General features: G+C 46.8%; 205 protein-coding genes, 1 other RNA gene, 5 pseudogenes, 1 riboswitch and 1 other annotated feature (1 of these 213 running past the window's edge). Of the genes and pseudogenes, 176 read left to right on the plus strand and 35 right to left on the minus strand.

The features are described from left to right. From HW560_RS14140 to HW560_RS14150, 3 genes are all read left to right on the plus strand, one after another. A protein-coding gene (locus HW560_RS14140) for a beta-xylosidase family glycoside hydrolase (protein WP_179263582.1) crosses the window boundary here: on the plus strand, nucleotides 1–1,944 show its 3' portion. 126 nt of this gene lie to the left of the window's left edge; 1,944 of the gene's 2,070 nt are visible here — the last part of the coding sequence; its start codon lies off the left edge, out of view; the stop codon is at nucleotides 1,942–1,944. 251 nt (nucleotides 1,945–2,195) lie between these two features. After that, the gene (locus HW560_RS14145) at nucleotides 2,196–2,870 is read left to right on the plus strand and encodes a hypothetical protein (protein ID WP_090903707.1); all 675 of its coding nucleotides are present in this window, start codon (nucleotides 2,196–2,198) and stop codon (nucleotides 2,868–2,870) included. 18 nt (nucleotides 2,871–2,888) lie between these two features. Next, nucleotides 2,889–3,914, plus strand: coding sequence for a leucine-rich repeat domain-containing protein (locus HW560_RS14150; protein WP_179263584.1), 1,026 nt, complete (start codon nucleotides 2,889–2,891; stop codon nucleotides 3,912–3,914). Between the two features lie 79 nt (nucleotides 3,915–3,993). Here HW560_RS14150 and HW560_RS14155 read toward each other — a convergent pair whose 3' ends face one another. Further along, nucleotides 3,994–6,279, minus strand: a complete 2,286-nt coding sequence (locus HW560_RS14155; protein WP_179263586.1) for a helix-turn-helix domain-containing protein — start codon at nucleotides 6,277–6,279, stop codon at nucleotides 3,994–3,996. A gap of 265 nt (nucleotides 6,280–6,544) precedes the next feature. Between HW560_RS14155 and HW560_RS14160 the strand changes: the two genes are divergently transcribed. The 8 genes from HW560_RS14160 to nagZ are packed head-to-tail and all read left to right on the plus strand — an operon-like array spanning nucleotide 6,545 to nucleotide 17,894. Then, a complete protein-coding gene (locus HW560_RS14160) occupies nucleotides 6,545–7,513 on the plus strand; it encodes an ABC transporter permease (RefSeq protein ID WP_090903704.1) in 969 nt (322 codons plus the stop codon). A 13-nt stretch (nucleotides 7,514–7,526) separates the two neighbouring features. After that, nucleotides 7,527–8,396, plus strand: a complete 870-nt coding sequence (locus tag HW560_RS14165; RefSeq protein ID WP_072734581.1) for a carbohydrate ABC transporter permease — start codon at nucleotides 7,527–7,529, stop codon at nucleotides 8,394–8,396. Between the two features lie 47 nt (nucleotides 8,397–8,443). Continuing rightward, complete coding sequence (locus HW560_RS14170) at nucleotides 8,444–9,997, plus strand: extracellular solute-binding protein (RefSeq protein WP_090903703.1); 1,554 nt, start codon at nucleotides 8,444–8,446, stop codon at nucleotides 9,995–9,997. Between the two features lie 59 nt (nucleotides 9,998–10,056). Then, nucleotides 10,057–12,333: an Ig-like domain-containing protein gene (locus tag HW560_RS14175; RefSeq protein WP_179263588.1), complete on the plus strand. Its 2,277-nt coding sequence runs from the start codon at nucleotides 10,057–10,059 to the stop codon at nucleotides 12,331–12,333. Nucleotides 12,334–12,372: 39 nt separating this feature from the next. Next, nucleotides 12,373–13,155 carry a glucosamine-6-phosphate deaminase gene (locus tag HW560_RS14180; protein ID WP_179263590.1) on the plus strand — a complete coding sequence of 261 codons (783 nt, stop codon included), beginning with the start codon at nucleotides 12,373–12,375 and terminating at the stop codon, nucleotides 13,153–13,155. Then, nucleotides 13,152–14,309, plus strand: a complete 1,158-nt coding sequence (locus tag HW560_RS14185) for an N-acetylglucosamine-6-phosphate deacetylase (RefSeq protein WP_257031911.1) — start codon at nucleotides 13,152–13,154, stop codon at nucleotides 14,307–14,309. Before HW560_RS14180 ends, HW560_RS14185 begins: the two co-directional genes overlap by 4 nt. A 16-nt stretch (nucleotides 14,310–14,325) precedes the next feature. Next, nucleotides 14,326–15,588 carry a DUF4838 domain-containing protein gene (locus tag HW560_RS14190; RefSeq protein ID WP_179263592.1) on the plus strand — a complete coding sequence of 421 codons (1,263 nt, stop codon included), beginning with the start codon at nucleotides 14,326–14,328 and terminating at the stop codon, nucleotides 15,586–15,588. Next, nucleotides 15,528–17,894, plus strand: coding sequence for a beta-N-acetylhexosaminidase (gene nagZ / locus HW560_RS33825; RefSeq protein ID WP_257031912.1), 2,367 nt, complete (start codon nucleotides 15,528–15,530; stop codon nucleotides 17,892–17,894). Before HW560_RS14190 ends, nagZ begins: the two co-directional genes overlap by 61 nt. Before the next feature lie 289 nt (nucleotides 17,895–18,183). On the opposite strand, the gene HW560_RS14200 is transcribed toward nagZ, so the two are convergent. The 3 genes from HW560_RS14200 to HW560_RS14210 form a co-directional block, all read right to left on the minus strand. Then, nucleotides 18,184–19,047, minus strand: a complete 864-nt coding sequence (locus HW560_RS14200) for a type II CAAX endopeptidase family protein (protein ID WP_090903700.1) — start codon at nucleotides 19,045–19,047, stop codon at nucleotides 18,184–18,186. A gap of 292 nt (nucleotides 19,048–19,339) precedes the next feature. Beyond that, the gene (locus HW560_RS14205; RefSeq protein ID WP_090903699.1) at nucleotides 19,340–20,059 is read right to left on the minus strand and encodes an SDR family NAD(P)-dependent oxidoreductase; all 720 of its coding nucleotides are present in this window, start codon (nucleotides 20,057–20,059) and stop codon (nucleotides 19,340–19,342) included. A gap of 61 nt (nucleotides 20,060–20,120) precedes the next feature. Further along, a complete protein-coding gene (locus HW560_RS14210; RefSeq protein ID WP_179263594.1) occupies nucleotides 20,121–20,468 on the minus strand; it encodes a winged helix-turn-helix transcriptional regulator in 348 nt (115 codons plus the stop codon). A 388-nt stretch (nucleotides 20,469–20,856) separates the two neighbouring features. On the opposite strand from HW560_RS14210, the gene HW560_RS14215 reads away from it, so the two are divergent. From HW560_RS14215 to HW560_RS14225, 3 genes are all read left to right on the plus strand, one after another. Then, nucleotides 20,857–21,408 (plus strand): NAD(P)H-dependent oxidoreductase, encoded by a 552-nt coding sequence (locus tag HW560_RS14215; protein WP_179263596.1) that lies wholly within the window; start codon nucleotides 20,857–20,859, stop codon nucleotides 21,406–21,408. Nucleotides 21,409–21,892: 484 nt separating this feature from the next. Next, complete coding sequence (locus HW560_RS14220; protein WP_179263598.1) at nucleotides 21,893–22,252, plus strand: hypothetical protein; 360 nt, start codon at nucleotides 21,893–21,895, stop codon at nucleotides 22,250–22,252. A gap of 37 nt (nucleotides 22,253–22,289) precedes the next feature. Beyond that, the gene (locus HW560_RS14225; protein ID WP_179263600.1) at nucleotides 22,290–23,714 is read left to right on the plus strand and encodes an exosporium glycoprotein BclB-related protein; all 1,425 of its coding nucleotides are present in this window, start codon (nucleotides 22,290–22,292) and stop codon (nucleotides 23,712–23,714) included. A gap of 230 nt (nucleotides 23,715–23,944) precedes the next feature. Here HW560_RS14225 and HW560_RS14230 read toward each other — a convergent pair whose 3' ends face one another. Next, nucleotides 23,945–24,400, minus strand: coding sequence for a DoxX family protein (locus tag HW560_RS14230; protein WP_256222317.1), 456 nt, complete (start codon nucleotides 24,398–24,400; stop codon nucleotides 23,945–23,947). A 38-nt stretch (nucleotides 24,401–24,438) separates the two neighbouring features. Here HW560_RS14230 and HW560_RS14235 point away from each other — a divergent pair, with 38 nt between their 5' ends. Beyond that, nucleotides 24,439–24,813, plus strand: coding sequence for a winged helix-turn-helix transcriptional regulator (locus tag HW560_RS14235; RefSeq protein WP_090903692.1), 375 nt, complete (start codon nucleotides 24,439–24,441; stop codon nucleotides 24,811–24,813). Between the two features lie 223 nt (nucleotides 24,814–25,036). Here the strand turns inward: HW560_RS14235 and HW560_RS14240 are convergent, their stop codons facing one another. Further along, nucleotides 25,037–25,831 carry an ankyrin repeat domain-containing protein gene (locus tag HW560_RS14240; protein ID WP_179263602.1) on the minus strand — a complete coding sequence of 265 codons (795 nt, stop codon included), beginning with the start codon at nucleotides 25,829–25,831 and terminating at the stop codon, nucleotides 25,037–25,039. A 38-nt stretch (nucleotides 25,832–25,869) separates the two neighbouring features. After that, nucleotides 25,870–26,844: a phosphotransferase gene (locus HW560_RS14245; protein WP_179263604.1), complete on the minus strand. Its 975-nt coding sequence runs from the start codon at nucleotides 26,842–26,844 to the stop codon at nucleotides 25,870–25,872. Between the two features lie 317 nt (nucleotides 26,845–27,161). On the opposite strand from HW560_RS14245, the gene HW560_RS14250 reads away from it, so the two are divergent. After that, nucleotides 27,162–27,749 carry an imm11 family protein gene (locus HW560_RS14250; protein ID WP_179263607.1) on the plus strand — a complete coding sequence of 196 codons (588 nt, stop codon included), beginning with the start codon at nucleotides 27,162–27,164 and terminating at the stop codon, nucleotides 27,747–27,749. A gap of 184 nt (nucleotides 27,750–27,933) precedes the next feature. On the opposite strand, the gene HW560_RS14255 is transcribed toward HW560_RS14250, so the two are convergent. After that, nucleotides 27,934–28,512, minus strand: a complete 579-nt coding sequence (locus tag HW560_RS14255) for a TetR/AcrR family transcriptional regulator (RefSeq protein WP_179263609.1) — start codon at nucleotides 28,510–28,512, stop codon at nucleotides 27,934–27,936. 133 nt (nucleotides 28,513–28,645) lie between these two features. Here HW560_RS14255 and HW560_RS14260 point away from each other — a divergent pair, with 133 nt between their 5' ends. From HW560_RS14260 to tnpA, 3 genes are all read left to right on the plus strand, one after another. Then, on the plus strand, nucleotides 28,646–29,554 hold the full coding sequence (locus HW560_RS14260) for a CPBP family intramembrane glutamic endopeptidase (RefSeq protein WP_179263611.1): 909 nt from the start codon (nucleotides 28,646–28,648) through the stop codon (nucleotides 29,552–29,554). 611 nt (nucleotides 29,555–30,165) lie between these two features. After that, a complete protein-coding gene (locus HW560_RS14265) occupies nucleotides 30,166–31,725 on the plus strand; it encodes an acetamidase/formamidase family protein (protein ID WP_179263613.1) in 1,560 nt (519 codons plus the stop codon). 195 nt (nucleotides 31,726–31,920) lie between these two features. Beyond that, nucleotides 31,921–32,394 (plus strand): IS200/IS605 family transposase, encoded by a 474-nt coding sequence (gene tnpA, locus HW560_RS14270; RefSeq protein WP_179265820.1) that lies wholly within the window; start codon nucleotides 31,921–31,923, stop codon nucleotides 32,392–32,394. 299 nt (nucleotides 32,395–32,693) lie between these two features. Here the strand turns inward: tnpA and HW560_RS14275 are convergent, their stop codons facing one another. Both HW560_RS14275 and HW560_RS14280 read right to left on the minus strand, forming a co-directional pair. Further along, nucleotides 32,694–33,548: a sulfurtransferase gene (locus HW560_RS14275; RefSeq protein ID WP_179263615.1), complete on the minus strand. Its 855-nt coding sequence runs from the start codon at nucleotides 33,546–33,548 to the stop codon at nucleotides 32,694–32,696. 108 nt (nucleotides 33,549–33,656) lie between these two features. Then, a complete protein-coding gene (locus tag HW560_RS14280) occupies nucleotides 33,657–34,601 on the minus strand; it encodes a DMT family transporter (RefSeq protein WP_109998844.1) in 945 nt (314 codons plus the stop codon). Nucleotides 34,602–34,829: 228 nt separating this feature from the next. On the opposite strand from HW560_RS14280, the gene HW560_RS14285 reads away from it, so the two are divergent. The 9 genes from HW560_RS14285 (at nucleotide 34,830) to sigK (ending at nucleotide 43,231) form a co-directional block, all read left to right on the plus strand. After that, nucleotides 34,830–35,732, plus strand: a complete 903-nt coding sequence (locus tag HW560_RS14285) for a polysaccharide deacetylase family protein (RefSeq protein ID WP_257031914.1) — start codon at nucleotides 34,830–34,832, stop codon at nucleotides 35,730–35,732. Nucleotides 35,733–35,773: 41 nt separating this feature from the next. Further along, complete coding sequence (locus HW560_RS14290; protein ID WP_177185844.1) at nucleotides 35,774–36,427, plus strand: YkyA family protein; 654 nt, start codon at nucleotides 35,774–35,776, stop codon at nucleotides 36,425–36,427. Nucleotides 36,428–36,569: 142 nt separating this feature from the next. Then, on the plus strand, nucleotides 36,570–37,457 hold the full coding sequence (locus HW560_RS14295) for a hypothetical protein (RefSeq protein WP_179263617.1): 888 nt from the start codon (nucleotides 36,570–36,572) through the stop codon (nucleotides 37,455–37,457). Nucleotides 37,458–37,546: 89 nt separating this feature from the next. Beyond that, nucleotides 37,547–37,993 carry a GNAT family N-acetyltransferase gene (locus tag HW560_RS14300; protein ID WP_090903681.1) on the plus strand — a complete coding sequence of 149 codons (447 nt, stop codon included), beginning with the start codon at nucleotides 37,547–37,549 and terminating at the stop codon, nucleotides 37,991–37,993. Between the two features lie 193 nt (nucleotides 37,994–38,186). Continuing rightward, entirely contained in the window at nucleotides 38,187–39,110 is a 924-nt protein-coding gene (locus tag HW560_RS14305; protein ID WP_090903680.1) for an ADP-ribosylglycohydrolase family protein, read from the plus strand. A 25-nt stretch (nucleotides 39,111–39,135) separates the two neighbouring features. After that, nucleotides 39,136–40,386, plus strand: a complete 1,251-nt coding sequence (locus tag HW560_RS14310) for an MFS transporter (RefSeq protein WP_179263618.1) — start codon at nucleotides 39,136–39,138, stop codon at nucleotides 40,384–40,386. Nucleotides 40,387–40,796: 410 nt separating this feature from the next. Then, the gene (locus tag HW560_RS14315; RefSeq protein WP_090903678.1) at nucleotides 40,797–41,744 is read left to right on the plus strand and encodes an alpha/beta hydrolase; all 948 of its coding nucleotides are present in this window, start codon (nucleotides 40,797–40,799) and stop codon (nucleotides 41,742–41,744) included. A 476-nt stretch (nucleotides 41,745–42,220) separates the two neighbouring features. After that, nucleotides 42,221–42,400, plus strand: coding sequence for a hypothetical protein (locus HW560_RS14320; protein ID WP_090903677.1), 180 nt, complete (start codon nucleotides 42,221–42,223; stop codon nucleotides 42,398–42,400). 129 nt (nucleotides 42,401–42,529) lie between these two features. Next, on the plus strand, nucleotides 42,530–43,231 hold the full coding sequence (gene sigK / locus HW560_RS14325) for an RNA polymerase sporulation sigma factor SigK (RefSeq protein ID WP_064636235.1): 702 nt from the start codon (nucleotides 42,530–42,532) through the stop codon (nucleotides 43,229–43,231). A 333-nt stretch (nucleotides 43,232–43,564) separates the two neighbouring features. Here sigK and HW560_RS14330 read toward each other — a convergent pair whose 3' ends face one another. The 3 genes from HW560_RS14330 to HW560_RS14340 all read right to left on the minus strand — a co-directional run bounded on the left by HW560_RS14330 (nucleotide 43,565) and on the right by HW560_RS14340 (nucleotide 46,085). Beyond that, nucleotides 43,565–44,398: an alpha/beta hydrolase gene (locus HW560_RS14330; RefSeq protein WP_090903676.1), complete on the minus strand. Its 834-nt coding sequence runs from the start codon at nucleotides 44,396–44,398 to the stop codon at nucleotides 43,565–43,567. A 53-nt stretch (nucleotides 44,399–44,451) separates the two neighbouring features. After that, the gene (locus HW560_RS14335; protein WP_257031915.1) at nucleotides 44,452–44,898 is read right to left on the minus strand and encodes a MarR family winged helix-turn-helix transcriptional regulator; all 447 of its coding nucleotides are present in this window, start codon (nucleotides 44,896–44,898) and stop codon (nucleotides 44,452–44,454) included. Between the two features lie 122 nt (nucleotides 44,899–45,020). After that, entirely contained in the window at nucleotides 45,021–46,085 is a 1,065-nt protein-coding gene (locus HW560_RS14340) for an ABC transporter substrate-binding protein (protein WP_179263620.1), read from the minus strand. Nucleotides 46,086–46,251: 166 nt separating this feature from the next. Here HW560_RS14340 and HW560_RS14345 point away from each other — a divergent pair, with 166 nt between their 5' ends. Together HW560_RS14345 and HW560_RS14350 are read left to right on the plus strand one after the other, a co-directional pair. Then, nucleotides 46,252–47,328, plus strand: coding sequence for a FecCD family ABC transporter permease (locus HW560_RS14345; protein ID WP_177031237.1), 1,077 nt, complete (start codon nucleotides 46,252–46,254; stop codon nucleotides 47,326–47,328). A gap of 2 nt (nucleotides 47,329–47,330) precedes the next feature. Then, on the plus strand, nucleotides 47,331–48,098 hold the full coding sequence (locus HW560_RS14350) for an ABC transporter ATP-binding protein (RefSeq protein ID WP_090903674.1): 768 nt from the start codon (nucleotides 47,331–47,333) through the stop codon (nucleotides 48,096–48,098). Between the two features lie 223 nt (nucleotides 48,099–48,321). Here the strand turns inward: HW560_RS14350 and HW560_RS14355 are convergent, their stop codons facing one another. Then, a complete protein-coding gene (locus tag HW560_RS14355) occupies nucleotides 48,322–48,924 on the minus strand; it encodes a TetR/AcrR family transcriptional regulator (RefSeq protein WP_090903673.1) in 603 nt (200 codons plus the stop codon). A gap of 231 nt (nucleotides 48,925–49,155) precedes the next feature. Between HW560_RS14355 and ssuD the strand changes: the two genes are divergently transcribed. From ssuD to HW560_RS14420, 13 genes are all read left to right on the plus strand, one after another. Then, nucleotides 49,156–50,316 (plus strand): FMNH2-dependent alkanesulfonate monooxygenase, encoded by a 1,161-nt coding sequence (gene ssuD, locus HW560_RS14360; protein ID WP_090903672.1) that lies wholly within the window; start codon nucleotides 49,156–49,158, stop codon nucleotides 50,314–50,316. A 309-nt stretch (nucleotides 50,317–50,625) separates the two neighbouring features. Further along, the gene (locus HW560_RS14365) at nucleotides 50,626–51,123 is read left to right on the plus strand and encodes a HEAT repeat domain-containing protein (protein WP_090903671.1); all 498 of its coding nucleotides are present in this window, start codon (nucleotides 50,626–50,628) and stop codon (nucleotides 51,121–51,123) included. A gap of 87 nt (nucleotides 51,124–51,210) precedes the next feature. Next, entirely contained in the window at nucleotides 51,211–51,873 is a 663-nt protein-coding gene (rnhA, locus tag HW560_RS14370) for a ribonuclease H (RefSeq protein WP_090903670.1), read from the plus strand. A 195-nt stretch (nucleotides 51,874–52,068) separates the two neighbouring features. Then, nucleotides 52,069–52,938, plus strand: coding sequence for an alpha/beta fold hydrolase (locus HW560_RS14375; RefSeq protein WP_090903669.1), 870 nt, complete (start codon nucleotides 52,069–52,071; stop codon nucleotides 52,936–52,938). Nucleotides 52,939–53,092: 154 nt separating this feature from the next. Beyond that, entirely contained in the window at nucleotides 53,093–54,082 is a 990-nt protein-coding gene (locus HW560_RS14380; RefSeq protein WP_090903668.1) for a serine/threonine protein kinase, read from the plus strand. 252 nt (nucleotides 54,083–54,334) lie between these two features. Beyond that, on the plus strand, nucleotides 54,335–55,648 hold the full coding sequence (locus tag HW560_RS14385; RefSeq protein WP_257031916.1) for an ABC transporter substrate-binding protein: 1,314 nt from the start codon (nucleotides 54,335–54,337) through the stop codon (nucleotides 55,646–55,648). 68 nt (nucleotides 55,649–55,716) lie between these two features. Beyond that, nucleotides 55,717–56,598, plus strand: a complete 882-nt coding sequence (locus tag HW560_RS14390; protein ID WP_090903667.1) for a carbohydrate ABC transporter permease — start codon at nucleotides 55,717–55,719, stop codon at nucleotides 56,596–56,598. Between the two features lie 26 nt (nucleotides 56,599–56,624). Beyond that, the gene (locus tag HW560_RS14395) at nucleotides 56,625–57,443 is read left to right on the plus strand and encodes a carbohydrate ABC transporter permease (RefSeq protein WP_090903988.1); all 819 of its coding nucleotides are present in this window, start codon (nucleotides 56,625–56,627) and stop codon (nucleotides 57,441–57,443) included. 26 nt (nucleotides 57,444–57,469) lie between these two features. Then, entirely contained in the window at nucleotides 57,470–59,023 is a 1,554-nt protein-coding gene (locus tag HW560_RS14400) for a DUF4127 family protein (RefSeq protein WP_179263622.1), read from the plus strand. A 17-nt stretch (nucleotides 59,024–59,040) separates the two neighbouring features. Further along, nucleotides 59,041–59,748, plus strand: coding sequence for an N-acetylmannosamine-6-phosphate 2-epimerase (locus HW560_RS14405; protein WP_256222385.1), 708 nt, complete (start codon nucleotides 59,041–59,043; stop codon nucleotides 59,746–59,748). Continuing rightward, nucleotides 59,735–60,562, plus strand: coding sequence for a MurR/RpiR family transcriptional regulator (locus HW560_RS14410; protein WP_090903665.1), 828 nt, complete (start codon nucleotides 59,735–59,737; stop codon nucleotides 60,560–60,562). Before HW560_RS14405 ends, HW560_RS14410 begins: the two co-directional genes overlap by 14 nt. A gap of 28 nt (nucleotides 60,563–60,590) precedes the next feature. Next, nucleotides 60,591–61,547 carry an ROK family protein gene (locus HW560_RS14415; protein WP_179263624.1) on the plus strand — a complete coding sequence of 319 codons (957 nt, stop codon included), beginning with the start codon at nucleotides 60,591–60,593 and terminating at the stop codon, nucleotides 61,545–61,547. Next, nucleotides 61,537–63,129, plus strand: a complete 1,593-nt coding sequence (locus HW560_RS14420; RefSeq protein ID WP_179263626.1) for an FAD-dependent oxidoreductase — start codon at nucleotides 61,537–61,539, stop codon at nucleotides 63,127–63,129. Before HW560_RS14415 ends, HW560_RS14420 begins: the two co-directional genes overlap by 11 nt. A gap of 182 nt (nucleotides 63,130–63,311) precedes the next feature. Here the strand turns inward: HW560_RS14420 and HW560_RS14425 are convergent, their stop codons facing one another. Then, entirely contained in the window at nucleotides 63,312–65,378 is a 2,067-nt protein-coding gene (locus HW560_RS14425; protein WP_256222309.1) for a vWA domain-containing protein, read from the minus strand. A 579-nt stretch (nucleotides 65,379–65,957) separates the two neighbouring features. Here HW560_RS14425 and HW560_RS14430 point away from each other — a divergent pair. The 42 genes and pseudogenes from HW560_RS14430 to HW560_RS14635 all read left to right on the plus strand — a co-directional run bounded on the left by HW560_RS14430 (nucleotide 65,958) and on the right by HW560_RS14635 (nucleotide 110,728). After that, nucleotides 65,958–68,126, plus strand: coding sequence for a transcriptional regulator (locus HW560_RS14430; RefSeq protein WP_090903662.1), 2,169 nt, complete (start codon nucleotides 65,958–65,960; stop codon nucleotides 68,124–68,126). Nucleotides 68,127–68,308: 182 nt separating this feature from the next. Continuing rightward, the gene (locus HW560_RS14435) at nucleotides 68,309–68,734 is read left to right on the plus strand and encodes a hypothetical protein (protein ID WP_053781361.1); all 426 of its coding nucleotides are present in this window, start codon (nucleotides 68,309–68,311) and stop codon (nucleotides 68,732–68,734) included. A 126-nt stretch (nucleotides 68,735–68,860) separates the two neighbouring features. Further along, nucleotides 68,861–69,322: a J domain-containing protein gene (locus HW560_RS14440; protein ID WP_090903661.1), complete on the plus strand. Its 462-nt coding sequence runs from the start codon at nucleotides 68,861–68,863 to the stop codon at nucleotides 69,320–69,322. A gap of 42 nt (nucleotides 69,323–69,364) precedes the next feature. Then, nucleotides 69,365–69,916, plus strand: a complete 552-nt coding sequence (locus tag HW560_RS14445) for an FHA domain-containing protein (RefSeq protein WP_109999025.1) — start codon at nucleotides 69,365–69,367, stop codon at nucleotides 69,914–69,916. Between the two features lie 42 nt (nucleotides 69,917–69,958). Continuing rightward, the gene (locus HW560_RS14450) at nucleotides 69,959–70,492 is read left to right on the plus strand and encodes an FHA domain-containing protein (protein WP_072734549.1); all 534 of its coding nucleotides are present in this window, start codon (nucleotides 69,959–69,961) and stop codon (nucleotides 70,490–70,492) included. Then, entirely contained in the window at nucleotides 70,477–71,358 is an 882-nt protein-coding gene (locus tag HW560_RS14455) for a PP2C family protein-serine/threonine phosphatase (protein WP_257031917.1), read from the plus strand. The genes HW560_RS14450 and HW560_RS14455 overlap by 16 nt, the downstream gene beginning before the upstream one ends. Further along, nucleotides 71,324–73,225: a SpoIIE family protein phosphatase gene (locus HW560_RS14460; RefSeq protein WP_179263628.1), complete on the plus strand. Its 1,902-nt coding sequence runs from the start codon at nucleotides 71,324–71,326 to the stop codon at nucleotides 73,223–73,225. Before HW560_RS14455 ends, HW560_RS14460 begins: the two co-directional genes overlap by 35 nt. Beyond that, nucleotides 73,225–74,517: a normocyte-binding protein gene (locus HW560_RS14465; protein ID WP_179263630.1), complete on the plus strand. Its 1,293-nt coding sequence runs from the start codon at nucleotides 73,225–73,227 to the stop codon at nucleotides 74,515–74,517. Before HW560_RS14460 ends, HW560_RS14465 begins: the two co-directional genes overlap by 1 nt. 7 nt (nucleotides 74,518–74,524) lie before the next feature. After that, entirely contained in the window at nucleotides 74,525–75,214 is a 690-nt protein-coding gene (locus tag HW560_RS14470; RefSeq protein WP_179263632.1) for an iron-dependent peroxidase, read from the plus strand. A 32-nt stretch (nucleotides 75,215–75,246) separates the two neighbouring features. Then, nucleotides 75,247–77,898 carry a molecular chaperone gene (locus tag HW560_RS14475; RefSeq protein ID WP_179263634.1) on the plus strand — a complete coding sequence of 884 codons (2,652 nt, stop codon included), beginning with the start codon at nucleotides 75,247–75,249 and terminating at the stop codon, nucleotides 77,896–77,898. 31 nt (nucleotides 77,899–77,929) lie between these two features. Next, a complete protein-coding gene (locus HW560_RS14480) occupies nucleotides 77,930–78,700 on the plus strand; it encodes a DNA and RNA helicase (RefSeq protein ID WP_179263636.1) in 771 nt (256 codons plus the stop codon). Nucleotides 78,701–78,731: 31 nt separating this feature from the next. Next, entirely contained in the window at nucleotides 78,732–79,367 is a 636-nt protein-coding gene (locus HW560_RS14485) for a hypothetical protein (protein ID WP_179263638.1), read from the plus strand. Between the two features lie 21 nt (nucleotides 79,368–79,388). Beyond that, complete coding sequence (locus tag HW560_RS14490; protein WP_179263640.1) at nucleotides 79,389–80,804, plus strand: phage baseplate assembly protein V; 1,416 nt, start codon at nucleotides 79,389–79,391, stop codon at nucleotides 80,802–80,804. A gap of 36 nt (nucleotides 80,805–80,840) precedes the next feature. Further along, a complete protein-coding gene (locus tag HW560_RS14495; RefSeq protein ID WP_179263642.1) occupies nucleotides 80,841–81,947 on the plus strand; it encodes a pentapeptide repeat-containing protein in 1,107 nt (368 codons plus the stop codon). After that, nucleotides 81,947–82,462 (plus strand): hypothetical protein, encoded by a 516-nt coding sequence (locus HW560_RS14500; RefSeq protein WP_179263644.1) that lies wholly within the window; start codon nucleotides 81,947–81,949, stop codon nucleotides 82,460–82,462. The genes HW560_RS14495 and HW560_RS14500 overlap by 1 nt, the downstream gene beginning before the upstream one ends. A 15-nt stretch (nucleotides 82,463–82,477) precedes the next feature. Beyond that, the gene (locus HW560_RS14505) at nucleotides 82,478–82,912 is read left to right on the plus strand and encodes a DUF4280 domain-containing protein (RefSeq protein WP_179263646.1); all 435 of its coding nucleotides are present in this window, start codon (nucleotides 82,478–82,480) and stop codon (nucleotides 82,910–82,912) included. A gap of 2 nt (nucleotides 82,913–82,914) precedes the next feature. Then, nucleotides 82,915–86,067, plus strand: coding sequence for a hypothetical protein (locus tag HW560_RS14510; RefSeq protein ID WP_179263648.1), 3,153 nt, complete (start codon nucleotides 82,915–82,917; stop codon nucleotides 86,065–86,067). Between the two features lie 35 nt (nucleotides 86,068–86,102). Then, nucleotides 86,103–86,483, plus strand: coding sequence for a hypothetical protein (locus HW560_RS14515; protein WP_179263651.1), 381 nt, complete (start codon nucleotides 86,103–86,105; stop codon nucleotides 86,481–86,483). Nucleotides 86,484–87,044: 561 nt separating this feature from the next. Continuing rightward, on the plus strand, nucleotides 87,045–87,818 hold the full coding sequence (locus HW560_RS14520; protein ID WP_179263653.1) for a replication initiation factor family protein: 774 nt from the start codon (nucleotides 87,045–87,047) through the stop codon (nucleotides 87,816–87,818). Between the two features lie 36 nt (nucleotides 87,819–87,854). After that, nucleotides 87,855–88,626: pseudogene (locus HW560_RS14525) on the plus strand (recombinase family protein). A gap of 339 nt (nucleotides 88,627–88,965) precedes the next feature. Then, the gene (locus tag HW560_RS14530) at nucleotides 88,966–89,238 is read left to right on the plus strand and encodes an HNH endonuclease (protein WP_257031919.1); all 273 of its coding nucleotides are present in this window, start codon (nucleotides 88,966–88,968) and stop codon (nucleotides 89,236–89,238) included. A 2-nt stretch (nucleotides 89,239–89,240) separates the two neighbouring features. Further along, nucleotides 89,241–89,678, plus strand: a complete 438-nt coding sequence (locus HW560_RS14535) for an SMI1/KNR4 family protein (RefSeq protein ID WP_179263655.1) — start codon at nucleotides 89,241–89,243, stop codon at nucleotides 89,676–89,678. Between the two features lie 533 nt (nucleotides 89,679–90,211). Next, the gene (locus HW560_RS14540; protein WP_179263657.1) at nucleotides 90,212–90,517 is read left to right on the plus strand and encodes a helix-turn-helix domain-containing protein; all 306 of its coding nucleotides are present in this window, start codon (nucleotides 90,212–90,214) and stop codon (nucleotides 90,515–90,517) included. Nucleotides 90,518–90,892: 375 nt separating this feature from the next. Further along, the gene (locus HW560_RS14545; protein WP_179263659.1) at nucleotides 90,893–91,342 is read left to right on the plus strand and encodes a hypothetical protein; all 450 of its coding nucleotides are present in this window, start codon (nucleotides 90,893–90,895) and stop codon (nucleotides 91,340–91,342) included. A gap of 41 nt (nucleotides 91,343–91,383) precedes the next feature. Continuing rightward, nucleotides 91,384–91,788: an HNH endonuclease gene (locus tag HW560_RS14550; RefSeq protein WP_257031920.1), complete on the plus strand. Its 405-nt coding sequence runs from the start codon at nucleotides 91,384–91,386 to the stop codon at nucleotides 91,786–91,788. A gap of 2 nt (nucleotides 91,789–91,790) precedes the next feature. Continuing rightward, on the plus strand, nucleotides 91,791–92,219 hold the full coding sequence (locus HW560_RS14555; protein WP_179263663.1) for an SMI1/KNR4 family protein: 429 nt from the start codon (nucleotides 91,791–91,793) through the stop codon (nucleotides 92,217–92,219). Between the two features lie 1,009 nt (nucleotides 92,220–93,228). Then, a complete protein-coding gene (locus HW560_RS14560) occupies nucleotides 93,229–93,531 on the plus strand; it encodes an HNH endonuclease (RefSeq protein WP_257032015.1) in 303 nt (100 codons plus the stop codon). Then, on the plus strand, nucleotides 93,492–93,932 hold the full coding sequence (locus tag HW560_RS14565) for an SMI1/KNR4 family protein (protein ID WP_179263665.1): 441 nt from the start codon (nucleotides 93,492–93,494) through the stop codon (nucleotides 93,930–93,932). Before HW560_RS14560 ends, HW560_RS14565 begins: the two co-directional genes overlap by 40 nt. A 92-nt stretch (nucleotides 93,933–94,024) precedes the next feature. Next, nucleotides 94,025–94,312 (plus strand): annotated as a pseudogene (locus HW560_RS14570) (HNH endonuclease); the annotation flags it as partial. Between the two features lie 75 nt (nucleotides 94,313–94,387). Then, nucleotides 94,388–94,854, plus strand: a pseudogene (locus HW560_RS14575) (DUF2004 domain-containing protein). 190 nt (nucleotides 94,855–95,044) lie between these two features. Next, nucleotides 95,045–95,473, plus strand: coding sequence for a hypothetical protein (locus tag HW560_RS14580; RefSeq protein WP_179263670.1), 429 nt, complete (start codon nucleotides 95,045–95,047; stop codon nucleotides 95,471–95,473). Continuing rightward, a complete protein-coding gene (locus HW560_RS14585) occupies nucleotides 95,455–96,114 on the plus strand; it encodes a hypothetical protein (RefSeq protein WP_179263672.1) in 660 nt (219 codons plus the stop codon). The genes HW560_RS14580 and HW560_RS14585 overlap by 19 nt, the downstream gene beginning before the upstream one ends. Then, nucleotides 96,050–96,856, plus strand: a complete 807-nt coding sequence (locus HW560_RS14590; protein WP_179263674.1) for a hypothetical protein — start codon at nucleotides 96,050–96,052, stop codon at nucleotides 96,854–96,856. Before HW560_RS14585 ends, HW560_RS14590 begins: the two co-directional genes overlap by 65 nt. Before the next feature lie 18 nt (nucleotides 96,857–96,874). Then, nucleotides 96,875–97,378 carry a hypothetical protein gene (locus HW560_RS14595; RefSeq protein ID WP_179263676.1) on the plus strand — a complete coding sequence of 168 codons (504 nt, stop codon included), beginning with the start codon at nucleotides 96,875–96,877 and terminating at the stop codon, nucleotides 97,376–97,378. A 559-nt stretch (nucleotides 97,379–97,937) separates the two neighbouring features. After that, nucleotides 97,938–98,893, plus strand: a pseudogene (locus tag HW560_RS14600) (hypothetical protein). A gap of 17 nt (nucleotides 98,894–98,910) precedes the next feature. After that, nucleotides 98,911–99,366 carry a DUF6630 family protein gene (locus HW560_RS14605; RefSeq protein WP_179263678.1) on the plus strand — a complete coding sequence of 152 codons (456 nt, stop codon included), beginning with the start codon at nucleotides 98,911–98,913 and terminating at the stop codon, nucleotides 99,364–99,366. Between the two features lie 658 nt (nucleotides 99,367–100,024). Next, nucleotides 100,025–101,125, plus strand: coding sequence for a hypothetical protein (locus HW560_RS14610; RefSeq protein WP_179263680.1), 1,101 nt, complete (start codon nucleotides 100,025–100,027; stop codon nucleotides 101,123–101,125). 12 nt (nucleotides 101,126–101,137) lie between these two features. Then, the gene (locus HW560_RS14615) at nucleotides 101,138–101,740 is read left to right on the plus strand and encodes a pentapeptide repeat-containing protein (RefSeq protein WP_179263682.1); all 603 of its coding nucleotides are present in this window, start codon (nucleotides 101,138–101,140) and stop codon (nucleotides 101,738–101,740) included. A 767-nt stretch (nucleotides 101,741–102,507) separates the two neighbouring features. Further along, on the plus strand, nucleotides 102,508–108,177 hold the full coding sequence (locus HW560_RS34235; protein ID WP_179263684.1) for a S8 family serine peptidase: 5,670 nt from the start codon (nucleotides 102,508–102,510) through the stop codon (nucleotides 108,175–108,177). A 183-nt stretch (nucleotides 108,178–108,360) separates the two neighbouring features. Then, entirely contained in the window at nucleotides 108,361–109,602 is a 1,242-nt protein-coding gene (locus HW560_RS14625) for a transcriptional regulator (RefSeq protein WP_179263687.1), read from the plus strand. A gap of 132 nt (nucleotides 109,603–109,734) precedes the next feature. Continuing rightward, nucleotides 109,735–110,178, plus strand: a complete 444-nt coding sequence (imm48, locus tag HW560_RS14630) for an Imm48 family immunity protein (protein WP_179263689.1) — start codon at nucleotides 109,735–109,737, stop codon at nucleotides 110,176–110,178. 13 nt (nucleotides 110,179–110,191) lie between these two features. Next, nucleotides 110,192–110,728, plus strand: coding sequence for an RNA 2'-phosphotransferase (locus tag HW560_RS14635; protein WP_090901767.1), 537 nt, complete (start codon nucleotides 110,192–110,194; stop codon nucleotides 110,726–110,728). A gap of 166 nt (nucleotides 110,729–110,894) precedes the next feature. On the opposite strand, the gene HW560_RS14640 is transcribed toward HW560_RS14635, so the two are convergent. The 5 genes from HW560_RS14640 to HW560_RS14660 all read right to left on the minus strand — a co-directional run bounded on the left by HW560_RS14640 (nucleotide 110,895) and on the right by HW560_RS14660 (nucleotide 115,521). After that, complete coding sequence (locus HW560_RS14640; RefSeq protein ID WP_090901764.1) at nucleotides 110,895–111,752, minus strand: SDR family oxidoreductase; 858 nt, start codon at nucleotides 111,750–111,752, stop codon at nucleotides 110,895–110,897. A gap of 136 nt (nucleotides 111,753–111,888) precedes the next feature. Further along, nucleotides 111,889–112,314, minus strand: a complete 426-nt coding sequence (locus HW560_RS14645; RefSeq protein ID WP_090901761.1) for an Rrf2 family transcriptional regulator — start codon at nucleotides 112,312–112,314, stop codon at nucleotides 111,889–111,891. Nucleotides 112,315–112,416: 102 nt separating this feature from the next. Then, nucleotides 112,417–113,241 (minus strand): carbohydrate ABC transporter permease, encoded by an 825-nt coding sequence (locus tag HW560_RS14650; protein ID WP_179263691.1) that lies wholly within the window; start codon nucleotides 113,239–113,241, stop codon nucleotides 112,417–112,419. After that, nucleotides 113,242–114,114 carry a carbohydrate ABC transporter permease gene (locus tag HW560_RS14655; protein WP_072734531.1) on the minus strand — a complete coding sequence of 291 codons (873 nt, stop codon included), beginning with the start codon at nucleotides 114,112–114,114 and terminating at the stop codon, nucleotides 113,242–113,244. 105 nt (nucleotides 114,115–114,219) lie between these two features. Then, the gene (locus tag HW560_RS14660; protein WP_090901757.1) at nucleotides 114,220–115,521 is read right to left on the minus strand and encodes an ABC transporter substrate-binding protein; all 1,302 of its coding nucleotides are present in this window, start codon (nucleotides 115,519–115,521) and stop codon (nucleotides 114,220–114,222) included. 176 nt (nucleotides 115,522–115,697) lie between these two features. Here HW560_RS14660 and HW560_RS14665 point away from each other — a divergent pair, with 176 nt between their 5' ends. Then, nucleotides 115,698–117,578, plus strand: coding sequence for a cache domain-containing sensor histidine kinase (locus HW560_RS14665; RefSeq protein ID WP_179263693.1), 1,881 nt, complete (start codon nucleotides 115,698–115,700; stop codon nucleotides 117,576–117,578). A gap of 5 nt (nucleotides 117,579–117,583) precedes the next feature. Beyond that, complete coding sequence (locus HW560_RS14670) at nucleotides 117,584–118,342, plus strand: response regulator transcription factor (protein ID WP_072734528.1); 759 nt, start codon at nucleotides 117,584–117,586, stop codon at nucleotides 118,340–118,342. A gap of 52 nt (nucleotides 118,343–118,394) precedes the next feature. Here HW560_RS14670 and HW560_RS14675 read toward each other — a convergent pair whose 3' ends face one another. Then, a complete protein-coding gene (locus HW560_RS14675; RefSeq protein ID WP_090901751.1) occupies nucleotides 118,395–119,024 on the minus strand; it encodes a YfbR-like 5'-deoxynucleotidase in 630 nt (209 codons plus the stop codon). A gap of 251 nt (nucleotides 119,025–119,275) precedes the next feature. Here HW560_RS14675 and HW560_RS14680 point away from each other — a divergent pair, with 251 nt between their 5' ends. Continuing rightward, the gene (locus tag HW560_RS14680; protein WP_090902606.1) at nucleotides 119,276–119,983 is read left to right on the plus strand and encodes a metal-dependent hydrolase; all 708 of its coding nucleotides are present in this window, start codon (nucleotides 119,276–119,278) and stop codon (nucleotides 119,981–119,983) included. A 79-nt stretch (nucleotides 119,984–120,062) separates the two neighbouring features. On the opposite strand, the gene HW560_RS33850 is transcribed toward HW560_RS14680, so the two are convergent. The 3 genes from HW560_RS33850 to HW560_RS14690 all read right to left on the minus strand — a co-directional run bounded on the left by HW560_RS33850 (nucleotide 120,063) and on the right by HW560_RS14690 (nucleotide 121,804). Continuing rightward, nucleotides 120,063–120,185, minus strand: a complete 123-nt coding sequence (locus HW560_RS33850) for a hypothetical protein (protein ID WP_256222184.1) — start codon at nucleotides 120,183–120,185, stop codon at nucleotides 120,063–120,065. A gap of 21 nt (nucleotides 120,186–120,206) precedes the next feature. Further along, a complete protein-coding gene (locus tag HW560_RS14685; RefSeq protein WP_090901747.1) occupies nucleotides 120,207–120,524 on the minus strand; it encodes a hypothetical protein in 318 nt (105 codons plus the stop codon). Nucleotides 120,525–120,730: 206 nt separating this feature from the next. Next, nucleotides 120,731–121,804, minus strand: a complete 1,074-nt coding sequence (locus HW560_RS14690; RefSeq protein WP_090901744.1) for a M42 family metallopeptidase — start codon at nucleotides 121,802–121,804, stop codon at nucleotides 120,731–120,733. A 626-nt stretch (nucleotides 121,805–122,430) separates the two neighbouring features. Here HW560_RS14690 and spoVAC point away from each other — a divergent pair. The 17 genes from spoVAC to leuS all read left to right on the plus strand — a co-directional run bounded on the left by spoVAC (nucleotide 122,431) and on the right by leuS (nucleotide 139,556). Next, on the plus strand, nucleotides 122,431–122,934 hold the full coding sequence (spoVAC, locus tag HW560_RS14695; protein WP_244192762.1) for a stage V sporulation protein AC: 504 nt from the start codon (nucleotides 122,431–122,433) through the stop codon (nucleotides 122,932–122,934). After that, nucleotides 122,931–123,947, plus strand: a complete 1,017-nt coding sequence (spoVAD, locus tag HW560_RS14700; protein ID WP_090901741.1) for a stage V sporulation protein AD — start codon at nucleotides 122,931–122,933, stop codon at nucleotides 123,945–123,947. The genes spoVAC and spoVAD overlap by 4 nt, the downstream gene beginning before the upstream one ends. Nucleotides 123,948–123,950: 3 nt before the next feature. Beyond that, complete coding sequence (gene spoVAE / locus HW560_RS14705; protein WP_053781314.1) at nucleotides 123,951–124,301, plus strand: stage V sporulation protein AE; 351 nt, start codon at nucleotides 123,951–123,953, stop codon at nucleotides 124,299–124,301. 206 nt (nucleotides 124,302–124,507) lie between these two features. Then, nucleotides 124,508–125,464: an AAA family ATPase gene (locus HW560_RS14710; RefSeq protein WP_179263695.1), complete on the plus strand. Its 957-nt coding sequence runs from the start codon at nucleotides 124,508–124,510 to the stop codon at nucleotides 125,462–125,464. 3 nt (nucleotides 125,465–125,467) lie between these two features. Then, entirely contained in the window at nucleotides 125,468–126,715 is a 1,248-nt protein-coding gene (locus HW560_RS14715) for a DUF58 domain-containing protein (protein WP_179263697.1), read from the plus strand. Then, nucleotides 126,712–128,925: a DUF4129 domain-containing transglutaminase family protein gene (locus HW560_RS14720; protein ID WP_179263699.1), complete on the plus strand. Its 2,214-nt coding sequence runs from the start codon at nucleotides 126,712–126,714 to the stop codon at nucleotides 128,923–128,925. Before HW560_RS14715 ends, HW560_RS14720 begins: the two co-directional genes overlap by 4 nt. 109 nt (nucleotides 128,926–129,034) lie before the next feature. Continuing rightward, nucleotides 129,035–129,562, plus strand: a complete 528-nt coding sequence (locus HW560_RS14725; protein WP_076288052.1) for a YqeG family HAD IIIA-type phosphatase — start codon at nucleotides 129,035–129,037, stop codon at nucleotides 129,560–129,562. Further along, a complete protein-coding gene (yqeH, locus tag HW560_RS14730; protein WP_090901729.1) occupies nucleotides 129,559–130,686 on the plus strand; it encodes a ribosome biogenesis GTPase YqeH in 1,128 nt (375 codons plus the stop codon). The genes HW560_RS14725 and yqeH overlap by 4 nt, the downstream gene beginning before the upstream one ends. A gap of 40 nt (nucleotides 130,687–130,726) precedes the next feature. Further along, the gene (aroE, locus tag HW560_RS14735; protein WP_179263701.1) at nucleotides 130,727–131,590 is read left to right on the plus strand and encodes a shikimate dehydrogenase; all 864 of its coding nucleotides are present in this window, start codon (nucleotides 130,727–130,729) and stop codon (nucleotides 131,588–131,590) included. A gap of 317 nt (nucleotides 131,591–131,907) precedes the next feature. After that, nucleotides 131,908–132,201: a ribosome assembly RNA-binding protein YhbY gene (gene yhbY, locus HW560_RS14740; protein WP_063567269.1), complete on the plus strand. Its 294-nt coding sequence runs from the start codon at nucleotides 131,908–131,910 to the stop codon at nucleotides 132,199–132,201. A 15-nt stretch (nucleotides 132,202–132,216) separates the two neighbouring features. Beyond that, nucleotides 132,217–132,807, plus strand: coding sequence for a nicotinate-nucleotide adenylyltransferase (locus HW560_RS14745; RefSeq protein WP_090901726.1), 591 nt, complete (start codon nucleotides 132,217–132,219; stop codon nucleotides 132,805–132,807). After that, a complete protein-coding gene (gene yqeK / locus HW560_RS14750) occupies nucleotides 132,791–133,357 on the plus strand; it encodes a bis(5'-nucleosyl)-tetraphosphatase (symmetrical) YqeK (protein ID WP_179263702.1) in 567 nt (188 codons plus the stop codon). The genes HW560_RS14745 and yqeK overlap by 17 nt, the downstream gene beginning before the upstream one ends. 22 nt (nucleotides 133,358–133,379) lie before the next feature. Continuing rightward, nucleotides 133,380–133,727: a ribosome silencing factor gene (gene rsfS, locus HW560_RS14755; RefSeq protein ID WP_072734522.1), complete on the plus strand. Its 348-nt coding sequence runs from the start codon at nucleotides 133,380–133,382 to the stop codon at nucleotides 133,725–133,727. After that, the gene (locus HW560_RS14760; protein WP_090901720.1) at nucleotides 133,724–134,629 is read left to right on the plus strand and encodes a CvfB family protein; all 906 of its coding nucleotides are present in this window, start codon (nucleotides 133,724–133,726) and stop codon (nucleotides 134,627–134,629) included. Before rsfS ends, HW560_RS14760 begins: the two co-directional genes overlap by 4 nt. Before the next feature lie 140 nt (nucleotides 134,630–134,769). Beyond that, entirely contained in the window at nucleotides 134,770–135,540 is a 771-nt protein-coding gene (locus HW560_RS14765; protein WP_090901717.1) for a class I SAM-dependent DNA methyltransferase, read from the plus strand. A gap of 177 nt (nucleotides 135,541–135,717) precedes the next feature. Beyond that, nucleotides 135,718–136,674 carry a phosphotransferase family protein gene (locus HW560_RS14770; RefSeq protein ID WP_090901714.1) on the plus strand — a complete coding sequence of 319 codons (957 nt, stop codon included), beginning with the start codon at nucleotides 135,718–135,720 and terminating at the stop codon, nucleotides 136,672–136,674. A 98-nt stretch (nucleotides 136,675–136,772) separates the two neighbouring features. Then, nucleotides 136,773–137,040, plus strand: a binding site (T-box leader). 71 nt (nucleotides 137,041–137,111) lie between these two features. Then, entirely contained in the window at nucleotides 137,112–139,556 is a 2,445-nt protein-coding gene (gene leuS / locus HW560_RS14775; RefSeq protein WP_179263704.1) for a leucine--tRNA ligase, read from the plus strand. Here the strand turns inward: leuS and comER are convergent. Further along, entirely contained in the window at nucleotides 139,537–140,382 is an 846-nt protein-coding gene (gene comER, locus HW560_RS14780) for a late competence protein ComER (RefSeq protein WP_090901707.1), read from the minus strand. The genes leuS and comER overlap by 20 nt on opposite strands. Before the next feature lie 186 nt (nucleotides 140,383–140,568). Between comER and HW560_RS14785 the strand changes: the two genes are divergently transcribed. From HW560_RS14785 to HW560_RS14800, 4 genes are all read left to right on the plus strand, one after another. Beyond that, the gene (locus HW560_RS14785; RefSeq protein ID WP_257031924.1) at nucleotides 140,569–141,156 is read left to right on the plus strand and encodes a ComEA family DNA-binding protein; all 588 of its coding nucleotides are present in this window, start codon (nucleotides 140,569–140,571) and stop codon (nucleotides 141,154–141,156) included. Nucleotides 141,157–141,251: 95 nt separating this feature from the next. Next, nucleotides 141,252–141,773: a deoxycytidylate deaminase gene (locus HW560_RS14790; protein ID WP_090901703.1), complete on the plus strand. Its 522-nt coding sequence runs from the start codon at nucleotides 141,252–141,254 to the stop codon at nucleotides 141,771–141,773. Nucleotides 141,774–141,877: 104 nt separating this feature from the next. After that, on the plus strand, nucleotides 141,878–144,742 hold the full coding sequence (locus HW560_RS14795) for a ComEC/Rec2 family competence protein (RefSeq protein ID WP_256222182.1): 2,865 nt from the start codon (nucleotides 141,878–141,880) through the stop codon (nucleotides 144,740–144,742). Between the two features lie 218 nt (nucleotides 144,743–144,960). Further along, the gene (locus HW560_RS14800; RefSeq protein WP_090901700.1) at nucleotides 144,961–145,677 is read left to right on the plus strand and encodes a class I SAM-dependent methyltransferase; all 717 of its coding nucleotides are present in this window, start codon (nucleotides 144,961–144,963) and stop codon (nucleotides 145,675–145,677) included. A gap of 177 nt (nucleotides 145,678–145,854) precedes the next feature. Here the strand turns inward: HW560_RS14800 and HW560_RS14805 are convergent, their stop codons facing one another. Further along, nucleotides 145,855–146,157, minus strand: a complete 303-nt coding sequence (locus HW560_RS14805) for a hypothetical protein (RefSeq protein ID WP_053781298.1) — start codon at nucleotides 146,155–146,157, stop codon at nucleotides 145,855–145,857. Nucleotides 146,158–146,507: 350 nt separating this feature from the next. Between HW560_RS14805 and HW560_RS14810 the strand changes: the two genes are divergently transcribed. From HW560_RS14810 to holA, 3 genes are all read left to right on the plus strand, one after another. After that, on the plus strand, nucleotides 146,508–147,056 hold the full coding sequence (locus tag HW560_RS14810) for an RNA polymerase sigma factor (RefSeq protein WP_024628507.1): 549 nt from the start codon (nucleotides 146,508–146,510) through the stop codon (nucleotides 147,054–147,056). Beyond that, nucleotides 147,053–148,324 carry an anti-sigma factor family protein gene (locus HW560_RS14815; protein ID WP_179263706.1) on the plus strand — a complete coding sequence of 424 codons (1,272 nt, stop codon included), beginning with the start codon at nucleotides 147,053–147,055 and terminating at the stop codon, nucleotides 148,322–148,324. The genes HW560_RS14810 and HW560_RS14815 overlap by 4 nt, the downstream gene beginning before the upstream one ends. Before the next feature lie 258 nt (nucleotides 148,325–148,582). Then, nucleotides 148,583–149,599, plus strand: coding sequence for a DNA polymerase III subunit delta (gene holA, locus HW560_RS14820; protein WP_090901694.1), 1,017 nt, complete (start codon nucleotides 148,583–148,585; stop codon nucleotides 149,597–149,599). 162 nt (nucleotides 149,600–149,761) lie between these two features. Here the strand turns inward: holA and rpsT are convergent, their stop codons facing one another. After that, the gene (gene rpsT / locus HW560_RS14825; RefSeq protein ID WP_024628504.1) at nucleotides 149,762–150,034 is read right to left on the minus strand and encodes a 30S ribosomal protein S20; all 273 of its coding nucleotides are present in this window, start codon (nucleotides 150,032–150,034) and stop codon (nucleotides 149,762–149,764) included. A gap of 175 nt (nucleotides 150,035–150,209) precedes the next feature. On the opposite strand from rpsT, the gene gpr reads away from it, so the two are divergent. The 18 genes from gpr to HW560_RS14915 all read left to right on the plus strand — a co-directional run bounded on the left by gpr (nucleotide 150,210) and on the right by HW560_RS14915 (nucleotide 168,223). Further along, nucleotides 150,210–151,211, plus strand: coding sequence for a GPR endopeptidase (gene gpr / locus HW560_RS14830; protein WP_090901691.1), 1,002 nt, complete (start codon nucleotides 150,210–150,212; stop codon nucleotides 151,209–151,211). A gap of 160 nt (nucleotides 151,212–151,371) precedes the next feature. Continuing rightward, nucleotides 151,372–152,667, plus strand: a complete 1,296-nt coding sequence (locus HW560_RS14835; protein WP_179263708.1) for a stage II sporulation protein P — start codon at nucleotides 151,372–151,374, stop codon at nucleotides 152,665–152,667. A gap of 63 nt (nucleotides 152,668–152,730) precedes the next feature. After that, complete coding sequence (locus HW560_RS14840; RefSeq protein ID WP_179263710.1) at nucleotides 152,731–153,090, plus strand: hypothetical protein; 360 nt, start codon at nucleotides 152,731–152,733, stop codon at nucleotides 153,088–153,090. A gap of 146 nt (nucleotides 153,091–153,236) precedes the next feature. Further along, nucleotides 153,237–155,051, plus strand: a complete 1,815-nt coding sequence (gene lepA, locus HW560_RS14845; RefSeq protein ID WP_090901681.1) for a translation elongation factor 4 — start codon at nucleotides 153,237–153,239, stop codon at nucleotides 155,049–155,051. A gap of 273 nt (nucleotides 155,052–155,324) precedes the next feature. Further along, on the plus strand, nucleotides 155,325–156,509 hold the full coding sequence (gene hemW, locus HW560_RS14850; RefSeq protein ID WP_179263713.1) for a radical SAM family heme chaperone HemW: 1,185 nt from the start codon (nucleotides 155,325–155,327) through the stop codon (nucleotides 156,507–156,509). 117 nt (nucleotides 156,510–156,626) lie between these two features. Beyond that, complete coding sequence (locus HW560_RS14855) at nucleotides 156,627–157,097, plus strand: N-acetyltransferase (protein WP_090901678.1); 471 nt, start codon at nucleotides 156,627–156,629, stop codon at nucleotides 157,095–157,097. Nucleotides 157,098–157,350: 253 nt separating this feature from the next. Further along, a complete protein-coding gene (hrcA, locus tag HW560_RS14860) occupies nucleotides 157,351–158,382 on the plus strand; it encodes a heat-inducible transcriptional repressor HrcA (protein WP_090901675.1) in 1,032 nt (343 codons plus the stop codon). 52 nt (nucleotides 158,383–158,434) lie between these two features. After that, complete coding sequence (gene grpE, locus HW560_RS14865; protein ID WP_090901672.1) at nucleotides 158,435–159,010, plus strand: nucleotide exchange factor GrpE; 576 nt, start codon at nucleotides 158,435–158,437, stop codon at nucleotides 159,008–159,010. A gap of 157 nt (nucleotides 159,011–159,167) precedes the next feature. Further along, nucleotides 159,168–161,012 (plus strand): molecular chaperone DnaK, encoded by a 1,845-nt coding sequence (gene dnaK, locus HW560_RS14870; protein ID WP_179263715.1) that lies wholly within the window; start codon nucleotides 159,168–159,170, stop codon nucleotides 161,010–161,012. A gap of 129 nt (nucleotides 161,013–161,141) precedes the next feature. After that, a complete protein-coding gene (gene dnaJ, locus HW560_RS14875; protein WP_090901669.1) occupies nucleotides 161,142–162,263 on the plus strand; it encodes a molecular chaperone DnaJ in 1,122 nt (373 codons plus the stop codon). 150 nt (nucleotides 162,264–162,413) lie between these two features. After that, entirely contained in the window at nucleotides 162,414–162,782 is a 369-nt protein-coding gene (locus tag HW560_RS14880; RefSeq protein ID WP_179263717.1) for a hypothetical protein, read from the plus strand. 270 nt (nucleotides 162,783–163,052) lie between these two features. After that, entirely contained in the window at nucleotides 163,053–163,232 is a 180-nt protein-coding gene (locus HW560_RS14885) for a YfhD family protein (RefSeq protein ID WP_024628492.1), read from the plus strand. Then, complete coding sequence (locus tag HW560_RS14890; protein WP_090901667.1) at nucleotides 163,225–163,617, plus strand: hypothetical protein; 393 nt, start codon at nucleotides 163,225–163,227, stop codon at nucleotides 163,615–163,617. Before HW560_RS14885 ends, HW560_RS14890 begins: the two co-directional genes overlap by 8 nt. Before the next feature lie 162 nt (nucleotides 163,618–163,779). Continuing rightward, nucleotides 163,780–164,745 (plus strand): 50S ribosomal protein L11 methyltransferase, encoded by a 966-nt coding sequence (gene prmA, locus HW560_RS14895; RefSeq protein ID WP_090901664.1) that lies wholly within the window; start codon nucleotides 163,780–163,782, stop codon nucleotides 164,743–164,745. Nucleotides 164,746–164,748: 3 nt separating this feature from the next. After that, a complete protein-coding gene (locus HW560_RS14900) occupies nucleotides 164,749–165,426 on the plus strand; it encodes a site-2 protease family protein (RefSeq protein ID WP_090901661.1) in 678 nt (225 codons plus the stop codon). A 138-nt stretch (nucleotides 165,427–165,564) separates the two neighbouring features. Further along, on the plus strand, nucleotides 165,565–166,329 hold the full coding sequence (locus HW560_RS14905; protein WP_063567294.1) for a 16S rRNA (uracil(1498)-N(3))-methyltransferase: 765 nt from the start codon (nucleotides 165,565–165,567) through the stop codon (nucleotides 166,327–166,329). 2 nt (nucleotides 166,330–166,331) lie between these two features. Further along, on the plus strand, nucleotides 166,332–167,678 hold the full coding sequence (gene mtaB, locus HW560_RS14910; protein WP_090901658.1) for a tRNA (N(6)-L-threonylcarbamoyladenosine(37)-C(2))-methylthiotransferase MtaB: 1,347 nt from the start codon (nucleotides 166,332–166,334) through the stop codon (nucleotides 167,676–167,678). A 110-nt stretch (nucleotides 167,679–167,788) separates the two neighbouring features. Beyond that, on the plus strand, nucleotides 167,789–168,223 hold the full coding sequence (locus tag HW560_RS14915; protein WP_090901655.1) for an NUDIX hydrolase: 435 nt from the start codon (nucleotides 167,789–167,791) through the stop codon (nucleotides 168,221–168,223). 59 nt (nucleotides 168,224–168,282) lie between these two features. Here HW560_RS14915 and HW560_RS33855 read toward each other — a convergent pair whose 3' ends face one another. After that, nucleotides 168,283–168,615 (minus strand): Na/Pi symporter, encoded by a 333-nt coding sequence (locus tag HW560_RS33855; RefSeq protein WP_256222181.1) that lies wholly within the window; start codon nucleotides 168,613–168,615, stop codon nucleotides 168,283–168,285. After that, nucleotides 168,589–168,672, plus strand: a riboswitch (Fluoride riboswitch). Its footprint overlaps the gene before it by 27 nt. Before the next feature lie 174 nt (nucleotides 168,673–168,846). Further along, nucleotides 168,847–169,284: pseudogene (locus HW560_RS34420) on the minus strand (Na/Pi symporter); the annotation flags it as partial. A gap of 623 nt (nucleotides 169,285–169,907) precedes the next feature. Between HW560_RS34420 and HW560_RS14925 the strand changes: the two are divergent. From HW560_RS14925 to rnpB, 30 genes are all read left to right on the plus strand, one after another. After that, a complete protein-coding gene (locus HW560_RS14925; protein ID WP_090901649.1) occupies nucleotides 169,908–171,284 on the plus strand; it encodes a class I SAM-dependent rRNA methyltransferase in 1,377 nt (458 codons plus the stop codon). A 463-nt stretch (nucleotides 171,285–171,747) separates the two neighbouring features. Continuing rightward, nucleotides 171,748–175,251, plus strand: a complete 3,504-nt coding sequence (gene addB, locus HW560_RS14930) for a helicase-exonuclease AddAB subunit AddB (protein WP_179263719.1) — start codon at nucleotides 171,748–171,750, stop codon at nucleotides 175,249–175,251. Next, nucleotides 175,248–179,567 (plus strand): helicase-exonuclease AddAB subunit AddA, encoded by a 4,320-nt coding sequence (gene addA, locus HW560_RS14935; RefSeq protein ID WP_179263721.1) that lies wholly within the window; start codon nucleotides 175,248–175,250, stop codon nucleotides 179,565–179,567. The genes addB and addA overlap by 4 nt, the downstream gene beginning before the upstream one ends. Before the next feature lie 69 nt (nucleotides 179,568–179,636). Next, the gene (locus HW560_RS14940; protein ID WP_090901640.1) at nucleotides 179,637–180,821 is read left to right on the plus strand and encodes an exonuclease SbcCD subunit D; all 1,185 of its coding nucleotides are present in this window, start codon (nucleotides 179,637–179,639) and stop codon (nucleotides 180,819–180,821) included. After that, nucleotides 180,818–184,246, plus strand: coding sequence for an AAA family ATPase (locus HW560_RS14945; protein ID WP_179263723.1), 3,429 nt, complete (start codon nucleotides 180,818–180,820; stop codon nucleotides 184,244–184,246). The genes HW560_RS14940 and HW560_RS14945 overlap by 4 nt, the downstream gene beginning before the upstream one ends. 469 nt (nucleotides 184,247–184,715) lie before the next feature. After that, the gene (locus HW560_RS14950; protein ID WP_257032016.1) at nucleotides 184,716–185,021 is read left to right on the plus strand and encodes a hypothetical protein; all 306 of its coding nucleotides are present in this window, start codon (nucleotides 184,716–184,718) and stop codon (nucleotides 185,019–185,021) included. Between the two features lie 213 nt (nucleotides 185,022–185,234). Then, on the plus strand, nucleotides 185,235–185,594 hold the full coding sequence (locus HW560_RS14955) for a histidine triad nucleotide-binding protein (protein ID WP_090901630.1): 360 nt from the start codon (nucleotides 185,235–185,237) through the stop codon (nucleotides 185,592–185,594). 189 nt (nucleotides 185,595–185,783) lie between these two features. Beyond that, nucleotides 185,784–185,957 carry a 30S ribosomal protein S21 gene (gene rpsU, locus HW560_RS14960; protein WP_005547957.1) on the plus strand — a complete coding sequence of 58 codons (174 nt, stop codon included), beginning with the start codon at nucleotides 185,784–185,786 and terminating at the stop codon, nucleotides 185,955–185,957. 15 nt (nucleotides 185,958–185,972) lie between these two features. Then, the gene (locus HW560_RS14965) at nucleotides 185,973–186,416 is read left to right on the plus strand and encodes a GatB/YqeY domain-containing protein (protein WP_062835503.1); all 444 of its coding nucleotides are present in this window, start codon (nucleotides 185,973–185,975) and stop codon (nucleotides 186,414–186,416) included. A 335-nt stretch (nucleotides 186,417–186,751) separates the two neighbouring features. Continuing rightward, nucleotides 186,752–188,074 carry an NfeD family protein gene (locus HW560_RS14970; RefSeq protein WP_090902595.1) on the plus strand — a complete coding sequence of 441 codons (1,323 nt, stop codon included), beginning with the start codon at nucleotides 186,752–186,754 and terminating at the stop codon, nucleotides 188,072–188,074. A gap of 162 nt (nucleotides 188,075–188,236) precedes the next feature. Then, nucleotides 188,237–189,247: a flotillin-like protein FloA gene (gene floA, locus HW560_RS14975; RefSeq protein WP_076288088.1), complete on the plus strand. Its 1,011-nt coding sequence runs from the start codon at nucleotides 188,237–188,239 to the stop codon at nucleotides 189,245–189,247. Nucleotides 189,248–189,260: 13 nt separating this feature from the next. Further along, nucleotides 189,261–189,893: a hypothetical protein gene (locus tag HW560_RS14980; RefSeq protein WP_179263725.1), complete on the plus strand. Its 633-nt coding sequence runs from the start codon at nucleotides 189,261–189,263 to the stop codon at nucleotides 189,891–189,893. Between the two features lie 172 nt (nucleotides 189,894–190,065). Continuing rightward, entirely contained in the window at nucleotides 190,066–190,359 is a 294-nt protein-coding gene (yqfC, locus tag HW560_RS14985) for a sporulation protein YqfC (protein WP_024628472.1), read from the plus strand. Further along, nucleotides 190,356–191,549 (plus strand): sporulation protein YqfD, encoded by a 1,194-nt coding sequence (gene yqfD / locus HW560_RS14990; RefSeq protein WP_090901624.1) that lies wholly within the window; start codon nucleotides 190,356–190,358, stop codon nucleotides 191,547–191,549. The genes yqfC and yqfD overlap by 4 nt, the downstream gene beginning before the upstream one ends. A gap of 6 nt (nucleotides 191,550–191,555) precedes the next feature. Next, nucleotides 191,556–192,527 carry a PhoH family protein gene (locus tag HW560_RS14995; RefSeq protein ID WP_090901621.1) on the plus strand — a complete coding sequence of 324 codons (972 nt, stop codon included), beginning with the start codon at nucleotides 191,556–191,558 and terminating at the stop codon, nucleotides 192,525–192,527. 15 nt (nucleotides 192,528–192,542) lie between these two features. Beyond that, entirely contained in the window at nucleotides 192,543–194,792 is a 2,250-nt protein-coding gene (locus tag HW560_RS15000) for an HD family phosphohydrolase (RefSeq protein WP_090901618.1), read from the plus strand. Nucleotides 194,793–194,825: 33 nt separating this feature from the next. After that, complete coding sequence (gene ybeY, locus HW560_RS15005) at nucleotides 194,826–195,323, plus strand: rRNA maturation RNase YbeY (protein WP_063567028.1); 498 nt, start codon at nucleotides 194,826–194,828, stop codon at nucleotides 195,321–195,323. Beyond that, nucleotides 195,323–195,694 carry a diacylglycerol kinase family protein gene (locus tag HW560_RS15010; protein ID WP_163755376.1) on the plus strand — a complete coding sequence of 124 codons (372 nt, stop codon included), beginning with the start codon at nucleotides 195,323–195,325 and terminating at the stop codon, nucleotides 195,692–195,694. The genes ybeY and HW560_RS15010 overlap by 1 nt, the downstream gene beginning before the upstream one ends. Nucleotides 195,695–195,971: 277 nt before the next feature. Then, nucleotides 195,972–196,385, plus strand: a complete 414-nt coding sequence (locus HW560_RS15015) for a cytidine deaminase (protein WP_090901609.1) — start codon at nucleotides 195,972–195,974, stop codon at nucleotides 196,383–196,385. 41 nt (nucleotides 196,386–196,426) lie between these two features. Further along, entirely contained in the window at nucleotides 196,427–197,326 is a 900-nt protein-coding gene (gene era / locus HW560_RS15020) for a GTPase Era (RefSeq protein WP_090901607.1), read from the plus strand. A gap of 101 nt (nucleotides 197,327–197,427) precedes the next feature. Further along, on the plus strand, nucleotides 197,428–197,568 hold the full coding sequence (locus HW560_RS15025) for a YqzL family protein (protein ID WP_179263727.1): 141 nt from the start codon (nucleotides 197,428–197,430) through the stop codon (nucleotides 197,566–197,568). Between the two features lie 33 nt (nucleotides 197,569–197,601). Continuing rightward, nucleotides 197,602–198,354, plus strand: coding sequence for a DNA repair protein RecO (gene recO / locus HW560_RS15030; RefSeq protein ID WP_179263729.1), 753 nt, complete (start codon nucleotides 197,602–197,604; stop codon nucleotides 198,352–198,354). 410 nt (nucleotides 198,355–198,764) lie between these two features. Continuing rightward, complete coding sequence (gene glyQ, locus HW560_RS15035; RefSeq protein WP_024628463.1) at nucleotides 198,765–199,652, plus strand: glycine--tRNA ligase subunit alpha; 888 nt, start codon at nucleotides 198,765–198,767, stop codon at nucleotides 199,650–199,652. Beyond that, nucleotides 199,645–201,720 carry a glycine--tRNA ligase subunit beta gene (gene glyS / locus HW560_RS15040; RefSeq protein ID WP_179263731.1) on the plus strand — a complete coding sequence of 692 codons (2,076 nt, stop codon included), beginning with the start codon at nucleotides 199,645–199,647 and terminating at the stop codon, nucleotides 201,718–201,720. Before glyQ ends, glyS begins: the two co-directional genes overlap by 8 nt. Before the next feature lie 207 nt (nucleotides 201,721–201,927). Beyond that, nucleotides 201,928–202,416 (plus strand): YaiI/YqxD family protein, encoded by a 489-nt coding sequence (locus HW560_RS15045; protein ID WP_090901596.1) that lies wholly within the window; start codon nucleotides 201,928–201,930, stop codon nucleotides 202,414–202,416. 47 nt (nucleotides 202,417–202,463) lie between these two features. Beyond that, the gene (gene dnaG / locus HW560_RS15050) at nucleotides 202,464–204,284 is read left to right on the plus strand and encodes a DNA primase (RefSeq protein ID WP_179263733.1); all 1,821 of its coding nucleotides are present in this window, start codon (nucleotides 202,464–202,466) and stop codon (nucleotides 204,282–204,284) included. Nucleotides 204,285–204,327: 43 nt separating this feature from the next. Then, nucleotides 204,328–205,467 (plus strand): RNA polymerase sigma factor RpoD, encoded by a 1,140-nt coding sequence (gene rpoD, locus HW560_RS15055; protein WP_024628459.1) that lies wholly within the window; start codon nucleotides 204,328–204,330, stop codon nucleotides 205,465–205,467. Nucleotides 205,468–205,650: 183 nt separating this feature from the next. Then, nucleotides 205,651–206,409, plus strand: coding sequence for a tRNA (adenine(22)-N(1))-methyltransferase (locus HW560_RS15060; RefSeq protein WP_179263736.1), 759 nt, complete (start codon nucleotides 205,651–205,653; stop codon nucleotides 206,407–206,409). After that, nucleotides 206,385–207,500 (plus strand): Nif3-like dinuclear metal center hexameric protein, encoded by a 1,116-nt coding sequence (locus tag HW560_RS15065; RefSeq protein ID WP_179263738.1) that lies wholly within the window; start codon nucleotides 206,385–206,387, stop codon nucleotides 207,498–207,500. The genes HW560_RS15060 and HW560_RS15065 overlap by 25 nt, the downstream gene beginning before the upstream one ends. A gap of 81 nt (nucleotides 207,501–207,581) precedes the next feature. Then, nucleotides 207,582–207,991, plus strand: an RNA gene (gene rnpB, locus HW560_RS15070) — RNase P RNA component class A. A gap of 238 nt (nucleotides 207,992–208,229) precedes the next feature. Here the strand turns inward: rnpB and HW560_RS15075 are convergent. Continuing rightward, nucleotides 208,230–209,459 carry an aminotransferase-like domain-containing protein gene (locus HW560_RS15075; RefSeq protein WP_179263740.1) on the minus strand — a complete coding sequence of 410 codons (1,230 nt, stop codon included), beginning with the start codon at nucleotides 209,457–209,459 and terminating at the stop codon, nucleotides 208,230–208,232. 109 nt (nucleotides 209,460–209,568) lie between these two features. Here HW560_RS15075 and HW560_RS15080 point away from each other — a divergent pair, with 109 nt between their 5' ends. Then, entirely contained in the window at nucleotides 209,569–211,095 is a 1,527-nt protein-coding gene (locus HW560_RS15080) for a MocR-like pyridoxine biosynthesis transcription factor PdxR (RefSeq protein ID WP_179263742.1), read from the plus strand. 85 nt (nucleotides 211,096–211,180) lie between these two features. Beyond that, entirely contained in the window at nucleotides 211,181–211,438 is a 258-nt protein-coding gene (locus HW560_RS15085) for a hypothetical protein (protein WP_090998137.1), read from the plus strand. A gap of 97 nt (nucleotides 211,439–211,535) precedes the next feature. On the opposite strand, the gene HW560_RS15090 is transcribed toward HW560_RS15085, so the two are convergent. Beyond that, nucleotides 211,536–213,413, minus strand: coding sequence for a S8 family peptidase (locus tag HW560_RS15090; RefSeq protein WP_179263744.1), 1,878 nt, complete (start codon nucleotides 213,411–213,413; stop codon nucleotides 211,536–211,538). Between the two features lie 288 nt (nucleotides 213,414–213,701). On the opposite strand from HW560_RS15090, the gene HW560_RS15095 reads away from it, so the two are divergent. From HW560_RS15095 to thiI, 6 genes are all read left to right on the plus strand, one after another. After that, on the plus strand, nucleotides 213,702–214,208 hold the full coding sequence (locus tag HW560_RS15095; protein WP_063567014.1) for a YpuI family protein: 507 nt from the start codon (nucleotides 213,702–213,704) through the stop codon (nucleotides 214,206–214,208). A 164-nt stretch (nucleotides 214,209–214,372) separates the two neighbouring features. Next, nucleotides 214,373–214,591, plus strand: a complete 219-nt coding sequence (locus tag HW560_RS15100) for a DUF1540 domain-containing protein (protein ID WP_090901574.1) — start codon at nucleotides 214,373–214,375, stop codon at nucleotides 214,589–214,591. Between the two features lie 34 nt (nucleotides 214,592–214,625). Next, a complete protein-coding gene (locus HW560_RS15105; protein WP_179263746.1) occupies nucleotides 214,626–215,042 on the plus strand; it encodes a hypothetical protein in 417 nt (138 codons plus the stop codon). Nucleotides 215,043–215,290: 248 nt separating this feature from the next. Further along, nucleotides 215,291–216,052 (plus strand): lytic transglycosylase domain-containing protein, encoded by a 762-nt coding sequence (locus HW560_RS15110; protein ID WP_090901568.1) that lies wholly within the window; start codon nucleotides 215,291–215,293, stop codon nucleotides 216,050–216,052. 174 nt (nucleotides 216,053–216,226) lie between these two features. Next, nucleotides 216,227–217,375: a cysteine desulfurase family protein gene (locus tag HW560_RS15115; RefSeq protein WP_090902592.1), complete on the plus strand. Its 1,149-nt coding sequence runs from the start codon at nucleotides 216,227–216,229 to the stop codon at nucleotides 217,373–217,375. Nucleotides 217,376–217,381: 6 nt separating this feature from the next. Next, nucleotides 217,382–218,626 carry a tRNA uracil 4-sulfurtransferase ThiI gene (gene thiI, locus HW560_RS15120; protein ID WP_090901565.1) on the plus strand — a complete coding sequence of 415 codons (1,245 nt, stop codon included), beginning with the start codon at nucleotides 217,382–217,384 and terminating at the stop codon, nucleotides 218,624–218,626. 132 nt (nucleotides 218,627–218,758) lie between these two features. On the opposite strand, the gene HW560_RS15125 is transcribed toward thiI, so the two are convergent. Then, nucleotides 218,759–219,460, minus strand: coding sequence for a TerC family protein (locus HW560_RS15125; protein WP_090901563.1), 702 nt, complete (start codon nucleotides 219,458–219,460; stop codon nucleotides 218,759–218,761). Between the two features lie 105 nt (nucleotides 219,461–219,565). Between HW560_RS15125 and HW560_RS15130 the strand changes: the two genes are divergently transcribed. From HW560_RS15130 to HW560_RS15155, 6 genes are all read left to right on the plus strand, one after another. Next, nucleotides 219,566–220,225 carry a TerC family protein gene (locus tag HW560_RS15130; protein WP_090901560.1) on the plus strand — a complete coding sequence of 220 codons (660 nt, stop codon included), beginning with the start codon at nucleotides 219,566–219,568 and terminating at the stop codon, nucleotides 220,223–220,225. Nucleotides 220,226–220,516: 291 nt separating this feature from the next. After that, nucleotides 220,517–221,011 carry a hypothetical protein gene (locus HW560_RS15135; RefSeq protein ID WP_090901557.1) on the plus strand — a complete coding sequence of 165 codons (495 nt, stop codon included), beginning with the start codon at nucleotides 220,517–220,519 and terminating at the stop codon, nucleotides 221,009–221,011. A 176-nt stretch (nucleotides 221,012–221,187) separates the two neighbouring features. After that, nucleotides 221,188–223,032, plus strand: a complete 1,845-nt coding sequence (typA, locus tag HW560_RS15140) for a translational GTPase TypA (RefSeq protein ID WP_179263749.1) — start codon at nucleotides 221,188–221,190, stop codon at nucleotides 223,030–223,032. A gap of 302 nt (nucleotides 223,033–223,334) precedes the next feature. Next, entirely contained in the window at nucleotides 223,335–223,631 is a 297-nt protein-coding gene (locus HW560_RS15145) for a YlaH-like family protein (protein WP_079349632.1), read from the plus strand. A 90-nt stretch (nucleotides 223,632–223,721) separates the two neighbouring features. After that, nucleotides 223,722–224,783 (plus strand): LCP family protein, encoded by a 1,062-nt coding sequence (locus tag HW560_RS15150; protein ID WP_090901551.1) that lies wholly within the window; start codon nucleotides 223,722–223,724, stop codon nucleotides 224,781–224,783. Nucleotides 224,784–224,881: 98 nt separating this feature from the next. Continuing rightward, entirely contained in the window at nucleotides 224,882–225,334 is a 453-nt protein-coding gene (locus tag HW560_RS15155) for a pyridoxamine 5'-phosphate oxidase family protein (RefSeq protein ID WP_090901548.1), read from the plus strand. 7 nt (nucleotides 225,335–225,341) lie between these two features. Here HW560_RS15155 and HW560_RS15160 read toward each other — a convergent pair whose 3' ends face one another. Beyond that, nucleotides 225,342–226,037 (minus strand): YhcN/YlaJ family sporulation lipoprotein, encoded by a 696-nt coding sequence (locus tag HW560_RS15160; protein ID WP_179263751.1) that lies wholly within the window; start codon nucleotides 226,035–226,037, stop codon nucleotides 225,342–225,344. A 153-nt stretch (nucleotides 226,038–226,190) separates the two neighbouring features. Between HW560_RS15160 and HW560_RS15165 the strand changes: the two genes are divergently transcribed. Both HW560_RS15165 and HW560_RS15170 read left to right on the plus strand, forming a co-directional pair. Next, entirely contained in the window at nucleotides 226,191–227,525 is a 1,335-nt protein-coding gene (locus HW560_RS15165) for a PhoH family protein (RefSeq protein ID WP_024628438.1), read from the plus strand. A gap of 223 nt (nucleotides 227,526–227,748) precedes the next feature. Further along, entirely contained in the window at nucleotides 227,749–229,029 is a 1,281-nt protein-coding gene (locus HW560_RS15170) for an ABC transporter substrate-binding protein (RefSeq protein WP_179263752.1), read from the plus strand. Here the strand turns inward: HW560_RS15170 and HW560_RS15175 are convergent. Both HW560_RS15175 and HW560_RS15180 read right to left on the minus strand, forming a co-directional pair. Further along, complete coding sequence (locus tag HW560_RS15175; protein WP_179263753.1) at nucleotides 229,021–230,100, minus strand: coiled-coil domain-containing protein; 1,080 nt, start codon at nucleotides 230,098–230,100, stop codon at nucleotides 229,021–229,023. The genes HW560_RS15170 and HW560_RS15175 overlap by 9 nt on opposite strands. Nucleotides 230,101–230,288: 188 nt before the next feature. Next, the gene (locus tag HW560_RS15180) at nucleotides 230,289–230,525 is read right to left on the minus strand and encodes a DUF2626 domain-containing protein (RefSeq protein ID WP_053781237.1); all 237 of its coding nucleotides are present in this window, start codon (nucleotides 230,523–230,525) and stop codon (nucleotides 230,289–230,291) included. Between the last annotated feature and the right edge of the window lie 161 nt (nucleotides 230,526–230,686).

Consider the following 230,686-nt stretch of genomic DNA (forward strand, 5'->3'; position numbering starts at 1 on the left):
GACGTGATTCGGGTAGGCAATGCGTATTATATGACCAGTACCACGATGCATATGAACCCGGGAGTACCAATCATGAAATCATACGATCTCGTGAATTGGGAAATTGTGAATTATGTCTATGATACGTATGCAAACACCGACTCCCATAATTTGAACAATAGTCTGAATGAATATGGAAGAGGCTCCTGGGCGAGCAGTCTGAGATATAACAACGGTGTCTATTATGTAGCCTTTAGCTCGCTCTCTACGGGCAAAACCTATATCTATAAGACCAGCAATATTGAGACAGGCCCATGGACAATAGCTACTTTGGGCAGCTATTATCACGATGCTTCCCTGCTTTTTGACAACGGGCGGGTATTTCTGGTCCATGGTACTGACAATATCAGCATCGTTGAGCTTAATGCGGAGGCAACGGCAGTCAAAGCGGGCGGCCTGAATCAGGTTCTTATTGCCAACGCCAGCAATGTGGCTGGCTCGAATTTCATTGTGAAGGCTGAGGGTGCCCACATTCAGAAGATTAACGGGAAGTATTATGTGTTTCTGATCGCTTGGCCTACAGGGGATGGTCGCGTTCAAATTGTCTATCGTGCGGACAGCTTGACCGGGCCGTATACAGGCCGTGTTGTACTAAGGGATTCAGGCATTGCCCAGGGAGGAATTGTCGATACAGCCGCAGGTTCCTGGTATGGTCTGCTCTTCAGAGATAGCGGCGCAGTCGGACGTATTCCTTACCTTGTTCCGGTAACATGGTCTGACAACTGGCCTGTCTTTGGCGTGAATGGCAAGGTTCCGCTGACGATGAATGTTCCAGTGGAGGGGTATCCGGCGAAAAAGATTTATGGCTCTGACGAATTTAACGCCGGATCGGGCACAGATACGGGTTCGGTGCAGCCGTTATTAGTCAACGGTGGTTTCGAAGAGGCCAGCCTGAGTCCGTGGACCAGCAACAATACGGCATCCATTGCGGCTACCTCCTCAGAGTTTTTTGGCGGCTCCAAAAGCTTGCTGGTCAGTGGCCGACAACAGACGGCTGGCGGGGTGAAACAGGTGATTACGGGCAAGGTGACGCAGGGCGGCATGTATACCTTTTCGGCAAAAGTAAAATACACGACCGGTCCCGCAACCAAAACGTTCAACTTGAGCATTCAGAATGGGCCGAGCTATATGGGCATTTCCATTATGGGCAGTGCGACGCTGACCCGGGGGCAATGGGGTACGATTCAGGGAACGTACACGGTTCCGGCTAATGCGGACCTGTCACAGACCTTCGTATTTCTTGAGACGCCGTACAGCTCGAATCCAGACCCTGCCAATGATCTGATGGATTTCTATGTAGACGATGTTTCATTCAATACAACTGCTGCGACTGGAGGAACAAGCACAGGTCTTGCGAAATTCTGGCAGTGGAATCACAATCCTGATCCGGTCAACTGGTCGCTGACACAGCGCTCCGGCTTCATGAGACTGACAACGGGTAAAGTAAGTCCCAGCATTCTGGAGGCCAGAAATACATTGACCCAAAGAACGTTCGGACCGAAAAGCACAGGTATGGTGGCGATGGAAACAGCAGGCATGAAGGACGGCGATTATGCCGGGCTTGCCGCTTTTCAAGCGAGGTACGGCTTCGTCGGCGTGAAGGTGTCGGGGAATGCCAAATCCATCGTCATGGTCAATGCTGGCTCGGGAACGACGACCGAGGTGGCCAGTGTGCCGTTGAACCAGAACAGGGTGTACTTCCGGGTGATGTGCGATTTCACCAATCAAACGGACAAAGCCTACTTTGCGTATAGTCTGGAAGGTACTAACTGGACAACCATCGGAAACACGCTGCAGATGTCTTATACGCTGCCGCACTTTATGGGCTACCGTTTTGCTTTGTTCAATTATGCAACCAAGTCCACGGGAGGGTTTGTTGATTTCGACTACTTCCGTGTAGAGTAATTGAAGCATGAGGCACCATTCTTTTTAAAATGTTGAACCCTCGCATGAAGCTATGCGGGGGTTTAATTCATTTTCTACGGAGCTGGGCCAAGGCTCGCCTCAACTTATTTGGTATAAATGATATGATTTTTCGTGCAATTACCCTTAAAATAGAAGAGTATGAAACTTATGGCGTGAGCTTGTTCGTTATATTCGTCAAATTCTGCTTCAACGATTAGTGGTAATTATCTATGTTTACTGGAGGAGAAGGAATGAAACGTGTTTACCTGTTACTGTTAATACTATTAACCCTTAGCGCATGCGAGCAGACTAATACTAGTACCGACCAAGATGACACTGCTGTTGCTGTGAGAGATATCGATGTGAAGGATGCTAAAAACATACAAATTCCGAAGAGTACAAAAGGTGGTTCAACAAAAAATGCCTCCGATTTTGTAGCTGAAGACAAAAGTGTGCTATCTGCTGAGGACTTTGAAACGGCTTATCAAATGTGTGCGCAAGCTCTATCTGAGTATTATAAGGCGATTTGGAACGGCACGGACATTGATTTGGATACCTACATCGACAATGAGAACCTTAAGCAATATACGCAAAATAAAATTACATCTCAATATGGTTTGTTTCGCAAAAACAAGCTTACTTATAACCAAGTGACAGACGTTGATATTGATGCTGAAAAAGCAGACTTTTATGAAAGGGATCAACGTTTTTTCTATTTTAAATTGAATGCACATGTCAAAAAAGACCTGGGTAACTTTGCTGAACCTACTGAATTTCTTGTACAAAATTTGAATGGAAAGTTAGTTATTGTCGATTGGTATACTGGTGCAAAGGATAGCTATGATTCCACTGTGAGAGGAGAAAATCAGATTATTGATAATCCCGATATATGGGACGAATTGGGAATAGGTAAATCAATTTATTGAAATGGAGGGTGACCAATAATGAACGAACCCTGGGCCGCTTCGATGAGGGGAGTTCCCTGGAACGAGGACAAAATGAACAAGGCTATCATTCAACTGCGGAATCGGGCAACGATTAGTTTTGTTGTCGGGCTGGACGAGGTGCGTGATCTGAGGAAACTGGATGAACATGTGTTTGCCACACGACCCGATTTGATTTTAAATGTATCCAACATAGATGTGAAGGAGCGGTATTCAGAAGAGTTTCTGGAGACACTTGCTGGTTTAAAACATGTCACCGCTTTGCAGCTGGATATCAAACAGCCACAGGATTTGAATGTACTGAGTGCGCTGCAAAAGATGGAGTTTCTGAACATTCGCTCACCTAAAAAGCAAAATTTGGACTTTATCCAGAATTATAAATACTTAAATTACCTTGCACTTAGCGGGAAATTTTCCGATCTGTCTCCCATCGAAGACTGTATTCGACTGAGTACCCTCGTCTTGAACTGTGCTATTGATCAGCTTGATTTTGTTATGGACCTGCCGTTGATCGATTACTTGGCAATGGATCATTGTACATTGAATGGTTCACTCAAAGTACTGGCTGAATCGAATATCCGCATGCTAAGGTTGTCGTCCGTGAAGAATCTGACCGAGATTGATGCATTGGGGGCACTACATCATCTAGTCTTTCTGCATCTGTCATTGCCCAAAATTGAGCAGTTGTGTGACTTCTCACACATGAAGAATCTGCGGCAGCTTGAACTGGATTTCATGAAGTCCCTGCAAGAGATTGAGAACCTGTGGACTGCGGACGGGTTGGAGGTGCTGGAACTTAAAGAAATACATAAGGGGATAAAGGCAGAAACTTTTGAGCGTATGACCGAAATGCAAAATTTGAGACAGGTGGATTTTCGTTTTATTGATCACAGTAAAGGCCGTATTGCTGCCATGCGTGAACGAATGGTTAAAGCAGGGAAAGGACATCTTCTCTATGAGAATATTCCTGAAGAACAGCGAATCCCTTCGATGGCTCATGTGCACCTGTCCAAAATTCTAATGTAGACAGACAGTACACCAGCGCCTGCTTTCGAGCGGACGCTGGTGTATTTACAATCTTCGGTTCTTGCCCGCTCACATCTGGTTAGCCATGGCTGGAGGAGATGAATGGCTCATTACCCGCATGACGCTTGCGGTATTCTCCGGGGGTCAGCCCATACCGACGTTTGAACATGCGGATGAATGAATTCACATTTTGATAGCCGACCTGTGTCGCAATGTCCTGAATTCGCAGATCTACATTCACAAGCAGTTCCTTGGCCCGCTCAACCCGCAGATTGTTCAGATATTCGCTGAAGTTGATATTCGTCTTTTCCTTGAAAATACTGGAGAGGTACCCCGATGTTAAATTCAACTTGTCGGCGACAATATTCAAATTAATATCTTCTCCATAATGATGATCCAGGTAGTCCAGCACAAAGGTGATGACCGGATCACGCGTTTCCAGCTGGCTTCGTACTGCCTCAAGTACCGGTTGAGCCAGAGCCTGAAGCCATTCCCTGTACTGCTGCATGGAATGGAAACCAGCAAATGCCTCTCCCGGAGGAGAAGAGCGAAGCTCGGATTCGATATGCGTCAAATTCAGCTTCATCACTGTCTTGCCCATTTGTTCGACTGCGCCGATTGCAAATGTGTGGAAGTCTTCTGCGGCTGCATCCTTATGCTGCAGTTGTTCCAGCTGGCGGTCCAGCCAAGCGAATACGGCCTCTTCATTGCCAGATTGCAGCAGGTTGTGCAGTTCCTCCCCATAGGTGACCTTCACATGAAAAGCATTTGACGAAGAAGCCCGCGGCTCCACAATAACCTGCGTCTCCCCATTTAGCCTGCGCTCTTTCAACAGCATGGACAGGTTGCTGTACGCATCGGTAAACGGAATTTCACCGGAATATACGGGACTTACCGCGATGGTGAGATAGAGGGTTTCTTCGACAGCCAGCAGCTCCTTCAGTGTATCGAGCGCCTGCAAAATACCGCTCTGCGGACCCGGATCGAACAGCAGCAGGAGCAGTTGGTCCTGCTCAGGCTGAATGGCAACGCTATTAGTTTTGTGGCTGGTGAACAGGCTCTGAATCAGCTTCCATAATAACAGGGTATGCTGCCCGAATTCATCCGGCTGGGATTTGAAGCCCACCTTGAACAGAATGGAGACATAGGGTTGTTCGGATTGCTGGGTATCCTCAAGCTCCGCCAGATAGGAGCTGAGCGGGATATTCTTCACTTTATGAATATAAGCGTACTGGCGTACGAGAGAGTTCTTCTGCGCAAGGTCGCTTTGAATGTAACGGCTATTCTCCAGAATGGAGCTTAGGCGGTCGCCAATCATGGCGAATTCTTTTACACTGCTCCATTTGTTAGGTCCGCTGTCCGGATTTCGGTCCAGCGCGGCAATAAGGCGCTGGAGCGGCTGGTTTAATCGTAAGCTGAAAAACAGGGAGGAGAGCACGCTAATCAGTACAGCAGCGCCAAGCAGGAAAGCCAGCAGCAGCTGCATGCCTCGCATTTCCGCAGCGATTACCGCGGCCTGGGTGACCCGGACATAAGTAAACCCGGTTTGTTTGCCTTTTTCATAGAAGTAATACTGATCCCCAATGCGTTCATGTTTGCTTCCGTCCGCAGGGAGCTGCGGATTCTGCAGTTCCCCCTCCATCGTGGTAAAAAGCAGGCGTCCCTCGTTGTCCAGAATGTAGAACGGATTATTAGCGGCATCGCCATATGTGTCCTGCATACGCTGTGGATCCAGCATAACAATGCCGTACACATCTTCATAGGGAATGGCTTTCATCATGACCGGCATCAGTTGACCGAGAGAGCGGGATGAGTGAACGGTATTTTCCGTAAAAGCTGCGGCAGGCATGACTTTCAGGAACTGGTTGTTCATCGTTTGCGTTTTCCAGTAAGCCGGAGGGTATTCTTTACTATAATAATATTTACCGAACATATCGCTGGCACTGCTAAGACCTTCCTTCTCCAGCACATAGTCTTCTTGCTTGAAATAAAGAATGAAATTGTCGATATGCAGAAAAGGATTGGAATACAGCGTGGAGAGGTCAGACTTCACCTCTGCGGGAATATCGTAACGGCGGTTCTCCTTGATGTGGCTCAAAATGCCCAGATTGGCGGTCCAGGTATCCGATTGAGTGAGAGCCAGAATCATGTTCTGGGTCAGTCGGAAGTGATTTTCGTACCCTTCAACGGTCTGTGCAAGGCCCAGTTCATTTTGTCTGACCATCTCCTGATAGACCTTGTTGCTTAAGTACAGATGGGAGAACAGATTAAATGAAGCCAAAATCAGGATGACACTGAGGAAGCTCAGCATTAGCTTGACAAACAGTCCATTCAGCGCAAATTTGCTTGTAAGCAGTCCCTTCATTATGACATTCCCCCTTGAGTACAGCCCCGGATCGAGTAGTTTAATCCTATCATAGCGGCATAAAGCTGACACAAACAATATACACTTTTACTGAATTATACGCGGATATCTGGAAAAAAGGAGTAAAGGCGAAAAGTTATATAACATGTAGATAGCGCTTTCTAAAGGTTTATAGCTATAATTCGAATACGAACCCCGGAATTTCAGGGTAAGTTAGCTGACATACCAGACAATTTAACTCATCTAAGCAAGAGGGGGCATGTCGATGGCTGATGCTAGCGTAACGCAGCGCACACTGCATAAGGAAGCGCACCGGCCGCCTCGGCGGAAGTCGCGTTTGATCAGAATCTGGAACAGGAACAAGGCGCTATGGCTGCTATTCCTGCCATGCCTCCTGTATTATTTGATCTTCCGCTATGCGCCGATGTTTGGTCTGGTCATCACGTTCAAGGATTACAATCTGTTTAAAGGAATCTGGGCCAGCGATTGGGTGGGATTCAAATATTACCGGATGTTTCTGGAAAATCCCGATTTTTGGCCGCTGATGAAGAATACGTTTCTGCTTGGATTGTATAAGCTGGTGTTTGGCTTCCCGGCCCCAATCCTGCTGGCCATTCTGCTGAATGAGGTACGGAAGGCAGCATTCAAGCGTTTTGTACAGACGGTCAGCTATCTGCCACATTTCATCTCGAATGTAATTGTGGCGAGTATGGTGATTATGTTCCTGTCCCCAACCGGAGGGCTCATTAACAATTTGCTCGCAGGTATCGGCATTGGACCGATCAATTTCATGAATGAACCCGGGCTGTTCCGGGGCATCTACGTCCTGTCGGAAATCTGGCAGCATATCGGCTGGGAGACCATTATTTATCTGGCCGCGTTGACGGCCATCGATCCGCAGTTGTATGAAGCCGCGGATATGGACGGAGCAAGTCGATTGCGCAAAATCTGGCATGTTACACTGCCCGGTATATCTCCTGCGATCGTCATTACGTTGATACTGAATATCGGCAAAGTGCTGGAGATCGGCTTCGAGAAAGTTTTCCTGATGCAGAATCCGGCGATCTACGATACAGCGGATATCATCAGCACGTATGTCTACAGGGTAGGCATGGTACAGGGGAATTTCAGCTATGGTGCGTCCATTGATTTGTTCATGGGAGTCATCAGCCTGATTTTCATCTATACGGCCAACTGGCTCAGCCGTCGATTAAGTGAGACCAGTCTATGGTAGAAAGAGGTGTGGCGTGAACTCACTCCGATTTTCCTGGTTCAACGTTGTGGCATCCCTGATTCTGCTGTTCGTTGTGGTGGTCACACTTTATCCGTTCCTTCATATGCTCGCGGTTTCCCTCAGCAGCAACGTAAACGTCATCCAAAACAATATTTCCTTCTGGCCCAAGGGCTTTAATCTGAGCATGTACAAATTGGTGCTGGGCGATCCGCAAATCTGGACGGCTTACCGAAACACAATCATTTATACCGTGCTTGGCACACTGATCTCGCTGGTGGTTACATCCACCGGAGCCTATGCACTGTCCAGAAAAGACATGGCACTGCGCAATAGCTTCACCGTCCTGATTGTCATTACGATGTTTTTCAGCGGTGGGATGATTCCAACCTTCCTGGTGGTCCGTTCCTTGAATCTGGTGGACACCGTATGGGGTATGGTTCTTCCGGGGGCAGTCAGCACCTGGAACCTCATTCTGATGCGCACGTTTTTCTCAGGCATCCCCAAAGAGCTGGAGGAATCGGGCCGAATGGATGGCCTGAACGATATTGGCATCTTCATTCGTATCATTGTGCCGCTGTCCAAGGCATCCTTTGCCACGATTGCCCTGTTCTATGCCGTGGGCATGTGGAACAACTTTATCTTTCCGCTGCTCTATCTAAGGTCTCCCGATTTATTTCCGCTCCAGGTGCTGCTGCGTAATCTCGTGCTGGCCGGCAGCGCAAGCTCAGGCGACGTAACATCCATTGGGGGAGATAACCTGGTAGTGGAGGAATCGCTCAAGTATGCGACCATTATGGTCTCAACCCTGCCGATTCTGGTCATCTATCCGTTTGTACAGAAGTATTTCGTCAAGGGAGCCATGGTTGGTGCGGTCAAAGGCTAAGTGAGGCATGAAATGCACCGCGAATTCAGATTAAGGGAGAGAAGCTTATGGGCAAATGGAAATCGGTAATACTTCCCCTGCTGATTGCAGTAACGATGGTAGCAGGGTGCAGCGGCGGCAACGGTGCCGACCCGCAAACAGATACCAAGGGGAACAGCACTGGAAATAACTCCACCGGGGCAGCAAAGACCTTCACGGCCCTGCTGGACAACAATGCCACATTCCCCTATTCCAAGAGCTGGCCCATCTGGAGCTGGCTGAAGGAGAAGACGGGTGTCACGCTGGAAGTGCAGACACCTTCGGGCAAGCTGGATGAGAGCCTGAATCTGGCGATTGCCTCCAAAGCGCTGCCTGATCTGATGTATATGCCCAATCGCAAGGATTCGAACAAGTTTGGTCAGCAGGGCGCACTGGTGGATCTGATGGAGTACATGGACAGTATGCCAAATCTGAAGGCATGGATGAAGCAGTATCCCGAGGAGGCAAAGGCTGCCTTGTCCGCCGACGGCAAAATGTATATGTTCCCGAATCAGGGCTTCGGCGAGACGAATCGCATGATCTGGATGTACCGCAAGGATGTTTTTGACAAGGAAGGTATTCAGGTTCCAACAACCTATGAAGAGTTGCATGCGGCGCTGAAGAAGCTGAAGGAGAAATACCCGGACAGTTACCCGCTCTCGATTCGCTACGGTCAGATCCCGGATGAGATGAATGCCAATATGACGGTGAACTACGGAACGGGTGAGGGTGCCTACTATGATTTTGACCAGAAGCAATGGCGTTATGGACCGACTGAAGACAACTACAAGGCCATGGTAGGGATGTGGAAAAGTTTTTACGATGAAGGGTTGGTCCCGCCCGATTTCTTATCATTGCAAACCAAGCAGTGGCAGGATATGGTCTCGACTGGAAAATCATTTGTGACCATTGATTATATCAGCCGGATTGATTTTTTCAATAATGCCATGCAGCAGGAGAATCCGGAGTTCAACATGCAGTTTATGGCCCCTCCGGCAGGCGTTTCAGGTGGCAAACAATTAAATCCGTATTTTCATTATATGGAAGGCGGATTGACGGTGGCCTCGACCTCCAAGAACATTGATGATGTGATGAAGTACATGGACTTTTTCTATTCGGAGGAAGGACGTACGCTGAGCAGCTGGGGTGTAGAGGGCGAGACCTTTATAAAGGAAGGCGATACGATCAAGTTCAAGCCGGAGTATAACGATGTCATTGAAATGCGCAAGCAGACAGGGCTTCAGACCAGCGGGACCTATACCTGGATTGATTTCAATGCGCACTTATCGCTGTTCTCTGACGATCTGAAGCATGCCTATGAAGAAGCGGTCAAATATGATCCCCCCGCAATGCAGCCAAGACCTGCTTTTACAGAAGTGGAAAATGAGGTCATATCCATTACCGGTCAGGCGATCAAGAAGCACCGTGACGAGAGCTTTGCCAAATTTGTTACGGGTTCCCGGAGTCTGGCAGATTGGGAGAAGTATGTAGAGGAGATTAACAATCTCGGAGTAGATAAGCTGCTGAGCACCTATAAGGAAGCGTATGATCGTGTTCAGAATGTTCAGCTGAGCGCGAAATGAGCGACTGTACGGCACAGGAATCCTAGACCATTACAGAATGGCAAAAGGAGGCTTCGCTTATGAAAAAGCAGCATCTGCGTGTGTACTCCGGATTCAGACTGGGATTGTTTCTGTTGTTCTGTATGGTGACGATTGGAATAGCTGTCCCTGGCAAGGCAGAAGCGGCGGGTTCAATTTCACTGGACGCGCCGGCGGGCGGGTATGTGTCGGATGGAGGGCTGGTGGAAATTGGGGGCAGTTATACCGACTTGTATGACATTCGATTGTTTGTGGACGGAACGGCTCAATTCGAAGTGGTATTACATGATCCGGATGGGGATGACAGCGGCACCTGGTCTTATATGCTGGATACCTCAGCCTATAACGGGACTGTGGAACTGGTGGTTCGTGGACTGGATACGTCCACCCGTTACGGGGTATGGGGAGCGCCTGCTACCCTTACCGTTAATAACCCGGCAGCTGCTGTTCCCGAAGTAACGATCACGGGGCCATCTGAGGGCGTGTCTCTTAGCGGTCAGGTGGAGATCTCTGTCGAAACCAGCTCGCCTCTGCCGATCTTACAGGTAGAGGTTCGGGTGAATCGCGGGCCATGGGAAGAGGCCGTTCAGCAAGGCTCTGCGTATGTATACACCTGGGACACGGCGGGACTTGGCGATCGCACGGTCAGTCTGGAGGCCAGGGCGACCAGTGCACCGGAGCGTTATGGTTATAGCCCGACGGTGTATGCTCAGGTGGGGACCGGGACGCATGAGACTGCCGTTCCTCTTCCTGTACAGGAGCGGGCCATGTGGATCTGGGAACCGGAGAGCTATAAGCTGCTGCTGAACCCTGGATCGCGCCAGGTGCTGGAATCATTCATTGCCGATACGCAGACATTCGGCCAAACACCGGTCCAGACGCTTTATTTTGCAGTGGGCGGTTATGCCGGATACGATGCACTGGAGGCGCAGGAAGTGGAGTTGCGTTCTTTCGTGAGCTGGGCGCACAGCAAAAATCTGCAGGTTCATGCGTTGATTGCAGGCGGCACTACGCCGGCCTATATGGGCGCTTACGAGAAATATCACCATCATGCCGTGCAGGAAATGGAGCAGGTAATCAATTACAATCTTGCAGCGGGGGATACGGAGAAGTTTAACGGCATCAATGTGGATATTGAGCCTTATATCTCTCCCGACTTTAAAGACCCAAGTCATTTCTTGCAGAAGGAATATCTGGATGGCCTGCAAAAGATGATTAGTCGCCGGGATACCGCAGGAATTCGGCTTCCGTTCGGCCCTGCTGTGCCCAAGTGGTATGACACATCGGATCAAGCAGCAAATATTTCATGGAATGGCTCCAACAAATGGCTGTCCGAGCATGTTCAGGATCTCTCCGACTATATCTCCATTATGGATTACCGGGATACGGCGGATGGCTCCGCTGGTATTATTGCCGGGGCTGCTGGAGAGCTGGCTTATGCGGATCAGATCGGCAAGCCGAATTCCGTTGTGATTGGTGTGGAAACCCTGGATATCGCCAATAGCGGAGACCCGGAGACCATTACCTTCTGGGAGGAGGGGCGTATCCACATGGAAGCCGAGCTGGATAAGGTGTATGCAGCTTACGGGCAGAGCAGCGCCTTTGGCGGCATTGCCGTCCATCACTATGATTCCTACCGGGCACTTCCTTCTTATTGGGGGCCAGGTGGCGTAATTTGGACAGCGCCGGATGACTATGAAGCCCCTTCTGCCCTTTCAGGGGTTCCTTCCATCAAGACCACTGATGATCAGACTGTACATCTGAATTATGGAATGGCTTCGGATAACATGGAAGTGGAACGCTATGTGATATATCGGAGCACCGTGCAGGGCTTCACGCCTGCTCCTGCGGATATCGTCGGATTCGCCCGCGCCCTGAATTACCAGGACAAGGGACTGCTGCCGGATACGACATATTACTACCGTATTGCAGCCCGCGATTTGCGTGGCAATATCGGGCCACTCACTGATGAAGTGTCGTCGACCACTGGTAGTACCTCATTGAAGCCACTGATTGTAACGGACATGAATCTGGTCTATGGCGGATCAGGGGTATCTGTCACTCTGAAGGTCAGAGATTATGATACAGGCGCAATAATTTCGGGGGCGAAAGTCGAAGGGAGATTTACTTATGCGGCGGGGCGTTACACCAGCGGGACAACCGGAGTGGATGGGAGCGTGACGCTTGTCTCGGAAGCGGTGGGACCGGGCAGACAGGTAGGTTTTGAACCTCGCAGAATCCGTTACAATGGCTATTACTACGCAGCAGGTCATGATTCGCCGCATACAACGCTGCTGATGTTGAATGCCAGCAATTGAACAAGCAGGCAAGCAATGGCTTGAAGGAGGAGGAAGCACATGAATGTGAATGACTTGGTGGAACCGCTAAGGACTCATATCGTTGAGCATATGTCTGTGCAGGTTTATGCGGATCGGAATCAGATGGGAGCTGCGGCTGCGGCTGCGGTTGGGGCCAGATTAAGACAGCTGCTTCAGGATGCGGAGCGTCAGGTACGCATGGTGTTCGCTGCGGCTCCTTCGCAAAACGAATTGTATGAAGGTCTGGTACGGGAGCAAGGTATCGATTGGTCAAGGGTCTGCGCCTTTCATATGGATGAATATATGGATCTGGCGGATACGGCTCCCCAGCGCTTTGGTCAATATTTAACGGATCGGCTGTTCAGTCGGGTGCAGCCTGGGCGGGTGGAGCTGTTGGGTGGGCTACAAGATGCGGAGCAGGAGTGTCAGAGATATGGAGACCTGCTGCGTGCGGCTCCTATTGATATCGTTTGCCTTGGGATCGGAGAAAATGGGCACATCGCCTTCAATGATCCGCCTGTTGCCGATTTTGTAGATTCGAGGATCGTCAAAGCGGTAAAACTGGACGAAGCTTGTCGCCGTCAGCAGGTGAACGATGGGTGCTTTGCCCATCTGGATGATGTGCCTGCGGAGGCGTTGACCCTGACTGTGCCAACGTTGATGGCTGGAAGGGAGCTGTTCGCAATTGTACCGGGAGCATCCAAGCGACGTGCGCTTGCGGCAGCTTTACATGATCCGATCAGCACAGCATGTCCTGCCACCATCCTGCGTACACATCCTCGAATCACGATGTTCACAGACCGGGAAGCCTACGGCCTGTGAGCGTGCCAATGATCGGGAAGCACTACAGAACAGGGTTGCCCATTGAGGTGGAGGTCAGAGAGGGACGTATCACTGCTGTTACTGATCTTGAAATGTCGCCTCCCCTAGATCGCCTGCCCTGGCTTGCGCTAGGACTGGTAGATTTACAGGTGAACGGCGGATGGGGGCTGGATCTGAACACAGCACCGCTGTGTCCAGATACGGTAATACAGCTGACCCGGAAGCTGCAAAGCCAAGGTGTTACAAGTTATTGCCCGACGTTGATTACGAACAGCTCGGAACGGATGACTGAGGCGGCTTCCGCCATTGCAAAAGCCGTTCGGCTGAACCGGGATGCTGCCGAGGGAATTGCGGGCATTCATCTGGAAGGCCCATTCATTTCGCCGGAGGATGGCCCACGCGGCGCCCACCCAAGGCAGCATATTGTTCCGCCTGATTGGGAGGCCTTCAGCCGTTGGCAGGATGCCGCCGATGGGTTGATTCGCATCATTACTCTTTCCCCGGAGTGGCCTGGTTCAGCTTCATTTATTGCCCGGTGCTGCGAATCCGGCATTCTTGTCTCGATTGGACATACGGCAGCTACGCCAGAGCAGATCAGGGAAGCGGTCTCCGCAGGAGCGGTAATGTCTACACATCTTGGCAACGGCGCACACCTGATTCTTCCGCGTCATCCGAACTACCTGTGGGAACAGCTGGCGGCCGATGAGGTGTATGGGTGCATGATCGCGGATGGTCATCATCTTCCACGGTCCGTGCTGGCCGTAATTCTCCGGATGAAACGGAACCGCGCCATTCTGGTCAGTGATGCCGTCTCGCTGAGCGGTATGCCACCAGGTTCCTACCACCTGCATATCGGCGGAGATGTGGTATTGACGACGGACGGTCGGCTGCACCTCGCCCGCCAGCCTGACCTGTTGGCTGGCTCGGCGATGATGCTGCCGGATCAGGTGGGGTATCTTGTGGAAGCGGGGTTGTCCGGGCTTCCCGATGCCTGGGACTGTGCATCGGTGCATCCGGCCCGGCTGCTTGGGCTTGAACAGGCCGCAGGATTTGAGGTCGGCGCGCCTGCCGATATCGTTAGCTTCAACATGGATGGTGGAAAGTTAAGTGTCTTGCAGTGCTGGAAGAATGGCCGGATCTGTCCACAGAGCTGAGAATAGGAGGAGAGCGATGCAGAGCTTGATACCACTACCGAAGCAGATTGCAGCGAGCGAAGGAGAACCCTTGCGGCTGAATGGTGAGGAAAGATGGAGTCTTTTGATGGAACAGGATGATCCCAGATTGGAAATTCATTGCCGCCGTGCATTTCCTGGGATGGAATATACTTGCTCCAGAATAGAAAAAGGTTATTTATTAGTAATCGAACGTCCCTCAGAGCAGGAAACGAAGCAGGTAGTCGATGGGGTGCAACAAGCCCTTGCGGTTTATGACGCGAAAGAAATCCATGAAACCCAAGAAGCGAAAGAAACGCAAGAAACGCAAGAAGCGCAAGAAGCGCAAGAAGCGCAAGAAGCGCAAGAAACCGAAGAAATCCAAGAAGTACAGATAGTTTATGGAGCTCTTGAAGTTATGGGCGTACAACAGAAGGGCCTGGTCATCTCTGATGTTAGCTCCATCCCCGGAGAAGATGAGACAGAACCCGTGGGGCTTGCCGGACGTCCACAAGGGTATAAGCTGGAGGTGTCCGCCGGAAGGGCTGAAGTCTACGCACTGGATGCGGCGGGTCTATTTTATGGATTGCAGACTTTGGTACAGCTGCTTGGACCGGATGATGTCATCCCGGCGGTGTCCATCACCGACTGGCCGGATACATCTTTGCGGGCAATGAACTTTGACTTGCGTCAGACGTTCTCGAAGCCGCAACTGTTGACAGCGTATTTGGCTGAATTTGCCCGTTATAAGACGAACGCGATTTTGATTGAATACGAGGATAAGTTCCCGTTTCAGTCACATCCCGAGTTCGCACATCCACAGCATGCGTTAAGTCGTTCACAGCTGGAAGAACTGAAGCGGAGCGCCCACGAGAACTTTATAGAGATCATTCCCCTCCAGCAGAGCTTCGGACATCTGGAATATGTATTACGCCACGAAGGTTGGCGGCATCTACGCGAGACAGAGCAGTCCACCGGAGAGATCTGCCCTTCGCATCCGGAAACCTTTGGGCTGATAACCACTTTACTCGAGGAGATGATCGACGCCCACCCGGATTCGCGTTATATTCACCTTGGGTGTGACGAGGTCTACAGCCTATGCGAGTGCGAACGCTGCAAAACTGAGTTTGGAGGCGTGCGGGAACGAGCTTTTATCGCCTTTTTGAACCGTCTGATTGCATTTACGGCAGACCGGGGGAACAGCCGATTTTCTGGCATGACATGCTGGATAAATGCCCGCCAGAGGAACTGGCTAAGCTGGATCAGCGAAGTGTCGCCATGATCTGGATCTACAACGGGCGCAATATCGAAGCGGAGGTTACTTCGCATGCCAATAAATTCAGGGCGCTCGGCATTGAAGTGATGGGAGCGCCAGCAGTCCGCAGCTTTGATTGGGCTGAGCATCAGAATTATCCAGTACTGCCGAACCGGACGGACAACTTGCTCCAGTGGGCAGAGACAGCCGACAAGTTGAAGCTTGGCTGCGTGGTTGCTACCAACTGGACGGGGCCTTTCAGCCTCGGTGTTCCGTATGGTATTTTTGAAACCACTTGGTATCCCATGCTGCTGCACGCGGATTTGGCCTGGAACCGCAAAGCGAATACCTCCACCTTCATCGACCGGTTTCTGGAACGGTTTCATGGCATCAATCCTGTTACCGGACACAACCTTCTCGGCAATTACAGGGTAGAGGATTATTATGATGTGATCTGGAAGCTGATGGACGAAGTGCGCGAGCATAAGGAAGAAGCGGAACTGATCGCGATTATGCATGATTTTGAGGTGGCGACAGATCGTTCGAGGGCGATCCATAAGTACGCTTACCGCTGGGAGCTGTATCCCGGAGACGATGCGGAGTGGCGCTCACTCCAAAACAACTATACGAGAAACCGCCGCGGGCGTGAGGGTGTCCTGCCTCGGATGAAGGCTGCGCTGGAGCGTTACCAGCCCTCTGATATGGCGGAGCATTTTGTGAAATCCAGGTTCTATCTGCATGATTATCTCGAGCGTACGCTTTATCAAGAGCTGGGTCTGAACGCAATCCATCCACCAGTTGATCTGACGGCAATGAGCCTGGAAGACAAAATTGCCCTGATGTGCGTAGTAGGCACACCATCGACTCGAGCCGAGCCGGAGTTTCGCGGCAGAATGGCACAGCACCGATTCGGGGGCATCGGCATCTTTCCCCATAATATTGAGAGCGAGCAGCAGACACATGCGCTGCTTGCAGAAGTGAAGAACATAGCCGAAGGTAACGGAAGCCCTATGCCTTATTATGTTTCGGTAGATGAAGAGGGCGGCACCTTGTCCAAGTTTAAGTCCTTTTTTCCCTATATCCCTGGCAACCGGGCAGTCGGGTTAAGTGAAGATCCGGAAGCCGCTCGTTTGCTCGGTAAAATCATTGGCAGTGAGCTGCACGCCCTTGGCATCCCCATGAACTGGGCACCTGTGCTGGATGTGAACACGAATATAGACAATCCGGTTGTGGGTGTTCGCTCCTTTGGAGAGGACCCGCAGCTGGTGGCCCAATTCGGCGTAGCCTATATCCAGGGGATGCATGAAGCGGGTGTGGCCGTGACAGCAAAGCATTTTCCCGGGCATGGGCAAGTGAGCGGAGATTCGCATATTGTTCTGCCTGAATGTGAGCTGACGATTGAACAGTTGATGGGGGGGCCGTTGCTTCCCTTTGTTGAGGCAATTCAAGCTGGTGCGGATTCAATCATGATGGGGCATCTGGTGTTTCCCAACATTCCGGAATCCGGCGGACTTCCAGCCTCACTCAGTCCTTTTTTTGCCACGGAACTGCTGCGGAAACGGTTGGGCTATACGGGGGTGATCTGCACCGATGATATTGAAATGGGGGCCATTCGCAAAAACTTCAGCCCGGAAGACGTGGGTGTGCTGGCTGTTCAGGCGGGGAACGATATGATCCTGATGTGCCATACGCCGGAGTTTCAGAGCCGGGTCATCGCGGGTATTCTGGCCGCTGTAAGGGATGGGCGAATCAATGAGGAGCAAATCGACGAATCGGTTCTTCGTATTCGGCAGCTGTATGACCAATTCCGGCAGTACCAAGCGGCTGCAGAGCCGATTCCCAGAGAGCAGTGGGGAGAGGCGGCCCTGATGCTGGCTCGTATGACCGTGAAAGTTAGCCGAGACCCGCAGGGCCTGATGCCACTCAAGGCTTCCATGAAATATTTGCTGATACTGCCGTTGCAGGAGCAGTTGACTCAGGCAGATAATAGTGGTTCTGCGGAGATCCGGTTAGCCTTCCTATTGAAGGATGAAGGCTTGGCTGTGGAAACATGCTACTGTGCAATGAAGCCGGATGCCGAGCAGATAAAATCTCTGGTATTGCAAGCTTCTGATGCGGATGTCGTTATCCAGGGCACCTTTAATGCCCATCTATTCACAGGTCAACTGGAACTGGCGATGGCCTTGGCTGCGGTTAAGCCACTGCTAAATCTGGTGCTGCGCAATCCCTATGATGATGCCGCACTGCCGCAGACAGCCGGATGCATTCTGCTGTGTTCAACCTCCGATTACTCACTGAGGGCACTGGTGGAGTGCATGACAGACTCGAAGTGATTTGTCAGTGATGAGCTGTTCAACAGGGCAATGAAATTATCCAAAAGCTCAAAAGCTCAAAAGCTCAAAAGCTCGTATGCATTTGCCAACCTTCATTCTTACAAGTGATCTAGCTTGAAAGTCAAAGATAAAAGATAGAGCATGAAAAACCGAAAAGCCTGCTACTTTGCGGGCTTTTGTCAATCTTAAGTTTGATGCTCTTCCCTATGAATAGATTTTCATCATTTCTCCGAATTCTAGCGTCTTCTTTTCAAAAAAAGTTTTATACATCCTCACCTATAGCAATCGTTTATAGCTGTCTTATGACAAGAGGCTTTCTCGACATCATCCATGCTGCAATCAGCAAGGCGAGCGCCACCAATATTCCGGATTCTCCAGTCCATAGCAGAACGTTCTTGCCACTGGAAGAGATATCGAAGGCATCCTGGATCACGGCATTCCAACAGGCATGGAGGAGAATCGCAGGCCATATGCTGCCCGTTGTTAAGCGCAAGCGGCTGATCAGATAACTGAAAGAGGTCACTGAAATCATAAACAGGATAACCGATAAGGCCGGATACGGACCGGAATAATAATTTGCAAAAAGCATTACGGGAAGGTGCCAGACCCCCCAAATAATTCCGCTCGTCAGCACGGGTCTGGGTATACGGGCGTCGATTAGTCGAGTGAGCATATAGCCTCTCCATCCGAGCTCCTCTCCTGAACTGCTGATTATACCGATTGCAGTACCCGCAATCATTTGAAAAAGTATCGTTCCTGCAAGGATAACACCAGATGGACCCTCAATGAATGAGTCTGGTGTAACATACTGAACAAGTCCCGTAACCCATGCGATTCCATAAGCAAATAAACCAATGACGACTGGAAAAAGCAAGATGAAAGGCAACGACTTCAGTGTCTGCTTCCCACCAATCCGCAGGGAAATATCCGAGATGCCTTCACGCAGCACGATACGGGCGAAGATGGAGGACAAGCCAGGTGTCCACATGAGAAGCAGGCCGAAAATAGGTGCTTTCGTAATCAGTACATAACTGAGGATGGAGAGCGGGATGAGCATGGCAAAGAAAACGAGCAGTCCTCGCCTGGCTTTTTGAATAAGAACCTTTTCCTCCTCTGAATTCAAGCTGGGCATGGTGCTAAAATTTGTGCTCATTGTGATAGCTCCTTTAATCAAAATATGTATGTCGCTTTGCAGTATAACAGTGGATCTATCCTGATCAGAACAAACTCAAGCCCAGTCTTTGTCCAAGACCCTAGCCCAGGGAGGAAAGGACTAAAGTATAGTGACGTTTTTTTAAAATGAAGTGAATTTAAGCCATTTTAAAGCCCTTTTTATAAAATGTTAACTTCCTTAGCAGCACAAAGAGCACGTTTCAAACGCGCTCTTTATGTTTGTTCTTCTCTGGTTGTCACGGAAATTCTTTTTAATTCTGTTGGAATTTCGATTAAGCGTTTATATCCGTAATTGCCGGCATATTAATTTCTTTTACACAGGCTGCATTGGACAGGCTGACGATGCATTTTACGATAGAAACCATATCCTGAAGAGGGATGCGTGTACCATTATATTCGGAAAGAGCGCGGTCAATGCCATCTTTATATGGAACTTCGGCTGCGAGTTCTCCCGGGTTGATACACGTAACCGCAATCCGGTCTTTTCTTGTATGTTCTCTCAAGGCTTCTGTAACTCCACGAATGGCAAATTTGGAGGCGACAAAAGAAACTTGAGTACTGTTCGCATTGTTCAGACCTGCAGTCGAGCCAATAAGAATGATTTTTCCAGCTGTTGATTGCCTGAGGTGGGGTAATAATGCCTGAATACAAACAATAGCGGATGTTACATTCACATGAATCAGATTACTGATCTCGGCGGGGGTGTCCTTATCGAACGTATAGTGGTCCTCGAACCCCTCTTTTTCCCAAATGCCCACATTGTAAATGAGAACATCTAAAGTCTCGTTCTGAAGCGCATCGCAGATCTGTTCGGATGCATGGAGATCAGACAGATCTGCCTGTATCCATATGCGTTCCACGCCATCCTCCAGCTTCAAGTTATCAGGTTTTGTGCGAGATACAATCCAGACTTTATCACCTTGCTCAGGTACACCCCTGACAAATGCATCTCCTAACCCTTTGCTGGCACCAAATACAAGATAGTTTTTCAATTTAATTGCTCCTTCTTCTCAAAGTGTCAGCCTATAGGTACGAGCTCAAAAAGTAGGCTCTTTATTTTTCCAATAGTATAATGTCTTCTCCTTGTTGTTGCCTTAATGCGATATTTTCCCGCCCCCATGTGCACATCACATCCACGATCTTGTTGGCAGTTACTCCATACTCTGTAAGGCTGTATTCGACTTTGGGCGGCATCTGTTGGTAAACATGTCTTCTGACAAGGCCATCGCTCTCAAGCTCGCGTAATTGCTGGATCAGGACCTTTTGCGAGATACCGTCTATACTGCGCTGCAACTCCCCTGTCCTTTTCACACCGGACATTAATAAACATATGATTAGCGCTTTCCATTTGCCGCCAATAATTTCGAGTGTCGCTTCGATTCCCAGGTTATATTGCTTCATGACATATCACCTCGTTTATGTTACATCTTGCGGATGTGGTATAACTAGTTATTTTCTCACAATAAGGCTGATGAAGTCCATACACACTTTGAAGTAACCATCTTACTTTCGGGTGTGTATTTTCTTTTTTTCAGCCTTATATGATAATGGCCATATTCAAAAAAAGCCTATAGCTGAACCTTATAAATTGAACAGAACATTTACACGAGAACGGAGAGGACAGAAATAACCTGAAGAAGCGGAGCGTTCGCCTTTATCCCCGGATTTTCCCCTTTTGAAAAGGGAATCAAAAAATCTGGGGATAACAGCGATCGGAAGGTTGTTCTGTCATCGGAGTGGCAAGTGTCAAAATTCTTTAGTTCAATTTATATAGAAAGGAATGTTAATCATGAAAACACTCGTCATTCTGGCGCATCCCAATATAGAGGTTTCAAGAGTAAATCAACGCTGGAAAAAGGAGCTGTTGCAACACTCTGATATTACAATTCATGAGATTTATAAAACCTATCCTGATTGGAACATCGATGTATCCAGAGAACAAAAGTTACTCGAAGCATATGATCATATTATTTTGCAGTTTCCGTTATATTGGTACAGCTATCCACCTTTGTTGAAAAAGTGGTTAGATGATGTGTTTACTTACGGATGGGCGTATGGATCCACAGGTAACAAGCTGCATGGGAAAAAGATGGGTTTGGCCATGTCTATTGGCGATAAGAAGGAAAATTACACGCAGGGTGGCTCCGTGTCCTTTACTGTAGATGAGGTGGTTACGCCTTTTAAAGCCAGCATAAATCATGTTGGCGCCGCAGCGTTACCGTATTTTGCAGTCTTTGGTGCCTCATTTCAAGCTACCGATGAAGAAATTAACCAAAGCGCACAAGATTATATCCGTTATATCTATGAGTATCAGAACGAAGTGGGGAATCTATCGATTTAAACAGAGCGATGCAGTCGTTAAAATAAGTTATAATTCAGAACGGTGCAAACGGGAGCAAAAAAACGTGTGTCAGATGGATTAAACCTAAATAACTATGAAAAGGGCTGTCTCAAAAGTCATGAGCATGACTTTTGGGACAGCCCTTTTGACACGAAAATACCAGACTACACAAGGCTGGTTTGTTGTATAAAGCTATATTAAATCATCTTTTTGTTCCCGATTGTTGGAAAAGGTTCTTTTGAGTTCTTGTAATAAATAAATGAAATGGTCTCCCACTCATCCCTCATCATATTCATGTTACCCCTTTGTTTAAACGCAAGATTACAAAGTTCATATATTGTTTCTTGCCTTAATCTTATATGTCCTATGAATAATGGTGAATTGACGCCTGTCTTTTGTCCACACCGCTGCTTTAATGTTTGAATATTACTATTCATGTGAGCTTAAGAGAGTAAGAGGTTCATAAAAAGGTGGGATGGGGAAGATGGCTATTTTATCAACTGGGCCGATTGAAAACAATCCGGTTTCTGGTGTTAGACCGACACAACAGGTAACGATTAGATTGGTAAGTCGAACTGCTGTAGACTCTGTAACAGTATCCGTTCAGGGGTATGTGCTGAGCACAACAAGAACGCTGTATGTGAGTGAAATGATCAGTATTGCACCTAACGAAGCACTGACCAGAAATTATTTTGCAGACTTAGATGCTTTTGAATTTGTTTTTGAAACCAGTACAGAAGGTGCGGAAGAAGTAGGAATCTCAGTATGGGGCAAACAAGCGTCGGGACAATTGGTAGATGCACACCGGGTGGTGGAGCACGAAAAAACAGTTCAAAACATCTAGCAGATAAAATTTACTCAAAAGAAAGGGGAGAGTAACGATGAGCTTTTTATCAACAGGGCCGATTGAAAATAATCCTGTTAGTGGTGTAAGACCGACTCAGTCAGTTACGATCAAATTAGATAACCGCAGTGATGTGGCTACCTCAACCATACAAATACAAGGGTATTACATGAGTGGTGGAATGAGAGTTCTGTATATCAGTGAGACTTTTGACCTTGCACCCAATCAGGTAATAACCAACAACTACTTTGCCAATCTGGATGCCTTCGAGTTTACTTTTACAACAACAGCGACGATTAATGATCCTATTCAAGTATCAGTTTGGGGTAAGAGCAGCACAGGCTCTTTGGTAACAGCCCATCGTTTGGTTTCTTCCGAATTGCTAGGCGAAATCCCAAGCATTACTGGGGCCACAGGAGCAACGGGAGCAACAGGCACCGCAGGTACAACTGGAGCAACGGGAGCAACAGGTACAGCAGGTACAACCGGAGCAACAGGAGCGACAGGTACAGCAGGTGTAACCGGGGTAACGGGAGCAACAGGTACAGCAGGTACGACTGGAGTAACGGGAGCAACAGGCACCGCAGGTACAACCGGAGTAACGGGAGCAACAGGCACCGCAGGTACGACCGGAGCAACGGGAGCGACAGGTACAGCAGGTGTAACCGGGGTAACGGGAGCAACAGGCACCGCAGGTACGACCGGGGTAACAGGAGCAACGGGTACAGCAGGTACAACTGGTGTAACGGGAGCGACAGGTACAGCAGGTGTAACCGGGGTAACGGGAGCAACAGGCACCGCAGGTACGACCGGGGTAACAGGAGCAACGGGTACAGCAGGTACAACCGGAGTAACGGGAACAACAGGCACCGCAGGTACGACCGGAGCAACGGGAGCGACAGGCACCGCAGGTGTAACCGGGGCTACTGGTGCGACAGGTTCTGGAGCAATTATTCCTTATGCATCAGGACTTCCGGTTGCGTTGACTACGGTATTGGGCGGCCTTCTGAATACCTCCAGTTTAGTTGGTTTTGGCAACAGTGCTACAGGGGTAAGTGTTAATGGAGGAATTATTGATCTCACAGGCGCTGCTGGAACGTTGCTTAACTTTGCTTTCTCCGCATCGCGTACAGGAACGATTACTTCACTGGCTGCATATTTCAGCACGACAGCCGGACTGAGCTTGGTTGGATCTACAGTAACCATAACTGCACAATTATTCCGCTCCACTACACCGAATAACTCCTTTACAGCTGTACCTGGTGCATTGGTCACTTTGGCTCCCCCACTCACCGGAATTCTGGCACTGGGCACAATATCCAGCGGATTGACTACAGGACTGAGCATTCCGGTAGCCGCAGGTGACCGCCTGCTTATGGTCTTCTCGGCATCTGTAACAGCCGGAGTTGATGTGGCTACAACCATAGCCGGATATGCAAGCGGCGGTCTGACCATCACTTAACGGAAAATTATATATCAAGTTGTTAAACAGGGACCTTTATCATGTTGATGAGAGGTCCCTGTTTATATGTGATTACACCGGTAAAAGGATAGCTACACATGTTACCATAGATTAGTATGACCGCTTTTAGGACAGGTTGGTAACAGTCTGGCACTCTTAACCTATCCAAAAGGAGACGTATATAAAATTGGGTTGGGTGGGAGAACGAATAAGTCTGATGAGCGCCGTGTTCATAGTCTTCCAAAGGTTACGATCAATGCCAGAACCATAAAAAAGAGATTCACGCCAAGCTCCCGATACTCACTGCGCCGAATATGAAACAGCATCCCAAGAAACGTGACCGCTGCCAGAGCCATTGCGGCGATCGGCGTAAGCAGCGGAGCTATGTTCAGCGCCCACGGCAAAACGAGGCCCAACGCTCCGAGCAGCTCCGCAATTCCGATCAGAACAACCAGACTTTTTGGCACATCATCGACCCAGGCCCACATCTTTTTTGATGACTCGATACGAATGGTTTTCATCCATCCCGAATATACAAAGCCTGCCGCCAATATGATTTGTATGATCCATAACGTTATATCCATCGTTTCTTTTCCCCTCACTTGTTCAATTTTGATGTCTGCCTCTATACTAAAGTGAGAAAGTCCAATCAGGAAGTAGGCACTTAAACCTAACCAGGTAACCAAAAGTAAACCCTCGTATGACTAGAAAGTGAGGAATGCAAATGACGGTGTATTGCAAATTTGGAACGGCGCTGGATATCCTTACGGGCAAATGGAAATCTTTAATTCTTCTTCGCCTGCTAAGCAATAGCACAATGCGGTTCAGCGAATTACAAAAAGCCATTCCCGATATTTCGAAAAAGATGTTAGCCCAGCAGTTGAAAGAACTGGAGTATCATGATATTGTGCATCGCGAAGTGTATGCGCAGGTTCCTCCAAAGGTTGAATACTCGATTACGGAGTACGGACAGCTTATGAAACCTGTGCTTCAGACAATGAGCGACTGGGGAGCAGGGCATGTGCAGCATATGGAGAAGCTGCACGGCGAAGCAGGGCCAAACCCTTCCGAACTTCGGAAAATCGATTCCTTGGGGTAAACATTCGGGTATGAAGCGCATGGCAAAAAAAAGCCCGTAAAGATCACGGGCTTTTCCTTTTATACATATGCAAATAAACAAAAACAAACGCTTAATCTTCTCGTCCCTTCTGTTAGCTACCGGATTGTTGACTTGCTGATCCAGTTATTTCAGCTTTTTTGCACCTCTGCATGTTTGCAGTCATCAGCAGTTGGCACTTCCAGACTAACCATTCACCATTCATCTACCTGTGAATCTCGCCAGCAGATTTGGCACCTTGATTCTCAAGCCACGGGATCAGTTCAACCCATCTATGTCGTTTGGCTGTGTCCAGTGGAGTCATTCCAACCCAGGTGGCTATCCAGTTCAGTTCGGCGCCTCGGTTAAGCAGGTATTCGGCTGTTTCTCTGCGACCTCCATGGCAAGCACACCAGAAGGCAACGGTTACTGCATCGGGAGGAGAAGGGGAGGTGCTTGTTCCCCAAGGATAACGTTCTGGGAGTTGGACGCCTTTAAAATGTTCTTGCAGGGCGTGAATATTTCCAAGGGCGGCTGCATGCCAAAGGGCAAAGGTCGCACCGCGCTTAACCAAGCGCCGAGCTGCATCCCATTGTGCGAAAGCAATAGCATCGTCCAGCGGTGTGCCTCCGGCGATGACTGCGCCAGGGGCTTCAATGTCTGCGCCAGCATCAAGAAGGGCATCGAGTACTTGGACGTCATTGGAGCTTGCAGCCCAGTGCAAAGGTGTCTCGATGTTTGGACCGACAAAAGGAGCGTTCACTTCCGCACCGAACCTGGTCAGTACTCGCACGGTATCCGCTCCATTAGGGAAGTGCCCCGGCCAATCCGTTACCACGTGCAGCAGCGTTCGAGAGATTCTGGAATCTGAATCTACGTTGTCAGGCTTTCTCTCCAATATTTTTACTTTTGCCAATCCCGGATTCTGTGTCAACAGTTGCTTTAATGATGGAATATCTCCAGTGTGAATGGCTTGAATAACGCTCATTGCAAGTCTTTCGTCTTCGTAAATAAATTCCATGCTCCAATCTCCTTCCAGGCTTATATCCATATTCATGTTTATTGGTCAAGCATCTGAACTGCGCATCTGGTATGATACTCCGCGAGACCTCTAGCAAATTGCTGATCGGGGAATTGTCTGTGAAGCAGTTTCAATCCTCCTGATATCAGGGACAAATGATGGCAAAATCGATAAAATGTCATCCGCTCAGGGTCGAGATCGTTACTTTTCAAGTGATGATAAAATTTTCCAAATCGAAACTCCAGAAAGCTATGCTCATGTTCGAGATCGAAAAATCCTGCGCCATCAATATCGATAAGGCATGGTTGCATCGCAGAATCTATCCATATATGATCCGGACCTAGCTCCCCATGGATGAAACTATAGAGATCTCTCGGTTGAATGGCTGCTTCCAATTCGTAAAGTTTCTCAAGCAGCCTTTCGTCATTTTTCCTTATATCTGACATGTGCCTGGATGCATAGGATAAGGCTGTTTCGGCATCCAACCGCTTGACTTTGTAGCAAGGCTCAGCCTTTTTTCTGTTATCGTTGGCGTTTCCATAAACGTTTCTTTGGATGTTATGCATGTTGGACAACATATCCCTGATCCGTTGAAACAACGCATCTCGATCTTTGTGATTTTTATGCTGGAAATAGGCTTCGGCTTTCTGTCCATCTACGTACTCAACAAGAGCAAAATCATAAGCGTGCCGGCCTCTATCGTTATTCAGATCATATAAGGTTGGTGTTCGAATTCCATGTTGAGCGAGAAAGCGAGTATTTAAAGAGAAAATTTCGCTGCCATAGGCACTGTGGAACGTGGGCTCATTCAAGATCTCTTCCTGAAAATAGTTGCTGGAAATATCCCAAACGTACAGCATACAAGTAAAACCATTCTTGCAGTCAAGTTTGTAAATTACTTTTTGTGCGCCGCCATGAATTCTTGCGCTCTGCGTTATGTGGTAACCGGAGCCAAATACATTGTACACATAACCCTGTAATTCTTCACGAGTAAGATGGTTGTTGGACATCATTGATATATACTCCGTTTCATCTGTAGTTTGCCGGCCAGCAACCTAAATATATAGAACATTTTTCCAAAAATATAGACTGTTTCTTTTCGATCTGTTAAAGTGTTGATTAAGGTCTGTATATTCATATGTACATCAAAGCAAGGGGCCGGGTACTCATGTTAGTGAGTGACCCGGCCCCTATTTTGCATGCAAATTGACTCTCAATCTACATCGATTAAGACACTTCGATTATGTTGTATTCCCTACTAATCGAACTTAAACCTCTTAAAATGTACAATGGATGAAAAGCACTTCATTTGGAAAGGAGACATCATTCTTTGAACTATTATTTTCTGGAATCTCAATATCCACGTAGAGGGTTTATTAGTGGTGGAACGACCTTCACTCCCCAATTAGATATGAATTATGTGGCGATAGAGAATCCGTTGCCAGAGGGGACAACCGCAGAGGTTGAGCTACTGTCTTCGGTGCGCAACCTGAATGTAGATTATTTCGAGACGATCACAGGAACAAGACACGTATCAGATCGTTTTAAAACGCTGTTGGAGGAAACGAAAACAAACACCCAGTTTATTCCGACAACGGTGTGTTACCACGACGGTCGTTCGGTTGAAAAAACCTATTGGACTGCACATCAGCTTGACCGTTTGGATGTTTTTGATTATGAACGATCGGAATATGGGCGCAAAGCGGTCATTGCTGCATCTGTACGACAGCCTCCACGTAAGATCGTCAAAGTTGTATCTCGCATCTGCCTTCATGAAGAGCAAATTGGCGAGCATGAATTTTTTATGCTGAATTATATCAATATCTTCAAACCCATTGTTTCAAAAGATTTTTACGAAGTATGCCGAAAACATAAGCTGAATCTAAACGTTACAGCAGTCGGAGATGTAAGCCCCTAAAATACATGGATACAATGAAAGCACAAAGAAGAAAGCATCTAACGCGGGCTTCTTTGTGCTTTATTTTTCCCCGGTAGCCACCGGATTCTCCTCATAACTTATCCAGTCGCTCCTGCTGCAGATTGGATTCTGCTAAGCTTTGGCAAGCTAACTTAACTCCCCGATCTGTGTGTCATGCTTTCCTTCAACGTATAATCCAATTGATATAGTCTTGTATCATTTCTTTGCTTCGTGTTCGATTTATCTTATGCGGCTCTAGATACAAATTGAGAGCCATCCCATTCATAAAGGCATACAGTTTTTCTTGTTCCTTCTCTTCATCGGTAGTGCGCAGAAGACCTTCATTTTTCAAGTACATAATGCAGTTCCTGATTGCGTTTTGCAGGTCCTCATAATTGGAATCGAACCCTTTTTGCGTTTTTCCATAGCTTACAAATGCAAACCAAACCTCCATTTCCAATAATGTTTGTTCATCAGTCGGCACTAGCTCGAGCAAGTATTCAACAATTCTTTCTTGAGGCGCCAGTTCTCTTGCATTCAGATTGCTCAGCCGAGTAAGTACCTTTTCTTTAACTAACTCCATTGCAAATGCTAGCAGGCTCTCTTGTTTGGAAAAATAATGTCTTAAAGCGCCTTGTGATAGTCCGGCCTCCTTCGCAATCGTTCTTGACGTTGCATGATGAATGCCTTGCTCACTAATGATTTTCCAAGTAGCTTCAGCAATAATATTCTTCATTTTCTCATGGTCCACGATTTTTGGCATACACACAGAATATCATATTATTTAACTCAACTGAAATAAATAGACGTTGAAGATGGGATGTGCTAGAGTTTATTTAACTCAATTGAATTAAAAAAAGCAAAGGCGACATACCACTCAAAGGAGGGGAATTGGAATGAATCACCAATTCAAAGTAATGTTTCCAGGATGGGGAAAGGCAATCGGCCTATTGTGCATGATCATTATATTTGCTGCTGTATTATGGTTGGTATGGACCGGAAACTTGAATATAAGGTACACAGCCGATCGTGAGGAAGTGATTCCAATATGGCATAGTATATTGCCGGCATTCCTTGGCATTTTTCTAATCCGTATGATTCCTTATGAAAGTCAAAGTCAAGATCCCTCGTCTTACCAACAAATGGAGAAAAAGCACTTGGTCGTTCAATCGATTGTATTATTGCTGTCAGGCGTTTTATTTACGGCTCCTCTTATCATGTTGGACCAGCATGGGTTACATTTCGAGCTATATTATTTGACGTTCAAGTTGACGACACTATTGTTCATCCCGTTGATTTTATTGCTGGTTTATCGCAAAATGACTGGCGGGCAACAAGACATGATCTCGAAAAAGCCTCGCTCTCGCGGACACGTCATTGCACCACTGATCGTTATTGTGGTCTGGTGTTATCTAAAGTTCTATTCCCCAATTGCACAACCAGAAGGAGCAATCGAAGCAACCAATATGACAGAATTACTTCTCTTGGTGTTGATAGGTTTTATGATCAATAGCGTATTGGAGGAAGTTTTTTATCGGGTGTGGCTGCAAACCCGGTTGGAGGCATTGCTTGGAAGATGGCCTGCCATACTACTAGTTTCAATATTATGGTCCATTTGGCATGTCGCCATTCAAGGAAATGGTCAGTGGGATGTTGATGTGGCAACAGTGATTGCAAATCATGGGGTTACGGGTCTGTTTCTTGGTTATCTATGGGCCCGCTATCGTAGAGTATGGGTGATTATCCTGATTCATGGACTCCTAAATGCATCCCCTTATTTTCTGTTGCAGGTCTTGTTTCATTGAGGGGAAAGGATCGGGTTGGATCTGTCTTCCCGTGCAACGATGCCTATATCTCTCCCGTATTCCCGGGTGACGCTCAGGCACTGCAAATACACTGCCCCCAAGCATCAGCTTGCATGGCGGTGTATTGTCTTTGAGATATTGTAGAAAAAATTGTAGACTTGTGCTACGAACTTACTCTTCCCCCGTAGCCACCGGATTTTCCTCATAACTACTCCAGTCGGCTTCAACTTCCGGAATACAACTTCACATTCATATATCCCGCTCTTCCAGCGCATTCACGTGCGTACAAGTGCTTAAGCCTTAACCGAAGTGCAGGAGTATGCCTGTGGCGGGATCAGACACATGAAAGAAATACATCATTTTTCTGCAACTTAATTTCGTATGTTCAAATCTGTAAAGGAGGATCCTCACGTTTACTAAAATGTATTTAAGTTTTACATAACTTAAGTATGATAGATATACTTACGTTTTTGTTTATGTTTATAAGATTATTCTTGAATTTAAGCTCTGCTATGTTACTTTTGTTGACAAAAAAATATTGTTGTAAATGTTATTATATGTTAGTGTGTATCTATGTCAGGTAATATTACATAGTATAGAGGGGGAACGTTATGTTTATTAACCGAACCATTAGAAAATTTGGGGTTTCACTAGGGATTATCGGTATGTTTACATTTGCTCTACCTTCAGTGGGCTTTAGTATGCCGCTGCAACCAACAACCCTTGATAAGGTAGAAGGTGATTATTATGTAACGTCTGCGATTGAGAACATTCGCTGGGGATTCCTGCCTAATCGAGATAGCTCCCCAATTCTTACTGTACCCTCAGGAAGTGCGGTAACATTTGATACGGTATCGCATGAGGGACTGATCGAGGATCAAGGGAGAAATCCAGTGGAGTACTTCGGCAAGTTCGGTATCTCATCCGATGGAGTGTTGGAGGATGCGAAGGCCATTGCGGCTTCTGAGATGAAGCATGATTATGTAAAAGACGGACCTCATATTATCACTGGGCCAGTAGCAGTTGAGGGAGCGGAGCCAGGAGATGTTCTTAAAGTGGAAGTCCTTTCGTTACAAACTCGAGTTCCATATGGTGTCATTTCTAATCGCCATGGTAAAGGTGCCCTTCCTAACGAATTTCCGGAAAATACAGGCCCGCAAGAGGGAGCCAGCGCAACAAAACCGGAATTATATAATAATGTATCTATATTTACACCTATTGAAGAAATCAACGGTAATTGGTATGGTTTGTTACCAACAAAAGCTGGCAAGAAGGTACGTTTCCCAATTAACCCGTTTCTAGGTGTTATGGGGGTTGCACCAAATACCAGCGAAGTTGTGAGTTCTATCCCACCTATTGAAACAGGAGGGAATATGGATATTAATGAGTTGGGTGTTGGTGCAACTATTTATTATCCGATTCAAGTTAAAGGCGGGCTATTCTATACTGGAGATCCGCACTTTGCTCAAGGGGATGGAGAAGTAGCGTTAACTGCATTGGAAGCTTCCTTGAGGGGAACAGTTCGGTTAACGGTGTTGAAGAAAGGTGATCCATCACTGCCACACAGCGGAGAATTCACGCAACCCTTTGCTGAAACAGAGGATTATTGGATTCCAATTGGACTGGACCCGGATTTGGATGAAGCGATGAAAGAATCAGTACGTGAATCGATTCAATTCTTATCCGATAAGCTCGATATGGATAGAAGTGTAGCTTATGCGTACCTATCGGCCGCAACGGATTATGAAGTATCTCAGGTCGTAGACCGAACGAAAGGGGTTCATGGGCTCATTCGAAAGACCGATTTCCTTGAGTATGTCGACGTTGCCATGAATGTAGGTGGTACGTCAATCAAACCGGTTGTTCATAATGATGAGTTCTACGTACCGATTCGAACCATTTCGGAGCTATTGGGCGGTACAGTAGGATGGAATCATAAGACGCGTACCACGCAAATCAAATTAGGCACGAAAAATATAAGTGCTCAAATTGGTTCAGAGGTGTATTCAATTAACGATAAACTGGTGTTTAATAGTAAAGTACCAAAGCTGTTAAATGGGGAAACCGTAGTTCCGGTGTCTGTTATTAATGAAATACTAGGTGCTTATGTAAACTGGACGACGATCGACAAGACGTTGACAGCAAATGTATCGTTAAGTAAAAAGCAATAATAGAATTGATTATTCAACCGTGGTGGACGGATGTCCATCACGGTTTTTTTATTATGGCTTTAGCCAGTTGAGTGCGTGAAACGCGCGAAACAAAAAACCACCCGCTATGCGGGTGGAGGGATTGAAGGTTTGACCACTATGACCATTCCAATACAATTGAGATGTTCAGGCTCAAAAAGAAAGGAATGGTCATTCATGGCAAACAAGAGCTACAGTCTAGCTCACACAAAGTGGATGTGCAAATACCACATTGTATTCACCCCGAAGTATAGACGGAAAGAAGTCTATAATCAAGTCAGAAAAGATTTAATCGAAATATTCAAACGTCTATGTACGTACAAAGGAGTAGAAATTATAGAAGGTCATATGATGCCCGATCATGTTCACATGTTGGTAGCAATTCCACCAAAAATAGCTGTCTCAACGTTCATGGGATATCTAAAGGGAAAAAGTTCGCTCATGATCTTCGAGAAGCATGCCCAGCTCAAGTATAAATACGGCAATCGAAAGTTTTGGGCAGAAGGGTATTATGTGAGTACAGTGGGTCTAAATGAAGCAACGGTAAGAAAGTATATTCGTGAACAAGAAGCACATGATCAAGCGTTAGATAAGCTGAGTGTAAAAGAATACGAAGATCCATTCAGCAGTAACCGGAGCAGAAAGAAGTAAAACCAGTTTAACTGGTAAGTGAAAGTGACAAATAACACTGAGCCTGAACAGCCCTGCTGTCAGGCTAGCGTCTTTAGGCGCAGTTTGGCAACAGGGGGTTATACCCCAAGAGCAAACCACCCGTTGGACGGGTGGTCCTGATTATCATGAATCAGAAAAAGCTGCACTTGATGTCTACTTCTGTGTGCTTTTAATGCTTACAGGGTGTTGTAGTTGACTCGATGTTAACGCCAAACATAGAAAAATACATCGCCGGGGCAGATAAGCCACCTGGCGATGTATTCAACATCGATACACTACTATACGTCTCTGTCCGCTTCAGCATTACCTGTTGCCACCGGATTCCCCTCATAACTGATCCAGTCGCTCCAGCTTCCGGAATATAGCTTCGCATTCGAGAATCCTGCTTCCTCCAGCGCAATGACGTTCGGACAGGCGGAGACACCTGAGCCGCAGTATACAATAATGGCATCGTCTTTCCCCAGCTTCGCGAACCGCTCCTCCAATGCCTCAACACCAGACCAGCGACCATCTGCACCAAGCACGTTTTTCCAAAAGTAGTTCAATGCACCAGGAATATGTCCGGCCTTGGCATCAATCGGTTCCTCCAGCCCCGCATAACGGCGGGCATCGCGGGAGTCGATCAACACAGCGCTGCCAGTTACCGAGGCTTGCTGCACATCCTGCACACTAGCCAGCATCAGCGGCTGGATGTTCACCTCAAACGAAGCCGGAATCTGAATCGGCACATCCGTAGTCACTGGAAACTTGGCATTCTGCCAGGCAGAGAACCCTTCGTCCATGACATACACCTGTTCATGTCCCAGATAACGAAGCAACCACCACAATCGCGATGCGTTCATGCCGCCTTGGTCATCGTAGGCAATAATGCGTGCATTCGAGCCGATGCCGGCTTTGGAGAGGCGACTTGCCAGTGCAGCCGGATCTGGAAGCGGATGACGTCCTCCGTGCGCAGATACGGGAGCGGATAGATCTTTTTCGAGATCGAGATAGACAGCACCTGGAATATGTCCAGCCTCGTAAGCTTGTCGTCCGGCATCCGGTTGACCGAGTAAGAATCGGCAATCGGCAATGACCACATCCGGTTCATACATTCTGGCGAGCAGCCAGCGAATGGATATAATATTTTTCATGAAAACACACCGCCTTATATGTAGTGGGATGGATTCAACCGGAATCTGCGTAATGCAGGTTCACAGGTTCCGGTTGTTTTTTTACAAATATTCGAATACAAACACAAGTTACACCACTGTAGGTTCGATTGGCCCTTTTCCAGCTGCAGGAGCATCTGAGGGAATGGGCTGTGGTTTGGTTTTGCCATACCGAATGAAGATCCATACCCCGAAAATAATGACAACCCCGGCAGACATCTGAAGTCCATTGAGAGATTCGCCGAGTAGCATCCAGGCTAGTAGAGAGGAAAATACAGGTTCCCCTAGAACCCCCATCGATACGGTCGTAGCATTCATATATTGAAGCAGCCAGTTGAAGAGATAATGCCCAAAGATGGTTGGCACGATTGCGAGCAACAGGAAAATTCCCCACTCGGAAGCCGCATAACCGCCAAACGGGTGACCATTAACCAGATTATATACCGCAAGCGTACAGGCAGCTACGAAAAATACCCAGAAGTTATAGGAGAAGGCACTTAGTCCGGCACGTAAAAACTGTCCAAGCAGCATGTGTACCGCCACAGCGATCGTCCCGAGCAAAGAAAGAATATCCCCCCGCAGCGCTGTGCCTGCCAACTGGAAATCTCCAGCTCCAATAGCGATCGATCCAAGCAGGGCAACGCCCATACCGATGATCATCATGCGGTTAATTTTGGCTTTGAACAGCCATACGGAACCGGCAAGAATCAATATCGGCTCCAACGCGAGAATCACCGTTGAACTGGCTACACTCGTGAGCCGAAGCGATCCCATCCAGAGCAGGAAGTGCAGTGCCAGCATGACGCCGGATGCGAGCAGTAAAGCCCACTGTCTGAAGTTTAAACGCATCATCTCATGCCGATATTTCCACACAAAAGGCAGCATTAACAGATTGGTGAGGAACAGTCGGTACATCGCGATGACGGCGACATCGGCTGTGGACCAACGTACAAAGATGGAAGAAAACGAAATGGCAATAATGCCGACAAAGAATAGCAGAAAGACCGATCTGCCGGCACGGTTCAAGCTAGTCATGGGTGTAGCTCCTTCTTGAAGTCAAATGGCGTAAATCAATTTATTATACAGGAGAATGCATCCGCAGGAAAAGCGTTGCAAGAATATAGATAAGTAGATTGTAACCGGGCTTGTAACTATTCTGTCATTCTCCAAGGCCATTTTTCTATTAGTCTTCTATATAGAGACATGAAACGATATAATGTACCAATAATCGGGAAAAAATGAAAGTAAGGAAGTGGCCTGGAAGTGAGAGTTCAACAACAGAGAGCGGGAGAGAGTGGCGGCATTCCGCATAGAACAAGCCGAACCAAGACGCATGGAAGAAGAAAAATCCGGTATGGGAGACTGAGTGCTGCGCTGGTGCTTCTGGCACTGCTCATTATCGGTTTAACATATGCATTCATTGGCATGACGCACTGGATCAAGGGTTATGTATCACCTCCGCCAGTAGCTGCAATTGAACAGCCAACCAAGCTTGGCATGATTGAAATGACACCGGAGTCCAAAGAGGAGCCTGCGCGGTTCCAGGGTCAGGTGCGCAAGCTGGCATACATAACGTTTGATGATGGACCAAGTGTATATACCGATCAACTGTTGGATATTTTGAAACAGCATGAGGCAAAGGCAACCTTTTTCATGATTGGACGTCAGTTGAATCAACACAAGGAAGCGGTGGAGCGGCTTGTCAAAGAGGGCAGCTATCCGGGGCTTCACAGCATGACACATAACTATAACAAATTGTATAAGAGCGGAAGCTCCTCTAACTTTGTGAAGGAGTTCAAAAAGGAGCAGAAGATGGTTCAGGATCTGATCGGTTTTACGCCGCATCTGATTCGTGCTCCGTACGGCAGCAGTCCCCAGATCGGAGAATCCTTCAGGGGTGATATTGCTGCGGCCGGATTCAAAATGTGGGATTGGACTACCGACTCCCTCGACTGGAACCTTCCAGGTCAGCCGGACAAAATCGTGGAACGGATTAGCAGCAGTGTGCATCGGGATAAGGAAGTGATTCTGATGCATGAGCGCGAGCAAACGGTACAGGCGCTGCCACGCATTTTGAAACTGCTTGAAGATCGGGGTTATGAGTTTGAGGTCTACGATCCCAATGCACATTGGGTATCCAATTTTAGCGCAGACACCCGCCTGTAAGAATAACAACATAGCAGTTGCAAGAGAGGAGGCACCCCGAGGTGCTTAGAAGAAAAAAGATAGCTCTGGCCGGGGTCAGCATATTGCTGGCTCTGCTTGTCAGTGCTTGCGGTCAGCCACAGGAACCTGCGGCAAATCAAGTCAATCAATTAATTCTTACCGATCAGGAGATGAATCAAAGCCTGAAGGAGCTTGTACGCCATGAACGGGAAGACATGGAATTATACGGATCGATACTGAGTAAAGGAAAGAACAAAAACAGTAATCTGGAGGCCTTGCTCGATCAGGCAGACGGACATATTGCCGAGCGAAGAACACTGCTGGAACAAGCTGAAGCGGTGATGAGCCGGACTAAAGAACAGATGGAAGAGCTGCGAACTTCGTTGGATCAGTTATCTTTTGAAAAGGAAGAGAACCTGGCTCAAGCCCACACGGTATTGGATCAGTATGAGCAAAGAGCTGCGTCATTTGAAGCGTTTGTTGCCTCCTACAGGCAGAGCCTTGATGCGGACGAGCAGTTATATGCATTGATGAGAGGCAGTGTGGAGCCCAATTTGGTTAAAATCAAACGTGCGATTCGGGAACGGAACAGCCAATATGCCAAAGTTGCCGAGTTAAGACAGCAGTTTAACAAGCAGACAAAAGCTTTTAACGGAGCCAACGCGAAGCTTGTGCAAATGGAGCAAGCCAGCTGAGTATTCATGGTGTCAAAGAAGCATTGAACACTTTCTATGATTGAGCGACGGGTCAGCCGTGTAAGTAATACTAAGCTGTCAAGTTAACAAGTCAGGCAACATGGACAAGCATCATTGCGTATAAGCTAACGGAGGTGTTCATATGCGGAATACGATGAATATTAGTGCATCATTACTTGTTTTGGTTATGGGATTCTCGCTTGTGGCCTGCGGCAATAGTAGCCCTACTGCTCAACCACCCGCGAATAATACAGAAAAACAGACACCGGCACCAGGGAAGCAGCCTGAGGAAAGTGCTGTGATTGAAGCGGAAGGCATTTTGACCGGATGGGCAGATCCGCACACGGTTGAAATTCGTGTGAAAGAGGAACCGATGTCTTTCCAGGTGGGTGAAAATCTGCAGAAATCTTTGGATGACATTGACGACGAAGATTCCGTTCAATTCAAATATGTAGAGAAAGCCATTGAAGGCGACACAACGACCAAACAGCTGGTGCTTACGGAAATCGCCAAGGTCGAGTCCAATGACGGTAACGGTACGAATGCAGGCGGTAATGTTACATCTAATCGTGCCAAAACATCCGAGCTGGAAGTGACCGTGGAAGGCATGACCGAAAAGCGCGCAGTTACACTGGCTCAAGGCAAAGGATACTCATTATATGTGTTTGAACCGATGGTTTACGATGCGGATGATCAAGAATTGACCATGAAGATTGATCCGGATTACGAGGTCGAGATTGAAAAACTGCCTTCGGATTATAACCTGAATGAACTGAAGTCAGATGCGAAGAAAGAACTGTCAGAAACTGGAATTGTCAAACAATTGAGCGAGGAAAAGCTTAGCAATGGACCGATGAAAGAGGCAAAATTGTTCATGATGTCTCAAAACAATAAGAAAACGGAGTATTTCATCGTAAAAGAGCTGGATGGCAATGGATTCGCTTTCCATATCCATGTACCGGTTGGCGAACCTTCAGAGGGCTTCCTGCCTATGGTTTATGCCTCCATCAATTCCATCATGAACGAGTAAGCGTGCTTTGATAAGGGATGCAAAAATAAATGAGTTACCATTTAGTTCAGTTGTAACATGATCCTGTAGCGAATTGAGAGGTTTATCAAATGCCAGGAAAAAAGATAAGACATATCAGGGTGTCGGATGCTCATGATATTTATCTGCTGAATCAGGAATTTAACCCGAGTCTGCGTGGATTTTCCGAGCAGCAGGTTAAGGCAAAGATTGAGGTCATTCTAACGAAAACGAATGATATGATTTTGGTATGTGAGCAGGATAACGAAGTCATTGGTTATATTCATGGAAGTCGATATGAGTTGCTTTTTGCCGACTCTCTACTCAACATTTTAGGATTTGTTGTGAAGGAAAAGGCTAGAAATCAGGGCACAGGCAGCCTGTTGATAGAGTCTCTGGAGCAATGGGGAAAGAATAATGGCTACTCCGGAATTAAGCTGCTGTCTCATCCGAGTCGTACCCATGCTCACCACTTTTATGAACGACGTGGATATGTATTTACAAAGGATCAGAAAAATTTCATTAAAACATTTGAATAAAATCATTTGAAAAGAGCCGGAAGGAACGATGCGATAAGCATAGGTTCCTCCCGGCTTTTTGGCCGTATGTCTATTCAGTTTGCTGAATTCAACCCGTTGACCTATTGTTAATAAAATTCTTTACGGCATATCAAGCCATGTGGGAGAATGGAAGAAGTTATTTGAGAATTAAATCGCGGAGGAGGGATGGACGATGCTGCATAAGGATCGTTTCCAAGGTTGTTTCATTGGGCTTGCCGCGGGAGATGCATTGGGAACCACAGTGGAATTCAGCAGTCCTGGCACATTTGAGCCTGTTACCGATATTGTGGGCGGCGGGGTGTTCAATCTGGCGCCTGGACAGTGGACGGATGATACGTCGATGGCCCTGTGTCTGGCAGAAAGCTTGGTGAGAAAAGAGAACTTTGATCCCGGGGACCAGATGCGCAGATATACGAATTGGTATCAGGTGGGTTACATGAGCAGTACGGGAACCTGCTTTGATATTGGCGGCGCTACTCGGAGTGCTCTTGAACGGTTTGCAGCAACCGGTGAAGCGTATAGTGGTTCAACCAATCCGATGACTGCGGGGAATGGTTCAATCATGCGGCTCGCACCTGTAGCCATGGCATATGCCAACCAGCCGGATCAAGCAGTGCGGTATGCTGGGTTGAGTTCCAGAACGACCCATGCCGCTGTTGAAAGTGTGGAAGCATGTGAAGTGCTGGCGGCAATATTGGTTGCAGGGATGCGCGGAGCGGACAAGGACGTGATGTTACGGCCTGATACCTGCCGCCAGTGGAGGGAAGAGAAATCTTTTTCACCAGCGATTGAAGAAATTGTTCAAGGATCATACCGAGATAAAGTACCGCCTGATATTCAGGGGAGCGGCTATGTTGTTCGTTCACTTGAAGCAGCGTTATGGGCATTCCATCAATCATCGACCTTCGAAGAGGGTGCGCTGCTGGCAGTGAATCTGGGGGATGATGCGGACACAACGGGAGCGGTATATGGGCAAATTGCCGGGGCGTATTATGGATTGAGTGGCATTCCGGCACACTGGCGAGAGAAGCTGGCCATGCAGGATACGCTGGTTGAATTGTCGGAGGCATTGTGGTTAAAGGCGGAAGCTAGATAGAAGAGACAGGAGAATAAAACATCATATGCGTAAGACAGAATCAACTAAAGCGGAATCCGAAGTTCCGACATCCGCTAAACGAGGGGCGTTTCCCTTATCCCTGTTATGCCTGACGGTAGGGGCTTTTGCCATTGGCATGACAGAGTTTATTATTATGGGCCTTCTGCCCAATGTGGCTGCGGATTTGAATGTGAGTATCCCTCAAGCAGGGCAGTTAATTACGGGTTACGCGCTTGGTGTGGCGGTGGGTGCGCCTGTACTAACCGTGTTCACGCACAAGATTCCGCAGAAAAAACTGCTGGTGCTGCTGATGTGTATTTTTATCATCGGGAATGCATTGTCTGTTATTGCTCCAACTTACGGGCTGCTCATCTCGGCGCGTATTCTGACGGCATTCGCCCACGGTACGTTTCTGGGTGTAGGTTCGCTGATGGCAACACGATTGGTTGCACCGGAGAGAAGGGCGGGGGCGGTATCCGTAGTCCTGGCTGGATTAACGATTGCCAACATTATCGGTGTGCCGTTTGGTACCTTCATCGGGCAGCAACTCGGATGGCGGTCATCATTTGGAGCCATTACCATTCTGGGCATCATCTCATTGCTTGGTATCATTCGTTTCATCCCGGTGATTCAGCAGGGACCGCCAGCAAACCTGGGACAGCAATTCCGGAATTTGGTTCGCCCCCAAGTGTTATTAATATTGCTGATTGGTGCGTTAGGTTGTGGAAGTCTGTTCGCTGTGTTCACCTATATAACACCAATGCTTGTTGATATTAGTGGTTTTGCCGAGCAGAGCGTGACCTGGATTCTGGTGCTGTTCGGTGTCGGCGTTACGTTGGGGAATATGCTTGGTGGTCGTCTGGCAGACTGGAAGCTGATGCCTTCGTTAATGGTTAACTTCGGTATATTGGCAGTTCTGTTGGCGGCCTTAACGTTGACGCTGGACAATCCATATCTCGCGGTAACCACCATATTTTGCTGGGGAGTCGCGGCTTTTGGTATCATGCCAGGCCTGCAAATTCGAATTATGAATATGACCCGCGAAGCACCGCTGCTGGCGACAACGTCGAGTCACTCGGCCTTTAATCTGGGCAACGCAGGTGGTGCCTATTTGGGCGGGTTTGCAATTACACATACGGGGCTCATCTCGGTACCGTTGTATGCAGCAGTTATTGCAGCACTTGGGTTGCTTGGACTGTGTATCAGTCAGGTGATGGAACGTAAACAGACCTCGGCCGAAAATCCAGACGTGGTTAAGCCAGTATCGTTACACTAAAAGATCGTCAAGAAAGCCTCAGCCCTCCTGTCTAAAACAGGGAAGCTGAGGCTTTTTTGTACTCTACTTTTTTTAATCGATTCCAATCTCATTAAGTTGCACATAGCCCTGTTTACATATTCAAATGTTCAGAGTAACAGATAAAGAGATATACTTTTTAAAGAAAAAACAATGGATATTTAAGTATTATGAGTTATTTTATACGTTATAATGGAATCAATTGTAAATAAATGCGAAATTCCTTTTCTTTTTTTGCCCGAGAAATCGTAAGGATTCAGGCAATATATGCTGAAAGGGGGTGAACTTCACGTTTTGTTGTAAGTGCTTTCAATTCGTATGTTCTATGTAAGACCCGCTTCGAACTATGCTTGCATGCTCCACAATAAAATGGGTAAAGGAGAAGTAATCATATGAAAAAACGTTTGTCTTCTATTTTGAGTCTTTCAATAACCGCTGCATTACTTGTGCCAACGATGGCTTTTGCCACTGAGTCGAATGAAGGGGTCACCGCAACCTCTCTCCAGGAAATTGGAAATCATGGATCTGTGAATGCCTCAAGCTTTGAAAGTCAAAATGCGCTGACTCCAAGTGCGGTTGTGCCTGCACCACCTGGCTATGATTCATATCGGAACAATATTCCGCATGGAAATACCAATCTGATCTCCTATTATTCCACAACGGTTGGCAATGCACGCAAAGCAATGGTGTATACACCGCCAGGATATTCTCCGAATAAAAAGTATAACGTCCTGTATCTCCTGCATGGCATTGGCGGGGATGAGTATGAGTGGGTTAACGCTATGAAACCGAAGAACATTCTGGACAACCTGTATTCCGAAGGTAAGCTGTCAGACATGATCGTAGTTTTCCCAAATGGCCGCGCTATGAAGGATGATCGTCCGATCGGTGACATTTATGCGCCGGATAAGGTGGCTGCATTTGAGCGATTTGAACAAGACTTGCTCAAGGATCTGATCCCTCATATTGAAGCGAATTATCCGGTATATAAAGACCGCAATAGTCGTGCGCTGGCGGGTCTGTCCATGGGTGGTGGACAATCTCTCAACTTCGGGTTGAAGAATCTGGATACCTTCGCCTGGGTCGGCGCTTTCTCCGCAGCACCGAATACAAAGTCGGTGTCGGAATTGGTCACGAATCCGGGACAAGTCGCAAGTAAACTTAAATTGCTGTGGTTATCTTGTGGATCGAGTGACGGTCTGTTATGGGTCAGCCAGAATTTTAAAAACGGCTTGAGCAGCATGAACATTCCGCATACCTGGTATCAGGATGTAGGAGGGCATGAGCCGTCTGTCTGGAACAGCGGACTGTACCAGTTCTCTCAACGTATTTTCAAGTAATCAGTAAGCCTTCATAAAAGGTAGTAATGAGCAGCAGCCTCAGTTCTGTATGGTACAGAGCTGAGGTTTTTGGTATGTGCGTTAAGCCGTCGGCTTGTTTCTCCCAGTCTTGAATGGCGGGTTCTAATGTTGCTGAGCGCATGTTGAATAGAGCCTTCTTTTTTCGAATATACGTACAACTTCTAGGCTTCTGCCTACGACTCAGTAGATCGTCCCTGTTCATCTATGTGTTGAGAGGTAAGGGTACATATCTTTCAGACATACGTAGAAGATAAAAGGTGGAAATTTCCTTTGTTTTCTGTTTAAATGGAAGGCAACATTTTGAGATTTTTAAGAGTCTGGTAATTTCACAGAGGGTGCGGGTTTGGTGTTCCTTACGTTTGAAAAGGAAGGCTAGGTGTCCAAATAAGATGTACTGGGTTCTTTAGATATTACTGCCTCGCATCAAGGGGTGGAGCTACGAGGGAGTCGATGACATGTACTACTATAAGGGTGCGTTCAGAGAAACGGACAATTTTATTTATTTCAAAAGCGATGTTCAATTAGCCGAGAATGATGTCGTGATATTTGGCGAGAAGAAGTATTTTATCGAAAGTGTTGAGAAAGAATTCCTCATCCTGCAGAAGGTGGGGTCTATCGTTTCAGTAAGTGTATGAAATCCTGCGGAAACATTTCCTTTTTGAAGTGTACGTGCACTTATGGGCCCCTGCCCACATACAATAAATCGACCCTGTTCCCACATGTGCTCAGGCCAGATCGTTGTAAAACTGCAGGAGGTGTCATCTGTGCCCGGATTGTTTACCGCAATTGCCCTGTTCATTAAAGAGTTAACGTTACTTGTCTCGTATGTCAAAAACAACGCCTTCCCTCAGCCCCTCGCTGAGGATGACGAAGCCAAACATTTACGCCTCATGGCCGAAGGCAATGCTCATTCGCGTAATTTGCTTATCGAACACAATCTGCGCCTCGTCGCGCATATCGTCAAGAAATTTGACAATACTGGCGAAGATCAGGAAGACCTGATTTCGATTGGAACGATTGGTTTAATTAAGGCGATCGAAAGTTTTCAACAAGGCAAAGGGACCAAACTCGCTACGTTTGCTGCCCGTTGTATCGAAAACGAAATACTTATGCATCTTCGCTCCCTGAAGAAAACACGTAAAGACGTATCCTTACACGATCCAATCGGAACGGACAAAGAGGGCAATGAAATTACATTAATCGATATTCTCGGAACAGAAGCCGACGATGTTGTAGATAAGGTGCAGCTCAAGATTGAAAAAAGCAAGATCTACCGCAACCTCGACATCTTGGATGATCGGGAGAAGGAAGTTGTTATTGGCCGATTCGGCTTGGAGGCAGGCGGGGAAGAGCGCACCCAGCGCGAGATAGCCAAGGAACTTGGCATCTCACGCTCCTATGTTTCACGGATTGAAAAGAGGGCGCTGATGAAACTGTATCACGAGTTTTATAAGGCGAAGCAGTGAGATTCAAGCTACAAGGTAGTACGGATAACAATAGACTGTATAGAAAGCGACTTGTCTGCGGATGAGTTGCTTTTTTTGTTTTAGTCGCTGAGCATATCAACGAGTACTGCTTTCCACTGGAGATGAGATGTAACTCAAGATTGGAAAAAAAGCAAAAATTGATCGCAATCTAGACATCTTAGAAGATCGGGAGAAGGAAGTTGTTATTGACCGATTCGGCCTGGAATCAGGCGGGGAAGAGAGCCACCCAACGTGAGAGTGCCAAGGGAACTTGGATCTCACGCTCCCATATATCACGCATTGAGTAGCGGCGTTTTTTTGCTCGCTTTAATTTTATTTTCCCCGATTTAACCATTTCAGGATGATCTCCACAGCTTCCATATACCGCTGGCCGACGAGCAATCCGGTATGGGTTGTATCCCATAGCCCTGCATATTCAGCGTCAAGCTGTTCTGCAGTCAATTGACCTCTTCGCTCCTCATCATCGGATTCTACGGCTTTGATGACCAGACTCGGACATGTAATGAAATCGCCGTTGATGGATACACCTCCGCTTGACCCAAATGCCGCCGAGAACGTGAGAAATGCCTTTGATGATTCCATCTGCAAATATTTACGCTGAAATGCAATATCCTCTGCTGATTCGTCAATACTGCTGTGCTCTTCGCGGGCCGGGGGAGGGATGACAATGTCAGGTATCATTCGATCACTCTCAGGATAGGGAATCAATTGATGAACTTCCTGACTCAGACTGGAATCAATCACGACCAATCCAGCTAAAGCAGTCGCCTCGGCAATCTTCTGACTGAGTATTCCGCCCATGCTGAAACCGATGAGAACAGGGGGCTCGTCACACTCCGCCAGAACTTCCCGGATATCCTCCAAATAGTCCTCAAACGTAATTTTCGTCATATCCATTACCCGGCTTTTGTAATGACTTCTCAGGTTCATGACGTAGCAGGTCCAGCCTTGTTCAACGAAGTGGGGGATATATTTGCTCCACATCCAGCTGCCTGTATATGCGCCATGAACAAACAAGAGGGGAGGCCTTTTTGCTGAATTTACCGAGGGGGGAGCCGTATGACCTTCATATATTTCAAGGTGTAAATCATGTTTTCCTATCGTTTTGACTTCATGTTTAGGTAGCAATTGAGTAAAATCGATCATTAGGACAAACCTCCAAAATTAGTTTTATATCAAACTATTTATCCAAAAAAAATTTAGAAGTTGCTGTGAATTTTCATTAAAATTCGAAGCAGTTCCTTTTTCTCCGCATCAGTAACATCCGTATAAAACGCGTCCAGCAAGCGCTGCGAGATTTCCTCAAAGGCCGGTTTAAGTTGTTCTCCTTTTGCAGTCAATGCCACTTGGACAATCCGTGAATCAGTTGCATCGCGCTCTTTGACGACATAACCGTTGCGAACCAATTTGTCGACAAGTGCTGTGACTGTGGATTTATCCTTGCCAATTTTTTTGGAAATTTCAGCCATGGTCATTCTGGAGTTGTTGTACAGGGCGTAGATAATATCCCCATGCGACGTAGCCAGATCCTGAATTCCCTGCCCAGCCATCTCGGATAAAATGAAGCGGTTGACCTTCTCTTTAATTTTGGATATGAGTGATATAGCGTCTGTCGTTTTCATACGAGTAATATAGTTTGTTATCAAACTAATGTCAAGCTCGGATCTCAAATACTGACACATAAGCGGAGAACAAAAAGAGCAGCGAGAAACATTTTCTCCTGCTCTTCCGATTTTTTCATTTAAACCTGGAAGCAGATTCCCTGCAATTACTTGATCGGATTTGCTCTCATTTCCTGTTCCATCTTCTCAATGCCGTCCAGAATTTGATATCCATAACCCCAGAACTGACTGAAATCCGTTACGTAAATTTGTTTGTTTTTGATGGCATTCATGCTTTGCAGTGCAGGGTTGGCATACAGATTTTGAATCAGCTTGTCGATATCCGGGGAACCGGCATAGGCGGATAAGAGCAGGTAGTCTGGGTTTGCCGTGATTAGCTGTTCCACACTGACTTCGCCTTGCACGCCATCAAACGTATTTTTCAGTTTCAACAGGCTCAGTGCATCCAACTGATACGTATCATTTTGCATGCTGCTCACAGTAATCGTGTCTTCCGTAGCAGGGACGATATAGGCAAAACTATGCTCAGATTGATCCGCCACACTTGTCTTGATGGCTTCAACCCGAGCTTTCAGGCTTTCTGTGAATTTTGCGGCGTTGTCCTGTACATCGAAGATTTGGCCCAACTGTGCAATATCCTTATAGAGGCTGTCCAATGTCCCTTGATGATTCGTCGTTTGCAGGAAGGTGCGGATGTTCATGTCATTCAAGCCATCCACGGTACCTACACCCCAGTCTGCGTCTGCGAAGAGGTCGCCACGTCCCAGTACCAGATCTGGACTTGCGCCTACAACGAGCTCTTTGCCCACATAATCTTTGGACAAGACAGGAATTTTCGCAAAATCATCTGCGACATCCGGAGTAACCGTGCCATACAATGCGGCGACTCCAACTATTTTATCGGTCAGCCCAAGCTTGATCAGCATTTCTGCCGCAGATTGGGTATTCGCCACGACACGTTCGGGGGCTTTCTCGAATGTTTGTGATTTTGGTTTCCACTCACCACCTTCCCCTGAGATGGTGAAGTTCTCAATCGTGAGCGGATAGGATGTTTTGCTTGTATTTTCTACTTGAGTTGTTGTTTCGGATGAATGGCTTCCCTCCGCAGCGGGGGTGGTAGTGGTGGAAGAGGATGCATCGGAACATGCTGCAAGCAAGAGCAACAGGAGACTTAAAGAAGCGAACCAAGTGGGTCTGTATTTGAATTTCATCTAGCGACGAGCCCCTTTTCTTTATGTTTTTAAATTGACAAAGATAATCATTCTCAATTATAATCCGAGAAAATGCTTTGTAAATAGCTAAATTTTTATTATTCAAATTCAAGTGGAATTGATGGGGGAAGAGATGGCACAGACGGCTCAGATTCAGAAGCAGCTTATGGGAAAAAGGGAGTCCCTGATTCACAGCAAATCCGGTTTTGCAGTATTGATTGCCGCTTTAATCATCGTCATGGTTATTTCGGTTGGGATTGCTGTATCCATTGGGCAGGTGAGCATTCCGCTCGCCGAGTCTTATCGCATTCTGTTGTACAAATTAACCGGATTTCAATTCGGCTCTACGCCGATTGAGGCGGGGTCCTTTACGGATATTATCTGGCAGATTCGCTTTCCGCGTGTATTGATGGCCATGTTTATCGGTGCAGGGTTAGCTTTGTGTGGTGCAGTTATGCAGGCTGCAGTGCAGAATCCACTTGCAGATCCCTATATACTGGGGATCTCCTCTGGAGCTTCGCTCGGGGCTACGTTTGCCATTCTGATCGGATTCGGCGCGATTGGCTGGCTTGGTCAGACCGGGGTGGCCTTCTGGGCATTTGCCGGAGCGATGGGTGCATCCTTGCTGGTCCTGGCTCTTGCAGGTATTCGGGGGAAAATGACATCGGTCAAGCTGGTGCTTGCAGGGATGGTCATTAATGCGCTGTGCAGTGCCTTTTCGAACTTTATCATTTATTTTGCCAACAATGCCGAAGGCATCAAGACGGTAACATTCTGGACTATGGGCAGTCTCGCCTCATCCGGATGGAACAAGCTTCCGCTGATTAGCATCGTTGTGCTCGTAGCCATTTTGTTCTTCCTGTTGCAGTCCCGGGTCCTTAATACGATGCTGCTGGGTGACGAAGCCGCGGTTACACTCGGAATTAATCTCAGTGTATATCGTAGATTGTATATGCTGTTAACGGCTCTCGTCACCGGTGTAATGGTAGCAAGCTGCGGTATGATCGGTTTTGTCGGATTGATTATTCCACATATCGTGAGAGGGCTGGTCGGATCGGATCATCGTAAAGTCATGCCTGTATCCGTTCTGTTCGGTGCCATCTTCCTGATCTGGACGGATGTTATTGCACGATCACTGATTTCCAGCGTTGAATTGCCGATCGGGATCATTACAGCGATGATTGGTGCGCCGATGTTTATGTATATGTTAGTCAAAAAAGGCTACGGTTTTGGAGGAAAATAAACATGAAACTGAATGTAGAAAATGTATCCATATCGGTGCTGAACACGGATATTATCCGGGACATTTCTTTACAGGTAAAAGGCAAGCAATTCGTCGGCCTGATTGGCCCAAACGGTTGTGGTAAATCAACGCTGCTCAAGAGCATCTATAAAGTGATCAAGCCGCAGCAAGGCAAAGTATTTCTTGATGATACGGACATTCTGAAATCTAGTCCCAAGGTCGTGTCCCGGCATATGGGCGTTGTGGGTCAGTTTAACGAATTAAGCTTTGATTTTACGGTGCGTGAAATGGTCATGATGGGTCGCACCCCGCACAAGAAGCTGCTGGAGACAGATAATGAACGGGATTATGAAATCGTGGAACAGGCGTTGGAAAAGGTACATCTGACCGGACATGCGGACCGCAATTACGTGTCCCTGTCCGGCGGGGAGAAGCAGCGTGTGGTCCTCGCCCGAGTGCTGGCGCAGCAGCCCGAATTTCTGATATTGGACGAGCCTACCAATCATCTGGATATCAAATATCAGCTTCAGATCCTCAACATTGTGCGGAGTCTGGATATCGGCATATTGGCTGCGCTTCATGATCTCGAACTCGCCGCAGCGTATTGCGATTACCTCTATGTTGTGAAGCAGGGGCAGATTGTGGTTCATGGCAAACCCGCCGATATCCTAACCCGTGAAATGATCGGTGAAGTATTCGACGTGGAATGTGAAATCTATGAAAATCCGGTTACCGGTGGCTTGGGTATTGCCTATTTGAGTACACGGTGAGACAGGGAACTGTCTTAACTGAAACTCACACATGTTCTCTCGTTATCTCTTCCACTATAACTCCGGTTGCGCAGACAATTATGGAGTAAGCAGCAAAAGAAGAACTGTCTTTAAGCGGAATATATGCTTAAATGACAGTTCTTTTTGTTCTAGAGTCAAATGTCACATGTCACGTGTATTCAGATGCCGTACATCACCTTCTTTGGAGGCTCTGCCACTCCCGCTAAATCGATGCTCCCATCGCTTTATATGTTCCTAACAGGGCAATGCGGGTTAATTGAAGAGCCATATGATGAGGTGAATTTACCTTACTATCAGCAAGCCATTTGTGAATAATTCCAAGGGTGGAAAAGCTGATATGATCCAGTAAAAAATCCAGAGGCACTTCTTTTTGCTCCAGGCCTAACTGGGATATCCGATCCCAAAACATCTCTCTAATCACTTCATTCAACCGGCTGTTGAAATTCCCGGCAGGATTAATGAGTACCATCACCCGATAGAATTCATCATGCTCCAATATATGCTCGAACAATACGATGAAAATGGGATCAGGCTCATTAAATGAAGGTAGGCTCCCAAGGTGAGCATTCCGTTCCGCCAGTAACTGCTCAAGCAGTTGAAATTTCTCATTCACCATGCTATCCAATAAATCATCCTTGTCCAGAAAGTGGGCGTAAAAGGTAGAGCGATTGATATTCGCTTGTTCGGCGATGTCCACGACACTAATTTCGGTGTAGGCTTTCTGTGGCAAAATTTTCAGGAGAGCTTTGGAAATCATCACACGGGTCCGTAAAATTCTTCGATCCACTCCACGGGAGTCATTCACTTCTCATCACCTCGAAAACAACGGATTGATCAACTTTGTTGACCCTTCAAATGGTTTGGGAATGTAGATTATTAAGACATCTCGCAACACATCGGTCAAATGCGTTGTTTAACCGTCAGATTCTGCGTAATTGATCGTTGATATGCAACGGATAATAGCTATCATAATAAATAAAACACACCAAATCAATCGGAAAAATAAAATATAAAAAATAGGAATGAGGTCATACCTATGGAACTGTTTTGGTTTATTCCCACACACGGGGATGGCAGGTATCTTGGAACAAAAGAAGGAGCCCGGGCAGTCAGTTACCATTACTGCAAGCAGGTGGCGCAAGCCGCGGATGAACTTGGATATGCCGGTGTTTTGTTACCTACGGGAAAGTCGTGTGAAGATGCCTGGATTGTGGCTTCATCGCTGATTTCTTCCACGGACAGGCTCAAGTTTCTTGTCGCGGCGCGTCCAGGTCTGATGATGCCAACCACTGCTGCACGCATGGCCGCAACCCTGGATCGTTTCTCCAAAGGAAGACTGCTGATCAATGTGGTGGCTGGTGGAGATCCAATTGAGCTTGAAGGAGAAGGGCTGTTCCTGGACCACGATGAGCGCTATGCGTTAGCCGATGAATTTCTGACCATCTGGCGCAAGGAATTGGAGGGAGAGGCGGTTGACTATGAAGGCCAATATCTGAAGGTTAAGGGTGGCTCCGTCCTGTACCCGGCCATCCAAAAGCCACATCCCCCACTCTATTTTGGAGGTTCCTCGGAAGCAGCAATGGAAGTGGCAGCAGACCATGTCGATGTGTATTTAACGTGGGGTGAGCCTCCGAGTCAGGTGCAAGCCAAAATTCATCAAATGCGGGAGCTGGCTGCGAAAAAAGGAAGAAGCATTCGTTTTGGCATACGTATGCATGTGATTGTGCGTCCCACAGCAGATGAAGCATGGAAGGCCGCTAATGAACTGATCTCCCACCTGGATGAGGAGACGATAGCCGCTGCCCAGAAGATCTATGCCCGCATGGATTCCGTGGGTCAGCAGAGAATGGCCAAGCTGCATAATGGTGATCGTTCCAACCTGGAGATTAGCCCCAATCTGTGGGCGGGCATCGGCTTGGTTAGAGGTGGTGCCGGAACCGCACTTGTTGGTGATCCCGATCAGGTCGCAGCCAGAATCAGAGAGTATGAAGAACTGGGGATTGAGACCTTCATCTTATCCGGTTATCCGCATCTGGAAGAATGTTATCGTACTGCTGAACTGCTGTTTCCAAAGCTTCAGTACTCGCAACATGGAGGAAACGGCGATCATTCCTTTGTTGGTCCATTTGGAGAAATCATTGCCAATAACAACATCCCGGACCACATGGTCAAAACCGAAGTTACCTCCAAGTCCTAATTTCATAACCGATTAAGACAACTAAAGACACCTGAATGAATCCTTCGGGTGTCTTTTTACATGCTGTAGAAAGGGGCCACCTGCGGCCAGCCTCACGTAAACGAGTTGCCCGTTTGGTTCCATCGTGGCCGTTTCTTAGCCTGTTCCTGATCTGGTTAAAAATTTACAATTGTTTAGGACAAGAGATGTGGATGAGGAAAATAGTCCCGACATTATAAGGACCATTATACTACATCCTAAAATAAGGAAATGACCGATATTATTATGGAGAGCTTTCTTCTAACAAAATGAGGAGTGATACAACGTACAATGTATACAAACATGATCCAAAAGCATCTATCCCAAGGAGATATGGAAGGCGTTGTTAAACAAATTGCATATATTGGCGAAAAAAAGGATACCACCCAATTCCCTTTCTTGATTGAACTCCTGAAATCTACGGACAACAAAATACTACGAAACGAAATTGCTATTGCTTTATCTGACATTGGAGATGATCGAGCAGTTGAACCGTTAATTGAAGTCATCACAGACCCCAAGACATCAGGAAGCAGAGGCACATTGCTATACGCTCTTGAAAACCTGAATTACATAGTACATATAGAGAACATTATTCCATTTATCGGTGATTCCAGTCTGGAAGTGAGCGCGCAGTCATTCATGTTGCTGGAGCAAATGATGGATAAGTTATCGGATTTACAAAACCTTAGGTGTCAACAACTTATTGAAATGCAAATCTCACATAACCAAAGCAAGCTTCTGGAAGTAGCATTAGACATGTTGAAGAAATGGAGGTATCAAGTGTAGAAAATAGATGAACACGTTTCTTTCAATCTGACCTCGCTATCGTTTACAATAAGGAATTGAATGCAGCAAACGAAGGAGCGGGTCATATTGGCAAAGCAGAAATACTATGTCGTCTGGGCAGGAAAGCAGCCTGGCATATATAGCACATGGGCGGAATGCAAAGCACAGACGGATCATTTTACCGGAGCAAAATATAAATCGTATGAATCGAAAGCTGCAGCCGAAGAGGCATATCGTGCGGGATGGAAAGGAAACTGGGGTACTGGGGCCAGTGGTTCAGGCGCTTCTTCGAAGACGAAGTCAGGCACTAGCGGAAGAAGCGCGGGCATGGAGACCTCTGCAGAAATTGACTATGACAGCATCTCAGTTGATGTTGGTACGCGTGGGAATCCAGGGCCAGTGGAATATAAAGGTGTGGATACCCGCACGGGTGAGATTATTTTCTCCGTTGGGCCAATTTCCAAAGGTACGAATAATCTGGGTGAATTTCTGGCAATCGTACATGCCTTGGCGTATCTCAAAAAAGAGGGCAGTAACAAGACGGTTTATACGGACTCCGTCAATGCAATGAAATGGTTAAAGCAAAAAGCGGTATCCACCACACTCGCAAGGGATGCTTCCACCGAAGAGATCTGGCTGATGATTGACCGTGCAGAGCAGTGGCTCCGGACGAATACGTACAGCAATAAAGTGCTAAAATGGCAGACCAAGCAGTGGGGCGAAATCAAGGCGGATTATGGCCGAAAATAGCCCTATTTCTCTACAATTTCTGTATTATTAATTTTCTATGAGAAACGATGTTTACAATTTCCAGTTTCCATTCTATAATCAGTTCATTATGATAAGTTACACATATGAAGGAGCCTGTCATCAGCGGGCTCTTTTATATTTATGGACCTTAAAATCCATAACATGTTGAAAGAGTATACTTTGCAGGAGGCAGACATGAGTTCCATTTATAGAAGTGAAGAAGGCAAGAACAGCATACTTGAGGAATACGAAGCGTATGTTGAGCAATTGGGCGAAGGTTTTACACGAGAGTACGTCGAGACACGTTTTGGACAAACGCATGTTTTATTAACAGGTCCAGAAGACGGTAAGCCGCTATTTATTCTCCAGGGCGGAAATTGTGTGAATCCGATGACGTTGTCATGGTTTTCTTCCCTATTCAAAGATTACCGGATTATCGCGCCGGATACGATCGGTCATCCAGGCTACAGTGAAGAAACACGAATTTCGGCAAGGTTTGATAGTTTGGCTTTGTGGATTTCTGATTTGCTGGACCACTACAAGATCGAAAAAAGTGCGTTTATCGGTCCTTCCTTTGGAGGCGGAATTATCCTAAGACTGGCAACTTACATTCCGGACCGAATTGCATGTTCTGTTCTGGTAGCACCCGCTGGACTGGCCGTAGGATCCAAAATTAAAATGGCTCAGGATATCGTGTTGCCACTCGTAACGTACAAAATGACTTCTTCTCCAACTTCTTTGCAAAAGATCGCGGATATCATGTCATGCAGTTGTATGAAAGAAATAGATAAAAATATAATCGGGAAAATCTTCAAATACGTCAGTCTGGAGCAGGATATGCCCAAGCTTACGGAGCAGGAGGAATTGGTAAATTATACATCGCCAACACTGCTCTTGGTGGGAGAGAAGGATGTCTTTTTCCCGGCAGATAAGGTCATTGAAAGAGCTCAGAAGATTATTCCGAATGTCAAAGCAATCAAATACGACACAGGTCATTTCCCATCTCAAGACGTGTTGATGCAGATGAACCAAGAAATTCAGCAATTTTTACAGAAGAATTATTAAATTTAGAAAATTTTAATTTTTCCGCATGGTTGTGATTCAAATTGCATCATTTGGTTTATATAGATGGTTGGCGATGAAACGCCTGTCTGGTTGGACTGAATGATGCAACATGCGGCAAGTCTTCCGATCGACAAGGTTGAAAAGAGGGTCTGTTATGAAAAAGGACAATTGCAAAATGGCATTGCAGCGCAATGTAATTTTAAACGATACATATCAGGTAAGACATCTCATGGCCAGCAGTGAGCTGGCTATTGTATATGCAGGAAGAGATCGGAATACAGGTGCTAAGGTAGCGATCAAGGAATTTTTCCCGCAAAGGTTGGCAGCACGTCAGGCTGACAAACGGGGAGTGTTCTGTTCTTCACGAGGGTTTAGTGGTCAGTATCAGGAACTTCTTGCTGCATTTTTGGTAGAAGGAGAGCTGTTATCCACGTTGAATCATCCTCATATTGTTACGTACGTGGATCATTTCGAAGAAAATGATACAGGGTATCTTGTTATGGAATACTGCACAGGCGTAACCTTGACCGAATATCTGATTGAGCGAAATCATGCGCTGGACGCGGCGTTTATTACGGAGACATTACTTCCGCTGGTAGATACACTGGACTATATTCATAAGCAGGGAATTCTTCATCGTGATGTGAAGCCATCCAATATTATGGTGATGGAAGACGGTACGCCCAAACTACTGGACTTCGGTTCAGCAGCTCGCTGGCCTGTACAATCCGGGGAAAAACAGGCGATCTTTACATCGGCAGGGTATTCGCCGCTTGAGTTCTACTCCGAGAAATCCAGTCAGGGACCGATGTCAGACATATATAGCCTGGCAGCGTTGCTTCATTATTGGACATGCGGGCAGCCACCTATGGATGTAAAACAGCGACTGTTTCGCGATGAATTGCCATCTGTGCGTTCTCATAATGAGTATGTGAACCGGTGGCTCGCACGCGTTATTCACTGGGGATTATCGGTTCGTTCCGAGCAACGCTGTGCTTCTCTCGCTTGGGTTAAGAGATCACTTCAAGTACAAGCCTGGATGTGGAAAATACGCAAACCTGGCACGGTTGAATGGGCTTTGGCTGAGAATGAACATACCCAAATCTATGAAGCAGAGCCGAAGAAACAGCATGAGACGGCTTGATTGCAGCCTGATCTTATACATATAGTCGTAACAAACAAGTCAGTTTGGTCCTTACACGGATCGAACTGGCTTTTTTTTGTGTTTTATTAGCCTAAAAGAAAAATTATTTCTTTTTTTAATTTATTTCTGGAAGAATACTTCATTCTAACTCCAGGGTCTGCATATACTCCATTGGAAAGATGGAGTAATTAGCCAGGAAATCTGACGTAAGCGCCGGCTCCCGTCTTACACCAAACTGAGGGGGAATGTTGTGTGACCACCAACAGAAAGGGCTTCACAGTATCTTTGCTGCTAGTCGTTATGATGTCTATGTTACTTGCCGCCTGCGGAGGAAATGACAATACGGCTGGTAGACCGAGTCCGGGAAGCACTGGGGAGACGGGTATGGAAGCTGGAAAGCCGGTGACGCTGGAGTTTTGGACGATTGCTTTACAGCCAACGTTCAACGATTACTTCAATGAATTGATTGCCAAGTATGAGAGCAGTCATCCTGGCGTGAAGGTTGAGTGGAAGGACTATCCATATGATGCCATTTCACAGCGTTTATTGACCAGCACGGCCAGTGGCAAAAGCCCTGATGTTGTGAACCTCAATACCGAATTCGCCAGTCAATTGGGAAGTAAGGGAGCGCTGCTGAATCTGAATGAATACCTGACAGATGAGGAAGCGAAGAGTTACTTTGAAGGCATTTATAATTCTACTGTTTTCGATGGCAAAGCTTACGCGCTCCCTTGGTACACAGGTACCGAAGTGCTGTTCATGAATACCAAGCTGGTGAAAGAGGCAGGCCTTGATCCGGCAAATCCGCCGCAGACCCGAGAGGAACTTGTGGAGTGGGCCCGTCAGGTCCATGAAAAGACAGGAGTGGCCGGTTATGCGCAGCAGCTTGTCTCCAAGCTGTTTCCAATCGACGGCATCCCGATTCTAAATGAGGACAAAACGGCCGCCGCTTTCAATACGCCGGAAGCAGAGGCGATGATCGCTCAAATGCGTGATCTGATGGCCGAAGGCGTGGTGCTGAAGGAGGATGCGGAATTCAGCAAGCAGATCCAGTATTTTTCCGGGGAGCAGGTCGCTTTCCAGTTGTCGGGTCCAACCTTTATCAACTTCATCAAGAAGTCTGCACCGGATGTTTACAAGAATACGATTGCGGTAACCCTCCCAACAGGCAAAGCGAACCTGCGGCTCTCCAATTCCATGGATCTCGTTGTACCACAGAAATCCAAAAACCCTGAGCAAGCGGTGGAATTTGCCGCCTTTATTACCAATGCAGAGAACCAGACTGCCTTCTCCAAGGTAGCCAACACGCTGCCATCGAGCAAAGCCTCCATTGAAGATCCGTTCTTTACGCAATCCGACGGGTCGCTGGAAGCCGAAGCCAAGGTAGCTTCCTCCCAAAGTCTCGATAAGGCCACTGATTACATGGTCGGCGTACCGAATGCAGGAGATATCAACTCCGCATTGGCACGGGGCTTGCAGGAAATTTTGATGAACGGAGCAGATATTAAAGAAACGTTGAACGCAGTGGAGAAGGAAGTTAACCAAATTCTTAACCAGGATTCCTGAACTTATGCGGTACAGTCTGATGAGGGGGAGTACTCCCCCTCGATCCTAGAAGAGAGGGAGGCGTAGCTGTGTACAAGGCGATTCGATCCGAATCTTTTGCTGCATGGGCGTTTATGGCACCGGGATTGTTGTTTCTGGCGATTTTCACCTTTTGGCCGATTATTTACGGGATACCCCTCTCATTAACCGATTATTCTGTCATTACAGAGACACATTTCGTTGGTCTGGATAACTTTACCCGGGCCTTTCAAGATCACAATTTCCTGATTTCGCTGTGGAATTCGCTGGTGTATGTGCTGGTTGTGCCGGTGATTCAAATCATCTCGATCCTCATGGCCATTCTGGTTAACAGCCGGATTCCGGGTGTCAAAATGTTCAGAGCTGCCTACTACATACCGGTTGTAACTTCCATGGTCGCAGTGGCGCTGATCTGGAGCTGGCTGTTGGGCAATAACGGCGTAGTCAATTACCTGCTGCTGAAGGTTGGCATTCTCAGTGAGCAGGTCTCCTGGCTTTCCACAAGCAGTACGGCGCTGTATGTGCTGATGTTCATCACCATGTGGAAGGGTCTCGGCTATTATATGATGCTCTATCTGGCTGGGCTTCAGGGAATTCCGGCAGATCTATACGAAGCCGCCAGAGTGGATGGAGCAGGACCGCTGAGACTGATTATTCATGTAACGCTTCCGCTGCTGCGGCCGCATATTCTCTTTTGCACCGTAATTTCGGTGATGGGTGCCGTTCGTGTATTCGATGAGGTCTATATTCTTACCAAGGGCGGGCCGGGAACGTCCACGTTGACCTCGAGCGTATATATTTTTCAAAAAGGGCTGGAGCAATTCAATTTCGGGTATGCCTCGGCACTTGGCTTGATCGTCAGTGTGATGGTAGCAGCGCTCAGTGTGTTGGTGTTCCGGCTGAACCGGAGAGGCGGGGTGAATACCTATTGATTCGGCGTACGCTTTTGTCTAAAAAAATGAAAAAAGGCCTTCGTCATTTGATCATTTATGTACTGTTGATTTTGCTTGCCCTGTTTATGATGGGTCCTTTTCTGTGGTTGCTCAGCGTATCGCTGATGCCTGGTCGTAATGTGTTCGCGAATCCACCAGCAATTCTACCTACCTTCATCGCTTTCGATAACTACGTGCAGGTGTGGGAGTTCATGGATTTTCCACGCTACATCATAAATACGGTGGTGATTACGCTTCTTGGGGTGGTATTTAACATCTTCTTGTCCTGCCTCACGGCGTATCCACTCGCGACCTTTCGGTTCAGGGGACGTAATCTGGTGTTCACGCTGCTAATCTCGACCATGATTATTCCGTCGGCAACGGCGATGATTGTGCATTATTTAACCATTCAGGCGTTTCACTTGGGCAATACGTTTCTTGGTGTTGTGCTTCCGGCCGCGGTGTCGGTATTTAACATCTTTCTGATGCGACAAACGTTTCTGGGCATACCGACGGATATTCGGGATTCTGGCAAAATGGATGGAGCCTCCGAATTCCGTATCTTCGTGCAGCTTGTCATGCCATTGGTCAAACCAGGGGTTGCTGTCATTGGTTTGCTTGAGGTTATGGCATTCTGGAACAATTTCCTGTGGCCGATTGTGGTGCTGGATGATCCGCAGAAATATCCGCTGGCTGCGGCCCTGACGTATCTGAACGGCCAGTTCTCGTATAATTTTGGCTGGATTGCCGCCGGCACCATGATCTCGGTGCTGCCGATTATCATCGTGTTCCTTTTCACCCAAAAATACTATATGGAAGGCATCGCCGGAGCGATTAAAGGATAAAAAACACAGAAAGGGTGATGGTATTCATGCAGAAGCAGTATAAGCTAAGCTTTGTTCCGTTAGATGAACGTCCTTGCAATTATGAGTTTCCTTATTTGTTGGCACAGGGAACGGAATTCACAGTAGAGCGTCCGCCACTTGAAATCATGGGCCTGAAAAAGCGCCCGGGCGATGTGGAACAGTTATGGACCTGGTTTGAGGAGAGCTGTGCAGGGACAGATGGAGCAGTCGTCGCTTTGGATACGTTGCTCTACGGCGGGATTATACCTTCCCGGCTGCATCAGTTGGAGCCGGATGAACTGACGGCCCGGCTGGAGCGCCTTCGGGGGATCAAGCAGCGGTACCCGCAGCTAACTCTGTATGCGTTTCAACTAATTATGCGATGCCCGCAATATTCCTTGTCAGATGAGGAGCCGGATTATTACGCCGACTGGGGACGGGAGATTTTTCGCAAAGGTTTCATCAGCCATCGGCTGGAGCTGGGGATTGCGACGGATGAGGAGATCCGCGAGCTGGCCGATATCGATAACCGTCTACCAATAGAAGTACTGGAAGATTACCTGGGACGCAGGGCGGTAAACATTGAAGCAAACAAGCAGGTACTAGCTCTGGTTCAGGAAGGAATTATCGACTTCATGATTGTGCCGCAGGATGATTCGGCGCCTTATGGACATACAGCCAAGGATCAGGAGAAAGTGCGAGCCCGTATTACCGCCCTTGATCTGGAACTTAAAGTCTACATGTACCCTGGTGCGGACGAAGTTGGTTGCGTACTGCTCTCCAGAATGATAAACAAGGCTCGCGGCCGTATGCCGCTGGTGTACCCGCGATTATCATCTGTTCAGGGGGCGTTCGTTACCCCGCTATTCGAGGATCGATTTTTCTATGAGACGCTCAAATATCAGATTTTGGCTGCAGGTGGGTTGATTGTATCCAGTGAGACTGAAGCAGATCTGGTGCTGTTGATTAGCACACCCGGAGAGACGATGGCGGAAGCGGTGTCGCAGCAGCATTCTTTTTACAGCTATGATGTATACCGAAACCTGATGGAACTGGTGGAATATGGACACTTTCTGCTCAGGAGCAAGAAGAAGCCGGTGGCTGTAGCGGATGTGGGATATGCCAATGGTGGGGATCAGAAGCTGGTCAAGATGCTGCGGCAAAAAGACATGTTATTTGATCTGGCTGGATACGCGGCCTGGAATACCAGCTCCAACTCACTTGGTACCGTCATTTCGCAGGCTATGATCTATCTGCTCTATGGTCGTACACCGTCGCATCTTGATTTCCTCGCCCTCCGCTATGCTGAGGATGTCTGCTATTGTTCAGTCGTTCGGGGAGAACTTAGCAATGGCCCGGTGCAGGAGATGGGCTATGGAAAATACTTGCTGGATGGGTCTCGTGGTTCAGTGGCCGCCCGCGTAGAGGAAAGGCTGCGTCAAGAGCTTGCTGTGCGGATCGATAATGCAGCGGGGAGTATCCAAATTACCGACTGTTATATGCCATGGAACCGGATGTTTGAAGTGGGATTATCTGTAAGATTCATACCATCCAACCCTGGTAAGGAAAACAGAATATAAGAGAGAGGGTGAGAACCCTGACAAAGGTAGTGCTGGAGAAACTGCATTTGGGGCTGATTGTTTCCTGCCAGGCGCTGGCTGACGAACCGCTGCATGGTGCGGCGATGATGGCCCGCATGGCGGCTGCTGCAGAGGAAGGAGGGGCCGCGGGTATTCGGGCGAATGGGGCAGCAGATGTACGTGCCATCAAGCAGACCGTCTCATTGCCGGTTATTGGCATCGTGAAGCGCAATTACCCGGATTCTGCTGTATATATCACCCCAACCCTCAGAGAAATTGACGAGCTGCTGGAGGCCGGAGCCGATATCATTGCATTTGATGCGACCCGCCAGAGCAGGCCGGAAAATTATACATTGGAGCAAATCACCGCCTATCTGAACGCAAATAAGGCGGTTTCCATGGCAGACATCTCCATTCTGGAGGAAGCTTTATATGCTGAGTCACTTGGAGTTAGCTGTGTTTCGACTACTCTATCGGGTTATACAACGTATTCCAGGCAGCAGGAAGGGCCGAATTTGGAGCTGCTGGAAATGTCCGCACAGCAGTTGAAGATTCCGGTCATCGCCGAAGGACGGATTAGTAAGCCCTCACAGGTGGAAGAGGCGCTGGATCTGGGCGCATACGCTGTTGTGGTGGGCTCCGCGATAACTCGGCCACAGCTAATTACCCGACAGTTCGCAGCAGTGACCAGAAAAGCGAGGATGAAAAGAAATGGAGATGAATGACCGAATTAATACGTATTATCCTTCCATGACCAAGTCGGAGCAGAAGGTGGCCAGGTGCGTACGGGACAATCCGGATAATATAATCTATTTTTCTGTGACTGAGCTGGCTGATTTTGCTGGTACCGGAGAGACCACGGTGATGAGATTCTGCCGTAAAATCGGGTTTAAAGGCTATCAGGATTTCAAGCTGATGCTGGCCCAGGGGCTGCCGAAACGGCAGAACCAGCCAGACGGCGATCAGGGAGAGGACGATTATGCCGACCATTTATATGCCTCGATGGTGGGGGTGCTGCAATCCAGCTTGGGTATGCTGGATCGCAGCCAGTTGGAGCAGGCGGTGAAGTGTCTGGACAGCGCACGACATGTGCAATTCTTCGGCGTGGGCTCGTCAGGCATTACCGCTATGGATGCCAAGAACCGTTTTCTGCGTATCGGGCGGCGTGCGGAAGCGAATTCCGACAGCCATATCCAGTCCATGATGGCGGTAACGATGGGAGAAGGTGACGTGGCTTTTGGCATCAGCGTGTCCGGCAGTACGCTGGATACCAATGATATGCTGATGAAGGCCAAACAAAACGGAGCTAAGGTGATTGCCATGACGAACTATGCCAAATCCCCCATTGCTTCTATTGCAGATATCTTGCTCTTGACCGCGGGGAAGGAGTCTCCCCTTGAAGGCGGTTCTGTAGGAGCTAAAATCTCTCAGCTGTTTATTATCGACTTGCTCTGCCAGGGACTGGAGCGCGAGCATGGCGAAGAGACTAAAAAGATGAAGGAATTAACGGCCAGGGCGGTTATCGACCGTATTTATTGAAGGGTTTGTGTGAATAGGGGGAAAGCGAATGCCGCAGGTCATTGGCGTGGATGTAGGTGGCACAGGCATTAAAGGGCTTGTAGTCAATGAAGCCGGAGTCGTTCGGGTGGAGGCTAGGTGTGCAACAGAGGCCCGGTTGGGTCGGAAGGGCATACTTGAACAACTGCGTAGGTTAGTAAGTGAACTGTTATCTAGCTGTGGAGATGTGAAGGCACTGGGCATTGCTTCGGCAGGAAGAGTGAATGTGGAAACGGGTGAAGTGATCCATGCAACGAACAATTTACCTGGCTGGCAGGGAATGCCGCTGACAGAGTGGGCAACAGCGGAATTTGGACTGCCTTCGACTGCCGATAACGACGCCAATGCTGCACTCATTGGTGAGGCAGGGCTTGGTACCGGCCGCGGTAAGCAGAACCTGGTTATGCTGACACTCGGAACTGGGGTCGGTGGGGCCAATATGGCATTTGGCAGGATGTTACGGGGAGTAGACTGGCGCGGTGGGGACTGGGGGCACAGTGTGCTGGTGCCTGACGGTCGGCCTTGCAATTGTGGCAAACGCGGCTGCGTGGAGCAATACATTTCCGGTAGTGCACTGAAGCGGCTGGCGCGGGAACAAAAGGGCAACACGTATACTCACGGCCGAGAGATTATGACCGCTGCAAGCCAGGGAGAAGCAATAGCGTTGTACATTCTAGAGCGTTACATATCTGATTTGGCCTTGGTTATTGCGAATATATCTGCCTCGATAGATCCGGAATTGATTATTCTTGGTGGCGGTGTGACCCAGGATCAGGCTATATGGTGGCCGATGCTTACCGCTAAGTTATCCAGTGTCGGGTTAGAAGACCGGGTTGCAGTAGCTGAACTCGGTAACAGGGCAGGCTGTTTCGGAGCGGCGCAGCTGGCCTTGGAACGTTTGCGCCAGGACGACGGCGTTGGCTGGTCTAAAGGCAGTGACAGGGAGGAGACAAAGCATGAGGATTGAACAGGAGAAACACAGTGATATCGTCATTATAGGCGGTGGTCTTGGCGGGACTGCAGCTGCGCTGGCTGCAGCCAAGGCAGGTCTACGGGTACTTGTGACGGAAGAGACGGACTGGCTTGGCGGTCAATTGACCTCACAGGCAGTACCGCCAGATGAGCACCGCTGGATTGAACAATCTGGCAGTACAGCATCGTACCGTGAGTTCCGCAGCCGGGTCAGAGATTACTACAGACGGAACTACCCGCTTACGGATGTCGCCAAGAGGGATCCTGTTCTTAACCCCGGGAATGGCTGGGTGAGCCGCTTGGCGCATGAGCCGAAGGTCGCGCTTGCCGTTTTGCATGAGATGCTTGCGCCTTACGTGAACACCGGTCGAATCGAGGTGCTCTATCATACCGTGCCAGTTCAGGTAGATACAGCAGGTGACCGGGTTACTGGCGTGACTGTGCGTGAAGAGCCAAGTGGGGGATTAATTAAACTCCGGGGTGCCTATTATCTAGATGCCACAGAATGCAGCGATCTGCTTCCCCTCGCCGGAGTAGAGCATGTAAGTGGAGCGGAATCTCGGCGGGAAACGGGTGAACCACATGCCCTGGACGAAGCGGACCCACTAGACATGCAGTCGATTACCCATGTGGCGGCAGTAGATTATGTGCCGGGTGGAGACTTCACGATCCCCCTCCCGAGGGATTATGATTACTGGCGACAGTATGTTCCCTCGTTCTCGCTGTATCCGATCCTGAGCTGGTACGCTTCGGATGCCAATGATACCTCCAAGCTGAAAGAGTTCACGATGTTCCCGAATGATCAGGGCATAACCTCCCTGTGGGATTATCGGCGGATCGTTGACCCGGCTATATGGACAGAGTCACTGAATGATGGTGAAGTCACGCTGCTCAACTGGGCACTGAACGATTATTACGCTGGGCCGATCATTGGCGTATCGCCGGAGGAACGTGAGCGGCATCTGGAAGGGGCGAGGCAACTAACCCTTTCTTTGGTCTACTGGCTTCAGACGGCAGCTCCCCGCCTGGACGGCGGACAGGGTTATCCGGGTGTAAGGCTGCGTGGAGATGTGCTCGGCACGGAAGACGGTCTCGCGAAAGCACCGTATATTCGGGAATCACGGCGAATCCGAGGGGTATATACCATTACCGAGCAGGATGTGAGCAAGGAATTGCGCGGAGCAGAGGGAGCCAAACGTTACGAGGACAGTGTGGGTGTCGGCAGTTATCATCTGGATCTCCATCCAACAACCGTGAGCCAGCGGACTTTTTATATACCGAACCATCCCTATGAGATTCCGCTGGGTGCACTCATCCCGGTGCGAGTCAAGAACTTGCTCCCAGCTTGCAAAAATATCTCCATGACCCAGATTGCGAACGGTTGTTACCGTCTGCATCCCACCGAATGGAATATTGGCGAGGCTGCTGGCACCCTTGCCGCTTATGCCATTGCACAGCAAGTAGAGCCCTCAGAGGTGAGGGCTTCGGCGAAGCATCTTCACGCCTATCAGGCACAGCTGATTTGGCAGGGTGTTCAGCTTCGTTGGACAGAAGCGGAACTGGCAGGGGAGTGTTAGATAGACTTTTAAGAGAACGTTGCTATCTTCACAACACATAAGCGCTCGAGATACCAAGGGGATAAAAAAATGATTCCTGTTCTGAACAGGAATCATTTTCTGTAAGTCGAATAACTCTCTTTGTGCATCTGTTTTTACAATAGTGCCATTGCAGATGATCGTTCTCATCAACTCTGCGATGATTATCCCATGGCCTGCTGTGGGTCTTTTTTTTGTCCTACATAGATATTAGTACTTGGTTTGATGGCTTTATATCGAATTTCAATCTCCGTGACTCCATCCTCAAACGTAATATACAACTTTTCATTATACTCCAGAGCTTCTGTATGTCTGGGCTTCACTGGTGTTCGTCCCCGAACGACTGTGCAGTTCGTATCATGCCGTACCAATAACGTTTCCTTTTTACCAGCCTCCAGCCAGATTCGTCCTGACTCCGGTACCTTAACCCCAATGTCCATACGATCAAATAGTTCACTGAGACTTACTTTCCGTCGCTCCAATGAAGTCAGTGGCCAATTCGTCACGGGAATATCTTCTCCGTTTGCAGTGGCCAAGAAGTATCCTTCCAGTCTTCCACGGAATACAGGTTTTGGTTTCAGTACAAACCAATACAGGGCGAAGATTCCCCCGGCTGCGAGGAGACCGAGACCTGTATATAGCAGTATCTTTTCGCGTAAAGAATGAATTTTCAACTGGATGTCTGTGGTTATACTCGCGCCTTCGGAATCCGTTGCGGTCACCTTGATAGATGAACTACCGGTGTGAAGCGAAGACCAACGCAGTATATTGCCTTCAATGACAGCGTCTCCGAGTTTACGCTCACTCCCACCTTCTGCGAGGGCATACGTTAATGGATCATTATTGGCATCTTTAAAATAGTTGCTTAGGTCAACCTCTGTATTGCTATCGTCTTTGGATAACACCATGGACTCCCCGGTTGCTACGGGGGCCTGATTCGTAATATCTACATCAACGGGAGTGATTTCCCGATAAAAGTCAGGACCATCAATTCGAAGACCCCATGTGTATAGATCCGATTTTGGAAAAGTGTATTTTCCCGTAAATCCGCTGCCTGTATTGGTCAAAGGGATGCGCTCTGTTTTTCCATCAGATGGGGTCACAATGAGTTCTGCTTCAAGTCCCTTGTAAACATTCAAATCCTGAATGGGTTTAGGGTCCACAGCCTGATCGTAGAGAGAGGCTTCAAATGTGATGCTTTTCCCCTTTACGGGCTGTTCCGTTGCCATATGTGCAACCGCAGACACGTTATAGTTTCCAAGTAGGTTGATCTTCACCAAATCTCCGCTGCGCCCCTTGAATTTCAGCTTGAACTGTCCTTTGACCGGACGAATGATCTTCATTAGAGCATATTTATCAGATCGGATGAAGCTGACATTGCTGGACTGATAATAGAGCTGGGCTTCAGAGACAGCATGATCAGAGAGCATGATAATGTTGGCATCCGCCATGCTTGAATTGGGAATGTCCACAGTTACCTCCTGCATTGCCCCTGTTGCTGTTACTGCCGCCACAGACACAAGAACAGATTGAATCTGATCTGCAAAAATCCGGTTGAAAATTTCAGGCAAGTCGTCTGCACTTCCCGTGATAAAGGAAGATCCACCCGTCTCCTGAGCTATCCGCTCCAGTTCAGCGGGGTTAACCGTACCATCGCGGTTTAGTCCGACGGTATAGATTGGATAATTAGCTTTTTGAGCCATCTCAATCACCTTGTCTACATCTTTGGATGAATCAGCTGGTGTTCTGCTCGACGATCCACGCAAATCCGTTTCCCCATCAGAGAGCAAAATCATAAAAGGCTTTCGTTTGTCCGTCTGGGACTGTTCAAGCAAACTCGCACCTCGGCGCAAGCCAAGTCCAAGATCTGTATACCCTGAGCGTTTTAAGCCATCAACACGACTACGAAGGTTATTTCGTGCCCCAGAGGATGAGATGTCCATTAGAGGTACGGATGAAGTGATTTGATCATTATAAGCTACGAATCCCAATCGGGTCTTAGGTCCACTACTCATATCCATAAACATATGTATAACTTCTTCGGCGATACGATCTTTGTCGGTCTCATTCATAGAGTAGCTAACATCCAGGACAAACATGGCATCGAGCCCTTCATACGCGTGGGTCTTGACAGATGATTCCGCGTACATGCTGCGAATGTTCCCTGCTGGAATTAAAATGCTAATCATCAATAGGGAAAGCAGTATTTTTTTGCATTTAATTAATATCATGTGAGGCTTCGAATCTCCTTTCTGGTTTGAAAAACTTCGGTTCACTTGTTAGGGAATATTAAATTTCTTTGAAAAACTTTTGATTATTCACGGTATAACGCCGTTATGCGTAGTTTTCATTAATTAAGAATAATGCAACACCGCATGCTTTCAGTATTTTTACTCTTGATTAGGGGGAAAACCCCACTAGTCTTAAATCATTGAACATCATCCAAATTATAGGATATTCTATATCATCGGCATGATTCGTAAGGAAGTGAAGCGAATTCCAAAAATTAGTTCTATAGGTATATCGGAGGTTGCGAAATGAGCTTTTAGACCTATAGTGGGTAATATTGACAAAACATATCGCTGATGATTAAGATGAATTCCATAAATCTCCAAAGCAAACGGCATAATCTGGTGCATAAGTTCCAGTCGTATGTTGACAGCTCGTTCTATTGGTCTTGTGTTTGCTGGGAGTAGTGATTCTCCTGGATCATGACCGAAGGCTGATAGAGACGTGCGGAGTGTCAAAAATTGATGGAGGGGGGGAAGCATTCGCCCGAATGAATCATCATCTTGGCGGATGTTGCCTGAATGGACATTATTAATCAAACGAACCGAACGATGCTTTTTGAAGAAATCAATCCCGAGAAGTTGGACTTGATCACCATTGTTGGTGATGTGAAGGGCATCGACAGTCTGAGTGACGATAAGATCAAGGAGATTAACGAACATTTGCTTGTTCGCAGCTTCGATGAGTTCCTGGACAAGTTCTCACCTAGCGTGTACTCCTTTTTCAATGCGGTAAACCAGAAAGTCATGTATACGCTTAAAAAGCCGGAAGGTATCCCGGACGAAGCGATTTCGGAGATCAAGATCGACCATAGTAACGACTTTCTGAGAATGCTGTTCACCCTGATTGATACCAAGCGCAGTCAAGGTATTACGAACGTTGATTTCAAGTTTGAAAATCTGCTCGATATGATCTCACCGAAAAAAGTTATGGATGACATTCGTCAGGTACGGAAGGAAATCCATTACATGTATGGTCAGCATGAGAAGCTGGATGACGGCGATCCGAAGAAGCTGGATATCGGAGATAAGCTGAACGTCATGTTTGAAGATGCAAGCCGGAACTATAACAATGTCATGGCCATGCTTCCACTCGCCATTGAAGATATTAAGACCCGTTTGTTGCTGGGCCGTGCACAAGAAGAAACTTCTTCAGAAGCGATTCAGGTAGGGCAACTTACGATTGGTGAGAGCGGAGAATTGAAAATTATCGAAGCTCCGAAGAGTGATAACAACGAGCTGATGCTTCTTGATGAAGCAACAAGCACTGATTTGACGCAAGTATTTGCCGAAGATTACGATTCACTTTCCGAGACACCTTCGCCGTATGTACAGGATCTGGTGGTCCGCACATTCTGCCCGCTTCCTGCGGTACAGTCTGAAGTGGATACTGCTGTTGAAGTGCAGAATTACAATACATACCTGGAGTTTTACAAAAACGCCAAGGATGATTTTGTGAAAACGGTAAAACCGTTGGTTGAGAAAATATTGGGTGTCAAAATGTTCTTTGACCAATATGCGATTAAGAATAAAGGCATGCTTCCTTCCATGCTGATCTCAAATGCCAAACTGGATATGCTCGTCAAGAGCAGTAATATTCCGCGGCTTGAGACATATCTCAACACTGTCAACGCGAAGAATGATTTTACCGACACCATCTGGTTTGGTATCGTTCCTTCCGTAGAATTGGAAAATACAGGCCAAGTTAAAGTCAGCCGTACCCGTTTCCGTGGTAACGAGAAAGTGGTTAAACAAGACGGAAACAGCATGGAATCTCTGGCAATGCTCTTGCAAGTCGTTAAGGATTACAAGGTGCAGGTGTTCTTCAGCTTTGAATCCGGGGAAGAAACCACCTTCAGCAGCATGGCTACCGCAGGTATTGATAAGTATATCGATAAATGTTCAGTGTTGACCCGTAAGGAATACAGCGAATTTGCCATTCCGAGTGCTCCAAACTTCACGATTATTCCCAAGGAGAAGTCGGGAGTTGTTATCGACAGTCGCATGCTTCAGACGGAGAATGGTGTGGAACTTTCCAAGGAAAAGGAAGACATTCTGAAACTGTGGATTGAAGGCGTGTATGTTGGAGCGTCCTATGTATCTGCAGGGATTGTTGCTGCATATCAGTGTCCGGAATACCTGAAAGGGGCTTTCAAGAACGTCAACCGTGATTATCCAGGTGTGCGTTTTGACATTGAGGCAGGGGACAACAGCTTGCGTGTTGTAACAACGATGACCAAAGAAATTTCCGGATTTACAAATACCATCAAGGATTTGATTAACCGAAAAAACTTTGGATTTATTTTCTCATCGGAAAATGCCCAAATCCAGGATAGCGACATCAAACGGATCACGGTCTATAAAGCGAGAAGCATGGCGATGTCCGAAGATGGTTTCGATTCCTTGTACAAAACACTTGTAAGTACTTACATTGAGCGTTTGCTCCGTTTCCAAACCGGTGATTTCAAGCATGAAAATATCGTCAAATTCTTCAGCAACAATCCGAGCAGTCAGAAGAGCCGGTGGCTGGGAACTCGAGGGTCGATCAATTCGATCATTCAGGAAGGCGACGACATGAGCTTTATCATCGATGAAAAGAGCAATATGTGCCATATTGACCTGGTATTTAACGGCAACGTGAAGAACCTGGAGGTCATGATTACCAAAGGCACCAGTGCGATGAAAGTGTAAGAATACCATTTGAACAAGTCTGATTATTAAATATGATTCATCAAACAACGTATTATAGACATTTATTTTGGTGTTAGAGGCAGACTTCATCGTCTTGCCTTTATACATATATTCCGGTACCTCTCCCGAGATGGGGAGCATACCGGGCACATTTTTTCCTAATCTTAAGGAGGTTTTTATTAATGGGTTTTGTATTGAAAGTAGAAGGCGCAGAAACAATCGAATTGGGAATGGATAATATCCGTACAGTTGTGTATGACACGGATACACCAGATGATTCTAACGCTAGATCCACAGATGTAGGCGCAACACTTCGCATCAGCGGCAAAATTATCACTGCAACCGACGGTGACAATGCAGATGACACGATGAAACTTGCTTTGTGGTCCCTCGTGCCTGCTGAAAAAGCGGATTGCTACCGCAAAGTAACCCTGGAAGTGGTTGCAGCGGATCAAGTGGTACGCAAAATTTACTTGCCTAACGCATTCGTTGTGGATTACACAGAGCGTTTCGGTGATACCGAAGGCGTAGGTGAATTCAGCCTGTTCATCAAACAGAAAAAAGACAAAACTGAATTCACTAAAATTGAGGGCGGCTTCCCTGTATAAAAGGGAACAACTGTTGTCTTGGGCCAGTTCGTTCTGGTCCGGAACAACGCTGTCATGTTAAGGGGCCCTGGTGCCCCTTAATCTTTATTTACGCCCGAATACGGCAGGGAGGCAGGAAAGAATACCATGAAAGATTATTATGCCGTGCTTGGTGTGGAACATGAAGCTTCTTCGGAGCAGATCAAGAAGGCTTATCGTCAATTGGCGAAGAAATTTCACCCGGATGTTAATGGGGGAGATGTACAGGCAGAAGCACGTTTCAAGCAAGTACATGAGGCATACAGTACACTCGGAAATTCCGAGCTTAGAGCAGCTTATGATCAGCAGCTTCGCACTGGACGTAATACAGGTCAAGCGAAGGGATCAGCATTCAATACTGCCAGATCCAGTAAAGGCAATGCGAAGTCTGGGAGTGCAAATGCCGAGAAGGTATGGTCGGATCCGTCGCGGATGCAGGAACAGTTCGAACAATTTTTTGGCTATCACCCCAAAGGCAAGGAAAGTCCAAACGGTGGCAAAGCCGGTCCCAATAAAGGAATGGATATGTCCGCCATGTTTGACCGATATTTCGGAGTTCGAAAAAAGTAGACCGGTAGCTCGTTATGGATCATGCCGGTTCAGGCGGAGGTTATGGAAGTGAAACGAGGAAGGTCGGTATTGACGATGGGGCTTGACGCTTGCGTCGCCGTGATTTCGTTAGCCGTGCTGTATTACATATTTATCATCAACCGGGATATGAGTGCCCAGTGGGTAACTGGAATTATCGTGGTCCTCTCTGGAGGAGCATACCTGTATTTTAAATACATGCCAGCCACCAAGACGGAAAAGAAGAAATTGTCTTCGCGTGTCGTGAAGCTTGTCCTTCTGGACGACGACGGTACAAGTGTGAAGGAATGGTATATTCAGGGCGAAACGAGTGTTTTGATCGGGAAAAGTTCGAAGAACAGCGAGGCTGACATTGATCTGTCCGATACGCCCTATGCGTCTCTCATTAGCTCGCAACATGCCGTATTAAACAAAGCCTCGGGTCAATGGTTTATCGAGGATATCGACTCCGCCAGTGGGGTAGGTGTACGTAAAGGAAATCAAAGCAGAGCATCCAAATTGGAAATCGAAGAACCCAGCCTGATTGAGGCAGGGGACTTAATTTATATTGCCAATACCCGCATTTTGGTGAAATAACGTTGGCGTACATCAAACAAGCTTACGGGGGAATGAAACGAAATGAGTCTGACTAGATGTGGAAACGGACATATGTTCAGCACGAGACGGCACGGCAATACGTGTCCATATTGCAATCTGGCCGTTGAATCGCCAGCTACCAGTAATGGTGAGGCAGCGGGTGCAGTCCCGCGCGCACCTCGTACGGCAGAGGATGACAGAACGATGCCATACCTGGGCGAAACGACAGGAATCGAACCGGTAACGGGATGGATGGTGTGCATCGAGGGTCCGCAGATGGGCCAGGATTATCGAATAATGGCTGAAAAGAACTTTATTGGACGTTCAGAAGAGATGCATGTTCGCATCCTCGGGGATAACACCATTTCTCGACGTAATCACGCGGTGATTGTGTACGATCCCAAAAAGCGGAATTTCTATTTGCTGCCCGGCGATGCTTCTGGCCTCGCATATCACAATAATGAAGCAGTCTATTCTCCGGTGGAACTGGCTGCCTACGATGTTATTCAATTGGGACGCAGCAAATTCATTTTCATTCCATTGTGCGGTGTGCACTTTGAATGGGAGCAACAGTGAACACCTTCATGATTTTGTGGAACGACAAGGAGCTAACGCCCTACTGGGTTCTTGCGGGTGGCTGTTTGTTGATTTGGTTGCTGTTATTCGCACGAAGCCGGATTCCGGTAAGGCAGCGTGACGATAGACCGGTTGGAGTTCAGATTGGCAATGGACAGACCATTGGTGCTCGCAATGAACAGGATGATTATTTTGCCTGTGCCGTGCAGCCGCATGGTGTACTTGCTGTACTTGCCGATGGGATCAGTGGATTGTCCGGTGGAAAAGTGGCGAGTACGACTGCCGTGGAAACATTTATCCGGGAGTTTGAAGAGTTGGAGCGGTTTCCTGATCCGGAAGAGTTCTGGGATGCTTCTTCCCATGCGGCAAATCAGGCCATCCTTCGGAATTTGCTGGGCGTTCCCGGAGGGACAACATTGGTGTCTGCCATGATCAAGGGCAGGGATCTGTATTGGGGTGCGGTAGGAGACAGCATATTGGCCGTGTTTCGCAATGGAGAGCTGCTTGCCATCAATCACAAGCATACACTGGAAAGCCAACTTGAAGAACAGTATATGTCTGGAGAGATCTCGGAGCAGGAGGCACTTGACAATCCGCAGCGCAAAAGGCTGGTCAACTATTTGGGGTACGACCATTTTAAACAAATGGAAATCGCGGACGAGCCGTTTGCACTGCAGCCGGCGGACAAGATTGTGTTATGCAGTGACGGGGTATACAACTCCCTCACGGAGATGGAACTGGAGACCATTCTGGCGCAAGATATTCCGCCATTTGATGCAGCCCAGGCCATCATTGATTTGATTGAAGAAAAACAGCTCGTGCATCAGGATAATGCCACGATTATCATTTTGGAGCAAGGATGGTAACGGATCGGGCAGCGCACAGGGACGGGAAATGGGGAGACGGATGAGGAAGGAGAACAGTGAATTCAAGACGGCTTTTGTCTCAGAGGCGGGGTCTTTCCTGAAAAATCGGGATTTCTACGGCTGCGTTGAACTGGAAGACTGGGCTTGTTATGTCATTGCAGATGGTCTGGACACCGATACGGAAGTGAATAGTGCACAGATCACAGTACAGACCATTCTGGAATCCTTTTTGGAAAAGCCAACCATGTCCAAACGCAGATTGACGGAATATATCAAGATTGCACATGAATGGTTGCAGTATGAAAGCCGCCGAGTCAGGCTTAAAGCTGGATTCGTTATTGTTGTAACGGATTATACACGCATGGTGTGGGCATCTGCCGGACATAGCCGCTTGTATCATTTCCGGGGAAATAGGCTTGCATTAAAAAGCAAAGATCACAGTGTAGCCGCCCAACTGGCAGCGGAAGGCCAGATTGCAGAGGATCGTGTGGATCAGCATGATGAACGCGGCAATCTGAATGAATACGCGGGCAAACCTGGCATGATCAAACCGTATGTATCCGATAAGATCAAGCTTGCCGATGGCGATGTGCTTGTTCTATGCACTCCTGGATTATGGGAAGGCGTACAGGATGCCGAGATGATTGATGCGGTGGAAGGTGCCAATGACCCGCAAGCGCTGGCGGATACGCTTGAAGAAGTGATGCTTAGCAAGCAACGTTCGCGAATTGAAAATTATAGTGCGGCAGCCATTTATGTGAACAAGATTTTTCATGAAGAGCCCAAGAACCGTAAGAAATGGATTAAGCGGATTGCTATCATGCTGGTTATGCTCCTGATTTTTGGTGGAGCCGGCATCTTCTACGCGGTGAAAAGTGCAGCCAAAAAAGCCGAACTGGTAGTAGATATGCTGCAATACGAACAGAACGCTGACCAGTACGTGAAGGAACAGGAGTATGCCAAGGCCGTCTCGGATTACAGCCTTGCTCGCAACAATTCGATCAAAATAAAGGACCCTGTGCACAAAAAGTTGCTGACTTCGAAGATGACTGCGGCTCAGACATTGGTTGACGGCGAAGCTCATTTGAAAGAAGGCGATATTCCCAAGGCAACCGCGAGTTACACCAAAGCACTGGAATTGTCTGAGTCTTACAGTATGTTCAACCGGGAAGCCATTCAGGAACGTTTGGAACAGATGACCACCTTCCAGCAAGTACAAGACTGGATCACCGAGGGGGATCTGAAACTCCAGAACGGAGACTACAGTGGAGCGATCATTTTGTATAAAAGGGCCAGAACGGCTGCCACGGAAACCGCATACAAGGAAGCACTGAAGGAAGTTGTCACCAAATTGGAGACGGCCGAAACCAAACGGGCGGATATCAAGCGCCAATCCAGACAGCTTCAGGCTGATACGCTGGAACAGAAGGGTGACCGCTTCAATGAAGCCGGAGACTACAGTGGAGCGATGGATGCCTACGCTTCAGCGCAGGAAATTTACCAGGAGATCGATATGTTGGAACGCGTGCTGGCCATGGAGCGAAAGATTAACAAACTGGATGAGAAATTGAATCCCCCTGTACCGGCAGTTGATCTTACTCAGGATGCGGCAGGGTTAGGAACAACAGATACGTCTGGTTTGAACTCGGATTGGACCGGGGATGCGGGAGGAATGAGCACAGGCAATTCAGCGGGTAATGCCTCTTCGGACGGAAGCGGGACTGTGGATGCTTCAGGCTCCGGTTCTTCTTCAGGGAAAACGACAAGCAATGCTAGCATTAATTCAGCCTCAAAGGCTAAAGGAAGCACCGACACCACCGAGGCTGAAGAGAATGAACAGGAAGCAACGGAAGGAGGAGATTCGTGATGAAAGATATTATTCGTGACCGTCTAAACAAGATGGAGGATCTGGAACAACGTCGCATACTCAAAGATCTCATGACAGGCGTTTTTCTTAATCTGGTCGAGTATCAGGAGACGCTAAACAAGCAGATCGAGCAACGGGTGTTTGACGAGGTGGTACCGCTGGAGGAACGCCACGATGTATATGTCACATTATGTCCGCGGGAAGATTTGGACCCCATTCATGAATTTCTGTATCCGATTCTGCCGGAGGATGCTGCACCACAGACTGTTTATTTGAGCGAGGCTTCAGAAGCGCTGGCACGTAAGGAAGAGATGAAATTGTTCACGTTCTACATGGAATGTGGGCAACAGGAGCTCCAATCCCTGCTGAAAAGTAATCGGACATTCCACGGGGAGATTGTAACGAGTGAAGGCAGACATGCCATAACGGTTCGGTTGAAATCAAGTACAGCGTATATCTCCAAAATTGAAGAACTGTACCGGGTCTTTCGTAAAAACAGCCTACCATGGAAATCGATTAATGCTCCCTATGTGTTCAAATTCGTTGATTGTGTTCTAGTGGGTTCGGACGATGGAGATGCATGGGACAAACAGCATGTGGTCAAAGAACTTTCAATCCATCTGGAGGAGTTTGAGTCATATAAAAGAACGAACATGATCCCCCTTTGGAATATTCAGAAGCTTGATATGAAAACAGGTGGATTCCCTGTCCCGGCTTCGGACCGCATCAATTATGAACATGTGTTACCGCTCCGCAAAACAGGGACTGAGCACGGATATTTAGTGGATGGAGACGAATCGCATATTCGATATATCAAAAGATCGGAAGAAGATATCACCATCGTATCTCCGCTGGAGAAATCCGATTCATGGACGGTACTGAAAATAGCCGGGCCCGTTGCAACCCGAATCGGTAGAATGGACTTTCCGCTGTTTTCCAACAACAAACGGGAAGGGTTTGCCGGTAAATATGCACGTCAGGAAGGACGTTCTGTGCGTTCCAAAGGTGAGATTGCCCGCATGATTCATGCTTTTCAGGCAGCAGAGGGATTGGAACTTGAAGATGTGCAGGTGGTTGCACCTGGACCCGCCTTGGGCATCACGTACCCGCTTAATGGATTTGTTAGCGATCATGTCCGTGTTGAGGCAGATAAACATCGAATGATTTTAAGGTTCAGCAAACACGGAATTCAGCCAGAACAGGCTATTTTTCTGGATGATTTGCTGAGCTTTCTGGTATCCGAGATCCAGTTGGCTTTCCCTGAATATCGCTGCGAAGGGGAATGGATGTGAGCTCAACATGAATTATATATGGGATTTGATTATTCGCGCCAAACGGAATGGAACCGATCTGAGGGACGTAACTTTTGTTCCTGCACGTGTATATTCGCCATACATGGAATTAAGTCATACGAACCTGAATGCTTCAGACGTGGAACGTACGATTGAAGTCAATCCGTATTATCGTTTTTTTGATATTTTCCGGGATCTGTTCGATATCAATAACGAAGAGCAGGTGGAATTGCGGGAGACGCTCTTTGATTTGGTCATTCATTTTCTTGCGGATATGGATTTGATGCAGGGGATGAATAAAAGGGAGTATTACATTCGCTTCATTTTGAATGATATGCATTCGGGTGTATACGGGAAACGGATACGGCGGCGACTGGAGCTGTTCGGACGAGAGGAACAGGAAGTGATCGCCTGCAATATGCTCCGTCTGTACGATACGGGAGAGGCCGTTCATCTGCTGAGGGATACCCTTGTCCGGATGTTCCCGCGTTCAACCCTTTATGCCAATTGTGAGGAAAAGGATGAATTGCTCTTATATATTGGTCAGACAGAACGGACGGAAGCAAAGGAAAAGTTGGAATTGATTCTTGAACTCTTCCTGCCGGTTCGTTTTGACACAGAAATATACTGGGGTCATCATTTTGGCATTCTGGATGTGGACTATACGATGATACAGGACGGTATTGCCCTATATTAAGCAGCATCAGCAGTTGTAAGGAGGAAGTATAGATGAACGGCTATTCATACCGATTGTATCCCGATGCCACGGGCAGGGAACGGGCCAGAGGAACTATGCGTTATACGCGCGAAGAGTTGATGGACATGACCACATTTCAATTACGGAATATTTGTTACAAGGAGCGACTGGTTGAGGGATTGGGGTCCCGCACGGAGCGTGAAGAACTGATTCGGATTATTCTGAAATTTTTGGGAGCGGACGATGTATTGTGGATTGATCAGTCTGTTGAAGGCGGATTCGAGCGTATACAGAAGGCCATTTCTCGTCATATGACGGCTCCCATGAGCAGTGATGGAGGCATTAGTGTGCCTGCGCGACTGATTCTATACGAAGGATTGAACGTGGACAAGCTGGATCGTTATGTGGTCACCGCACCGGGTGGTTTAACCGAATCCAACGTACTTTTGGTCAATGAGAGTATGGAGCTGTGTGGCATCTTTAATCTGGTTAAGGACGAGTCCATATCCGGAACCTTTTATTTGACGGCAGGAAGTGGATCGACCTGGAAACGATCGGGCAACAGACAGTACAGTCTTCTCTTTTTCCGTAAACGCGATTCGGAATATCTATATCAGACCTATTACTCTAGCAGGCCTCTTCCTCCGGTTCATATTCAATATACTCAAATTCCACTGGCCGATCTGGACATCCGGGAACTTGAACCGACAGACGCTGTACTTGCAATTGACTTTGGCACCTCCAATACGACGGCAGGCGCCTATTTGCATAATGGTTATATTCAGGCACCAAGCAGCCAGGATTTGCTGAATGGGCGGGTTCGTATGGATGCCATTAACTATGTGGCTTTTCCCGATCCTACATACAAAGACACGGACTGGATTGAGGTCCTCCCTACGGCCATCGGTGTGGCGGAGTGCTCGGATCCAGCGAACATTCGTTACGAGTTCGGCTACGAAGCGCTGCGAAGCATGCGTCGGGGAGGGTACAGCAGCCGGGCGAGTGTCTTCCGCAGCATGAAGCGCTGGGTGAACAATTACAACAAAATGGAAGAGATCGTCGATGTTCATGGCAATGCGGCCATGGTTTCCCGTATGGATCTGCTGCGTGCGTACATGAATTACATCATCCGAACGGCAGAGCATCAGTTCAAGTGCAAATTTCGCCATGTGCATTTTACCAGTCCCGTGAAGATGAAAACACAGTTTTTGCAGATGTTTGGAGAGATGCTTCCCGATTATCGGATTGAGCAGACGTATGCGCTGGATGAAGGAATGGCTGTGCTCTATAACACCCTTGCAGACGGGATGGAACGCGGTGCTTTTATGGAAGGGCAGACGTATCATGCACTCGTGATTGATTGTGGCGGTGGAACGACGGATTTGTCATCCTGTGCGTTTACGATCGAGGACGGTCATATGGCGTATAAACTGGACATCCATACCACTTACGAAAATGGGGATACCAACTTCGGAGGTCACAATATTACCTACCGTATCATGCAATTCATGAAAATCGTGTTTGCCGACTACTACAGCGGACGTCGTCAGGTGACGGATATTGATAGCCTGATCGAGGCACCCGGTGCGGATGTGTTCCGTCAGGTGGACGAAGAGGGTGTGAAGTCCGTTTATCAGAAGCTGGAGCAGCGATATGAGGAGGCAGAACACATCATCCCTACTGCGTTTGCGCGTAGAGAGAATCGTTCACGGGATGAGTATTTGCGGGTAAGAGGCAACTTCTACTTTCTGTGGGAAATCGCAGAAGAGATGAAGCAGCAATTTTTCCGCAAAACCGGCATCCTACGAAACCGATTCCACTCGGAGATGGAGGGCGACGGGGATAGTGATTTGCAGATCACCACCATGGAGCGTTGGTTCCTCTCGGTAGAACGGAATGGTGAGTTGAAGGATGAGTATGAGTTTCCCGATGTGGTGTTCAATATCAAGGAAATTACCCAGCTGATTAAAGCTGATATCTATGAGGTGGTCCGTAAGTTTTTGGATGATTTCTATCGGCAGGGGCGGATGAGCCAGTACTCAATTATCAAGTTGACAGGTCAGTCCTGCCGCATTGATGTATTTCGGGAAGCGCTGAAAGAGTTTGTTCCAGGCAGAAGCATTGAGTTCCGGCAAAAACCTGCGGAAGGGCGTGTGCCTGATCTCAAACTTGCCTGCCTTCGAGGGGCAATCCGTTATCTGAGTGCACGCAAAACAGGAAGCGTTCAAGCCGACATCACGCATGATGCCGCTGTAATTCCGTATACCGTAAGTGCCTACACGCATAATGGACATGAAAAAATGCTGATCAACAGTCTGGACCGGAGTAATGGCATTCCTGGCAGCATTTCTCGTCCATTCGAGACGGCAGAAGTGGAGTTATATTTGAGTGGAAGCGATGGTCAATTAAGACAGAAATTTGTATATGCCAACCGTCCGGATTTCTATAAAGAGGTGCTCTACGAAAATATCCGGGATCAGTACGGAGATAAGATTCCACAGGATGATACGGATTCCATCGTGAATGGAGAGACGAAGTTTTTTGTTTTTCCGGATGACCGCCATTGGGGTTTTCATGTATTACCGGTTGCCCGCATGAATGAACGATTGTATCTGGGGCCGCAGAAGCTGCTTCCGTTTGAAACGGACTTGTCGGAACTGGACTTCTTTGACGGAATGAAGTAAGGACGACGAGCAGAAGGGAGGGACAGTGCTCATGTTCACATATTCATATCCGCATTTTAACAAGGGAAGAATTCTGAAAACATCCATGTTGGAGGGACTACGTGATTTCCCCAGAGACTACATCGAGCTGTATTATCGTGGTTATGCAGACGGCATCCTTGCAGGTGCAGAGGTGGAAGTGTTCCCGGACAAGTTGGTCGTCTCCCCTGGAATGGTGCTGCATAAAGGAAGGCTTTATATGCTGACAGAGCCTATGGAACTGGTATATCAAGCTACCGGCCGAGTCAATGTGCTCAAACTTCGATTTGCAGCGGATGAAACGGGGAGTGACATGACTACAAGTCATTCGGAACTGATGTTGGATGAAGAGACAACATGTGCATCGGGTGAATTGGAACTAGCTCGATTCAAGCTGAAGGAAGGGGCCCGGCTGCGCCGAGACTACCAGACCTTTGCCGATTTGGCGACGGAGTTCAACACGCTGCATGTCATTCATACCCCTTATGCAGCCGAGGAAGCAAGCACCTTATCCCCTGTTGTCATGAAGGATTATGCCGAGAGATTGCTTCGAACGGGGACCTCTGATCCCCAGGATCTGGTCTTCGCCATGATGTGTCTCAATGAAGGAACGGTTGCGCGTAGCGTCATTTTGCATCACATTGCCAGTCGATTGGGGCTGGAGTACAGAAAATACGATAATGCGCAGATTCATCGATATCTGGATCGCATCTTGGCGAATGCAGGCCGGGGGACGGGGCGCTCACACCCGGTAGGTGGACCACATCGAATGATTGTGGATTGATTCAGCACAAGGAAAGGAAGTTGTTTTTCATATGGAATATCTTGATCGCAAAGTAATTCCCATATTATATAACCATCGTGAAAATGAAGAGAATGGTCAGAACAGTGAAGTAGAAGAGACGGTTAAATTAGCACATACATCCCAGGCTATTAATTCAGCAGAGCTGCCAGCGAGGCTCCGTATTGGAAAGGAAAGCGTATTTCTAAAACGAACTGAGCTGTACGATAGTAGGGTAGCCATATCCCTTCCACGTTCATTGCGTTTAATTTCAGAGAAGGAAGCGAGCATGAAGTATCCTTCGTCTCATCGGCCGGAATGGATATATACCAATGATTCAGGGACAGTCAATTTTACGTTTAACAGACTGGAGCATCGAATTTCGGAAGAGGAACTTACTTCCTTTACCGAAACGATGGCCAATGTCATTCGTGGAACGCAGCCTATCAGACAATGGGAGAAACATGGCGTTCGAATTACTGAAACGGGACAGTTCACGGGCTACTGTCAGTTTTCCGCTCAGGGGTTGAATAATCAGATATATAACCATATCGGTTTTTCGATTTTAGACCAGTCCGTTCTTGTTTACGGATTTAATTGCACGGATGAAGAAAAGCGCGATTGGCTGGAGCCTGGCGAGACGATTCTAAATTCACTTGCGATCCATTGAAGTTGAAAGGAGATGGGCAACATGAGTCTGACTTATGAGAATCTGCTTATTGAACCATATGAACTGCTGCATTTGCAAGAACTTACGATCCGCAAAAAGATGAATGAGCACACTCGGCTCGTGTTTAAGGGTATGGTGTCCGAAGAATGGAAAGATCGCTATGTCGATGTAACGGACCGTGATACTTCCATTGAAGTATGGCAAAAAGATGAGGATGGAAACAAAAGTCCGTTGTTCAAAGGCATTCCGTTATCTGTTGAAGTGCAGGTTGTGAGAGGTGTATATACGCTCCAAGTGGAGGCTATCTCGCATACATACCGGATGGATATTACAAAAAGGACGCGAACGTTTCAAAATGTCAAAATGACGTTGCCCGATTTGCTAAAGGAACTGGATCAGCATTATCCGGGACTTGATGTAATTGATGAGGGAACAGGCGGGGCCAAGATCGCTAAGGTTGCTGTGCAATATCAAGAAACGGATTGGGCATTTCTCAGGAGACTTGCTTCTCGCTTTCACACGAGCTTAATGCCGGCCGCTCAGTTTGACAGCCCCAAATTTTATTTTGGCGTCTTTGAGCACGGAAACTCAATCGATCTGGACAATACACGTTATACAATCCGCAAAAACATGGCACCATTCATGTACTTTAACGAAAACGATACGTTAAAGGTCAACGAATCAGATTTCATTATATACGAAATCGAGACAGATCAGGTGATGGAGCTTGGACATCATATTACCTTCCGAGGCAGAAGCCTATATGTGACTGAGGCATATACCGAGCTTGTGGGAGGAATAGTGAAGCACCAATATGTACTTAGCCTTCATAGAGGACTAAGACAAAAGACATATTACAATTCGATAATTGCCGGAAGCTCATTACTTGGTCGCATCCTTTCAGTGCATGGTGGTCATGTAAGAGTTCAGCTGGACTGTGATGAAAAACAGGAGGAAGAGGAAGCGTTGTGGCTGTTGTATCAGTCGCCATACATCGCAGAGGGGCAGACAGGTTGGTATGTCATGCCTGAAGTGGGTGATCCGGTGGCCGTATATTTTCCTACGCAAAACGAAGAAGAGGCCTATGCGACAGGAGCACCCCGTCTGGATAACAAGGTAACTGGAACGAACCAATTAAACAAACCGGATCATAAAATTTTCCGTACGCCTTATGGCAAAGAAATCAGACTGACCCCAGATTCCATCTCCATTAGCAGCAAAGAGGGCGAGGTGTTCATTCGTCTCAGCGGGGACGAGGGCATTCAGATCATAGGAAGCCAGCAGGTTCGGATGTCTGCTGGGGGCAATATCTCGCTCAAAGCCGGGAAGAAAATAACGTTATCTGCCGATTCGCAATTGTTACTGGAAGGCGGGGGAGGGACATTCAAATTGGATGGACAAGCAAAAATGAGTGGATCAGAAGTGAAAGCCAACTAGTATAGGGTGACGTATGGGCAGGAGGGATAATTTCCAATGGATCGCAAGGAATCTATATTACATTTTTATACCCATCAGGTAAAACCTGCGCGGGCCAAACTTATGGATGATTTGCAGTATACGCTGCATACAAGGTATACGGAATTGACAGCTGAGTTCCTAAGTCATTTCAGGTTGATGGTTCAGGAAGTCAGCGACGCCCAAAAGCGTGGGGCGAAAAGGCCGATCGCTTACATTCAATATTCTATGTTGCGAACAGAACTTCTTGGAGGGGCGATGAATGTCCTGGTCGAAGCGTATGATGCTTTGTGGTTGCTGGATCGAACACCCATCCGTTCATTCTATTCTTCCCACTGGGCCTATGAGTGTCTTGAACGGATGCTCAATGGATTAAGAGAAGAACTTCCTCACTATCAAGGAACCGTTACAGCAGTAGAACTGGACCGAATCATGTTACAGGAAGCGGCGTTGGTGAATCGGTATCTTGTGCATTTTATACGCCATAGCTGTCGTGCGCTGGAGGACTTCGAATGGAACTCCCTTATGGATCTGGAACAGATATTCGAAGTACGTGTAGGAGAATACTTGGATGCCAGTGAGTGCGTATTTCGTCTTGATCGAAGGAATAGGAGCATTGAGGAGATTGGTGAAGCATTGGAAGAAAGTGATGGTTTGGAGGTCATGTACGCGCACTTTCAGGGACTGGATATGAGCGAAATGGAATGCAGCGATCTGGATTTTCGTTACAGCCGTTTTGATCGTATCGATCTGCATTCTACCGATTTTCAACGCTGTATCTTGATAGGGGCACGTTGGCGCAATTGTAGTCTGGAGGATACTGATTTCACTGGAAGTATTTTATATGGGGCAGATTTCAGCGGCTGTTCTCTGGAAAGAGCTGTTTTCAGGGAGGTAATCGGGGAGACGGGACATCCGGAAGGACTCGCTCAGGGGCCAGGGTACGATGCGCTTAACTTCGAAAATGCAAACCTTTCAGGTGCTGACTTCCGAGGGGCACGCCTCCGTGGAGCCAAGTTCCGTGGAGCCAATCTGACCGATACGTTATGGGAGGGTGCTGATGTGGAGGGTGCAATTTTTGACGATGCCGAGAGGAGGCGAGGGTTATCCGATACTTTCGCCTAATGGCCGATCCCAGATGGACACACCGCGTAGAGACTGAGCCTGTTGGTGAACTGCAACGCAGGACCTGGAATCAGGCTTTTCATGATTCAGGCAGTGAGCATACAGCCATTAACTTTTATGTGCGAAGCGGATTCCATGTCGATTATACGGATTATTTGGAACAGCCGGTTCCCTTGGTTTCAGATCAATTGCTTGAAACACTTATTTTGTATTGTCCTCAGCTCAAGCGAAGGGCTACCGTATTAACGGACAAGGAGCGAATGACCCAAGAGACGTATTGGGCCATTCATCCTCCTGCACTGGCAAACGTATTATCTCCTCATACTCGTCGGCGCATGGATGGAAGTCTGGAGCGGATCGTACTGAAGCGAGATTTCCCGGAGGTACCCCTGTTCCAATTGATGGAGCTGCGCGAAACCGTGATCATAGTCAATCTGGCGTTGTCGGAGAGCATTCTGCGGCGAGATGTCGCAGGAGTACAATTCATTCCGTTGGACTTGGAACAAACGAATTAGAAAGGAGAGGTTATGATGGCGCAAAGTCAAGATCAGGATGCCCAGATTCATACGGCTGGAGAAGCCTCTAAAAGCTATGTCGTTGCAGGAGCAATACTTAAATGCGATTGCGGGACGCAGCGTACACGATTGAAGATACCATTCAGTCATGGCGTGTATATCAAGGGGAAGGCGAAGATGACTGTCGAGGATTATGTTCCAGGTATTCATATTGGATCATTCGGTAACTGTTCCAATCCAGCTAATCCAGCAGTAGCGGCAAGCACGATGGTTGACATCTATGGGGTTAAGAAAGCGCCTTGCGTTCCCGTGCTGACCATGCCTTGGCTTCATGGAAAGGGAGATACCAAGGTGGAAGGGAAAGCTGCACTGCTCAGTCACTGTACGCACAAGTGTCTATATGGCGGAGATATCGTCATAGAAAATGACGGACAGCAATTGGACTTTTGACGATGAATGAAATTACGGAGAAGAAACTCGACCAGATCGGTTATGAGCAAATTCGTTTATATTGGCCTTATCGTGCACAGTGGCTGGAGGGCGTACAAATTACCCGCCAGGTGAACGAGCATGCGAAGCTCTATGTCAGCGGCATTCTTCCGGAAGAGGATGGACCTGAAATTCTTCAGGTTCAGGCTGATGGTGAATCAATCGTACTCAGACAAGTCGATAAAAATGGTAGATCAGTGAGAAGACTCTTCCATGGCGTAATGATCTCGCTCTCGGTTCATTTGTCGGGAGGGGTCTATCGATTCGAACTTGAAGCTTTGTCCAACTCCTATCAAATGGATATGCGAATTGAGGAACGAGCCTTTCAAAACAGAGGGTGGACGTTCAAAGAACTCATTCAATTCATTATGAATTCTTACCGCTATTCGGATGTCATGGATCAGGTTACCGGAAATACCTCATTGAGCGGACTTGTATTACAATATAAAGAGACCGATTGGATGTTCCTACGCAGACTTGCCTCGCGATTCGGTACAGTGCTGATCCCCGAAATCACAGCGGCATCACCCAAATTGTATATCGGTTTGCCCGCAGGTAAGTTGTGGAAATGGCCAGAAGACCAACCTTATCAGGTTCGTAAGGAGCTGACAGGAATCGACTGGCACGGCTCCGGAACGGAAGATCGATATATCATTCAGGGCCCCAAGGGATCGCAAGGCGTATTGCAATATACGGTGGAAAGTGTCGAGACTTATGCATTGGGAGACAAGGTCGAACTTCCGGATGGCAGAGAGTTGACCGTGGTGTATGCCCATTCGCGATTGGAATCCGGGCTGCTCATGACGACCTACCGCATGGTACTCGAAGACCACATTCATGTACCTAGATGCAATCTATCGGACCTCATTGGGTTATCGCTGTACGGCGAGGTGGTCCGCGTGATTCATGATCACATTCAGATCAAATTGCCCATGGACGAGGGCCCGATGACGCAAGGCTCCGCCTGCCCCTATCCGGTCGCGCCAGTTTATGCTGCGGAAGGGCATAGCGGATTATACATGATGCCGGAGATCGGGGATCAGGTGGAATTATATTTTCCAAGTAGTCTGGAATCCAGAGCGTACATTCGTCATTCCATCTCTGAGGGTAAACGTTCCACTAACGGAGGGACAGACCATAAAGTCTGGGGGCATCCTGCCGGGAGCTCTATCGGGATGTCGCCTGAGGAGGTTACACTGCAAGCCGGATCGGGGTTAACGATTACCTTGAATGATCAGGGGATCGTATTGAGTAGTCCAGGCAATCTGTCCATTCAAGGCAGCAATATCCTGCTTGCGGCCGGACAGATCGAAGCTACAGCACCAGAAGCGATTTGGCTGCTTGGCGGGGGTGGTAGCTTCATTTTGGATGGGGAGACCAACGTACGAGCAGGTCTATTGCAACAGGAGGGCAGCAACAAAGCGCCTGTTCATGTGGCGGATCTGCCTCCGGAGCCGGAGCCACCGCTGATGCCGATTGAGGAGTACGAAGCAGCTCAGGCCGCAGCAGCCGCAGAGGCTGCTGCAGTGACGCAGGCATCAACGACGAACCCGAAAGATGGATCGTTGGCTGGAGCAGCGTTGGCCATCACTGCTATGATTCCGATCCTGGGAGCTCTAGGGGGTATTGCTGCCCAGACAGCCATCGGCGTAGGCATTGCTGCCGTTGCCACGGGTCTCATCGCGAGCGTGCCGAAGATAGGCTCCTTCAAGCCTTCGGCTCTGAATTTGCTGGACCGATTTACGAATGGGTTTGCTGAACTGCAACAGCAGGAGAACGAAGCGAAGCGGACACTGTTTGGTAAAGTGTTGACCGCTGCCAAAGAATTGTCTACCGCGACTTCACTGACGGATTTCATGAAGAAGTTGCATCAACAGAGCACGGAATACAGCAAGGCGTATTATGAGACACCAAGTCATATTCGGGAGAAATGGGCGAAAGAATATGCATATCAACAAACGGATCAGGAACTGAAAGATTCGCTGGATTTTTTCAAGAAAGTGATGAAAAACCCGGAGCAGTATGATGTCCTTTTCGTAAATCCTTATTTTGCAAATATTACCTTCGACATAGGCAGGCCTCATATCACGGTAGAGGAACTGGGCAGTTATGACTATTGGGAGACTCAAGAGCTAAGTCTCGAAGAAAAGAAGTTTTTATCCTGGAGAATCAAACGTACGACGATGAGCAATGAAGAATTAGCTGAACTACTTGATGGATATAACCAACAAGACGCCATGCAAAAAGGGATGGATACGCAATTTGGTATGAATCGCAGAGGAGGTTCAGCAGGTGGCTCTGCAGGCCTCGGACGGCCCATCCCGCAGGCAAAAGGAACAATGTCGCCCAAAACTAGCAACAATGCATTTAAGACTATGATGCCCAAAGTGAAGAGTTTTTTCAAAAAACAATGGGAAAAAAGCCAGATGATGCATGCTGTTTCTGGCGGAGGAAGTCATTGGAGCAATAATAAGACGAACAAAACGGGTGAGGCTGCTTCGGGGAATGGCAAGTCAGCAAACAGTGAAACAGGATCGACCTCCAAACCTGTAGGGAACCCGTCGAAACCGAAACAAAATTCGGATAGTACACCTTCTTCGAAAACGAATGAAGGAAATTCAACGACAACGTCGAAACCAAGCACGACACCAAAGACCAATCCAGAAAAAAAAGAAACACCGAATGAAGTGAATACGTGGAAGCCATCTCCATCTAAGAAAAAGGACGACGTTAAACCGCAAGCCGATACGAAACCGCCTAAATCATCCGAACCGGAGAAACCAGAGGAGAATACAAACAAACCGAAGGATAATCCGGAAGGCACTGAGGGGACGGGAAATGCTTCTTCTACTCGTTCACAAGGTGAGCCATATGAAAATCATACAACTGTACAGAAGACTGATACGGCGAGAAATTTGCCAACGACTGGTAAACCGAATTCCTCAGTAGACTTTTATGATGAGAACGGTACACTGACGCAGAGAAGATATTACGACGAAAACGGGCGAGCTATAGAAGACATTGATTATGAACACTCAAATGGAGACAATAGCCATGAATTCCCTCATAGACATACTTGGGATTGGACTAGTGGTTCTCCAAAAAGAAGCAAATAATACATCTCATTTTATGATAGGGGGTTTGAGGGAAAATGCTAAATATTCATGACAATGAAATTGTTTCCTATGAAGTTGATTTTCGTAAATCTAGAATTACAATTCAAACATTAGATGGTAACGAAGATTCAGTTACCACCAATATCGAGTTTAGTGATGTCCTGGCTCATATGTTTGAAACACAACTACAGGGAAGTATTATTTTTGATATTAGCACATTTGAAGTAAGCCGATTTCTCAAAAATAACAAGGAACTGTTGGAGAAACAGAAGAACTACGGGTGGCCAATGCATTATGAAAAAGCAGAGGATTTGCTTGAACATTTACAAAATGAAAAGTACAACTATTACGTGATTTCAGCTTCGTATGGTCTTAATGGGTGGGTAATCGCTAAAGGATATAAAGTTTATAATTAATGGTGATGTTTAACTTGGCCTTGGGGGCGGCAAATCCTCAAGGCCTTTCTTTATACCCCTACCCAGTGCCGAATGAACCCATCATTCAACCAATAACACTTCTAACCCATGTAATACCCGTATAAAGATTTCTTCATTTCGGTTGTACGCACATCAAATGCTTTAATTTTATAACCTAAATAACGCTATTCCGTTACGTTGAACAGGTTGATTATGGTTAGATACCATCATAATTGATCTGTTTTTTGTTATCTTCGTTTTCTTACCTTTTTTTCAAATTTATTTGCAACTGTAGAATATGCCGCCCCGATAGGGAGGATGAAATAACAGTAAATCGCATCTTTTCGGATAGATACCGCCACTATTAAGAGTAGGACGGCTAAAACGAAGTTGTTTTCATATCGTCCGCAACTTAATTGTACCTTTCAACGATTGTTACAGCGAAGAAAGAACTCTGCTGACGAGCAGTTAACATATAACAGGCAGGGAACGTATAAGGCTAGCCGCCTGCCCTCTAATTAAGCCCGAAATTCATGAAAAAATTCGGGGAGGGGGCGGAACATGAATGGGGAAACGGTATCCATAGACCGTATAGTTATTGACTTTACAGACGTGTACTGGGACTTCTTCAATGAGTTCCATAAACGAATCTGTCACTATTGCGGGGTCAGGATGACGGTGGGGGAAAGAGGATTTCAATACCGTATCAGAATCAACACTGGAGAACAGTTTCTACATATCTCCTATAAGTTGGTATTTGCTCCGAAAACTCGTAAGAACACGCTCAGGATAGAAGTCTATTCGAAGTCGCTTGTTTACTTCCGTCATTGGCTCGAACAAATCCGAGAGTACGCCGATCAGGTCTTGTTTGTACGGTGTGATGTAGCTTTTGACATTCCTGTTCGCATAAGTGATCTGTTCACGATGTCTACGAAGGGTCGTAAGCTACGTCTGTTCAAAGGCACTCGCTATTACAACGGCAAGCATCAGCGTCAGGAGGATGGTTATTGTCGGGTGTATGACAAGAAACGTCAGTTGTTGGAGACAGGGCGGGAGAAAATCAGAGGGGAACGAACGAGAATGGAAATTGTTTATGCCTCGAAGGAGAAGATATCGCTTGCTACACTCGTTCAGTATCCGCCGCAGTTTAACAGCAAGTATCTATGTGCAGTTTTGACGGACTTGTCCAAGTTTAGTCCGAAGGTGGGGCGGCTTGTGAAGGAGATTCAGCAAGGAGAACTTCTACCGCAAGACACAACTCCTTACTACCGTAAGCAACTCTCTTTGAGTTTTACGACAACGGGCAATTTGACACCAACTTCCGAACAGACTTGATTACCTCTATTATATGATTTCCTAACCCCGAACGGAATGAATGTCATCGGTTATGTCGTATCGACGCAAGGACAAGCCAAAGGCGGCTACAGCTTATCTTACCAATATGATGAAATCCGTTCGTATTGTGAAGGGCAAGGATGGAACTTACTGCATGTTCACGGATGAGGGTATCAGTGGGGCGAAGGTAGATGAGGATACGCTTGAGGTTGATAGAATCGGCTTTCAAGACATGTTAACCGCTCTGTCTACTCAATCTATAGATGCGGTAGTCGTACTCAATACAAGCCGTCTCTGGCGGTCTGACATTGTGAAGGTTTTAGTGCATAGAGAGTTCAAAAAGCATGACGTTGATGTCAAGAGCATCGAACAGCCAACCTACTCTATCTACAAGAAAGACCCGTCAGACTTCTTGATTAACGGATTGATGGAACTGCTTGACGCATACCAACGGCTTGAAATCTCGATGAAGTTAAGTCGAGGACGCAACAAGAAGGCACAGCAAGGCGGCTACGCAGGAGGTCGGGTGGCGTTCGGCTACAAAGCGAAGAAAGGTCAGAAGGCAATCGAAATTAATCTCGATGAAGCTACCGCTGTACAGCGATTGTTTGAACTCAAGGAGTTATTTCCTGACTGGTCATTATCTCAATTAGCGTATCAAATGAAGGATGACGGCTTTACGACACAACAGGGCAAGAAGTTTACAAAGGTACAGATTAAACGCATCCTTGATCGCCGACCGTTGTACGAAGGTACTTATTTCTATGGTGGCATTGAAGCCAATGGGCTTCATCAAGCCATTATATAGGCGGTGGCGGCATGGAGCAGATGGAAATCTACAATGGCTACGTTGAACAAGAAGACAGCTATTACAAGAAACTCGAAACATTGGAACAATGCCAAATAAACTTCCAAAGGCTTATTCCGACTTGAAATACGAGTAGGAATGAGCTTTTTTTACTTACCCACTATTAAAGGAGGACGAAACGAATGACTAAGTGTGAACAGGTAGTAACAGACAAATTGAAAAATTAGTAAATTGTATAAAAATTAGAGGCGGATCAGGACCTGAAAAGTTCGCTGGATTATTTCAACAAAGTGATGAAAAACCCGGAGGAATACAATATTCTTTTTGTAGGTCCCCATTTTGCGAATATCACCTTCGATATTGGCAGGCCCAGTAAAAATAGAGTATGCACAGCCTAAAAATTATCCGAAAGATTATGAGGCGGCAAATAAAGAGGCAGGGCTTAGTAAAACATCTAATCCATCTGTACCTGAAAAAAATAAGCCGCCACAAGGGTACACATGGCACCATATGGAAGATGGAAAAACAATGGTACTAGATGAAAAAGATGTACACGACGAATTTAAGCATATGGGCGGGCAGTACAATGTAAATGGAACAGGAGGAGATTAAAATTGGAAATTAAAGGAAGTAATGAGGTTTTAACAGAATCTAGACTTCAAGACTTTGAAAGAATAAACGGAGTTCAACTTCCCCAACAATATCGAGAATTTTTATTGAAATACAATGGGGGATATCCTAAACCCTATTACTTTACTATCTCTAAAGAGCAAGGCATTGGTATGGTAAATATTTTCTATGGTATTGGTGAAATGTACGATAATTTAGACAAAAAAGTTGATATATTTGATGATATATTAGACGCAGGATTTATTCCGATTGCAGATGATTCTGGTGGTAATCAGATTTGCTTAGGTCTTACTGAAAAGCATTTTGGAGATGTTTATTTTTGGATTCATGATGAAGACCCTGAAGATTTAGGCAATATGTATTTCCTTGCTAAGGATTTTGGGGGGTTTTTAGAAAAGCTACACGATGAGATAGAAGAATAGTTGGATTATTAAGGGTTGTAACACAGTTAATTTTTGTTGTGTGGGGCTACCCCAGTGTCGAATGAACGCATCATTAAACCGATAACACATATAACTCATGAAATACCCGTATAAAGAATTCTTCATATCTGTTGTACGCTCATAAAATGCTTTAATTTTATAACCTAAATGACGCTATTCCGTTACATTGAACAGGTCGATTATGGTCAGATACCACCATAATTGATCTGTTTTTTTTGTTATGTTCGTTTTCTCATAGGATTTTCAAAATGTTATGCAACTTTAGCATACGCCGCACCGATAGATAATTGTCTAAACCATCGCACCCTCTTGGATGGATAGATCGACTATTCATATTGTCAGGACTTATCTGTAAATTGTATGCAACAATCTGGCTATTTGCCGTGATAGTTACTGTGCAAGTCAATAAACCTGGTGACGACCAGTTTGACATAGAACAGTAAGGAGTGACGTTTCGGGAAATCGGGTTTTCTGTCACCTAAGAAAATTCTTTCAGAGAGGACGTAGTTCCAATGCCAGAGAGTATTCAAGAAAGATTGATTGAATGGGCGGTAGATATGGAATGGCATAACTTTAACGTTCAATTCCAACGAAATCAATACTACATTCCATATCCTCATATGCTTCGAAAATGCTACGGCTTAAGCATGAATGATCGGGGTGTATTGTTTGATATTATGAGTCATTTAGGAGAAAACGATGAAGCTTTTCCTTCTACAGAAACAATATTTTGTAATTTAGCATCGCATCATGTTGATCGTATCCACCCTATAGTTCAACCAAAGGCAGAGTTTTTTCTTCATAATAACAATCACTGAAAGGTTCAGTTAAGTTAGGGATGGCATGTAAACCCTTGGTTTTAGCCGATACTCTTAATTGCAGCGGTATTTATCCAAACAATGATATTTATTTCCATTCCATCCTTCCTATCGGGGCGGATTATTCTACAGTTCCGAGTAAATTTAAAAAACGCAAGAAAACAAAGATAACAAAAAACAGGTCAATTACGGTAGTATCTGACCATAATTAACCGTTTGATGTAACGGAATACTCAAATTAATTTTAAGAACAAGAGAGGTTCGGCAGGTGGTCTTGTAGGCCCGGTCCGGTCTATCCCGCAGGCAAGTGGAACAACGCCGCCCAAAGTGAGCACGAGGCCGTCTTCGCCCATAGTGCCCAAAGTGAAGAGCTTTGTGAAAAAGTATTGGGAAGAAAGTCAGAAGATGCGAATCGTATCTGGTGGAGGAAGTCATTGGAGCAATAATAAGACGAGCAAAACAGGTGAGACGGCTTCGGGGAATGGAAAGACAGCAAACAGTGGGGGAGGATCAACCTCTAAGCCTGTAGAGAACCCGCCGAAGTCGAAAACAAGTTCGGGTAGTTCATCTTCTTCGAAAAAGAATGAAGGAAATTCAACGACAACGTCGAAACCAAGCACGACACCAAAGACGAAACCAGAAAAAAATGAAACGCCTAATGAAGTGAATACCTGGAAGCCGCCAACGAAGAAAAAGGACGAAGGTAAACCGCAAGCCGATACTAAACCGCCTAAATCATCCGAACCGGAGAATCGCAGGAGAATACAAATAAACCGAAGGATAAACTGGAAGGTACTGAGGGAACGGGGAAAGGTAAGAAGTTAGAACTGTCGGATTTTAGTAAAGAAATAATGGAACCTAAACCGATGAATTCACCTGTTCCACAAAAATGGTATAATAAGGGTGGTTACATCTCAATAGATAAGAATGGAACTTGGACATATACTAATAAGAAAGGGCAGTCTGTGAGTTATCCAGATGGCTACCCCGACTTTTCAGAGTATTATCATCCTACTGTTAAACCAGTAACAATTGAAGTAACTGTGCCTAAAAATCCACAAGAAGACTTTAAAAAAGCAAATATAGAAGCAAAGCTTAATAAGGATTCTGATCCACCTGTGCCAGCAAGTAATAAACCTCCTGAGGGTTATACATGGCATCATCATGAAGATGGAAAGACGATGATCCTTGTCGATGAAGATATTCATAGGGAGTTTAGACATATCGGTGGCCAGTCTACAGTCAATGGAAAAAATAAAAAAGGAGAATAGTTATGGCGAATATAGATCGAGGAAACGAGAAAATAACTATAAATGATATTAATGAATTTGAAGGTAAGTATGATCTTAAGCTTCCTGAGCAGTATGTTGATTTTTTGCTTAAATTTAATGGCGGGTATCCTCAAGTATCTACATTTAAAATTTCTGATGAAGAGGGTGAAAGTGTTGTAAATAAATTTTATGGGATCGGTGATATGAAGGGGAATCTGTCTAAGGTATTTGAGGTTTTAGATGGTGAGCTGCCTGAGGGGTTTATTTCGATTGCTAGTGATCCAGGGGGGAACGAGATTTGTATTGGAACTAGTGAGAAATACTTTGGAAAAGTATACCTTTGGATGCATGACATGGAGTCAAATAAAGAAATGGATAATATGTTCTTATTAAATAACAGTTTTAATGATTTTTTTGATAATTTATATTAAAGGCTAGCATTGGCTGTAATAAGACACTTAGTATGAACTTATTTACAAGCCCAACAACAAAATCGTACAACACAACCAACAAACCAAATACAAAATGATTCAAACACTTGATAAACTTTCAAAAGCTCTTTCCCACTAGGACCTTTAGTAGGAATGAGCTTTTTCGCATGGCGAAAATACAATAGCTTGATCATAAATCGCTGGTTGATCTCGATATGCCATTGTGGTAATTATTCTCCATTCCAGATTATAAGCAAGTTGAATTTCTCTAATTTTATGTTATGGAGGCTACTTTTTAGTTACATTAAATAGGTTGATTATGGTCAGGTATACCGTAATTGACCTGTTTTTTGTTTCTTAGTTTTCTTGCGTTTCAAATTTATCACAACTGTAGATGAGCTTGATTTTGCATATTACGTAGTAAACACAACAGGAATAGACAAAAAAGAGTTTTATGCACATAGTAGTTTGAATGGAGATAAGAAGGCAAAAGACTATGCTGTTTTCTCGTTAAACCACCTAAACCCAAATATGAGGCCACTCTTGCACCTGATAGGGGTGGAAATATAAGAAAAAGAGATAACACTTTTTTCGAAAACGAATGAATCTAATGCAACGAGAACACCGAAAAGAAGCATGACATCGAAGACGAATCCAAAAAAAATGCTACTCATGGAATAAATATCTGCCAAATATGGAGGGTAATTCTGAAGCGATACAAAACCACCCAAGCCACCAAAACCAAAGGTAGAATAGGATACAAACAATCCGAAGGAAAAAACGGAAGGCACTGAGGAGACGGGTAAAGGTAAGAAGTTAGAACTGTCGGATTTGACATAAGAATTAATGGAAACGAAGCCAATGAATTTCCTGTCCCTAAAAATGGTAGGATAAAGGTGGACATATTTCAATTGATGGGAATGGAACATGGACATATACTAACAAAAATGGAATATCGGTTAGTTATCCTAATGGCTGTCCTGACTTTTCAGCATTTTACCATCTAACTATTAAACCAGCAGTAACAATAGAAATTACTATTCCTAAAAACCCTCAGGCGGACTCCAAGAAGGCGAACTTAGAAGCAGGACTAAATAAGGATTCTGATTCACCAGTTACTGAACTAAATCAACCTCCAACTGGGTACACTTGGCATCATCATGAAGATGGAAAGACAATGGTTCTTGTTCAGAAGGATATCCATAGGGACTTTAGACACATAGGTGGTCAGTCTACAGTTAACGGAAAAAATGATTATAAAGGAGAATTACCATGGCAACGGTTTATAACACAAATAAAAAAATTAAATTAAAAAATATTGAGGAATTTGAAGCAAAATATGCTGTCTTGCTTCCGGTTCAATATCGCGATTTTTTGCTTGAGTATAACGGTGGTAATGTAAAGCCAAATGTTTTCAAAATTTCAGATGATGAAGGAGAGACTGCTCTCAACACACTTTATGGGTTAGATATCAATGAATCCTACGATGAGTTATCAAGTGTGTTTGACTCATTATATGGCGAAATCCCAAACGAATTTATATCTATAGGTGATGATTCTGGAGGAAATCAAATTTGTCTGGGAACTAGCGAAGAGTATGCGGGGAAAATATATATTTTCCTTCATGATATAGAACCTACTGAGAAGATGAGCAATATGTTTCTTATATCTGATTCTTTTGATAGCTTTTTAGATAATTTATATGAAGTTTAATCTTTAGAAAATGACGGATGCAGAAAAGCTAATTTCAACTTGAATTATAAGTCGAAATTGGCTTTTTCATTTGTCTGATCCCTGATCTTTGACCAGTAGCTAAAGAAGAAGTGCAAATTGAGTATATGTTAGGTGGAAAAGGCACATACGGAGGAGCAACGAAAAGAGCTAATTTTGCTCAATCAGATCAAAGGTTAGCTGAACAACTTAATAATTCTCCTGAAATAGCACGTCAATTTGGTATGGATTCTGGCAAAATTGCTGCTAAAGATATAAAGATTTATCGAGATAAAAATAAACTAACATGGCACGAATTAAATGATGTTAAAACAATGCAGCTAGTACCAACAAAGATAAATAGTACTTTTGGGCATCTTTGAGGTGTGGGAGAAATAAATGCAGGAGCGTTTGAACCTGGGGGATTTTCTAATAAACGATAAAGAGGAGATTACACAATGATAAAAAATGATCCTGTTTTTGGAGTGCTCGAATATAACTATGGTTGGACTAGGAAGACTATGTTTCAATTATTCGGAGAAGAACTTGAAATTACATTGATGATTGATGGCGATGAAGATGGAAGATTTGATGAAAAACAATATACGGCATATCAATCATTAATACAAGATTGGAAACAAGTGCAGTATAACTTATTACAACCTATTTTAGATTATTACAGAAAAAAAGGATTGAATTGGGTTATGATGTTGCGTTTAATGGGAATTATCCATTAGTTGAAACAACAGCTCAACTGATGAAGATGATTACTTTAGAGGGGATTGTTGTTCCGTATGGAGACATTAATGAAGAACGTGACATTGGAGTTCTTTTTAGTTGTACATGGGATTCAGAGAATGGTTTAGGGGTGCGTTTATTAAATGAAGAAATAGCTGATGTAGGATACCAAGATGTTGCAATTTGATACCAGGCTAATTAAATCGTATAGCACAACCATATCCAACGAACCCAATATTAAATGATTCAAACATTTGATTAATATTCAAAAGCTCTTTCCCATTTGAATTATGAGTTGGAGAGAGCTTTTTGCGTGTCGAAATAACTAATGGCTGCTTGGTGGAGGTGGCAGCTTCATTCTGGACGAGGAGGCCAATGTGCGAGCTGGCCTGCTGCAACAGGAGGGCAGCAACAAAGCGCCTGTTCATGTGGCGGATCTGCCACCAGAGCCAGAGCCACCGCTGATGCCGATTGAGGAGTACGAAGCGGCTCAGGCCGCAGCAGCCGCAGAAGCTGCTGGAGTGACGCAGGCATCAACGACGAACCCGAAAGATGGATCGTTGGCTGGAGCTGCATTGGCCATCACTGCTATGATTCCGATCCTGGGGGCGCTAGGGGGTATTGCTGCCCAGACAGCCATCGGCGTAGGCATTGCTGCCGTTGCCACGGGTCTCATCGCGAGCGTGCCGAAGATAGGCTCTTTCAAGCCTTCAGGGCTGAATTTGCTGGAACGACTCATGAATGGTTTTGCTGAAATGCAAAGCAGGAGAACGAAGCGAAATGGGCGATGCTTGGTAAAATGCTGACGGCCGCCAAAGAGCTGACTACATCGACTTCGGTGACCGATTTCTTTAAGAAGTTGGAACAACAGAACAAGGAGATTAGTCTTGCTTATGAGCAGATTCCGAGTTACTTCCGTGAGAAGTGGGCGCGTGAAAAAGTCCAATGTGACCTGCAGAAGTCGCTGGAATTTTTCGAGAGTGTGGAGAAAGACGATGTTCAACATCAAACCTTCTTTTCCCCTTACTACCAAGAAATTTCATGGGCATTAGACAGGGCGGGCATATATCATAATATTACCGTCGAGGAGGTAAAAGATTATAATTTTTGGTTGCGTCAGGACCTGACATTGGAACAAATGGAATATGTAACTCAATTGATTTACAATCCGATTAGCGATGAGAAATTCGTAGAGATGATCTACGATCATGAGATGCATCGCGATTTAATAGAGAACGGAACGATGATTGGCGGTAATCTAAGGGTAAGAACGCCAGACATTGAAGGAAAGGTCATGCAAGTTGTTGGTAACGGATTTAAAAAAGCAGCGACATTTGCGAAGAAGAAATGGACAGACGGCCAGAAAATGAGGATTGTTTCTGGTGGAGGAAGCGATTGGAGCGGGGATAAGTCGAAAAAAAACGGGACAAGCAAGTTCTGGTGGTAAAATAGAAGGTGAACCTGAAACTAAACCTAACCAAACGGGTAGTGATCAGAAGCCACCAAAACAGAAACCAGGAAGTACCGAAACTAAGACGAATCCGGAAAAAAATGCGACTCCAAATGAAGTGAATTCATGGAAGAAATCTCTGCCAAATAAGGTTGAGGGTAATCCTGAAGCGGACACTAAACCACCCAAGCCACCAAAACCAGAGGGAGAACAGGATACAAACAAACCGAAGGAAAATACGGAAGGCACTGCGGGGACGGGAACGGCTAATATACTAAAAAATGTTACTGAAACAGAGAACAATATTAAAAATTTACCGTTAGAACATGGTCAATTTTTTGATAAACACGGAAATTTACTAGGAGATATAATTATTGGTACTGAAAGTGCTATAAATCTTAACCCTTATAGGCATTTAGGTAAGGTTGCAATATTTACTCATAATCATCCCAAAAATGGGTCATTTAGTATACAAGATATGGAAACTGCTGTGGATTTCAATATGGCAGAAATGAGGGCAGTAACTCCGAATGGGAAGATCTATATTATGAAGAGAGGAACTGAGGGGTGGAAAGTTGACGGAAAACATATGGAATTTGTTTATCAATTCGTACAGACCGAGTTGAAAGCGGACCCCACATTCAACAATCTATACAAAGCAGGAATGATAGATAAGGCAATGGATATATATTTTCAAAGAATAGCAGAACGAATAGGCGGAATTTATAATCGCTATTAATAAGGAAGGGTGACAGACATGAATAAGAGTTATCTTTACACCAAGCCAAGTATTATAGGAGTGTTAGAATCAAGAGACGAATTTGATAGTATAGGTTCCTGGTTTGATGATAACACCCCAGAGTTGCTTAGAAAAAAAATTTATGAGAGCCCTTTAGATGAGATGATTATAGAATTAGTGGAGATATTTAGAGAAGGAAATCCAAATTACAAAAAGTTAGCAGTTTTATTTGGTTTTGTTGAAATTGAAGAGGGGGAGCAAGAAGAAAGAATAATATGGAAATTACAAAAAATTGAACGGAAAGATGATGATTTGACTAAAGTTGTAATGCACATTGATGCAAAACATTTAATTATTCAAGATTTATATTTATATGTTAATGAGTTACCTGTTCTACAAAAATTAAAAGAAAAATTAAATGTTCAATTTAAGGATATAACTTTACAAAAAATAAATAATGCGTTTGTAATTATAGAAAAAGAATGTGATATAAGTATTGTTAAAGATACTGATAAGATATAGAGAAGAGTTTTTGTTGAACTTATTTTAAGAGTATAATACATCTTTAAAGTAAGACCTTATAATAACAATTAATAATCATACACGTAAATACTTGATAAAAAAACGTCTAAACTTTCAAGACTCATCCAACTTAATCAACAAAAGGGGGATGAGTCTTCTTTTAATAGAATACGAGTTACTCAGGTATAGAGAGAATATGATTCTTTACAGGGGTATGGAATTTAGTGCGACATATAATCAGGCTCCGAGCTAATTTGGGATAATTGAGTTGATCAACAAACATGCCGGCAGTTGAATGAAGCGCTAGAAGGTAAAACAGAATGATATCGAATATGAGATGTTTTTCGGCCCATTTTTAATGGCATTGCGAAAGATATCAGATGATTAGACCTCACCGCTGATGAGCTTGGAGACTATAACTACTGGTTGGGTCAGAACCTGACATTGGAACAGATGGAATATCTGACACAGTTAATTTACAATCCGATCAGCGATGAGAAATTCGTAGAGAAGTAAAAGATTGGAGTAAGGAAATCAAATAAAATTGAAGGAGAAAACAATGGTTAATTCAAAAAAATTGCAATTGGCCTACAAAAGGTATGTCAAAAATTTTGTTGATAGTAATGCTGTAAATGAATACGAAGAAGGTAAAAAAAGTTGAAATCGTCGATATTAATGATACAGAGAGTGATCATATCCTATTAATTGATATGGATAATATATCTTCCTTTTGGTTAGATGTCTGGAAAAATGACGTATTGATAAAAAACGGTCGAGATGTGAGTGCACTAAAAAAATTCAACAAACAAAATTTTATCAGTGCATGGGTAGGCATATTTATAAAGATCGTTATCCGAATATGAAATTGATTGATTATTCTTTGGAGTATAGCATCATTGCATTAGTTTCAATTTATACGGATGGGTAAAAGAGGAAAAGATATTTTTTGATTTTATAGTCAAATATCTTGGAGATAATTTAATGGAAGCAAATGATTGGAATCAACATATCTGGTTTTTAGTAGAGTTGTATCTACAACACACCAATCAAACAATAGAAGGAACTAATAAAAATGTTCACTTGACTGTGAAGTCCGCATTAGCAGATAAGGGGCAGCCGTGTGATTTGATTCCAGAAGAACTTGGAATATATAGAGAAGTATTGGAACAATGGCATACGCCTAATCTGAATGAAATTACGCGTTTGATTGGAAGAATGTCTGAACATCATTCCATGCTCGCTTCAGAGTTAGGAAAATCGCTTGAGTTTGGAAATTATGATTACGCTTTTTATCCTTATGAAATTTTGTATTTGCTTCATGTGAGAAAAAAACAAGGTCTGCCCAATCCAAGTCATTTTGATGATTTCCTGATGAACTCACCGGAGGCTAAAATGAACATTCATGATCCTGAACCGTATCCAGAGTGGGATCCCGTTCTACGAATGATTGATGACTTTTATCGCAAAAACTATCCCGAGTATATCCCGAACCACCATGGAGTTCTGTTTGGGTAGGAGAGGAGGAAGACTGCATGGCAGATAAAGATTTGGTGCCCTTAATTTTCGATGATGCAGAGGATATCGATATGATTTTGAACAATCCGGATGAATCACTGGTGTATTATAGTATGCTGAATCATGGCTTAGCGACCAAACGGTTTTTATTTCTGGACTACAAGGGAGAAGTGGATCAGGAAATCGTTAATTATGTTTTAGACTATGAGTACGCCTATGACATCGAATTGGGAACTGCAGATCAGTTAGAGGTGTTGGGAGAGTTTGACTACAAATATCTCCCTGAGAAAATTAGGGAGGTGAATAAGCTGATATCTCCAAAAGGATATGGTTTATTTTCTTATCCGACGGCAGGAGACTTCTATGTATTGTTTATTGCTGAACTTAAGCATGTGGGTGCGCTAACCCAGGTGGATTTATTAGAAGATGAAGATATTCCTGAAAGAGAGCGTCACATCCAGTTATACATTTAATTAAAATATAAGTAAGACAGGCTCCAGTTATATAACTGGAGCTCATTTGTTTTTAGGTTTTTATGAGGGGATCTTGTGTCTTGAGGTTCGAAACTTTGTTCATCCATATGATACATAAGAGTCTTTATGATTTTTTTCAGCGAGGTAAAATATGAAAAAATGGCTAAAAGATTTGCGAACTATATTGCATTGAGAGATACAATATTAAATGTTATAGATTATATGGATTGAAGTTTGGGAGCTAACCAGTGCTGAATGAACCCATCATTCAACTAATAACACATACGACCCATGTAATACCCGTATTAAGATTTAGGATTTCTCCATTTCGGTTGTACCACATCAACTGTTTTAATTTTATACCCTAAATAAAGCTATACCGTTGCATCAAACAGGTTGATTATGGACAGATACCACCATGATTAACCTGTTTTATTATAATGTTTGTTTTCTTACAGTTTTTTTGAAATCATTCACAACTGTGCCGTTACAGTTATGATACCAGGTGGACTGGTCGGAGCCACCATTGCCGCCACAGGGCTCATCGGGGCGCTTCTAAGCTGGGCTCCTTCAAGCCTTCAGTGCAGTTATGACTATTGGAAGGCTCAAGCTAAGCCTAGATGAAATGAAGTATCTGTCCTGGAGGCTCAAGGCTCCCATGAGCGAACAAGCCTTTGCTGAACTATGGGGTGAATACAATCAATATGATGCGACGCTAAAAGGCCTGGATACTCAAGTTAATTTTAAGAACAAGAGAGGTTCGGCAGGTGGCCTTGTAGGCCCGGTCCGGTCTATCCCGCAGGCAAGTAGAACAACGCCGCCCAAAGTGAGCACGAGCCCGTCTTCGCCCATAGTGCCCAAAGTGAAGAGCTTTGTGAAAAAGTATTGGGAAGAAAGTCAGAAGATGCGAATCGTGTCGGGTGGAGGAAGTCATTGGAGCAATAATAAGACGAACAAAACAGGTGAGACGGCTTCGGGGAATGGAAAGACAGCAAACAGTGGGGGAGGATCAACCTCTAAACCTGTAGAGAACCCGCCGAAGTCGAAAACAAGTTCGGGTAGTTCACCTTCTTCGAAAAAGAATGAAGGAAATTCAACGACAACGTCGAAATCAAGCACGACACCAAAGACGAATCCAGAAAAAAAAGAAACACCGAATGATGTGAATACGTGGAAGCCGCCAACGAAGAAAAAGGACGAAGGTAAACCGCAAGCCGATACGAAACCGCAGGAGAATCCCAAAACAACCAAACCGAAGGATGATTCGGAAGGCACTGAGGGGACGGGTAAAGGTAACAAACCTAACCTTTATGATAAGGATGGAAATTATACGGGCGGTAGAACTCAGAAGGAGTTGGAAGACTTAGCTCGAGATCCAGCAAGTAATGGGAAAATAGAACCTAAAAATATAAGGGAAAGGGAAGTTGGATTAGCAGTAGAAGAAAGAGGTCAATTAGGAAAGCTAATACGTGATCCTCAAGCAGAAAATGGAGCAGAGTTTAATGATACTTCTTCAGGTTTAAAGTGGGACGTGAAAAGCTTTGAATCATACCCAAGTGGTGACAATGGAGTTCCTATAACAAATCCCAAAAAGGGTGCCTTTACTATCAAACAAGGTATGAAAAAGCTGCAAAAAGAATTTGATAATGGGAACAATGTAATTATTGACACGAGAAAAATGGAGCCTAAGCATGTTGAACAACTCAAGAAAGCAATTGATGAAGAAGGAGTAACAGATAAAATAATATGGTATCCTTGAAGGGGTGGGAAAATGGAAGGAAATCTTAATAGGAAGTTTGATTTGCATAAAAAATGGGTTGAGACAATTGGTAAAGAAGGGGAAATGTTAAAGTTAGATGAAGTGGACTTAAGAAGTTTTGATTTATCCCATATATTGCTTGAACAAGCATATTTAATAGAGTGTACTTTTGATGATCTCAAACTGGAAAATATCGATTTTCACACATCATTATTAGCCTCGTCATCATTTAAAAATGCATATTTAGATAAATGTGATTTTTATAAATCAGATCTAAGATATACAAATTTTTCCGGTTGCGTCGTTAAAAACAGTAGATTTAGTAAAGGTGATTGTTGGGAAGCAATATTTAGAAATGCATATTTAGTAGATTGTAATTTGAATAATGTATCGTTTTACTTAACAGATTTTAGTTGGGCAATACTGGAAAATATAGATATAAGTGTAGCGACGTTTGAAGAAACTTTATTAAGCGGAGTGACTTTGAAAAATATTAAAGGTATAGAAGAAGCTCATATTAAAAGTATTAATATTGGTACGTTGGATAAACCATTTTTGTTGAAATCAGATGAAGCAAAGAAATGGATGTTAGAAAAATGTGAAGTAGGTGGCTAAGAGGATTGGTTGCCAGTGCCGAGTGGAATGGGTAGCAATGCTCAATCTGACTTACCACTTATGAGCCCCATCTAAAGTTTTACTAAATATGTTTGTATGCACTTCATATGTTTTAATTTTATAACCTAAATATCACTTTTCCGTTACATCAAACAGGTTAATTATGGTCAGATACCACCATGATTGACCTGTTTTGTTTTCTTCGCTTTCTTACTGATCATTAATGCGGTTGAATAATGCCATTAAGGTAAGATGCAAAGGTAATATACTATCTAGTTATGACAGTATAACAAGTAAAGAATTAGTTAACCTCACCCTTAAACGTATTACGAAAGAAGAACTGAGTAACTTAGGGGAAAGGGATATTATAAGAATAATTTTCGGAAGGTCATAAAAGCTCACATATCTCGTTCTGTTTAGAAGAATGATGTGAGCTTTTTTGCGCTTTTTTTCAGAAGTTTTGTATTGAATGTAATAAGAAATTAGCATAAAAAGTAATTTCCTTCTGAAAAAACTATCCATTTTCGAAAGTGATTTTAGGTCTAAAGATACTTGTTTCGCAAAGTTTTCTTTAAATAAAAGAGCGGAATCCTGGATTTGTAAAATAAAGTATGTAAATTAGATAATTCGGTCTATTTATATGTAAATTTTTTCGAAGATTATCAGAACATTTCAATCTATTAACATACTCAATTACCCCAATTTACATTCCATACGCTGCGGAATACGATAATCCTAATCTAATAGGAAACCGCAGGAGGTATGAAATGAAACGTAAATCAGCCCGATTGTTATCCGGTTTTATAGCAACAGGAGTCTTGTTGTCTTCTATGTTTTCCATGCCTGCTTATGCAGCGCCTGCCTATGGCGCTCTCCAGCCGAGTGAAAGCGCTAAGTCCATTCTGCAATCTCTAACGAAGGAGGAAAGACAAGCTCTAAACCAGCTTCAAGTGATGGATGGAGAAGTTATTGACGCCAAGGTGAATACTAAAAGTTCAGATTTGGTAAATGTGATTGTCCAATTCAAAAGTGAACCCGCTGCGGTCGCCTTGAAACGGGCTGCTTTGAACAATGAGAAGATGTCCGAGCTTACGGCGACAAGTAAAGTGAAACAAAATCATCAGCAATTCAAGCAATACATGAAGTCTTTGCAACAAAAGAGAGATCTATCTTATGATGCTGCTTCGATCCAAATCACTCAGGAGTATGAAACCGCACTAAATGGTGTTGCTCTAACCATCCCTGGCATAGCCGTAGAGGATTTGATGAAATCTGGTGTAGTAAAAAAAGTGTGGGCTGATCAGGAAGTGGCTCTTGATCTACCAGAGACAGACACACAAAGTCAATTTGCCACGGGAGGTGGAATGCAACCTCGAATGGCTGATAGTGTACCTTATCTTGGCATCGACAAACTTCATGAAGAGGGCATTACAGGGAAAGGAATCAAGGTCGGTGTACTGGACACCGGAATTGATTATAATCATCCGGATCTAACCGGAGCGTATAAAGGGTATCGTGCTCATGCGGGTGAAGATCCAAAACAAGTGGATCCGGCTACAGTTAAAGGTTGGGACTTTATCGATAATGATGCTGACCCGATGGAGACGACCTATGAAGATTGGGAAAATTCGGGCTATAAGGAGCAAGGTGTATTAGCAGAAGCTTATTATACTTCCCATGGAACACACGTATCGGGAACCATCGCTGGCCAAGCCAAAAATGACGTGGGGTATGCTGTAAAAGGTGTTGCTCCAGATGTAGACTTATATGTGTATCGTGTACTTGGCCCTGGTGGAAGTGGTGACATGAGTGGCATTATTGCCGGAATAGACAAAGCCATTGAAGATGAACTTGATGTTATCAATCTATCGTTAGGGGCTGCTACGAATGATCCGCTGGATCCTTCTTCGATTGCACTGAATAATGCGATGCTGCAAGGCGTGGTGAGTATGGTTGCCGCAGGTAATGATGGACCCAATGAAGGTACGTTAGGTACACCAGGAGCGAGCGCACTGGCCATTACGATTGGTGCTTCCGATGTTCCGTTAACTATTCCTACGGCTACTGTGACTTTGGATGTGTATAGCAATTCAGGTGCGGGAGAGACAGAGGAAACACCTGTAATGGAAGAAGAAGCATCTTCTGAGGGTGAGGAAACATCTGTAGAGGAGCAAGAAGAAACACCTGTAGTAGAAGATGAGGCATCCGCAGAGGAAGAAGAAACTCCTGTAGTGGATGAAGAAGCTCGACCAACAGCAGAAGAACCTTCTTTAGCAGATGAAGAAGCTCCACCAGCAGAAGATACACCTGCATTAGAAGAAGAAGTACCAGCAGTAGGAGAAGAAGCGCCAACGAAAGAAGCACCTGCTGCAACTTATACTGAGGAGTTACCTCTGTTTGGTAAAGACTTTACTGATAATCTGACCACCCTTGAAGGCAAAACCTACGAACTTGTTTATGCAGGGCTTGGTAATGCTTTTGATTTTGAAGGTATTGATGTACAAGGCAAAGTGGCCCTTATCTCTCGGGGGGAAATTGCACTCGATGCCAAGATCGTCAACGCAAGAAAAGCAGGGGCGGCAGCAGCAATTATTTATAATAATGTTGAAGGAACAATCCCAAATTATTTGGGTGAAATGAACGGGTATATTCCTACGTTCCAAATGATGAGAGAGCTTGGAGAAAAACTAAAAGAGTTGAACGGCGTGACGGTAACCTTTGGCGCAGCAGGCCAAACCGTTACGGAAGGAAATAAACTGGCCGATTTCAGTTCCCGAGGTCCAGCTTCCGTGAATGATGATATTAAACCCGATATTGTAGCTCCGGGCGTAGCTGTTTTTTCGACCTATCCTGTATTTGTGAATGATCATACGGGTGAGAATTATAACATTGCCTATGCAAGAATTTCGGGTACTTCCATGGCAACCCCGCATATGGCGGGTATTGCTGCACTTTTGCTCCAGGCACATGAAGAATATACACCTTTTGATGTAAAGACTGCTCTAATGAATACAGCTGTCGATCTGAACGGGAATTATTCCGTGTATGAAGTAGGGGCAGGCCGAGTAGATCCTTACCGGGCAGTCCACACATCCATATTTGCCAAAGTTCAGGATAAAACGATTCACTTCTCCAATGACGAATCCATCCTGATTGATGAAATTACAGGTTCCATCGTATTTGATAGTGCATATTTGGAAGAAGACGGCCAGGGAATCGTATCTGACAGCCGGACAGTTAAGGTAGAGAATAAAGGGGACCTTGCCAAGACGTATAACACTTCCATGAAGCTGTTAAACGATATGAACTTAAATGTTCATCTTCCAGAATCCATTACTGTAAGTGGCGGAAGTACGGAAGAGATGACTGTTTCAGTGGATATACCACAGGACACGCCGAGCGGCCGTTATGAAGGATATGTATATCTGGATACGGAAAATGCGGCGGATCATATTCAGATCCCATTCTCCATCCGCATTAGCGAAAAGGGCATTACTTCGGTGGAGATGATTCCGCCATCCGTTACAAACGATACCCCATTCCATCAGTTTCTGAACCGGATGACACTGAGTGCCATTCTTTTGGGCAGTCCCATTGATTCTGTAGATGTATTGCTGAAGGATCGCGAAACTGGCGAGGAAATCGGGTTTGTAGGTACCTTGAATTCGCAGTCCCTGCTACCGGGAGTGGAATATCTGATCCTGAATGTGTTTAGAGGTTATGCATTTCCGATTGAAAACGGGGAGATCTCCAACGTTGCACGATTTGTCCCTGAAGGCAGCTACACACTTGAATTCATCGGGACCGATTCGGACTCCAAGCAGTATTCATACGAAAGATTGGTAGTTGTGGACAATACAGCCCCCGAGATTGATTTGGGTATAGAGCCTGGTGTATACGAACTCAATGATAGTATGCTGACGGAAAGGGAAGGTGGACAGGGCGTCTGGTATGATGGCACAGCTATCGATTCAACAGTCCAAACCTTTGTTGATAATGGGATCACGGATTATGATCAATCTTCCAACCGTGTCATTTTCTACGAGAATGGCAGTCCCTTCTATTCCGGTGATTTGCCTGTTTCCAAAGAAGGAAACATATCATTTGGTATTACCAAAGAAGAATATGACAATGGTTACGAACTTCGACTCTTTGGAATGGATGTGGGTACAGCGGCCAATCCCGTCAAGGATCACCGCTATGGCTTTATTTCCGAAGGCAAACCTTATGTGACCAGCACATATGACAAAGACGAAGTGCGTAAAGGAGATACGATTACCCAGACTATTCAATTGAACAATGTGGAGAAGTTAAACGGTATTTCGTTTACCCTGGAATCGATGTATGACTATAAACAATTTAACCGGATTGAGCCAACGTCTGAGCTGCAGGCATTACTGGATGAGACAGGTGCTGAGGTGAAATTCAGTGATCCTGTAGTGGACCAAAGAGAACTCAGCTTTGAGGCATCCATCTCAGGTGGGTCCTTTGAAGGAATCACAGGGGATCTTGATTTGTTCCAGGTTGTCTTTGATGTACCCAAGGATGAATTCTATTTTAAGAAAAGTGACGTACCATTGCTTGAAGTGAAATACACGACGGTTGGCATGAAAGAGAACGAAGAGAAGTTGACATTAACCGCGTTTAACACAGACAGCTATGAAGTGATCTCCAAATCTTCAAGGACATATGGTTATGTACGTCCCGAAGCTTTTATGGTCAATGGAGAGTATTTGGATTTTGCAAACGACTACTCGAAGATGGGCATTGAAGTTTATGCAGAAACGGCTTCCGGGGAGAGATATGAGGGGACTATACAACGACAGGGTGAGTTCCTCATCGATGGCATTCCGGCAACAGGTGAAACGACGACCATCTACACACGTGTTCGCGGTCATTTACCTTCCAGGCTCGCAGTGGTTCTGAGCAAGACGATTAATGGCGAATATTATGGCATCAATCAACTGAATTCGTCTGACTTTACGTATGCAGGAGATATTAATGGGGATGGAGCCATCGATATCTATGACATGGAGCTTGTAACGAAACATTATCATACTTCGGATGAAATCGCTGATATCGACCAGGATGGTTATGTAGGAGACACGGAAGTCAATTATATTACGAATAACTTTGGAATGACCGCTAACTATTCTACCAAGGAGCCTGTTTTGCAAATTGGTGACAAAGACCTGGGTTACTTCCTCAATAAAATTCAAGAAATGAACAGTGGTGGTTCTGGTAATAACGGTGGCGGTTCGGGAAATGGCGGTGGATCTTCGACATCCCAATCCCCTACACCTGTTCCTGCACCTGTGCCAACGCCACAACCAGAAACTAATCAAAATCAGGTCATAACGAAAAAAGATTTGAATGCTGTGACAAACGGGACCGCAAAAGTGGATATTACAGTGGGTAAGAAGATTGAGCTGCCTGTCAATGCGGGGGATTTGTTAGGTACGAATACACTCACACTATCTCAGCAAGGTGTACTATCACTCACCATTCCATCTAGCGTATTGAAAGAACTGCAAACAAAAGGAGGTCCTGGTGCTGCTGGTGGCAAGATCATTTTGGATGTGAAGAAACAAGATGTACAAGCACCAGAAACGAAACAAGGTCTTACGTGGACACTTGCAGGTACGGCTTACGAATTCGAACTGTACCTTCAGGTTTCGAGTGAGAAGTTATCCTTGTCCACACTCCCGGAAGATATTACGCTGACACTCTTTTACAATAGTGATCTTAATGGTAATCTCATTGGAATGTACAATGAAAACTCAACTAATAATAATTGGGACTATGCCGGTGGGGTTGTAAATACCCAGCAAGGTACCGTCACTTCCAACGTGTCTCATATGGGCACGTATGCACCATGGGTTTACGATAAATCGTTCGTGGACGTGGCTTCAACGCATTGGGCAAGTGAAGCAATCAAGTCTCTTTCGGCGAAACATGTGCTGACGGGTAAAACAGAGACTGCGTTTGATCCACAAGGTCAAACGACTCGTGCCGAATTCTCAGCATTAATCGTAAGAACCCTGGGCTTAGAGGCGAAAGATAACGAATTGCCATTCGGTGATGTGAGTAAGGATGCCTGGTACGCAGATAGCGTGGCTGCTGCATATCAAGCAGGTTTGGTACAGGGAATAGCGAATGATAAGTTTGCTCCGACCCAAACCATTTCTCGTGAAGAGATGGCAGTGCTCATGATGAGAGCATACGAATACCAAACCCAATCAAACCATACCAAGTTGGCTAAAGCCGGTTATACGGATGAAGCAAACATTGCATCTTGGGCAAAAGAAGCTGTCGTTAAAGCTTCCGAGCTCGGTGTAATGAAAGGTTCAACTGGAGGGGGATTTAAACCCAAAAATAGTGCTACTCGTGCCGAAACGGCCCAAACGGTTCACAATTTATTGTCGTTGCTCAAATAAGATATACAAGTATAAGGGGTTCCTCCAGCTTTGGGGGAGCCTCTTATTTTGTTATCATTGGACCTTGTCTTTCTATCCTGAAATTCTCTTCCCAAGTACGCCAGACTCCAATATATAACTGGTAGAGTCCATATTCGATCCCTATAATTAGGGATAATACGATGGATAAAAAGAGGTGTAGTGATGATTGAAGGGAAGATTATTAAATTTTACCGGGAGAAACATAGACGAACTCAAGGAGAACTGGTGAAAGGAATCTGTTCAGTCACACATCTGAGCAAAATTGAGCGGGGAATGACAGAGTATTCACAGGAAATTATGGATATGCTCTGTGAGCGATTGTACATTGATATGGCAAGGGAAGTAACAAGATATCATCAGATGAACAATGTTCTGGATTCATGGCAAGAGGCCATTATTATGCAGAGAACAGCGGAAGCTATTCGTCTCAAAGACAAGTTGGAAGAAGAACCGTTAAAAGGTATACCTGACTTGCGTTTATCTTATGACTTGCTGCAGATCCGATTTTACTTGTTTATGAATGATATGGATGAAGCAGAAAGGCTTATTGCCGAGATGGAAATTCCGGATGAATCGGAGCATTCGTATGAGCATTATTTTTATCACCATGTGATGGGGATTTACTATTTCCTCACAGGGCATTATACGAAATCGATCCAGACCCTGACTTCAATAAATCAATCCAAATATACGAATCATGAATACTTTTATCATTTGTCTCTGGCCTATCACTCGATATATTCGAATATTACGTCTTACTATTACGCTGAGAAAGCTATCCAGCATTTTCGGAAAACTCTCAATATGGTGCGGATCATTGATACCGAAACCATTATGCTGGTTCAGCTCAATTCTCGTGAGTATCATGATTTTTCTGAGACGAAACGCAGATATGAGAATCTCATTCGGATTTGTGAGGATTGTGGTTTTATTGACCGAAAGGCCAAGCTGCTGAACAATCTGGGTTATGAATATAACCGGCGGAAGCAATATGAGGATGCTGCTTACTGGTACAGACAAGCGCTTGATATTATACCGGAGAAACAACCGTTATACCTGATGGTGCTCAATAATTACATAGAAACGTGTAGACTGGGTAAGCTCATTCCTGCAAACACGCTATTGGATATGTCTCTGAAAGCCTTGCACAACTCTAAACTTGTTGCAGACGCAAGTTATATGGAATTGGAACTCCAGTCTGTCATTTTACAAGGGCAGGAGCAAGCGTATTATGAAATGATAGAAGAGCGAATTCTTCCTTATTATCGTGAACTTGGTTCCCAATATCTCGCCGAACGTTATGAAGAGATATTGTTCCAGTACTATATGAAACATGGTGAAAAGGATAAGGCGCTCAGGCTCGCAAAAAATCGTTTTAAATCCCAAGCGACTCTACTTATTTAAGGGTAATAGGAGAGTAAGAGAAGTGTCGACGACATATGGGTGATTTGAAAGGAACACCCTATCTCCGATACAATGTTCTCATAGAGTCTAAGAGAATGGATCAAATACGGAGCAGAAATGGAGAAATACAATATGACTGATTTTATCAACGCTGACGATATTAACGACGTAATTTTGGCTGCGGCGGCTTCAGAGCTGGAGCAGATGGTGGACAAAATTTGTGAACTGATCGGTACGCCTTTGGAACAGACAACAGAGCTGGAGCGTCAGGTGATCGCTGCTTTTGGATTTGGCGCTGTATATGGCATAACCCATCGGGATCAACTTGCGGAGCCACAGGCTCATGCACTGAGCATCCGGATGTTGATCAAGCCGTTTAACTATAGTGAGCAGCAGGCGGTGGATTTTGCCGATGATCTGATCCGGGTGGCTTCCGATCGTGAGGTTCATCCGGTGATGAATACGATTATCCAACGTGGGATTGATGGACACCGCCAATTCAATCAGGAAGACGATGAAGGGTTGGCCCGCAACATTCAGGAGATTTTAGCAGCGGTACAACCAGAAAGAAACTAAGGAGCAGAGCATAATGGATCTGATGAAATTAAGCAAGGAACTTTCCTACGCCTTGCGTCACGCCCCTTGGGAGTATGAGCTGGAGCTGGACGAAGGGGGTTGGGTGGAGATTCCGCAATTGCTGGTGGCTTTACATGAGAGTCCACAGTGGAAGGACGTCACGGAAGCGGATCTGGAGCAGATGATTCAAGCTTCTGAGAAAAAGAGACATGAGATCAATTCTGGCCGCATCCGGGCATTATATGGTCATTCGACTCCGCAAAAGATATCCAAAACACCTGCCGATCCACCGGAGATACTCTATCATGGCACGCCACTGCGGTCGGTTGCTTCCATTATGGAGCAAGGTTTGCAGCCTCGTCAGAGGCAGTATGTTCATCTATCTGCAGATATGGATACCGCCAATCAGGTGGGACGAAGACGTGATGACCAGCCAATAATACTGAAAATTAACGCGGCTCAAGCGGCCAAAGAAGGTATTTTCTTCTATCATGGAAACGAAAATATTTGGCTGGCCGATCACATTCCGGCACGATATATCGAGCAATGATCGATGTAACGTTGATGGAGACTACCGATATCTAAATCGAATGTAAGTCACAATTAAACTAGTTTAGTATAAAGAGTACGTTCAACTGTATCTTTTTATAGATCGCTGTTACACCAAAAGGGACACATCCAACATTCGCTGGTGTGTCCCCTTCTTCTATTTAAACTTACTTGCCCAAAATGGCTTTTACACCCTCACTCAATGGTTGAGCCGGACGGCCAAGCAATTTCTCCAATGTATCGCTCTCTACAGCCAGTGCCCCTTCACGGATAGCACTTTGCATATCAACAAGCATGGAGACTACAAAGTCAGGCAGACCTGCACCTTTCATAATGTCTGCATACGCGGCATCATCCACGTTTTGCACGTTGATATCCTGTCCAAGCACTTCCCCAACGATGGCTGCAAGCTCAGCTTGAGTACGAAGTTTACCAGACAACTCATATACTGAATTTTCATGTCCCTCACCTGTCAGTACTGCAGCGGCAGCATGTGCATAATCACTGCGAGTAGCCCAGCCCACTTGGCTGGCGTTAGTTGCATGCACCCAAGGTGCGCCCTGGGAAGCTGCTTGAACGCTGCCTGCTTCATTTTCCAGGTACCAGTTGTTACGAAGGAAGGAATAAGGAATGCCGGAATCACGGATAGCCTGTTCTGTGGCACGATGTACTTCAGCCAGTGAAAGGGTGTTTTTCTCCGCATTCACAACGCTGGTATAAGCGATGAATCCAACACCTGCTTTCTTGGCAGCGTGCACGGCAGCTTGATGTTGGCGAATACGCGTTTCATTGTCACCGTCTGTGGAGATCAGCAGAAGCCGATCCACGCCTGCAAATGCTTTTTCCAGCGTTTCCGGTTGATCGAAATCACCTTGACGAACGTCCACACCTTGAGTGCGCAATGCTTCCGCTTTCTCCGGGTTGCGTACACTTACAGCGAGCTCCCCAGCAGATACCGTTTGTAACAGTGCCTCTACGACCAGTGAACCCAAATGACCTGTTGCGCCAGTAACTAAAATTTTCATTGTATTTTCCTCCTATAAGGTATATTTTGTGTCGACACAAAAGTGAAATGTCAACTACATGAAAAGATGTAATCGTATGTGTTATAACAGGTGTGATTACAACGAAAGGTTTAAAAAAAGCTCGTAATGAGCTTTTTTATTCAGAGACGTGAACCTGATCCATCATCTGTTGTATCGTTACACGTTTCAAACGCTGCTCCATAGCTAGCTGAGCCTCAATAAGTTCGGCGCGCAAGGTTTGTTCGATCATGCTGCCAACCGGACAATTTGGGTTCGGATGTTTGTGGAAGTTAAACAACTCGCCATCCTCCACAACCTCAAGCGCACGATAGATATCCAAAAGGGTAATGTCCGCGGGGTCCTTCAACAAAGAAGCACCGCCAACCCCGGGTCTGACCTCAATCAGGCCGGCCTGTTTCAGTTTGGACATAATGCGCCGAATAATGACGGGATTGGTATTCACGCTTTTGGCGATAAAATCTCCCGTGCACTCATTGGGCACAACAGCGATCAGAGACAGCGTATGAACCGCAATGGAAAAGCGACTGCTGATTTGTTTCATGGATGATCACCACCGTTGTAACTATAATAGTTACAAATAAACGTGATGTCAATGATAAATTTCGAAGTAGCAGGTGTAATGAATTCTCATTTCGGATATTTTTCAACCTTTAACTGCCCCGGAAGTCAAACCACCCACAATATATTTTTGCCCAATCAGGAACACAATCAACACAGGCAGGGACGTAAGCACGATATCCGCGCTCACCAAGTTCCACTGAGCACTGAATTGTCCGAAGAAGTTATAGACAGCAAGCGTCATCGGCCACATCTCGACGGTATTGAGCATGTAGAGTGGGGCGGTAAACTCATTCCAGACACTCAGGAAATTAAGAACAAATACCGTAACCAGTACAGAGGTTAACAAAGGCACAATAATTCGGAGAAACAGCTTGATCCCGTTGCATCCGTCCATGATCGCTGCTTCGTCCAGTTCTTTTGGAATATTGGATACAAACGCATATGTGATGAATAGCGAAATCGGGATACCCATCGCGGTATAGAGCAGAATCATGCCCACATGCGAGTTAATCATGCCCAGCGACTTCATGACCTCCATTAATGGAATGTAGTTTAAGGGCAGTGTAATGCCCAGAATGAGAAAGAAATATAGGAACTTGCTTAACTTCGAATAATTTCTTGATAACGTGAAGGCAGAGAACGCGACAACAAATACCAGCAGCAGGGAGGAAGCCGTTGAATGCAGCAAACTGTTAAAAAAGGAACCACCCAGGTGCCCCTGCTCATAGACGATTTTATAATTTTCAAAGATGAACTTCTCGGGCAGGGTCAATTTGAGCACTTTGGCTTCGGCATCGGACTTGAATGAATTCAGCACAATGACGGCAAAAGGAATCAGGACCACCAGGCTAAGCAGCCAGGCAAGTACATTTAATCCGATGGAAACCAGCCGTTTTTTCACTCGCATCTAGTATTCCACCTTTCGGTTCATCAAGCGGATGATGAAGAAGGAGATGATCGCCATAATGACAAACAGAATTGTGGATAATGCACTGCCAAGCCCCCAGTACCCTTTAGCAAAAGAGGAATACACCGCTGTGTTAATCACATCTGTTGCGTTGCCCGGTCCACCATTGGTCAGTACATATACCGCATCAAATACCCGCAGCCCATACGTAATATTGAGCACCGTAGCGATGGTGATCGTCGGCATCAGCATCGGAATGGTGATCCGAAACAGCTTCTGCCAGAAGCCGGCACCGTCAATCGATGCCGCTTCATAATAGTCACGAGGAATGGCGAGCAGTCCGGCAATGAACAATACCATAATGTACCCCATGCCTTTCCACGTATCCACTGCCATAATGGATGGCATCGCCCAGGTCAAGGAGCCCAGCCAGTTCTGGGCCAGAACGTCCAGACCCAGCGAACGCAGCGTCACGTTAACGAAGCCGTTGTTGGGGTCGAGCAGGCTTTTGAAGACCAGGCCAACAATCAGGAACGAAAGGACTTGGGGTGAAAATATGATCATCCGGTGCAGATTGGCGGCCTTCACACCGCTGACAAGCAACAGAGCTAGGAATAGGCCCAGAACCGTCTTGGCGATCGAAGTAATCAGGGTGAAAAGGACTGTATTTTTAATAAAAAGTAAATACGTTGGATCACCCGCCAGAATGGTTCGGAAATGCTCCAGACCAATAAAGTTTTTCTCCGAACTGTAGCTGTTCCAATCGGTGAAGGAATAATAGATGCCCAGCAGGGCGGGAGCGACGATGAACAGCAGATACAACACAATCGCTCCGGATGAGAAATACCAGGGATAGATCTTGTTCACATTCATAATCTGTAACACCTGTCCTTCCTGCCAATATGCATGAGTGCATGGCGCCTCACCTCGCTGTATGTAATGGTGGTCAGCTACATGCCTCATGTGTTTACCGCGCTCTTATTGCCACGCATCATCTTTCAGCACTTTGGCTTGTTCAGCCCTGCGTTTATCAATATTTTGCAGAATTTGATCCGGGGTCATCGCTCCAGCGAACATGCCAGAAAGATCCTTGCCGATATCCATCCACTGCGGATCAATATACTTTACAGCGGCCTGCATGACCGTACCTTTCTCATGATTTTTCTCGTAGTCGATATAGTCCTGTGTCAGCTTCGGTTCGATTTCCGGCCAGCATATGGTCAGGTTGCCTTCACCCCCATCGAATACACGCTGCAGATGATCATGCTCCGTAATCCACCGGAAAAACTTTAGTACCTCTTCCGGGTGTTTGCTGTTTTTGTTGCCAAACATCGCAGCCGAACCGCCCGGATTCACACCAATCGTCTGATTATCGCCCCATGGCATCACGAAAAATCCCATATTGTCCTTCATGTCCGGATACGCCTCAGACACTTCCTTTTCGGTGCCCGGAACTCGAAGCAGCATCGCTGCCTTCTCCTGACCAAAGGCTTCAATGCCAGCCTCGACCGTGTTGGACAGAAAATCCTTGCCGAAGTAACCCAGATCCGCGAATTCCTTTAACTGTTCAATGACCGTTTTGAGCTGCGTCAAATCCGCGACTTTCATCTCATTGTTGTTCAACTTCTCGTACGTTCCCGGCGTAGATTGCTCATAGTTTGGACCGGTTTCAAATAAAGGCAGTACCTGATACCATCCGCTGGCAGGCGCTTGATAGAACGGAATGATGTCCTTGTCCTTGATTTTCTGGCTGATGGCCTTGAACTCGGCGTAGGACGTTGGTGGCTGGATGCCGAGCTCTTCAAAGATGCGTTTGTTATAGTACACATACCATATTTTCGATGGTGCAAAAGAAACCCCGTACACCTTATCTTTATAGCTAACCGTTGGTAAAATCTCTTCAGACATGCGTCCTGTAAATTCCTCATTGGTCAGATCAATTGCATTTTCCTCAGGTCTTACGTTAGCAGGCATGCTCAGCGGGTCCACATCCACATTGAAAATATCAGGAGCTTCACCGGAGGCAAGCTTCACCTTAATCAGGTCACGCCACTGAGCGTCAGGGACCACCTGAAAGTCAATTTTCACACCCGTTTCCTGCTCATATTCTTTAGCCATCGTTTGCATAATACCCGTACGTGGAATGCCGCTCTGGCTTGTTCCGAACGTTAGCGTTACCTTCCCTGAACCTTCGGAACTGTCACCGGAGTTGCACCCGGCAAGAAGCAGGCTGGACAGCAGTAGCACGCCTGCGATGGATAATAGAAATCGTTTTCTCATTAATAAACCTCCCATGGAATAAAGAATAATGGCTCTTGCCGAAACGCTTCATGTAAGCGTATTCTTATGTGGATAACTTTACGCGGAACAAAGAATGTGCTCAATAGACAAAAGCGTTCTCTTGGGTGGACATTTTCGAGTAAGTTGCAATACATCATCCGATAACGAGGTGTGAGATGGTTAAGTACCGATTCAGAACGCTTCAGCAAAGCCTGTTTGCCTACTATTCTGCAGTATTTATTGTTTTTTCATTGATTGTGGCCAGCCTCTTGTATGTTTTTCTTGCCAATGACATTCGTAGTCGAAGTGCCGAACAGCAGAAACAGCTGGGGAACTCGATGGTGGGCAACCTGGATCAGGAAATCGTCAAAATGAATAATTTCTCCATGAACATCGTATATTCCAATCTGGTCAAGGAGCACTTCAGTCACTATTTATCTCCAGCGGAGGACAATGAACAGACGCTGACAAGTGACCCGGCGTTTTACAAGGATACAACAACGCTGATTGATGTCATTCTGGCGATCATTAGCAGCTCCAACACAGCCAAACAAGCCAATATTTATGATGTAAACGGTAAAATGCTGGGTGCCGGTGCGTTCAATGGCCAGCTGTCCGTAGATCTGACCCAAAGACCGTGGTACGAGGAAACGTGGGCGCGCAATGGCTGGCGTGTCATAAGTTTACTGGATGGTGGGGCTTTACCGATGCCAACAGGGCAGGGGGAATCAGACAAACCATATCTTTCTCTTACCCGGGTGTATAAGGATGGAAATTATGTCTCGCAAGGTGTAGTCGAAATCTTGCAGGATGCTGGAACCGTGTTCCAGCATTTGAATGATGTGCAAGCGGGGAACGAAGATCTGAGCTTCTATGTATTGAATGAACGTAATGAGCTTTTATATCCTTTATTGTCCAATGAAAACCCGTTAAACGCACTCCATTCTGACGTTGTTAACTTGATTCGTAACGACCGCTATCCACCAGGAACGATGCAAGAAGTGGTAGATCCCAAAGGGAATTCAAAGCAAATGATGACCTACACGACCTCGCAGGAGACCGGATGGACGGTTATCGTGATGCAGTCCAAACAATCCCTGTTTGCGAATCTGAATCGCATGGCTTTTCTGTTTATGGGGGCAACTTTAGCTACCTTGATTCTTATTCTGCTCCTCTCATACCTGATCTCCAAACGAGTGACTTTGCCGCTTCATCGTTTGCAGCGCATAATTCAGAAAACTGGCGTCCACGATCTGAGCACGGGTCAGGACTCTGGCCAGTTATTCAAGTTGGAATATCCGGGTTCCATCCGTGAGATGGATGAGTTGAATGATACGTTTATCCAATTGAATCAACAGCTTGTGCAGTCCTTTCAAGACATGCTGGCGATTAAATCTCAGGAAACGGATGCGAGGTTGCTGGCGTTGCAGTCCCAGATGAACCCTCACTTTCTGTATAACAACATTACGAACATCAGCATCATGGCGGAGGAGGGCATGAATGAACAGATCGTTGCGTTCTGTGGTCACATCGCATCCATGCTGCGTTACATCTCGGCTCCGAACAAAAGCGGTGTTCCACTGGAAAGAGAAATCGACTACTGTGAGCGATATTTGGAGTGTATGAAAATTCGGTTCGAAGATGATCTGCTTTATGAATTCCATGTTCCGGACTCGATGAAAAATCTTCAGGTGCCCATGCTGCTGATTCAGCCTTTGCTGGAAAATGTCATGAAATATGGACTGCGTGATACACCACCCTGGAAGCTGCGTATCATTGGAGAGCTGGATACCTTACAGGAAACCTGGCTAATGACCGTCGAAGATAACGGACCTGGCATGGAACCCGAGGCGCTCAAGCTCATCCAGCAGTACATACAACAATCACAGGAATGGGAGCGTATGCCTGAACTTGAGATCAACGGGATGGGATTGAAAAACATCTGGATCAGGCTCAAATTATGGTATGGTTCCGCGGCACATATGCATATTTCAAATAAACCTTCTGGCGGCGTCAGCATTACGATTGGCGGTTCCATTCGAAAGGAGCACAGTTAAAACTCATGGTGATGACATATAGAACCATTATTGTGGAAGATGAGGCGTTAATTCGTCGCAACGTATCCCGGAAATTCAGCGAGTTGGGCACACGGTTCGAGGTTATCGGTGAGGCTAGGAATGGGCAGGAAGCATTGGAACTGATTGAACATACGGTGCCGGATCTGGTCGTTACCGATATTCAGATGCCCGTCATGAATGGGCTGGAACTGGCGAAACATCTGTATTTTGCTTATCCGCATGTCAAGATCGTGATCCTGAGCGGCCATCATGAGTTTGAGTTTGCACGTCAGGCGATCAGTTACAAAGTGGAGGATTATCTGCTTAAACCCCTCACGGAAGAACAGCTTCGGTCACTGTTGGATGCGATGGAATTAAAGCTGGGCAGTGCAGAGGACTCGCTGGCACATGTCAGTGCAATGCTGGATGAACAGGTGAAGCCGGAGGATATTGCAGAGGCCGTCAAGTTGTATTTGAAACAGAACTATATGCATGAAATTACGTTACAGGACATGGCAGGACAGATGCATTTTAGTGTGGATTACCTGGGGAAGTGTTTCAAAAAGGTGACAGGTGAAACCCCGCTCAAATACATGACAGGGCTTCGAATCAACGAAGCAAAACGCATGCTCGCGGCCTTTGAAGATATGGATATCAAGACGGTGGGTAAAGCGGTGGGGTATAGTGATTCTCATTATTTTAGCCGTATTTTCAAAAACAAGACAGGACTGTATCCCAGCGAGTATCGCCAAAGGTTACAATAACGCAAAAAAGCCCTGTCCATGGCTCTTGAAGAACCACGATGACCGGAGCTGATTATTGTGACAAAGCATCTTCCGTGATTTGGCGGATATCAAATGGGGAACGGTTGCCTTCCTCAATGATGTCGGGGAGAATCTGCTCGAGGAAATAGTGTACACAGTGGAGGTCAATATTTTTGATTTTGATCAGGGCATATCGGTACATCACGATAAATTCCTTTTCTGTATTGCCACGCTGCAGTTCAGCAAACGCTTCGTACACCTGATCCATTTTGTCGGCCACTTCAAGAATAAGTCCTTCGACAGAGTTATCTTTGCCTTCACGCAGCTGTCTGCGGAAAATCGGCTGCAATTCTTCAGGTATATTTTCGTTAATAAAATGCTCAACCATGCCTTCTTCTACCTGCTGCAGCATCGAACGAAGCTCCAGTGAATAATGTTTAACCGGCGTTTTGATGTCACCGATGAAGATTTCGCCATAATCATGACTGCTGGTGATCTCATAAAGCTTCTTCCAATCGATGGCGACCCCATGCTGTTCCTCAATATCGGCGAGTGTTTTGGCATACTGCACGACTTTCCAGGAGTGGGCAGATACGCTGTGCTCCTCGAACTTGAATTTTCCCGGGGTACGAATAATGCGTTCGAGATCGTTGAGTGATCTAAAGTACGTATGAATTCCCATATAAGTAATCATCCTTTGTTGGTTGGGTATGAACCGACTATATACCAGTGATGTTAACACAGGATTAACGCCGTATGAGGCAAAGGTAAAATCAGTTCGCATATTAGTCTGCCCATAGATCCGATCGTAATTACACGGCATGGAGTAAGTAAATTAAGAAATGCGAACTATTGTTCTTATATTGTTTTCGTTGTAAAATCTGGAGTGGGCAGTTTATGTTCCCTATTTCTTCGAAAGGAAGTTTTGGCACCATGATGGGAAGATCCCACCTGATTATCGGGACCACTGTATCCCTCTCTGTTCTGCAATTGGCCGGCATTCCCGTGACTGCACCGGCGGTTACCGTGGCCCTGATCGGTTCGCTGCTGCCAGACATTGACGAGCCCAATTCGCTATTGGTATCCAAGGCGTTGCCGAACAGCCTCATTCGGCTGTTACAGACAATCCTGCTGCCAGTCGCCGTATTTGTGTACTTCTATGTACAGGCAAAACCATGGAATCTGCTGCTCGCCATTTTGATTGCGATGGTATCTTTCCTGCCGTCACGTTCCCTACGCAAAGTGCTGATGTTTGCGATCGGATTGGGACTTGTATTTTATGGGCATGCCTTCGCACCATGGAATCTGATCGCGGGCAGTCTGTTAATGCTGTGTACCACGTTAACCCACAGGGGATTGACACACACATTATATGGAACCGCCGTATGGACTGGGTTGCTCTACAGTACAACTCATTTGCAGGGGCCAGAGATTTGGGTAGCCGGAGGTACAGCCTATGTCATGCATCTATTGGCAGATTCGTTGACGAATCGCGGCATTCGTCCACTGCCACCACTCAAGTGGCGTATAAGGATCAATCTTATGAGTACGGGCACGAAACATGGAGCCGTTGTGGAAAATGTGTGCATTGTGCTGGCTCTCATTTTGGCCTGGATTGCGTTCTCCCCTTTATTTCTGTGATATCTCAAAAATACCAGTCCTGCAATAGGACTGGTATTTCTTTGGTTCATATGCATGGCTGTAATCAAAATGGAGAGGTTCATGTGGTTGTGGGTGTACTCGACAAACCTTCAATATCTGTTGAACCAAATACAAACAGCATTACAAGGATAACTACAATGATCAGTTCGGCAAAGCCGGTTCCGTCAAAGTCAGACATCATATCAACCTCATTTCATAATATCTAGGAATTCATTCTTTTCTGGAAAGCTTGCATCACGTCATCCAAAGTCATATCTCCATTCTGGTTCATGAAATCGACCAGCTTATCCGTGTTAGTTGATGTTATATTTTGCAGCGTTTTATATTTTCCGGTCAACTCGACCACCAATGTTGCTTCTCTAAACAACGTAACGGCATCCACTCTTAATTTCCCGCTCACCAGCAAGGCTGCGACGATAATTTCCAGGTTCTTTCCTTTAAGGTTGCCATTGAGAAGGGTGTTGGCAGCATTTGTTTTGGTGGAACCTTTATTCGATTTTCCATTCCTTCTCATTGCCATAATAGGTCCCCCGTTGTTTTATGTTTAGTTCTTCTACCGTTGTTATATCTTATGATTCTTTTCTATATATGTTCTAGCTATTAAACTAGTTGAACAAAAAAAGAGATACCCTGATGTATCAGGATATCTCTTAAATTCATATATTCATTTCAATGAAGGTTAAGCAATGAAGTGCATGTAGCAAGCTTTACCCCTAGAATCCACAATTACGTGTTTTCGATAATCGTATTCAGTGTTGTCTGATCCAGACCCTTCACCAGCTTCACGAGCAACTCTTTAGCCGCATCATAGTCATCCGTGTGAATAATGGAAGAAGAGGTATGAATGTAGCGTGCGCAGATGCCAATTACCGTTGAAGGCACACCGATACCGCTCAAATGAACCGCTCCGGCATCCGTACCACCAGGAGAGATAAAATATTGCATTTTGATCTGATTCGTTGATGCTGTGTCCTGAACATATTCAACAATACCGCGATGGGTGAACATGCCCGGGTCGAAGATACGCAGCAAAGCGCCTTGTCCAATATGTCCGAAGGACTGTTTGTCTCCTGTCATATCATTCGCAGCACTGCAGTCCAGTGCAAAGAAAATATCCGGTTCAATCAGATTGGCAGCCGTGCGTGCACCGCGAAGTCCCAATTCCTCTTGAACAGTTGCACCGCAGTAGAGGGTATTTGGCAATTTTTCCTTATGCAATGCTTCGACCAGCTCCAGTGCAAGTCCTACGCCGTAACGGTTATCCCATGCCTTTGCCATAATTTTCTTCGGATTGGCCATCGGTGTGAATTCACAGATCGGAACGATCTGCATGCCCGGATGAATGCCCCAAGACTCTGCTTCTGCACGGTTATCTGCACCAATATCCAGGTACATATGGTTAAGATCAACCGGTTTATTACGCTGGGATTCATCGAGTAGATGAGTAGGTGTTGAACCGACAACTCCTGTAATCCGGCGATCCGGAGTGATGAGCTCCAAACGTTGAGACAGCACAGCCTGACTCCACCATCCACCGAGTGGGCGGAATTTGATCATGCCTGTTTCCGTAATGCCTGTGGTCATGAAGCCAACTTCGTCGAAGTGACCTGCAACCATAACTTTGGGTCCGGACGCCTCTCCTCGTAATACGCCAAAAAGGCTACCCAGGCGATCCTGGACAAATTCTTTCGTATAAGGAGACATTTGTTCCTTCATCCATCCGCGAAGCTCGCGTTCAAACCCGGAAACGGAAGGGAATTCCGTTAACGTGCGAAACATTTCCAACGTTTTTTGATTCATGTGTCGACAACTCCTCTGCTTGTATGTAGATCAGGTCTCAGCAGAACGGCTGCCGGACTGTTGTCCTTCGGAAGAGAAGAACCTTTTATTTAACCACTGGTCACACTACAGTATGAACCTTGCGCAAGTAATTGTCCATGGTTATGTCACGTATCTCAGGCATGAATGGTTGCTCCTTTGACGATGCATCGGGCCATTAAATCCGCACCAAACACAGTCGCAAAGCAGCTGCATTGAATATGCATATAGTGAGGAACCGTTTTGCTTAACCAGTGTTCCATAAGGTATTCAATAAGCCACTAATTTCATTTGCCTGACAACAGGAAGGAGCTGGGACAATAGATGACGCCACCCGATGAAGGCAATGAAACCATCCTTTGTATCGTCCTTTTTATTTTGCTCGTGATCATTCTGCTTTATTTATAAATTTCATCAGACCCTCTGATCCGGCGCTGAGCGACTCATCTGATTCGGCTGCTTCATCGTGCTGGAAACAAATGCTGTCTTTCGCCGGGTACATAACTTTCCCAACCTTAACAAACACTGAATACAGGATTACGCACAGTATATGCAGTCATGCAGTTACATCTGTTGACTCATTTTCATTTCAAGGGAGGTTCTGTATCTTGCCAGCTCAAACGAAGGGTAATGGAAAAAAATCATCGTCATCCCTGTCCATCAGTGAACAGGAATATAAAAAAGTCGCCAAAAAACATGAGCCTGCCCGTCCAATTTGGGCGAACTGCATAAAAGCATTTTTCGTCGGCGGATTCATCTGCGTCATTGGACAGGCTATCCAGGAAGCGTTTATGGCCGGGTTTGACATGACTTCGAAGGAAGCAGCGAGTCCAACCGTTGCGGTCATGATCCTCATTTCAGTCATCCTGACTTGCCTTGGTGTCTACGATAAAATGGCGCAATGGGCTGGTGCCGGGACGGCTGTTCCTGTTACCGGGTTTGCCAACTCCATGTGTTCGGCAGCACTGGAGCATCGTGCAGAGGGACTGGTGCTGGGTGTAGGTGCGAACATGTTCAAACTGGCTGGTTCGGTCATCGTGTTTGGTGTAGTTGCCGCCTTTGTCGTGGGGATTGTATACGCCTTTCTTGGCTTCGGAGGTGGACATCTATGAAGCGCCTGGGACAACAAACCTGGCTATTTGAGAACCGTCCACGCATTATCGGCAGGTCAGCAGTCGTAGGGCCCGATGAAGGCCAAGGGCCTCTGGCATCTGATTTCGATTATATATATGACAATTTGGAGATTGGGGAGAAGACCTGGGAAAAGGCAGAGCGCAAGCTTCTTGAACAGGCCTCTCAAATGGCGTTGATCAATGCCAATATTACGAAGGAAGAGCTTCAGTTCTTTGTTGGCGGGGATCTGATGAACCAGATTATCAGCAGTTCCTTTTCTGCCCGCAAGTTGGGTGTACCCTATCTGGGGGTATTTGGTGCCTGTTCAACCTCAATGGAGACGTTGGCTCTGGCCTCGCTCATCGTGGATTCGGGCGCAGGGGATTATGTACTCGCGGGTACGGTAAGTCACAATTGTACGGTGGAAAAGCAATTTCGCTACCCAACAGAGTATGGTTCCCAGAAGCCGCCATATGCCCAGTATACCGTTACGGGTTCGGGGTGTAGTGTGATATCCCGTACAGGTCAGGGTCCGGTAGTCACCAAAGCGACCATTGGCCGAATTATGGATATGGGCATCAAAGATCCGTTTAACATGGGGGCTGCAATGGCTCCTGCGGCAGCGGATACCATTGTTTCGCATTTCCGGGATACAGGCCTGGAACCCGGTTATTATGATCTGATCGTTACAGGTGATTTGGCTTCGGTTGGGTTGCCCATCGTTAAGGAGCTTTTGCATAAAGAGGGTATTCCGATGGAACAAACGGTTTTCAATGATTGTGGCTTGATGATCTATAACCTGGAAAAGCAGCCGCAGGTTGTGGCTGGAGGCAGCGGCTGCGGATGTTCAGCGACCGTAACCTACGGTCATATTATGAACCGGATGCAAAAGGGTGAGCTCAATAAGGTATTGGTGGTCGCTACCGGTGCATTGTTGTCTCCACTTTCATACCAGCAGGGTGAGAGCATTCCTTGTATTGCACATGCCGTAGCCATAGAAAAGGAGGGATAAAGGATGCAGTTTTTATGGGCATTTATTGTTGGCGGGTTGATATGTGTTGTGGGACAGCTTCTGATGGATGGTGTCAAGCTGACTCCTGCCCATACGATGAGTACACTTGTAGTGGCCGGTGCGGTTGCGGATGCGTTCGGGCTGTATGATCCACTCGTCAAATTCGCCGGGGCGGGAGCATCCATTCCCATTACCAGCTTTGGTAACTCCCTCGTGCACGGGGCTTTGACGGAGCTGGAGAAAGAGGGATGGATCGGTGTCATTACGGGGATATTCGATTTGACCGCGGCGGGTATTTCCTCAGCGATTATCTTTTCTTTTCTCGCGGCATTGGTGGTTCGGCCCAAAGGATAACAGAGCATGGCAGACCTAGCCATATATATGGTTTCAACGGAGGCTTCGGATAACTTCTATCCGGGCCTCTTTTTGTCGGAATCATGCGATAACTGCGGCGAATCTGACGGCTGGAAACAAATTATGAGTTCCTTCGAGTGTACTCGCGCCGTTGGATCATGTACAATAAAAGGAAATCTGTATGCTTTTTTAGGAGGTTAGACCACATGCCTGTGCGCAAAGAGTCGATCCAAATCATATCAGCAGTTCGTTCTAATCTGGAATCATGCATAATGGGGAAATCCTTTGAAATTCAACTTTTGCTCACAGCTTTGCTTGCAGGCGGACACGTTCTGATTGAAGACGTACCGGGAACAGGTAAAACGCAGTTGGTTAAAGCGTTATCGAAATCCATGCGCGGAGAGTACCGCCGCATTCAATGTAATCCTGATATTTTGCCAAGTGACATCACGGGGGTATCCGTTTTCCATCCACGTGACGAGCGCTTTTACTTCCGTCCGGGTCCGGTGATGACCAACATTTTGCTGGCTGACGAGATTAACCGGGCCACAACAAAAACGCAGTCCGCGTTGCTGGAAGTCATGGAGGAGCGCAGTGTAACGGTAGATGGTGATACGTATGATCTGCCGCATCCATTTATGCTCTGTGCAACCCAGAATCCAATCGATTTTGAAGGAACGTACACATTGCCGGAAGCGCAGCTGGACCGGTTTATGTTGAAAATAAGTCTGGGTTATCCGGACAAGGATATCGAGAAAACGCTGCTGAAGCAGCATCAGTCGGGTCAGCCTGTTGACCGGCTTGAATCCGTAACCCATATGGATCAGATATCAGCCATCCAGCAGGAAATCAAGGACGTATTCATCGGTGATCCGGTCATGGATTATCTGCTTGATGTGGTTCGTAAAACTCGCTCCCACCCATCCGTATTGCTGGGCGCCAGCCCGCGGGCAGCCATTTCATTTATGATGGCCGTGAAGGCTTTTGCCTTTTTGCAGGAACGTGACTACGTGCTTCCGGATGACGTGAAAACGATGGCGCCTTATGTCATCTCCCATCGGATCGTGCTTCGTCCCGAATCGAGACTGGACAGCATGAGCTCCGAGGCTGTATTAAAATCCGTACTTCAGCAGGTTCGAGTGCCCGTCTCCATGGGGCAATAATTGATGAAGCCGCTTTTGAGTACAGTCAGAAGGGGAATACGCCACCCCCGCGTATGGAGCATCGCGGCGGTGTGGATGTGCTGTTTGGCTTATGTTTTGTTCCAGGGCGGGAAGACTTCCCTGATGCTGCTGTCCATGGTGACTTTGCTTTGTATTTACCTTGCGCTTGCTGGTTTTAGCGGTGTACGGCGTACTCACGGCGTGCGCAAGCTCTCTTCCGGTCAGGATCATGAAGAGCTGCTGCATGCCGGTGACCAGGTACAGGTGCAGTTAAGTCTGAACATCCCGGGATTTCTGCCACTTCCTTATGTGGTTGTGCGCGAAATGCTGCATCGGCATAACGGTGAATCCTGGTCTTTCAAAGAAAGTCTCATTCCGAGCATGCGAGGGTATGGTGAATTGTCTTTTCAGACCCCGCCGCTGGAGCGGGGAAAGTACGTCTTTTCAGAAACGGAATGTGCCAGCGAGGACATCTTTGGTCTGATCGAACATCGGGGAACGTTCAAAGCCAAAGGGGAATTTCGGGTGCTGCCGCGCACGGTATTTATTCCGTACTGGCAGCTGTATGATCGCAAATCACGGTTATCCGGTCCACAGACGGCCTTGACCCGCTCGCGCAGGGAAACAACCCAGATTAACGGCGTGCGTGACTACGTTTATGGGGATCGCCTTTCCCGCATTCATTGGAATGCAACGGCAAAGACGGGAACGTGGAAGTCCAAGGAGTTTGAACATGAGTCGGTGCCGAAAACGATTCTGGTGCTGGATGCGCTGTCAGGCAGCTATGATTATGGTGAGTCCTTTGAACTGGCCGTGTCTACGGCTGCTTCCCTGCTGGAATATGGCACAAGAGAACGAATGGGTATGGGAATGCTGACATTGTCGGAGAAGACATCATTTTTTGCTCCCAGCGAAAGTACGCTGGAACGGCAGAAGATGATCCATCATTTGGTGGATATCCAATATAGCGGCCAGGAGAATCGGCTGCTGCCCGGTGTCGAGAAGATGTCGCGTCAGTTTCCTCAAGGCGCATATTTTGTAGTGATTTCTCCCCAGAAAGATGAAAAAGTTCTCGAACTGCTCCGATGGGCTGACACACGGGGGATGACTCCTTGTCATATTCTGATTGAACCCAGCGATTCCCGCCGGAGTTCCGAGTGGAATGCGATGCTGCGCGGAAGAGGCACTAGATCCTTCACCGTTTCCCATTTGCAGGAGCTTCCAACGGTAATGGGGGGAGGTAGTGTATGAGTACTAAAGCCAAAGAGCTGACAGTGGGGAGAAGATCCTGGTATCATGCAGCTTCGTTGCTCTGGATTTTCCTGATTGGCATGCAGTGGATATCATTCACACAGGAATCCTGGTATACCGAGACCACTTCATTGGTGCTGTGGACGCTCGCAGCGGTCAGCATTCTGGAAGTGATTCTGCCTTTCAAAATATGGGTTCGAACCATAATCAAGGCAGTTGTCCTTGTATATATTTTGCATAAGACATTAATTGATTACACCGTTTATATTCCTTACGGCACGTTAATGGAGCGTACGGAGCAATTCATACTGCACCTGACACCTTACATCTGGTTCACCCTGTGCGCCTGGGTCATGCTTGAAGCAGCCCTTCGCCTGGTGACCACAACGCGCCGAATTCTCGTATTTCTGGGTATCAACATTATCTCGATGGGAATTCTTGATTCCTTCACCCAAATTCCACTCTGGATTGAAATCGCCTGGGTTATGTTTGCGGGAATGGGATGGCTGGTATGCCAGCACTTCCGTAATTTCCAACTGCAATATCCACAAGGCTGGAAGAGAATCATCCGGTATCCTTACAAAATTCTGGCCAACATTGCAATCATATTTTCTTTGATTATCGTAGCCAGTGTGAACATGCCGGAAGTTCCTCCTACCTTAACGGACCCGTATACCGCGTGGCGTAACTACACCGGAAGTTCGGCGAGTCAGACAGGCAACGGAACACTGGACATTCCGACAGCAACCGAGTCGGGATACAGCAGGGAAGACAACCAGCTTGGCGGAGGATTCAACTTCGACTATACACCTGTCATGTCTGTCACTACCAATGAGCGCAGCTACTGGCGTGGTGAGACGCGCGCAGAGTATACGGGAACAGGCTGGGATGATCGCGGACGAGGTGCGACAGAGGATGTTGAGGCGGGACAGGCTCTGGAGAATGATGAATCCGGAAATGTAACCACCAAGCAAGTCACTCAGAAAGTGACGATGTTGAATGACAACGTGTATCCGATTCTCTTCGGTGCTTATTCCATTTCGGAAGTTACATCTGTCAATGGTGAGGCGAATTCCGACCGGATGTTATGGAATTCGGCGCAGGCAGAGCTGCATGTCGTAACAGACCGCCAGCAACCGCAATATCCGAAGACGTATACGATTGTATCCGAGGCTCCGGTTATTGTGGAAGATGAGCTTCGCACCAAATCTTTTGATGATCTGTATACGAGCAATCCGGCAGATGATATGTACCTGCAGCTGCCATCCAGATTCCCTGATCGGGTGACGGATCTGGCCGCTGAAATTACAGCATCGGCAAATACGCCGTATGAAAAAGTGGCATTACTGCAAAACTATTTACAACTAAATTTTGATTACACCAACAATCCGGATTTATCCCGAAAAGTAAGCAGTGACTTTGTGGAAGGTTTTTTATTTGACATTCGTGAGGGGTATTGTGATTACTTCTCGACTGCGCTGGTTATGATGGCACGCTCCGAGGGGATTCCCGCTCGTTGGGTGAAAGGGTACGCGCCTGGACAACTGTCACTGAATTCTGACATGCAGGCTCCGCGCCAACCTGGGGCTGAGATCGAGACGACGTACACGGTAACGAATGCAGATGCGCACTCTTGGGCTGAAGTTTATTTTGGCGAGTATGGCTGGATTCCGGTTGAAGCGACGCCGGGCTTTGACATGCCGCTGCTCACCGAACAACCAGATGTACAGCCGGTAGATGAGCCTGAAGAACAACCTGAAGAGGAACCGGTAAAAGAGGAAGAACAGACCCCTGCGCCTGAACAGGCTTCATCCAGCATCCCGGCTTTTGTAATCTGGGCTGCGGGAGCCATCATCGTATTGTGGGTGGCTTATATGTTCTGGCGAAATCGCCTCTCCCTTCGATTCTTCGTGCTTCGTCTGCGGACAGGTGGACCGCTAACGCCTGAACAAAAGGTAGTGGCAGAGACTGAACGCTGGATTCGATATGTGAAGCGCAAAGGGTTAACCCGGAGCGGGGACGAGACACTTCGTGAATCGGTAACCCGCTGGAGCCAGGCGAAACCAGCTGCAGCAGCGACATTGCATGAACTTCTAGCGAAGTTTGAACAGACTCGCTATAGTCCAGCGTCTGTAACTGCAGACGACTGGAAGGCCGTCTATCAGACTGCTTCAAAGCTGCGTAAGGAACTCAAAGCGGAACGGGCGTAATGTCGCCCGTCCCGTTTTTCCTTTTTTCCTATACCATCAGGCGCTGTATGCATTTTCAGGAAAGACGGATTTGTGATATAGTGTGTCGTATGAAACTGAGGTGACTTCTTTGTTTGAAATGTTAATGCCCAAGCTGCGTGTAGACACGGTTTTTGACATTAATCTGGAAGAGCTATACGCTCAAGGCTACCGTGGAATTATAACTGATCTGGACAATACACTCGTTGGGGCCAAAGCTCCTGACGCCACACCCGAACTAATTGAATGGTTCGCACGTGTCAAAGAGGCTGGTTTCCAGCTCATGATTGTGTCCAATAACAATTTGAATCGTGTATCCCTGTTTGCGACGCCACTGGATATCCAGTTTGTGCATAGTGCACGCAAACCATCGAACGTTCCGTTTCGTAGAGCAATGAAGATGATGGAGTTAACTCCTGAAAAAACGATTGTCGTAGGCGATCAGATGCTTACAGATGTCTTTGGAGGTAATCGACTAGGACTCTATACGGTTCTGGTGTTGCCAATCTCCATCGGAGATGAAGGCTTCATGACCCGCTTCAATCGGCGCGTGGAACGGATTGCTCTAACGAGTTTGCGCAAGAAAGGCTTATGGCTTGAGGAGGAAAAGAAGAAATGACAGAACCGCATAACGGCAATATTGCCGTAAGGTGCAGCGGATGCGGAGTGCATCTGCAAACGGAAAACCCGGAATTACCTGGATTCATCCCCGAAAAAGCGTTGGATCGAGAACCCGTCATTTGCCAGCGTTGTTTCCGTATCAAAAATTACAATGAGTCATCATCCGTTACAGTGGATCAGGACGAGTTCCTGGCTCTGCTAAGCAAAATCGGGGATAAGGATGCACTTGTCATCCATATCGTTGATCTGTTTGACTTTGATGGCAGTATCATCTCTGGTTTGCAGCGTTTTGTAGGCAACAATCCAGTATTGCTTGCCGTGAACAAAACGGACCTGCTTCCAAAAGTAACCAACTGGAACAAGGTTCGCAACTGGGTGCAAAAACAGGCCAAAGAACAAGGTTTACGTACGGTAGATGTCGTTCTGTGCAGTGCGAAGCAAAATCAGGGCTTCGACCGACTGCTTGAGCTTGTGGGAACGTATCGCGGAGATCGTGACGTATATGTGGTTGGTGGTACCAATGTGGGCAAATCCACACTGATTAACCGTCTGATTCGTGACTACAGCGATCTCGAGCAGGAACTCACGACATCCCGTTATCCGGGCACGACGCTGGATATGGTTAATATTCCACTGGACGATGGAAAAGCTATTATTGATACGCCGGGAATTGTATACCCTTGGCGTTTCAGTGAGATTGTATCCCGTAAAGATTTGGCTGCCATTATGCCAGAAAAACCGCTTAAACCGGCGGTTTATCAGTTGAATTCTGGTCAGACGCTGTTCTTTGGCGGCATGGCTCGTTTTGACTTTGTAGAGGGAGATCGTCAGTCCTTCACTTGCTTTATCAGCACTGCGCTTGATATTCACCGTACGAAGCTGGAACGTGCAGACGACTTGTATCGTGACCATTTGGGTGAATTACTGTCTCCACCAACGCGTGAAGATGCAGCGGACATGCCTGAATGGACCAGACATGAGTTCCGTATCAAACGTGGCAGTCAGTCGGATGTATTCATTTCTGGACTGGGCTGGATTAAGGTTAACGGTGAGAATGGGGCACTTGTAGCTGTTCATGCTCCAAAAGGTGTGCGTGTACTGATCCGCCCATCCTTGATCTAATGTAATCACAGCAGCAGTTCATCAGATCGGAGGCGGAAGTATGACGGAACAGAAAAAAACAAATCCTTCACTCCCTGTCCTGCTTGGCGTTATGGGAGATCCCATTGCACATTCCAAATCGCCTGCCATGCATAATGCGGCTCTGCAGGCTGCTGGAGTGAATGGAATGTATATGCCACTGCATGTTCGTCCCGAGCAGCTGGAATCAGCCATTCGTGGTATAGTGGCGCTGGGGTATCGTGGTGTGAATGTAACCATTCCGCACAAAGAACAGGTCATGCAGTATCTTGATGTCATTGATGAAAGTGCACGCCTGATTGGCGCGGTGAACACCATTGTTAATGATGAGGGCAAGCTGACAGGTTATAATACGGATGGCATCGGTTATGTGCGTTCCTTGAAGGAGGAAGCTGTTCCGGAACTCGCAGGTAAACGCATCGCTGTTCTGGGTGCTGGCGGAGCAGCAAGAGGTGTAATATACGCCCTCGCTTTGGAGAAGCCTGAACGGATTAGTATTCTTAACCGTACAGCCGACAGAGCCGTTGCCCTTGCTTCCGATCTCCGCGTTCATGGACTGGGTGACATCACAGGTAGTGGAATGGAAGAGGCTGCTGCGATACTGGCTTCGGCCGATATTGTGATTAACACAACAGCTGCGGGTATGCATCCGCATATAGATGACGTGCCTGTTGATCCTGCACTCATTCGAGCAGGCGCAGCAGTCAGCGACCTTATCTACAATCCGCTGGAAACACGCTTGCTTCGCGAATCAAGAGAGCGTGGATGTACTGTGCATGGTGGTCTTGGTATGTTCATATACCAAGGCGCGGTAGCATTCGAACACTGGCTTGGCATCCCGGCTCCCGTGGAGACGATGCGGCGAGCTGTGTTAGAGAGTTTTTAATATTGTAAAATGAAAACAAGATTACACGATGACGAAGAGTGCAGAACCAATCTGAAGAAACGAAGTGCTCGCCTCAAAGCTTTCTGTAGGAAAGCTGCTTCGGAAGCATAAGCTATCACCGGATTTCCCCCTTTATAAAATGAAAAGAAGAAATCTGGGGATAACAGCGATCGTAAGATGGTACTGCAATCGTAGTCACACTGTGTAAACTTTGTTAGTTCGTTTTATGAATGTGAAAATATAATTGAACGGTCAAGCCCAGGGCAGACATTGTGCTGCTGCTGAGGTTTGCTCACCATAAGGAGTATGGAGTATTCATGTTAAACGGTAAACAAAAGCGCTTTTTGCGTTCACAGGCACATCATCTAACCCCTGTATTTCAAATTGGCAAAGGGGGAACGAATGAGCATCTGTTCCGTCACATCGAAGACGCGATTGAGAAGCGCGAATTGATGAAAGTGCAAGTGCTCAACAACAATGACGAGGACAGAAAAGAGATGGCCGAAGAAGTTGCCCGTGAAACGGGGAGTGAGCTTGTACAAGTCATCGGTAACACAATCATCCTGTACAAAGAATCGCGCGATAACAAACAAATCGAACTACCTAGGTAAGGGAGAGTGGCGCGAGTGAAGATCGGCATCATGGGTGGTACGTTTGATCCGATCCATATGGGGCACCTGCTGGCAGCCGAAGCGGCCAGGGATTCGCACGCACTGGATGAGATCTGGTTCATGCCTTCCCATGTTCCTCCTCACAAACGCGGAGCCGGAGCATCGGGACAGCAACGTCTCGAAATGACGGAAGCGGCAGTGAAAGATGTACAGCATTATGAGGTGCTCGGCATTGAGATGGAGCTTGGCGGTGTGTCCTATACCATCGATACGATGAAGGAGCTTTGGCGTCGCTATCCGCAGCATGAATTTTATTTCATTGTTGGAGCGGATATGGTGAATTATCTACCCAAATGGGAACAGATCGAAGAACTCGCTGAACGCTTAACCTTCATCGGTGTGGGACGACCGGGATTCCAGTTACATCTGGATGACCTGCCGGATGCGTTACAGGATCGGGTACTGTTGGCTGAGATGCCCTTGGTGGACATATCATCGACAGCAGTACGCAGACGGTTCGCCAAAGGGCATTCCGTGCGCTTTATGATTCCTGATGCAGTCCATCAATATATTGTAAGGAGCGGTTTATATGGAACTAAGCCGTGACGAACTGATCCACGCTGTCTCCGGTCAAATGCCGGAGAAGCGTTGGAAGCACACGCTGGGTGTTATGGAGTCGGCAGTGTTGTTGGCTCAAAAATATGGTGCTGATCCTGTAAAAGCGGACCTGGCAGCAATATTGCATGATGTAGCCAAGTATTGGCCCGTTTCCGAGATGGAAGCGGTCATCCGTGACAATGGATTGAACGAAGAACTTTTGCAGCATGACAAGCAGCTCTGGCATTCCGAAGTGGGAGCCTTTGTTGCGGAGCGTGACTACGGCATTGAAGATAAAGAAATTATTAATGCTATTCGCTGGCATACCTCAGGTCGAGTGGGCATGAGCCTGCTGGATAAAGTGGTATGTCTTGCGGATTATATTGAACCGGGAAGAGACTTCCCGGGAGTAAATCATATTCGCGAACAGGCTGAGCACAGTCTGGAAGAAGGTTTAATTGCCGGTTTCGACTCGACGATCAGCTTGTTGATCTCGCAGCGCCGTGTCATTTACCCTTTGACCATGTTGTCGCGGAATGACTTGATTGCACATTTATAGATTAGATTATGGAGGTTGGTTCATGACAGTATCATCGAAAGAACTTATGAATATGGCGGTTGCTGCCGCTGACGATAAAAAGGCATCCAACATTGTAGCACTGGATCTGATTGGCATCTCGCTGGTAGCGGACTATTTTGTTATCTGTCACGGGAATTCTGATACTCAGGTACAGGCGATTGCAACAGAGATTCGCAAACAGGCGCATGCAGCCGGCGTGAATATCAAAGGCATCGAAGGTATGGATTCGGCACGTTGGGTATTGATGGATATGGGTGATGTGGTTGTTCATATCTTCCACCGCGACGAGCGTGAGTATTACAACATTGAACGACTGTGGTCTGATGCCAAAGTGGTGGAAACGGTATGAGTTTGATCGCAGGAACAGTCGTCAACTTGCCGGTTTCACGTGAAGTGTCTCCATTTGGCTACTTTTTGACGACAGGATCAGAAGATGTACTGCTTCACTATACGGAGCTTACAAGGGACGTTAAAATTGGAGAAACGCTGGAGGTCTTTCTGTTCTTTGATACGGAAGATCGCCTGGCGGCAACCATGAAAAAACCATATCTCACTCTTGGCGAAATGGCACGTCTGGTTGTGGCTGATATTCACCCACGCCTCGGCTGTTTCCTCGAGATGGGGCTTGGGCGGCAATTGCTGCTCCCGATTCGTGAATTGCCTGAGTTGGAAGAATTACGTCCTCATGTAGGCGATGAAGTTTTTGTTCTTATGGAACATGACAAGCAAGGACGTTTGCGGGCGAAATTGGCTGGGGAACGTGAGCTTGCACCATTGTCCTTCCATGCGCCAACCTCCTGGGTTAACGAATGGGTTGAAGCAACGGTGTACAAGCCACTTCAGATGGGTACTTTTGTGCTTGTTGACGGTGGAGTGCTGGGCTTTGGCGCTATTGGCATGATTCATTCCTCGGAACGAAATCGTATGCTGCGCCTAGGTGAAAAGGTGAAATGCCGGGTAACCATGGTACGTGAAGATGGACGTGTCAATCTGGCGATGTCTCCTCTCAAAGAGGTTGGTCGCAATGAAGATGCAGACAAACTGCTTGCTTTCATGAAAGAGCGCCCTACGGGCGGCATGCCGTATTCGGATGCAACCCCGCCGGACATCATCAAGCAGCGCTTTGGTATCAGTAAATCCGCGTTCAAGCGGGCATTGGGCAAACTGATGAAGGATGGTCTAGTAACGCAGAAGGAAAACTGGACCTATCTGACAGAGTCTGTACCTCAGGATCAGAACGAAGATAAGTAAGCAAACGCGTATCGTGGATCAAGCATGAGCTTGAAATCCATAAGTCAAGGCAGGGCAAGGCTGGGTGAACTCCGGACGCCCCTGCTTTTTCTTTTGTTCAAAAGAGATTTGAAAATGAAATTGAAAGTGCGGTGCCTGACATGTCTTACCGGAAATTTGCCTATGTGTACGATGAATTAATGGAGGATATGCCTTATCCGGACTGGATAAGGTTTGCGAGAACGGCTTGGGAACGACATGGCATGCCGAAAAGTGTGGCTGAACTGGGCTGTGGAACCGGCTCAATTACGATCCCACTGGTGAACTCCGGCTTCGAAGTTACAGGTATTGACCTGTCGGCGGACATGTTGTCTGTTGCGCGCAGTAAAATGGAGGCCACGCCTCAAGGTCACCGCTTATATCGGGAAGGCAGTGTCCGCTGGGTGCAGCAGGATATGCGGGACTGGAGAGTACCGGAGCCTGTGGACTCGGTGATATCGTTCTGTGATTGCGTGAATTATTTGCTTGAAAAAGAGGATGTCGTTCGTACCTTTCAGCGTACTTACGAGATGCTGAAGCCGGAGGGCACATTCCTGTTCGATGTACATCACCCGAATACCCTTATTCGATACGAAGAGGAGCAACCATTTGTGTTGGACGAGCGCTCTGTATCGTATATTTGGACCTGTGATATGGATCATGATCGGTGTGAGATTGAGCATCATCTAAGTATCTTTTCGCGTGTGGCCGAGAGCGGGAAGGATATGTACCAACGTTTTGAAGAGGTTCATGTTCAGCGTGCGTATGATCCGGACTGGATGAAGCTCGAGCTGACGAAGGCTGGCTTCAGAGATGTATGTGTATATGCTGATTTTGAGTGGAAAGAGGCGGGAGAAGGCGCACAGCGTCTATTCTACGTAGCCGTGAAATAGGATTAAGATATAGAACTGTCCTGATGATGTATAAGGGCAGTTCTTTTTCTATAAGAATGTTTTTTTATATGTAATAAGTTATTGCCAGTGAGGTTAAAGGAAGCCATAATAGTTGAATGGAAAACGTTTTCTAATTAGTGCAATCCTGAAAATTAAAATTCTGGGTGGGGTGCAACAATGGAAAGTACCTACAAAACAAGGCTGACTTCCGAGCAGTTAGACGGAATTGTGCAGCAGCATTTTAACACAGGTATCCAAGAATACAAAGAGATGATCGACGGCTGGGCAAACCATGCTTATTTTATCACCAAGAACGACGGACAGAAGGTAGTACTTAAAATAGCTCCTTCTAATGGCATTAAGCTGATGCGCTGTGAACAGCATGTCATGGTTGCTGAGGTTGAGGCATTGCGACTCGCGGCAGAACTTCAGGATGTACCCGTTCCCCGGGTATTGGCCTATGATCCATCGCTCACCCTAGTATCGGCAGAATATTTTATTATGGAGTACATGCCAGGAAAGCCATACAACAAAGTCAAAGATCAGTACAGTGCAGCAGAGCAGGAATCCATAGAGCAGCAGCTGGGTGCATACAATCGTCGGATCAATGAAATTAAAGGGGAGAAGTTTGGTTACTTTTCCTCAAAGAAACCGCATTATACGACGTGGAAAGAAGCTTTCCTGAGCCTGATGGATGATATGCTTGCAGATGGCAAAGCAGCGGGTGTGGAATTGTCAATTCGTTATGAGGAGCTGGAGCGTTTAATTCAACAGAAATCGGATGTGCTGGATGATGTCAAAGAGCCAGTGCTTGTGCATTGGGATTTGTGGGATGGGAATGTATTCGTGGAGGCTGGGCAAATCACGGCGATTATCGATTTTGAACGTTCCCTTTGGGCAGATCCTCTGATGGAGCACTACTTCAGTCATTTTAATAATACGCCGGGATTCCTCAAAGGCTATGGAAGAGCAGTTACAACAGACAGTGAACGGAAAAGAAGAAGTTTATATGATCTGTACTTTGATCTGGCGCTGAGAATCGAGTGTCCGTATCGTCAATACGATAACAAGGAACACATTCAGTGGGCGATTGATAATCTAGAAGAAGGAATCCAGCGATTCCAGTCGTCTTAATGTGTATACTGATGCATAGCATTGCTTATAGTCAACAGACCGTGTAATATTGACTTTAATGCTGCTTTTTTATATAATATTTCCGATCATATCGTATACATATTTCGATGATAAGGATCAGTAGTGAGTCCTGTACATGACAGAGAGCCGGCGGTTGGTGCAAGTCGGTTGACAGTATTTCACGAACTCGCCTTGGAGAAATGCGGTGATTACACCATCTTGCAACCGACTGAAGTAATACTCGGGATCAGGAATGGAAATCCGCATCGGTTAACCGCCGTTACAGGTCCAAAGGGAGTGGATGACGAAGCACGATCGTCCGCTAACTAGGGTGGTACCACGGGAATTCAACCTCTCGTCCCTAGCGCTGCAAACGCTACGGGATGCTGAGGTTTTTTTGTTGCAATAAATGCGAATAACCAGAGGAGGAACAATAGATGAGTGAGAATCAACAGCCGAAACACGGCTACAAGCCACAAGTTATGGAGAAAAGCTGGCAGCAATACTGGGATGACAATAAAACGTTTAAAACGGGTGAGGACCCGGCTAAACCGAAGTTTTATGCCCTGGATATGTTTCCGTATCCATCTGGCTCAGGCCTGCACGTAGGTCACCCGGAAGGATACACGGCAACGGATATCGTATCCCGTTTCAAACGTATGCGCGGCTTCAATGTATTGCATCCAATGGGTTGGGACGCTTTCGGCCTGCCTGCTGAGCAGCATGCATTGGATACTGGTGAGCATCCACGACATATTACCTTCCGCAATATTGACAATTTCCGTCGCCAGATCAAATCACTCGGTTTCTCTTATGACTGGGATCGGGAGATCAGTACAACAGACCCTGACTACTACAAATGGACGCAATGGATCTTCATCCAATTGTACAATAAAGGCCTGGCTTACGTAGATGAAGTACCTGTGAACTGGTGCGAAGCTTTGGGTACGGTACTGGCGAACGAAGAAGTTATCGACGGTAAGAGTGAGCGTGGTGGACATCCGGTCGTTCGTAAACCGATGCGCCAATGGGTATTGAGAATTACGGAATATGCAGAGCGTTTGCTGGAAGACCTGGAAGAGCTGGACTGGTCGGAAAGTATCAAGGATATGCAGCGCAACTGGATCGGTAAATCAACCGGGGCGGAAGTTACTTTTGCCATTGAGGGTCATGAAGAAGTTATTAAAGTGTTTACGACACGTGCAGATACTTTGTTTGGCGCAAGTTATGCTGTATTGGCACCTGAGCATGAGCTGGTGGAAGTCATTACAACGGCTGAACAGCGTGAAGCAATCAAGGCATATCAGGAACAGGCTGCTCGTAAAAGCGATCTGGAACGCACCGATTTGGCTAAAGACAAAACGGGTGTGTTCACAGGAACTTATGCAATCAATCCGGTAAACGGAGCGAAGGTGCCTATCTGGATCGCCGATTATGTTCTGGCTGGATACGGCACAGGGGCGATCATGGCTGTTCCGGGACATGACGCTCGTGACTGGGAGTTTGCGAAACAGTTTGGTCTGGACATCATCGAGGTTGTACAGGGTGGCGACGTGACACAAGAAGCGTATTCCGGAGACGGACCACATGTGAACTCTGATTTCCTGAACGGATTGAACAACGAAGAAGCGATTGCGAAGATGATTGCCTGGTTGGAAGAGAACGGAAAGGGACAAGGCAAAACGACCTACCGTCTGCGTGACTGGTTGTTCAGCCGTCAGCGTTACTGGGGTGAGCCAATCCCGATTCTGCATCTGGAAGATGGGACGATGAAGACGGTGCCGGAAGATCAACTGCCTTTGCTGCTGCCGGATATTGACCAGATCAAACCTTCGGGCACGGGCGAATCACCACTGGCGAATGTTACAGAATGGGTGAACACGGTAGATCCGGAAACGGGAATGAAAGCTCGTCGCGAGACGAACACAATGCCACAATGGGCCGGTAGCTGCTGGTATTATCTGCGCTTTATCGATCCACACAATGACAAGGAACTGATCTCTCAAGAGAAACAGCAGCAGTGGCTGCCGGTTGATCTGTACATCGGGGGAGCAGAGCACGCGGTGCTTCACTTGCTGTACGCTCGTTTCTGGCATAAAGTGTTGTATGATCTGGGTGTGGTGCATACCAAAGAGCCGTTCCACAAACTGGTCAACCAAGGTATGATCCTGGGAACCAACAATGAGAAGATGAGTAAATCCCGTGGTAATGTTATTAACCCGGATGAGATCGTCAATGAATTCGGTGCGGATACATTGCGTCTGTACGAAATGTTCATGGGGCCTTTGGAGGCTACAAAACCGTGGAACGCTAACGGGGTTGAAGGTATGCACCGCTTCCTGTCACGTGTATGGCGTCTGTTCATCAATGAAGATACAGGTGCAATCAACGACAAGATCACATCAGATGGTGGAACCGATGAGTTCAAGCGCACTGCACACAAGACAATCAAAAAAGTTACAGAGGATCTGGAACATCTGCGTTTCAACACAGCGATCAGCCAGTTGATGATTTTCATCAACGATGCATACAAAGCAGATACGCTGCCGCGTGAAGCCATGGAGAACTTTGTACAGCTGTTGTCACCGCTGGCACCGCATATGGCGGAGGAACTGTGGAGCCGTCTCGGTCATGAAGGTGGAATCTCTTATGTAGCTTGGCCGGAGTATGATGAGTCCATGACGGTGGACGCCGAAGTGGAAATTGTTGTTCAAGTGAACGGCAAAATTGTAACCCGTGCTACGATCGCGAAGGATCTGGACGCACAGGGCATGCAGGACTTTACAATGGAACTGGCACCTGTGAAACAGGCACTGGAAGGCAAGACCATTCGCAAGGTCATTGCCGTTCCAGGCAAACTCGTTAATATTGTTGCCGGTTAATCTCACCGGCTTTGAATAATTCATCCAGCTTCAACAAATCTTCATCATATTTGTCATGAGTCGTCTGGATCAGACTGTCAAAAACACCATTCAGATTTACCCTTAGCAGGGCAAGTGCCTGTGCGGTGATGCCGCCAGGTACAGCCACGCGAGCCTGAAGTTCTTGCGGGGTGTATCCTCCTTCGGTGAGCAGCTTGCCTGTTCCCAGGAGCATCTCGCCGGCAAGAGCGCAGGCGTCGGCTCGTTTGATATCAGTTAGCTTGACGGCACTCTCAATCCATTGCTCCAGAAAGAACGATATGAATGCAGGTCCGCAGCTGGAGAAGTCGGATGTGATCCGGGTACAGGCTTCATCCACTTGATAGGGTCTGCCGATATGACTGAGCAGCCCTTCCAGCACAGCGCGGTCTTCGTTAGTCATTCGCTCACCGTGAATACACAGGGACGCTCCGCTGCCGACCTGGTGCGTAACGCTGGGGATAACTTTGGAGACTTTGCAAGGAAGTGAAGATTCCAGATGGCGCAGCTGCACGGGACTGGTGATCGAGACGATTATATGATTGGGATTCACGACAGGCAGGATGTCGTCAATGACATGTTTGAATTCAAGTGGCTTCACGCACAAAAAGATGATATTGCTGCGGATGACGGTTTCCCGGTTGCTCTGTGATTCATGCAGACCGGGGTAACGGAGGGATAACTGCCGTACTTTGGAAGGGGTTCTATTGCTGGCGGCGATCTGCCGTGGCTCAAGTGCACCGGATTGAATCAAGGCATAGATCAGCAGGCTGCCCATGCTGCCGGTTCCGATAAATCCAACCTTCATTGTTCAGGCCTCCTTTCATGCTTTACGGTAATGGCGCAGTTCTTTCCCTCTAGTGTATGCGTCAGGACCTGCTTCACATGACATGAAAATAGTACAGCTTGGTTTACCAGGCAAGTCCAACGGTTCGGAAGCACCGCCCGTGTTCAGAATAGATTTATTTTGAATTCAGGGAGAGGTGTGGAAGAAATGAGATGGAACAAGGGGATGACCATTGTTGCAGCAGTGGTCGGATGTATACTGATATTATGGTCGGGCAAAAGTGAACAGCCGCCTTCTGGCTGGGAACCTATGCAGCTCGCCACCGAGAAGCCGACGATAGAGCAGGAAACCCCTGCTGTACAGTCGGCTACTTTGGTTCAGGAACAAACGAAGGCTTCCGATGCAGACCAGCGACCGTCAACAGCAGAGGCCCCTGTAGAGACTAATCGGGTTGATGACACAGGAGGGAAAGTGGCTGATCAGACAGTTGCTGGCAACCAAACGGACGTTTCTACTGTTGGAACTCAAACGAAATCGGAGGCAACGGTGGTTTCACCTGACAATAACCAAGTGTTGGTGAGCAATGAAGCAGTCGACAATGGCAAAATTGATGTCAATACAGCTCCGGCAGCGAAGCTGATGGACCTTCCTGGAATCGGGGAGAAAAAGGCGCAAGCCATTATTGATTATCGTAATTCCCATGGTCCTTTTACCAAAGTCAGCGATCTGACCAAAGTGAAAGGAATCGGAATGAAGATGCTGGAGAAAATGGCTCCTTATGTGCAGATCAGGTAATCACGCAATATTAAAGATTAGGATATAAGTTGAATTGGAAATGACATAAGAACGAAGGATGGGTTCAACTTGTATCCGATGGGAGGGAAACGGTTATGAGCACAGCAGAAGTACGCAAAGACTGGGATACGTATTTCATGGACATCGCATATATGGTCTCTACCCGTTCCCGCTGTTCACGCCGTCATGTTGGCGCTGTACTTGTGCAGGGGAAGAAGCTGCTTGGGACAGCCTATAACGGTGCGCCTATGGGGGTTCCGGACTGCTCCGAAGCAGGATGCATGATCTCGGAAGAATACGAGCTGGTGGTAACCGACGGCCAGGAGGAAATGGTCAAAAAGCAACGCTGCATTCGTACCATTCATGCGGAGCAGAATTTGCTTTTGTTCACCGATCGGATTGACCGCGAAGGCTCTTCTGTATATGTCACGGATGAACCTTGCTGGACTTGCTCCAATATGCTTGCGAATAGCGGTATTACAGAAATCGTGTTTCATCGCCCGTATCCCAAGGATACAGGCAAGGTGACCAACATGATGAAGCAAAAAGGCATTACGTTTCGTCGGCTGGAAAACTACCAGCCTCCGCGGGAGACGATGATGACAGTAAGTGACTAGAACCAATATAAAATTCAAATTTGCGGGGAAGAACCTCCGGTTGCTGGATCAGCTGCCGGGGGTTTTTCTGCGTTCATACGGGTGATGCAAAGGAGGGGAAGAACATGAAAGGCAGACCTTTACTGGTATTTACCGTCTGCTGGATATGCGGTAGCGGGATGGCATGTGCCTTATCGGGTTGGTCCTTGATCGTGGGACTGATTGGGGCATTCGTTTGTCTACCACTTTTATTACGATGGATTGATTTACGTGGTTGGTCCATTTTGTTACTGATTGGAGCACTCGTTGGCGGTGCTGTGCACTGGGAATGGAATGATGCGCGGAATCGGAGCAGTCTGCCCGATATCACACATATGGCTGCCGAGGATTTGGACGGTTATGCAGCTACATTTGAAGGAACCCTTATGTCGGATGTACGCATAGATGGGGATCGGGCCGATTTTGAAATGCAGGTCACGTCGATGCATCCACTATCCGATGCATCACTGGCACCGGCGTCGGAAGCGCGAACTGCGCCTAACTTGAGAGAACGTCTAATGGTCCAAGTTCGCCTGGCTGAGGAAGAAGAACAGCAAGTAGCAGCGGGGTGGAAGCGAGGAGATTCGATCGCGTTAACGGGTGCGCTTGCGCTTCCTGGCGAAGCCAGAAATTTTGGTGGGTTTGACTATCGAAATTACTTAAGGACTCTTCATATCCATTGGTTGTTTAAAGTGAAAGGGGCCAGTTCAGTAACCACCGTTCCGCCTGAAGGGCTGGGGAAACTCAATATCCTTCGGTGGAATGACATCTTTAGGCATAAGCTTGGCGCAGCGGTAGAACAGATATTTCCCGAACCTCATGCGGGCTACATGAAGGGTCTGATTATCGGTATGGCTAATGATATCGATCCGGATACATATGGACAATTTTCACAGCTTGGTTTAACTCATATATTGGCGATCTCCGGAACACATGTTGCAGTGTATGTGGCATCGCTGCTGCTCCTTTTATCCTGGCTTAGGTTAACCCGAGAAACCTCGCTCACCATTGTGTTGCTGCTAATACCTGCATATGTACTGTTGTCTGGCGGTTCGCCATCGGTCATTCGTGCGGGTATCATGTCGATGATTGGTTTGTATATGGCGCGGCGCGGGCTTGCGAGGGATGGATTGCAGATGATCAGTGCAGCAGCGTTGTTGATGATGTGGTGGAACCCGTATTTTTTATTAAGCGTGAGCTTTCAGCTATCTTTTCTTGTAACAGCTGGACTGATGATTTACATGCCTCTGATTAATCGGATATTTAGCAGTTGGCCCAAGGGCCTTGCAGCAACAGTTTCTGTGACGGTAACAGCACAGCTCATTTCTTTTCCGGTCACGATTCTGTATTTCAACCAGTTTTCACTGCTTTCATTTGTCGCAAACTTCCTGCTTGTATCTTTGATCAGTGCCATTGTACTTCCTCTCGGAACGGTTGCCCTGATTTTATCGTTTATTTGGATGCCTCTGGCCAAACCATTGGCGTGGATTGCTATTATGCTGAACAAATTGACCTTTGTAAGTGTGGAGTGGATGAATAGTTTGCCTGGTTTTGTGCTGATCTGGGCTACCCCATCGCTACTGTGGATTGCAGCATATTATGTCGTTCTCTATGCACTTTTGCGGATTCTTTATCGCGGGCGAGGTGACCAGCCTGTAGTTCTGGGCACAGAAGAGGATACGGCTCCCCTGGATCGCCGATATGTTGGGGGAACGCCTAAAGCGGCTCTGGGGCTGTCTGGATTGTCTAATGTATCTTCACAAGGATTAAACAAAGGTGGACGTGAGGCTGGTCCTGGTTCGATGACAACATTAAGTGCAAGTATTGCCTGGCCGGAGTATACAAGTGCATTTGCTGCGCGAGGGGCGGGTTTTTACTCTGGTGAACGGATGAACGTTTTCCACAAATGGATGTGTGCGCTGCTGGCTCTCAGCTTTGTGGTGGGATTACGGTGGGCGTACCAGACACCGCAGCCTGCGGGGACCGGAGTGGTGCAGTTTTTGGATATCGGACAAGGGGACAGTACTCTAATTACAACACCTGAGGGTAAACATATTTTGGTCGATGGTGGAGGTACGGTCCAGTTCGGGAAGTCTGAACAATCCTGGAAGACACGGCGTGATCCATACGAAGTAGGGGCCAAGGTGGTCGTTCCTTTATTAAAAAAGCGGGGCATTCATCGGCTGGACGCCGTAATCGTAACCCATGCCGATCAGGATCATGCTGGGGGATTACAGGCCGTGCTCGAACAGATTCCGGTGGAACGATTCATGTTCAATGGGACAACCAGCGGTACAGCTAATTTCGAGAAATTGCTGGATACCGTTATAGACAAGCAGATTCCGATATATGCCATCCGGCAAGGGATGTCCTACGCTCCGGATGGAGAAACCAGACTGCATTTTATATATCCGGATCTGGAGAAAGCGATGGATACAGGAGAAAGATTGCCCGTCTCGGAACATCAGAATCATGATTCGGTTGTCTTTTTGCTGGAAATGGCAGGTGCCTCATTATTGTTCACGGGCGACATGGATGCTGCAGCCGAGCAGGATCTGCTCTTTATGATTCAGGATGGATCGCTTGCAGCCTCGTTTGGACAGTACGATGCAGATACTGCATTAGCAGATGTTTATGTTCAGGAGATGTTCACACGTCACTCGGGGTTGAATCATGAGGAGGTTCCTGTCACCATAGATGTATTAAAAGTTGCACACCACGGTAGCAAAACATCGTCAACGGAAGCTTGGTTACAGTACTGGAATGCATCAGCATCCGTGATATCTGCTGGGGCCAACAATACATATGGACATCCCAATCCTGGGGTGCTTGATCGTCTTGTAGATTCGGGTACAGAGATCTATCGAACAGATCAAATGGGGGAAATTCAGATGAAGATCAAGGATGGGGAGATTGATGTGCGCTATAAGTTGGTTAGGGATGATTCATGAGTTATCGTACCATGCAGTGGTCGCCACCACTTCTCTAACTTCTATTGGTTTTTAATATATGATAGATTGTAATAAGAATTACGAAACTTTCCAACCGTTCTACGCGCTAAAATAGTTTGGGAAAACAGGATTAGCATAAGCGCGTTAGGATGGAGTCCCATTACGTTGATATCCAGCCAAAACTGTAAAAGCTATTAGAAAGCGGGTAGATATTATATATGATTCCGTTAGTGTATGACCAAATTAACCATTGGGGAAGAGACGATGAATTCTTCTTAGCTTTGCTAAAGAAATTAAATGTAGAATTTATAGCTGACCTAGGCTGTGGAACAGGAAGGTGGACTATTCATCTTGCTGAGAACGGTTATAAAATTACAGCTATAGATCCTAATGAAGAAGCAATCAATGTGGCAAGAAGTAAAGGCACTCCAGGGAATGTGAAATGGATGGTAGGTGACAGTGCTGATTTACAATCGAATACTTATGACGTGGTAATCATGACAGCCAATGTGGCACAGGTATTTCTTACAGATGACAGTTGGAAGCAAACAATTTCAGATGTATTTCGATCCCTGAAAGTCGGAGGTCACTTTATTTTTGATACAAGAAACCCTTTGGCAAAAGTATGGAAAGAGTGGGAGATGGACAAAACTCCTGACTTAGCTAAAGATAGGCTAAGCGGAGATTCTCTAGAAATTTATACGGAATATGACGGGTTTGAGGGAGACGTGTACACTTTCTATGAAATTGTAAAACATACAAAAAAAGATAAAATTCTGATTCGTGAAAAAATGCAGCTTAGGTTTAGAAATCAAGAAGAATTCAATACATCGCTAAAATCAACAGGTTTTACACAAATTGAAACGTATGGTGATTGGGAGTTTAAACAAGCCAATTCAAAAAATAAGTCGTTTATTTTTCACTGTGTTAAATAGAAATTGTTTGAAACTGAAATAGACCACTTGGTTAAAATCAAGTTTATTGAGGTTTATTCATTCCTGTATGTAGTACATCATTTGCTCGTAGAATGAAACCAAAAGCCCGCTTTCCGGATACTCCTCGGGGAGAATACCGGAAAGCGGGCTGATTTTGGAATGACTTATAACAACGAATTATTCGACGCCATCTTTGAAGTGTTTACTCCAGTGTTTGTCGCCTTTGTGCAACAGATCTTCTACAGTTTTCTCAAGCGTCAGCAAGAGCTGTGCTCGTACATCAAGCACGGTTTCTCTGTACAAGCGTTCTTCCGATCCGACGATTTTATCGCCGTATAATGCCTGTGCAGCGGTGTATTTCCGGTGTTCCTCAACCAGGGTATCAATAGACTGCAACGCATGTTCCACAAAATGGGATATGCTTTGATATTCTTTGGGCATTTGTTCTTTTAACGCTTGAATTTTTGCAAGAGCTGGCATGCTCATCACCTCGTGTTATGAATGTAAATTTACAATACACTGTTTTCATGAAAATTACATTAAAATGAGCTTAAATTTGTACAAAATTTGAACTTTTTCATTTTCAATGCTATAAGTGTTGTTAGCTATAATGTATGCCATTGTCATTAAATTGAGTCGTGTAAGTACTGGAATGACTTTTGAGCAGGCTTGATGACTCGTTATGCAATTTCTGTTATTCTAAGAGAAGATTTCAGCGGCCCCAAATACATAAGCCGTTATTTTGTTATGGCAATAAAAAAAATACTTAACTTTGCAACAATTTTATTGATGGTCACGTCTGTAAGGTTGCAGGGAGAGGGGGATCCTTTGTGGTAGAGCCGGAACTCATCAGAGCCGCTCAATCGGGCGATCGCGACGCTCTAATTACCCTATTGCGGGACATTGAACAGCATGTTTATCGGACCGCATATTACATTCTAAATAATGAACAGGACGCTTTGGATGCTGCTCAGGAAGCGTTGATCCGAATTTACACCAAGATTAATTCATATGAGGAAAAGGCCCAGTTTAAGACATGGGTTCAGCGCATCGTCACGAATATCTGTATTGACAAATTCAGAAGAACCAAGCCCTCCGTCTCCATTGACGAGCATGATATGGTTTTTCAGGACAATCAAGATGTAGAATTCGAAGTGATGTCCACATATGTGGCAAAGGATATTCAGGATGCCATTAACAAACTGCCTGAGCATCATCGTACCGTTATTGTTCTAAGATATTTGCAGGACTTATCCTATAACGAAATTGCGGATTGCCTCGATCTTCCGTTGAATACGGTTAAATCTTATTTATTTAGAGCCAGACAGCAATTACAGAATCTACTACAGGAGTATCAGAAAGGTGGTGTGACAGGATGAAATGCGAAGAGGTGGTGGAATGGATGCACCGGTATCTGGATCATGATCTGGGTGAGGCGGAAACTGCGCAGATGCTACAGCATGTGGCCCAATGCGCGGAGTGCGCCGAAAATTTTAGTTTGCTCAGAGCTCTCTCCAGAGAACTGGAAGATTTGCCGCAGGTGACCCCAAGATTCAGTCTGGTTGATGCCATTATGCCGCAGCTGGATGCAATCGACGAAGCGAAAAGAGAACAAAGCAGTACAATACAGGAAATGAGTCCTGTCCCTGCTGCATTTGAGAATTTACAGCGTTCAAGTGAGCGGAAACCGAAGCAAAAATGGTTGAATTCCATGGCAGGCCGGATGTCCATGGGCGCAGCAGCAGCCGCTGTTGTATTGGGCGTTGCCATTTTCGGATATCAGCCAGAGAAGGTTGAAAATGCAGAAATGATAATGAGCACAGGCAGTACTCAAGAAGGCGGGAATGAGGATCAAAATCCACTGAGCAGAGAGATCAACAATGAAGATTCTTCCTCCTCTCTACAGAGCGATAACAGTGTGTGGGTTGACAATTCGGAAAGTCAGCCATCCGCCCAAGATGAACCGACTCAAGAGGTTGGTCCTGAAGAAAACGGTTCAGAGAAGGTGCAGGAACCTGAACTGAAGGAAGGCCAAACTCCTAAACAGCCGGATACGGGATCAGAAATGAACAAGAGTGATGCAACGAAAAACGCTCCTTCCAGTTCCAATCCTGCTGATAGTACGAAGAGTGCCGATCAGCAAAAAAGTCAGGATTCAGAAACTGCTACTGGACCTTCGACTACTGGACCTTCGGCAGGTTCTACTGAGAGCGGAGCAACGGATTCTGAAAATCAGGAGTCGCAATTATTCACTTCTCAGGATATGCCTGATGTTAAGGTAGAAGAGCCGACAGAGGGCGTAACGAGTCCTGATTCCGAGACGGGTATGAATGCATCGGGAGGAAATAAGGGATTGGCTGCCACGGATTCAGGTAACCTTGCCAACACAACTCCAAAAGAATGGAAGTCACCCGATGGCTCCTATCTGGTCATGCTGCTCGGCGATCAGATCAGCATCTACTCTAAGCCTGCCGCTGACCCGGATGTGCTTAATCTGGTGGAGCAACGTAATGTGGAGGGTACACTAAAATCTGCGAGTTGGTCTCAGGATAGCACCGTATTTAATTACGAAACAGATCAAGATGGGATAACAGTGAAGAAATCGTTTAATGTGTCCACTGCCCCAAGCGGAAATTCTACTAAATAGGCTGTAAATTATACATTTGACCTCAAGACTTGCCGAACATTTCTGTTGTATCAAGAATATATTGAAATTAACAACAACGTCCTATCTCAGTTGGCATAACTGACGTCGTATGACCGCGCACCAGCCTTTTCTAGAATTGTTGGTGTCAGCGTTTATATAGATGTAGGACAGGGGGCCTTCATCCGTTAACCGGATGTAAGGCCCCTTTGTTGTCTGTCACGTTTTCTGGTAGGATAAGAGGGATAAGGGGGCACCGTGATGGATGTAAAGAGTGCGACAAAGGCAATACGTAATGGAGAAACGGCTCCGGTATATGTGCTGTACGGAACGGAGAAGTACCAGATACAGCAATTTACGGATATGTTAAAACAACAGGTTATTGAAGAAGAGCACCGAGAATTTGCGATCATTCCATATGACCTCTCTGAGACACCTGTGGAAGTGGTCATTGAAGAAGCAGAGACGGTTCCTTTTCTTGTTCCACGTAAACTCATTATCGTTCGTGATGCAAATTTGTTTACAGCAGGCAAGGATTCCAAAATTGATCACCAGATTGATCGACTGCTTACATATATGGACAATCCGGCAGATTATAGTACGATTGTGTTTCTGGCCCAAGGCGATAAGCTGGATGAGCGTAAAAAACTAGTCAAGGCAGCCAAGAAACAAGCCGTTGTCCTTGCGTTCGCTCCGCTAAGTAGTGAGGAACTGCTGAGTTGGATTGTCAAGCTGGCGAAGCAGCGGGATGTATCTTTTGAGGCCGGAGCGGCTGACACGCTTGTGAGTTATGCTGGAACAGGGTTGCAGACGTTATCTGCGGAAGTGGACAAGTTGTGTTTGTTTGCTGGTAACGGAGGCACAATCAAACGCGCGGATATCGAATCACTGGTGGCGCGAAGTACCGAGCAGAATGTGTTCGCGTTGGTGGAGGAGCTTGCTAACTTAAGGCTGGAGAAGGCTTTGAGTCTTTTTTATGAATTGCTGAAGCAGCGCGAAGAACCGATCAAAATTGCAGCGTTGATCGCCCGTCAATTCCGAATTATGATCCAGGTAAAAGAGTTAGGACAGCAGAGTTACTCCCAACAGCAGATTGCTAGCCAGCTTGGTCTGCATCCGTATGCTGTCAAAATTGCTGGTGAACAGGCGCGTAAGTTTCAGGCAGATCGTTTGAGGCTAATTCTGAGTCATCTCAGCGAACTAGATTATCAGATGAAGACGGGGGCAGTGGATAAGGTCCTCGGACTGGAGCTTTTCTTGTTAAGGCTTGGTGCGTAACTTAGATATAACTGTAAAAAGCGGCCTCAATTCCGTTGATGGTGAGATCATCGGAATTGAGGCCGCTTCGTTTAAATGAGTGCTTATAGAATCAGATACTAAAAAATCCTGAAAGCTCGTGCTGTTCAGGATTTTTCCATTAGATCGTATAAGTAACGCTTCTTACGCTTGTGCGGAAAGAGCGTTCAGTTTTTTCGCCAAGCGAGACTTTTTGCGGGCTGCAGCATTTTTATGAACCAGACCTTTAGTTACAGCCTTGTCCAGCTTTTTGGAAGCAGCTTGAATCGCAGCTTTTGCAGTATCAACTTCGTTACTTACCAGAGCAGCATCAGCAGCTTTAACAGCTGTACGGAGTGCAGATTTCTGGGAAGCGTTGAGTGCGCGGCGCTTGTCGCTCGTTTTTACGCGTTTAACAGCGGATTTGATGTTTGGCATTACATTCACCTCCTGTAAGGCATTTGCATGAATACAAACGTTTCACAACTTAAAATATTCTAGCACGCTGGCATGCAAATTGCAACAGATTTTCCTATGATGTTCGATAGCGCTGCATAAAGCTCACCATTTTCCCACACAATATGCTCAAATGCGGTAAGGGAGGCAGGGACAGATGACACTGGATTTGCAAAATTATGCAGTTCGTACCGACTTGGCAATTGACTCCAAGGAGATGGCTCAGGGCGGGCAGAAACAGACGATTCCCGGGCTGCGGGAAGATGTGGAAGAGAAAGACGGAATCACCATCACACGTATTGATGTACTTAATGATGCAGCCGCTACAGCGATTGGACGTGTGAAGGGGCACTATGTCACCTTGGAGGTTCCATCGCTTCGTAACGGGGATACCGATCTTCAGGAACGGGTGGCGGCAGAATTCACGCGGGAGATGGAAGATTTTTTGGCCAAGGCGGGAATTAACAAGACATCCAAGGTGCTGATCGTCGGTTTGGGCAACCTGAACGTCACGCCTGATTCACTTGGGCCACTTGTCGTGGAGAATCTGATGGTTACCCGTCAGTATTTTGAGCTGGTACCGGATCAGGTTGCACCCGGTTATCGGGAAGTCAGTGCCATTGCGCCAGGAGTGCTGGGTACAACGGGCATAGAATCCAGTGACATCGTACAAGCGATTGTGGATCGGACGAAGCCGGATGCAATTATTGCGATTGATGCGCTAGCTTCACGCTCCCTCGAACGAGTTAATACAACGATTCAGGTGGCAGACATCGGCATTCATCCTGGCTCAGGCATTGGAAACAAGCGACGAGGACTGACACGTGAAATATTGGGTGTTCCCTGCATTGCCATCGGTGTGCCTACTGTATGTTATGCGTCGACCATCGTGAATAACGTTATTGAAATGATGCGTACTCATTTTCGGCAAGAGACTGATCAAACGAAGCAGATTATGGGCATGCTGGACGATATCGGCGAAAATGACCGTCTCAGTTTGGTAAAAGAGGTACTGGAGCCGCTAGGACATGATCTGATTGTTACCCCCAAAGAAATCGATGAATTTGTCGAAGATATTGCCAATATTATTGCAACAGGTCTAAATGCCGCGCTCCATGATGCGGTAAATGCTGAGAATGTAGCTGCTTACACCCATTAATTAACTTTTGAAATTTAAATGCTTAAGACTTCTTTGAAGAAGGTCCGAATCTATCGGACTTTCTTTTTTTGTGCAATCTTCTTTTTCCTGTTCTATCAAATCTGGCAGGCTCATAGAGTTGAAGTATAAGCGTTGTCCAGCAGGGAAGGAGACAGAAGCAATGAACAAAATATTGGCCTGGAATATTGGTAAATGGAAAAAGAGATGTTTGCACGTGCTGGCTATGGGCCGTACGTTGTTGTTGCTTATGATCATATCTGCCTTATTTTTTGTTGTACTCGGTCTAGGGGGCATGGCAGAGAAGCGTTTGAATAGCTCACCCGTTTCTTCTATGAAAGGATTTGCGGGAGCCGTATCAAGCAGCTTTTTTGTGGACATGCTCGGCATGGAAATGCCGCATCTAACTCAGAAGGAACAAGCATCTGCATTTTCTGGTGAAAATCTGACTTCGTTTGTATTTCAACTGCTGACGAATGTGAATCCGCAAGACCCGAAAAGCCTGATCGCTAGAGAAATGCCTGGCATGGGTTCCAATCAACCCGTACTGCTGCGACCGGGGTCGGGAAATGAAAAAGCTGAAGCTCCAGAAGATTATCAGCCGGGTCCTGGACTCATTGATATGGCCTCGGCAGGCGGAGGGAAATCAGGTGGTGAGCAGCATATCCCACCAGGTCAGGATGATACCGATCCATCCGATCCGCAGGATTCGGGTGATGGCGAAGTAAAGGGTGATCCCCCACCGAAGAGTGGCGGTAAAGATGAACCTAGCAAACCAACGACAGGGAAAAAAGCGATTCTTGTTTACCATTCCCATCCACGTGAAGGATACAATCCTCTCTTGGGCACGAAGAGTGACAATCCTTCCTCTGGGAAATCGACTGGTAATGTTTTTCAAGTGGGAACCTACTTGTCCGACAGTTTGGAGAAGCTGGGGATTGGGGTGGAACATGCGCAAGAAGATTATCCAACCAAGGTCAAGGATTATAACTGGAATTATTCCTATAAATACTCCCGTCAGACGGTGAAAGCTGCACTTGCTCAAAATGACGATCTTACGTATCTCATCGATATCCACCGTGACTCTCAGCGTCATAACAAAACAACGACAACCATTAATAATCTGGGTTATGCCAAAGTATATTTTATTATAGGACATGAAAATCCAAACTGGCAGCAGAATGAAGCCTTTGCGGCCAAAATTCATAAGAAACTGGAAGCGAAATATCCAGGGGTGTCTCGGGGCGTCTGGGGTAAGGACGGCGGCGGGGCCAACAATGGCGAATACAACCAAACGCTTTCTCCCAACAGCATATTGATTGAGATTGGCGGCATCGACAATACAGCTGCTGAACTGGAGCGGACATCCAAAGTACTCGCTGACATGATTGCAGAGGTGTATTGGGATGATCAGAAGGTGGACAAAGCGAGTGTGGAAAAGACGTCACAAGGTGGCTAATGGCTAGTATTCCTGATAGGGAAGAATAGCAGAATCGAAGATATATAACAGGAGGCGAGGAATGTGTCCAGATTCGGCAAAAGATTGTTTTCCATCTGTGTATTAATGTTGCTGGGTGTTCTGTTTGGAATGCAGCTGGCAGGCAGCAACTTTAATAGGGGCGATGATTCGACCGGCAACCCTGCAGTGGTGAAAACGGAGCCGGTGTCACCGGCTGCCGAGTCTGTTCAGACCGCGCCTGTACAACAGGAGGTTAAAGAACCTCCAACGGTACCTGTTCTGTCACCGAGTCAGGTGCTTGGCGCAGAGCAGAGCAAAGCGCCGGTCGACGTGCTGGCTGACAAAACGGCAGGTCTTCTTCAAAATCTGTCCCATAACGGAATGAAGTGGGTAGTATCCTTATTTAGCGGAGTCGCTGAATAAAAGGCTATGAAATATAGGCAAAATATACCCTTGGGAGTTCGTAATTGTGACGATAATTATAAAGTTGAGGCAACGCGGGATTGATGCACCCTGCATCAACTGTTATAATGAAGTGATTGACACTAGGCTGTTTCTGGGGGTAAGGAATGACTGACATTCGGGCAAGACAACGTAAAATTCGTAACTTTTCAATTATTGCACATATAGATCACGGCAAATCAACACTTGCGGACCGGATCTTGGAGTACACAGGTGCGCTAACTACACGTGAAATGCAAGAACAAGTATTGGACCAAATGGAACTTGAACGTGAACGTGGAATTACGATCAAGCTGCAGGCGGTAGCGCTGACTTACAAAGCCGATGACGGCGAAGAGTATCTGTTGAATCTGATTGATACGCCTGGACACGTAGACTTCACGTATGAAGTATCACGCAGCCTTGCTGCATGCGAAGGTGCTTTGCTGGTTGTGGATGCGGCTCAGGGTATTGAAGCCCAGACGCTGGCTAACGTGTACCTGGCATTAGATAATGATCTTGAAATTTTACCGGTAATTAACAAGATTGACCTTCCAAGTGCTGACCCGGATCGGGTTAAACAGGAAGTGGAAGATGTCATTGGATTGGATACAAGTAATGCGGTATTGGCTTCAGCCAAAGCGGGAATTGGTATCAAAGAAATTCTCGAGCAAGTGGTGCTAAGTGTTCCAGCTCCACAAGGTGATCCTGACCAGCCTTTGAAAGCGCTGATTTTTGACTCTCACTATGACCCGTACAAAGGCGTAATTGTTTACGTACGTGTTGTAGACGGCAAGATTAAATCAGGTTCCAAAATCAAAATGATGGCAACAGGCAAAACGTTTGAAGTCATTGAAGTTGGAGCGTTCAAACCTCGCATGACCATCGTGGACGAGCTGAACGTCGGTGATGTTGGATTTATCGTAGCAGGTATCCGGCATGTAGGTGATACACAAGTCGGGGATACGGTGACAGATGCCAAAAATCCAACACCTGAACCTTTGCCTGGCTACCGCAAAATTAATCCAATGGTATACTGCGGTCTCTATCCGATTGAAACATCGGATTATGTTGATCTGCGTGAAGCGTTGGAGAAATTGCAGTTGAACGATGCATCGCTCAGCTTTGAGCCGGAGACTTCCAGTGCACTCGGTTTTGGATTCCGTTGCGGATTCCTTGGGTTGCTTCACATGGATGTTATCCAGGAACGGATTGAGCGTGAGTTCAACATTCCATTGATCACAACGGCACCAAGCGTAATTTACCACGTGACGTTGACCAATGGTGAAGTTATGCAAATTGATAACCCATCCAACTATCCTGAGGTGGGCAGAATTGATTTTGTTGAGGAACCGTATGTTAAAGCTTCAATTATCGTACCGAATGATTATGTGGGTACTATTATGGAGCTTTGTCAGAATAAACGCGGTGAATATGTGAATATGGAATATTTGGACACAACTCGGGTTACCATTACGTATGAGATCCCGTTGTCCGAGATTGTATATGACTTCTTCGACCAGTTGAAATCAAGCACCAAAGGATATGCATCCTTTGACTACGAGCTGTCCGGTTATCGTCAGTCCAATCTGGCGAAAATGGATATCTTGCTTAATGGTGAGCAAGTCGATGCCTTGTCCTTCATCGTTCACCGTGATCGTGCGTATAACCGCGGCCGCATTATCTGTGAGAAGCTGCGTGAGCTGATTCCACGGCAAATGTTCGAGGTGCCGATCCAGGCATCTGTGGGTACCAAAGTTGTAGCTCGTGAAACGGTAAAAGCAATGCGTAAAAACGTACTTGCCAAGTGTTATGGCGGTGACATCTCGCGTAAACGGAAGCTGCTTGAGAAGCAGAAGGAAGGTAAGAAGCGGATGAAGCAGGTTGGTAACGTAGAGGTGCCGCAGGAAGCGTTCATGGCGGTGCTGAAAATTGATGATTAAGAACGCAATCTCCTAATACATCAAATTTTGTGTATCGGAGAATGCGTTTAAAAAGACGTTTGCTTGCAAACGTCAAGTGAGGCCTTTCGGTACATCAATAATTTGTGTATGAAAGGATGAACGATTTTTTGAGGTACAGCACAGAATGTGTGTATTCAAACTAGATTAAAGACGTTTGCTTTGCAAACTAGGTACAACACAGAATAACCAATAAACCAAGCTGAAAGGGAAGCCGGATGGCTTTCCTTTTTTCAAATAGAGGGGGACCTTGCCATGACATTGGCACCACACAGCCGGAAAACAGGTGCACCCCAAGCGGTGTATCTTCACATTCCCTTTTGTACAAATAAATGTTTCTACTGCGATTTTAACTCCTACGTATTGAAGGACCAGCCGGTTATGCAGTACCTTGAAGCGCTGGAACGGGAGATGGAACATACAGTTAAAGCGAATCCGCCGGGAGAAATCAAAACCATATTTGTGGGCGGCGGCACGCCGACTGCACTGAAACCGGACGAAATGGCCGTATTCCTGAAGTCCGTTAAGACCTATTTCCCGAATTGGGCAGACGATATTGAGTTTTCAATGGAAGCTAACCCGGGCACAACAGATGCGGAGAAGCTCGCCGTTATGAAAGAAGGCGGAGTGAACCGCGTCAGCTTTGGTGTACAGGCTTTTCAAAATGATCTGCTAACAGGTATTGGCCGGATTCATAATACAGATGATGTATACCGCAGTTTGGAAAATGCACGAGCAGCTGGATTGCATAACTTGTCCATAGACCTGATGTTTGGTTTGCCAAACCAGACTGTCGAGATGCTGAACGAGAGTATCGACAAAGCGCTGGAACTGGATTTGCCTCATTACTCCATATACAGCCTGAAGGTGGAAGAGAATACGCTTTTCCATACGTTGTATCAGAAGAACCAGCTACCACTTCCTCATGAAGACGACGAGTTGCAAATGTATCTTCTATTAATGAAGCGGATGAAAGAAGCAGGTTACGGACAATACGAGATCAGTAACTTTGCCAAACCCGGCTTCGAGAGCCGTCACAATATCACGTACTGGCGCAATGAGGACTACTACGGTCTGGGTGCAGGTGCTCATGGATATGTAGGCCGCGAACGCCATATGAATATAAAAGGTATAAACCCGTATGTTGAAGCTTCCAAAGGAGGTCTGCCGCGTCTCGATCATTTTGAGATCAGCCGCGCCGAGGCCATGGAAGATTATCTGATGGTTGGGTTGAGAATGTTGGAAGGTGCTTCATCCTCACGGTTTAGCGATCAGTTCGGGGAGCCTATGGAGGAAGTGTTTGCGAAGCCTTTGGGCAAAATGCTGAATGCAGGACTGCTGGAGAAGACGCCAGACGGCTTCCGGCTTAGTGAACAGGGCATCCTGTTCGGAAATGACGTTTTTGCCGAGTTTATCGGGTCTATATCGCTGAATTCGTAGCTTGAAATTCTATACGCTCTGTTGTATATTTATTCATATTGATTTTACAGAGCGTGTGATTTATACAACTACGAAGTCGGCTTTCCTCTGGAAAGCTTCTTATAGGGGGAGAGCTGGATGTCGGCCATATGCAGAAAAGCCGTACCGGAAGATGTTGAACCATTATTTGAAATGATTAAGGGCTATGCAGAGCGTGGGATCATGCTTCCGCGTTCAAGGGAAGTACTGCAACGGCAGCTGGAGCACTTTGTTGTAGCGGAAGTGAATGGTCAGGTTGTAGGCTGTGGATCTCTCTGCCGTCTGGGGAATGATCTGGTGGAAGTCAGATCGCTTGGTATCTCCGAAGGTCACAAAGGCATGGGGATTGGCTCACTGCTGCTGGATCGGTTGGTAGAGGAAGCGGAGAAACAGCAAATTCCCAAGGTCATGGCGTTGACCTATGAAGTCTCTTTTTTCTTGAAAAATGGCTTCGCTGTTGTGGATAAGGATATTTTCCCGGAAAAGGTATGGACGGATTGTATTCATTGCAGCAAGCAGGATTGCTGTGATGAGATTGCTGTATTGAAAGAGTTGAATATTTCAGCCTGATAAATGAATGAACCGTATGGATTGAGCCGAGTATACTCTATCTCACCTGCGGTTCTTTTTAATTCATGAGATGTACAGTAAAGTTGTTATGTCTTGGAGACATTGGTCTATACTATAAATAGATGAACGTACCCATCAAACTGACTTGACAATGATCACGTCATTTTGGTATTTTTGTATTACCGCTTAGCACTCATCTAACCGGAGTGCTAACGACATGGGACAGTACAGTCAGAAGGAGGGAATACTCACCATGTTAACAGAGCGTCAACGAATGATTCTGAACGCTATAGTGGATGACTATATCCGTTCAGCTGAGCCCGTAGGGTCCCGGAGCATTTCCAAAAGGGGAGATGTTGGATACAGTCCGGCGACGATCCGTAATGAAATGGCGGACCTCGAAGATATGGGCTTTCTGGAACAGCCGCATACTTCGGCAGGACGCATTCCTTCACACAAAGGCTATCGATATTATGTCGATCATTTGGTTCCCTGGAATCAGGTTGAGCCGCAAGAGCTGGACGATCTGAAGTCATTTTTCGCAGAAAAGCTGAACGTGATGGAACAAGTTATTCAACATGCCTCAGTCATTTTATCTCATATGACAAATTATACTTCGATCCTGCTTGGGCCGGAAGTTTTTCACACGTCACTTCGTCATTTTCAACTGCTTCCGCTTAATGAAAACGAGGCTGTGGCCATCATCGTAACGAACACGGGTCAGGTGGAGAACAAGACAGTTCAGATTCCACCCGAAATTTCGGTAGCGGAGATGGAGAATGTAGTTCGTTTATTAAACAGCAAGCTGGTCGGCGTGCCGATTTACAAATTAAAATCTCGTCTCTACACCGAGCTTGGGCAAGAGATGGAACGGCATATTACACGTTATGAGGAAGTCATGCAGGTGCTGAACAGTGCCTTTGACAACGAGCATGACAATCGTCTGTTCCTTAGTGGTGCCACCAATATGTTGACCCAGCCAGAGTTTAGAGATATTGAAAAGGTAAAAGATATTCTTGACCTGCTGGATGAGACACCAACACTCATGAAATTGATGATGCCCGTGCAGGGTGGATCTGGTATTCAGGTGCGAATAGGCACCGAGAATGATCATGAAGCCTTCGCCAATTGCAGCCTGATAACGGCATCCTACTCACTGGATGGAGAGGCTTTGGGCTCCATCGGAATTTTGGGACCTACGCGAATGGATTACGCACGTGTCATTCATATTTTAAATACATTATCCCGTGATTTGACGGCCATGCTAACGCATCGCTTTAAATAAGGATACGGGAATGAATCCAGAAGCATTTCATTCTTATAAGGAGGTGAACATCTTGAAAGAGGAGCAATCATTCGCAGCAGAAGAACAAGAACAGCAATCCACTACAGCAGCGGAGCAGGAGCCTGTCAACGAAGCCGGAGCTGCAGAAGCACAGGCGGAAGAGATGACAGATCAGGAGCAAGATGAGATCGCACGTTTGAAGGCGGAAGCTGAGGAACATCAGCAACGTTTTGTCCGTGCGCAAGCTGATTTTGATAACTTCCGTCGTCGTACACAGAAAGAAAAAGAAGAACTGGCGAAATACGCTTCGATGAAGCTGGTCACCGAATTGGTGCCGGTCATTGATAACTTCGAGCGTGCCATGGCTACTGTACCGGAAGGTACGGAAGTCGAGTCCTTCTCCAAAGGCATCGAAATGATCTTCCGTCAGCTGGAGACTGTGCTGAACAATGAAGGTCTGACGTCAATGGATACGGTAGGACAACCGTTTAACCCTGAATTCCACCAGGCGATCATGTCAGTGGAGAGCGACGAGTATGAAGAAGGTACCGTTGTTGAGGAAGTCCAAAAAGGTTATATGCTGAAGGATAAAGTACTTCGTCCGGCTATGGTCAAAGTTAGCTCATAATTTCGATTACAGAATGAATTGAGTTCACTCTTGATTGTACGATGCCAGCGAAGTTTAATATAAAGGTTAGTACACACATAGAGCGCGATTAGGAACAACAAATACAAAATAAGGATCAATCTGATCCATTTAAATTGTCGAGGGAGGAAATTTTCCGATGAGCAAAGTAATCGGTATTGACTTAGGAACAACAAACTCATGCGTAGCGGTTATGGAAGGCGGCGAGGCTGTCGTTATTCCAAATCCGGAAGGCGCACGTACAACCCCATCCGTTGTGGGTTTCAAAAAAGATGGAGAACGCGTTGTCGGTGAAACGGCTAAACGTCAAGCGATCACAAATCCGGATCGTACAATCATCTCGATCAAACGTCATATGGGTACATCCCACAAAGAAACAATCGATAACAAAGATTACTCTCCACAAGAGATCTCTGCAATCATCTTGCAAAAACTGAAATCCGATGCTGAAGCGTATCTGGGTCAAACGGTAACTCAAGCGGTTATCACAGTACCAGCTTACTTCAATGACAGCCAGCGCCAAGCAACTAAGGATGCAGGTAAAATCGCAGGTCTGGAAGTTCTGCGTATCGTCAACGAGCCAACAGCAGCAGCTTTGGCCTACGGTATGGAGAAATCCGAAGATCAAACGATTCTCGTATATGACTTGGGTGGCGGTACATTCGACGTATCCATCCTTGAACTGGGTGACGGCTTCTTCGAAGTTAAAGCAACGAGTGGTGATAACCAACTGGGTGGCGATGACTTCGACCAAGTAATCATTGATTATCTTGTAAGTGAGTTCAAAAAAGATCAAGGCATTGACTTGAGCAAAGATAAAGCAGCGGTTCAACGTTTGAAAGATGCAGCGGAAAAAGCGAAAAAAGAACTTTCCGGCGTATTGACTACAACCATTTCCCTGCCGTTTATTACTGTGGCTGATGGCGTTCCTCAACATTTGGAGTTGAACCTGAGCCGTGCGAAATTCGAAGAAATCTCTGCTGGTCTGGTTGAGCGTACGCTTGAACCAACTCGTCGTGCACTGAGCGATGCTGGAATGACAGCTAACGATATCGACAAGATCGTCTTGGTTGGTGGTTCCACACGTATTCCTGCAGTACAGGAAGCCATCAAAAAACTGACAGGTAAAGAGCCTCACAAAGGTGTTAACCCGGATGAAGTTGTAGCTTTGGGTGCTGCTGTACAAGCGGGCGTACTGACAGGTGACGTGAAAGACGTTGTATTGCTTGACGTAACTCCATTGTCCCTGGGTATTGAAACTGCGGGTGGCGTATTCACGAAGATGATCGAGCGCAACACCACGATCCCTACAAGCAAATCCCAAGTATTCTCCACTTATGCAGACAACCAACCGAGCGTTGAGATTCACGTTCTGCAAGGGGAGCGCGAGATGGCAGCGGGTAACAAATCCCTCGGTCGCTTCATGCTGGGAGATATTCCTCCAGCTCCACGTGGCGTGCCACAAATCGAAGTTAGCTTCGATATTGATGCCAACGGTATCGTTAACGTATCTGCAACAGACAAAGGTACAAACAAAACTCAAAAAATCACCATCACTTCTTCCAGCGGTCTGAGCGATGCTGAAGTTGAACAAATGATGAAAGATGCTGAGTTGCATGCGGAAGAAGATAAAAAACGCAAAGAACTCGTTGAAGCGAAAAACAGCGCAGATCAACTGATCTACTCTGTTGACAAAACGATCAAAGATCTTGGCGAAAAAGCAGACGCTGGTGAAGTTGAAAAAGCGAATGCTGCAAAAGAAAAACTGCAAGGCGTTCTGGCTTCCGACAATCTGGAAGACATCAAAGCCGCTACAGAAGAACTGACAGAGATCGTTCAACAACTGTCCGTAAAACTGTATGAGCAAGCACAAGCGCAAGAGCAAGCAGCTCAAGGTGCTGAAGAGCAACAAGGTTCTGCAAAACGTGACAACGTCGTAGACGCTGATTACGAAGTTGTGGATGAAGATAAAAAACAAAACTAATTCACGATTCTTAGTGAATTAAACATCGGTGACGTTCGGATTGAAGGGAAAGTCATAGCCGGGGCTCCCGCGCTTTGGCTTTCCTTTTGTCACGATGTGCGATAAGGTGAATGATATGGGGGTGGAAGAGTGGCTGAAAAACGTGATTATTATGAGGTACTTGGCGTCGGCAAAAATGCCAGCGACGAGGAAATCAAAAAGGCATACCGCAAGCTTGCCCGTCAGTATCACCCTGACGTAAACAAGGCTGCTGACGCGGAAGCCAAGTTTAAGGAAGTTAAAGAAGCTTATGATGTGGTCAGTGATAGCCAGAAGCGGGCACAGTATGATCAATACGGTCATATTGATCCAAATCAGGGCGGATTCGGCGGCGGTGGCGATTTTGGCGGCGGCGGCTTTGGCGACATCTTCGATATGTTCTTTGGCGGTGGTGGTGGACGACGTGATCCAAATGCTCCGCAACGGGGGAACGATCTGCAATACACCATGACGATTGAGTTCAAGGAAGCAGTATTTGGTAAGGAAACCGACATTACCATTCCACGTACCGAAGGCTGTGATACTTGTCATGGCTCAGGTGCGAAACCCGGAACCAAACCGGAGACCTGTTCCGTCTGCCAAGGTAGCGGTCAACAGGAAGTGGTTCAAAATACACCGTTTGGCCGTATGGTCAACCGTCGTGCTTGTTCGAACTGTAACGGTTCGGGACAAATTATCAAGGAAAAATGTACAACATGCAGCGGCAGCGGTAAAGTACGCAAACAACGCAAAATTCATGTTCGCATTCCAGCGGGTGTAGATGACGGCGCTCAACTGCGTATGACTGGTGAAGGTGAAGGTGGTCTCCGCGGAGGACCAGCAGGAGATCTGTATATTGTCATCCGTGTGAAATCACATGATTTCTTCGAGCGTGAAGGCGATGATATCTATTGCGAAATTCCGCTTACCTTCGCTCAGGCCGCATTGGGAGATGAGATTGAAATTCCAACGCTATCCGAAAAAGTCAAGCTGAAAGTACCTGCCGGTACACAGACAGGAACGTACTTCCGTCTCAAAGGCAAAGGCGTACCACGCCTGCGCGGCATGGGGCAAGGGGATCAGCATGTGAAAGTCGTTGTCGTTACGCCTAGCAAGCTGAATGACGAGCAGAAAGATCTGCTTCGCCAAATCGCTGCGCTGGATGGAGAACAAACTCATGAGCATGAGCAATCCTTCTTTGACCGGGTGAAACGGGCCTTCCGTGGAGACTGAGTCGTAATCATTTATTTAAAAAGGACACCACAGCGGTTTTTCCGCAGGGTGTCCTTTTTTGCATAATATGGGCACGGTTGCGGAAAGATACCAGACATGAGCATTCAGTGGTTTACTGATGTGCCGAAACTAGGGAAGCAGGTGAATCGGATGACCGAAAAAAATATTTTGGCGTATTTCCATAGCCCGGAGCAAGCGGAAGGAGCAGCCAAAAAACTGGAGGCATTGCGAGTGGAAGACCTGTCTATCAATCGATTCAGTCGTTATGCGGGTGTCGGGCCAAGTGGAGCATCCTTTACACCAGGCGTATCCGGCAGCTTTTCTTCCTGGGTACCAGGAGCTCTAGGCACAAATGCCAGCGCGGGAATCATGGCGGCAGCAGATCCTTCTGCGAGCGGTATGAGCGATGGCGGACAAGAGGGTCCGACAGGCAGAGATGTATTACTGACCGTTGTTGTTGACGAGGCAGTGCATCATCGCGCTCTATCCATTATCGAACAAGCCGGCGGTATGATCTAGTTTCACCAAATCTATATAAGATGGACAGAGAATTACACTTTAACGGAGAGTGTAGAACCAATCTGAAGAAGCGAAGCGTTCGCCTGAAAGCTTTCGTAAGAAAGCTACTTCGGAAGCATACGCTATCACCGGATTTCTCCCTTTAAGAAAGGAGATGAAGAAATCTGGGGATAACAGCGATCGGAGGATGGTACTACAATCGGAGTGGTATAGTGTAACAAGTATTAGTTCATTTTATATAGATACCTATTTTGAAGGAGGAGCATAACGATGGCAGAACATGAACGTCCAGGCAAGATTTTGACGAAAACGGAAAAGATGAAGCGAATGCAGTCCGCCAAAAATGAGGACGTGGAATTCAGTGCCGAAGCTGCAGATCATGAAGATATAGAGGCTTTGCGCCGAAGCGAAGCCGCCGATCGTCGTCAGGGTCGGGAGATTCATGACTGATGATCGCTCTGCAGTAATTATCGAAGCGGTATTTACGAGTTGGTCCGAGGCTGAATCTGCACGCAGAGCGCTGGAATTGCTGCACCCAAACCAATTGAGTATTGAGAGTTTGAATAACTCATCGTCTTCAGTGGAATCGGGAGCACCTGAGGGCACGGATAACTCGGCCACGGCTCTGATTGGGGGATTCAGTGGTGAGCTGAATGTCCTTTCTCTCATTAGCGATGAGACCGAGGTGTTGTCGGGTGGACAAGTCTATGACGATCCGGATGCTGGCTCTGAAGGCAAGCCCAAGCAAGAAATCTTGCTGACCGTATCCGTATCCAGTGACTCTCTCCCGCAAGCTGCAGAGATGATTACGCAGAACGGTGGACGCTTTTGCTAACAAGTTAATCGAGTGTAGTCATAATGAAAACAGGGTATTCGAGCAGTCAGGCTGCGGGTATCCTGTTTTTGCTGTTTCTTTTACTGCCGCGGTTTTGTACTCCTGCTCGCTTGTGTAGTACAATGGTTGGGATGTTTGAAAAATGAGGAGGAAAAACGAAGTATGTTATGGCATGAACTAACAATACATACCACAGAAGAAGCTGTGGAGATGATTTCGAATTTTTTACATGAAGCGGGTGCTGGAGGGGTCTCGATTGAAGAGTCCGGTACTTTAAATAAAAAACGGGATACGACGTATGGGGAGTTATACGAGTTTCCTTTGAATGATATTCCTGAAGGCTTTGCAGTCATTAAAGGATACTTCTCTGAAGGTACGGACATGGATGCATTGCAAGCTGAAGTAAGTCCACGCATCGAGCAACTTTCCGAATTCGATATCCAAACGGGTGAGGTTCGTTTTGAGACGCGAACAGTGGACGAAAATGACTGGGCGAACGCCTGGAAACAATATTTCAAGCCAGTACGTGTCTCGGAACGTCTAACCATTAAACCGACATGGGAAGAGTATACGCCGGAAAGCCCGAATGAGAAAATTATTGAGCTCGATCCAGGCATGGCGTTTGGTACGGGAACACATCCAACCACCTCGCTTTGTCTGCGTACACTGGAATCAGTCATTCAGGGTGGCGAGGAAGTGATTGACGTAGGTACAGGTTCTGGCATCTTGGCCATAGGAGCTGTCCTTCTCGGTGCAAAACATGTGCTGGCGCTGGACCTCGATCCGGTTGCGGTGGCAAGTGCTAAAGAAAATGTGGAACTGAACGGGCTGGGACAACAAATTACGGTGAAAGAGAGTGATCTGTTGTCTGTTCTGGGCAGTCAGGACCCTGCGCTGGGTGTGAAGCTCCCGGTGAAAGTTATCGTTGCCAACATTTTGGCCGAAATTATTATGCTGTTTGTGGATGATGTCTATCATGCGCTTGAGTCTGGCGGCGTTTATATTACTTCAGGCATTTGGAAAAATAAAGAGCAGCTTGTCCATGATGCGCTCGTTGCTTCCGGCTTCGAAATCAGTTCGGTGCATCGCGATGAGGACTGGATCGCGTTTGTGGCGAGAAAGAGGTAACCGATGGACTTAAACTCGTTCTTTCGTTATCCGCTGGATCAGCTGCCGTTCTTCCTGCTGACCATCCTGATTGCTTTTACGGTCCATGAATTTTCTCATGCGTATTTTGCCAACAAATTCGGTGATCCGACGGCCAAGCTGCTGGGCCGGGTTACTCTCAATCCAGTCGTACACTTTGACTTGTTTGGGGTGCTATTGCTCGTTATTGCTGGATTCGGTTGGGCACGACCTGTTCCAGTGAATCGGGCGAACTTTGACAAACCAAGATTGATGGGTGTTATCGTCTCTGCAGCAGGGCCACTAAGCAATCTGCTGCTCGCGATCATCGGTACGATCATCTATGCGTCCCTGGTTGGTTCGGGGGCATTGGGTGGCATTGAGAATGAACGGTTGCTTACGGCAATCTCCATGTTTTTCTCCATATTTAACTTGACGAACTTTTTCCTTTTTCTCTTTAATCTTATTCCGTTGCCTCCATTGGACGGATATCGAATTCTGGAGGATATTCTGCCGCCTTCAATCAGCCGCAAACTGCAAGGGGTGGAGCAATGGTCCATATTTATTTTCCTGTTGATCCTTGTTATTCCACCATTGCAAAATGCGACGATTCAACCTCTATATCAATTTGCCCAGAATATGTATGTGGATCTGGCAAGGATAATCATCGGTTTATATCGTTAGAAACGTATGGTGTATGGGACTGAAATACTGGTCAGATAGACATAAAAGTTGTATGATCATCTGTGGCGATTGGATTCATGCCTGCCATCAGGCGGGGTGAATTCCAGTCATAACAGGACAGAATGGGTGGATAGACGAATGCAGCGTTATTTTGTATCTGCAGAACAGTTTAATGAACATTCCGTGGTCATCACGGGTGATGATGCGCGCCATATCGGCAAAGTGATGCGTGGTAAACCTGGAGATAAACTGATTGTCAGTGACGGAAACTCCAAAGAAGCTTTGGTGGAGATTGAAAGCATCGAAGCCCAGCAAGTAACAGCGAATATTGTGGAGCCCCTCGAAATGGACCATGAAGCGCGTATACGTGTAACCGTGGCTCAAAGCTTGCCAAAAGGCGATAAGATGGAGACGGTCATCCAAAGATGTACAGAGATCGGAGCGGTTTCATTTGTTCCTTTCCTGTCTGAGCGTACGATTGTGCAATATGATGCCAAGAAAGAAGGCAAACGGTTGGAGCGGTGGCGTAAAATCGCCAAGGAAGCTGCTGAGCAAAGCCATCGGAACCGCATTCCATCCGTTGAGCAGCCACTTTCCTGGAAAGGGCTGCTATCTTCTTTTGAGGGCTACAGTCTGGTATGTTATTGTTATGAAAAGGAAAACGGCAAGCAGTTAAGAGACGCATTGAAGCCGTTTGTGGAGCAGCTTGCACCTGGTGCGAGCGCTGAAGTGTTGATCGTTGTTGGACCTGAGGGCGGATTCTCGGAGAGGGAAACGATTGAAGCCGATCAGGCGGGTGCTGTATCCGTTGGACTGGGCAAACGCATCTTGCGGGCCGAGACAGCCGGAATGGCGGCGCTAACTTGTGTCTTATATGAATCCGGAGAAATGGGGGGAATGTAATTATGCCATCCGTGGCGTTTTACACCTTAGGCTGCAAAGTTAATTTTTATGATACAGAGGCGATTTGGCAATTGTTCAAAAATGAAGGATACGATCAGGTAGACTTTGACGAACAGACAGCGGATGTATACTTGATTAATACTTGTACAGTAACCAATACCGGCGACAAAAAGAGCCGCCAGATTATCCGTCGTGCCATTCGGCGCAACCCGGATGCGATTGTAGCCGTTACAGGCTGTTATGCGCAAACTTCACCGGCAGAAATTCTGGACATCCCTGGTGTGGATCTGGTTATCGGTACACAGGACCGGGACAAAATTTTGCCATATGTCAATGAAATTCAGGAATCACGTCAACCCGTCAATGCTGTGCGTAACATCATGAAAACGCGGGTGTTTGAAGAGATGGACGTACCGGATTTTGCCGATCGTACCCGTGCATTTCTGAAAATCCAAGATGGCTGCAACAACTTCTGTACGTTCTGCATTATTCCGTGGTCGCGTGGACTTTCCCGCAGCCGGGAAGCAAACAGCATCATCCAACAGGCTCATCAACTCGTACACGCCGGGTACAAGGAAATTGTCCTGACAGGCATACATACCGGTGGGTACGGAGATGACATGGAGAATTATGATCTGACGGATCTGCTATGGGACTTGGATAAAGTAGAGGGCCTGGAACGTATTAGAATCAGTTCGATTGAAGCCAGTCAGATTGATGATCGGATGCTGGATGTGATTAAACGTTCAGACAAACTTGTGCGCCACTTCCACATTCCGCTGCAAGCAGGCGATGATACCGTATTGAAACGTATGCGCCGTAAATATACGACCGAAGAGTTTTACAATAAAATGCTTCGCATTCGGGAAGCAATGCCGGATGTAGCAATTACAACCGACGTTATTGTAGGGTTCCCGGGTGAGACGGATGAGATGTTCCGTAATGGCTATGAACTGATGAAGAAAATCGGATTTTCCGAAATGCACGTTTTCCCCTATTCCAAACGAACTGGAACACCGGCAGCACGTATGGAGGATCAGGTGGATGAGGAAGTCAAAAATGCGCGCGTGCATGAACTGATTGAGCTATCCGAGCAAATGCAGCTGGCATACGCCAAGCAATTTGTGGGCCAAGTACTGGATGTCATTCCTGAAGGTGAAGCCAAGGGCCGTGAAGGCAGTGGTAAACTGCACGGTTACAGTGACAACTACATTCAGTTGGTCTTTGATGGTTCCCTGGATATGGTCGGCAAGGTATGCCGTGTCAAAGTGACCGAAGCGGGTGTGAATGAAAGCCAGGCTACGTTGGTTCGTGTGTTGGAGGAAAATCTCAAGTCCGCAGCGATGTAATCGAGGCGTTAGGAACAAGGATTTCATTTCCTTGGGGAGCGTACCCGTGGAGATGAGGTCCTTCTTTTTCCAAAAAAGATGAAGTCAATTCCGTAATGGGGGAGAGCAGCATGAATAAAAAAGAAATTTCGGCAGGCGGAGTCGTCTACCGCACGGGAGAAGACGGAAAGCTCCAAATTCAACTGATTGTAGATCGCTACGGCAAAACGACTCTCGCCAAGGGCAAAATGGAAGCTGGAGAAACGGTAGAACAAACCGCACTGCGTGAGATTCTGGAAGAGACAGGCATGGTCGGCCGAATTGTAGAACCCGTCGATATCATTGCTTATACGTATCAGCATGCTGAGTTTGGTCCGGTGGACAAGGAAGTTCATTATTATCTCGTTGAAGCGGAAAGCGGCGATCTGCAGCCTCAGATTGAAGAAATCAAAGGTGTAGATTGGTACGCTCCGGAAGAAGCTTGGTCCAGACAGCAGCATAGCGGATACGATAATAACGATGACATTTTACGAGTGGCACTGAACAAATTAGGCATTAACGTATAGCTGTTTTCTATTGAGTGACGTATCGCTACTTTTTGTCGAGAGTGAGAGAGTTTCGAACATCAGGCCATGGGTGACTTCGCCACTGGGGTGGAGACCGGTGGTTTTTTGTGCCAAATCGGCAAGTAACAGAACGGCAAGGCAAGCAGTGAACTGGTGACGTTAAAAAGGGTCTGGGCGTGCGCAATCTGCGCCCCGTTATCCGCTGACAGCCAGGCCGAAGCTGCATGCAGCTGGCCGATCAGCGGCATAAATAGCAGCGCTCCCGCAATGTTTAGTACGACATGGGAGGCTGCGACAAATTTGCCTGCGGATGCTCCGCCAGCGGCAGCAATCACGGCGGTGATACAGGTCCCTACGTTCGACCCGATCACAATGGCGATGCCGATCTCCACAGGCAGTACGCCTGTGGCTGCAAGCGTAATCGCCATGCTGATGACGGCTGCGCTGCTATGAATGAGCGCCGTCAGGCAGGCACCTGCCAGAAAGCCCCACCACAAGCTGTCGGCTGAGCGATCCAGAAACCACTGGAATACGCCCAACCTTCGCAGGGGTACGGCAATGGATTGCATCACTTGAATGCCTGTCATAACGAGGGCAAATCCGGCTGAAGCGAGAAAGCTGTATTGCATGGTAGACAGCGTCCGGCGTGTGCGTTCAGGAGCGAGCTGATTTCGTTCACCAAGCACAACTAAGACGGCCCAGCCTGTAAGTGACAAGGCAAGCAGAGGCAGGGAAACCCGTCCGATCTGCAGTCCGACCAGCTCGGTGGTCAGGCACGTCCCGATGTTGGTGCCGAGAATAATGCCAAGTGTGCGTCCGTAGCTAATTAATCTGGCGTTCGCGAGTCCAATGGTGAGCACGGTGACGGCGGTACTGCTTTGCAGCAGGGCTGTAGCGCCCGCACTGAAAGCCATGCCTTTCCAGGGAGCAGAGGTAGCACGGCCCAGCCATCCAGCCAACATGGGCCCGGCCATCCGCTGTAAGGCTGTTTCCATCAGCTTCATCCCGCCAAAAAAGATAAGAAGCCCGTATAGTAAGGGCAGCACAACATCTCTGAACATGAGTTAACATCATTCCTTCCGTGCATATCCTTATTCTCATCCTATGAGTAAATAAGGACAACCATGACAGGCTAACGGAATTCTGAAGTTAACAGCGTTTGAAAGACCGATAAGTTATCTTAATGGTCACCCAAATTACCGCGCCCCTATTCAAAAGATACGGAGATTCTGCAAACGCAGCGAAGGGGATGGAGTTGGAACTGTAGAAGCGAAGTGCTCGCCTTTATCCCTTGATTTTTCCTATAGTGAAATGGAATCAGAAAAATCTGGGGATAACAGCGATCGGAAGGTTGTTCTGTCATCGCAGTGGCAACTGTGGAATTTGAGATTCATCTGTACAACGACGTAACCGCGATCGAAAGTCCGATCCATCCCCGCAGCGGTCATCCCAATTACCGCACCCCTATTCAAAAGATACGGAGATTCTGCAAATGTAGCGGAGGGGATGGAATTGGAACTGTAGAAGCGAAGCGTTCGCCTTTGTCTCCAAATTTTAACCTTCTGAATAATAAATCAATAAAATTTGGAGACAACAGTGATCGAAAGTCCAATCCATCACCGCAGCGGTCACCTTTACACCAAGCCTATCTTTTGAACAATAAATTAAAGGAAGTGGATCTATCTTGCCATCAGTTACACTGGAACGCAGCCGCAAAAAGCGGCTTGAACATGCACATCCATGGATATATAACAATGAAATCGCCTCTGTTGAAGGAAACCCCGAGCCGGGAGATCTGGTCAACGTAATGAATCACCAAGGTCGCTATCTCGCGACAGGGTACTATAATCCTGCATCTCAAATCACAGTGCGAGTCGTGGCCTATCAACCCTTGGAGTTTGAACAGATGGACACCGCGTTTTTTGCAGCGCGTTTCCGCGATTGCTTACGCCACCGGGAGCGTTTTATCCAGGATGGGGAGGCATACCGTCTTGTTTATGGGGAAGCTGATTTTCTGCCTGGACTGATCGTTGACCGTTTTGGCAGCATCCTTGTTGTTCAATTGCTCACATTGGGGATGGACCGTTGCCGCGAAGCGATTGTACAAGCTCTAATTGAAGTGATGCAGCCGGAAGGCATCTATGAACGCAGTGATGTGTCCATTCGTGAACTCGAAGGCTTGGAGCAGACGAAAGGACCATTGTATGGGGATTGCCCGCGTCATGTCACGGTAACGGAGAACGGATTGCTCATTAAGGTGGATATCGTGGAAGGCCAGAAGACAGGGTACTTCTTCGACCAGCGCGAGAATCGTGCAGCCATCGAACCGCTTATGAAGGGTTGGGGTTACAAGAGCGGTATTACGCTCCAACAGACTGAGCAGGATGGTACGCAGCAGCTGCTTCCTGTGAATAAAAGCGGCAAGGTTGTGACGTTCCCTTATTGGGATGGGGCCACTGTGCTGGAATGTTTCTCCCATACCGGCAGCTTCACATTGAACGCCTGCAAATATGGAGCCAAAAAAGTAACCTGCCTGGATATCTCAGAGCATGCGATTGAAAGTGCACGTACCAACGTAGAACTGAACGGGTTTACAGACCGGGTTGAATTTGTCGTTGCGGATGCATTCCAATACTTGCGTGAGCAGGTGAAAGGCCTCGATGAGCGTAACGTACGTGCACGTGCTGGCGAACAGAAAGTGGATACGTCCAAAGCGCTAGCAGCCGGTGGCAAAACATTTGATGTGGTCATCCTCGACCCACCAGCCTTTGCCAAAACGAAATCAGCAGTCAAAGGCGCATGCCGTGGATATAAGGACATCAATCTGCAAGGAATGAAACTGGTGAATGAGGGCGGGTATTTGGTAACGGCAAGCTGTTCATACCACATGCGTCCGGATCTCTTCCTGGAAACCATTGCGGATGCAGCCGAGGATGCAGGCAAAGTGCTTCGTCTAATCGACTGGAAAGCAGCTGGTAAGGATCACCCACAAATTTTGGGGGTAGACGAAGGTCATTACCTGAAATTTGCCATCTTCGAAGTACGCAGCAAAAAGAATTAATCGAGCGATATCAGTATTGGATCGTTCATCTATTTTGGCAAAGAGGGGCTGTCTCAAAAGGAATTCCACTTCGCTCCATGCGCTAACGAACCTATCACATCTTAACAGGTGGATTATCAACGGTTGCCAGATTTAACGAACCTCAGTCACGCTATTCCGTCATCAAACGGTGTCAAAACATAAAAAATGGATCGAATCGCCGAAATAACGTCTCTGTGATTCGTTAGATCTTAGATCTGGGCTAATGGGAGCGCATAGCGTGTCTCAGGTTCATTAGTACAAAATAACGCTAACAAGGGATGTCCTCTGTCATATTCATGACTTATGGGATATCCCCTTTTTGCTATGCTCATGCAAAAGCTCTCTGGAATTGCCGGATAGTGGCAAACGTATGTTCCGAACCAAGTCAGATATGTTATACTGGGAATTAAAATCTTGTTCGTGATGGTTTGGAGGATTAAACATGTCCGTACGCTTTGTTATTGGCCGGGCAGGCAGCGGCAAGAGTGCGCTGATTACCCGGGAAATCACATCCCTGCTTCAAAAGGAACCACAAGGTAAACCACTGATTCTGCTAGTCCCGGAACAGAGTTCGTTTCGAACCGAACAGTCGCTGGTTTCTTCTGGTGCTATTAAAGGTACCATGCGTGCTGAAGTGCTTGGTTTTCGCCGATTGGCCTATCGGGTCATGCAGGAGGCAGGTGGTTCTGCCCGTATTCCCATTGGAGCTGAAGGCAAAAAAATGCTGCTCTACAAAGTGCTCCAGCGTCGTAAGGAAGAATTGAAGCTGTTTGGAGCATCGGGCAGTCAGCTGGGATTTATAGGAGATTTAAATGATTTATACAGTGAGTTTAAACGTTATGAACTTGACCCTACTTCACTGGAAGAAGGACTTTCCGCAATGAATACTTCCTCTTCTGCACCGATTCTGGGAGACAAGCTGCATGACTTGCTTCTTATATACCGTGACTATGAAAAGGAATTAACCGAACTATATATCGATGATGAAGACACGTTGACTGAACTGACAGAGCGATTGCCGGAGAGTAGGTTGCTGCAAGATGCAGAGATCTGGATCGATGGATTTCAGGGATTTACCCCGCAGGAAATGAGTGTCATTGGAAGACTGATGCTGCAAGCTTCTTCCGTTACAATTGCATTGACGTTGGATCGTGCATACGACCACGGCGCACTTCCAGGAGAATTGGAACTGTTCCATCCCACAGCAAGTGCATACGCACGTCTCAAAGGCATGGCCGAGGATCTGGGTGTCCTTAATGAGACAACGGTGCTTCAACCGGAAGTTTTGCCGAGATATGAGGGCAGTCCTGGACTGGCCCATTTGGAGGCTGGCTTTGATCGCAGAGTTCGCTGGAAGAGTGAGGGGCGTGATGCAGGTGTCCGACTTTACGCTGCTGAGAACCGCCGGGCTGAGATGGAAGGAGCACTTCGTGAGATGCGTCGTCTGGCGCAAGATGAAGGTGCGCGTTATCGAGATATGGCAGTGCTTGTTCGTCAGTTGGATACATATGCCGACATTGCTGAGCCCCTATTCAGGGACTATGGCGTGCCTGTCTTTCTGGATCGGAGAAGAAATGAACTACATCATCCATTATCGGAATTTATTCGTTCAGCACTCGATATCGTTCGCCGTCGCTGGCGTTATGAGGATGTATTTCGCTGTGTAAAAACGGATCTGCTGCTTCCACGAGACGGTTCCATCACGCGTGAAGATATGGACCAGCTTGAAAATTATATATTGGCTTGTGGAATTCACGGATACCGCTGGACAGATGGCAAGCCATGGAAGTATGTACCCAGCCTGTCTCTGGAAGACAACGACCAGGATGTCCGCAGCCGGGGCCGGGAGCAGATGCTGTCCTTAATGGAAAAATGCCGAACGGTGATTGTTGACCCGTTGGGTGCTTTTGAGAAACGAATAAGCAAGGCAAAGACAGCTAAAGACCAATGTGCGGCGCTATATAGACTACTGGAAGATGCCGAGATTCCTTGGAAGCTGGATCAGATGTCTGCAGAAGCCAAGGCCCAGGGTGATCCGGAGCGGTCGAGAGAGCATCGTCAAATGTGGGGTGCCGTCCTAGATCTATTAGATCAGATGGTTGATATGATGGGAGCCGAACGGTTGGATATCGATCTGTTTGCAGGGCTGATGGAGACCGGATTGACCGAACTGAAACTGGGACTCGTTCCTCCAGCGCTTGATCAGGTGTTGGTTGGATCGATGGATCGTACACGTCTTCAGGATATCAAGTACGTATTTATTCTGGGTGCAGTAGATGGTGAACTGCCTGCCGTGCCTCAGGATGATGGTGTATTAACCGAGCAGGAACGGCTGCTGTTAACGGAGAGAGGTTTGGGGCTTGGTCCCGGAGCAACAAGACAAATGCTGGACGAACGCTTTCTGATCTATTCAGCCCTGACCGCGGCGAGCAAGCAGTTATGGATGAGTCATCCCGTTGCAGATGATGAAGGGAAAACATTACTGCCCTCGGAAATTGTACGACATGTACGGAAAATGTTCGGTTTGCATGAGCAGCCATTGCTTGCCCAACCGCCGGTTACGGATGCTGAAGAGGTACACTGGTCTTATGTTAACCATCCTGGTCAGAGCCTCTCTTATCTCATTGGACAATTGCGAAGATGGCGCCGTGGAGAAGATATCCCTGAAATGTGGTGGGCGATCTATAACTGGCATGTCTCTCGGGAGACAAGCAGACCTCAGCTGGAGCAATTGCTTGGATCTGTTTTTTATCGCAATCGGGCGTTACCTCTGCGTACCGCTACGAGCCGTAGATTATATGGTACAGAGGTAAGGACGAGTGTCTCCCGAATGGAGCGGTTTGTGGCGTGTCCTTTCTCCCATTTTGCATCCCATGGGCTGCGGCTGAAAGAGCGCCAGCTGTACCGCTTGCAAGCTCCTGATATTGGACAATTGTTCCATGCTGCCTTGAGTCAGCTTGCCATACGTTTGCGTGAGCAGAATCGCAGTTGGGGCAGTCTGTCTCCGGATGAATGTCGGAAGGAAGCGGAGCACACCGTGGAGCAGATTGCACCACAGCTGCAGGGAGAGATTTTGCTTAGCACGAAACGATATGGTTACATCTTCCGGAAGCTGAAGGATATCGTTAGCCGGGCTTCGGTTATTCTGGGTGAACAGTCCAGACGGGGAAGCTTTGAACCGATTGGGCTGGAGCTTGATTTTGGACCAGGCAAACCGCTGCCACCGCTTCGTTTTGAATTGGAAAATGGCTGTGTGATGGAGATTGTCGGGCGTATCGACCGCGTGGATGTGGCTGAAGGAGAGAACGGCTTACTGCTGCGGGTCATTGATTACAAATCGAGCCAGACCGATCTAAAACTGCATGAAGTGTATTATGGCCTGTCATTACAGATGCTCACGTATCTGGAGGTACTGCTCAGTGCTGCCGAGGAGTGGCTTGGAGAATCGGCGATGCCTGGAGGAACACTCTATTTCCATGTGCATAACCCGTTGCTTCAATCCGCGAATGGCATGACTTCTGAGCAGGCAGGTCAAGAACTGCTGAAACGGTTCAAAATGAAAGGCTTGCTGCTTGCGGACCGGGATGCGATCGCTCAAATGGACAATACCCTTGACAAAGGTTACTCAGCCATTATTCCGGTTGCGCTTAAGGCAGATGGCAGCTTTTATAGCAGTGCCGCTGTAGCTACCCCAGAGCAATGGGATACCTTGCTGGCTTCAGTTCGCAGCAATATACGTGAGATTGGCACACGGATTACCGATGGGGATGTGGCGATTGAACCTTACCGTATCCAGCAGGAGGTTGCATGCACCTTCTGTCCGTACAAGCCAGTCTGTCAATTTGATGAAAACATCGAAGGCAATGAATATAATCTGTTATCCAAACCGGGCAAACAGCAAATCTGGGACATGCTGTCTCATGACAAAGGAGGGGAAACATCATGACGAATATGCCAAAACCGGAGGGAAGCTTCTGGAGTGATGACCAATGGAGTGCCATCTCACAGAGTGGGGAAGACATCCTGGTTGCTGCTGCAGCGGGTTCCGGGAAGACAGCCGTATTGGTTGAACGAATTATTCGTAAGATTGCAGACCCTTCCCGCGGATTCAGCGTAGATCGTTTGCTGGTTGCGACATTTACGAAAGCTGCTGCGGCCGAGATGAAGCAGCGGATACGGGAAGCGCTGGAACGTGCACTTGAAGAGCAGCCTGCCGAAGAACATTTGCGCAAACAACTTTCACTACTTGGGCGGGCATCCATTACGACTCTGCATTCATTCTGTATGGAGGTCATTCGTCGTTATTATCAGCAAATTCCGCTAAACCCGGCTTTCCGGATTCTGAATGAAAATGAAGCCGAGATTATGCGGCAGGAATTGTTGGAGCAGTTGTTTGAAGAAAAGTATGGGGAAGAAGACGAAGGCAGTACATTCCGCGAATTGGTGGATTGGTTCAGTGGGGAACGAAACGATGATGCCATGCATCGACTTGTGCAGCGTTTGTATGATTTCTCACGCAGTCATTCCTGGCCGGATCATTGGCTTGCGGAGATGGCCTCTGCTTTTCAGGTGGAAAGTGTCGAGGCACTTGGGCATTCTGCATGGGTTCAGAGTATTTTGCGTGATGCTGCTCTTGCCCTGAGTGGTGCTGCTGGTCTGCTGCGTCAAGGGATCAGCATATCGATGCAGCCGGAAGGTCCGAAACCTTATGCAGATACATTAAAAGAAGATTTGGCAATGGTCGAAGAGCTTCTGTCAGCTGTTGAGGTCATGCCGTGGGAGAGATTGCCTGAAGTGTTTCAGCCAGCAGCTTTTGGCAAGCTGAAGCCTTGCAAAAAGGACCAGACAGACCCGGGGTTACAAGAACAGGTCAAGGAACTGCGTGAGGCTGCGAAAAAAGCCGTTACCGATTTGAAAGGCTCGTTGTTTGGAAGAAGTGCGTTTTCTTTCTGGCAGGAGCTGGAGCAGGCGGCACCACTAATGCAGGAACTGTCCAAGCTGGTCAGTGCATTTGGAGAGCGATATCGACAGGCCAAGCAGGAACGCGGTCAGGTCGATTTCAGTGACCTGGAGCATTACTGTCTTCATATTTTGCGTCATGAGGATTCAACCCCCGAGCTGTCCATGCCTTCGGATGCAGCAATGGAATATCGGGCACGTTTCGATGAAGTGCTGCTGGATGAATATCAGGATACCAATACAGTGCAGGAAGATATCGTCAGACTGATTTCCAGAGAAAATCCAGGAAACCGATTCATGGTCGGTGATGTGAAACAGAGTATTTACCGTTTTCGTCTGGCTGAACCCGGTCTGTTTCTGAACAAGTATCGTCAATACGCAGCGAATTCGGATATGGGAGTGGACGGAGAGAGAGATTCATTGCATGCAGGAAGACGTATTGATCTTGCACGTAACTTCCGCAGTCGTGCAGAAGTCGTCCATTCGGTCAATATGTTATTCAAGCAGCTCATGAATGAAGGGGTAGCCGAGATTGCCTATGATGAACGAGCGCAGCTCGCTTATGGAGCTACTTTCCCGGAAGAGACGCTTGGAGATGAGGCTTACACACCTGAACTCATGCTGATCGATCGTCAAGGCGGAGGACCTGATCTCACGGAAAGCACGGACGAGAATGGGGATGCGCTGCCTTCTGCTGAGTTGGAAAGTGCCGAGCTCGAAACCGCCCAGCTGGAGGCTCGGGCCATCGCTCGCCGTATTCGTGAAATGGTTGGAGATACGGATAAACCAGCCCTCAACGTTTACGATAAAGCCCTCAAATCCATGCGACCTGCGCGTTATGGAGACATTGTTATTTTGCTGCGTTCTGCCCTGATGTGGGCTCCACTCATGATTGAGGAATTCAGACAGCAGGGTATTCCTGCCGGAGGGGAGCAAAGCAAAGGGTATTTCCAGGCGACGGAAGTGGAAGTGATGTTGTCCTTGCTGCAGATTGTGGATAATCCAAGGCAGGATATCCCGCTTGCTTCCGTGCTTCGTTCGCCGATTGTCGGACTAGATGAAGAGGAACTGGCTCAGATTCGCCTTGGGGACAAGCGACAGTCTTTCTATGATGCTGTTGTTTCAGCTACAGGAGCATTCACTAGTTCGTTGAATGTTTTCGGGCAGCATGGTGAGAAAGTTTCAAATTCGAATTCATCTGCAATCCAGCTGCAATGGCCCGAAGTCTGGTCAGAAATGGAACAGGGGCAGCGGGAGTCGGCAGTATCCGCCGAGGCAGACGCTATCGAAGACATACATGAATCCTCTGTTCAGGCAGATACAGATGAGGTTCTGGATGCCGGTACAGATGCAAGTATGGGTGGACGTATAAGCGATGATGCAGATAAGGAAAACGGTACCAGCACAGAGCTGCAACAAAAGTTAATTCGCTTTATGCGTCAGTTGGAACAGTGGCGGCTTGAAGCGAGACAAGGCAGCCTGAGTGAACTCATTTGGCGTATGTATCGGGAAACGGGTTATCTGGACTGGGTTGGTGGCCTACCTGGAGGCATGCAGCGTCAAAGTAATTTGAAGGCTCTATATGATCGCGCGCGGCAATATGAGGAGGCAACGGCCAATCGTGGATTGTTCCGCTTCCTGACTTATGTGTCCAGACTACGTGAGAATGGGGGAGATCTCGGCACCGTAGCAGGTGGTTCTGGTGAGCAGGATAATGCGGTACGCATCATGACAATTCACCGAAGTAAGGGCTTGGAGTTCCCTATTGTTTTTGTCGGGGGCATATCCAAAATGTTCAATCAGCAGGATCTGAATTCGCCGTTTCTGATGCATAAGGAGCTGGGATTTGGCCCGAGGTTTGTAGATCGTGAGAAGCGGGTTGCCTATCCAACCTTGGCGAATCTGGCGATTCGTCGTCGTGCCCAGTTTGAGCTGCTTGCCGAAGAGATGCGGGTGCTCTATGTGGCCCTGACCCGTCCAAAGGAGAAAATGATTCTCGTTGGTACGGTGAAAGATGTTGTTAAAAAGGCAGTGGCTTGGTCTCAGATTAAGGACAGTCCGGAACGGGTATTGCCTGACTATCTTCTTGCAGCCGGACGTAGCTATCTGGACTGGATCGGTCCATCCTTGATGAGACATCCAGACGCAGCTTTGCTGCGTGCACTTGCGGGAGGCACTGATTCATATGCTGCCTGCCTTGTGGATGATGAATCACGTTGGGGCATTTCCGTCATTTCTGCTGATCAAGTATCCCGGGAAATAGTTGTGGATCAGACACTTGGTGAAGAAGACGGCATGACAGAAGTGCGGAAACATCGAATTGCTGCCCTAAAAGCAGTTCAGCCTGTGGAGCTGTTTCCTTCCTCAACTGAAGAAGAGATGATGGAGGACACACAAGATGCAGCTCCACGAGACATCAGTGAGGAAGATGTATCTACAATAGGTCAGCAAGAGGGTGTACAGCTGCTTCGTGAAGTGGATAAACGGCTTTCTTGGACGTATCCTCATCTAGCAGCAACGCAAGTAGCTGCCAGCACATCGGTTACCGAACTGAAGACATTGCTAGCCATGCAGAATCACCAGTCGTTACAGATGATGGAGAAAGTTGAAGAACAATCTGCGTCGTTCGTGGATTCTGAGGGGTATGAAGTGAAGGATGGAGGTTCGTCCTTTAAATTGCACCTGCGTCGTCCCAAATTCATGGAGGAGAAACAATTGACTGGAGCCGAACGAGGAACGGTGTATCATACGTTGATGCAGCATCTTCCTGTAGATGGTTCACCCGTTGATTCGCAAATCGTTGAGCAGACACTTTTGCGGTTAGTTGAGCTCCAGATTTTGCTCCCTCATCAGGCAGAGGTTATTGAGTCTGATCAACTGGCCGGATTTTTCAATACAGAGCCTGGGACAGAACTGTTGCGTGCGGAGTGGGTGAAACGGGAGATCCCGTTTATTTATGGACTCCCGGCACATCATTCTCCTGCGGAATGGCTCCATAATCTGTTACCAGATGCTGGCATGCAAACGTTGGAGGAAGACAGTAAGATGCAGGCATCACTTGAAAATGAGACCGTGCTGGTACAGGGGATTATTGACTGCCTGTATGAAGTGGATGGCGAGCTTGTTTTGCTCGATTACAAGACAGATCGGGTGTTGGAGCATCGGGGTGGACTGGACAAACTGACGGAAAACTATCGTTTCCAGCTGGAGCTGTATGCCCGGGCTATTGAGGATATTCTGGGTCGGAAGGTCGACCGGAAGTGGTTGTACTTTTTTGATGGCGGACATGCTGTGAAATTATAAAGTGAAATTTAAAACGGCGGGATGAATTTGTATCATCGGATTTTGCATGAGAGAGGGGTTGAACGGACGATGCGTATTTTGCACACAGGGGACTGGCATCTAGGGAAAACGCTGGAGGGACGGAGCCGGCTGCGAGAGCAGGAGGATTTTGTGGATGAGCTTGTCAGGCTCGCGGATGAGCAGCAGGCAGATGCCATATTGATGGCTGGAGACGTGTATGATTCTGTAAATCCGCCTGCATCGGCGGAACAGCTTTTTTATGAGGCTGCGGCGCGTCTGACGGAACAAGGGAGACCTCTTGTGGTGATTGCGGGAAACCATGATCAGCCGGAGCGAGTGGCTTCGGTGACCCCGCTTGTGAACAGACAGGGAATTACACTTGTAGGTATGCCTACTTCAGAAGCAGTTACGATCCATGCCAAGCGAACTGGAGAGACTGCGCAGATTGCTGCATTGCCATATCCCTCGGAAGCGCGACTGAACGAACTGCTGACAACGGATGGGGACGAGAATGTGCTTCGTCAGGCTTACAGTCGCCGGGTTGGCATGTTAATGCAGCGTCTGGCTGCTTCTTTTCGTCCGGATACGGTGAATTTGGCGATGAGTCATATTTATGTTCTGGGCGGAGTGGAGAGTGATTCGGAACGTCCCATTCAGGTAGGGGGGGCCTATACGGTCGACCCTTCTGCATTGTCAACAGGTGCGCAATATACAGCACTGGGGCATCTCCATCGTGCGCAGGCAGTAAAAGGTGACGGTGTGATACGGTATAGTGGCTCTCCACTGGCCTACAGTTTCTCCGAAGCGGGGCAGAGCAAGTCCGTCACCATGGTTGATCTGGCACCAGGGGGTGCCGCAAGCGTGGAAGAAGTGCTGTTGACCTCCGGACGTCCACTTGTGCGCTGGAAGGCGCGTGGCGGTCTGGCTGAAGTTTATCGATGGCTGGATGAAGGGCGTGATCCTCAGGCTTTTATTGATATGGAAGTATGGCTGGATGACGCCATGTCTCTGAAAGAAATCCAGCAGCTCCGTAAGTCGCATGACGGGATCATCCATATCCGTCCGGTGTATCCCGAGATGGCAGCCGCAGGGCTTTTGGAGCAACGGTCCGAGCTTCCGGTACATGAGCTTTTCCGCAAATTTTATCAGCGTCAGACAGGTGGGGCATTACCTGAAGACAGTCTGGTTCAACTGTTCCTGGAACTTGTCGATGAGGACGAGCCGGGTGTGCGTGAGGAGGTCGAGGGAAATTGAAGCCGATTTTATTGAAAGTTGCTGGCCTGCAAAGTTATCGGGAGGCTCAGGAGATTGATTTTACCGTATTGACGGAAACGGGACTGTTCGGCATTTTTGGTCCTACAGGCAGTGGGAAGTCTTCTTTGCTCGACGCGATTACGCTGGCGATGTACGGAAAAGTGGAACGTGCGGTTAATGGTACCCAGGGAATCATGAATCACGCTGAGGATTCGTTGTCCGTTGCTTTTACATTTGAACTTGTATCGGCAGAAGGCACAAGAAGATTTCGGGTGGAACGACGTTTCAAACGAAACAATGAGGTTTCGGTGAGCAACACCATCAGCAAATTCATTGAGACCGTCAACGGAGAGGAACAGGTGCTGGCTGATAAACTGGCAGACGTGAACCGATGCGTTGAAGATGTAATCGGATTGAAAATGGATGATTTTACGCGAGCCGTTGTGCTTCCACAAGGTAAATTCGCTGAGTTTCTATCGCTGAAAGGCAGTGAAAGACGCCAGATGCTTCAACGTTTATTCCATTTGGAGAAGTATGGAGATCAGCTTGCCATCAAGCTCAGCCGGCGGGTGAAGGATAATGATATGGTTCATCAGTCATTGGCGGCGGAGCAGCAGGGGCTTGGGAATGCGAGCAAAGAGACGTTGGCAGAAACGGAGCTTCTTCTTCAAGCTGCTGTGAAACAGTCTGAATTGTCACGCAAAACGCTTGATGAAGCGATGAAGGAAGCTGAAGAGCTTGGCAAAGTTCGTGAGTTAAGCCATGAACGTCAAGCTCGTATGGAGGAACACGAAAAGCTGAAAGCACGTTCACCACAGATCGAAGCTGGGGAACAACGGCTGAAACAGGCCGGGGCGGCAGATGCGATCCTCCCTTCATTGCAGACGATGCGTGATGCAGCAGCACAGCAGAAGTTGCGTGAGGATGCAGCCGGCATTGCTCACCAGCAAGCGGTGGAACATGAACGGCTGTCTGTACTGGAAGCCGAGAAGGCCGAAACGGCCCGTGTACAGATGGCTGAGGAAGAACCAAAGTTGCTGCTTCGATTGGAACAGCTGGAACAGGCCAAGGAGTTACAGCGGGAACGTGACGGGCTCCGTGAGGATCGTACACGTCTTAAGCAGCTTTTGGACAAAGGGCAGGCTGAGCAGAGTGTCATCGGACAACAGCTGGAGAAGGAGAAAGAACTACAGCAGCGTGGCCGCAAACGGCGGGAAGAATTACAGGAAAGCCTCAAGCCGAATGAAGTGAAGTCCGAAGAACGCAGACAGCTGCAGGCCGCACTGGAATTGAAGCATCGATTGGATACTGCGGCGGAGCAATTGCGCCAAAACAAGGCTGAGATGGAAGCTAATAAGCAGTCGGCTGAACAGGGGGCAGACAGGCTGAAGCTGGCTGCCCAGGAAGAGAGCCGTCTGAGTGAACAGCGTCAGCATCTGATCGGAAAGGCGGCAATGGGTCTGGAGGCCTTGCTTGCCTGTGAGCAGGACATTGGCCGCGAACAGAGCCTGCTGGCCAAGGCGGAGGAGCAGCTGCGCGGAACCATGCGTGAGCAGGAGCTGCATCGGCTCTCCTCCGCCTTGCGCGCCGAGCTGCGCGACGGCGAGCCATGCCCGGTGTGCGGCTCCGCACACCACCCGCTCCCGGCGGCGCCGCCGGGAGAAGGTCCGCCCGCAGGCGATGCGGACCTGGAACTGCTGCGCAGCCTGCATGCGGAGCTGCAGGAGCTGCAGGAGCTGCGCTTTGGGCTGCGCCAGCAGCTGCACGAACGTCGCAGCCTGCTGACGCAGCTTGGCGCTGCGGCCGGCGAAGCCCCGGCCGCAGCCGAGGCCGCGCCTGCGGCTGCGGAGCCGGAGCCCGCCGGTTCGCCCGTACACGGGCGCTCCCCGGCGGACTGGGCGGAGCGTGCCGCCGCGCTACGCGAAGCCGCGCGGGCGCTGGCCGCAGCCGCAGCGCCGCTGCAAGCGGAAGCCGCCGCGTTGCAGCAGGCGGCTTCAGGCGCGCAGCAGCGCCGCATGGAAGCGGCGGCTGCGCAGGAGGCCGGCCAAGCCGGACTCGCCCAGGCGGAGCGCCGGTTGGCCGAGAGCGAGGCCGCCGCAGCCGCATTGCACGGCCGCTGGGCCGCGGAATTGCCAGGCATCGCCCAAGAGCAGGCCATGGCCCTCCACCAGGCGATGCAGGAGCGCGACGCGCGCGCAGAAGACATCAAGGAACGGCTGAACAAAAGTGTGACGTTCCTTGAGGAAAAGGAACAGCTCGTACAGTCCCTCCAGCAGAAGCTGGTTGAGTTGGACAAACAGCTGATCCAGTGGCAAACGGAATGGCAAGGGAACAGCAAACAGCTCGCCGAGAAGGAAGAACGTTTGCGCCAATGGGTTGGCGAGCAGCGGGTCGAGGATTTGATTGCTGCGGCTCAGACTCGATTGGATGAGCTGCGGAAAATTGCTGCCGATTCAGCCCAGCGTTTCAAGGAAGCGGATGCGTTGAAACAGGAATCGGCCAAGAGGGATGTCATGGCTCATCAAGCAGCAGCCTCGGCAGCAGAGCATTTGCAGCAGGCACAGGAACGCTGGAAGCAATTGCTGGATCAATCGCCATTTGACTCCGAGAGTGCCGTTGTGGAAGCAGCCCTTCCTTCCCAGGAAGCAGAGCGGCTGGCGGCGGAAATTCAGCAGCATCGGGAGCGTGATCGTGAACTTGTTTCCCAATTGCGTGAGCTGGAACAAAAACTGGGCGGTGCTGTTGTATCCGAGGAACAATGGTTGGCATGCACTGAGCGACTGAAGCAGTCTCGTGCAGAGGATGAAGCGGCACTTAGAGCCAAGGCGCGTGCAGAACGGGATCTGGAAGATGTGCAGCAGCGACATGTTCGCTGGACGGAGTTGGAGAACAAACGGGTGGAAGTCAGCCGACAAGGTGAGATGCTTAGCAAACTGCAAGCAGCTTTCAGAGGTAATGCGTTTGTCGAGTATATTGCAGAAGAACAGCTGATGCAGGTCAGTCAGGCTGCTTCACAGCGTCTGCGCTTCCTGACCAAACAACGTTATTCACTTGAGGTGGATTCAGGCGGCGGCTTTGTCATCTGTGATGATGCAAACGGTGGAGTCAAACGTCCGGTGTCCACCTTGTCTGGTGGAGAGACGTTCCTGACCTCGTTGTCACTGGCCCTGGCTCTGTCTGCCCAGATTCAGCTGCGCGGCCAGTACCCGCTGCAATTTTTCTTCCTGGATGAAGGCTTTGGTACACTTGACCCTGAATTGCTGGATACCGTCATTACATCGTTAGAAAAACTGCATGATGACCGTCTTGCCGTCGGTATTATCAGCCACGTTCCGGAGCTGCGAGCACGCTTGCCACGCAAACTTGTAGTTATTCCAGCGGGCGAAGCCGGAGCTGGCTCTCGCGTAGTATTGGAAACATTATAGGAACTTGAACACAGAACACATACGATTGAATGACCCTCGGTTGGGATGCCCTCAGGAACCGGCCGTACAAGGTTGTTCCTGAGGGGGGATCTCTGATTGATTGAGTGTTGTTGGTTTGAATCTCATTATATATATTCGTTGTAACAGTTGAGTGAGATAGCTCACAGATACAGGTTCATCCTGTTGTTATACTACAGTTAAGCCGACAAACTTTATGTTAAGCACCCCGGCGGACGTCTGATCAGGAATAATCCTGGTTAGACGTCCGCGACAGCAGACTTCCGCATGGAAACTGCAACGGGGTGCTTCTTTTTTCTTTTTTAATAGGCACTTATGTTGGAACTCTTGTCATTCACAGTGTCATTTCGCCCAGATCTGAATACCATGAAAGGGTGATGAAGAGCAGAACAGATTCTGGAGGCGATTGATCGTGGAAAAGGTAGAAGCGAAGAAACTGTGTAAGGAACACATGCATCGCTATGTATGTATACAGATGCATGACGGTGCCCATTATGATGGCATCGTGGAAAATGTAGATGATGACATGATTTATTTGGCTGTTCCCGTGGGGCATGAAGCCATGGTTAATCATGCAAACGCAAACTGGGGACCGAATATGATGCCGGTTACTTATCCTGCTCATGCACGGGGATTCTTCCCGGGCTATGGTTACCCCTACCCCTACCCTTATTATGGTTATGGTCGCAGAAGGTTCAATAGGTTGGTACTGCCTCTGATTGGCCTCACTGCCTTAACATTATTACCTTATTATTAATAGAATTGTGTGATGGATTAATACGTGTGATGCGTATAATGACCTTTTTCATCTGTGGTGAACGCTCAGCAGTCCACTAAGATGTGAAAGGTTTTTTTGTTGAAAATTCCGATCTTAGTCACATAGCTGAACAGGTTAAATTGGACGTGAGTTTTCAGTTCCGGTATGATAGAAGGGTATACATAATTTTAAAATCGAAGGAGGGTATGAACAATGGATTGCTTATTTTGCAAAATTGTAGAGGGCAGCATTCCCTCCAATAAGGTACTGGAGAATGACCATGTCATCGTCTTTCATGACATCCATCCCGCTGCACCGACCCATGTACTCGTTATTCCCAAGAAACATATTGCTTCCATGAATGAAGTAACCGCGGAAGACTTGCCATTGATCGGTGAGATTCATTTGGCTGCGCAGGAAGCGGCCAAGCGTCTCGGTGTGGAAGAAACAGGTTACCGACTGATTAATAACTGCGGCAAGGATGGAGAACAGACCGTTCATCATCTGCACTATCATTTGCTTGGTGGGACCCGACTTGGGGTGTTGACAAGTTTGTCAGACTCTCACAAATAAACGATTAAAGTTACTCTAAATCAGGACTGATCCATTTATGCATAAAAGGCATGAATATGGAGCTGAAGTTCACATAAAATAAATGATCATTACGTTAAGGTTGACACCTTTATTACCTTTCGCCTATAATGAAAGGTGATGAACCGTGTTATTGCTCTTGGACGGTCTGGTCGGAGGGAGGGAAAACTGGTGTCTGAAACTAAAGTTCGCAAAAACGAGACTATTGATGCTGCACTTCGTCGTTTTAAACGCTCCATCGCTAAAGATGGCGTATTGGCTGAGGTGAAGAAACGTAAGCATTATGAGAAGCCAAGCGTAAAGCGCAAGAAAAAGTCCGAGGCTGCTCGTAAGAGAAAGTTTTAGGAGGATTTTAACTACATGAATCTTAGCGAACGATTGAACGAAGATATGAAGCAAGCGATGAAGAGTAAGGACAAGTTCAGACTCTCCAACATTCGGTTGATTCGTTCGACGATCAAGAATCTTGAAATAGATTTGAAAAGAGATTTGGATGACAACGAAGTGCTTGATATTCTGAGTCGTGAAATCAAACAGCGCAAAGATGCCCTCCAAGAATTTGACAAAGCGGGCCGTGAAGACCTCGCGGCAAATGCAAAAGCGGAAATTGAAGTACTCATCCAGTACCTTCCCGCACAACTTTCCGAAGAAGAAATTAAAGTTATTGTACAGCAGACCATCCAGGAAACCGGTGCTTCTTCGAAAGCCGAGATGGGGAAAGTTATGGCGGCCCTTATGCCGAAAGTTAAAGGCAAAGCGGACGGCAAACTGGTGAATCAAGCAGTTCAACAATTTCTGCAATAAAGCAAATCAATAAACACCTCCTGACTTGTCAGGGGGTGTTTTTTCCATTTTATATCACTGATACGGTACTCCGTTTCTACAGGAATTTGAAATGTGATCGGAAAGCGCTCATTTGTTCATGGAAATTCACAAATATTGCTTTTAAATGGATAATATATATGATTATGGATTTAAAATGTTGCAATTACTTCCGGTTTCAAATATAATTTTAAGATTTTGAAACGAAATGTTGCATTGTACGTAATAAATACCATAAGCTGGACAGTATAACATTAATGGAAAAGGGGGGACTATTTGTGAAGGGAAAGCGCCGGAAGAAGCTTACGGGGCCATTGATGCTCATGATGCTACTGACGCTGCTGCTTCCTGTCTGGATTGGATCACCGTCAGCGCATGCAGCTGAGAAAAGTGGCGCCGTATATATCATTCCGGTAGATAAACCAATCGAGCAGGGACTTGGCAAGTTTATGGAACGTGGGTTCAAGGAAGCAGAAGAGATGAATGCTGGCCTGATTGTTCTGGATATCAATACGCCGGGAGGGCGTGTCGACACGGCAGAAGAACTAGGTACTTTAATTAAGGAAAGCCCAATTGAAACCGTTGCATTTGTCCGTGGAGATGCTGCCTCGGCCGGAAGTTTTCTGGCTTTGAATGCAGATAAGATCGTAATGTCGCCAGGCAGCATGATTGGTGCGGCAGCGATGGTGGACAGCACGGGTAAACATGTCGATGATCCGAAGTTGGTTGCATTCTGGAAGAGCAAGATGCAGGGCGCGGCTGAGAAAAGTGGCCGTGACGGCAAAATTGCAGCCGGAATGACGGATGTTAACATGGTTGTGGAGATGCCTGAGATTAATAAAACCAAAGAAAAAGGTGAAATTATTGCTCTCTCGGCCGAAGAAGCGCTGAAAGTGGGTTATGCGGACCATATCAGCAACACGCCGGAAGAAGCCGCCGCCTGGCTTGGTTACAGTCAGGATGATGTGTTCACCGTTCAGAGAACAACCGCAGAGAACATATCCACATTTCTCACCAATCCTGTCGTCATGACGGTATTGCTATTCCTCGGAATAGCCGGTGTGATCATTGAGTTGATTGTACCTGGGTTCGGAGTGCCGGGTATTGTTGGTATCGTGTGCTTTGTGCTTTATTTCTCAGGCAATTACATTGCCGGTTTTGCCGGAGCAGAGACATGGGTATTATTCACTGTCGGACTCGTCATGATGATTCTGGAGATGTTTATCCCAAGCTTCGGTATTCTGGGTATTTTGGGATCGATTGCGCTTGTCGCTGGTGTCGTGCGAGCCGCCTATGATACAAGTGATGCATTTATATCGTTAGGTATTGCTTTTGGAGCCGCGCTGGTAGTCATTGCAATCGTTGTTATTCTGTTTAAGGATCGAGGCATATGGAATCGATTCATATTAAGTGACAGGCTGTCTGCTGATCAAGGATACTCTTCGGCGACAGAACGCAAAGAGTTGATCGGTCTGCAGGGTATCAGTTTGACTCCACTTCGTCCTTCGGGAACAGCGATATTTAACGGAGAACGCGTCGATGTGGTGTCGGATGGAGATTTCATTCCGATTGATACACCAATTATTGTGATCAAAGCGGAAGGTACCCGGATTGTGGTTCAACAAGCGTTACCGGTGTAGCCCGCTCTGTTGCCGGAGTTGATTAAAGCTTCGGCAATGTACATAACCATTCTACGGAGGCTGCTAGTGGAGTGGTGTGAATCAATGCACAGCAGCAAAGTTCCACACCGTCTTTATCATGTTTCTTACAAAAATCAAATTGCAAATGGAGGAATTTTGACTATGGAACCAACCTTGATTACGGTTTTGCTCATTGCGGTAGTTGCGATTATCGTATTGAGCGTATTCTTCAGCTTTTTCCCGGTGATGCTCTGGATCTCAGCCCTTGCATCGGGCGTACGCGTGGGGATTATCACGCTGGTAGCGATGAGACTAAGACGTGTAACGCCTAGCCGGATCGTAAATCCACTGATTAAAGCAACTAAAGCCGGACTTCAATTGACAATGAACCAACTGGAGAGTCACTTCCTGGCCGGTGGTAACGTAGACCGAGTTGTTAACGCCCTGATTGCTGCACAACGTGCGAACATTCCACTCGAATTTGAACGTGCAGCAGCGATCGACCTTGCAGGTCGTGACGTATTGCAAGCCGTACAGATGAGTGTAAACCCACGTGTTATTGAAACACCGATTGTTTCTGCGGTAGCCAAAGATGGTATCGAAGTTAAAGTAAGAGCACGGGTTACGGTTCGTGCCAATATTGACCGCCTCGTCGGTGGTGCGGGTGAAGAGACGATTATCGCCCGTGTCGGCGAAGGTATCGTAAGTACGAACGGTTCCTCGAATTCCCATAAAGACGTCCTGGAAAATCCGGATCTCATCTCCCGTACCGTATTGTCCAAAGGTCTGGATGCAGGTACCGCTTTTGAAATCCTGTCTATTGATATCGCGGACGTGGATGTAGGTAAAAACATTGGTGCCTTCCTGCAAACGGAGCAGGCAGAGGCTGACAAACGTATTGCACAGGCGAAAGCGGAAGAACGTCGTGCTATGGCCGTAGCTCAAGAGCAAGAGATGAAAGCGCGCGTAGTGGAAATGAGAGCGCGTGTGGTTGAGTCCGAATCTCAAGTACCTCTGGCAATGTCTGAAGCACTCCGCAGCGGTAAAATTGGTGTAATGGACTACATGAACCTGAAAAACATTGAAGCAGATACTCAAATGCGTAACACATTGGGAAAACCTGGTGAAGGTTCGAACTCCAACGATCAGGGTGATTCCAAAAACGGAAGATAGGCGGTGAGTGCATATGGGCCTATTTGAATGGATTTTTAACAATCTGTATATTGTAGCAGTCATCGCTTTTGCACTCTTTTCCTTCATTGGAAAAGCAGCCAAGTCGGCTGATCCGAATAAAAAGCGTCCAAGTAACGGGATGCCAACGTTTGGAGGGAGTGGTGATTCAGATCGGGATGATCGCTCGCGGGGGAATACTGCACCGCAGCAGTCATCGGCTCCTTCTGATCCCCGCTATGACGAGCAGTATGACGAACGGTACGATGAGCGGTATGAAGATGATCAGTATGAAGATGATCAGTATGATGATCGTTATGATCAAACCTATTCAGAGCCGGCGACGACATCTGCTCGTCCCGTTGATGACGATTTAGGAGGACGGAGTTCTTTGGGTGGAATGGCAAACTCGCTTGAAGAACAAATGAAAGTGATGGAGCAACGACAACGTGAAATTCGAGAGCGACTGGATCGTATTTCTACTGCAAATACACCGGTTGTGTCTGACTCGGGTTGGGATGAAGTTTCATCCAGTGAGTCTGGAACGTCCCAGCTTCGCCGGGAAGACATTCGTACTGGTGTGTTGTGGGCAGAAGTTCTCGGTTCTCCGCGCTCTAAACAACCCTTTGGGACACGAGGCAAACTATAACTTCATATGGTTTTAATAAGTGAAAAGCCGTCTCTGGTGAGCATAATCCCAGACGACGGCTTTTTTCTGTTTAGGCCTCTTTTTATTTTCACATCTAACACGTTCCGTAGTTTTCATAATTTCAGGAATCTGCGCATAAGTTGAACTGTAGAGGAAGGGGGAAGACCTTCGAATGACCCGGATCAGCCGCAAGCTGCGCAGATGGACCAGTGAAGTTCTGGATCTGCCGCAGGACGTGCTTTACGATATGCCACGGTTAACCCTGATCGGCACAAAGCAATTGTATATAGAGAATCATCGTGGTGTCATTCATTTTACACCGGATCGCATCGTTCTGGCTCTCTCACAGGGTCAGTTGGAGATCAAAGGGACTGAACTGATGATTCGAAATATTTTGCCGGATGAAGTAGCTGTTGAAGGAACAATTCTGGATATTCATATGAATGGAGCGGAGGGGAACGGATGAAGCAGCCCAGTCTGTACAAACTGCGCGGAGCAGTCCGAATCACGGTTACTGGGGGGGATATTGAAGCATTAATCAATACGCTGGCAGAGCAGGGACTGGAAGTATGGGACCTGCGTGCCCATGACGGACGCAAGGCAGAAATGAATATTCTGCTACCGCATTTTTTCAGGCTGCGTCCTTTGCTGAAACGGACAGGCTGCCGGGTAAAGGTGACACACCGAAGTGGGTTTCCTTTTTTTGCAGCCCGTTTGCTAAGAAGGAAGTTCTTTCTGGGCGGCATGTTGTTTTTTGTAGCAGCTCTGTTTGCATTGTCATCGATGGTTTGGGATGTAGAAGTGAAAGGCAATGTGACGATTCCCACGGATGAAGTGCTCGCAGCAGCAAAGAAAGAAGGTATCTATCCCTTCCAGTGGGGATTTCGGCTGCAAAGCCAGGACAAGCTCTCCAGACAGCTCGCGCTGGCTCTTCCAGATGTAACCTGGATCGGGGTGAGCAAAGAAGGGACAACCATCACCATCCAGGTTGTGGAGTCAGCACAGCCCAAGCGTGAACCACTGCTGAACCCGAGACACTTGGTCAGTAAAACAGATGCTGTAATCACTCAAATTTATGCCGAGCAGGGGCGCCCTGTCGTGCAGAAGGACATGCGTGTCAAGAAGGGACAGGTCCTGATATCCGGTATTTTGGGAGATGAAGAGAATACAAAGACCATTGTTGCCAAAGGGGAAGTGCGCGGACTGGTATGGCGTGAATATCAAGTCGAAGTCCCTCTTGTGCAGAAACATAATACAATGACTGGAGAAAGCAAGGAACGTTTTTACATTGTGCTGGGGAAATGGGCGGTACAACTCTGGGGATACGGGAATACGCCTTTTACCACATTTGATACCGAAAGTGATCATAAGCCGCTGACCTGGAGATCCTTCACACTTCCCATGGGATGGCTGACAGAGAAAGATTTGGAAACGCGGGAACAAGAGGAGCAGCACACGGTTGAATGGGCTAGAACGAAAGGATTGGAAGGAGCAAGAAACGATATTATCGCTAAAAACGGCAAAGGAACGAAAATTTTAAGCGAAAAAATTTTGCATGAGAAGAAAGAGAATGGTAAAGTTTATATGAAAGTATTATTTGAAGTGGAAGAAAGCATTGCGGAAGAACTTCCGTTAGTCCATAGTCAAGGAGAATGAGGCTATTTGTCAGAGCAAACACGCAGCATACGAATCTCCCTCCAAAGTGCGGGAGAGGGTCAATCTCTTTTTGGACCCCAAGATATTTTTCTGAAACAAATTGAATCCGAGATTCCTGCCCAGATCGCATCCCGTGAAGCGGAGATTGTAATCCATGGCAACATTCAGAATGTAGAATCGCTTGAACAATTATTTGATGTGTTGTTGCAATTGGTACGTAACGGATACGTGTTAACCGAAAGGGACGTTAAGTATGCCATTGAGCTGGCAAAAGAACTGCGTGCAGACCAGCTTCTGGATTTGTTCAAAGGCGAGATTACAACGACGTACCGTGGGAAGCCGATCCGTGTTAAAACGATTGGACAGAAACACTATGTAACTACAATTAAAAAACGTGATGTTGTATTTGGTATCGGTCCTGCCGGTACAGGTAAAACGTATCTTGCTGTTGTGCTGGCTGTGGCAGCACTTAAGGAAGGAAGCGTCAAGCGGATCGTGCTCACAAGACCTGCAGTTGAAGCGGGAGAGAGTCTTGGTTTCTTGCCTGGTGATCTTCAGGAAAAAGTTGATCCTTATTTACGGCCGCTGTATGACGCTTTGTACGATGTTATGGGACAAGAGCAGACTGCGAAAGCACTGGAGCGCGGTTTGATTGAAATTGCACCTCTAGCCTATATGCGGGGACGTACACTGGATGATTCGTTTATTATCCTGGATGAAGCCCAGAATACGACACCGGAGCAGATGAAAATGTTTCTGACCCGTCTCGGTTTTGGCTCCAAAATGGTCATTACTGGTGACGTGACACAAATCGATTTACCGCGCGGCAAAAAGTCGGGGCTTGTGGAGGCAAATACAATCCTGGGCCAAGTGGAAGAGATTGGATTTGTCTATTTTGCCGAGCAAGACGTTGTACGGCACTCCCTCGTCCAGAAAATTATCGTCGCCTATAACCACGCCGCAGAAAATCAAGAATAGAAAGGGATTGTCTCGATGACCTCGAAGGAACTGTCAAAAGGCAAATCTTTTCAAAATAGAGCTACAGGATGGAAGTATAGCGTGTGGGCACGCTATCTTCTGTTTTTGTTTCTGGTGATCCTCTTCTACGTGGGTCTTGCTTCCAAGCTGCTCCCTGAGCGGTATGATATCCAGGAAGGCACACGGAGTGAAGTCAATATTGCTGCGCCCATGCAGATCCCGAATACCAAGGCTACACTGAAAGCGCAAGAAGAAGCTGCTGAACGTGTGCAGCCGATGTTTCAGATCGTGCAGATGCGGAACGAAAATCTGATAACGACTCTGCTTGATCGTATTGATCGACTGAATCAGGATGATCAGATTTCCAGTCAGGACAAGATTGACATCTATCGTGATGAAATACCACAGCGTCAGAAAGACTTTGTTTCCAACTTTATCAACAACAACCGGAAAGCGGGTACATACTCCGAAACTCTGTTGGAAGAGATCAGAAATGTGGTACAGGAGCAGAGCTACCGCATCCCGGAAGAGACATATATCAAAATTTCACGTCTGACTTCGGATGATATTCAGGAGATGAAGGCCGTCGCTCGGGATATCGTCTCCAGATTAATGACCGACCAGATTAGTGAGGCAACAACAGCTCGTGCCAAAGTGGCCGAGATGGTGAGTGTGAGCTCCTTAAGCAAGCGTACGCAGCGTGAGGTTGTGCAGGAGCTTGCTCGTCTTGTAGTGACGTCCAACCGCTTCTACGATGAAGAGGGTACAAAAGAAGCTAAAGTACAGGCTCGTGAGAACACTCAAACGGTGTTTATCAAGCAAGGCGATACGCTTGTTGCCAAGGGTGAGATGATTACCCCGGAGATGTACACCCTTCTGGGCGAGAACGATTTGCTGAAAAACGAAGTGAACTATTGGCCTCAGCTTGGACTACTTATGCTGTCCTGTCTGTTGTCTGCAGCGATTCTCATGTACATTCAGCAATTCAGCGGAACGCATTTCAAATATAATAATGCTCAGCTGCTGATGCTTGTTCTCATATTTATCATTACGATTGTGGTTATGCATGTTACTGCGATACTCCAGACCAGTGAGAATTCATACGTAGGCTTTCTTGCTCCTGTTGCCGTAGGAGCCATGCTAATTGCATTGCTGCTGGATACATCGCTTGCCTTTGTCTGCTCGATTATTATCGGCATGCTGTCGAGCATTATTTTGAATACACATCAGGGTCAGATTTTTGACTTTGAACTTGGATTCTTCGCCGTGTTAGTATCGTTTGTTGCGATCTTCGCCACCCATCGGGCAAGTCAGCGGTCTACGATCCTGAAAGGCGCCATTATGGTTTGTCTTTTCGGATCGATCGCAGTTTTCACGCTGGCTCTGATTGACTCAAGTGACTGGAACCGGACGACAACGCTGTACGGCATCGGATTTGCGTTTGCCGGTGGCGTACTGACCGCCATATTGGTTATTGGGCTGATGCCGTTTTTTGAAACCTCGTTTGGCATCTTGTCTGCGCTGAAACTGGTGGAACTGTCTAATCCTAATCACCCACTATTGCGCAAACTGCTAACAGAGACACCGGGCACATATCACCACAGTGTGATGGTAGGAAACCTTTCAGAAGCCGCCGCGGAGGCAATCGGTGCCAATGGGTTGTTATGTCGGGTCGGCTCGTATTACCATGATATTGGCAAGACCAAGCGACCGATTTATTTTATTGAAAATCAAAACAATATGGAAAATCCGCATGATTCGATTGATCCAAAGCTGAGCAAGTCCATTATCGTGGCTCACGCACGCGATGGTGTGGAAATGCAGAAGGACTACAAGCTGCCAAGGCCTATTCGGGACATTGCTGAGCAGCATCATGGAACAACTTTCCTGCATTATTTCTATCACAAAGCACTGCGTCAGGCTGAGGAAGCAGGAGTAGAACCTGATTTTACGGAAGATGATTTCCGTTATCCGGGTCCCAAGGCTCAGTCCAAAGAGTCGGCAATTGTTGGTATTGCTGACAGCGTGGAAGCTGCGGTTCGTTCCTTACGGAAACCTACTGTGGAACAAGTGGAGTCCATGATCGAAAAGATTATTAAAGGTCGGCTGGACGATCATCAGTTTAACGATTGTGATCTGACGATGCGGGAGCTGGATATCGTCGCCAAGACCCTTAAGGAAACCGTTATGGGCATATTCCACTCCAGGATTGAATATCCGGAAGAAATGAAGAAACCGAAGCCAACCTCGCCTGAAGCAGGTTGATTCGCTAATATGAGAAGACAGGAGTATGAAAGAATGAGTCTTAACCTAGCTTGGAATAATGAACAACAGGATAAAGAAATTACCGAACCGATGATTGCAATGCTGGAACAGCTGCTGAACCTTGCAGGGGAAGCAGAGGGTGTTGCGGACGGGGAAGTAGCCCTGACTTTCGTAGATGATGAGCAGATTCATGAGCTGAACCGTGACTATCGCGGCATTGATCGTCCAACAGATGTATTGTCTTTTGCAATGAATGAGACTGTGGATGAGGAGCTGGATATCATCTACGAACTGGACGAGGATGAGGAAATGGAAGAAATGCCTGATGTGCTGGGGGATATTATTATTTCTGTTCCACGGACCATTCTGCAGAGTGAAGAATATGGCCATTCATTTGAACGTGAGCTCGGGTTCCTGTTTGTTCATGGCTTCTTGCATCTGCTTGGATATGATCATCAGGATGAAGCCAGCGAAGCCGAAATGATGGGCAAACAGGAAGCGGTACTCGCCCAAGCCGGGTTGACACGATAATGAAAAGGCGCTCCTGGGGGATGGTATTCCGCAATGCTGCGGAAGGAATCGTATACGGGCTGCGGACTCAGCGGAATGTAAGAGTTCATACAGGAGTCGCCATTTTGATGTGTGCAGCCGGCTTTTTTTTCGGGATTTCCAGAACGGACTGGATGTTTGTATTAACAGCTGTCTTTCTGGTTCTTGTGACGGAGCTGATGAATACAGCAGTGGAAGCTGCGGTAGATCTGGCGCATCCGCATATACATCCGCTGGCAAAAGCGGCGAAGGACACCGCGGCCGGTGCAGTTTTGCTGGCTGCGGTGTTCGCCGTCATCATCGGGTGTGTCGTTTTCATTAAGCCGGTGATGAGCTGGCTGGGTTTGCTCTGATTCTTTTTACAATACACAACAACGATAAAGTTGGACCTTTTTTAAGTTGAACTTCTTAAAAATACACAATAACGGAGAAGACAGAAAAAACCTGGAAAAGCGGAGCGTTCGCCTTTATCATCGGATTTTCACTTTTGGAGAAAGTGAATGAAAAAAATCAGAGGATAACAGCGATTGAAAGGTTATTCTGGCAGCGAAGTGGTCAGTGTATTTGGATTTAGTTGAACTTAATCTATAGGATAGAACTTTATATACACCCCAAAGGGAGAGATTAATTATGGATAATGGTTTATTGATGCAAGAAGCAATTAAGGCACGTACGAAAGCGTATACGCCTTATTCTCATTTTGGTGTAGGTGCAGCTTTGCTTGACAGTGAGGGACATGTGCATCATGGTTGTAATATTGAGAATGCTGCTTATACGCCAGGCAACTGTGCTGAGCGTACAGCTATGTTCAGCGCGATTGCAGGAGGTAAGCAACCACGCAGTTTCAAAGCCATGGCCATTGTAGGAGATACAGACGGCCCGATTGCTCCATGCGGCGTATGTCGTCAAGTAATGTACGAGCTGTGTGAACCGGATATGAAAGTTATTCTGGGTAACTTGAAAGGTGATCTGCAGGAAACTACAGTTGCCGAACTATTGCCATGGGCTTTTGGACCATCTGATCTGAACTCTGCTAAAAAGTAAAAACCAATACATTCCAGGCCTAGGCGCCTGAGGAGGAACATATGAAAAAACAAGCATTCAAATCCGGCTTTGTAGCCATTATTGGACGTCCCAATGTAGGTAAATCCACACTGATGAACCAAGTCATTGGACAGAAGATTGCGATCATGTCGGACAAGCCACAAACGACGCGTAATAAGATTCATGGTGTATATACATCGGAACAACAACAAATCGTTTTCCTGGATACGCCAGGGATTCACAAACGTCAATCCAAGCTCGGCGATTACATGAACCAGACCGCTTTGAACACGCTCGGAGAAGTCGAAGCTGCTCTGTTCCTGATCGATGCCTCGGAAGGCATGGGCGGTGGTGACCGTTATATTGCCGAACAATTGAAAAATGTGCGGACGCCTGTCATTCTTGTCATGAACAAAATTGATAAAATTGAGCCGGAAGCACTGCTTCCGCTGATTGAGGAATATCGCAAGCTGCACAATTTCGCTGAAATCGTACCTGTTTCTGCCATGCTCGGCAGCAATGTAAGCACGTTGCTGGAGCAGCTCGGCAAGTATTTGCCGGAAGGTCCGCAGTACTATCCAGATGACCAGGTCACAGACCATCCAGAGCAGTTTGTTTGTGCCGAGTTAATTCGGGAGAAAATTTTGCAAATGACGCGCGAAGAAGTTCCTCACTCCATTGCAGTAACGATTGAGGATATGAAAGTACAGGACAACGGCGTCGTTTATATTTCAGCCGTCATCTTTGTGGAGCGTGATTCACAAAAAGGGATCATTATCGGAAAACAGGGTGCCTTGCTCAAAGAAGTGGGGAAACGTGCCCGTCAGGATATTCAGAATCTGTTGGGCTCCAAAATCTTCATGGATCTTTGGGTTAAAGTGAAGAAGGACTGGAGAAACCAGGAGCGAGTGCTGAGAGATCTGGGATTCGGTCGCGAATAATAAATGTAGTATCCAGTAATTGCATCACATAGTTTACCTTGCAGGACTCCATCCTATCTGGTAGAAGCAGACGTCATTTCCGAAGAGAGGATGAAATTCCGATGCGAGATTTTTCGTGGAAGGTTTTTGCGATGACGGGGGATGTGGAATCCTATCTGTTGTATGCCGAGGCGTGTGGCTCGGTGGGACAGGACTCTGAACCTGCAAGGGAAGTGATTGAAGATGAAGAAGCCGAAGGTTAATTGGCTAATTCGGGAATGGTTAGGTGACGAGGCATGCTATATAGGGTGGAAGGGATTGTCATCCGCAGCATGGACTACGGCGAGGGGAACAAAATCATTACGCTTTGCACCGAAAGCGGCGGGAAAGTAGGGGTACTCGTCCGCGGTGCCAAAAAGCCCAAAAGCCGACATGCTGCACTGGTGCAGCCATTTACGTACGGTCAATATGTATATTTTCGCAACACCGGTCTGGGGACACTAAACGCAGGTGAGATCATCGAATCTTATCACGAGCTGCGTGAAGATCTGATAAAGGCCTCCTATGCATCTTATGCCTGTGAACTGCTGGATCGTGTGTTGCAGGATGAAGAGACGGGCACGTTCTGGTTCAAACAGTTGAAAGCCTGTCTTCAGGCGTTGAAGGAAGAGAAGGATCCGGTCGTCATCACAAGTCCGTATGAAATGAAAATATTACAGGCAGCCGGGTACGGACCTCAGCTTGATGATTGCATTTCTTGTGGTCACGAACGTCCGGATGAGCAATTATTTGTTAGTCCTAGACTCGGGGGCGTTCTGTGCCGTGCTTGCAAACACTTTGATCCTCCCGCGATGTCCGTTAGTCCGAAGACGTTGAAGCTCTTGCGTCTGTTTGAACAGCTGGATCTGCAAAGGCTTGGTAATATATCGGTGAGCGAAGGCACCCGGGATGAGATCAAAAAAATCATGAGGGCCTTTATGGATCATCAGCTTGGCTTGAATCTCAAATCCCGTTCTTTTCTTGATCAAATGGAAAAGTACGGGATTTGAGTCGTCTTGATACGAAATAATTAATATATCTTGACTTCGTACTTATTTTTATATATTATGAAATATAATTTCTCTTTTGGAGACATGCATTGAACGAGAAAGTAGGAGACTGGATTTATTACATTCAGGAGCAGAAGGGGTCGGTTGACCTTACTAATCTTGTGTGAGCGAGCCGGGGATGGTGGGAGCCGGGTTGAATCGGTCTGTGAAATGGCACTCGGGAGCATGAATGACACGGAAAAGTGGGCTTGAATGAACAGGATCTCCTGTTTATATCTAAGCCAAGTAGGGTGGAACCGCGGGAATAGCTCTCGTCCCTATGTCTGTATAACAGGCGTAGGACGGGGGCTTTTTATTGTCTGTACCGTTCTAGGCTTGTTCACCACAAACCATCGAAAAGGAGCATGATTATGAATTTTCAGCAGATGATCCTCACGCTGCAACAATTCTGGGCCGAGCACAACTGTATTATTGTTCAACCATATGATACGGAAAAAGGGGCAGGTACGATGAATCCGATGACCTTTTTGCGTTCGCTTGGACCCGAGCCTTGGAAAGTAGCTTATGTAGAGCCGTCCCGCCGTCCTTCGGATGGTCGTTATGGAGAAAATCCAAACCGTCTCTATCAGCATCATCAATTCCAGGTTATTATCAAGCCTTCGCCGGACAATATTCAGGAGATTTACCTGGAAAGTCTGAAACAATTGGGCATTGATCCGCTCAAACATGATATTCGGTTTGTTGAAGACAACTGGGAGAACCCTTCCCTCGGCTGTGCGGGTCTTGGCTGGGAAGTATGGCTGGACGGTATGGAGATCACCCAATTTACGTATTTCCAACAAGTCGGTGGGATCGAGACGAACCCGGTAGCGGTTGAGATTACGTATGGTATGGAGCGTCTTGCTTCATACATTCAGGAAAAAGAAAATGTGTTTGAACTGGAATGGGTAGACGGCATTACATATGGTGATGTGTTCCGTCAGCCTGAATTCGAACACTCCAAATATACGTTTGAAGTATCTGATGTCAAAATGTTGTTTACGCTCTTCAACATGCATGAAGAGGAAGCGAACAAGGCAATGGCTCAGAATCTGGTTTTTCCGGCATATGACTATGTGTTGAAATGTTCACATACGTTCAACCTGCTGGATGCGCGAGGAGCAATCAGTGTAACGGAGCGTACCGGGTACATTACCCGTGTGCGTAATCTGGCTCGTCAAGTAGCTGCAACATATGTGGAAGAGCGTGAGAAGCTCGGCTTCCCGCTGATCAAGAAAGGGGGAGCTGAGCATGTCTAAGGATCTGTTGTTTGAAATTGGTCTGGAAGAAGTGCCTGCTCGCTTCATGCGAGCAGCAATTGAACAGCTGCAGGATCGTGTCGTGAAATGGCTGGATGCATCCCGCATTGCTTATGGTGAAGTAAATGCCTATGCCACACCGCGCCGACTGGCTGTTTTGATCAAGGATGTTGCCGAGAAACAGGAGGACGTGGAGGAAGAAGTAAAAGGACCTTCCCGTAAAATAGCTCTGGACGACAGTGGCAACTGGAGTAAAGCCGCACTCGGATTTGCCCGCAGTCAGGGTGTTGAACCGGATCAGTTTACATTCAAGGAATTGAGCGGCGTGGAATATATCTACGCAACCAAGAGCAGCAAAGGCGTGGAAACGTCCTCTGTGATTGGTCAGGGTTTGCTGGCCATACTGCATGCCATGACGTTCCCGAAATTCATGCGTTGGGCTTCGTATGATTTCAAATTTGTACGTCCGATTCGCTGGATTGTCGCTCTGCTGGGCAGCGATGTTATTGAGTTGGAAGTTGCAGGCGTAAAGTCTGGCAATGTAACACGTGGACATCGTTTCCTCGGTAAAGAGGCGGTTATTTCGGATCCCGCTTCGTATGTGGAAGTGCTTCGTTCCGAGCACGTCATTGCAGATATCAAAGAACGTGAGCAAATGATTGTATCCCAGATCCAGGCACTGGCTGCCGAGAAAAAATGGGATATTGCAATCAAGGAAGATTTGCTCGAAGAGGTTCTGTTCCTGGTTGAGACACCAACAGTGCTGTTCGGAACATTCGAATCTTCATTTTTGAATATTCCACAAGAGGTACTGATTACTTCGATGCGTGAGCATCAACGTTATTTCCCGGTGCTTGATAATGATGGACAATTACTTCCATACTTCGTTACGGTTCGTAACGGCGGCAGCGATTCACTGGATGTCATTGCAAAAGGGAACGAAAAGGTACTTCGTGCACGTCTGTCTGATGCCAAGTTCTTCTACGAGGAAGACCAGAAGCTGGAGATCAAGGATGCGTTATCGAAACTGGAAAGTATCGTCTTCCAGGAAGAGCTGGGAACGGTTGGAGATAAAGTTCGCCGTATTCGCAAAATTGCGGATGGTTTGGCTAGCAAACTGCAAGTATCTGATGATGTAGCCGAAGCGGTGAGTCGTTCAGCAGATATCTGCAAATTCGACCTTGTTACACTTATGGTGGGAGAATTCCCTGAACTGCAAGGTGTGATGGGTGAAGATTATGCCCGCAAAGCTGGTGAAAAAGAAGAAGTGGCCAAAGCGGTGTTTGAGCACTATCAGCCACGCTTTGCCGGGGATCAATCTCCTGCTTCGCTCGTTGGTGCTATAGTGAGTGCTGCGGATAAAATGGATACAATTGTAGGTTGTTTCTCGATCAATATCATTCCTACAGGATCTCAAGATCCGTACGCACTGCGCCGTCAGGCAGCAGGTATCGTCCAAATTTTGCTGGATCACAATCTTCCGCTGACATTATCCGATGTATTCGGCGTGGCACTTCAAGTGCATGCTCAGATGAACCTGTTGAAACGTGCGGATGAAGAGGTGCGTAAAGATTTGCAGGACTTCTTCGGTCTTCGTGTGAAAAAACTGTTGTCGGAAACGGTCCGTTATGATGTTGTGGACGCAGTGATTTCTTCCGGATTTGATGATATCAGCGCGGTAGTTCCAAAAGGTGAGGCACTCATGGCAGCTGTTCAAACGGGAGATGCCTTCAAAACAACCGTCGAATCCTTCAACCGTGTGGGTAATCTGGCTGCCAAAGCATCCAATGCTTCGGTTCATGCAGAACTCTTCACTGAAGAAGGAGAGCGCCAGCTGCATGAAGCATGGAGCAAAACCAATGAGGAATATCGTCAGGTATTGTCTCAGCATGCTGCTGCTGAAGCGCTCGCGATTGCATCGGCTTGGAAGGAAGCGATCACCGTATTCTTCGATTCGGTTATGGTTATGGCTGAAGATGAGGCTGTGCGTGCGAATCGTCTGGCATTGCTTGCAGCCATTGACCGGGATCTGAAAGCTTTTGCTGATTTCTCCAAATTGGTCTGGTAGTCTGGTCCTTTTCTGCTCCGGTAGGACAGATCTGCGGCAAAGTATAAATTCAGTATTAAAGAAGGATATATGAGGGTATAAATATACGGAACGGATTGTGAAAAATTTATATTTACAGCCGTTCCGTATTTTAGCCTTTGATTTCCATAGACCGGTCAGAAGGATTTTGACTGGCTGGGGTCGTATATTACAATATGCAGCTATTTTATGAAACCGGGTGGTCTGGCTTTGAGTGAGTTGAATGTACGGCACATTGTTGTGGATGGTGATGCTTGCCCGGTCAAAGCTGAGATCGCTGAAACAGCTCTCCGATTCAAAGTTCCTGTATTGATGGTTTCTTCATTTGACCATTTTCTTCAGGGCGGAGAAGGCGTGCGCACCGTTCAGGTAGATCGAAGTGATCAGAGTGCAGACCTGTACATTGCCAATCACATCAAGCCGTACGATGTGGTCATAACACAGGATTATGGACTGGCGGCGCTCGCACTTGGCAAACGTTGTTATGTTTTATCATTTCGTGGTCGTGAGTTTAATGATCGTGACATTGATTTCATGCTGGATTCCCGTCATACTGCAGCCAAAGCTCGAAAAAGAGGGCATTATGGAAAAGGCCCAAAGCCCTTCACAGAGCAGGATCGGGAAATTTTTCAACATAAACTGACAAAACTTTTGAAAGATTTGCAGGAGAATGTGTAAGTTTATCGAATAATATTTACGTGTTAAAGAGATGAAGGTGGACCAAGATGAGTACCGGACAAGGCGGTATACCCGAAAGCATTATTGAATCGGTGTTACAGCAGCATGATATCGTCGATACGGTGAGCCGATTTGTACATCTGACCAAACAGGGGAAATATATGAAAGGCCTCTGTCCTTTTCATTCTGAGAAGACGCCTTCGTTTACAGTTACGCCAGAGAAACAAATTTTCTATTGCTACGGTTGCGGCACGGGTGGAAATGCCATCAAATTCAGGATGGAAATCGAAGGGTTATCCTTTCCCGAGGCTGTCAAGACGATGGCAGAAGAAAGCCACATTTCAATGGGGGACTGGCAAGGGCGTGAATCGGCTCATGTTAATCCAGAGACTGAACGTTTATTGGAAGCATATGAGCTTACCGCGAAGCTGTACCATTTCTTATTGAAAAATACAGAGCACGGTAAAGTGGCTATGGAATATTTACGCTCACGTGGGTTTAGCGACAAACTCATTGACCAATTCCAGATTGGCTATGCGCCTAATCGCTGGGATACCTTGGTACAATTTCTGGAAAAGCGCGAATTTCCGCTTGAAGAGATGGAAAAGGGTGGTTTACTGTCACCGCGAAACGAAGGTCAGGGGTATGTGGACCGTTTCCGGGACAGGGTCATGTTTCCGATTAATGGCAGGAGCGGTAAGCCGATTGCATTTGCGGGTCGCATTTTGGGAGACGGGCAACCGAAGTACCTCAATTCACCGGAAACCCGGTTATTTAACAAAAGCCGTGTTCTCTACAATCTGCATCATGCCAAAAATGCAATTCGCAAACAAAGGCAGGCCATATTGTTTGAAGGGTATGGCGATGTTATCTCCGCCTGGGATCAGGATATCCAGAACGGTGTAGCGGCAATGGGTACCGCGCTCACTGAGAATCAGGCATTGATGCTTAAAGGCATGTGTGATGAAGTCATCGTATGTTATGACGGCGATCGAGCCGGACAGGCTGCAGCACTCAAAAACTTCCCTATTCTTGAGGAAGCCGGATTGCAGGTCAAAATTGCTCTGATACCGGATGGGCTCGACCCGGATGATTTTATCCGCAAGTATGGTGGTGAACGGTTCCGAAACCAGATTGTGGACGGCGCCGTAACGACTACAAAATTTAAGCTTATAAACCTAAAAAAAAACCATATACTGCTAGAAGGCGGCGGACAAATCGCTTATTCCAAGGAAGCGGTCAAACTTATTGCTCCTTTATCTTCTCCTACAGAACGGGAAGTATATCTTCGGGAACTGGCTGCGGAAGTGGATGTTTCATTTGAAACACTGAAACAGGAGTGTAATGAAGAACGGGAGGCCATGAAAAATAACCTCCAGTATGGGGATAATAACCCGAAAAGGTGGAATAATGGTAGGCAACAAAATAGGCAGGTGCCTACACCCAATCTGTTGCCGGCTTACCACGCTGCTGAACGCAAGCTGCTCTCCTGGATGCTTCAGGATGATGAGGCTGCCCAGTACGTGAATGAGCATCTTGGTGAAGCTTTTAACTTGGATGATCATGCAGCTATTGCTGCTTATCTATATGCCTATTATGCGCAAGGCAAACCGTCGGATACAAGCCGTTTTATGTCTTCGCTGCATGACGACCGACTGGAAAAAACGGTCAGTTCAATCTCGATGATGGATGGTCCAGGTGAATGGAGTATTCAAGTGCTCGACGATTGCATCAGGGAAGTGCTGAAATATCCGCGTAAGAAAGAGTACGACCTGAAAAAAGAAGAAATGATTGCTGCAGAGCGGGCAGGTGATTCTGTACGCGCGGCACAAATTGCAATTGAAATGATTGCCCTAGAGAGACAGTGAACGTCTGAATGTTGGATGTTTCTAGGGAGGAGGGAGTCGAGTTATGGCGAATGATCAGCATACTGAACTAGAAACAGAATTGACGCTGGATCAGGTTAAGGATCAATTGATTGAGTCAGGTAAGAAAAGAGCTTCGTTGAACTACAAGGAAATTATAGAAAAACTCTCCCCGTTTGAGCAAGACGCTGAGCAGATGGATGAGTTCTATGAACAACTGAGCGATCTGGGTATTGATGTTGTGAACGAAAATGATGAAGAGGTAACCCTTCGCCCTAGTGAAGATTCCGAGAACAACACCAGAGAGGGAGACGATGAATTCCACTTTGATGATGATCTGAGCCTTCCACCAGGAATCAAAATCAACGACCCTGTTCGTATGTATCTCAAAGAAATTGGTCGTGTACCTTTGTTGTCTGCGGATGACGAAGTAGAACTGGCTAAACGGATTGAAAACGGGGATGAAGAGGCGAAACGTCGTTTGGCTGAAGCTAACCTTCGTCTCGTGGTCAGTATCGCCAAGCGTTATGTTGGACGTGGCATGTTGTTCCTGGATCTGATTCAGGAAGGTAACATGGGTCTGATCAAAGCTGTTGAGAAGTTCGACCACAAAAAGGGCTATAAATTCAGTACGTATGCGACATGGTGGATTCGCCAAGCGATCACCCGTGCGATTGCGGACCAGGCGCGTACCATACGTATCCCTGTGCATATGGTGGAGACGATCAATAAGCTGATCCGGGTATCCCGTCAGCTGTTGCAGGAACTTGGGCGTGAACCGACACCAGAAGAAATCGCTGCCGAGATGGATCTGAGTGTGGAAAAAGTTCGTGAGATTACGAAGATTGCTCAGGAACCGGTTTCCTTGGAAACACCGATTGGTGAGGAAGATGATTCCCATCTGGGTGATTTCATCGAGGATCAGGAAGCGCTGGCTCCGGCGGATGCTGCTGCTTATGAGCTGCTGAAAGAACAGCTCGAAGATGTCCTGGATACTTTGACTGAGCGTGAAGAGAATGTGCTTCGTCTGCGTTTTGGTCTGGACGATGGACGTACAAGAACGCTGGAAGAAGTGGGCAAGGTATTTGGTGTTACGCGTGAGCGTATTCGTCAGATTGAAGCCAAGGCTCTTCGTAAATTGCGTCACCCTAGCCGCAGTAAACGGCTTAAAGATTTCCTCGAATAAATCACTATGGGAGACTTTCCGCAAGACGCTTAAGCGGCGGCGGGGTCTCCTTTATTTTTAAATTGAACATCTAAATTTCTTGGTTTTGGTAATTCATCCTTGAAATGTTTTATTGGATTTCATTTTATCGCTTTTCGTTGTTCAATGCAAATCAATAAATTAAATGAATGGTGTAGGTGCTTCATGAAACTTTCGAATCGATTACAGCGGATACATGATCAAATTCCCGAAGGCAGCCGCTTGGCTGACATTGGCTCAGACCACGCTTTGCTTCCGGTAGCGGCAGTACGCAGCGGGAAAGCAGTTACTGCAATAGCCGGAGAAGTTAATCCCGGCCCTTATGAAGCTGCACGCAAGCAAGTCAGCGATGCTGGACTGAAGGAACAAATTACAGTACGTCGTGGTGATGGCTTGGATATCATCTCTGCAGGAGAAGTGGACGTTATCACCATTGCCGGTATGGGAGGAGCACTCATTGCCTCCATTCTGGATCGCGGCCTCTCCAAGCTGGATGAGGTCAAGCTTCTCATTTTGCAGCCTAATGTTGGTGAGGATATTCTCAGACGTTGGTTGTTGGAACATCACTGGGTGGTTGTTGCAGAGCAGCTGCTTGAGGAAGATGGCAAAGTGTACGAGATTGTTACAGCAATGCCGAAGGAACTCAGTCCGATTGCCAATGAGGAAGTGTATCGCGCACGACCGCTTGAAGGCGGAGTGGTATTGACATCAGATTTGCTGCTGCGCATGGGGCCTTATTTAACAGACCGTCCTACGGATGTTTTTTTTGCCAAATGGGAGAGCGAAATCGTCAAGCTGCAAAGTGTTGTGCAGTCCATCTCCAAATCCGATCAGGAGTCCTCACGGGACAAGGCGGCTGAGGTGGAGCGTCTTATTGTGAACTTGAAGGAGGTACTCTCATGTTTGCCAAAGGTCAAACTGTAATTCAATTGATGGAGCAGCTTGCTCCCAAACATCTGGCCGTGCCGGACGATCGGATTGGTCTTCAGCTTGGCAGTTTGCAAAAGGAAATTACGCACGTTCTTATCGCGCTTGATGTTACAAACGAAGTTGTAGACGAGGCCATTCGGATTGGAGCCAATCTGATTATTGCGCACCATGCCATCATTTTCCGTCCAGTCAAATCCTTGAATACAGATACACCCATGGGGAAATTGTACGAGAAGCTGATCAAGCATGATATTGCGGTGTACATTAGTCATACCAATCTGGATGTGGCTGAAGGTGGCATGAATGACTGGATGGCCGAGGCCATTGGAATAGAGAGCAAGGAATCACTTGAGGATGTACATACAGATCATTTATTTAAATTGGCTGTATTTGTACCCCGCACCCATCATGAGCAGGTGCTCCAAGCGATCCTCGAAGCCGGCGCTGGCAGTATTGGTCAGTACAATAAGTGCAGCTTCAACACCGAAGGTACAGGTACTTTTGTACCGGGTGAGGGGACACAGCCCTTCATCGGTACAGAGGGACAGATGGAGCGTGTAGAGGAAATGCGGATTGAGACCATTGTACCGCAGAGTCTGCGCAGCAAGGTTATACAAGCGATGCTGAAGGCTCATCCGTATGAGGAAGTGGCCTATGACCTGTATGCAATGGATTTAAAAGGCCGTACGCTGGGTCTGGGGCGCTTGGGACCACTCAAACAACCAAAGACACTCGGTGAGCTGGTGGAGGTCGTTAAGGCCCAACTGGATGTGCCATACGTTAGGGTGGTAGGGGATCTCCATCGGCAGATCAAAAAAGCAGCCGTGCTTGGCGGTTCAGGCAGCCGTTATACCCTTCCAGCACGGTTCAAAGGGGCCGATGTTATCGTAACTGGAGACATTGATTATCATACGGCTCATGATGCGCTGATGGCGGGCATGTGTATTATCGATGTCGGGCATAATGCGGAGAAAATCATGAAACCGAAAACTGCGGACTGGCTGCGTTTACGTTTGGAAGACAAACGTTATGACACACAAGTAAGTGCATCCGAGGTAAACACGGAAGTATTTCAGTTTATCTAAAAGTACTCGGGCTCATGGCTTCCAGTAAGATTAGACTTGTTTGTAAACCCAAATGCCTGTATACTATGTAATGTTGTTCGGAAAGCTTGACAGACAATCGCTGGTGGCCTTCGTTGCCACGAGAGGAAAGTCCGGGCTCCACAGGGCAGGATGCTGGATAACGTCCAGTCAGCGCGAGTTGAAGGATAGTGCCACAGAAATGGACCGCCGATGGCCGGATTTTCCGGCACAGGCAAGGATGGAACCGAGGTGTAAGAGACCCCGAGGAACGCTGGTGACTTCGTTCCTGGTAAACCCCATCTGGAGCAAGACCTAATGGGACACAGTCGACTCTTTGGAGAAGGCAGCCTTAGCCCGAGGTGTGTCTAGGTTGGTCGCTTGAGCTGTGCAGCAATGTATGGCCTAGATAGATGATTGTCGCTTGTGGTGGGAGGGTAGTTCCCGTCTGAACCACGAAGAGCACAGAACCCGGCTTACGGTAAGCTTTCCTAACTACAACACAACAGTAACAAGTGCAGTCCACTATCAGTCAAGGGCCAAACAGAAGGAATTGTATCTGATGTGCCTGACTGATCAGAAGGACGCGATTATATTAAAAAGATTTCCTGCACTCGCAGGTCATATAAATAAGGCGTCAGACTTCGAGATTTCTCGGGTCTGACGCCTTATTTTTGTTGTTATTCGTTGGAATGAGAAACTGTTCCGAATGAAACAGTGGATGACAGTTCGTTACAGTGTAACTACACTATCTGACTGTAATGATGCATGCCAGCGTTGAATGGCACGATCCATACGCTCTACAGCCTCAGGAAGCAGATCTGGATCAGTATGAGTAAAGTTGATCCGCATACGGTTCAGCTCCGGTGTACCCGCATAGAAGGAATCCCCTGGTACAATGCATACTTTCTCCTGAATTCCATACGTGAACAGATTGCTGGCCAGCATGCCCTTAGGCAGTTGCAGCCATAGGAACATTCCGCCTTGAGGTGAGTTCCAAGAGATACCATCCCACGATTTTGCAGCCATGAGTGTGGTCATTTTTTTCATCCGTTGTTCATAATTCAGTGAGATATTGCGAATATGTCCGTCCAGATCGAAAGACTCCAGTAGCGCATGAAGTGCTCTTTGGTCGATGCTGCTGGAGTGCAAATCTGCCCCCTGTTTGGCGCGGGCAGCTATTTTGATTACATCCGGAGCAGCCAGTATCCAGCCAGTACGGAGGCCTGGAGCTACTGTTTTGGAGAATGTACTGGTGTAGATGACATTGGATGGACCCTCATAGGATGCTGCATCCAGCTGCGCCAGTGCAGGGGCATCCAGCTGCTCCGGTTTAAAGCGGATTTCACCATAGGGATCGTCTTCCAGAATCAGTACCCCGTATTTCCGGCACAGATCTACGGCTTGCTGGCGTCTGGCGCGACTCCATACTTTGCCCGACGGGTTGGAGAAGGTAGGGTTAATGTAAACGAGCTTGGGACGATGCAATTGCAGCTGTTCCTCCAGTGATTCAGGCAACATTCCGTCATCATCACAGGCAACACCGCGCGCCTCAGCCTGATAGGAATGAATGACCTGAAGGGCAGCCAGATAGGTTGGTGATTCAACCAATACGCTGTCGCCTGGATCGAGTAAAATGCGGCACACCAGGTCAATGGATTGCTGAGATCCGGTAGTCAGAAGCATATGATCAGGTGAAGCGGGAATGCCCTTGGATTCAAGACGTTCGGCAATTTTGGCACGTAGTGGTCGGAAACCTTCCGTCTCTGCATATTGAAGAGCCGCTGAACCACCCATGAATACCTTTTCGTATGCGTCACGTATGGCTTCAAGCGGGAATGATGACTGGGCAGGTAACCCGCCGGCAAGAGAAATCATTCCAGGCGCCTGTGCAGCCTGCAACATGTCGCGAACGACAGAGGACGGGGTATTTTGTGCCATTTTAGACCAAGGGGTATTCATATTATTCTCATCTCCTGTTATTCACTGTTATACTGATATTATAAACTATCATAGACTGAATGCTGTATAACAGTAAAATGCTGATCATAACAGTTGGGAGGGTGCATGTGTGCATATTGAATTGAAACGGGGAAGCAGCACCAAATTATATGTTCAGATTGCTCTTACACTTGCTGACCGAATAAGGTCTGGACTAATCGAGCCTGGAACCCGTCTGCCGTCGGTTCGTAAAATGACCGCAGATCTGGGCGTCAGCCTGGTCACTGTGTCCAAAGCCTATGCCGAGCTCGAAGCGATACAGTTGGTTACGTGCTCCCAGGGGAAGGGTTGTTATGTACGGGGGGCGCAAGAGCTGGAGATAACGGAGGATATGGAGATGGAGAAGACTCACCGTACCCATGCAAAGAATGAATCCAGCACACCCTGGAACTGGCAGATGGCTCTTGTAGATTATTTGCCTCGAGCACAGCTTTGGAGACATTTTGACGCATCTCCTCAAGTTAAATATGAGCTGCATATGTCGGCAATTCAGCCTGAATTGTTGCCAACACGAGAGATTATCGATAGTGCGTACCGGCTTTCCTCCGATCATCCAGAGCGCATGGCTGCTTATGGTTCCTTTCAGGGAGATCGAGAACTGCGTCAGACGTTTTCCGGGCACTTTGCAGAAAGAGAGTTGCGGGTAATGCCTGAACGGATGCTGATTACGAGCGGTACTCAGCAGGGAATCGATCTTGTCGCGCGTACGTTTGTTGGTCCTGGCGACGTCGTCTACATGGAAGCACCGAGCTATACGGGAGCCATTGATGTGTTCACAAGCAGAGGAGCGAAGATTATTACGGTGCCTATGGATGATGATGGTATGCGTATTGATTTGTTAACCCGGTTATGTGATACATACCCGCCCAAGTTGATATATACCATTCCTACGTTTCACAATCCTACAGGTATTACGATGAGTGCCAAACGGCGTGCGCAACTGCTTAACCTTGCTCAAAGCTATCATTGTCTCATTCTGGAGGATGATCCGTTCGCCGATCTGTATTTCCGTGATCCGCCGCCTGCTTCCATTAAATCCATGGATGGGACGGGCCATGTGATATATATCAAAAGCTTCAGCAAAGTATTATCCCCCGGCTGTCGTGTGGCGTGTGCGGTTGCAGATGGAAGTGTACTCACCCGACTTGTTGCAGCCAAATCCACTGCGGATCTCGGAAGTCCGCTGCTTACACAAAAAGCATTGCAATCTTTCATACAGCATCAATACAGTGAGTATACAGCACGATTGAGGGATGAGTTATATTCCCGACTGCTTGCGGCATCGACGGTACTGGAGGAACATGGTCCTCCCGGGATGTACTGGACTTTGCCTGATGGGGGACTAAACTTATGGCTGCAATTGCCGGATGGCTTGGATATGCATGAGCTGCACCGCCAGTCGCTTGCCGCAGGTGTTTCCTTTTTGCCGGGTTCTGCCTGTTATGTGGGGGAAACGGATACGGCGAGTCTGCGGATTTGCTTTACGGTTACGAAACAGGATCTGTTATGTGAAGGGCTGCGGGTATTATGCAGTGTCATTAAGAACATTACACCGCAACAGGGTGGGGCAACGGCGGACAGGCTCCCGCTTATATAATTTTTCGGAACACGGACATACATCCAATCCACATCGGACTCAGTGCAATACGTTATAGTATCACTTGAAAGGGAGTTGGTTTGAAATGAACCATTTCTGTCCACCGCTTTGTCCGATTGTATGTGACCCAATCCAGGTTGTTGAAGATTACTACATTCCACAAATCGTACCCGTAATTCATCCGATCGAAGTCATCAAAAAACACCACTGTGTACCAATCCATCATCACATGTATCCTGTCGTGGTCAAAGAAGAAGATCCGTGTTATGTTTCAAGCCACAACGGCAAGAAAAAATCCGTGAAAAAATCAGGCAAATCCCGCACAACTTCTCGCAAACGCTAGTCGCAGCGGGTGCCCCGGGGGAATAGGTAACATACCAAAGAGCAGCATACGCCCCGGGGCGCAGCTGCTTTTGTTTTTTTTTATATCCAGTGTACGGTTAGTGTTTGATGTACTTTTTCATGGCATTGTCCATTTGCTGTCTTACATGCTGCGGCCAGAACTGAAGTGGGGCACTGTTCCCAGAGGCCGCCTCCAATGCTTTAAACACATCGATTTGACCATAGCCGTAATACTTGTCGTGACCTGGGTCACCGAGATCAATGACGCTTTGACGCATCAAATCCATGACCTCCGTGTTGGTCAGATCGGGATTTAACGAGCGAATCAAGCCTGCAAGTGCCGCGACATGGGGACTTGCCATAGACGTTCCGGACAAGGCTGCATATTGGTTTTTCGGATACGTACTTGCAATGCTGGACCCGGGGGCCGTCACATCCACGTAATCCCCATAATTGGAATAGGAAGCTTTGTTCATGTCCGGATCCGTGGCGGATACCGCAAATACTTCCGGATAGGCGGCAGGGTATCCCGGACGCTCGGTATTATCGTTACCCGTCGCTGCAATTAATACGATGTCGCGATCAAAAGCGTATTTAATGGCATCATGAAGAAATTGGGCATCGGCGTAATTGCCCAGACTCATGTTAATGACCTTGGCACCATGATCAGCAGCCCAAATGATGCCTTCAGCCACAGCATAGGTTGTGCCTGAACCCGAATTGTCGAGCACTTTAACAGGAAGTACCTTGTTATACCAGCTCATGCCTGCTACACCTTCGTTGTTATTCACAACAGCGCCGATGATGCCTGCTACATGTGTACCATGGCCTACGTCATCAAGTGGTTTGCTCGCTGGATCAACAACGTTATAACCATCCAGCAGCTTGCCCTTCAAATCGGGATGAGTCAGATCGACGCCGGTGTCCACCACGGCAACGATAACATCCTTGTTTCCCTTCGTAATATTCCAGCCACGGTTAGTCTCAATGGCGGGTAGGTTCCATTGGTAGTCGGAAAACAAAATATCATTGGGCACGGTTACATCTTTTTGTTCAGGTACGGTTTCATTGGTTAAATACAAGTAGTGAGGTTCCATATACAGCGGATTCCATTTACGTTCGAAATAGGCATGTAATTGCTCATAATTCATATGTTCTGACCGAAAAACATACGTGTATCCCAGCTTGCGAGCTGATTGAGTCCGCAGATCGGATTTAATGATTCGCATATCCCGTTCACCTGGATCCTGACGGAAACGGATGACGATTTCATTTTCGTAAAAATGACTGGCATTGGCGTTATCATGCCCTGTTTTTACAGTAATTTCTTTCAGGGTGTCGGGGTGTACAGACTCGATTTTGAATTTACCTTCACGCGGATAAGGAATCATACGCAAATTTTTACGCTGATGCTGCTCCACGGCATTTAGTACATTTTGGCTAAACAAAGCGATGACGGCTCGTTCTCCATCCTTAGAGGGCTGACCCATGACAAAAAACTTTTCCTTGCCCAGAGGAAACGAAGAAGATTCGAAGCTTTGACGTTTGTTCACGGCTTTCTTGGCCAAGGCGAGAGAATGTTCCAGCTTTTGCTGTTCCAACTTGCTTCCTTTTGCTGCTGTTTTGTCAAAGTGCCGACTGCGTGATTCTTTGGTATTTATTACATCAATAAAGCGAATATGATCATGTGTTTGTTGAAGCTCTTTAACGTATTGACTTATCTGCACATCATTCATTTGGGAGGTCTTCTCAAGCATGATGCGAAGATGCTGTTTGGCATCCGCACGGGTCAGCATATCGGTTGACTTTACATCCTGAACTTTGAGACGTTGTTTGCTCGCATGCTCCTCGTGTGGAGAATCGGGCATGGCACTTGGAGCAGGAACAGGGCGATTGGACGTCGGAAGCAAAAGCGTCAAGGCAAGTGCGCCCGCACCCGCGGCAATGGCCCAGTTAACCCATTTCGGTCTGGACATAGGGGATGGAACCTCCTCGTTTGTTTTGATAATCATCTAACAGTGCTCTGATTTCATCGTTGTCACTGGATATATCTATCGTTAGGAAAAGCGGTTATTTTTATGCAGGTGAACATCAGGTGAGCTGTGTGTAATGGGCATGTTCAGGGACATAACGGGAAAGCCTGATTAAGGGATACCGCTCGTCATCTTTTTATGGTAGGATAGTACCTGAGAATTCAAGGTCAGGGGAGAATCTCCCGTTGGCCGATCTATATGTAAGGACTTATTTAAGGGGGAGCTACCTTTATGTCAGCAGCCAATGTACAGAAAACATGTGAGTCAACTAGGGAAAAGTTAAAACCGGCTATCGATCGGATTGAAAAATTTTTGAATGAAAATGCCTTGCCTGAACTGGATCAGAATCAGACGGAGGAGTCATCAGCCTTCTACAAAGGATTTCTTTCGGATCTCCGTCATTTGCTCGTTTTTTCTGAAGTTTCTTACGAAAAACTTGGCGTTGTGCTGCGTCGTGCCAATTTTGATGTTGATTTTGCCGAAAAGGCTCTCTATAACACATACCATCAAAGCATCAACAGCTTTTTTTATCCTAAAAATGAATGTTACTCCGAAGATGGAAGATATGCTTACACTGGTCAGGATGCAATCCGTTTCCGTGATAAGCCCATTCGTGCAGTACGGGATGTTATTCTTGAAATATCAAAAACGTACGAAGAATTGCGTGATGATCTGGCCTTTTATGAAAGTGACTACCTGACGCAGCGTCGGATGCAAAACCAACGTAATCACGCGTAAATACATTTTCAACGATATGAGAATTGGACAAAACCGCCCTTGTGGCGGTTTTTTTGCGTTTTTTTAATGGAATTGCGGATGAGGGAGCATGTCATCATCTGGCATTTCGTTGGAGAATAGCCGATTTACAGTGCGGAGACAATAGATGTCGAGGTGATAAAAAAATGAGCCAAGAGAAGCCGATCGTCAAATGCAGTGTCTCGAACTGCAACTTTTGGGGAGAAAACAATTTCTGCCAGGCTGATGCCATTATGATTGACATTGACCAACATGCCACCCGTCGCTTACATGAGGAATTTGCCGGAGAGACCTTTGATTCAGACCATCAAGACTATGCACGTACTTCATCAGCGACATGCTGCCACACATTCAAACCAAAATGAGCAGTCATTCCCATTTATATGGAGGTGCTTTGCATTGAATAATGACCGTAGAGATGATCACCCGTTACAGCGTCCCAAAACGACTCCGTTAGATGAAAAGCAGCGTCAGCGTGTAGATTATCCAAGACGTAGCCACAAGGAAGAGTATGGCGCAGAGGTAGCCCCCACAACAGGTTCTATTCGAACAGAACCTACAGAAAGAACAGATCATACCCCTGTCAAGCGTGAAGATGACGGTGTTATGAAATCTACTGGCCGTATCTCCGGGTATATGGGTCTGGCCTTTGGTATCGCATCCTTATTTATGTGGTCCATCGTCCTTGGTCCAGCCGCAGCGGTACTTGGTTACTATGCTTATGTCAATGGCCGGAAAACGGCTGGTGCATGGTCCATCGGACTTGGCGCAGTGGCAACTCTCAGCTATTTCTTCATGATTCCATTTGCCCGTTAATAAAGCAAAAAGCATATAATGATCTGACAAGCGATATACAAGATCATAACCGAACTGGATATGCTTTGGGTTATTTGCAGCCTTCTGCTTCCACCTTACTAAAAGGGGACTGCAGAGGGTTTTTTCGCATATGCGCAATGATGTTGTATAATCGGTCTATTTTTTTGAAAACAATGGAACCTTCCTGTAAAATAATGTAGAATAAAGTCATAATCTACGTTTACATTATACGGGAGTGAATATAACTCATGCAGATTGATCCGCGCGCGTCGCGGCAGTTGCTGGAACTGCAATTGTCCAATAGTCTCAACGAAACAAATGCATCGGATGGAAATTCCGGTTCAACCGTGGATTTTGCCAGTATGATGGACGGGCTGCTCGGCACGAATTCAAATTCTTCGAACAATAGCGGTACCATAGGCGAAGACGTGAACTCTGCAGTGAGCTCCAAACGGTCCAATGACGGTCTGTTGTGGCTGCAACTGGGCAGCATGTATAACCCGGATGCAAGTTCTGTTTCTTCTTCGAACAGTAATGCGATTTCTTTATCTGCCCTGTTAAATACTGGAGCAGTGGATTCGGGTGCATCTGTACCTACAGATTTTGAATCATTGATTGCTTCAGCAAGTGCCAAATATGGGGTGCCTGAATCTTTGATCAAGGCGGTTATTGATACAGAATCTGGCTTCAATCCGAATGTAGTTTCTTCCGCAGGTGCCAAAGGACTAATGCAGTTGATGGATGGGACGGCAGCAGGGTTGGGGGTAAGCAACGCTTACGATCCCGCTCAAAATATAGATGGTGGTACCAAATACCTTTCTCTCCAGCTCCAGCGTTTTGGTGGAGAGGTGAAGATGGCACTTGCTGCTTATAATGCCGGACCGGGACGGGTTTCGAGTCTGGGCGTATCGAGTGATGCTGAACTGATGAGTGTACTTAATCGTCTTCCTTCAGAAACTCAGGCTTATATTTCCAAAGTGGAGAAGGCGCAGACGAAATATATGGTATAAATGGTATAGACCGAAGAAATGGCAACACAACAGTATGTTCTGGAAGAGATCAAACGCGGGAACAGCACCCTTAAATGTGCTTGGTTCCTGTTTGGTCTTTTTGTGTTGAGCGGGGATCGTGTTACAATGCTCACTGTAGATTCCACAACGAAGAGACAAGGAGGGGAACCTCATTTGAAATATTTTGATTATGCAGCAACGACGCCTCCTCATCCGGATGTCGTTCGAACTATGGCTGAGATTATGGAGGCGCAATATGGAAATCCGTCTTCGATTCATGGATATGGTGAGCGTGCTCATCAGTTGTTACGCCGAGCGCGAGCTGGTTGTGCTGCCGCTATTGATGTGAAACCGGAGGAAATCGTATTTACCTCAGGCGCAACCGAGAGCAACAATCTTGCCATTAAAGGCGCAGCATTGAGGTATCAGTCCCGGGGCAAACATATCATTACAACTGCAACGGAGCATGCTTCGGTATATGAGAGTTTTGTGCAGTTGCAGCAGTGGGGATGGGATGTCACTTGGCTTCCCGTCGATTCCGACGGTCTGGTTAGCGCCCAGCAGGTAATGGATGCCATAAGATCAGATACGGTGCTTGTGAGTCTGATGCATGTGAACAATGAAACGGGAGCAATACATCCAATTGCTGAAATTGGAGTACGACTGAAAAAGGAAGCGCCAAAGGTGCTTTTTCATGTGGATGGTGTGCAGGGTTTTGGCAAGTTGGATGCTAAACCTGCGGAATGGGGCGCGGATCTGTACAGCTTGTCTGCTCACAAGATTCGTGGTCCCAAAGGAGCTGGACTTCTCTACGTACGAAGTGGAGTGGAGCTTACGCCTCTACTGTCCGGGGGGTCCCAAGAGCAGGGGTTGAGAGCGGGAACTGAAAACGTACCTTTGCTTGTGGGTATGGCGAAGGCAATGCGTCTCGCTGCGGAACGTCAGGCTGACTTTGCGCAGCGTACAACGATTTTGCGAGATCGTATTATGCAGGTCATAGATACGATTCCCGGACTTGTGCTAAATAGTCGTAAAGAGGGTGCACCGCACATTGTTCATTTTTCCTATCCTGGAATGAAGGCAGAAGTGGCACTGCATACCCTGGAGCAACTTGGAGTAACTGTTTCTACACAATCTGCCTGCTCTTCGCGATCGGCTGAACCCAGCAGGGTATTGCTCGCCATGGGCAGGGATAATGCTTGTGCTGCTGGTGGATTGCGTATTAGTCTTGGAGATGAACATATAGAAGAAGATGTGGCTCTGCTGGAGCAGGCTTTACATCAGATGGTGGCGCAGCTGCGCCCGTTGGAAAGGCGGATGTGATTTTAGATGAAATATGATATGCTGCTTCTCCGTTTCGGAGAGTTTATGTTAAAAGGAAAAAACCGTGCCCGGTTTGAAAAAACAATCATCACCCAGGTACGTTCCCTGCTCAAACCTTATCCAGGTGCAAGTCTGCGTAAGGAGTTTGGACGGTTGTATGTCGATCTGGGTGGTGAATCTCATACAGAGCTGATTGCTGTGCTGAAACGAGTATTCGGTGTTATGTCGATCAGTCCCGTTAAAGTGACCCCATCTGAAGCTGATCAGATCGTGGAGACTGCCATCGCTTTTATGGATGAGAGGGAGTCTGAATTCAAAGAAGGTACCACATTCAAAGTTAATGCACGGCGTGTATGGAAAGAGTTCCCCAATTCTTCCCATGAAATGAACCATCTCGTAGGTTCTCCTATTCTTCGGAAATTCCAGCAGTTAAGTGTAGACGTGCGTCAACCTGACATTGAACTGCGTGTGGAAATTCGGGATCAGGGCACGTATATCTTCAGTGAGGTGATTCCGGCTGTAGGCGGGTTCCCCCTGGGCACAAATGGAAAAGCAATGCTGTTATTATCGGGTGGCATAGATAGCCCTGTAGCGGCATGGTCTTCGATGCGTAGAGGTCTGGAAGTGGAATGTGTACACTTTTACAGTTATCCGTTCACAAGCCAGCGTGCCAAAGAAAAGGTCATTGATTTGGCGCGTGCACTTGCTGATCATGCAGGCACAATTAAGCTGCATCTGGTTCCTTTTACGGAAATTCAAACAGCATTTACCCAACTGGGACAGGATAACTTGATCATCACACTGATGCGCCGCTCCATGTTACGTATTGCAACCAAGCTGGCTGAACGTGAACGTGCGCTTGCACTGATTACCGGAGATAGTCTGGGACAGGTAGCGAGCCAAACCTTGCCAAGCATGAATGTCATTGGACGTGCGACGGATCTGCCGCTGCTGCGGCCGCTTGTCATGATGGACAAACAGGAAATTATAACTTTATCCAAACAGATCGGAACGTACGATATATCGATTCTGCCATATGAGGATTGTTGTACTCTTTTTGTACCAAAATCCCCCACGACGAACCCAAATCTTCGTATTGTGGATAAAATCGAAGCGACCATGAGTCAGCTGCCGGAATGGGTGGAGCAGGCGGTGGAGAAGACAGAAACCATTACGCTGCATGCAGGTGAAAACTTTATGGTAACCAATCAGCAGGATGAAGCTAATGAAATGAAAGAAGAGTGGTTCTGAGAAACCGTATTCTGGATTGAATAACATAATAAGGACTATGTTATCTTCATGAAGAAAAAGGACTGGCCGATGTAGTTATCGGTCAGTCCTTTTTTATGGTTGTGGCTGATGGGGATTTCACTTAATTAAAGCTTAGGAATAGGAGTGCTGACGCTCTCCACCTGGTTTATTGCTGCTTGCACGTTTGCGATATCCCGCAAATACGACACCACCAGTAACGAGAACGATAAATAAGATTCTCAGTGCAGGATGCTCAGTGAAGAAAGGCACGAGACGGTGTTCCTCTGTAATCATATTGGAAGCCGTATACCCTAGCACGATAGCTCCCAGATAAATGATCCAAGGGAAATGATTAATTAACTTGATAAACAACGTACTGCCCCAAACGATAATAGGCACACTGATCAGCAGTCCGAGTATAACAAGTACCAAGTGCTGCTGTGCTGCACCGGCAACGGCGATGACGTTATCCAGTCCCATGGCAGCATCTGCGATAACAATTGTACGCACAGCTACCCAGAGAGAACTGCCAGCCTTGATATCGGAATGTTCTTCCCCTTGATCTGCCAATAGCTTGTACGCAATCCAAATTAGGAGTAATCCCCCAACAAGGAGCAGCCAAGGCACTTTAAGCAGCCAGAGCACAATCACGGTGGCTACAATGCGAATCAAAAGTGCGCCGCCTGTTCCGTAAAGAATCGCCCTTTTCTGCACAGAAGGGTGCAAATTTCGAGCTGCAAGACCAATCACGATGGCATTATCGCCAGCCAGAATTAGATCAATAAATACAACGTTCAACAACGCTAGCCAAAAAGCGGGGCTAAACAACTCCATACGATGTCACTCCTTCTATATATCCAAACCTGAGAAAGCTTGTTCAACGTTTAAGAATAGCATGGACAACTTTGACATACAAGTTAGAGTGGGGGGATGAGAAGCATGGATACGCTATGGCTGTTGACCGAAATATTAATGATCAATCTGGTTCTGAGTGGAGATAATGCGGTTGTTATCGCACTTGCAAGTAAGGATTTGCCTGCGAGACAGCGCAAGCAGGCAGTATGGTGGGGGGCTTTCGGCGCTGTTGTTTTGCGCTGCTTGTTAACCTTTGCAGCTGTGCTGCTATTGGGGATTCCTTTTATTCAGGCGGCTGGCGGTCTGCTGTTGCTATGGATTGCTGTTAAGCTGCTGCTTCAGAATGAAGATGAAGTACATATTCGTAAAGCGTCCACGACCTGGAAAGCGATCCAAACGATTTTGATTGCTGACTTTGTCATGAGTCTGGATAATGTTCTCGCAATTGCTGCTCTGGCGGATGGGGACTTGGCGCTCACGGTCATCGGAATTGCTATAAGTATTCCGATTGTGGTGTGGGGCAGCGGATTAATTGTCGGTTTGTTGAAGCGGTTTCCGATTCTGGTATTTGCCGGTTCAGGTATTTTGGCCTTCACAGCAGGTGAGATGGTGATGAATGATCCGAAGCTGGGACAGTGGCTTGGCGGCTTGGCAGCTGAGGCGCATACCTTGCTGCCTGCAGCTATGGCTTGTCTTGTAATCGCGATTGGAGGAGCGCATAAGTTCGTTCGTCGAAACGTGTAAATTGATTTGAACAAACGGAAATATAAATTGTTCTGGCGAACTGCTCTTTTGGGGCAGTTTTTTTGCTGTGTTTATTTGTTCTAGAGGTATGGGCGAACTTGAATAAGTCATAGACCGATCAGTTTAGGGTAATACAGGATAATGGAGAGAGGCAAAGTACGACATAAGGTGTAGTTTTTTGCATACACATCGGCTACACTAGAAAAAGGCTGGGAACAGTCAGTCATCATGGAATTGTTTATCATTTTAGCTTGCGGGTACATAGCCAAATGTTATAAGAGGTGATTGTAGATGAGGATGAGAAATGAAAAAGCAATCGGAATATTTATTTTTGTTGCAGGTTTAATAATTTTACTCGGCAAACTTGGTGTGTTTGGCTTTATTGGCCGGCACTTCTGGCCTTTGCTCATCTTGTTGCCTGGTATTGCTCTTCATGCATTATATTATGCAAGGCTTACGCCATCATGGTCACTCGTTCCAGCAGGTACGTTAACCGTCTATGGTCTGTTGTTTGGAATCACGAACACATGGGGCAGCGGATTGATGAGCAACCTGTGGCCTGCTTTTTTGCTTGGAATTGCCGTTGGTTTGCTTGAATATGCACTGGCTGATCATCGAAGACCTGCAGTGGTACTTCCGGTTGCATTGGGCGTGGGAATCCTTTCAATTATTTTGTTCGGATTTACAATGCTTCACACCGGTATTATCTATGTGCTGGCGGTAATTTTGATTGTAGGCGGGATATGGTTGCTGTTTGGCCGAGGACGTCAAGGGAGAGGCTGGTAACATTCCCATTGGTCTTTCAAGCGAAATATCTTGATTTTTACCTATGATCAACTATAATATAAGGGATATAGGATGCGTCGGGATATCACCGACGCTTATTTTGGGTGAGTAACCTGCGAATTTGCGGGAAGTTTAGTAGATAAGAATTGAAATTGGAAAGGATATGGATACAAACCATGCATTCAAGAGAACACATTCGCAATATTGCGATTATTGCCCACGTCGACCACGGGAAAACAACGCTCGTCGACAAGTTGCTCCAGCAATCCGGTACTTTCCGTGATCACGAAACGGTACAGGAGCGCGCAATGGACTCCAACGATTTGGAGCGTGAACGCGGTATTACGATTCTGGCTAAAAACACAGCTATTACCTATAAAGATTACCTGATTAACATTGTGGATACACCAGGACACGCCGACTTCGGTGGTGAAGTGGAACGTATCATGAAAATGGTTGACGGCGTATTGCTCGTTGTTGATGCTTATGAAGGCTGTATGCCACAAACGAAATTCGTACTTCGTAAAGCACTGGAGCACAACCTGACACCAATCGTTGTGGTAAACAAAATTGACCGTCCAGCGGCTCGTCCGACTGAGGTTATTGATGAAGTACTGGACCTGTTCATTGAACTGGGTGCCAACGATGAACAACTTGAATTCCCTGTTGTATATGCTTCCGCATTGAACGGAACATCCAGCATGGAAAGTGATCCTGCGAAACAGGACGACAACATGATGGCGATCTACGATACGATCGTTAGTCATATCCCTCACCCAACAGAGAATGTTGAAGAGCCACTTCAATTCCTCGTTACTTTGATGGACTACAATGAATACCTTGGCCGTATTGCCATTGGTCGTGTTAACCGCGGTGTGATCCGTCAAGGACAATCGGTAACGGTTATTATGCGTGATGGTAAGAGCAAAACTGCACGTATCGAGAAACTGTTCGGTTTCCAGGGGCTCAAACGTATTGAGACAGAAGAAGCAGGAGCAGGCGACATCGTTGCGATTGCAGGGATCAAGGACATCAACATTGGTGAAACCATTGCCGACCCTAACAATCCAGAAGCACTTCCAGTTTTGAAAATCGATGAGCCTACCCTGCAAATGACGTTCCTCGTGAACAACAGTCCATTCGCAGGTCGTGAAGGTAAATGGGTAACTTCCCGTAAACTTCGTGAGCGTTTGTTAAAAGAATTGGAAACAGACGTTTCCCTTCGTGTTGACGAAACGGAAAGCCCGGATGCATTTGTCGTTTCCGGACGTGGTGAGCTTCACTTGGGTATCCTGATTGAGAATATGCGTCGTGAAGGATATGAGCTTCAAGTATCCAAACCGGAAGTTATCGTTAAAGAAGTTGACGGTAAGAAAATGGAACCTCTTGAGCGCTTGTTGATTGATATCCCTGAAGAAAGCATGGGTTCCGTAATGGAGAGCCTGGGCGCACGTAAAGCAGAGATGGTTAACATGGTCAACACAGGTAGTGGTCAAGTTCGTCTGGAGTTCCTGATTCCAGCACGTGGTTTGATCGGATATAGCACAAACTTCCTGACATTGACTCGTGGTTACGGTGTGATGAACCATGCATTTGACAGCTACGCTCCAGTAGTATCCGGTCAAGTGGGTGGACGTCACCAAGGTGTACTGATCTCAACTGAAACGGGTACATCTACGTTCTATGGAATGATGGGCGTTGAGGATCGTGGTACTCTCTTCTTGGAGCCGGGTACTGAAATCTACGAAGGTATGATTGTTGGTGAACATACACGTGACAATGATATCGTTGTTAACATCTGCAAAGAAAAACAACTGACTAACGTTCGTTCTTCTGGTAAAGATGATACGGTTAAAATTAAAACTCCGATTATCTTCTCGTTGGAACAGGCGCTTGAATATCTGAATGATGATGAATATTGTGAGATTACACCGAAATCTATTCGTCTTCGTAAGAAGATCCTGAATAAATCCGAGCGTGAACGTGCGGAAAAACAACGCAAAATGGCTTCCAAAGCCTAATCATAACAACAAAATAATTTATATAAGTTAACGTTTGACGGGCCCGGTAAGTAACGAGAGCTTGTACAGCTAAAGTAGTGTAGGGATCAGAATCGATTCTGAAGAAGCGAAGCGTTCGCCTTTATCCCCGGATTTTACCATTGAGTAAATGGATCAAAAAAATCTGGGGATAACAGCGATCGGAAGAACGAGCTGATACCGAAACGGTCACGATGCACGTACTGGTTATCTAAGTTGCTAGAGGGAGTCTCATCAACCAGTTAACTTATATTTAGCATGAACACGAAAGGAGCTGGCTGTGCATGCAAGCATGGTTCGCATCACACCCGATCGTAGCCTACATCGTCATCTTTGTATTGATTACTTACGTTTATAATAAGGTGTTTCGGGTACGTCAGAAATTGCCGCTTGGTAAGGAAATCGTTCTCTATATATTGATGGCGATGGGCACATTCATGCTCCTTGTTTTTCAAATCGACAAGCTGCCCATTATTCAATGTTTGCTGGTCGCAGTTGGTTTGATGCTGTTAGTGAGAGTGCGCTATTTTATCGAAGGTCGTCAAAAGAAAAAAGCGGAAGCTGCCGCTCGAAACTCATAAATTCTGTATAGTATAGACCATCCGTTTTCCTTAGGGAAAGCGGTTGTCTTATATATGGGCCAAAACAGATGTGATAAAGGTGTTGAAGATATGAACTCGAATTCGAATGGACTGCCTCCACGGAGACAGGCACCGACTCAATCCGGCGCTTCTGGATCGAAGAATGGCAAAGGCAAGCAACCAAAGAAGAAGAAACGGATGCGAACCTTTGGCAGACTGGTTTTAAGTTTATTGGCTATTGCAATTTTGGTAGGCGGCGGATATCTCTATTGGGTCTATAATCAGGTAGCGGATACGGGCATTGATAAACCGGTTCCTCCTGGAATGTCTGCCAAAACCAAACCCATTACGATGTTGCTGTTAGGTACGGATAATCGTCCGGAAACAGGTACGTATCTCTCGGATGTGGTTATGGTAGCTTCTCTGAATCCGGAGACCAAGACGGCAACCATTGTATCTTTACCTCGGGACACGCGTATTCAACTGGATGGATATAAAGCGAATAAATTGAATTCTTATTATCCTAAATTTAAAGCACAGGAAAAAACCTCTGGCAAAAATGCAGAGGATCAAATGAAAGAAATGATGAGCAAGTATCTGGATGTGGATATCAATTATACGACTGTCCTGAATTTCCAGGCATTCCGGGATGCGGTCAATGCTGTAGGTGGCGTGGATGTGACAGTGGATAAAAACATGTGTTACAAAGATACGGCCGATGGCACGGATATTAATCTGGTGGCTGGTGCACAGCATTTGGATGGCAAAGAAGCACTTGATTTTGTTCGTTACCGTAAATCGAACTGTAAGCCGAAGACAGATGAATCCAACGACTTTGACCGAAATAAACGTCAGAATCAAGTGTTGAATTCTATGTTGGATCAGTTGAAATCACTGGGAGGCGTCACGAAGATTGGTAAAGTGATTGGTGCTGTTGACAAGAACATGACAACAGACGTGGAATCGGAGCAAATGAAGAACTTCATTTCAACCTACTGGAATATTTCCAAATCGGATGTGCACTACACACCTGTAACCGGAGAGTGGAGAAGTCCATATGTATATATCAACGAAACGGAATTGGCTAATGCCAAACAGGCGTTGAAGGATACACTATCAGGTAAAGTAACAGCATCTCCGACAGCTGAATAACATTCATTCTTTTGGATTGGAAGCGAGTTTGATGGTATGCTATAATAACATCAACAACGAATCAAGAATTGCATAAAGAAGATTAGGGGGCTGGTTGGATGTCCGAAGCCGTCACACAATTGACTGAATCTCTTTTACAGCAATTCAAGAATGAAACTTTTGTGCTCTTAAGCACCGTGGACATTGAATCTGGAGGTCCGACATCCACAGCAATCTCCTGGATTTATGCGGAGAATGCTTCTACTCTTCGTGTGGCGATTGATCATCGTTCGCGTCTCGTGAACAATATGATTGAGAATCCGGTCATTACCGTCACCATTTTTGGAGAAGAGATGGTGTATGCGGTAAACGGACGTGCTTCCGTACGACAAAATCCGTTACAGGATGTTCCGTTTAACATGTGCTGTTTCGACATTTCCATTGAAGCGGTGAGAAACGCCCTTTTTTATGGAGCCCAATTGTCCTCTGTGCCTCAATTTGTCAAAATATATGATCAGCGTGCTGCTGAGAAATTAGATGAGCAGGTTTTTACTGCAATGAAAAAAGCCTAGTGAGAGATCACTGGGCTTTTTGTTGTCTTTTGTCTGAAGAATGCAGTTGCTGCATTTGTTGTTCACGTTTTAGATGTTCATCCGGATTTTGACGGACTTTGACATCTTTCGGGAGTTGGGGAATGATTCGGCCCACCATGTCAGCGAGTTCTGAAGCGAAACCGGATATTGGATGACCTTGACGAATATGCTCGCCAATTTCCTTAATGCGTTCAGTGACATCAGCATCTGCGGTAACAATGGAATCTACACCTTCCGGATCTTTGCGGAGGGCTTCGGCCACAGAGTATTTAATTGTACCTACTCGTGCGCGTTCCAGTTCACCGTCAACATCAATGCCAACTACGGCTGTATTGCCAAGAATGACACAGTTGGCATCTTTGACACCTTCCACTTGCTTGGCAAGTGTTTTGAGGTGGGTGACCCTTTTTTCGTTTGGCATCCGAGCCGCCTTGGTGTTGTCCGTGACGTTTTTCTCATGAACCTCACCCGTATTTTCGGTCAGATGGTCCACAGCAGAAGGGTGCAACCGATCTTCCTGAGTATTGAGCATGTGAGATCCTTTCCGTTGATCTTGCTGAGTTGTAACATTTCCTCCGTAACCATTGGCATGCTGACCTTGCTGCTGTGAGGCATTACGTGTAGAACTGTTGCAGCCTGTAAGTATAAAGATCAGAAGCAGCGTGCAAACCCAATATTTCATAAATGTTCATCCTTTCCTGGAGTTTTTCAGAATGGTTGACAATTATTTTGTCCTAGTCGAATACATTTATGTATGGGAGCATGATTGTCCATGCCGCTGCTGAAAGATCGCACTTATCCATGCCTTTAACGACGCCGCTTTGGAGGGGATTGAATGAAAAAGATTTTTGTATTGGATACGAACGTGCTTCTGCATGACCCCAATGCCATATTTGCCTTTGAGGAACATGAGGTAATCATTCCCGCGGTTGTACTGGAGGAGATCGACTCCAAAAAAAGAAATGCTGATGAAATTGGTCGTAATGCCCGTAACGTATCCAGACTTCTTGATGGGTTGCGTGAACTGGGACATCTGCACAGTGGCGTCCCCTTGGCTAACGGAGGCAATCTGAAAGTGGAACTGAATCACCGCAGTTTTGTGAAAGTACAGGAAATGTTTGGAGAAGTGTCTAACGATAATCGGATTTTGGCCGTCGCCCTGAATTATCAGATTGAGGAAAATGAGAAAGAGGTTGTTGAGCGCCAGGTGGTTCTGGTCAGCAAGGATGTGCTTGTTCGTATCAAAGCGGATGTACTTGGTCTTTTCACACAGGATTACTTGTCAGATCGCACGGCAGGTCTCAGTGAATTATATCCAGGCTATACTGCCCTTAAGGTTCATCCTTCGGTCATTGATGAGTTTTACACATATCGCTTTTTACCGATCAAACCGTTACAGTTGTCTTATTCGCTTTACCCGAATGAATTTGTAATTCTCAAGGATGAGATGGGAACCAATAAATCGGCTTTGCTCAAAGTAAACACAGAGGGAACAAAGCTGGAGCCACTTTTTCTGAGTAATGATAATGTATGGGGCATCAGTGCACGTAACGCGCAACAGCGGATGGCCCTAGAACTGCTCCTGAATGATGACATTCCACTTGTCACGATTACAGGAAAGGCAGGTACGGGCAAAACCTTGTTGGCTCTTGCTGCGGGGTTGCTGAAAGTCGAGGATGATCATAAGTACAAAAAATTATTGATCGCCCGTCCGGTTGTTCCGATGGGGAAAGATATCGGTTATCTTCCTGGAGAGAAAGAAGAAAAGCTGAGACCATGGATGCAACCGATTTATGATAACTTGGAATTTTTGTTTGATACCAAAAAAGCAGGCGACATTGATAAAATTTTGATGGGACTTGGCAGTATTCAGGTGGAGGCACTCACATATATTCGTGGTCGGTCTATACCAGGACAGTTTATCATTATCGATGAAGCACAGAACCTGTCACGTCATGAAGTGAAGACCATTGTATCGAGGGTTGGTGAAGGCAGCAAAATTATTTTGATGGGTGACCCTGAGCAAATAGACCATCCTTATCTGGATTCAGCAAGTAATGGTTTGACGTATATTGTGGAGCGATTCAAGCAAGAGGGAATCAGCGGACACATTATGCTGGAAAAAGGAGAACGTTCCAAGCTGGCGCAGCTTGCGGCGGATTTATTGTAAGGAAACGGAAAGTTATTTCCCGGAAAATGTTTCTATTGAACCGGCTCTTCGAGCCGGTTTTTTTTGCTGAAAAAATAAAAATCAGTTATTGCACAGAACTCGATATGCTCGAGGTATGCAAAATATCAGAAAACTGTTTTTTGGCAGGATAGGACAAGAGCACTACTTATTTGTTACAATGAGTGTTGCAGGAAAAAATTAGGTGAGCAAGGAGGGGAAGTTAATGAAGCGTGGACACCAGGTTATTTTGTTCGCAGTACTGCTGCTTTCGTTAACGATTCTGTCTCCCAGCTTTGATTTTAGAGGTTCACAGCATAATCAGGAGCGAGACCAGGAAAAAGATGCATTTCCCAACACGTCATCACGCAGCGAGGACCAACATGCCCCTTTAGAGATTGTAGTCTCGATGTCAGAGGCAGACTTTAAATCGTTTAAAAAAATGGCCAATGAAGTAGCGACTTCTCAACATGTGGAAATCAGTCTTCGGAATTTGGAGCCGGATACATATAAGCGAGTGCTTGATAACAAATTTTCGGTAGGGGAGAGCGGCGATATTATTCTTCTGGATAGTGCGGAAGTTCAATATCATGCCAAAAAAGGACATCTGTATCCGTTAAACGGTACAACGCTGTCCAAGTCGTTAGGAGGAACGGTGGTTGGCTTGCGGGAATTGACAGAGTGGAATGGTTACCAATGGGGTATGCCGTTTGATTTTGACGCTTATGTACTCGCAGCTCGTTCCCCATTCCTGGACAAAGCCGGTTTGGCAGGTTTACCCGAAAATAAGGAGCAGTGGGTCAAACTTGTACAACAAGCAAAGCAAGACGGAACGGATTTATTAAGTATAAACTTAAATGACCTGCAAGCGGTAAGTGCGTGGTTGAATCAGTTTGAGCCAGGCATGTCCCCGAGTAAAATTAAGAAAGCGCAAACTTCTTCGCAAACGGAGGCGTATCAACAGATTATACAGCTGCTGGATCAGATTCAATCGCATATTACGGCCGAATCAATGAATCCGACGATTTCTGCTTCTGGTGAACAAACGGAGGCTCCTATGGCAGTAACGTTGCTGTCAAGTTTGTTGAGCGTAAATCAAGGTGTGGAAGGTGAACAGGATTCATCGGAGAAGATAGCTTTCAGTGCGTTGGAACCTCTAAGATCAAGAAGTCTTGTTATCGCAGCTGGCTCACTTGAGGCGGAAGAGGCCAGCCGCTGGATTGAAGGAATGACTTCCTCTTCTGTGCAAACGGAATGGTACCAACAGGCTAACTACTTACCAGCAAAGCAACAGGAACTAGATCTTGAGTCACAGAAACTAATAACGAAATATGATACGACGGATGTAAAATCCTGGTTCCCAGCAGAATCTTCACAGACTGTAATGACTGAAAGTCCTATACTAACTCCTGCCTTTCAAAAGAAGATCCAACAACTTCTCGTCGGAGAGATCACGGCTAATCAGTACGTCAAAAGCATTATTGCCTTGCAAAGCTCGTCAGAATGAAATGGCGAGCTTTACTTCAAGTATGCCTTCAGTTGTGGATACCTCTGTGGCTTTGACAAACGACAGAATTTTCTGTGGGTAAAATCCGAGATCGAATTCTCGTTCCAGCATACGACGTGTGGTATCAGGTAGTTCTAACTGATTAAACACAAGTTTATCGACATGAAATCGAATTGAATTCTGAGGTTCATTCTCGACCGTATAATGACCTTCAATGCTTAATTGCAACTGATCACGCTGCCCTGAGGCGGTAATTCGATCTTTGTCGAACTGAAAGGCGAAGTCTTTAAAGATCGGATTCTGCGAACGTAGGAACGTATTTAGCTCATCTTGTCCAATTTGAATGGTATACGTTGTTCCGGTCGTGGAGATGCCGCCGTTTTGTTCCTGGATAAATTGCGGCAGATTCTGCATGGCTGATGCCAATGCTTTGAAATATCGCTTGACCTCGTATATGCCGATGTTCTCCCAATAGATGGTCAACTCATCCATCAGTTTCTGCATGGCTGCAGCATCCCCGCTGGCAGCTACTTTTCCGTCAACTTCTTTCTGTAATGCAAGTACTCGTTCACGTTGATTTTGAAGATTATTTTTAAGTTCAGACAGTTCTGCAGAGGTTTGGTTAATCTGGGCAGACGTTTGCTGCATCGTGCGATATCGATCCTGATACTTGTCCAGCACAGCCTGATCCCTGCCAATAATGATCTGATAGTAATCGTATAGAATGAACAGGTCCTTAATGGATCTTGCTCCCAGTACCGTCATCAAGAGGCTATCACGCTCTCCGACATAGTAGGATCTTACAACTGCACCCGCACGGTCTTGCTGAGTATGTATCTGGTCTTCCTGTTCCTGGAGCTGAATGGATAACGTCTGACGCTGTTCGTCCAGCTGTTTTTGTCTATCTGCAATACGTTCGATTTCATGATCGATTTCGACGATGGATAGGCTCTGTTGCAGTATTTCGCGTGTTTCCTCAGAGGATGGCTCTCCATAGGCATAAGTCCAAGGTAGCTGGATCAAAAATATAATGCATACGATGAAGCCGGGAATGCCGTATCGACGTTTCACCCATCATTCTCCTTTCCATGTGTAATATGTACATACAATGCGAACGGGCTTATCTCTTCCAGACAATATATGAAATAGATACGTGAAATATCCGTAGTGGTTACATAACACAAAGAATAGTCATTTAATCTGAAAACGACAAAAAAGCAATCCGACATTAGCCGGATCGCTTTGATGCTGCTGGCGGATTAGAGCGGCAAATCCATTTGGAATACGGTCCAGTAGCTGAACCCTGTGAATGTCACGATCATATAACCCCAGAAGAGCAATATGTACGTACGTTCCGTAAATTTCAAATATCCCAAAATGACAAAAAACGCAGTCTGCAGGAAAAAAAGCAAAGCCATTTCGACCAGGTCTCCTGCAAAAGCCATCAGGCCAATCGCTAGCGTGAAGAACCCGAGTACCCGAAACATGCGCGCCACGGTAAGTCCTCCTCTCCTATGTACGATCATAGATTGTCTACACAACATTATACCGGGAAAGGAAAAAGGTGTAAACAAAATTGGATATGAAAGCGAATTCTTTTTTTGGCTAAAAAGAGTTAAAGTATGGTTTGTTTTGCATATGTAACGTATGAGTACTC

Source organism: Paenibacillus sp. E222 (assembly GCF_013401555.1).
In the GTDB taxonomy this organism is placed as follows: Bacteria; Bacillota; Bacilli; order Paenibacillales; family Paenibacillaceae; genus Paenibacillus.

Excerpts from the sequence above, each read along its gene's own strand:
- HW560_RS14790 (WP_090901703.1), top strand. The coding sequence starts at position 141,252 with ATGAGCACAGCAGAAGTACGCAAAGACTGGGATACGTATTTCATGGAC.
- HW560_RS14375 (WP_090903669.1), top strand. The coding sequence starts at position 52,069 with ATGAGTTCCATTTATAGAAGTGAAGAAGGCAAGAACAGCATACTTGAG.
- thiI (WP_090901565.1), top strand. The coding sequence starts at position 217,382 with ATGAAATATGATATGCTGCTTCTCCGTTTCGGAGAGTTTATGTTAAAA.
- HW560_RS15125 (WP_090901563.1), bottom strand. The coding sequence starts at position 219,460 with ATGGAGTTGTTTAGCCCCGCTTTTTGGCTAGCGTTGTTGAACGTTGTA.
- HW560_RS14675 (WP_090901751.1), bottom strand. The coding sequence starts at position 119,024 with ATGGGAATTCATACGTACTTTAGATCACTCAACGATCTCGAACGCATT.
- HW560_RS14440 (WP_090903661.1), top strand. The coding sequence starts at position 68,861 with ATGAAAGATTATTATGCCGTGCTTGGTGTGGAACATGAAGCTTCTTCG.
- HW560_RS14720 (WP_179263699.1), top strand. The coding sequence starts at position 126,712 with ATGAGTACTAAAGCCAAAGAGCTGACAGTGGGGAGAAGATCCTGGTAT.
- recO (WP_179263729.1), top strand. The coding sequence starts at position 197,602 with ATGCTATATAGGGTGGAAGGGATTGTCATCCGCAGCATGGACTACGGC.
- rpsT (WP_024628504.1), bottom strand. The coding sequence starts at position 150,034 with ATGCCAAACATCAAATCCGCTGTTAAACGCGTAAAAACGAGCGACAAG.
- HW560_RS14660 (WP_090901757.1), bottom strand. The coding sequence starts at position 115,521 with ATGAGAAAACGATTTCTATTATCCATCGCAGGCGTGCTACTGCTGTCC.
- HW560_RS15010 (WP_163755376.1), top strand. The coding sequence starts at position 195,323 with ATGAAAAGGCGCTCCTGGGGGATGGTATTCCGCAATGCTGCGGAAGGA.
- HW560_RS15015 (WP_090901609.1), top strand. The coding sequence starts at position 195,972 with ATGGATAATGGTTTATTGATGCAAGAAGCAATTAAGGCACGTACGAAA.
- HW560_RS14605 (WP_179263678.1), top strand. The coding sequence starts at position 98,911 with ATGGCAGATAAAGATTTGGTGCCCTTAATTTTCGATGATGCAGAGGAT.
- prmA (WP_090901664.1), top strand. The coding sequence starts at position 163,780 with ATGTTATGGCATGAACTAACAATACATACCACAGAAGAAGCTGTGGAG.
- HW560_RS14240 (WP_179263602.1), bottom strand. The coding sequence starts at position 25,831 with ATGGAATTTATTTACGAAGACGAAAGACTTGCAATGAGCGTTATTCAA.
- HW560_RS14770 (WP_090901714.1), top strand. The coding sequence starts at position 135,718 with ATGGAAAGTACCTACAAAACAAGGCTGACTTCCGAGCAGTTAGACGGA.
- HW560_RS14315 (WP_090903678.1), top strand. The coding sequence starts at position 40,797 with ATGAAAAAACGTTTGTCTTCTATTTTGAGTCTTTCAATAACCGCTGCA.
- HW560_RS14805 (WP_053781298.1), bottom strand. The coding sequence starts at position 146,157 with ATGCCAGCTCTTGCAAAAATTCAAGCGTTAAAAGAACAAATGCCCAAA.
- HW560_RS14425 (WP_256222309.1), bottom strand. The coding sequence starts at position 65,378 with ATGATATTAATTAAATGCAAAAAAATACTGCTTTCCCTATTGATGATT.
- hrcA (WP_090901675.1), top strand. The coding sequence starts at position 157,351 with ATGTTAACAGAGCGTCAACGAATGATTCTGAACGCTATAGTGGATGAC.
- addB (WP_179263719.1), top strand. The coding sequence starts at position 171,748 with ATGTCCGTACGCTTTGTTATTGGCCGGGCAGGCAGCGGCAAGAGTGCG.
- HW560_RS14880 (WP_179263717.1), top strand. The coding sequence starts at position 162,414 with ATGACCGAAAAAAATATTTTGGCGTATTTCCATAGCCCGGAGCAAGCG.
- HW560_RS14815 (WP_179263706.1), top strand. The coding sequence starts at position 147,053 with ATGAAATGCGAAGAGGTGGTGGAATGGATGCACCGGTATCTGGATCAT.
- yqeH (WP_090901729.1), top strand. The coding sequence starts at position 129,559 with ATGACAGAACCGCATAACGGCAATATTGCCGTAAGGTGCAGCGGATGC.
- HW560_RS15075 (WP_179263740.1), bottom strand. The coding sequence starts at position 209,459 with ATGAATACCCCTTGGTCTAAAATGGCACAAAATACCCCGTCCTCTGTC.
- era (WP_090901607.1), top strand. The coding sequence starts at position 196,427 with ATGAAAAAACAAGCATTCAAATCCGGCTTTGTAGCCATTATTGGACGT.
- HW560_RS33850 (WP_256222184.1), bottom strand. The coding sequence starts at position 120,185 with ATGATGTCTGACTTTGACGGAACCGGCTTTGCCGAACTGATCATTGTA.
- HW560_RS14950 (WP_257032016.1), top strand. The coding sequence starts at position 184,716 with ATGCATCGCTATGTATGTATACAGATGCATGACGGTGCCCATTATGAT.
- HW560_RS15095 (WP_063567014.1), top strand. The coding sequence starts at position 213,702 with ATGTCAGCAGCCAATGTACAGAAAACATGTGAGTCAACTAGGGAAAAG.
- HW560_RS14585 (WP_179263672.1), top strand. The coding sequence starts at position 95,455 with ATGCTTGGTAAAATGCTGACGGCCGCCAAAGAGCTGACTACATCGACT.
- rpoD (WP_024628459.1), top strand. The coding sequence starts at position 204,328 with ATGGCGAATGATCAGCATACTGAACTAGAAACAGAATTGACGCTGGAT.
- ssuD (WP_090903672.1), top strand. The coding sequence starts at position 49,156 with ATGGAACTGTTTTGGTTTATTCCCACACACGGGGATGGCAGGTATCTT.
- HW560_RS15155 (WP_090901548.1), top strand. The coding sequence starts at position 224,882 with ATGTCCGAAGCCGTCACACAATTGACTGAATCTCTTTTACAGCAATTC.
- HW560_RS14505 (WP_179263646.1), top strand. The coding sequence starts at position 82,478 with ATGGCGCAAAGTCAAGATCAGGATGCCCAGATTCATACGGCTGGAGAA.
- tnpA (WP_179265820.1), top strand. The coding sequence starts at position 31,921 with ATGGCAAACAAGAGCTACAGTCTAGCTCACACAAAGTGGATGTGCAAA.
- HW560_RS14565 (WP_179263665.1), top strand. The coding sequence starts at position 93,492 with ATGGCAACGGTTTATAACACAAATAAAAAAATTAAATTAAAAAATATT.
- HW560_RS14415 (WP_179263624.1), top strand. The coding sequence starts at position 60,591 with ATGCCGCAGGTCATTGGCGTGGATGTAGGTGGCACAGGCATTAAAGGG.
- HW560_RS14640 (WP_090901764.1), bottom strand. The coding sequence starts at position 111,752 with ATGAAAATTTTAGTTACTGGCGCAACAGGTCATTTGGGTTCACTGGTC.
- ybeY (WP_063567028.1), top strand. The coding sequence starts at position 194,826 with ATGAGTCTTAACCTAGCTTGGAATAATGAACAACAGGATAAAGAAATT.
- HW560_RS15025 (WP_179263727.1), top strand. The coding sequence starts at position 197,428 with ATGCGAGATTTTTCGTGGAAGGTTTTTGCGATGACGGGGGATGTGGAA.
- HW560_RS14420 (WP_179263626.1), top strand. The coding sequence starts at position 61,537 with ATGAGGATTGAACAGGAGAAACACAGTGATATCGTCATTATAGGCGGT.
- dnaG (WP_179263733.1), top strand. The coding sequence starts at position 202,464 with ATGAGTACCGGACAAGGCGGTATACCCGAAAGCATTATTGAATCGGTG.
- HW560_RS14380 (WP_090903668.1), top strand. The coding sequence starts at position 53,093 with ATGAAAAAGGACAATTGCAAAATGGCATTGCAGCGCAATGTAATTTTA.
- HW560_RS14365 (WP_090903671.1), top strand. The coding sequence starts at position 50,626 with ATGTATACAAACATGATCCAAAAGCATCTATCCCAAGGAGATATGGAA.
- HW560_RS14480 (WP_179263636.1), top strand. The coding sequence starts at position 77,930 with ATGTTCACATATTCATATCCGCATTTTAACAAGGGAAGAATTCTGAAA.
- aroE (WP_179263701.1), top strand. The coding sequence starts at position 130,727 with ATGACGGAACAGAAAAAAACAAATCCTTCACTCCCTGTCCTGCTTGGC.
- HW560_RS34235 (WP_179263684.1), top strand. The coding sequence starts at position 102,508 with ATGAAACGTAAATCAGCCCGATTGTTATCCGGTTTTATAGCAACAGGA.
- lepA (WP_090901681.1), top strand. The coding sequence starts at position 153,237 with ATGACTGACATTCGGGCAAGACAACGTAAAATTCGTAACTTTTCAATT.
- HW560_RS14900 (WP_090901661.1), top strand. The coding sequence starts at position 164,749 with ATGGACTTAAACTCGTTCTTTCGTTATCCGCTGGATCAGCTGCCGTTC.
- glyS (WP_179263731.1), top strand. The coding sequence starts at position 199,645 with ATGTCTAAGGATCTGTTGTTTGAAATTGGTCTGGAAGAAGTGCCTGCT.
- HW560_RS14655 (WP_072734531.1), bottom strand. The coding sequence starts at position 114,114 with ATGAATGTGAACAAGATCTATCCCTGGTATTTCTCATCCGGAGCGATT.
- HW560_RS14190 (WP_179263592.1), top strand. The coding sequence starts at position 14,326 with ATGCAGAGCTTGATACCACTACCGAAGCAGATTGCAGCGAGCGAAGGA.
- yqfC (WP_024628472.1), top strand. The coding sequence starts at position 190,066 with ATGACCCGGATCAGCCGCAAGCTGCGCAGATGGACCAGTGAAGTTCTG.
- HW560_RS14645 (WP_090901761.1), bottom strand. The coding sequence starts at position 112,314 with ATGAAACAAATCAGCAGTCGCTTTTCCATTGCGGTTCATACGCTGTCT.
- HW560_RS14510 (WP_179263648.1), top strand. The coding sequence starts at position 82,915 with ATGAATGAAATTACGGAGAAGAAACTCGACCAGATCGGTTATGAGCAA.
- HW560_RS14670 (WP_072734528.1), top strand. The coding sequence starts at position 117,584 with ATGGTGATGACATATAGAACCATTATTGTGGAAGATGAGGCGTTAATT.
- HW560_RS14210 (WP_179263594.1), bottom strand. The coding sequence starts at position 20,468 with ATGAAGCAATATAACCTGGGAATCGAAGCGACACTCGAAATTATTGGC.
- HW560_RS14170 (WP_090903703.1), top strand. The coding sequence starts at position 8,444 with ATGGGCAAATGGAAATCGGTAATACTTCCCCTGCTGATTGCAGTAACG.
- HW560_RS14955 (WP_090901630.1), top strand. The coding sequence starts at position 185,235 with ATGGATTGCTTATTTTGCAAAATTGTAGAGGGCAGCATTCCCTCCAAT.
- HW560_RS14615 (WP_179263682.1), top strand. The coding sequence starts at position 101,138 with ATGGAAGGAAATCTTAATAGGAAGTTTGATTTGCATAAAAAATGGGTT.
- HW560_RS14330 (WP_090903676.1), bottom strand. The coding sequence starts at position 44,398 with ATGATCGATTTTACTCAATTGCTACCTAAACATGAAGTCAAAACGATA.
- HW560_RS14485 (WP_179263638.1), top strand. The coding sequence starts at position 78,732 with ATGGAATATCTTGATCGCAAAGTAATTCCCATATTATATAACCATCGT.
- HW560_RS14690 (WP_090901744.1), bottom strand. The coding sequence starts at position 121,804 with ATGAATCAAAAAACGTTGGAAATGTTTCGCACGTTAACGGAATTCCCT.
- HW560_RS14460 (WP_179263628.1), top strand. The coding sequence starts at position 71,324 with ATGCCACGATTATCATTTTGGAGCAAGGATGGTAACGGATCGGGCAGC.
- HW560_RS14680 (WP_090902606.1), top strand. The coding sequence starts at position 119,276 with ATGATGGGAAGATCCCACCTGATTATCGGGACCACTGTATCCCTCTCT.
- HW560_RS14435 (WP_053781361.1), top strand. The coding sequence starts at position 68,309 with ATGGGTTTTGTATTGAAAGTAGAAGGCGCAGAAACAATCGAATTGGGA.
- HW560_RS14445 (WP_109999025.1), top strand. The coding sequence starts at position 69,365 with ATGGAAGTGAAACGAGGAAGGTCGGTATTGACGATGGGGCTTGACGCT.
- HW560_RS14710 (WP_179263695.1), top strand. The coding sequence starts at position 124,508 with ATGCCTGTGCGCAAAGAGTCGATCCAAATCATATCAGCAGTTCGTTCT.
- HW560_RS14340 (WP_179263620.1), bottom strand. The coding sequence starts at position 46,085 with ATGAAATTCAAATACAGACCCACTTGGTTCGCTTCTTTAAGTCTCCTG.
- HW560_RS14265 (WP_179263613.1), top strand. The coding sequence starts at position 30,166 with ATGTTTATTAACCGAACCATTAGAAAATTTGGGGTTTCACTAGGGATT.
- rsfS (WP_072734522.1), top strand. The coding sequence starts at position 133,380 with ATGACAGTATCATCGAAAGAACTTATGAATATGGCGGTTGCTGCCGCT.
- HW560_RS15060 (WP_179263736.1), top strand. The coding sequence starts at position 205,651 with ATGAAACTTTCGAATCGATTACAGCGGATACATGATCAAATTCCCGAA.
- HW560_RS14915 (WP_090901655.1), top strand. The coding sequence starts at position 167,789 with ATGAATAAAAAAGAAATTTCGGCAGGCGGAGTCGTCTACCGCACGGGA.
- HW560_RS14470 (WP_179263632.1), top strand. The coding sequence starts at position 74,525 with ATGAATTATATATGGGATTTGATTATTCGCGCCAAACGGAATGGAACC.
- HW560_RS14540 (WP_179263657.1), top strand. The coding sequence starts at position 90,212 with ATGCCAGAGAGTATTCAAGAAAGATTGATTGAATGGGCGGTAGATATG.
- HW560_RS14795 (WP_256222182.1), top strand. The coding sequence starts at position 141,878 with ATGAAAGGCAGACCTTTACTGGTATTTACCGTCTGCTGGATATGCGGT.
- yqeK (WP_179263702.1), top strand. The coding sequence starts at position 132,791 with ATGGAACTAAGCCGTGACGAACTGATCCACGCTGTCTCCGGTCAAATG.
- HW560_RS14180 (WP_179263590.1), top strand. The coding sequence starts at position 12,373 with ATGAATGTGAATGACTTGGTGGAACCGCTAAGGACTCATATCGTTGAG.
- HW560_RS14555 (WP_179263663.1), top strand. The coding sequence starts at position 91,791 with ATGGCGAATATAGATCGAGGAAACGAGAAAATAACTATAAATGATATT.
- HW560_RS15085 (WP_090998137.1), top strand. The coding sequence starts at position 211,181 with ATGAACCATTTCTGTCCACCGCTTTGTCCGATTGTATGTGACCCAATC.
- glyQ (WP_024628463.1), top strand. The coding sequence starts at position 198,765 with ATGAATTTTCAGCAGATGATCCTCACGCTGCAACAATTCTGGGCCGAG.
- HW560_RS14300 (WP_090903681.1), top strand. The coding sequence starts at position 37,547 with ATGCCAGGAAAAAAGATAAGACATATCAGGGTGTCGGATGCTCATGAT.
- comER (WP_090901707.1), bottom strand. The coding sequence starts at position 140,382 with ATGAAGGTTGGATTTATCGGAACCGGCAGCATGGGCAGCCTGCTGATC.
- HW560_RS14255 (WP_179263609.1), bottom strand. The coding sequence starts at position 28,512 with ATGCCAAAAATCGTGGACCATGAGAAAATGAAGAATATTATTGCTGAA.
- HW560_RS14980 (WP_179263725.1), top strand. The coding sequence starts at position 189,261 with ATGGGCCTATTTGAATGGATTTTTAACAATCTGTATATTGTAGCAGTC.
- HW560_RS15130 (WP_090901560.1), top strand. The coding sequence starts at position 219,566 with ATGGATACGCTATGGCTGTTGACCGAAATATTAATGATCAATCTGGTT.
- yhbY (WP_063567269.1), top strand. The coding sequence starts at position 131,908 with ATGTTAAACGGTAAACAAAAGCGCTTTTTGCGTTCACAGGCACATCAT.
- HW560_RS14800 (WP_090901700.1), top strand. The coding sequence starts at position 144,961 with ATGATTCCGTTAGTGTATGACCAAATTAACCATTGGGGAAGAGACGAT.
- HW560_RS14465 (WP_179263630.1), top strand. The coding sequence starts at position 73,225 with ATGAAAGATATTATTCGTGACCGTCTAAACAAGATGGAGGATCTGGAA.
- HW560_RS14835 (WP_179263708.1), top strand. The coding sequence starts at position 151,372 with ATGAACAAAATATTGGCCTGGAATATTGGTAAATGGAAAAAGAGATGT.
- HW560_RS14905 (WP_063567294.1), top strand. The coding sequence starts at position 165,565 with ATGCAGCGTTATTTTGTATCTGCAGAACAGTTTAATGAACATTCCGTG.
- HW560_RS14280 (WP_109998844.1), bottom strand. The coding sequence starts at position 34,601 with ATGACTAGCTTGAACCGTGCCGGCAGATCGGTCTTTCTGCTATTCTTT.
- HW560_RS14685 (WP_090901747.1), bottom strand. The coding sequence starts at position 120,524 with ATGGCAATGAGAAGGAATGGAAAATCGAATAAAGGTTCCACCAAAACA.
- HW560_RS14345 (WP_177031237.1), top strand. The coding sequence starts at position 46,252 with ATGGGAAAAAGGGAGTCCCTGATTCACAGCAAATCCGGTTTTGCAGTA.
- addA (WP_179263721.1), top strand. The coding sequence starts at position 175,248 with ATGACGAATATGCCAAAACCGGAGGGAAGCTTCTGGAGTGATGACCAA.
- HW560_RS14635 (WP_090901767.1), top strand. The coding sequence starts at position 110,192 with ATGGATCTGATGAAATTAAGCAAGGAACTTTCCTACGCCTTGCGTCAC.
- gpr (WP_090901691.1), top strand. The coding sequence starts at position 150,210 with ATGACACTGGATTTGCAAAATTATGCAGTTCGTACCGACTTGGCAATT.
- HW560_RS14430 (WP_090903662.1), top strand. The coding sequence starts at position 65,958 with ATGGACATTATTAATCAAACGAACCGAACGATGCTTTTTGAAGAAATC.
- HW560_RS14320 (WP_090903677.1), top strand. The coding sequence starts at position 42,221 with ATGTACTACTATAAGGGTGCGTTCAGAGAAACGGACAATTTTATTTAT.
- HW560_RS14145 (WP_090903707.1), top strand. The coding sequence starts at position 2,196 with ATGAAACGTGTTTACCTGTTACTGTTAATACTATTAACCCTTAGCGCA.
- HW560_RS14855 (WP_090901678.1), top strand. The coding sequence starts at position 156,627 with ATGTCGGCCATATGCAGAAAAGCCGTACCGGAAGATGTTGAACCATTA.
- HW560_RS15160 (WP_179263751.1), bottom strand. The coding sequence starts at position 226,037 with ATGAAATATTGGGTTTGCACGCTGCTTCTGATCTTTATACTTACAGGC.
- HW560_RS15090 (WP_179263744.1), bottom strand. The coding sequence starts at position 213,413 with ATGTCCAGACCGAAATGGGTTAACTGGGCCATTGCCGCGGGTGCGGGC.
- HW560_RS14175 (WP_179263588.1), top strand. The coding sequence starts at position 10,057 with ATGAAAAAGCAGCATCTGCGTGTGTACTCCGGATTCAGACTGGGATTG.
- HW560_RS15135 (WP_090901557.1), top strand. The coding sequence starts at position 220,517 with ATGAGGATGAGAAATGAAAAAGCAATCGGAATATTTATTTTTGTTGCA.
- HW560_RS14220 (WP_179263598.1), top strand. The coding sequence starts at position 21,893 with ATGGCTATTTTATCAACTGGGCCGATTGAAAACAATCCGGTTTCTGGT.
- HW560_RS14310 (WP_179263618.1), top strand. The coding sequence starts at position 39,136 with ATGCGTAAGACAGAATCAACTAAAGCGGAATCCGAAGTTCCGACATCC.
- HW560_RS14260 (WP_179263611.1), top strand. The coding sequence starts at position 28,646 with ATGAATCACCAATTCAAAGTAATGTTTCCAGGATGGGGAAAGGCAATC.
- HW560_RS14940 (WP_090901640.1), top strand. The coding sequence starts at position 179,637 with ATGCGTATTTTGCACACAGGGGACTGGCATCTAGGGAAAACGCTGGAG.
- HW560_RS14885 (WP_024628492.1), top strand. The coding sequence starts at position 163,053 with ATGGCAGAACATGAACGTCCAGGCAAGATTTTGACGAAAACGGAAAAG.
- HW560_RS14500 (WP_179263644.1), top strand. The coding sequence starts at position 81,947 with ATGGCCGATCCCAGATGGACACACCGCGTAGAGACTGAGCCTGTTGGT.
- HW560_RS15165 (WP_024628438.1), top strand. The coding sequence starts at position 226,191 with ATGAAAAAGATTTTTGTATTGGATACGAACGTGCTTCTGCATGACCCC.
- leuS (WP_179263704.1), top strand. The coding sequence starts at position 137,112 with ATGAGTGAGAATCAACAGCCGAAACACGGCTACAAGCCACAAGTTATG.
- HW560_RS14410 (WP_090903665.1), top strand. The coding sequence starts at position 59,735 with ATGGAGATGAATGACCGAATTAATACGTATTATCCTTCCATGACCAAG.
- spoVAD (WP_090901741.1), top strand. The coding sequence starts at position 122,931 with ATGAAGCGCCTGGGACAACAAACCTGGCTATTTGAGAACCGTCCACGC.
- HW560_RS14610 (WP_179263680.1), top strand. The coding sequence starts at position 100,025 with ATGAGCGAACAAGCCTTTGCTGAACTATGGGGTGAATACAATCAATAT.
- HW560_RS14395 (WP_090903988.1), top strand. The coding sequence starts at position 56,625 with ATGAAAAAAGGCCTTCGTCATTTGATCATTTATGTACTGTTGATTTTG.
- typA (WP_179263749.1), top strand. The coding sequence starts at position 221,188 with ATGCATTCAAGAGAACACATTCGCAATATTGCGATTATTGCCCACGTC.
- HW560_RS14305 (WP_090903680.1), top strand. The coding sequence starts at position 38,187 with ATGCTGCATAAGGATCGTTTCCAAGGTTGTTTCATTGGGCTTGCCGCG.
- HW560_RS15000 (WP_090901618.1), top strand. The coding sequence starts at position 192,543 with ATGACCTCGAAGGAACTGTCAAAAGGCAAATCTTTTCAAAATAGAGCT.
- HW560_RS14245 (WP_179263604.1), bottom strand. The coding sequence starts at position 26,844 with ATGATGTCCAACAACCATCTTACTCGTGAAGAATTACAGGGTTATGTG.
- HW560_RS14650 (WP_179263691.1), bottom strand. The coding sequence starts at position 113,241 with ATGCGAGTGAAAAAACGGCTGGTTTCCATCGGATTAAATGTACTTGCC.
- HW560_RS15045 (WP_090901596.1), top strand. The coding sequence starts at position 201,928 with ATGAAACCGGGTGGTCTGGCTTTGAGTGAGTTGAATGTACGGCACATT.
- HW560_RS14150 (WP_179263584.1), top strand. The coding sequence starts at position 2,889 with ATGAACGAACCCTGGGCCGCTTCGATGAGGGGAGTTCCCTGGAACGAG.
- HW560_RS14450 (WP_072734549.1), top strand. The coding sequence starts at position 69,959 with ATGAGTCTGACTAGATGTGGAAACGGACATATGTTCAGCACGAGACGG.
- HW560_RS14275 (WP_179263615.1), bottom strand. The coding sequence starts at position 33,548 with ATGAAAAATATTATATCCATTCGCTGGCTGCTCGCCAGAATGTATGAA.
- HW560_RS14295 (WP_179263617.1), top strand. The coding sequence starts at position 36,570 with ATGCGGAATACGATGAATATTAGTGCATCATTACTTGTTTTGGTTATG.
- floA (WP_076288088.1), top strand. The coding sequence starts at position 188,237 with ATGGAACCAACCTTGATTACGGTTTTGCTCATTGCGGTAGTTGCGATT.
- HW560_RS14890 (WP_090901667.1), top strand. The coding sequence starts at position 163,225 with ATGACTGATGATCGCTCTGCAGTAATTATCGAAGCGGTATTTACGAGT.
- HW560_RS15065 (WP_179263738.1), top strand. The coding sequence starts at position 206,385 with ATGTTTGCCAAAGGTCAAACTGTAATTCAATTGATGGAGCAGCTTGCT.
- HW560_RS14765 (WP_090901717.1), top strand. The coding sequence starts at position 134,770 with ATGTCTTACCGGAAATTTGCCTATGTGTACGATGAATTAATGGAGGAT.
- HW560_RS15170 (WP_179263752.1), top strand. The coding sequence starts at position 227,749 with ATGAAGCGTGGACACCAGGTTATTTTGTTCGCAGTACTGCTGCTTTCG.
- HW560_RS14520 (WP_179263653.1), top strand. The coding sequence starts at position 87,045 with ATGAATGGGGAAACGGTATCCATAGACCGTATAGTTATTGACTTTACA.
- spoVAE (WP_053781314.1), top strand. The coding sequence starts at position 123,951 with ATGCAGTTTTTATGGGCATTTATTGTTGGCGGGTTGATATGTGTTGTG.
- nagZ (WP_257031912.1), top strand. The coding sequence starts at position 15,528 with ATGCTGGATAAATGCCCGCCAGAGGAACTGGCTAAGCTGGATCAGCGA.
- HW560_RS14225 (WP_179263600.1), top strand. The coding sequence starts at position 22,290 with ATGAGCTTTTTATCAACAGGGCCGATTGAAAATAATCCTGTTAGTGGT.
- HW560_RS14160 (WP_090903704.1), top strand. The coding sequence starts at position 6,545 with ATGGCTGATGCTAGCGTAACGCAGCGCACACTGCATAAGGAAGCGCAC.
- HW560_RS14495 (WP_179263642.1), top strand. The coding sequence starts at position 80,841 with ATGGATCGCAAGGAATCTATATTACATTTTTATACCCATCAGGTAAAA.
- HW560_RS14760 (WP_090901720.1), top strand. The coding sequence starts at position 133,724 with ATGAGTTTGATCGCAGGAACAGTCGTCAACTTGCCGGTTTCACGTGAA.
- HW560_RS14155 (WP_179263586.1), bottom strand. The coding sequence starts at position 6,279 with ATGAAGGGACTGCTTACAAGCAAATTTGCGCTGAATGGACTGTTTGTC.
- HW560_RS14350 (WP_090903674.1), top strand. The coding sequence starts at position 47,331 with ATGAAACTGAATGTAGAAAATGTATCCATATCGGTGCTGAACACGGAT.
- HW560_RS14595 (WP_179263676.1), top strand. The coding sequence starts at position 96,875 with ATGAATAAGAGTTATCTTTACACCAAGCCAAGTATTATAGGAGTGTTA.
- HW560_RS14455 (WP_257031917.1), top strand. The coding sequence starts at position 70,477 with ATGGGAGCAACAGTGAACACCTTCATGATTTTGTGGAACGACAAGGAG.
- HW560_RS15150 (WP_090901551.1), top strand. The coding sequence starts at position 223,722 with ATGAACTCGAATTCGAATGGACTGCCTCCACGGAGACAGGCACCGACT.
- yqfD (WP_090901624.1), top strand. The coding sequence starts at position 190,356 with ATGAAGCAGCCCAGTCTGTACAAACTGCGCGGAGCAGTCCGAATCACG.
- HW560_RS14215 (WP_179263596.1), top strand. The coding sequence starts at position 20,857 with ATGAAAACACTCGTCATTCTGGCGCATCCCAATATAGAGGTTTCAAGA.
- HW560_RS15110 (WP_090901568.1), top strand. The coding sequence starts at position 215,291 with ATGCAGATTGATCCGCGCGCGTCGCGGCAGTTGCTGGAACTGCAATTG.
- HW560_RS14965 (WP_062835503.1), top strand. The coding sequence starts at position 185,973 with ATGAATCTTAGCGAACGATTGAACGAAGATATGAAGCAAGCGATGAAG.
- HW560_RS14475 (WP_179263634.1), top strand. The coding sequence starts at position 75,247 with ATGAACGGCTATTCATACCGATTGTATCCCGATGCCACGGGCAGGGAA.
- HW560_RS14235 (WP_090903692.1), top strand. The coding sequence starts at position 24,439 with ATGACGGTGTATTGCAAATTTGGAACGGCGCTGGATATCCTTACGGGC.
- HW560_RS14625 (WP_179263687.1), top strand. The coding sequence starts at position 108,361 with ATGATTGAAGGGAAGATTATTAAATTTTACCGGGAGAAACATAGACGA.
- HW560_RS14970 (WP_090902595.1), top strand. The coding sequence starts at position 186,752 with ATGCTCATGATGCTACTGACGCTGCTGCTTCCTGTCTGGATTGGATCA.
- HW560_RS14665 (WP_179263693.1), top strand. The coding sequence starts at position 115,698 with ATGGTTAAGTACCGATTCAGAACGCTTCAGCAAAGCCTGTTTGCCTAC.
- HW560_RS14550 (WP_257031920.1), top strand. The coding sequence starts at position 91,384 with ATGAATTCACCTGTTCCACAAAAATGGTATAATAAGGGTGGTTACATC.
- hemW (WP_179263713.1), top strand. The coding sequence starts at position 155,325 with ATGACATTGGCACCACACAGCCGGAAAACAGGTGCACCCCAAGCGGTG.
- HW560_RS14785 (WP_257031924.1), top strand. The coding sequence starts at position 140,569 with ATGAGATGGAACAAGGGGATGACCATTGTTGCAGCAGTGGTCGGATGT.
- HW560_RS15145 (WP_079349632.1), top strand. The coding sequence starts at position 223,335 with ATGCAAGCATGGTTCGCATCACACCCGATCGTAGCCTACATCGTCATC.
- HW560_RS15100 (WP_090901574.1), top strand. The coding sequence starts at position 214,373 with ATGAGCCAAGAGAAGCCGATCGTCAAATGCAGTGTCTCGAACTGCAAC.
- holA (WP_090901694.1), top strand. The coding sequence starts at position 148,583 with ATGGATGTAAAGAGTGCGACAAAGGCAATACGTAATGGAGAAACGGCT.
- HW560_RS14200 (WP_090903700.1), bottom strand. The coding sequence starts at position 19,047 with ATGAGCACAAATTTTAGCACCATGCCCAGCTTGAATTCAGAGGAGGAA.
- HW560_RS14490 (WP_179263640.1), top strand. The coding sequence starts at position 79,389 with ATGAGTCTGACTTATGAGAATCTGCTTATTGAACCATATGAACTGCTG.
- HW560_RS14715 (WP_179263697.1), top strand. The coding sequence starts at position 125,468 with ATGAAGCCGCTTTTGAGTACAGTCAGAAGGGGAATACGCCACCCCCGC.
- HW560_RS14400 (WP_179263622.1), top strand. The coding sequence starts at position 57,470 with ATGCAGAAGCAGTATAAGCTAAGCTTTGTTCCGTTAGATGAACGTCCT.
- dnaK (WP_179263715.1), top strand. The coding sequence starts at position 159,168 with ATGAGCAAAGTAATCGGTATTGACTTAGGAACAACAAACTCATGCGTA.
- imm48 (WP_179263689.1), top strand. The coding sequence starts at position 109,735 with ATGACTGATTTTATCAACGCTGACGATATTAACGACGTAATTTTGGCT.
- HW560_RS14515 (WP_179263651.1), top strand. The coding sequence starts at position 86,103 with ATGCTAAATATTCATGACAATGAAATTGTTTCCTATGAAGTTGATTTT.
- mtaB (WP_090901658.1), top strand. The coding sequence starts at position 166,332 with ATGCCATCCGTGGCGTTTTACACCTTAGGCTGCAAAGTTAATTTTTAT.